The organism is Pedobacter hartonius, assembly GCF_900107535.1.
Classification (GTDB): domain Bacteria; phylum Bacteroidota; class Bacteroidia; order Sphingobacteriales; family Sphingobacteriaceae; genus Pedobacter; species Pedobacter hartonius.
This window is the reverse complement of the sequence record NZ_FNRA01000009.1, coordinates 1-230,686: the sequence shown is the minus strand read 5'-3', so window position 1 is coordinate 230,686 and position 230,686 is coordinate 1. Positions and strand designations below refer to the sequence as shown.

208 protein-coding genes and 4 pseudogenes (1 of these 212 cut by a window edge) are annotated in these 230,686 nt (G+C 44.2%); 114 read left to right on the top strand and 98 right to left on the bottom strand.

All coding sequences use genetic code 11. From position 1 onward, the window contains the following. From BLW16_RS16330 to BLW16_RS16320, 3 genes are all read left to right on the top strand, one after another. Positions 1–411: the final stretch of an efflux RND transporter periplasmic adaptor subunit gene (locus tag BLW16_RS16330; RefSeq protein WP_090558574.1), read on the top strand. Its footprint begins 756 nt before the window's first position; only the last 411 of its 1,167 coding nucleotides appear in the window; its start codon lies beyond the left edge, outside the window; its stop codon occupies positions 409–411. A gap of 182 nt (positions 412–593) precedes the next feature. Beyond that, the gene (locus BLW16_RS16325) at positions 594–1,310 is read left to right on the top strand and encodes a cytochrome c biogenesis protein (protein ID WP_245735335.1); all 717 of its coding nucleotides are present in this window, start codon (positions 594–596) and stop codon (positions 1,308–1,310) included. Positions 1,311–1,362: 52 nt separating this feature from the next. Continuing rightward, entirely contained in the window at positions 1,363–2,385 is a 1,023-nt protein-coding gene (locus BLW16_RS16320) for an LLM class flavin-dependent oxidoreductase (protein WP_090558571.1), read from the top strand. A 46-nt stretch (positions 2,386–2,431) separates the two neighbouring features. On the opposite strand, the pseudogene BLW16_RS16315 reads toward BLW16_RS16320, so the two are convergent. The 3 genes and pseudogenes from BLW16_RS16315 to BLW16_RS23315 form a co-directional block, all read right to left on the bottom strand. Further along, positions 2,432–2,659 (bottom strand): annotated as a pseudogene (locus BLW16_RS16315) (helix-turn-helix domain-containing protein); the annotation flags it as partial. Between the two features lie 139 nt (positions 2,660–2,798). Further along, the gene (locus BLW16_RS16310; RefSeq protein ID WP_090558569.1) at positions 2,799–4,634 is read right to left on the bottom strand and encodes an ABC transporter ATP-binding protein; all 1,836 of its coding nucleotides are present in this window, start codon (positions 4,632–4,634) and stop codon (positions 2,799–2,801) included. Continuing rightward, positions 4,634–4,792 (bottom strand): hypothetical protein, encoded by a 159-nt coding sequence (locus BLW16_RS23315; protein ID WP_175470614.1) that lies wholly within the window; start codon positions 4,790–4,792, stop codon positions 4,634–4,636. Before BLW16_RS23315 ends, BLW16_RS16310 begins: the two co-directional genes overlap by 1 nt. Before the next feature lie 233 nt (positions 4,793–5,025). Here BLW16_RS23315 and BLW16_RS16305 point away from each other — a divergent pair, with 233 nt between their 5' ends. After that, entirely contained in the window at positions 5,026–5,796 is a 771-nt protein-coding gene (locus BLW16_RS16305; RefSeq protein WP_090558567.1) for an SDR family NAD(P)-dependent oxidoreductase, read from the top strand. Between the two features lie 39 nt (positions 5,797–5,835). Next, positions 5,836–6,123 carry a hypothetical protein gene (locus tag BLW16_RS16300; protein WP_139298341.1) on the top strand — a complete coding sequence of 96 codons (288 nt, stop codon included), beginning with the start codon at positions 5,836–5,838 and terminating at the stop codon, positions 6,121–6,123. A gap of 572 nt (positions 6,124–6,695) precedes the next feature. Here BLW16_RS16300 and BLW16_RS16295 read toward each other — a convergent pair. Then, the gene (locus BLW16_RS16295) at positions 6,696–7,571 is read right to left on the bottom strand and encodes a DUF3626 domain-containing protein (protein ID WP_090558563.1); all 876 of its coding nucleotides are present in this window, start codon (positions 7,569–7,571) and stop codon (positions 6,696–6,698) included. Between the two features lie 104 nt (positions 7,572–7,675). Next, positions 7,676–8,551, bottom strand: coding sequence for a DUF3626 domain-containing protein (locus tag BLW16_RS16290; RefSeq protein ID WP_090558561.1), 876 nt, complete (start codon positions 8,549–8,551; stop codon positions 7,676–7,678). A gap of 316 nt (positions 8,552–8,867) precedes the next feature. On the opposite strand from BLW16_RS16290, the gene BLW16_RS16285 reads away from it, so the two are divergent. Both BLW16_RS16285 and BLW16_RS16280 read left to right on the top strand, forming a co-directional pair. Further along, entirely contained in the window at positions 8,868–9,374 is a 507-nt protein-coding gene (locus BLW16_RS16285) for a peptidase associated/transthyretin-like domain-containing protein (RefSeq protein WP_090558559.1), read from the top strand. Further along, on the top strand, positions 9,361–11,310 hold the full coding sequence (locus BLW16_RS16280) for an outer membrane beta-barrel protein (RefSeq protein WP_139298340.1): 1,950 nt from the start codon (positions 9,361–9,363) through the stop codon (positions 11,308–11,310). Before BLW16_RS16285 ends, BLW16_RS16280 begins: the two co-directional genes overlap by 14 nt. Before the next feature lie 21 nt (positions 11,311–11,331). Here the strand turns inward: BLW16_RS16280 and BLW16_RS16275 are convergent, their stop codons facing one another. Genes BLW16_RS16275 through BLW16_RS16260 form a run of 4 tightly spaced genes read right to left on the bottom strand, consistent with a single transcriptional unit; the run spans position 11,332 to position 15,221 of the window. Continuing rightward, positions 11,332–12,498: a radical SAM protein gene (locus tag BLW16_RS16275; protein ID WP_090558555.1), complete on the bottom strand. Its 1,167-nt coding sequence runs from the start codon at positions 12,496–12,498 to the stop codon at positions 11,332–11,334. Then, the gene (locus BLW16_RS16270; RefSeq protein ID WP_139298339.1) at positions 12,488–13,594 is read right to left on the bottom strand and encodes a hypothetical protein; all 1,107 of its coding nucleotides are present in this window, start codon (positions 13,592–13,594) and stop codon (positions 12,488–12,490) included. Before BLW16_RS16270 ends, BLW16_RS16275 begins: the two co-directional genes overlap by 11 nt. Before the next feature lie 3 nt (positions 13,595–13,597). Then, positions 13,598–14,950 (bottom strand): ATP-binding protein, encoded by a 1,353-nt coding sequence (locus BLW16_RS16265; RefSeq protein WP_090558551.1) that lies wholly within the window; start codon positions 14,948–14,950, stop codon positions 13,598–13,600. Positions 14,951–14,957: 7 nt separating this feature from the next. Continuing rightward, positions 14,958–15,221, bottom strand: coding sequence for an acyl carrier protein (locus tag BLW16_RS16260; RefSeq protein ID WP_090558549.1), 264 nt, complete (start codon positions 15,219–15,221; stop codon positions 14,958–14,960). 409 nt (positions 15,222–15,630) lie between these two features. Between BLW16_RS16260 and BLW16_RS16255 the strand changes: the two genes are divergently transcribed. From BLW16_RS16255 to BLW16_RS16230, 6 genes are all read left to right on the top strand, one after another. Continuing rightward, positions 15,631–17,013, top strand: a complete 1,383-nt coding sequence (locus tag BLW16_RS16255) for a condensation domain-containing protein (protein ID WP_175470613.1) — start codon at positions 15,631–15,633, stop codon at positions 17,011–17,013. A gap of 14 nt (positions 17,014–17,027) precedes the next feature. Further along, positions 17,028–18,782 carry an ATP-binding cassette domain-containing protein gene (locus BLW16_RS16250; protein WP_090558545.1) on the top strand — a complete coding sequence of 585 codons (1,755 nt, stop codon included), beginning with the start codon at positions 17,028–17,030 and terminating at the stop codon, positions 18,780–18,782. Further along, complete coding sequence (locus BLW16_RS16245; RefSeq protein WP_090558543.1) at positions 18,775–19,560, top strand: glycosyltransferase family A protein; 786 nt, start codon at positions 18,775–18,777, stop codon at positions 19,558–19,560. The genes BLW16_RS16250 and BLW16_RS16245 overlap by 8 nt, the downstream gene beginning before the upstream one ends. 68 nt (positions 19,561–19,628) lie before the next feature. Next, positions 19,629–20,801, top strand: coding sequence for a glycosyltransferase family 2 protein (locus BLW16_RS16240; RefSeq protein WP_175470612.1), 1,173 nt, complete (start codon positions 19,629–19,631; stop codon positions 20,799–20,801). 4 nt (positions 20,802–20,805) lie between these two features. Beyond that, on the top strand, positions 20,806–21,678 hold the full coding sequence (locus tag BLW16_RS16235; protein WP_090558539.1) for a glycosyltransferase family 2 protein: 873 nt from the start codon (positions 20,806–20,808) through the stop codon (positions 21,676–21,678). A gap of 32 nt (positions 21,679–21,710) precedes the next feature. Further along, a complete protein-coding gene (locus tag BLW16_RS16230) occupies positions 21,711–22,646 on the top strand; it encodes an NAD-dependent epimerase/dehydratase family protein (RefSeq protein WP_090558537.1) in 936 nt (311 codons plus the stop codon). 11 nt (positions 22,647–22,657) lie between these two features. Here the strand turns inward: BLW16_RS16230 and BLW16_RS16225 are convergent, their stop codons facing one another. The 4 genes from BLW16_RS16225 to BLW16_RS23310 are packed head-to-tail and all read right to left on the bottom strand — an operon-like array spanning position 22,658 to position 25,153. After that, a complete protein-coding gene (locus BLW16_RS16225; RefSeq protein ID WP_090558535.1) occupies positions 22,658–23,821 on the bottom strand; it encodes a glycosyltransferase family protein in 1,164 nt (387 codons plus the stop codon). Positions 23,822–23,846: 25 nt separating this feature from the next. Next, positions 23,847–24,506: a DUF6266 family protein gene (locus BLW16_RS16220; protein ID WP_090558533.1), complete on the bottom strand. Its 660-nt coding sequence runs from the start codon at positions 24,504–24,506 to the stop codon at positions 23,847–23,849. Between the two features lie 2 nt (positions 24,507–24,508). Next, on the bottom strand, positions 24,509–24,976 hold the full coding sequence (locus BLW16_RS16215; protein WP_090558531.1) for a DUF6266 family protein: 468 nt from the start codon (positions 24,974–24,976) through the stop codon (positions 24,509–24,511). Between the two features lie 27 nt (positions 24,977–25,003). Further along, positions 25,004–25,153 (bottom strand): hypothetical protein, encoded by a 150-nt coding sequence (locus BLW16_RS23310; protein ID WP_175470611.1) that lies wholly within the window; start codon positions 25,151–25,153, stop codon positions 25,004–25,006. A 507-nt stretch (positions 25,154–25,660) separates the two neighbouring features. On the opposite strand from BLW16_RS23310, the gene BLW16_RS16210 reads away from it, so the two are divergent. The 3 genes from BLW16_RS16210 (at position 25,661) to BLW16_RS16200 (ending at position 29,388) form a co-directional block, all read left to right on the top strand. Further along, positions 25,661–27,109, top strand: coding sequence for an alpha-L-fucosidase (locus tag BLW16_RS16210; RefSeq protein WP_090558530.1), 1,449 nt, complete (start codon positions 25,661–25,663; stop codon positions 27,107–27,109). Positions 27,110–27,641: 532 nt separating this feature from the next. Next, a complete protein-coding gene (locus BLW16_RS16205) occupies positions 27,642–27,986 on the top strand; it encodes a M61 family metallopeptidase (RefSeq protein WP_090558528.1) in 345 nt (114 codons plus the stop codon). After that, the gene (locus BLW16_RS16200; RefSeq protein ID WP_090558526.1) at positions 27,976–29,388 is read left to right on the top strand and encodes a M61 family metallopeptidase; all 1,413 of its coding nucleotides are present in this window, start codon (positions 27,976–27,978) and stop codon (positions 29,386–29,388) included. Before BLW16_RS16205 ends, BLW16_RS16200 begins: the two co-directional genes overlap by 11 nt. A gap of 144 nt (positions 29,389–29,532) precedes the next feature. Here BLW16_RS16200 and BLW16_RS16195 read toward each other — a convergent pair whose 3' ends face one another. Further along, on the bottom strand, positions 29,533–29,994 hold the full coding sequence (locus BLW16_RS16195) for a pyridoxamine 5'-phosphate oxidase family protein (protein ID WP_090558524.1): 462 nt from the start codon (positions 29,992–29,994) through the stop codon (positions 29,533–29,535). Positions 29,995–30,265: 271 nt separating this feature from the next. Between BLW16_RS16195 and BLW16_RS16190 the strand changes: the two genes are divergently transcribed. The 3 genes from BLW16_RS16190 to BLW16_RS16180 all read left to right on the top strand — a co-directional run bounded on the left by BLW16_RS16190 (position 30,266) and on the right by BLW16_RS16180 (position 33,138). Then, entirely contained in the window at positions 30,266–31,243 is a 978-nt protein-coding gene (locus tag BLW16_RS16190; protein ID WP_090558521.1) for an aldo/keto reductase, read from the top strand. 92 nt (positions 31,244–31,335) lie between these two features. Next, a complete protein-coding gene (locus BLW16_RS16185; protein ID WP_090558520.1) occupies positions 31,336–32,205 on the top strand; it encodes a helix-turn-helix domain-containing protein in 870 nt (289 codons plus the stop codon). A 66-nt stretch (positions 32,206–32,271) separates the two neighbouring features. After that, positions 32,272–33,138: an aldo/keto reductase gene (locus BLW16_RS16180; protein WP_090558518.1), complete on the top strand. Its 867-nt coding sequence runs from the start codon at positions 32,272–32,274 to the stop codon at positions 33,136–33,138. Positions 33,139–33,225: 87 nt separating this feature from the next. Here the strand turns inward: BLW16_RS16180 and BLW16_RS23035 are convergent, their stop codons facing one another. Further along, positions 33,226–33,435: a winged helix-turn-helix transcriptional regulator gene (locus BLW16_RS23035; protein WP_175470610.1), complete on the bottom strand. Its 210-nt coding sequence runs from the start codon at positions 33,433–33,435 to the stop codon at positions 33,226–33,228. Here BLW16_RS23035 and BLW16_RS23905 point away from each other — a divergent pair. The 3 genes and pseudogenes from BLW16_RS23905 to BLW16_RS16170 all read left to right on the top strand — a co-directional run bounded on the left by BLW16_RS23905 (position 33,341) and on the right by BLW16_RS16170 (position 35,324). Beyond that, positions 33,341–33,843 (top strand): annotated as a pseudogene (locus tag BLW16_RS23905) (SDR family NAD(P)-dependent oxidoreductase). The gene BLW16_RS23035 and the pseudogene BLW16_RS23905 overlap by 95 nt on opposite strands. A gap of 50 nt (positions 33,844–33,893) precedes the next feature. Continuing rightward, positions 33,894–34,010, top strand: coding sequence for a hypothetical protein (locus BLW16_RS24060; protein WP_394332027.1), 117 nt, complete (start codon positions 33,894–33,896; stop codon positions 34,008–34,010). Between the two features lie 42 nt (positions 34,011–34,052). Next, positions 34,053–35,324, top strand: coding sequence for an ATP-binding protein (locus BLW16_RS16170; protein WP_090558516.1), 1,272 nt, complete (start codon positions 34,053–34,055; stop codon positions 35,322–35,324). A gap of 12 nt (positions 35,325–35,336) precedes the next feature. On the opposite strand, the gene BLW16_RS16165 is transcribed toward BLW16_RS16170, so the two are convergent. After that, the gene (locus tag BLW16_RS16165) at positions 35,337–35,873 is read right to left on the bottom strand and encodes a GNAT family N-acetyltransferase (protein ID WP_090558514.1); all 537 of its coding nucleotides are present in this window, start codon (positions 35,871–35,873) and stop codon (positions 35,337–35,339) included. Positions 35,874–36,030: 157 nt separating this feature from the next. Here BLW16_RS16165 and BLW16_RS16160 point away from each other — a divergent pair, with 157 nt between their 5' ends. From BLW16_RS16160 to BLW16_RS16100, 13 genes are all read left to right on the top strand, one after another. Then, positions 36,031–36,939: an EamA family transporter gene (locus tag BLW16_RS16160; protein ID WP_090558512.1), complete on the top strand. Its 909-nt coding sequence runs from the start codon at positions 36,031–36,033 to the stop codon at positions 36,937–36,939. Between the two features lie 15 nt (positions 36,940–36,954). Continuing rightward, on the top strand, positions 36,955–38,148 hold the full coding sequence (locus BLW16_RS16155) for a winged helix-turn-helix domain-containing protein (RefSeq protein WP_090558510.1): 1,194 nt from the start codon (positions 36,955–36,957) through the stop codon (positions 38,146–38,148). An 86-nt stretch (positions 38,149–38,234) separates the two neighbouring features. Further along, positions 38,235–39,257: an LLM class flavin-dependent oxidoreductase gene (locus BLW16_RS16150; protein WP_090558508.1), complete on the top strand. Its 1,023-nt coding sequence runs from the start codon at positions 38,235–38,237 to the stop codon at positions 39,255–39,257. A gap of 308 nt (positions 39,258–39,565) precedes the next feature. Next, positions 39,566–40,243 carry a GNAT family N-acetyltransferase gene (locus tag BLW16_RS16145; protein WP_090558506.1) on the top strand — a complete coding sequence of 226 codons (678 nt, stop codon included), beginning with the start codon at positions 39,566–39,568 and terminating at the stop codon, positions 40,241–40,243. A gap of 211 nt (positions 40,244–40,454) precedes the next feature. Then, entirely contained in the window at positions 40,455–40,967 is a 513-nt protein-coding gene (locus BLW16_RS16140; protein ID WP_090558624.1) for a MaoC family dehydratase, read from the top strand. A 14-nt stretch (positions 40,968–40,981) separates the two neighbouring features. Further along, positions 40,982–41,743 (top strand): alpha/beta fold hydrolase, encoded by a 762-nt coding sequence (locus tag BLW16_RS16135; RefSeq protein ID WP_090558504.1) that lies wholly within the window; start codon positions 40,982–40,984, stop codon positions 41,741–41,743. A 6-nt stretch (positions 41,744–41,749) separates the two neighbouring features. Continuing rightward, on the top strand, positions 41,750–41,968 hold the full coding sequence (locus tag BLW16_RS16130; RefSeq protein ID WP_090558503.1) for a hypothetical protein: 219 nt from the start codon (positions 41,750–41,752) through the stop codon (positions 41,966–41,968). Between the two features lie 65 nt (positions 41,969–42,033). Beyond that, complete coding sequence (locus BLW16_RS16125) at positions 42,034–44,688, top strand: glycoside hydrolase family 78 protein (RefSeq protein WP_090558500.1); 2,655 nt, start codon at positions 42,034–42,036, stop codon at positions 44,686–44,688. Between the two features lie 269 nt (positions 44,689–44,957). Further along, positions 44,958–45,539 carry an RNA polymerase sigma factor gene (locus BLW16_RS16120; RefSeq protein WP_090558498.1) on the top strand — a complete coding sequence of 194 codons (582 nt, stop codon included), beginning with the start codon at positions 44,958–44,960 and terminating at the stop codon, positions 45,537–45,539. A gap of 59 nt (positions 45,540–45,598) precedes the next feature. Further along, entirely contained in the window at positions 45,599–46,576 is a 978-nt protein-coding gene (locus BLW16_RS16115; protein WP_090558497.1) for a FecR family protein, read from the top strand. A gap of 114 nt (positions 46,577–46,690) precedes the next feature. Next, positions 46,691–50,155, top strand: a complete 3,465-nt coding sequence (locus BLW16_RS16110) for a SusC/RagA family TonB-linked outer membrane protein (RefSeq protein ID WP_090558495.1) — start codon at positions 46,691–46,693, stop codon at positions 50,153–50,155. A 26-nt stretch (positions 50,156–50,181) separates the two neighbouring features. After that, the gene (locus BLW16_RS16105) at positions 50,182–51,843 is read left to right on the top strand and encodes a RagB/SusD family nutrient uptake outer membrane protein (protein ID WP_090558493.1); all 1,662 of its coding nucleotides are present in this window, start codon (positions 50,182–50,184) and stop codon (positions 51,841–51,843) included. A gap of 143 nt (positions 51,844–51,986) precedes the next feature. After that, positions 51,987–53,609, top strand: coding sequence for a calcineurin-like phosphoesterase C-terminal domain-containing protein (locus tag BLW16_RS16100; protein WP_090558490.1), 1,623 nt, complete (start codon positions 51,987–51,989; stop codon positions 53,607–53,609). A 62-nt stretch (positions 53,610–53,671) separates the two neighbouring features. On the opposite strand, the gene BLW16_RS16095 is transcribed toward BLW16_RS16100, so the two are convergent. Then, positions 53,672–54,964, bottom strand: a complete 1,293-nt coding sequence (locus BLW16_RS16095) for a chloride channel protein (RefSeq protein ID WP_090558489.1) — start codon at positions 54,962–54,964, stop codon at positions 53,672–53,674. Positions 54,965–55,092: 128 nt separating this feature from the next. On the opposite strand from BLW16_RS16095, the gene BLW16_RS16090 reads away from it, so the two are divergent. The 4 genes from BLW16_RS16090 (at position 55,093) to BLW16_RS16075 (ending at position 57,480) form a co-directional block, all read left to right on the top strand. Beyond that, entirely contained in the window at positions 55,093–55,329 is a 237-nt protein-coding gene (locus BLW16_RS16090) for a hypothetical protein (RefSeq protein WP_090558486.1), read from the top strand. A 36-nt stretch (positions 55,330–55,365) separates the two neighbouring features. Then, the gene (locus tag BLW16_RS16085; RefSeq protein WP_090558484.1) at positions 55,366–56,055 is read left to right on the top strand and encodes a Crp/Fnr family transcriptional regulator; all 690 of its coding nucleotides are present in this window, start codon (positions 55,366–55,368) and stop codon (positions 56,053–56,055) included. Between the two features lie 142 nt (positions 56,056–56,197). Continuing rightward, positions 56,198–56,842, top strand: coding sequence for a Crp/Fnr family transcriptional regulator (locus tag BLW16_RS16080; protein WP_245735333.1), 645 nt, complete (start codon positions 56,198–56,200; stop codon positions 56,840–56,842). 53 nt (positions 56,843–56,895) lie between these two features. Beyond that, a complete protein-coding gene (locus BLW16_RS16075; RefSeq protein WP_090558482.1) occupies positions 56,896–57,480 on the top strand; it encodes a molybdenum cofactor guanylyltransferase in 585 nt (194 codons plus the stop codon). Here BLW16_RS16075 and BLW16_RS16070 read toward each other — a convergent pair. The 7 genes from BLW16_RS16070 to nirB form a co-directional block, all read right to left on the bottom strand. Then, positions 57,475–59,007: a rubredoxin gene (locus BLW16_RS16070; protein WP_175470609.1), complete on the bottom strand. Its 1,533-nt coding sequence runs from the start codon at positions 59,005–59,007 to the stop codon at positions 57,475–57,477. The two genes, BLW16_RS16075 and BLW16_RS16070, sit on opposite strands and share 6 nt — an antisense overlap. After that, positions 58,934–59,464, bottom strand: coding sequence for a nitrate reductase associated protein (locus BLW16_RS16065; RefSeq protein WP_090558620.1), 531 nt, complete (start codon positions 59,462–59,464; stop codon positions 58,934–58,936). Before BLW16_RS16065 ends, BLW16_RS16070 begins: the two co-directional genes overlap by 74 nt. Positions 59,465–59,469: 5 nt before the next feature. After that, positions 59,470–63,000 (bottom strand): nitrate reductase, encoded by a 3,531-nt coding sequence (locus BLW16_RS16060; protein WP_090558478.1) that lies wholly within the window; start codon positions 62,998–63,000, stop codon positions 59,470–59,472. Positions 63,001–63,009: 9 nt separating this feature from the next. Then, on the bottom strand, positions 63,010–64,311 hold the full coding sequence (locus BLW16_RS16055) for an MFS transporter (RefSeq protein ID WP_245735332.1): 1,302 nt from the start codon (positions 64,309–64,311) through the stop codon (positions 63,010–63,012). Between the two features lie 97 nt (positions 64,312–64,408). Further along, positions 64,409–64,804, bottom strand: a complete 396-nt coding sequence (locus tag BLW16_RS16050) for a hypothetical protein (RefSeq protein ID WP_245735331.1) — start codon at positions 64,802–64,804, stop codon at positions 64,409–64,411. A gap of 27 nt (positions 64,805–64,831) precedes the next feature. Then, on the bottom strand, positions 64,832–65,182 hold the full coding sequence (gene nirD, locus BLW16_RS16045; RefSeq protein ID WP_090558472.1) for a nitrite reductase small subunit NirD: 351 nt from the start codon (positions 65,180–65,182) through the stop codon (positions 64,832–64,834). A gap of 32 nt (positions 65,183–65,214) precedes the next feature. After that, positions 65,215–67,740 (bottom strand): nitrite reductase large subunit NirB, encoded by a 2,526-nt coding sequence (gene nirB, locus BLW16_RS16040; RefSeq protein ID WP_090558470.1) that lies wholly within the window; start codon positions 67,738–67,740, stop codon positions 65,215–65,217. Between the two features lie 244 nt (positions 67,741–67,984). On the opposite strand from nirB, the gene cobA reads away from it, so the two are divergent. Beyond that, positions 67,985–68,749 (top strand): uroporphyrinogen-III C-methyltransferase, encoded by a 765-nt coding sequence (gene cobA, locus BLW16_RS16035; protein WP_090558468.1) that lies wholly within the window; start codon positions 67,985–67,987, stop codon positions 68,747–68,749. An 8-nt stretch (positions 68,750–68,757) separates the two neighbouring features. Here cobA and BLW16_RS16030 read toward each other — a convergent pair whose 3' ends face one another. Beyond that, positions 68,758–69,099: a hypothetical protein gene (locus tag BLW16_RS16030; RefSeq protein ID WP_090558466.1), complete on the bottom strand. Its 342-nt coding sequence runs from the start codon at positions 69,097–69,099 to the stop codon at positions 68,758–68,760. Between the two features lie 240 nt (positions 69,100–69,339). Here BLW16_RS16030 and BLW16_RS16025 point away from each other — a divergent pair, with 240 nt between their 5' ends. The 4 genes from BLW16_RS16025 to BLW16_RS16010 all read left to right on the top strand — a co-directional run bounded on the left by BLW16_RS16025 (position 69,340) and on the right by BLW16_RS16010 (position 72,840). Beyond that, a complete protein-coding gene (locus BLW16_RS16025) occupies positions 69,340–70,767 on the top strand; it encodes a nicotinate-nucleotide adenylyltransferase (RefSeq protein ID WP_090558465.1) in 1,428 nt (475 codons plus the stop codon). A 132-nt stretch (positions 70,768–70,899) separates the two neighbouring features. Beyond that, positions 70,900–71,154, top strand: a complete 255-nt coding sequence (locus tag BLW16_RS16020) for a hypothetical protein (RefSeq protein WP_090558463.1) — start codon at positions 70,900–70,902, stop codon at positions 71,152–71,154. A gap of 85 nt (positions 71,155–71,239) precedes the next feature. After that, entirely contained in the window at positions 71,240–72,415 is a 1,176-nt protein-coding gene (locus BLW16_RS16015) for a hypothetical protein (RefSeq protein ID WP_090558461.1), read from the top strand. Between the two features lie 32 nt (positions 72,416–72,447). Then, positions 72,448–72,840, top strand: a complete 393-nt coding sequence (locus BLW16_RS16010; protein ID WP_090558459.1) for an acyl-CoA thioesterase — start codon at positions 72,448–72,450, stop codon at positions 72,838–72,840. Positions 72,841–72,885: 45 nt separating this feature from the next. On the opposite strand, the gene efp is transcribed toward BLW16_RS16010, so the two are convergent. The 5 genes from efp to BLW16_RS15990 form a co-directional block, all read right to left on the bottom strand. Next, the gene (gene efp / locus BLW16_RS16005) at positions 72,886–73,446 is read right to left on the bottom strand and encodes an elongation factor P (protein WP_090558456.1); all 561 of its coding nucleotides are present in this window, start codon (positions 73,444–73,446) and stop codon (positions 72,886–72,888) included. A 52-nt stretch (positions 73,447–73,498) separates the two neighbouring features. Further along, the gene (locus tag BLW16_RS23030) at positions 73,499–73,666 is read right to left on the bottom strand and encodes a hypothetical protein (RefSeq protein WP_139298336.1); all 168 of its coding nucleotides are present in this window, start codon (positions 73,664–73,666) and stop codon (positions 73,499–73,501) included. 443 nt (positions 73,667–74,109) lie between these two features. Further along, positions 74,110–77,142: a glycosyl hydrolase gene (locus tag BLW16_RS16000; RefSeq protein ID WP_217631588.1), complete on the bottom strand. Its 3,033-nt coding sequence runs from the start codon at positions 77,140–77,142 to the stop codon at positions 74,110–74,112. A gap of 36 nt (positions 77,143–77,178) precedes the next feature. Beyond that, complete coding sequence (locus BLW16_RS15995; protein ID WP_090558454.1) at positions 77,179–78,687, bottom strand: RagB/SusD family nutrient uptake outer membrane protein; 1,509 nt, start codon at positions 78,685–78,687, stop codon at positions 77,179–77,181. A 13-nt stretch (positions 78,688–78,700) separates the two neighbouring features. Then, the gene (locus BLW16_RS15990; RefSeq protein WP_217631587.1) at positions 78,701–81,790 is read right to left on the bottom strand and encodes a SusC/RagA family TonB-linked outer membrane protein; all 3,090 of its coding nucleotides are present in this window, start codon (positions 81,788–81,790) and stop codon (positions 78,701–78,703) included. A gap of 387 nt (positions 81,791–82,177) precedes the next feature. Between BLW16_RS15990 and BLW16_RS15980 the strand changes: the two genes are divergently transcribed. Next, the gene (locus BLW16_RS15980; protein WP_090558447.1) at positions 82,178–82,762 is read left to right on the top strand and encodes a DUF4202 domain-containing protein; all 585 of its coding nucleotides are present in this window, start codon (positions 82,178–82,180) and stop codon (positions 82,760–82,762) included. A 31-nt stretch (positions 82,763–82,793) separates the two neighbouring features. Here BLW16_RS15980 and BLW16_RS15975 read toward each other — a convergent pair whose 3' ends face one another. The 5 genes from BLW16_RS15975 to BLW16_RS15960 all read right to left on the bottom strand — a co-directional run bounded on the left by BLW16_RS15975 (position 82,794) and on the right by BLW16_RS15960 (position 85,928). Beyond that, the gene (locus BLW16_RS15975) at positions 82,794–83,273 is read right to left on the bottom strand and encodes a GNAT family N-acetyltransferase (protein WP_090558445.1); all 480 of its coding nucleotides are present in this window, start codon (positions 83,271–83,273) and stop codon (positions 82,794–82,796) included. Beyond that, positions 83,273–83,428, bottom strand: coding sequence for a hypothetical protein (locus tag BLW16_RS23750; RefSeq protein ID WP_245735330.1), 156 nt, complete (start codon positions 83,426–83,428; stop codon positions 83,273–83,275). Before BLW16_RS23750 ends, BLW16_RS15975 begins: the two co-directional genes overlap by 1 nt. 12 nt (positions 83,429–83,440) lie before the next feature. Beyond that, entirely contained in the window at positions 83,441–83,758 is a 318-nt protein-coding gene (locus tag BLW16_RS15970; RefSeq protein ID WP_245735328.1) for a MarR family winged helix-turn-helix transcriptional regulator, read from the bottom strand. Position 83,759: 1 nt separating this feature from the next. Beyond that, entirely contained in the window at positions 83,760–84,251 is a 492-nt protein-coding gene (locus tag BLW16_RS15965) for a GNAT family N-acetyltransferase (RefSeq protein WP_090558443.1), read from the bottom strand. Positions 84,252–84,362: 111 nt separating this feature from the next. Then, positions 84,363–85,928 carry an aminotransferase class V-fold PLP-dependent enzyme gene (locus BLW16_RS15960; RefSeq protein ID WP_090558441.1) on the bottom strand — a complete coding sequence of 522 codons (1,566 nt, stop codon included), beginning with the start codon at positions 85,926–85,928 and terminating at the stop codon, positions 84,363–84,365. A gap of 200 nt (positions 85,929–86,128) precedes the next feature. Between BLW16_RS15960 and BLW16_RS15955 the strand changes: the two genes are divergently transcribed. Further along, on the top strand, positions 86,129–88,300 hold the full coding sequence (locus BLW16_RS15955; protein ID WP_090558439.1) for an outer membrane protein assembly factor BamB family protein: 2,172 nt from the start codon (positions 86,129–86,131) through the stop codon (positions 88,298–88,300). 19 nt (positions 88,301–88,319) lie between these two features. On the opposite strand, the gene rpiA is transcribed toward BLW16_RS15955, so the two are convergent. From rpiA to BLW16_RS15935, 4 genes are all read right to left on the bottom strand, one after another. Then, entirely contained in the window at positions 88,320–89,012 is a 693-nt protein-coding gene (gene rpiA / locus BLW16_RS15950; RefSeq protein ID WP_090558436.1) for a ribose 5-phosphate isomerase A, read from the bottom strand. A gap of 62 nt (positions 89,013–89,074) precedes the next feature. Further along, a complete protein-coding gene (locus tag BLW16_RS15945; protein ID WP_245735326.1) occupies positions 89,075–90,400 on the bottom strand; it encodes a BamA/TamA family outer membrane protein in 1,326 nt (441 codons plus the stop codon). A gap of 96 nt (positions 90,401–90,496) precedes the next feature. Further along, complete coding sequence (locus tag BLW16_RS15940; protein WP_090558434.1) at positions 90,497–90,790, bottom strand: hypothetical protein; 294 nt, start codon at positions 90,788–90,790, stop codon at positions 90,497–90,499. 146 nt (positions 90,791–90,936) lie between these two features. Continuing rightward, entirely contained in the window at positions 90,937–93,321 is a 2,385-nt protein-coding gene (locus tag BLW16_RS15935; RefSeq protein WP_090558432.1) for an outer membrane beta-barrel family protein, read from the bottom strand. A gap of 126 nt (positions 93,322–93,447) precedes the next feature. Between BLW16_RS15935 and BLW16_RS15930 the strand changes: the two genes are divergently transcribed. The 8 genes from BLW16_RS15930 to BLW16_RS24055 all read left to right on the top strand — a co-directional run bounded on the left by BLW16_RS15930 (position 93,448) and on the right by BLW16_RS24055 (position 97,989). Continuing rightward, positions 93,448–94,905, top strand: a complete 1,458-nt coding sequence (locus BLW16_RS15930; protein WP_090558430.1) for a sensor histidine kinase — start codon at positions 93,448–93,450, stop codon at positions 94,903–94,905. Continuing rightward, the gene (locus tag BLW16_RS15925) at positions 94,902–95,588 is read left to right on the top strand and encodes a response regulator transcription factor (protein ID WP_090558428.1); all 687 of its coding nucleotides are present in this window, start codon (positions 94,902–94,904) and stop codon (positions 95,586–95,588) included. The genes BLW16_RS15930 and BLW16_RS15925 overlap by 4 nt, the downstream gene beginning before the upstream one ends. A 74-nt stretch (positions 95,589–95,662) precedes the next feature. Then, complete coding sequence (locus BLW16_RS23745; RefSeq protein ID WP_245735324.1) at positions 95,663–96,106, top strand: AraC family ligand binding domain-containing protein; 444 nt, start codon at positions 95,663–95,665, stop codon at positions 96,104–96,106. Between the two features lie 75 nt (positions 96,107–96,181). Further along, a complete protein-coding gene (locus BLW16_RS23740; protein WP_245735322.1) occupies positions 96,182–96,457 on the top strand; it encodes a hypothetical protein in 276 nt (91 codons plus the stop codon). After that, positions 96,457–96,600: a helix-turn-helix domain-containing protein gene (locus BLW16_RS23735; protein WP_245735320.1), complete on the top strand. Its 144-nt coding sequence runs from the start codon at positions 96,457–96,459 to the stop codon at positions 96,598–96,600. The genes BLW16_RS23740 and BLW16_RS23735 overlap by 1 nt, the downstream gene beginning before the upstream one ends. 78 nt (positions 96,601–96,678) lie before the next feature. Continuing rightward, a complete protein-coding gene (locus BLW16_RS23890) occupies positions 96,679–96,888 on the top strand; it encodes an SDR family NAD(P)-dependent oxidoreductase (protein ID WP_262497162.1) in 210 nt (69 codons plus the stop codon). Further along, positions 96,879–97,520 carry an SDR family NAD(P)-dependent oxidoreductase gene (locus BLW16_RS15915; protein ID WP_262497161.1) on the top strand — a complete coding sequence of 214 codons (642 nt, stop codon included), beginning with the start codon at positions 96,879–96,881 and terminating at the stop codon, positions 97,518–97,520. Before BLW16_RS23890 ends, BLW16_RS15915 begins: the two co-directional genes overlap by 10 nt. A gap of 178 nt (positions 97,521–97,698) precedes the next feature. After that, positions 97,699–97,989 carry an ABC transporter permease gene (locus BLW16_RS24055; protein ID WP_394332025.1) on the top strand — a complete coding sequence of 97 codons (291 nt, stop codon included), beginning with the start codon at positions 97,699–97,701 and terminating at the stop codon, positions 97,987–97,989. 43 nt (positions 97,990–98,032) lie between these two features. Here the strand turns inward: BLW16_RS24055 and BLW16_RS23305 are convergent, their stop codons facing one another. The 5 genes from BLW16_RS23305 to BLW16_RS15890 all read right to left on the bottom strand — a co-directional run bounded on the left by BLW16_RS23305 (position 98,033) and on the right by BLW16_RS15890 (position 101,653). Next, positions 98,033–98,170, bottom strand: coding sequence for a hypothetical protein (locus BLW16_RS23305; protein ID WP_175470608.1), 138 nt, complete (start codon positions 98,168–98,170; stop codon positions 98,033–98,035). Positions 98,171–98,259: 89 nt separating this feature from the next. Beyond that, positions 98,260–98,727, bottom strand: a complete 468-nt coding sequence (locus BLW16_RS15905) for a lipocalin-like domain-containing protein (protein ID WP_090558424.1) — start codon at positions 98,725–98,727, stop codon at positions 98,260–98,262. Positions 98,728–98,792: 65 nt separating this feature from the next. Further along, the gene (locus BLW16_RS15900) at positions 98,793–99,452 is read right to left on the bottom strand and encodes a DUF6266 family protein (protein ID WP_090558422.1); all 660 of its coding nucleotides are present in this window, start codon (positions 99,450–99,452) and stop codon (positions 98,793–98,795) included. A 5-nt stretch (positions 99,453–99,457) separates the two neighbouring features. Next, positions 99,458–100,102, bottom strand: a complete 645-nt coding sequence (locus tag BLW16_RS15895) for a DUF6266 family protein (RefSeq protein ID WP_090558420.1) — start codon at positions 100,100–100,102, stop codon at positions 99,458–99,460. 486 nt (positions 100,103–100,588) lie between these two features. Then, positions 100,589–101,653: an N-acetylmuramoyl-L-alanine amidase family protein gene (locus tag BLW16_RS15890; protein WP_090558418.1), complete on the bottom strand. Its 1,065-nt coding sequence runs from the start codon at positions 101,651–101,653 to the stop codon at positions 100,589–100,591. Between the two features lie 505 nt (positions 101,654–102,158). Here BLW16_RS15890 and BLW16_RS15880 point away from each other — a divergent pair. The 3 genes from BLW16_RS15880 to BLW16_RS15870 all read left to right on the top strand — a co-directional run bounded on the left by BLW16_RS15880 (position 102,159) and on the right by BLW16_RS15870 (position 106,426). Next, on the top strand, positions 102,159–102,776 hold the full coding sequence (locus tag BLW16_RS15880) for an RNA polymerase sigma factor (RefSeq protein ID WP_090558413.1): 618 nt from the start codon (positions 102,159–102,161) through the stop codon (positions 102,774–102,776). A 93-nt stretch (positions 102,777–102,869) separates the two neighbouring features. Then, a complete protein-coding gene (locus BLW16_RS15875) occupies positions 102,870–103,895 on the top strand; it encodes a FecR domain-containing protein (RefSeq protein ID WP_090558410.1) in 1,026 nt (341 codons plus the stop codon). A gap of 11 nt (positions 103,896–103,906) precedes the next feature. Then, the gene (locus BLW16_RS15870) at positions 103,907–106,426 is read left to right on the top strand and encodes an outer membrane beta-barrel family protein (RefSeq protein WP_090558407.1); all 2,520 of its coding nucleotides are present in this window, start codon (positions 103,907–103,909) and stop codon (positions 106,424–106,426) included. Positions 106,427–106,461: 35 nt separating this feature from the next. Here the strand turns inward: BLW16_RS15870 and BLW16_RS15865 are convergent, their stop codons facing one another. Beyond that, positions 106,462–107,055 carry a DUF4142 domain-containing protein gene (locus tag BLW16_RS15865; RefSeq protein WP_090558612.1) on the bottom strand — a complete coding sequence of 198 codons (594 nt, stop codon included), beginning with the start codon at positions 107,053–107,055 and terminating at the stop codon, positions 106,462–106,464. A gap of 44 nt (positions 107,056–107,099) precedes the next feature. Here BLW16_RS15865 and BLW16_RS23300 point away from each other — a divergent pair, with 44 nt between their 5' ends. The 3 genes from BLW16_RS23300 (at position 107,100) to BLW16_RS15855 (ending at position 109,361) form a co-directional block, all read left to right on the top strand. Further along, positions 107,100–107,249 carry a hypothetical protein gene (locus BLW16_RS23300; protein ID WP_175470607.1) on the top strand — a complete coding sequence of 50 codons (150 nt, stop codon included), beginning with the start codon at positions 107,100–107,102 and terminating at the stop codon, positions 107,247–107,249. A 305-nt stretch (positions 107,250–107,554) separates the two neighbouring features. Next, positions 107,555–108,328 (top strand): HAD-IIA family hydrolase, encoded by a 774-nt coding sequence (locus tag BLW16_RS15860; RefSeq protein ID WP_090558610.1) that lies wholly within the window; start codon positions 107,555–107,557, stop codon positions 108,326–108,328. Between the two features lie 142 nt (positions 108,329–108,470). Continuing rightward, the gene (locus BLW16_RS15855; RefSeq protein WP_245735319.1) at positions 108,471–109,361 is read left to right on the top strand and encodes a glycosyl hydrolase; all 891 of its coding nucleotides are present in this window, start codon (positions 108,471–108,473) and stop codon (positions 109,359–109,361) included. Between the two features lie 119 nt (positions 109,362–109,480). On the opposite strand, the gene BLW16_RS15850 is transcribed toward BLW16_RS15855, so the two are convergent. Both BLW16_RS15850 and BLW16_RS15845 read right to left on the bottom strand, forming a co-directional pair. Further along, the gene (locus tag BLW16_RS15850) at positions 109,481–110,083 is read right to left on the bottom strand and encodes an acetate uptake transporter (RefSeq protein ID WP_090558404.1); all 603 of its coding nucleotides are present in this window, start codon (positions 110,081–110,083) and stop codon (positions 109,481–109,483) included. Between the two features lie 96 nt (positions 110,084–110,179). After that, a complete protein-coding gene (locus BLW16_RS15845) occupies positions 110,180–110,554 on the bottom strand; it encodes a DoxX family protein (RefSeq protein ID WP_090558402.1) in 375 nt (124 codons plus the stop codon). A gap of 181 nt (positions 110,555–110,735) precedes the next feature. On the opposite strand from BLW16_RS15845, the gene BLW16_RS15840 reads away from it, so the two are divergent. The 8 genes from BLW16_RS15840 to BLW16_RS15805 are packed head-to-tail and all read left to right on the top strand — an operon-like array spanning position 110,736 to position 119,122. Beyond that, positions 110,736–111,791: an AAA family ATPase gene (locus BLW16_RS15840; RefSeq protein ID WP_090558399.1), complete on the top strand. Its 1,056-nt coding sequence runs from the start codon at positions 110,736–110,738 to the stop codon at positions 111,789–111,791. Between the two features lie 16 nt (positions 111,792–111,807). Next, positions 111,808–112,689 (top strand): DUF58 domain-containing protein, encoded by an 882-nt coding sequence (locus BLW16_RS15835; RefSeq protein ID WP_090558396.1) that lies wholly within the window; start codon positions 111,808–111,810, stop codon positions 112,687–112,689. A gap of 8 nt (positions 112,690–112,697) precedes the next feature. Further along, entirely contained in the window at positions 112,698–113,705 is a 1,008-nt protein-coding gene (locus BLW16_RS15830) for a hypothetical protein (RefSeq protein ID WP_090558393.1), read from the top strand. Next, entirely contained in the window at positions 113,686–114,696 is a 1,011-nt protein-coding gene (locus BLW16_RS15825; RefSeq protein WP_217631586.1) for a vWA domain-containing protein, read from the top strand. The genes BLW16_RS15830 and BLW16_RS15825 overlap by 20 nt, the downstream gene beginning before the upstream one ends. A gap of 5 nt (positions 114,697–114,701) precedes the next feature. Beyond that, entirely contained in the window at positions 114,702–115,799 is a 1,098-nt protein-coding gene (locus tag BLW16_RS15820) for a vWA domain-containing protein (RefSeq protein ID WP_090558391.1), read from the top strand. Beyond that, positions 115,799–116,539, top strand: a complete 741-nt coding sequence (locus tag BLW16_RS15815) for a tetratricopeptide repeat protein (protein WP_245735318.1) — start codon at positions 115,799–115,801, stop codon at positions 116,537–116,539. Before BLW16_RS15820 ends, BLW16_RS15815 begins: the two co-directional genes overlap by 1 nt. Positions 116,540–116,559: 20 nt before the next feature. Then, the gene (locus tag BLW16_RS15810) at positions 116,560–118,359 is read left to right on the top strand and encodes a BatD family protein (protein ID WP_090558388.1); all 1,800 of its coding nucleotides are present in this window, start codon (positions 116,560–116,562) and stop codon (positions 118,357–118,359) included. Then, entirely contained in the window at positions 118,349–119,122 is a 774-nt protein-coding gene (locus tag BLW16_RS15805; RefSeq protein WP_090558386.1) for a tetratricopeptide repeat protein, read from the top strand. Before BLW16_RS15810 ends, BLW16_RS15805 begins: the two co-directional genes overlap by 11 nt. Here the strand turns inward: BLW16_RS15805 and BLW16_RS15800 are convergent, their stop codons facing one another. The 3 genes from BLW16_RS15800 to BLW16_RS15790 all read right to left on the bottom strand — a co-directional run bounded on the left by BLW16_RS15800 (position 119,123) and on the right by BLW16_RS15790 (position 122,236). After that, positions 119,123–120,391, bottom strand: a complete 1,269-nt coding sequence (locus BLW16_RS15800) for a glycosyltransferase (protein WP_090558384.1) — start codon at positions 120,389–120,391, stop codon at positions 119,123–119,125. It abuts the gene before it with no gap. A gap of 94 nt (positions 120,392–120,485) precedes the next feature. Continuing rightward, a complete protein-coding gene (locus BLW16_RS15795; protein WP_090558382.1) occupies positions 120,486–121,199 on the bottom strand; it encodes a LytR/AlgR family response regulator transcription factor in 714 nt (237 codons plus the stop codon). Further along, the gene (locus tag BLW16_RS15790) at positions 121,196–122,236 is read right to left on the bottom strand and encodes a sensor histidine kinase (RefSeq protein ID WP_090558381.1); all 1,041 of its coding nucleotides are present in this window, start codon (positions 122,234–122,236) and stop codon (positions 121,196–121,198) included. The genes BLW16_RS15795 and BLW16_RS15790 overlap by 4 nt, the downstream gene beginning before the upstream one ends. Positions 122,237–122,487: 251 nt before the next feature. Here BLW16_RS15790 and BLW16_RS15785 point away from each other — a divergent pair, with 251 nt between their 5' ends. Next, entirely contained in the window at positions 122,488–124,914 is a 2,427-nt protein-coding gene (locus BLW16_RS15785) for a TonB-dependent receptor (RefSeq protein WP_090558378.1), read from the top strand. Positions 124,915–125,044: 130 nt separating this feature from the next. Then, positions 125,045–125,857, top strand: coding sequence for a hypothetical protein (locus BLW16_RS15780; RefSeq protein WP_090558376.1), 813 nt, complete (start codon positions 125,045–125,047; stop codon positions 125,855–125,857). 20 nt (positions 125,858–125,877) lie between these two features. Here BLW16_RS15780 and BLW16_RS15775 read toward each other — a convergent pair whose 3' ends face one another. Next, the gene (locus BLW16_RS15775; protein WP_090558374.1) at positions 125,878–127,167 is read right to left on the bottom strand and encodes an MgtC/SapB family protein; all 1,290 of its coding nucleotides are present in this window, start codon (positions 127,165–127,167) and stop codon (positions 125,878–125,880) included. A gap of 287 nt (positions 127,168–127,454) precedes the next feature. Between BLW16_RS15775 and BLW16_RS15770 the strand changes: the two genes are divergently transcribed. Beyond that, entirely contained in the window at positions 127,455–130,736 is a 3,282-nt protein-coding gene (locus BLW16_RS15770; RefSeq protein WP_090558371.1) for an NHL repeat-containing protein, read from the top strand. On the opposite strand, the gene BLW16_RS15765 is transcribed toward BLW16_RS15770, so the two are convergent. Beyond that, a complete protein-coding gene (locus BLW16_RS15765) occupies positions 130,733–131,668 on the bottom strand; it encodes an alpha/beta hydrolase (RefSeq protein ID WP_245735317.1) in 936 nt (311 codons plus the stop codon). The genes BLW16_RS15770 and BLW16_RS15765 overlap by 4 nt on opposite strands. 359 nt (positions 131,669–132,027) lie before the next feature. Here BLW16_RS15765 and BLW16_RS15760 point away from each other — a divergent pair, with 359 nt between their 5' ends. Beyond that, complete coding sequence (locus tag BLW16_RS15760; RefSeq protein ID WP_090558369.1) at positions 132,028–132,618, top strand: Crp/Fnr family transcriptional regulator; 591 nt, start codon at positions 132,028–132,030, stop codon at positions 132,616–132,618. On the opposite strand, the gene BLW16_RS15755 is transcribed toward BLW16_RS15760, so the two are convergent. Further along, entirely contained in the window at positions 132,615–133,694 is a 1,080-nt protein-coding gene (locus BLW16_RS15755; RefSeq protein ID WP_090558366.1) for a universal stress protein, read from the bottom strand. The genes BLW16_RS15760 and BLW16_RS15755 overlap by 4 nt on opposite strands. 1,071 nt (positions 133,695–134,765) lie before the next feature. Here BLW16_RS15755 and BLW16_RS15745 point away from each other — a divergent pair. The 3 genes from BLW16_RS15745 to BLW16_RS15735 all read left to right on the top strand — a co-directional run bounded on the left by BLW16_RS15745 (position 134,766) and on the right by BLW16_RS15735 (position 137,880). Next, positions 134,766–135,917 (top strand): BamA/TamA family outer membrane protein, encoded by a 1,152-nt coding sequence (locus BLW16_RS15745; RefSeq protein ID WP_245735315.1) that lies wholly within the window; start codon positions 134,766–134,768, stop codon positions 135,915–135,917. A 118-nt stretch (positions 135,918–136,035) separates the two neighbouring features. Continuing rightward, positions 136,036–137,412, top strand: a complete 1,377-nt coding sequence (locus BLW16_RS15740) for a 3-keto-disaccharide hydrolase (protein WP_090558600.1) — start codon at positions 136,036–136,038, stop codon at positions 137,410–137,412. Between the two features lie 192 nt (positions 137,413–137,604). Further along, positions 137,605–137,880, top strand: a complete 276-nt coding sequence (locus BLW16_RS15735) for a hypothetical protein (RefSeq protein WP_090558360.1) — start codon at positions 137,605–137,607, stop codon at positions 137,878–137,880. Positions 137,881–137,954: 74 nt separating this feature from the next. Here BLW16_RS15735 and BLW16_RS15730 read toward each other — a convergent pair whose 3' ends face one another. From BLW16_RS15730 to BLW16_RS15700, 7 genes are all read right to left on the bottom strand, one after another. After that, a complete protein-coding gene (locus BLW16_RS15730) occupies positions 137,955–139,670 on the bottom strand; it encodes a GMC oxidoreductase (protein WP_090558358.1) in 1,716 nt (571 codons plus the stop codon). A gap of 10 nt (positions 139,671–139,680) precedes the next feature. Next, positions 139,681–140,205, bottom strand: coding sequence for a gluconate 2-dehydrogenase subunit 3 family protein (locus BLW16_RS15725; RefSeq protein ID WP_090558356.1), 525 nt, complete (start codon positions 140,203–140,205; stop codon positions 139,681–139,683). Between the two features lie 72 nt (positions 140,206–140,277). After that, a complete protein-coding gene (locus tag BLW16_RS15720) occupies positions 140,278–140,556 on the bottom strand; it encodes a hypothetical protein (RefSeq protein WP_090558355.1) in 279 nt (92 codons plus the stop codon). A 12-nt stretch (positions 140,557–140,568) separates the two neighbouring features. Next, positions 140,569–141,645, bottom strand: a complete 1,077-nt coding sequence (locus BLW16_RS15715; RefSeq protein WP_175470606.1) for a M4 family metallopeptidase — start codon at positions 141,643–141,645, stop codon at positions 140,569–140,571. A 157-nt stretch (positions 141,646–141,802) separates the two neighbouring features. Beyond that, a complete protein-coding gene (locus tag BLW16_RS15710; RefSeq protein ID WP_090558350.1) occupies positions 141,803–142,222 on the bottom strand; it encodes a hypothetical protein in 420 nt (139 codons plus the stop codon). 267 nt (positions 142,223–142,489) lie between these two features. Then, the gene (locus BLW16_RS15705) at positions 142,490–143,662 is read right to left on the bottom strand and encodes a multidrug effflux MFS transporter (RefSeq protein ID WP_090558348.1); all 1,173 of its coding nucleotides are present in this window, start codon (positions 143,660–143,662) and stop codon (positions 142,490–142,492) included. A 76-nt stretch (positions 143,663–143,738) separates the two neighbouring features. Beyond that, complete coding sequence (locus BLW16_RS15700; RefSeq protein WP_090558345.1) at positions 143,739–146,312, bottom strand: PAS domain-containing protein; 2,574 nt, start codon at positions 146,310–146,312, stop codon at positions 143,739–143,741. 941 nt (positions 146,313–147,253) lie between these two features. Between BLW16_RS15700 and BLW16_RS15695 the strand changes: the two genes are divergently transcribed. The 3 genes from BLW16_RS15695 (at position 147,254) to BLW16_RS15685 (ending at position 149,346) form a co-directional block, all read left to right on the top strand. Beyond that, on the top strand, positions 147,254–148,231 hold the full coding sequence (locus tag BLW16_RS15695; protein ID WP_090558343.1) for a hypothetical protein: 978 nt from the start codon (positions 147,254–147,256) through the stop codon (positions 148,229–148,231). Between the two features lie 130 nt (positions 148,232–148,361). Further along, on the top strand, positions 148,362–148,637 hold the full coding sequence (locus BLW16_RS15690; protein ID WP_090558341.1) for a hypothetical protein: 276 nt from the start codon (positions 148,362–148,364) through the stop codon (positions 148,635–148,637). 34 nt (positions 148,638–148,671) lie between these two features. Then, complete coding sequence (locus BLW16_RS15685) at positions 148,672–149,346, top strand: DUF4142 domain-containing protein (protein ID WP_090558339.1); 675 nt, start codon at positions 148,672–148,674, stop codon at positions 149,344–149,346. 308 nt (positions 149,347–149,654) lie between these two features. Here the strand turns inward: BLW16_RS15685 and BLW16_RS15680 are convergent, their stop codons facing one another. Continuing rightward, positions 149,655–149,975: a hypothetical protein gene (locus BLW16_RS15680; protein ID WP_090558337.1), complete on the bottom strand. Its 321-nt coding sequence runs from the start codon at positions 149,973–149,975 to the stop codon at positions 149,655–149,657. Between the two features lie 200 nt (positions 149,976–150,175). Here BLW16_RS15680 and BLW16_RS15675 point away from each other — a divergent pair, with 200 nt between their 5' ends. The 3 genes from BLW16_RS15675 (at position 150,176) to xth (ending at position 151,981) form a co-directional block, all read left to right on the top strand. Then, positions 150,176–150,505, top strand: coding sequence for a YtxH domain-containing protein (locus BLW16_RS15675; RefSeq protein ID WP_139298335.1), 330 nt, complete (start codon positions 150,176–150,178; stop codon positions 150,503–150,505). A gap of 24 nt (positions 150,506–150,529) precedes the next feature. Beyond that, complete coding sequence (locus BLW16_RS23885; protein WP_262497160.1) at positions 150,530–150,655, top strand: hypothetical protein; 126 nt, start codon at positions 150,530–150,532, stop codon at positions 150,653–150,655. Between the two features lie 552 nt (positions 150,656–151,207). Next, positions 151,208–151,981 carry an exodeoxyribonuclease III gene (gene xth, locus BLW16_RS15670; protein ID WP_090558333.1) on the top strand — a complete coding sequence of 258 codons (774 nt, stop codon included), beginning with the start codon at positions 151,208–151,210 and terminating at the stop codon, positions 151,979–151,981. Here the strand turns inward: xth and BLW16_RS15665 are convergent. The 4 genes and pseudogenes from BLW16_RS15665 to BLW16_RS15650 form a co-directional block, all read right to left on the bottom strand. Beyond that, entirely contained in the window at positions 151,973–152,812 is an 840-nt protein-coding gene (locus BLW16_RS15665; RefSeq protein WP_090558331.1) for a phytoene/squalene synthase family protein, read from the bottom strand. The two genes, xth and BLW16_RS15665, sit on opposite strands and share 9 nt — an antisense overlap. Positions 152,813–152,830: 18 nt before the next feature. Next, entirely contained in the window at positions 152,831–153,511 is a 681-nt protein-coding gene (locus tag BLW16_RS15660; RefSeq protein WP_090558329.1) for a MarR family winged helix-turn-helix transcriptional regulator, read from the bottom strand. A gap of 211 nt (positions 153,512–153,722) precedes the next feature. Next, positions 153,723–154,124 (bottom strand): annotated as a pseudogene (locus BLW16_RS15655) (DUF1810 domain-containing protein); the annotation flags it as partial. Positions 154,125–154,257: 133 nt separating this feature from the next. Beyond that, positions 154,258–155,265, bottom strand: coding sequence for an SDR family oxidoreductase (locus BLW16_RS15650; protein ID WP_090558597.1), 1,008 nt, complete (start codon positions 155,263–155,265; stop codon positions 154,258–154,260). 275 nt (positions 155,266–155,540) lie between these two features. Between BLW16_RS15650 and BLW16_RS15645 the strand changes: the two genes are divergently transcribed. The 3 genes from BLW16_RS15645 to BLW16_RS15635 all read left to right on the top strand — a co-directional run bounded on the left by BLW16_RS15645 (position 155,541) and on the right by BLW16_RS15635 (position 156,800). Then, positions 155,541–155,885: a hypothetical protein gene (locus BLW16_RS15645; RefSeq protein ID WP_090558325.1), complete on the top strand. Its 345-nt coding sequence runs from the start codon at positions 155,541–155,543 to the stop codon at positions 155,883–155,885. Between the two features lie 72 nt (positions 155,886–155,957). Next, on the top strand, positions 155,958–156,179 hold the full coding sequence (locus BLW16_RS15640) for a hypothetical protein (protein WP_090558324.1): 222 nt from the start codon (positions 155,958–155,960) through the stop codon (positions 156,177–156,179). Positions 156,180–156,191: 12 nt separating this feature from the next. Beyond that, positions 156,192–156,800 carry an alpha-ketoglutarate-dependent dioxygenase AlkB family protein gene (locus BLW16_RS15635; RefSeq protein WP_090558322.1) on the top strand — a complete coding sequence of 203 codons (609 nt, stop codon included), beginning with the start codon at positions 156,192–156,194 and terminating at the stop codon, positions 156,798–156,800. Positions 156,801–157,155: 355 nt separating this feature from the next. On the opposite strand, the pseudogene BLW16_RS24050 reads toward BLW16_RS15635, so the two are convergent. The 3 genes and pseudogenes from BLW16_RS24050 to BLW16_RS15615 all read right to left on the bottom strand — a co-directional run. Next, a pseudogene (locus BLW16_RS24050) lies at positions 157,156–157,344 on the bottom strand (helix-turn-helix domain-containing protein); the annotation flags it as partial. Positions 157,345–157,419: 75 nt separating this feature from the next. Beyond that, the gene (locus tag BLW16_RS15620) at positions 157,420–158,040 is read right to left on the bottom strand and encodes a hypothetical protein (RefSeq protein WP_090558318.1); all 621 of its coding nucleotides are present in this window, start codon (positions 158,038–158,040) and stop codon (positions 157,420–157,422) included. 39 nt (positions 158,041–158,079) lie between these two features. Then, positions 158,080–158,634 (bottom strand): hypothetical protein, encoded by a 555-nt coding sequence (locus BLW16_RS15615; RefSeq protein WP_090558316.1) that lies wholly within the window; start codon positions 158,632–158,634, stop codon positions 158,080–158,082. 846 nt (positions 158,635–159,480) lie between these two features. On the opposite strand from BLW16_RS15615, the gene BLW16_RS15610 reads away from it, so the two are divergent. The 3 genes from BLW16_RS15610 to BLW16_RS15600 are packed head-to-tail and all read left to right on the top strand — an operon-like array spanning position 159,481 to position 165,547. Beyond that, a complete protein-coding gene (locus BLW16_RS15610) occupies positions 159,481–162,657 on the top strand; it encodes a SusC/RagA family TonB-linked outer membrane protein (protein WP_175470605.1) in 3,177 nt (1,058 codons plus the stop codon). 20 nt (positions 162,658–162,677) lie between these two features. Then, positions 162,678–164,042 (top strand): RagB/SusD family nutrient uptake outer membrane protein, encoded by a 1,365-nt coding sequence (locus tag BLW16_RS15605; RefSeq protein WP_175470604.1) that lies wholly within the window; start codon positions 162,678–162,680, stop codon positions 164,040–164,042. A gap of 11 nt (positions 164,043–164,053) precedes the next feature. After that, positions 164,054–165,547: a TlpA family protein disulfide reductase gene (locus tag BLW16_RS15600; protein ID WP_090558313.1), complete on the top strand. Its 1,494-nt coding sequence runs from the start codon at positions 164,054–164,056 to the stop codon at positions 165,545–165,547. Positions 165,548–165,596: 49 nt separating this feature from the next. On the opposite strand, the gene BLW16_RS23295 is transcribed toward BLW16_RS15600, so the two are convergent. The 4 genes from BLW16_RS23295 to BLW16_RS15580 form a co-directional block, all read right to left on the bottom strand. Then, on the bottom strand, positions 165,597–165,920 hold the full coding sequence (locus BLW16_RS23295; RefSeq protein WP_090558312.1) for a hypothetical protein: 324 nt from the start codon (positions 165,918–165,920) through the stop codon (positions 165,597–165,599). A gap of 66 nt (positions 165,921–165,986) precedes the next feature. Further along, on the bottom strand, positions 165,987–166,415 hold the full coding sequence (locus tag BLW16_RS15590) for a MauE/DoxX family redox-associated membrane protein (RefSeq protein ID WP_090558310.1): 429 nt from the start codon (positions 166,413–166,415) through the stop codon (positions 165,987–165,989). A gap of 1 nt (position 166,416) precedes the next feature. Further along, positions 166,417–167,298: a serine/threonine protein kinase gene (locus tag BLW16_RS15585; RefSeq protein WP_090558308.1), complete on the bottom strand. Its 882-nt coding sequence runs from the start codon at positions 167,296–167,298 to the stop codon at positions 166,417–166,419. Between the two features lie 204 nt (positions 167,299–167,502). Then, positions 167,503–168,069 carry a hypothetical protein gene (locus BLW16_RS15580; RefSeq protein WP_175470603.1) on the bottom strand — a complete coding sequence of 189 codons (567 nt, stop codon included), beginning with the start codon at positions 168,067–168,069 and terminating at the stop codon, positions 167,503–167,505. Between the two features lie 224 nt (positions 168,070–168,293). Here BLW16_RS15580 and BLW16_RS15575 point away from each other — a divergent pair, with 224 nt between their 5' ends. From BLW16_RS15575 to BLW16_RS15530, 10 genes are all read left to right on the top strand, one after another. Then, on the top strand, positions 168,294–168,614 hold the full coding sequence (locus BLW16_RS15575) for a hypothetical protein (RefSeq protein ID WP_090558303.1): 321 nt from the start codon (positions 168,294–168,296) through the stop codon (positions 168,612–168,614). A gap of 357 nt (positions 168,615–168,971) precedes the next feature. Continuing rightward, positions 168,972–170,618: an FAD-dependent monooxygenase gene (locus BLW16_RS15570; protein ID WP_090558300.1), complete on the top strand. Its 1,647-nt coding sequence runs from the start codon at positions 168,972–168,974 to the stop codon at positions 170,616–170,618. Between the two features lie 83 nt (positions 170,619–170,701). After that, a complete protein-coding gene (locus BLW16_RS15565; protein ID WP_175470602.1) occupies positions 170,702–171,241 on the top strand; it encodes an RNA polymerase sigma-70 factor in 540 nt (179 codons plus the stop codon). A 209-nt stretch (positions 171,242–171,450) separates the two neighbouring features. Then, positions 171,451–172,548, top strand: coding sequence for a FecR family protein (locus BLW16_RS15560; RefSeq protein ID WP_090558294.1), 1,098 nt, complete (start codon positions 171,451–171,453; stop codon positions 172,546–172,548). Between the two features lie 333 nt (positions 172,549–172,881). Then, positions 172,882–176,202 (top strand): TonB-dependent receptor, encoded by a 3,321-nt coding sequence (locus BLW16_RS15555; protein WP_175470601.1) that lies wholly within the window; start codon positions 172,882–172,884, stop codon positions 176,200–176,202. Positions 176,203–176,206: 4 nt separating this feature from the next. Next, on the top strand, positions 176,207–177,688 hold the full coding sequence (locus BLW16_RS15550; RefSeq protein ID WP_090558289.1) for a RagB/SusD family nutrient uptake outer membrane protein: 1,482 nt from the start codon (positions 176,207–176,209) through the stop codon (positions 177,686–177,688). Positions 177,689–177,747: 59 nt separating this feature from the next. Then, the gene (locus BLW16_RS15545) at positions 177,748–179,955 is read left to right on the top strand and encodes an alpha-N-acetylglucosaminidase (RefSeq protein WP_090558287.1); all 2,208 of its coding nucleotides are present in this window, start codon (positions 177,748–177,750) and stop codon (positions 179,953–179,955) included. After that, entirely contained in the window at positions 179,945–183,100 is a 3,156-nt protein-coding gene (locus tag BLW16_RS15540) for a beta-galactosidase (RefSeq protein WP_175470600.1), read from the top strand. The genes BLW16_RS15545 and BLW16_RS15540 overlap by 11 nt, the downstream gene beginning before the upstream one ends. A gap of 114 nt (positions 183,101–183,214) precedes the next feature. Beyond that, positions 183,215–184,342 carry an acyltransferase family protein gene (locus BLW16_RS15535; RefSeq protein WP_090558282.1) on the top strand — a complete coding sequence of 376 codons (1,128 nt, stop codon included), beginning with the start codon at positions 183,215–183,217 and terminating at the stop codon, positions 184,340–184,342. A 21-nt stretch (positions 184,343–184,363) separates the two neighbouring features. After that, positions 184,364–187,642 (top strand): GH92 family glycosyl hydrolase, encoded by a 3,279-nt coding sequence (locus BLW16_RS15530; RefSeq protein ID WP_090558280.1) that lies wholly within the window; start codon positions 184,364–184,366, stop codon positions 187,640–187,642. A gap of 46 nt (positions 187,643–187,688) precedes the next feature. Here BLW16_RS15530 and BLW16_RS23880 read toward each other — a convergent pair whose 3' ends face one another. Further along, entirely contained in the window at positions 187,689–188,117 is a 429-nt protein-coding gene (locus tag BLW16_RS23880; RefSeq protein WP_175470599.1) for a tyrosine-protein phosphatase, read from the bottom strand. Then, complete coding sequence (locus tag BLW16_RS23875; RefSeq protein ID WP_090558595.1) at positions 188,059–188,442, bottom strand: tyrosine-protein phosphatase; 384 nt, start codon at positions 188,440–188,442, stop codon at positions 188,059–188,061. Before BLW16_RS23875 ends, BLW16_RS23880 begins: the two co-directional genes overlap by 59 nt. Positions 188,443–188,803: 361 nt before the next feature. Between BLW16_RS23875 and BLW16_RS15515 the strand changes: the two genes are divergently transcribed. Both BLW16_RS15515 and BLW16_RS15510 read left to right on the top strand, forming a co-directional pair. After that, positions 188,804–190,723, top strand: a complete 1,920-nt coding sequence (locus tag BLW16_RS15515) for an alkaline phosphatase (protein ID WP_245735312.1) — start codon at positions 188,804–188,806, stop codon at positions 190,721–190,723. A gap of 105 nt (positions 190,724–190,828) precedes the next feature. Then, positions 190,829–191,272, top strand: a complete 444-nt coding sequence (locus tag BLW16_RS15510; RefSeq protein ID WP_090558277.1) for a hypothetical protein — start codon at positions 190,829–190,831, stop codon at positions 191,270–191,272. Between the two features lie 44 nt (positions 191,273–191,316). On the opposite strand, the gene BLW16_RS15505 is transcribed toward BLW16_RS15510, so the two are convergent. Beyond that, on the bottom strand, positions 191,317–191,766 hold the full coding sequence (locus BLW16_RS15505) for a DinB family protein (protein ID WP_090558275.1): 450 nt from the start codon (positions 191,764–191,766) through the stop codon (positions 191,317–191,319). Positions 191,767–191,892: 126 nt separating this feature from the next. On the opposite strand from BLW16_RS15505, the gene BLW16_RS15500 reads away from it, so the two are divergent. Together BLW16_RS15500 and BLW16_RS15495 are read left to right on the top strand one after the other, a co-directional pair. Next, positions 191,893–192,639, top strand: a complete 747-nt coding sequence (locus tag BLW16_RS15500; protein WP_090558273.1) for a superoxide dismutase — start codon at positions 191,893–191,895, stop codon at positions 192,637–192,639. A 113-nt stretch (positions 192,640–192,752) separates the two neighbouring features. Then, a complete protein-coding gene (locus BLW16_RS15495) occupies positions 192,753–193,511 on the top strand; it encodes a PRC-barrel domain-containing protein (RefSeq protein WP_090558271.1) in 759 nt (252 codons plus the stop codon). A gap of 79 nt (positions 193,512–193,590) precedes the next feature. On the opposite strand, the gene BLW16_RS15490 is transcribed toward BLW16_RS15495, so the two are convergent. Then, positions 193,591–194,604: a glutamine synthetase beta-grasp domain-containing protein gene (locus tag BLW16_RS15490; protein ID WP_090558269.1), complete on the bottom strand. Its 1,014-nt coding sequence runs from the start codon at positions 194,602–194,604 to the stop codon at positions 193,591–193,593. Positions 194,605–195,056: 452 nt separating this feature from the next. Here BLW16_RS15490 and BLW16_RS23530 point away from each other — a divergent pair, with 452 nt between their 5' ends. Together BLW16_RS23530 and BLW16_RS23525 are read left to right on the top strand one after the other, a co-directional pair. Continuing rightward, entirely contained in the window at positions 195,057–195,581 is a 525-nt protein-coding gene (locus BLW16_RS23530) for a glycosyltransferase family protein (protein WP_217631585.1), read from the top strand. Between the two features lie 17 nt (positions 195,582–195,598). Beyond that, complete coding sequence (locus tag BLW16_RS23525; protein WP_217631584.1) at positions 195,599–196,357, top strand: glycosyltransferase; 759 nt, start codon at positions 195,599–195,601, stop codon at positions 196,355–196,357. 16 nt (positions 196,358–196,373) lie between these two features. On the opposite strand, the gene BLW16_RS23725 is transcribed toward BLW16_RS23525, so the two are convergent. Next, positions 196,374–196,580 (bottom strand): hypothetical protein, encoded by a 207-nt coding sequence (locus BLW16_RS23725; RefSeq protein WP_175470595.1) that lies wholly within the window; start codon positions 196,578–196,580, stop codon positions 196,374–196,376. Next, the gene (locus BLW16_RS23720; RefSeq protein WP_175470598.1) at positions 196,498–196,704 is read right to left on the bottom strand and encodes an SDR family NAD(P)-dependent oxidoreductase; all 207 of its coding nucleotides are present in this window, start codon (positions 196,702–196,704) and stop codon (positions 196,498–196,500) included. The genes BLW16_RS23725 and BLW16_RS23720 overlap by 83 nt, the downstream gene beginning before the upstream one ends. A 141-nt stretch (positions 196,705–196,845) precedes the next feature. On the opposite strand from BLW16_RS23720, the gene BLW16_RS15475 reads away from it, so the two are divergent. From BLW16_RS15475 to BLW16_RS15465, 3 genes are all read left to right on the top strand, one after another. Continuing rightward, complete coding sequence (locus BLW16_RS15475) at positions 196,846–197,547, top strand: Sir2 family NAD-dependent protein deacetylase (RefSeq protein WP_090558591.1); 702 nt, start codon at positions 196,846–196,848, stop codon at positions 197,545–197,547. 135 nt (positions 197,548–197,682) lie between these two features. After that, positions 197,683–198,564, top strand: a complete 882-nt coding sequence (locus tag BLW16_RS15470; RefSeq protein WP_090558268.1) for a universal stress protein — start codon at positions 197,683–197,685, stop codon at positions 198,562–198,564. Between the two features lie 103 nt (positions 198,565–198,667). Continuing rightward, positions 198,668–199,201, top strand: coding sequence for a DUF2911 domain-containing protein (locus BLW16_RS15465; protein ID WP_217631583.1), 534 nt, complete (start codon positions 198,668–198,670; stop codon positions 199,199–199,201). Positions 199,202–199,303: 102 nt separating this feature from the next. Here the strand turns inward: BLW16_RS15465 and BLW16_RS15460 are convergent, their stop codons facing one another. Continuing rightward, positions 199,304–199,876, bottom strand: a complete 573-nt coding sequence (locus BLW16_RS15460; RefSeq protein ID WP_090558262.1) for an OmpH/Skp family outer membrane protein — start codon at positions 199,874–199,876, stop codon at positions 199,304–199,306. A gap of 414 nt (positions 199,877–200,290) precedes the next feature. On the opposite strand from BLW16_RS15460, the gene BLW16_RS15455 reads away from it, so the two are divergent. From BLW16_RS15455 to BLW16_RS15440, 4 genes are all read left to right on the top strand, one after another. Further along, on the top strand, positions 200,291–200,815 hold the full coding sequence (locus BLW16_RS15455; protein ID WP_090558260.1) for a protease: 525 nt from the start codon (positions 200,291–200,293) through the stop codon (positions 200,813–200,815). Positions 200,816–201,013: 198 nt separating this feature from the next. After that, complete coding sequence (locus BLW16_RS15450; protein ID WP_090558258.1) at positions 201,014–201,466, top strand: carboxymuconolactone decarboxylase family protein; 453 nt, start codon at positions 201,014–201,016, stop codon at positions 201,464–201,466. Positions 201,467–201,500: 34 nt separating this feature from the next. Further along, entirely contained in the window at positions 201,501–201,854 is a 354-nt protein-coding gene (locus BLW16_RS15445; RefSeq protein ID WP_090558256.1) for a YciI family protein, read from the top strand. 47 nt (positions 201,855–201,901) lie between these two features. Further along, entirely contained in the window at positions 201,902–202,888 is a 987-nt protein-coding gene (locus BLW16_RS15440) for an RNA polymerase sigma factor (protein ID WP_245735310.1), read from the top strand. Positions 202,889–203,258: 370 nt separating this feature from the next. Here BLW16_RS15440 and BLW16_RS15435 read toward each other — a convergent pair whose 3' ends face one another. From BLW16_RS15435 to BLW16_RS15405, 7 genes are all read right to left on the bottom strand, one after another. Further along, a complete protein-coding gene (locus tag BLW16_RS15435; protein WP_090558253.1) occupies positions 203,259–203,774 on the bottom strand; it encodes a PRC-barrel domain-containing protein in 516 nt (171 codons plus the stop codon). Between the two features lie 199 nt (positions 203,775–203,973). Beyond that, the gene (locus BLW16_RS15430) at positions 203,974–204,249 is read right to left on the bottom strand and encodes a tautomerase family protein (RefSeq protein WP_090558251.1); all 276 of its coding nucleotides are present in this window, start codon (positions 204,247–204,249) and stop codon (positions 203,974–203,976) included. Positions 204,250–204,462: 213 nt separating this feature from the next. Beyond that, a complete protein-coding gene (locus BLW16_RS15425) occupies positions 204,463–205,701 on the bottom strand; it encodes a cation:proton antiporter (RefSeq protein ID WP_090558249.1) in 1,239 nt (412 codons plus the stop codon). Positions 205,702–205,869: 168 nt separating this feature from the next. Continuing rightward, on the bottom strand, positions 205,870–206,613 hold the full coding sequence (locus BLW16_RS15420) for a head GIN domain-containing protein (RefSeq protein WP_090558247.1): 744 nt from the start codon (positions 206,611–206,613) through the stop codon (positions 205,870–205,872). A gap of 191 nt (positions 206,614–206,804) precedes the next feature. After that, positions 206,805–210,029, bottom strand: a complete 3,225-nt coding sequence (locus BLW16_RS15415; RefSeq protein ID WP_090558245.1) for an error-prone DNA polymerase — start codon at positions 210,027–210,029, stop codon at positions 206,805–206,807. Positions 210,030–210,036: 7 nt separating this feature from the next. After that, a complete protein-coding gene (locus BLW16_RS15410; RefSeq protein ID WP_090558243.1) occupies positions 210,037–211,536 on the bottom strand; it encodes a Y-family DNA polymerase in 1,500 nt (499 codons plus the stop codon). 2 nt (positions 211,537–211,538) lie between these two features. Beyond that, positions 211,539–212,303 (bottom strand): ImuA family protein, encoded by a 765-nt coding sequence (locus tag BLW16_RS15405; RefSeq protein ID WP_217631582.1) that lies wholly within the window; start codon positions 212,301–212,303, stop codon positions 211,539–211,541. A gap of 369 nt (positions 212,304–212,672) precedes the next feature. On the opposite strand from BLW16_RS15405, the gene BLW16_RS15400 reads away from it, so the two are divergent. Both BLW16_RS15400 and BLW16_RS23280 read left to right on the top strand, forming a co-directional pair. Next, entirely contained in the window at positions 212,673–213,041 is a 369-nt protein-coding gene (locus tag BLW16_RS15400; protein WP_090558241.1) for a GIN domain-containing protein, read from the top strand. Beyond that, a complete protein-coding gene (locus BLW16_RS23280; RefSeq protein WP_175470616.1) occupies positions 213,013–213,234 on the top strand; it encodes a GIN domain-containing protein in 222 nt (73 codons plus the stop codon). The genes BLW16_RS15400 and BLW16_RS23280 overlap by 29 nt, the downstream gene beginning before the upstream one ends. A gap of 91 nt (positions 213,235–213,325) precedes the next feature. On the opposite strand, the gene BLW16_RS15395 is transcribed toward BLW16_RS23280, so the two are convergent. From BLW16_RS15395 to BLW16_RS15345, 11 genes are all read right to left on the bottom strand, one after another. Beyond that, the gene (locus BLW16_RS15395; protein ID WP_090558239.1) at positions 213,326–215,605 is read right to left on the bottom strand and encodes a GH92 family glycosyl hydrolase; all 2,280 of its coding nucleotides are present in this window, start codon (positions 215,603–215,605) and stop codon (positions 213,326–213,328) included. Positions 215,606–216,212: 607 nt separating this feature from the next. After that, the gene (locus BLW16_RS15390) at positions 216,213–217,076 is read right to left on the bottom strand and encodes a DNA/RNA non-specific endonuclease (protein ID WP_090558236.1); all 864 of its coding nucleotides are present in this window, start codon (positions 217,074–217,076) and stop codon (positions 216,213–216,215) included. Between the two features lie 26 nt (positions 217,077–217,102). Continuing rightward, a complete protein-coding gene (locus BLW16_RS15385) occupies positions 217,103–219,145 on the bottom strand; it encodes a beta-L-arabinofuranosidase domain-containing protein (protein ID WP_090558234.1) in 2,043 nt (680 codons plus the stop codon). A gap of 46 nt (positions 219,146–219,191) precedes the next feature. Further along, positions 219,192–220,595 (bottom strand): RagB/SusD family nutrient uptake outer membrane protein, encoded by a 1,404-nt coding sequence (locus BLW16_RS15380; RefSeq protein ID WP_090558586.1) that lies wholly within the window; start codon positions 220,593–220,595, stop codon positions 219,192–219,194. A gap of 10 nt (positions 220,596–220,605) precedes the next feature. Further along, positions 220,606–224,010 carry a TonB-dependent receptor gene (locus BLW16_RS15375; RefSeq protein WP_175470597.1) on the bottom strand — a complete coding sequence of 1,135 codons (3,405 nt, stop codon included), beginning with the start codon at positions 224,008–224,010 and terminating at the stop codon, positions 220,606–220,608. A 181-nt stretch (positions 224,011–224,191) separates the two neighbouring features. Further along, a complete protein-coding gene (locus BLW16_RS15370) occupies positions 224,192–225,334 on the bottom strand; it encodes a FecR family protein (protein ID WP_090558230.1) in 1,143 nt (380 codons plus the stop codon). Positions 225,335–225,572: 238 nt separating this feature from the next. After that, a complete protein-coding gene (locus tag BLW16_RS15365) occupies positions 225,573–226,166 on the bottom strand; it encodes an RNA polymerase sigma factor (RefSeq protein ID WP_090558228.1) in 594 nt (197 codons plus the stop codon). A gap of 161 nt (positions 226,167–226,327) precedes the next feature. After that, on the bottom strand, positions 226,328–227,335 hold the full coding sequence (locus tag BLW16_RS15360) for a type II toxin-antitoxin system antitoxin SocA domain-containing protein (RefSeq protein WP_175470596.1): 1,008 nt from the start codon (positions 227,333–227,335) through the stop codon (positions 226,328–226,330). Continuing rightward, positions 227,325–227,714, bottom strand: a complete 390-nt coding sequence (locus BLW16_RS15355; RefSeq protein WP_139298333.1) for a toxin — start codon at positions 227,712–227,714, stop codon at positions 227,325–227,327. Before BLW16_RS15355 ends, BLW16_RS15360 begins: the two co-directional genes overlap by 11 nt. 507 nt (positions 227,715–228,221) lie before the next feature. Further along, positions 228,222–228,479: a hypothetical protein gene (locus tag BLW16_RS15350; protein WP_090558220.1), complete on the bottom strand. Its 258-nt coding sequence runs from the start codon at positions 228,477–228,479 to the stop codon at positions 228,222–228,224. A gap of 67 nt (positions 228,480–228,546) precedes the next feature. Beyond that, positions 228,547–228,777, bottom strand: coding sequence for a hypothetical protein (locus BLW16_RS15345; RefSeq protein WP_090558218.1), 231 nt, complete (start codon positions 228,775–228,777; stop codon positions 228,547–228,549). 232 nt (positions 228,778–229,009) lie between these two features. On the opposite strand from BLW16_RS15345, the gene BLW16_RS15340 reads away from it, so the two are divergent. Together BLW16_RS15340 and BLW16_RS15335 are read left to right on the top strand one after the other, a co-directional pair. Beyond that, on the top strand, positions 229,010–229,540 hold the full coding sequence (locus BLW16_RS15340) for a hypothetical protein (RefSeq protein WP_090558216.1): 531 nt from the start codon (positions 229,010–229,012) through the stop codon (positions 229,538–229,540). A 23-nt stretch (positions 229,541–229,563) separates the two neighbouring features. Beyond that, positions 229,564–229,965 (top strand): hypothetical protein, encoded by a 402-nt coding sequence (locus BLW16_RS15335; RefSeq protein WP_090558214.1) that lies wholly within the window; start codon positions 229,564–229,566, stop codon positions 229,963–229,965. Between the two features lie 226 nt (positions 229,966–230,191). On the opposite strand, the gene BLW16_RS15330 is transcribed toward BLW16_RS15335, so the two are convergent. Beyond that, complete coding sequence (locus BLW16_RS15330; protein ID WP_090558213.1) at positions 230,192–230,521, bottom strand: hypothetical protein; 330 nt, start codon at positions 230,519–230,521, stop codon at positions 230,192–230,194. Between the last annotated feature and the right edge of the window lie 165 nt (positions 230,522–230,686).

Sequence of the window (230,686 nt, the reverse complement as noted above, 5' to 3'; positions counted from 1 at the left end):
ACCCTAACCAACAGTGCGGGAAAGGAATACGATGCGAAAATTTACTCCATCGGAACTGCCTTCGCCAATCAAAGTAAAACGATTCCCGTTCATGCGGTAGTAATGGGGAATAAGGCAGGTTTGATCGAGGGAATGAACATCACGGCGATCATCAGCATTGGTAATGCTGTATTACCGGCAGTGCCAGACGAAGCAATCGTGAATAACGGCGGTCAGGATTATATATTCCGGGTAAAAAAACAGGATGCAAAAGAGACAGTATTTGAGCGTATTGCTGTTGCCAAAGGGGTTTCGGATATTGGATACACTGAGATCACACCAGTACAGGATTTGAAACCAGGCGCAGGTATTGTTACCCGAAAAACGTTTTTTGTACTGGCAAAAATGGTGAATACCGGGGATGAAGAATAAGTAAGGAAAACTACAAACAAGTTTAGCGTGATAGTGCTTCGGTAAAAGGCCGTTTACATTGGCGAAGCAAGCAGGTACTGAACTATCATCTGATTATCTTTTTTTTCCAAACAGTCATTCTACCGCCTAAAAATTTCTAATATGTAGCCGGCCCGCGAAAAGAAGCCCATTAAATACAAAAAATGATTTCACAGTTAAGCAGGATGATCTTCTCTACCCGAACCACGGGCGCCCTATTATTATTTTATGCGTTCTCTATGGCGCTGGCCACTTTTGTTGAAAATGATTACGGAGGCTCACAAATGAACCCGCAGATTACCCCGCTGGTGCCGGTACTTAAATCTTACTGGCTGATGGTACATGTCGCAATTATAACTTCCAGTTATGGATTCTTCGGTTTAAGTGCGCTGCTGGGCACAGTAGTATTGCTGTTGTACATTATAGACCATAAAAAAATCAGTGCCAAAGTAAAAGCATCAGTAGTAGAACTTACCATTGTAAATGAAATGTCGCTGACGGTAGGTATATTTTTGCTTTCCGTAGGTACTTTTCTTGGCGGTATCTGGGCTAATGAGAGCTGGGGAAGGTATTGGAGCTGGGATCCTAAAGAGACCTGGGCTTTTATCTCTGTCATTATATACGCATTTGTGCTGCATGTGAGGCTGATCCCCAAAATGAGGAGCAAATACCTTTTTAACCTGTTATCATTGCTGGCCTTTTCTATAATTATCATGACCTACTTTGGTGTAAACTATTATCTGACAGGACTCCATTCTTATGCGCAGGGAGATCCCGTTCCGATTCCGGCCTGGGTTTATATAACCGTAGCGCTGGTTGCGCTATTGGCTATCATTTCATACCACAGGTATAAACGAGGGTCTATTATTACTAATCCATGACCTGTGCGGACTACCGGGATATTACATTTGCAGGTATATTATTAAGCTATTGATGAAGAAAATAGGATTTTTATCATTCGGGCATTGGTCTGACCATCCCGCGTACAATACCCGTACCGCGGGTGACACATTGCTGCAGTCCATTGATCTGGCTGTTGCTGCGGAACAAATAGGTTTGGACGGTGCCTATTTCCGGGTTCATCATTTTGCACGGCAGTTGGCTTCCCCATTTCCTTTGCTTTCTGCCATTGGTACCAGGACCAACAAAATAGAGATCGGTACCGGTGTCATTGATATGCGTTATGAGAACCCGCTGTATATGGTGGAAGATGCCGGCGCTGCTGACCTGATCTCCGGCGGGCGTTTACAGTTAGGCCTGAGTAGGGGATCGCCCGAGCAGGTCATCGAAGGGTGGCGCCATTTCGGTTATGCACCTGCCGATGGTGAAACCGATGCAGACATGGGGCGACAAAAGGCTTTGCAGTTTTTAGATCGATTGAAAGGTGACGGATTTGCCGAGCCTAATCCTTATCCCATGTTTCCGAACCCGCCGGGTTTGTTACGTCTGGAGCCGCATTCCGAAGGATTGCCCGAGCGTATCTGGTGGGGAGCTGCCTCTAATGCAACCGCGGTTTGGGCGGCTGCGAACGGTATGAACCTGCAAAGTTCTACCTTGAAATTTGACGAAAACGGCAAACCTTTCCATATCCAGCAGGCAGAACAAATCAGGTTGTACAAAGAAGCCTGGGTGAAAGCCGGTCACCAACGCGAACCAAGAGTTTCGGTAAGCCGCTCCATTTTTGCATTGATCAATGAGCAGGACAGACTTTACTTTGGCCAGCAGGCAAAAGGGGGCGATAGCTTTGGTTACATTGAAGCTGATCAACGGGCGGTCTTCGGCAGGAGCTATGCAGCTGAACCTGATCAACTCATCAGGGAACTGGCTCAGGACGAAGCGATACAAGAAGCAGATACGTTACTTTTGACGATACCGAATACTTTGGGGGTTGACTATAACATTCATGTACTATCTTCTATTTTGGAGCATGTTGCCCCTGCACTTGGCTGGCGATGACACTGGAGCATGTGAGCAGGATAAGAAAGGCGATATGGATCAGGGATTAATTGAACTTTTGCCGGAATTCCAGCGGAGACAGATCCGTTTTCTTTTTAAAAAGCTTGTTGAAAGATTGCGGATATTCAAAGCCCAGTTGATAGGCGATCTCGGCAACTGAAAGGCTTGTTGAAGATAAATATTCTTTGGCTTTACTGAGCAGCTTTTCCTGGATATGCTGCTGCGCACTCTGACCTGTCAGCGAGCGTAAAAGATCGCTCAGATAATGCGGCGAGAAGTACATAGATCCGCTCTCATGGTCATAACGTGTCCTGCCATACATAATCTCGCCGGAACTTAGCTTTTTAAATGCGATGATAAAAAAAATCTGTGGTCACCTCATAGCCCGCCACTATCCCGGCAAAGGGCATGACTTATTCAGTTATGCCCAATTCAAACTGTAAGCCGCTTAAATACCTGTATAATCCCTGCTCAGTTCTAATCAATTCCTGGTGACTGCCAGATTCAATGATCTGTCCCTTCTCCATCACAAGAATCATGTGTGCCTCACGGATTGTAGCTAACCGATGGGCGATAATAATAGAAGTACGGCCCTTCATTAACTCTTCCAGGGCCTCCTGCACCAAACGTTCCGATTCAGAGTCTAACGAAGAGGTGGCCTCATCCAGGATCAGTATCGATGGGTTTTTCAGTAATGCCCGGGCAATAGCAATGCGCTGGCGCTGCCCGCCTGATAGTTTTACACCGCGTTCCCCAACCACTGTTTCATAACCTTCAGGGAATGAAGTGATAAACTGATGTGCGTTTGCCCGTTTTGCCGATTGTATAATTTCCTCTTTGGTAGCATTTAATTTGCCATAGGCAATGTTTTCCAATATGGTGCCGCCAAATAACATGACATCCTGAGGAACAATAGCTACCTGGCTCCTGATGTCGGTAAGGGAATACTCAGCTGCAGTTTTGCCGTCAAACAGTATTTCTCCGTTTTGCGGATGATAGAACTGTAATATCAATCCGGCAGTTGTAGATTTTCCGGAGCCGCTGGGGCCTACGATGGCTATTTTCTGACCGGCTTTGGCCTCAAAGGATACATTGGTCAATACTTCGGTTTCAGGCCGGGACGGATAGGCGAAATTGACATTGCGGAACGACAGGTTTCCCTCTATTTTTTGTTTCACCGTATTGTCCTTTTCGTCTATGGATACTTCTTCGCCTTCTTCGGCTAATATTTCCAGTACCCTTTCGCTGGCGCCTACGGTTTTTTGTACGTTTGCAAACAGCTCCGGGAAACTGCCCAGAGAGGTACCTAAAAACATCGCGTAAAGAGAGAATTTCAGCAATTCACCAAAGGTGATTTCGTGCTGGCTTACCAGCACACAACCATAACCTACAACCGCCAGAATACCGCCAAAAACACAAAGCACAATAAAGGAAACAAACATGCCCCTGAATTTTGCGCCCTTAATGGCAATATTGGCCACATCGTGAATGGTATTGCTGTAACGCGTGGCTTCGAATGATTCATTTACAAAAGCTTTCACGTTGGCTATGCCCAGCAGGGTTTCTTCAACTATGGTATTGGATTCTGCCATTTTATCCTGTGCCTGGCGTGATATCTTTTTGATATACCTGCCGAAGAAAACCGCAAAGACAATCATGACCGGTAAAACCAGGAGCAGTGCAAAAACCAGTTTTTTTGAAATGACAGCCATAAAAATAATGCCGCCTACCAGTAAAACTGACTGTCTTAACATTTCGGCAATGGTGGTGGTGAGCGTGTCCTGAACCTGTGACAGATCTGCAGATATCCGGCTGTTGAGCTCGCCAACTCTGCGGTTGGAGAAGAAGTTCATCGGCAGCGTGATCAGCTTGAAGTAAGTATCGCGCCTGATGTCGGCCAGTGAGTGCTCTGCCACATTCACAAACCATAAAATGCGAAAATATGAGACCACTGCCTGCAAGGCTAATACCCCGAAGGCCAATAAAAGAATGCCTTGTATGGTGCCCGGTAAATAGCTATTGTTATGCTTCCCCTGGGCGGTATCGATGAGTGCGCCTATAAATGACGGAAAGGCAAGCCCCACCAAACTCGATAAAAAAAGAAAGAATAATGCTGCTATGAATTGTCCGCGGTATGGTTTCAGATACGTGAGTAACCGCGCAACATGGGTTAAGGTTTCCTTGTTTAGTTTTGCTTTATTTAATTCAATGCCCGATGCGTTTCCGCTGTTTAATTTCTCCCTTGCCATTATATTTTGCCCGGCAATACGGCGGCCGCCTCAATCTTAAACCTGAGAGCTTCAGAATTACTTGCTTTTTCGCCCCTTAGCGCTAATTCGTGTACCCATCCTGATGTTGGGTTGACATACCCGGGTAAGGGCGCGCCTGAAAAAAATACGTTCGACATAAGAGTTAAGACGAATAAGAACTAAAAAAACTTTAATTTTTTTTAAAAAAAAAGCAATGAGCTGCCACATACAGTGATATGCTTTGTGCGGGCAGCCCATCGCAGGGGTTTAAAACTCAGCCAGTGCAACAGGTGATTTGCATGTCCTCATTTTAGTTAGGAATGTTCTTGATTTGGTTAGGATTGCCGGATGGCAAATGCACACTTTTGATTATTTATTAATCATTATTCATATGGAAAATCAGATTGAATCATCAGCCGAAAGGCTTATTGCGCTGGTCACCGGCGCCAACCAGGGCATAGGTTTTCAGATCGCCAAAGCACTTGCAGACAAAGGTTATATCGTGTATGTGGGTTCACGCAACCTGAGCAACGGGGAAAATGCCGCTGCTGATATCGGGGCTACCGCTTATGCCATCCAGCTGGATGTAACGGAGCAATCAACCATCAGCGCAGCAGTGGAACGCATCGGGAAAGAATCCGGCCGCCTGGATCTGCTGGTAAACAACGCAGCTATATCACATGCTGGTGAGCCGGGCCGCACATTGGAAGAAATGACGGAGGACGGCAGAGCCAGCACGGCATCGATTGAGTCGATGCGGAGGGTTTGGGAAACCAACGTATTTGGGGTTGTTGCTTTAACCCAGGCAACATTGCCTTTGCTTCGCAAATCTGCGGCAGCCCGTATTGTCAACGTGTCAAGCGGACTGGGTTCTTTAACCTGGGTATCTGATCCAGATTGCTGGGCCAGGGAACAATTTGGCGTTATTTACGCCGCTTTAAAAACGGCACTTAATGGCATCACCATGGCGTTTGCCATAGAACTGGAAAAGGAAAATATCAAGGTTAATGCAGTAAGCCCTGGTTTTGCAGCTACAGCACTGAATGATTTCCGGGGCACTGATACGGTTGAGGTTGGCTCGCTTGAGCCGGTTCGTGTGGCACTGAAAACAGACGGTCCGACCGCAACTTTCACTGGTCCGGATGGTCCGCTTCCATGGTAATTATGGGAGGGTAAATCTACAGAATCAGACGCCTATCAATTGAAAGAGAGTACGCAACAAGCTGATCTGGATATGCTAATGGCAGCAAAGGAGGTGTTAAAGGCGCTTCATGTTCAGGAAACCGGTCCTTTATACCTCAGCGGCTGGTCAATGGGCAGTTGGTCTACCCTTATGTTTCAGCAAAAACTGGAAAGTCTCCATATTCCCATCAAAGCCGTGTCAATTGCCTGTAATTCAACTGATGTATTCGCACTGATTAACCGTTGGGTACACAATCCAAAGCCGATAGATGCAATGTGGCTGCCGGGATACTGGCTGTGCAGCTGAATGCTTACAGGTTATTATGATTTACCGGCTTAACCCAATGGGCAATTAAGCCTGAGCATGTTTAGGTCTGCAAAGATTACTACGATAATAAGATAGACTTTACTGCTTTTTACGCTAAGACCCCGCATAAAGTAGGAGATATGATGAGTGCTGAATTTATAGAATCAATTTCTCTTGGGCAAAACCGCTACCGGCAGGTTTTACACGAGAACAGTTCCTACCTTTTCAGAAGCACAACCCCAATGCACTGTTACTATGGTGAAATTGATGAGGCAATTCCTAAATATATCGGAATTTTACCTGAGCCTATCAGGAAGTAACGGGCGGCGCAAAAGTAACTTCTATCTCATCAGGTAAAAATGGTGATCACCGGGGGACATTTGAGTTTTCAATGAAAGATGAAAAGGTGTGGTTCGATAATCTGCTGTAAACGCCTCTATTTATATAAAAAAGCAGAAGTGGGCTGCCAAACAGATTTATCATCTTTTAAGGTATAAGAATAGATTGGGCTAGCAACCAGCTGATTCAGCATAAAGCGGAAGGGTGGGAGCTATCCGCTTTATGCTTAACGTTTATTTAAATATCAGCTGTATGTTATTCTGCCGCGCAAATTCTTCATATATTTGTTTTATTATATTGATATCAGGGTAGCTTGAAATTTCAAAATTATCGATACACATCTTTTCTACGTCCCGGCTAAATAGGATATCACCATGTATCTGCGCTTCAATGTATCCGCGATATTTGTCCACTAAAAAAAGTCCGTTCGCGATATCATGCAGTACAGTAAGCATATCCTCTTTCATATTTACGATTAGACGGTGTAGGTTATGATAGTTGGCTAACAGCGTTGTGGCATCTCTCTCATCATGTATATAGGTAAATGAGTCTGTGTCGGTAAATGTACAATTGTGTTTTACATACTGTTTCAGAATCATATATGAACTGCCGAAAAAATAGGCTGGCCCATTTGTGAGTCTGGCGAAGTTAAGTGCGCCATACTTTGGCCTCAAGGATGGTTCAAAATATATATTAGTTCCGCTGTTGTATTTGCCATAAGTTTCGATTCTGTCAATTACATCTTTTGGCCCTGCCTGCCATCTTTTATTTGAGTAGTCAAAAAATTTTTCTTCAAGCTTGTCTCTTCTCTCCATATAGTGCTGTGTATTTCCGGTCTCAAACACATTCAGCCAACGTTCTTTTATATTTTCATCAAAGAAACGATGACCTCTGAAATTTATAGTGAGCTCTGAATACTGCAGTGTTTTTACCATCTTATCAAGCACGTTTTCCGCATCCAGCGGCGAAACCTTCAGCACATTGACTAGCCTCATGACTGCTTCAAGCTGTTCCAGCGTACCATAGGAACTTATATTGAGGTCACCTAGAGAAGCTACGTCGCCGGCTGCCAGTCTGCCAAGTATTTGTTGTTTTTCTTCTGGGGTCATAAAATAAGAATATTACTCATTCAGCATAATTTTGTTGCCAAACGGATTTATCATTTTTTCCGGTACAAGAATAGATTAGAAATTTCCGGATTTCTGCAGAGCATTTATTTAAATATCAGCTGTACGTTATTATTCTTCCTGAAAAGTTCATAAAATTTTTTTAACATTGCGGTATCAGGCCTGCTTGAAATTTCAAAATTATCAATGTACATCTTTTCCACATCCCTGCTAAACAGGATGTTGCCATGTATCTGCGCTTCAATGTACCCCTCATATTTGCCCACTAAAAAACTTCCGTTTGCGATATCATGCAGTGCAATAAGCATGTCCTCTTCCATATTTACGATTAAGCGGTTTAAGTGGTGATAGTTGGCTAACAGGGTTGTGACATCTCTTTGATCACCCCTATACCCAAAAGAGTCTATGTCGGTAAATGTGCAATTATGTTTTACATATTGTTTCAGAACTATATATGATTTGCCAAAGGATTCTGCTGCCCCATTTGTGCGTCTGGCGAAGTTAATTGCGGCATACTTTGGCCTTAAAGATGCTTCAAAAGACACATTATTTCCGTAGTTGTAGCTGCCGAAATTTTTAATCCTGTCAATTACGTCTTTTTGTACTGCCTGCGCTCTTTTATTGGAATAGTCGAAAATATTTTCTTCAATGCCGTCTCTTAAATTCATATACCCCATATTTTTTCCGTGCTCAAAGGCATTCAACCAACGTTCTTTTGTATCTCCATCAAAGAAATCATAGCCGTTGAAGTTTATAGTGAGTTCTGAATCCTGCAGTGTTTTTACCATCTTATCAAGCACGTTTTCCGCATCCAGCGGCGAAACCTTCAGCACATTGACGAGTCTCATGGCTGCTTCAAGCTGTTCCAGCGTATCATAGGAACTTATATTGAGGTCAGCTAGAGAAGCAACGTCGCTGGATGCCAGTCTGCCAAGTATTTGTTGTTTTTCTTCTGGTGTCATAAATAATATAGCTTACACAAACCTAATTTAAAGGTCTTTATTAGAAACGTTATTTAAAATCCCCAAATTAGGGCAACCTCATTACTTATTTTCGTTGCTGGTTTATTCAAAATTTCCTGACCGGACATTTACCAGTCTGTTCTGGTGTTTTATATTATGTATAAAAATTATGGTATGAGATAATTTAAATTATAATATAACGTAATTATTCATGTTTATCATATTGATAATTCAATTAAATTTTAATAGGTTTAAAACTCAAAGGTCAATAATTTAAATATTTGAAATTGCTGTTTTTAACATTTAATTCTTAATTGTGAAGAAAACTTACTTAAAACAATCTTATTTTGTAATTTTTTTATGCTGTCTTTTTTTAAACGGACTTGCTCAGAAGAAAGCCGAATTTTATCTGAAAGGTGTTATACAAAGCACAGGCAACGAAGGGGTTAGCGGTGCAACCTTATTGCTCAAAGACGGCAGTAGCGGTAAGATACTAAACCAGCGGGAGAGCGGTGGGGATGGGACCTTTTCTTTCACTGTAGTCGCAGGAAATTACATCGTTTCTGTGAGTTATCTGGGTGCATTATCGTACCAGAGTGACCTGATCAGGCTGACGGGAAATACCGATTTAGGTATGATTCAGCTTAAAACAACCGCCCGTAGTCTTAAGGAAGTTGTGATTCAGACTTCCGCCAGTAAACCTGTTATTCAGGTTGATGGCAGAAAAATGATATATAATGTCCAGAATAGTATTAGTGCCCAGGGTGGTAATGTACTGGAGGCCTTAAAAAAAAACGCCCGGAGTGATTGTGAACCAGAATAACTCCGTTACCCTAAACGGTGCCAGCGGCGCGCTCGTGATGATCAATGGCCGGCAAACCTATTTGCAGGCCGAAGAGCTGGCGCAGCTGCTGAAGTCTGTTTCCGCGTCCGAATTAAAATCGATTGAGATTATTAAAAACCCTTCTGCCGAATACGATGCGGCTGGAACCGGTGGTATTATTAATTTAGTGCTCAAAAAATCAACTGCTGACGGCTTTAACGGCAGCATCAATAACGGTGTTGGTTATGGTAAAACCATCAAACAGAACACCAACCTGAACGTTAATTACAGACAGGGGAAACTTAATCTGTTTGGCAGTTACAATCATAACTTTGGAAATTATGCGATGGATTACGACAATGACCGGACTACAAATGGAAAGGTGTATTTAAATTCCAATCATGATGTGGACCACCGTCACAGCATAGGTTCCACCCTTGGTGCAGACTATGCCATAGATACCACCAAAACGATCGGAATTGTGGCCAATGCTAATTTCTTAAATGGTATAGGATTGATCACTCCCTTAACAAATATTTATGATCAGCCCACAGGTCAGCTTTTACAGGTCCTGCGCAGTCAGAGCAGCTATCCCGAACAAAAGACCAGCCGCTACACGACCAATTTAAATTACCGCTACAAAGGAAATAACCGTACCACCCTGGATATTGATGCCGACTACGGGACTTTTGATGCCATGACACAGAACCTCAGCACCAATACCTATTATTCGCCGGCCGGAGCATTTCAATCGTCTAACAATTTTCTGGTAAGCAACAGCAGGGATATTAAATTATATGCCATTAAAGCAGATTACGGCTTTCCATTAGGAGAGGGCCGGGTAGTAACGGGCGCAAAGTTTTCTGATGTGAATGCCAATAATGTGTTTAACCAGTATGATGCGAATGGCAGCATGTATGTGCTGGATGTAAGTTTATCCAATACCTTTAAATACCGGGAACAAATCACTGCCGGATACCTGAAGTATGAGCTACCTGTCACGGCCGACCTGAATATCGATGTGGGGGCAAGATTGGAAAATACACACTCTAAGGGCGATTTGCAGCCGCTCGAAGGCAATAGCCAGTCGGCAACTTCTGTAACCAGAAATTACCTGAATATTTATCCTACGGCTGCAATTACCTACAAAACCAAAGCGTCCGGCACCTATAACCTGAGTTTTGCCCGCCGGATAGACCGCCCCGCTTATAACGACTTAAATCCTTTTTCATACCCCGTAGATGAACTCTCTTACTGGAAAGGCAATCCCTTTCTCCAACCTCAGTATGCCAATACGCTGGCGCTGCAATACAGCTATAAAAAAGCTACATTATCCGCCAGTTATACACATACTACCAATCTGAGCAGCCAGATCACGGAAGTTTCAGCAGGGAACATTATCAATATGGTACCCAGGAATATTGGCGAACAGGATAACCTGAACCTGACCCTTACGCAGCAGGTCAAATTAGCCAAATGGTGGAACCTGAGTTTTACGGGCATCGGGTACCGTCTGGAAAATACAGTCGGCACCGCAGAATATGGCAATTATAACCTCAGCCGCTTTGCGGGCACTGTCAACCTGCAGCAAACCTTTAACCTGCCCGGGCAGATTACCGCAGAAGCCGTCAGTGTAGTGAATTCTAAAAATATAAGCGGTTTAAATACGTATGTAAAAAGTAACTCACAAATTGACCTCGGACTGCAAAAGATTGTAATGAAAGACAGGGCTACGCTAAGGCTGGCTGTCACCGATATATTTAAAAAAAATAAAATTATTACCGACACCCAACTGAATAATCTATTATTGCATACCACTTATGCCGGTGAAACCCGTCAGGTACGGTTAAATTTCACCTATCGCTTTGGAAACAATAAAGTTAAAGCACAGGATAGCCGGGAGTCAGGGCTGCAAAATGAATCCCGAAGATTATGATGTGCTTTAATCAAAGGGTGTTTAAATTCCATTTCTATATAAGAGTACGCATTTGGAACACACCGGCATTATCCCCGAACTCACTGTCTGCCTGAGTCTCTTAAACTTTTCGCTATTCCATATTTCAGTCAGTGACTGATGATTTAAATCTCCGATAGCAAGCTCCGGGAAAAATTTACTGCAGGTTCCAACTTTGCCGTTTGCCAATACTTCTGCCCTGTTTGCCAAAGCAAAGCAGCGTTTCGGAGAATTGTATTTGTCAGTTATAAAGTCCATTATTTCATGCGAATTGATTTCCTGACTAAACCTTACCCTGCTTTTCCATACTCTCTTATTCATGCGTTTAATTTGTTCCTGCAGGATCACTTCAGAACTTTCTCCCAGCTGAAAGGTATAGGAATGCCAGCTGCCCGAAATTGATGCTGCATCCTCATTGATCCAGGACAGCTGAGTTTTAAAAAAGTTATCCATCTCGGCAGCGCGCGCAGGAGAGATATACCATGGATAACTTAAATAGATCGAATCCACACCTTTAGCTTCGAAATATTCAACAAATTCATACAACTGGGGAACCAGCTCGTCATTCAAAACTGCACTTACCGATACAGATCCCAGGTAATTTCCCTTTCTCTGCTCTTCCAGAAGGAGGTCCATCTGGTACACAAGACGTTCAAATGTTGATTTTCCCCTTAATGCATTATTGGCTTCTGATAGTCCGTCAACGCTGAAAAGCAGGGCCAGATGCGGTGAAATTTTCAGTATGGATTCCATGTTTTTCTGAATCAGAATCCCGTTCGTACAGATCACCGTGTGCCTTGGGTCCTCAGCAATGCAATCTGCAATTTTATCCCATTCTGAATGGTATAATGGTTCGCCACCCCAGAGATAAAGCCTGGATTTTACTTCTTTTGTTTCATACAGGATGTTTTTAAAAGCCTCGATACTCAGTTCTTTTTTTTGAATTTCCTGGTTGTAGGCATGGAAGTAGCCATCTTCATTCCACTGGTAACACATTTTGCACCTGAGATTGCATGCATATGTTAACTGAATGTCTACTTCAGTAGGAACGGCAAGCGCATAAGAAGCGTCTTTCCGTATACCCCGCCTGGTGGCTGATATATCTTTAATTCTTTTTTGAAGTCTGCTGAAGTTATCAGCGTCAAATGTTGTGGTTGATTTAAAGCCCATGATGATTGATATAAGAGGTGATAAAATTCGGAGTTTCAGATCTGATATTTAATAGGTTGCGGTGTATCTGTTCCAGTACTGCTGTGGAGAAGTTCGTCTCCCGCCAGTCTTCAAATGACATCCCTAAACCGTATGCTTTCCACAGCATCCCGTTTTTATTTTCACTGTTTCCGTAGGGCTCCAGGGTAATGAGGGGTGTGGCGGAAGACAAAGAATCTATCAGTGTGCCTGCTCCGGGTTTGCTGATGATGGCTTTGCTGTTCCTCACAATTTTGTACAGGGGAGAGGAATGGCTATTGTCGAGCAGTTCTTTCTGGTTGTTTGCTGCTTTATTGAGGTAATACAATGGAGGGAAAGTGTGTTCATTGTTTTCGTTTAGCTCCCAGATATTCCATTTTGGGTCAAGAAAATAGTAATCAGCTTTTGGGTTCACTTTTTCTGAATCCGGGTCTTCGTAAACAATGACAGACATGCTGAAATGGGTATGGATCAATTCTTCGCCTTTCGCTTCAAAATCACCCAGTCCCCAGCCACCGCCGTGAATAACGAGGTTGTTGTTCCGGTCATGGAAGGGGATAGGATCAGAGGCATCCACATCCATATGATAGTTAACCTTCCGGTTTTCCCAGCTATGGAACCAATGTGTTCTTGCAGAAGGAAATCTACAATCGTGCATCTTCCATGAAACGGAATAGTCAGCGTCCAGGTGGCACAAATCAATTCTGAAGTATGCGCTGTCCGTCATCTCTAAAAACCTGTTTAATACAGGTATCCAGAAGCCTGAAAATACCACAAAATACTGTCTTTTTTCCTGTATCCAGCTTTTATAAAGGGCTGCTACCAATTCCTCGTCAAGTGCCCCGCCGGGGTCTGAAGCAATATTTTGTCCCATCAGCGCAAATGAAAAGCTCTTATGGAACTTTGACTTCATTCTGGGGATAATGTTTTTTTTATCCCTTTTATAAAAACTTTCAAAAACATGTACTTTTGCCGGTACGCCCGCCTCATTTAATTGCCTGGCCATGATCACACCGGGGACGTAAAAACCCATTCCCGGTCCGGCATTCAACACTGTAACGCAAGGTCTGCTCATCATTTGTTAAATTATTTTTACGCCTAATTTTTCGAAAAGCCTTTCTGCTTTCTCCTGCAGATGGTCACGGTCTGCCGGGCTGCTGTAAATAATATGATAGTAAAACTTGCCCTTGAACGGGCCGTGGGCCATCAGCATTGAATTGATATCTACAGTATTAGCGGATAAGGGTAAAATGCCATTCAGCATGCCAGTTACGAAAAGCAGGCCGTCATTTTTAAGTTCCTGCAGCACCTGATCAAAGCTAAGCCGGTACTCCACAGTAAAGTTTAAAGTCATCATTTTACATTTGAAATCCTTGTTGATATCCGTTAAAAACGTAAACAGTGAGTGATTAATCAGGCCCATTGATTTCCTTGCATTGATCTCTACAACAGGGATCAGTTCCCCATTGCTCAGGATCATAGAATCAATGCATACAGGTCCTGTATATCCGGATTCAAATATGATCCTGCAGGCGGAGGTAATGTATGCTGCATATCCTAATGATTCTATCCTTTTAACAAAGGCTTCGTCTGCATGTTCAATACCTGAAAAGCGGAATTTATCATTGTATATTATATGAAAAGACAGGATTTCAAAAGTACCGGTCTGATCAATCATTCCCTGGCAGGAAAAGTCAATTTGTTTATCTAAAAAGGGTTCCAGAATCAGATTAATTATTTTCCCTGATTGCTCCTGGGACATTAAATGTCTGACAACCGGGCGAAGGGTGGATGTTTTTTTGATCAGTATATTTCCATTTCCCGATACGCCAAAAGGATCTTTGATCATGACGGGAGAATCATTCAGCATGATTTCTGCCTGTCGCTGCAGGCTTTCAGCAGAGGTTACCACTATACCTCCCGCTCCCTTTTCCAGTTGATTTGATATCATCGTAGAAAACACCTTGGAATTGACATGTTTCACGGTATCGACGTCAGGAAAGTATCCATCCGGCTCTAATATGCCGGTTAAGGACGAGTGGTCGGTTACTATTGCATAAGGGTCCAGCTTCACATCCTCTTTGTTCAGTGTAAGGAAAGCATTGTCATATTTGACCTGCTGATAAAGTGCCGTAGTTACAGATTGTTCAATTTCTGTAACCTGACTGGTGCTGCCAACTTCCGTCATGCCCATGTTGGTGAATCTGAAACCCAGTTCGGCAAGGTATCTGAGGTGTGCCCCATTCATCGCAAATCTGGTAACCACCAGGCACTCTTCTCTTTTGCTAAAAACAAATTGTATTTCATCCATTGCTGCAACAATCAGATCGGCCTGTTCATCCCTGAAAGACGGCAGCGTGCCATAGAGGTGGTTCTGCCAGTATCTCTCCGCATTAAAGGAGCCGAATATGAGTGGTTTCCGGTGATTTGACATGGCTGATTTATGGGTTTGAAGGAATCTGCGAGTTCACATATTCTGCCAGCACTTCAATTGATTTGAGATAACTTAAATCCAACTCATCAAAATTGATCTCGATACCAAAATTTTCTTCAATCTCCAGCATGAATTCTATCATTTCAACGGAATCCAGTGCAATATCGGTTATAATATTTGCGTCGTCAGAAAATTCAATTGCCGCTCCGGGTCTTTCAATTACTGTTTCAAGGATTGCTTTAAGTTTTTTAATAACGTCATTGATTTCCATAGCTTTAATTTATGTTTAAGGATCAGCTAGTTATGTCTGGTTGTCTGCTGCTGTGACCATGATGAAAGTGTTAATTCATTGGAGGTTTGGTATTTCACAATTGAATTTTATCTGGTATAGGTGTTCATTTTTTTTAAAAGTAATTAACAATAGGACACTTAAATTACCTTATAAGGTATAGTATTTCTTTTTTACGATCAACAGGCAGGCGTAATTGATGATATATAATTTTGTCTCTAATATAATAAATTTTAATTGCTAACAATTTAAATATTATTTAAATAATATTTATTTAATATTAATATATAAAGTTAAAAATACTATATTTATGTGTATTTGAGATAGCATTGCTATGATTGTGTATTTAAGTAGTTAATAAAATTATAAAAATTTATTTAAATGGATGCATATGTCTGAAATAATAGATTCTGGTATCATGAGCTTTCAGCAAAAACAGTCTTATGATTATCACATGTCCTTAACTCATGCAGGCAGTTACGAGATTATGCTGCTGGATTTGGATGTCAGCCATTTAGACCCTGATTTTATTCCCCTGTCGGTAAACAGGCTTTTTTACGAGAACGATTCTTTCAGGACAATATTTACCCGGAAGGACGGGGAAACTTTCCAGCAGGTACTCAAAATGAATGAGCAAAACAATTATTATTTTGATGTTATCGATCAGTCCCGCGAACACTATGATGGTTCCCGGATTGAAGCTTTGCTTTCCACTATAGGTTGTACCATGTCAGTATCCGCGGGATCCCTGCTGGCCAGGTGTGCGATCGTTACCTTTAAAAATACAATGGTCAGATGTGTATTTTTTATTCATCATGTGATCGCCGATCTCTGGTCCATTCTGATCATAAAAAAGCAATTCTACGCTATCTATGATAGCTTGTTCGCCAATCAGGGAAGGGCGGACGGGTTGATGAAAAAAAAATATAACATGATTGACTATGCCAGGCACCAAAAGGAAGGCTACGATTTGAATGGTGCCCGGAGTATAACTTACTGGCATCAAAAGTTAGCACCTGTTTTAATGAATCCCAGTTATACACCCGTAAATCTTAATGCTGAAATCAAACCTGGATTTGATGGCGCAGACCGGAGCAGCACGATCAGCAAAAAATTAGATCACGGAGATTGCGGCTTTTTGGTTTCAAAAATTGAAGGCGGGCTGCTTACCAGCATTTATCAGCTGCTGGAGAAATCGAACACTGGTTTTATGGCATTGTTTAACACCATATTTAGCCTGTTGCCCTGGTATAATGGGGTTTTCAAACGTGTTTTAATTGCTTCGCCGGTGAATAACCGGTTAAGCAGCAACCTGAAATCAGTTGTTGGGCTTTGCGGAGGGGCTATTTATACGTATCTGGATCCGGACCTGAGTCTTACAGTTTCCCGGCTGCTCAGTCAGGCTTATTTTGATATCCTGAAGTCTTTAAAATATACAATTACTGATCATCATATCTTTGAACTTGATGGACAGCTGTTGAGGGAAAGAACAGATTTGTTTCTGAATATTACTTCAAAGGAATTTGAAAATACAATACCGGAACGCTATTATACCGGTGAAGCAATTCAGGGAAAGAGAATTTATTATGCCATGCAGTGTTCCGTATTTGAGCAGGAAGATCATATAGGAATGATTATAGGTTACAATAAAGAGTTCTACACCCGGCAGGAGGCTGCCGGTATCATGGACTCAGTCTTCCGTGTGATCGAAATTCTTGAATCTGCGTTTGATCAGCCGCTAAGTAAACCTTCAGACCTCATACATCGCCTTTAAAACTTTCTTTTTTCATGCCAACTAAGAGAAACCCATATTTGCAACTGGCTAAATTTTCCTGGTCACTCGGTAAGAAATACCGTACCGTACAAATCTTTTATTACGTTATTTTTATATTATCAATCACAGTATCTTCTTTAAATCCCTTTCTCTATAAATGGCTGATAGATGAAATTCAGACTACAACCCATATCCTGCAGGCCATCTGGATATTTGCAACCCTGAGCGTCTTTCTAAAGATTTTTGAGTGGTTAGTGTATGCTCCGGCATACTTTAAAACCAGGAATATTGGTTTTGAGCTGAGTACTCAGTTTCTCGTTGACCTTCATGTTAAAGTGATGGACAAGCCAACGAAATGGCATCAGGAAAACCATATGGGTGCTACCGTTAACAGAATTAAAAAATCTTCGGATGCCCTGAAGAAATTTCTCAATGATGATTTCCATTATTTAAAGGTTTTCTTTCGTTTCATTTTTGCCATGATTGGCATGATTTATTTTGCACCATTATACGGAGTGGCCACATTACTGATCGGGGCCGGAATCGTGTATCTCACGATGATGCTTGACCATAAGTATTTAGTGCAGCTCAACCAGGTAAATGAAAAGGATTATCTGGCTACCTCCGTCCTGCTGGATAACTTATCCAATCACCAGACGGTTACCTCACTTAAATTACATGAACGTATCACCGCTAATTTCCAGCTGAAAATCCGCCAGCTTGCCGGGCCGTACTTCAAATCAGTGACAATTGATGCCTTAAAATGGGCGTCTGTCGAAATTCTGGTTGTGGTGATCTATGTAGTGATGGCTATTGGTTATGTATATGACAATTACCAGCCGGGGCAGAGGTTTCCGGTTGGCGGACTGGTTGCGATGCTCGCTTATACCATCCAGTTTACATCCGGATTTCAGGATATGGCATGGCTCTATGCGATGATTATTGGAACCTATGCTGATTTTTCGGCGACTGAACAGCTGAGGTCGGCTCAGGAGGTAAAGCGGGGCACCGAGGAGGAGCTCAGTAATACCTGGGCCACCATCATGCTCAATCAGGTGAGTTATCTTCATGGGGATGCAGATGCCCGGAAGTTTGTACTGACGGATGTAGATTTCAAGATAAAAAAGGGACAAAAGATTGCTTTGATCGGTGCCAGTGGAAGTGGTAAAACGACATTACTGAAACTCATGCGGGGCTTGTATACGCATCAGGAAGGTTCAGTATGGCTCGATCAGAAAAAAATTGGATGGGAACAGCTGGAGCAACTTGTTTTATTCCTGCCCCAGGAGGCTGAAATATTTAACGATAGCATTCTTTATAATTTATGTTTAGGGCTTGAAACAGATATTCCGGCAATCAGGCAGGTTTGTAAGATGACCTTGTTTGACCGCGTTATAGAAAGATTGCCTGAGGGTTTAAATACCGTCATTGATCAGCGTGGTGGTAATCTGTCAGGAGGGGAAAGGCAGCTGCTTGCGCTTACCCGGTGTATCCTTCTGGACAGATCATCTCAGTTATTATTGTTTGATGAACCCACCAGTAGTATCGACCCTTCAGGCGAGGCTGTCCTGTTAAAAAATATCTTCAGTTTTTACAGCGATAAATCCGTCGTTTTTACCCTGCACAGGCATTATCTGCTACCTATGTTTGATTATATCTACCTGATGGAAGAGGGACGGGTGATCTGGAAGGGGACTTATCAAAATATGTTATCAGATGAATTAGTAAGTAAGTATGTTAATCAAAAGACAGCAATTAAGTATGAATGATTTTTCCCGGCATAAGAGCAGTAACCATCGCGTTCCACTGATATCCTGTCTATGTGTCACCCATCAGAAACCGCATCTGCTTGCAAGGGCTATTGCCTGTTTCCTGTCCCAGTCCTATCCTTTAAAACAACTTGTTTTGGTTTATGAGGATACCGATTTGGCTACCAGCCTGTATGTAGAGGAACTTAAAGCTGTGGCGGATATTAAACTGATCAGGGCGAATTCGGCGAATATTAAAAAAACCCTTGGGGAATTACGGAATATTGCAGTTCTTGAAGCAGATGGGGAATACGTCTGCCAGTGGGATGACGACGACTGGTATCATTGTGACCGTGTGTTTTGTCAGTTGCAGGCTTTGCAGCAATCCGGAAAGCCCGCGTCAATCCTGGAACGCTGGCTGATATTTAATGAAGTTGAAAATAAAATATATTATTCTCACAAGAGGCTGTGGGAGGGCAGTATCATGTGCCGCAAAGATATATTCCTATTGAGAACCTATTCAGCAGTATCAAAAGGTGAGGATACAGCAATTATAGACTTTCTGAATGATCATGATTATCTGTCGGTGTTGGATGCCCCGCATCTGTATGTATACGTCTACCATAGCAGGAATACATGGGCTATTGATCATTTTGAAAAAATTTTTGAGGCCAGTACTGAAATGTCAAGATCTTTTTCCCGCATTATCGGGCACATCCTGAATGGTAATATTTCTCCCGTAAGGAGGTCCCGTTATCTGGAAAGAACCACATCTCTGCACGCAGACAAATATACCTGACCGGCTAGTTTTTAATCACAAATCCCTCGTTTATGGTTTTTATCAACATTATAAATGGCTTATTTTTTTTGAAGATACTTTTTTATCTGGTCTATTTCAGCAGGCGGATCCGGCCAGCTCAGGCGGAAGCAAATCCATCTTCGGAAAACCTGCTTTCTGTTGATATCATTGTGCCTGCCTATAATGAAGAAAAGGTGATTTTAACTACTTTGGATTCGTTAAATGAAATCACCTATGCTGGTATTCAGATCATAGTTGTGGATGACGGTTCCCAGGATGGCACCCTGGCACTGGTAAAAAAACGTTACGGTGCTTCGCCTAAATTTAAAATTATCAGTCAGGAAAATAAAGGCAAAGCCTTTGCCCTTAATCAGGGTATAAGATGTTCAGCGAGTGATATTGTTGTTTGTCTGGATGCGGATACTACCGTTGGGGCTGATATAATTGATAAATTAGTACCTTATTTTCATGATTTCCGGGTAGCGGCTGTTGCCGGAACCGTAAAGGTCAGAAACGATACCGGCCTGATCTGTGATATGCAGCTGATGGAATATCTTACCAGTCAGAATTACGAGCGGGAGGTGTTTGAATCAGTAAACGGTATTTTGGTCATACCGGGAGCGATTGGTGCATTTCGCAGGAACGTATTGACCTCACTGGATGGATATAACAATGATACGCTGACAGAGGACACCGATATCACGTTAAAAATACTCTGCAATAAATACATCGTAAAAAATGCGGCTGACGTATTCGGTTATACTGAAGTTCCGGCCAGCATCGGCGCATTTCTCCGGCAGCGGGTCAGATGGAAGGTTGGTACGGTACAGGTCTTGTATAAATACCATAAGCAGGCCATGTTAAGCATTCATCCCGCGGTATCGTTTATTGTTATTCCCTATACCTGGCTTTACTGTATCGTTCTTCCGTTCATCACGCCCTTTGTTGATTATGTTTTCCTGGTCCATCTCCTTTTTTATCCTGACTTCCTGCTTTCCGGTGATTACCTGTTATATATTTTACTGGACCTGGCTGTTCCGGCTTTTATTTTATTCATGAGGCGGGACGGTTCTTATCAACTGGTCTACCTGTTGTTTTTACGGTTCCTGCTCAGGCAGGTCACATTCCTTTCCTACATTGAAATCTGTATCAGGATGTGTAAAGGTACCCTCTTTGAGTGGAGGAAAAGTGTAAGGTATGGCATACCGGAAGATATCAAAAGTAACTCAGGTTTAGTATAAGCTTATGTCTGAAAATAATCAACTTGCCATCATCATACCTGCCTATAAGGCTGAATATTTACGGTTGACGTTAGCATCAATCAGCAAACAAACAGATAAAGACTTTCATCTTTATATCGGTGATGATGCCGGAGATGACAGCATACCCGGCATTGTTGATTCCTTTTCAGAAAACCTTAAGATCAGCTATAGACGGTTTGAGGAGAATCTCGGTCATCAATCGCTGGTTCTCCACTGGAATCGTTGTTTCGGCATGGCTGGAGATGAAACCTGGCTTTGGCTGTTCAGTGATGACGATTTAATGAGTGATCGTTGTGTTGAAAATTTCAGAAAGGCTTTGGGTAAAAATAAATCTTCCAGAATATTCAAGCATGATTCTGCAAAATTTATCAATGCCGGGGAGGTAGTAAAGGAAAATATTGGGACAGAAAGTATGGATACCATTCAGTTTCTGAAGTCCAAATTAACATATGCTACTGAGAGTTATGTAGTTGAATATGTGTTTCACCGGGATTTATTGATATTGACCGGAGGGTTTCGTGATTTACCGCTGGCATGGTGCGCTGATGATCTTTTCTGGGCATTGGCGAGTCAGTATTCCCCTATCATAAAAATCCGGGATTCAAAAGTATTTTGGCGCTTTAGCGGGCACAATATTTCAGGACGCCCAAACTCATGTGTTACGAGCAGGAAAAAGATGTATGCCTGTTATTTATTTGTGAAGGCCCTTAAAGCTGCAGGTATATTTACTCTTGACCCACAATTAAAACGAATGGCAGTTTCCTGGTATTTTGCCCAATTCAGGCATCTGAAAGCCGGTCTTAATCCTATTGAACGGTCGTTTTGTATGGCCAGGGTGTGCCGGATGTTGATTTAGAAATTATCACTTGTTCATTATAACTTATCATTATGGCTAATATTTTAATCACCGGCGGAGCCGGAAATTTAGGAAGTTCGCTTGCCCGCACTTTGGTTAGAAACGCTGAGTACAAGATCGTGGTGGCAGATAATCTGGTTACCGGGAATATCAGGAATCTCCCTTCCGGTTTTGACAATTTTTCATTTTTTGAATGTGATGTGAATGAATCTGAACAATTATCAGCATTAATGCTGGCAACAAAATTTGATTTTATTTTCCATTATGCGGCACTGGTAGGTGTAAAACGAACACTTGACAATCCATTGCTGGTACTTAAAGACATAGAGGGTATCAAAAATATTCTTGCTTTAGCAAAAAATACCGGTGTAAAACGTGTTTTTTATTCGTCTTCTTCAGAAGTGTATGGCGAACCGACAATAATACCACAACATGAAAACACCACACCCTTAAACTGCAGGTTGCCCTATGCGATAGTAAAAAATGTTGGAGAGGCATTTTTCAGGTCTTATCAGAAAGAATATGGACTTGATTACAATATTTTCAGATTTTTCAATACTTACGGGCCGAATCAGAGTGTCGATTTCGTGATTTCAAAATTTATTGATGCAGCGTTACACGATAGAGACATTACCATTTATGGTGACGGGGGACAATCACGTACGTTCTGTTATGTCGATGATAACGTGGATACCATTGTTAAAATTTTTGAAGGTTCATTATACGTTAATGACGTAGTCAATATTGGGAATACGGTGGAGATCAGTATTCAGGAATTAGCGGGTATCATCATTTCATTAACCCGCTCGTTATCATCTATCATACACCTGCCAGCTTTAAAAGAAGGGGATATGTCCAGGCGCCAGCCTGACAATACCAAGATGATGGGTATAATTAATAGGCCATTAGTCAGTATTGAGCAGGGGATAAAGAACGTACTCGCAGCCAGATATAATTTTGTCTGCTAAAAGGATTGATGTTAAAGCTCTGCTGAGGCGGCTGAACCGTACAGTTCACTGATTTTATGGAGAAATTTATCTATATAATTTTCCCATGTATAGTCCTCTACAGCCTGGTGCGCATCCATACATAACTGTCTGTAATCAGGGGATTGCAGGATCCTCCGGATGCTGAAAGCTAAGGCGGGCACATCTGATTTTTTTGTGTACGCAGCGAATGAAGGTGATTCACCGAATGTATCAATGAAATCATCATAAGGGGCTATTACAATCGGATTGTAAAAAAACATGGCTTCTATGGTGGATGAATATCCTGCCCATAATGGTGTTGGATTAATAAATACCTTGGCACTCATCATTAAATCGTAGTACTTTTTGCATGCTGATTCGTCTTCCTTATCGAGATATCCGTAACAGGTTACGCCTGAAGGTATTTTGTCGAAATCCTGACTTTCCAGGCCTATGATGTGTAAGGTTATTTTTGGGTCGTATTTTTTGAGGATAACATACGCCGCTAATAACAAACGTGCCCCCTCTATATATTTGATATCACCAATAAATAACAGGCTTGTTGAATTTTCCTTAGCGGACAGAATTTCATCGGCATTTAAATTTTCCTTATAGAATGAATTTACAACATTCGTATGGAGGTGGCTGATTTTTGCGCGGGGATGATGAACCTGCATCAGGTTGGCAATTTTGGGAAACAGGGAGATAACGATAGCGGCTTTATCTATCGCTTTATTTTGTTTTTTGATATATCTCCACTCTAAGAGGTCAGGCTTTCTGCCCAACCTCTCTCTGATCAGATATTCAAACGTCCAGTCGCAGAACAAAAAGGACGGTTTATCGGAATATTTGTTATAAAAACTAAAGTTCATAAACAGCCATGCATCTGTTCGTGGGAAATCACGTGTAGCCTGTTTTATTTTCCGTTGGGTGAGCCAGTAATGCAGGCCTGTCCGTTCAAAATGAAATACGGAGTTCCTGCTAAAGAATTTCCAGATGCAGAAAAGCCTTCTTTCGAAAAATGAATGCAGGCAGATGTTTGGCCCTGTGTTTACGCGGTTAATTTTAATTCCTCTCGCCATCAGCTCATGCGTGAAAAAATAGGGTACGTTAGACCAGGTCTTGACTTTGCTGGAATCGCCGTCGGCAAATACTGTAATTTCTTTCAGGTTCATAGTAGCAGCATTTAAATGCCAAAGCCTAAGCTTTGACTGTTATCATTCCCAGATATTCTGTTTCAGAAACCAGTTTGCCATCCCTAGAAGCCATGAACATATACCAATGCAGCTCGTGGCCTTCATCCCAATCAATAAAATTGACCGTATAACTCAGATCTCTGCGGCCTGCGACATTTACAAAATTGATAAACCTGTTGATTTTTGTATCATAATATACCAGGATCACCTTGTCATCCAGACGCGTACACATGTCCGGAAATGGATTAAGCTCCCATTTTACCGTCACTTTGTATTCGCTTTCTGCAGATAAGACCGGGTTCCAGGCTTGCTGGGTCTTATTCACGGGCCTGCTGAGTTTGATTTTTGCAAAGTCAGGAGCAGGATTGTCCGGCTTACCGGTTACCTGATTAAGATGATAAGAAACTGCAGCGTTATATGCTGTCATTTTTGCTTTTCGCGGTAGCTGATACCCGAGATTTATAGCCGTTTTGGCCCCCTTCAAAAATCTGTTCATCATACCAAAGATCTTGTTTTGCCGGGCCTGCAACTGGGTAATTTTTTTCTTATTCTGTTTCTCCGGCGTCTTTCTCATCGTGCCTGTGCCATTCCAGTCGCTCAGTACCACATTGCCGATCTTTCCGCGATAACTGCCTAAAATTGAATTGCTTCTTTCTGTTGCCATGATTACCAGATAAATTGTCCGAGATAAGTACTGTTTGATACGCTTTCCTGATCATTCGCGATAAAAGAAATATAGACCTCTGCTGCAAATCCTTTTTTAATGCCATCAAGCTGAAGGAAATCTTTACCCTTGTACCGCTGTGCTCCGCCGGTTTCAAATCTTATTTGCTGTAATTCCGGAAAGAAGGCCAATAGCATTACCTGATCGCTGTAGTGACTTTTCCCATCCTCAATTTCGGTACTCCAGCTAAAAGCAAGTCCGGATGGAGTCATTACTGCCGATTTTTTATCCGCTGTGAGCAGATTGCCCCTGGTAACCAAAAGTTTCGATAAACTCACACTGCGTTCCAGATATAATCCTTCCATAGCGCTTTTCCTGATTTCGCTCACCATCGCATTGTGGCTGCTTAATTGCTTCTTCTTTGCATCCTGCCTGTATCCTACACGAATAAATTTTTCAAGGGGTTTCATTCATCGTGATACGATGCCCATGTCAGCCTATACTGCATGCTGTTTCGGGGTAGGGGGCTTTGTGCTTTTTTTCTTATTCTGTTTTGCGACGGTTCTGCCATCCGCAAGCTGCGAACAGGTAATTCCGCCGACTGTTCCTGAAAATCCCAGAAAGGGACCACTTTTAACGATTACCATAATAAAATGATTTTAAGGTGAAAAAATTAGTTAATTGAATTTTTCCGGGGCCAAATCATGCGACAATTGAAATCGGGCAGCAACTAAAACAAAACGTTTCTCATATCATAGATTATTTCATGACGGGTTAAGGACCCCGGATGTAAAAATTTCACAAAAATAACATATAATTCGTATATTTGTTTGTAATTGTTTTAATTAATTAATCTTGTTGAAACATATAGTCTGTTTAAAGTAATATTTACTTTTTGCTTCCCGGGTCAACTCACAATTGTTTCATGATTAAAAAAAAATATTACAATATTGTGAAATTCTGATTTTTAAAAGCTCAACATTTAATCATATTATTTGACAATTGCCTTAATACAGCTGCAAAATTTATCAGGAATCTGCGGCGAAGTTTGCCCTGATAAAAAAGGATTTTATTTACCTTTAAAAACGCCACCAAGGGATATCTAATCTCCGGTGCCGTGCATTATCCTTAACCCCAATTTCCAATCATCCAAGATGAAGAAATACGTATTGTACCTGTTACTTTTTGCCAGCCAGTCCATGTTTGCACAAACCTATCAGCCAAACTGGAAATCAATAGATTCCAGGCCCATTCCTGCATGGTATCAGGATGCCAAATTTGGTATATTTATTCACTGGGGTGTTTACTCTGTACCTGCATGGGCGCCAAAGGGGCAATATTCAGAATGGTACCAGCAAAACCTTCAATCCAATGGTTTTAAAGGACAGGCAGTAGCCTATCACAATAAAAAGTACGGTGCTGATTTTAGTTATTACCAGTTTGCCCCGCTCTTCAAAGCCGATTTATTTGATCCTGAAGCCTGGGCCAAACTCTTTGAACAGTCTGGTGCAAAGTATATTGTACTTACCTCCAAACACCATGATGGGTTTGCCTTATGGCCGAGCAAACAAGCTTCAGAGAGTCGTGGTTTTGCCTGGAATGCGGCAGAAGCCGGCCCTAAAAGAGATTTGCTGGGTGACCTGTTTAAAGCCGTAAGAAAGACATCTGTACATCCGGGTATTTATTATTCTTTGTATGAATGGTATAATCCTTTATGGCTGAATAACAAACAGTTGTATGTAAAGAAACATATGATTCCACAGATTAAGGATGTAATTGAGACCTATAAACCAGAGGTTTTCTGGACAGACGGTGAATGGGAGCAACCAGATACCTTATGGCATTCCACAGCAATACTGTCCTGGATGTTTAACGATAGTAAAGTCAAAGATAAAGTTGTAGTGAATGACCGCTGGGGTAAAGATACGCGTTACAAACACGGCGGTTTTTACAGTCCGGAGTACCAGCCCAACATGGATTTTAAAGACCACTATTTTGAAGAAAGCCGTGGTATGGGTTTTTCTTACGGTTATAACAGGATGGAAGATGCCTGGGATTATAACTCTGCCAAAGTACTGATCCTTCATCTGCTTGATAAAGTAAGCCGGGGTGGCAATTTCCTTTTAGACATCGGTCCGGATGCTGATGGCAAGATACCGCCCATCATGCAGGAGCGCTTATTGGAAATTGGCCAATGGCTAAAAATAAACGGTGAGGCTGTTTATGGCACTACCAAATATAAAAATTCGATACAGTGGGGGCCGGGTAAGCGAGATTATCAGCCAAAATCTGAGGACAATGGTGAACATGTTGGCGGAGATATTATGTTGAAACTAACAGAAGATCCTGAGCCCGGTTATGCATTGAAAGAAGTATTCTTTACCCAGAAAGGCAAGATCATATTTGCCACTGTTCCGGTGTGGCCCGCCAATCATAAAGTGATTTTAAGAGACATGGATTTAAAAGGCAAAAAGGTAACCCTGCTGGAAACCGGACAGGTATTACCCTATACCGTGAACGGAAAAAATTCTGAGGTTAAATTTCCGGAGTTTAACCCAAGGAAAATGAAAACCAGGTATAGTTATGTGATAAAAATTGATTAGGCTTGAGTAAAGGTGTTAACAGTGGTAGCTATTTCTGCGATATGACCATCAATGAGCATTCACAAAAGCCCCTGATTAAAGGGGCTCTCATTTTCTACCAGGTAATAACAGTTAACTAGTAATATCGGTAATATCTGTGGTGATATCTGTAATAGGGTGCGCGGTGTGCGTAATGGCGCCCACGGTGAACGAAGTGTCCATGTGGATGGCCCGGACCGCCTGCTCGTACGACTACTGATTGTGCTTCTGCTGTCCCGAAGGAGAATATTGCTACTATTAAGAGTAACATCAATTTCAAATTTTTCATGTGTTGGTATTTAAAATTCACTAAATATTCATATACAACGATTACCTTTTTCTCTGCGCAGAGGTGATGGTACCTTTGCTGATATAGATGTGGTTTTTCAGCTAAGGTTTAATCCGGTAATAAAAAATGCCAGGCAGCAATAACCAGCTGTACAGTTTTAAGGTGTATCTTAGTTAACCTGAAATCCGGCAATGGGGTTAAGGGTTTTAATTTCTGACTTACCTTATGAGCTACTATAAATCTGATCAAAAAAATGGGTACCGGGCGCTGGCCGTCCGTGCTTTACTTTTCTCTGTTGTGGTCGTATTTTTCCAGACCGCATCTTTCGGCCAGTCAGCAGCCGGACAATCAGGAGGCATCAGCTATGTGGTCAGTATGCCTGAACCCCGGGACCATGTCTATCATGTAAAGATCAGCTCCATGTCGTCCGGTAAAGGAAAAACGGTGCTGAAAATGAGTGCCTGGACGCCGGGTTATTACGAACTGGTAGACTTTGCGTCGGCAGTAAGTGATCTGAGCGTTAAAAACGGCAAAAGGCAAAACGGTCACCTGGAAGAAAGTGGATCCTAATACCTGGCTTCTGGATACAGCACAGGTTGAACTGCTTGAAATCAATTACGATGTTACGGCAGTGGTTCCATTTATAGGCAACATCTATTTGGATGAAAACTTCGGTTATATAATTCCGGGGGCACTTTTGTTATACATAGATGATGCGTTGCGCAAGTCGGCTACAATAGAGGTTCTGCCGTATCAGAGATGGCCGTCCTATGTGGCTACCGGGCTGAATCCTGCAGGGGGTAAGATCAATGTTTTTTATGCTGTAAGTTTTGATGAGCTATTTGACAGTCCGTTGCTGATGGGTAAGCTAGAGGCGCTGCCCGAATTCAAAGTACAGGGAAAAATACATCAGTTCGTAGGGCACGGGCTGGAAGAGTTTGACCGGAAAGGTTTCATGTACGATTTGCAAAAAATCGTACAGGCGGGCGGTGAGATCATCGGAGATATTCCTTACAGCCATTACTCTTTCCTCGCGATCCCCACCCGAAGGGGATTTGGAGGAATTGAACATTTGAACTCTGCCTCGCTGATGCTGGCTACACGTAATGTGCTTTCGGATACGGCAGCAAGGAACGTTTTTTATGCATTTCTGGCCCACGAATATTTCCACACCTATAACGTAAAGCGGATCCGCCCAATTGAACTCGGCCCGTTTGATTACAGCAGGGAAAATTATACGAATCTGCTCTGGATATCAGGGGGCTTTAGCGGCTATTATCAATACCTGATCGTAAAAGCCGCAGGGCTAACCAGCAATGCAAATGTGCTTGAAGCCTACCGGCAGCATATTGCCAATTATGAGAATAAACCCGGTCACCTGCTGGAATCAGCAGCACAGGCGAGCCATAATCTCTGGGCGGAGGGTGAAGATGCCAGCAGCCGTTCGGCAGAGCAGCAGGCGAAAACGATCTCAGTTTATGATAAGGGTTGTGCAATTGGCCTGATGCTCGACCTGAAGATATGGCATGAGACACAAAATTGCAGGACGCTTGATGACGTGATGAGAAGGCTATATGTCAGGTATGATAAGCAGCTCCACCGGGGTTTTACGGAACAGGACTTCTGGAGCACCTGCGAAAGTATTGCCGGAACAACTTTGACTGAACTGAAAAGCTACGCCAACACCACGGCGCCGCCAGACTATCCGAAGTATTTCAGCTATGCAGGATTGAACATAGACACCGTAAGCCATCAAAGTCCGGGTGCTTATCTGAGTGCTGATGCAGTTTACAGTGATAGCAGGTTCTTTGTAAGTTCCGTGGAATGGCCCTATGGAGGCTGGAAAGCGGGAATAATACCTGGTGACCAGATACTATCCATCGACGGCGGTACAGTCATAAACCTGCCGCTGGAAGAGTTCCTGAAGGAGAAACATGCGGGAGAAACAGTGATGCTAAAGGGTTCAGCGTAAGGATAAGATCCTTGAACTGCCGGTAATTCTGGGCAGGAAAACAGAAAAGGATTTCACCATCACACCTTTAAAAGATCAGACCGGTCTGCAGCAGAAAATCTATCACAGCTGGCTCAGAGACAAGAAAGGCAGCGTTAACTAAGCTTATAAAGTCGCCTGATCTTCGAATCTGCCTGTTTTTTTATCGATACGGATCTTGTAAAGAATCAGATCGATACTGCTGCCAATATCGCTTTCATCTTCGGTAATACCATGCGAAGGGTGCGCATTTTCGCTGGTCATATGGGGCATAATATGCCGGATAATTTCCTGCATTGCTTTTTGCATCTCTTTTCCGTCAGTGATCTCCTGATATTGACCCCATACAATTACGCTTTTCCATTTATCGATACGCTCAATGTCGTCCACCTGGAAACATACCTCCGCATTCTTCCGGAGCATTTCAATCTTCTTGCCCTCTGCTGAATGTCCGTAGATGTACCCCTCCCTGTAGACATAATTAATGGGCACAATGTAGGTTGTACCATCTGCGTGGCAGCCAATTCTGCCTGTAACCTGCCGCTTTAGCAGCTCTTCGATCTGATTTTCATTAAGTTCTCCTAACATCGTTCATTGTTTTAGTTTAACCGGATACCGCAATATAATTCTTCACTCATTGTAAACAATAATACGGACTAATCCATAGCCGATTCGTGACCATGGCTACGTTTGTTAATAAGTTTGATCACTATTTTCTGTTGCTGTAATGTCATAAATCACCTGCAATATCGCTGTTTTCATCGTTTAGGGAAAACTATTATTGTGAATTGTTAGTGTTTATAGTAAATTGAACTAAATTTAATAATTTTGATTAATATACAAAAATTATAAACCGAAAATGAAATACAGAATTCTAGGAAATACTGGTGTGCAGCTATCAGCAATCGGACTTGGATGTATGACCATGAGCCATGCTTATGGTACGCCTGATGATACAGAATCTATCGCCACACTACACAAATCGCTCGACCTGGGCATTAACTTTTGGGATACTGCCAATGTCTATGGCGGCGGTAAAAATGAAGAACTGATTTCCAAAGTGCTCACTGAAAATCGTGACAAAATATTTATCGCAACCAAATTTGGATTTACATCCGACGGTAACAGGGCCGTTAACGGATCGCCGGCCTATATAAAAAAAACGGTAGAAGCAAGTCTGAAACGGCTCAGGGTGGATGTTATTGACCTTTATTACGCCCACCGCATTGACCCGCTTGTGCCGGTTGAAGAAATGGTAGGTGGCATGGCCGAATTAGTTCGCGAAGGCAAGGTGAGGTTTCTCGGCCTGTCTGAAGCTTCTGTGAACTCCGTTCGTAAGGCACATGCTATACATCCCATTAGCGCCCTGCAAAGTGAATACTCAATTTTAACCCGTGAGCCGGAAGCCAATGTGCTGCCGCTTTGCAAAGATTTAGGCATCAGCTTTATTCCATTTAGTCCGCTTGCAAGGGGATTAATTACGAATACACTTGATGTAGAAAAGCTGGCCGACGGTGATCTCCGCAAACGTTTTCCACGCTACCAGCGGGAATACGAGGACAATAACCGCAAGCTGACCGCTGGTTTTGCTGAATTGGCACAGCAAAAAGGCTGCACCCCAGCCCGATTGGCGCTGGCATGGGTATTAAGTCAGGATGAGCATATTATCCCGATTCCTGGCACTAAAAAACGCAGATACCTTGAAGAAAATGTCGGTGCCGTTGATATAGATCTTGTCGCGGCAGACTTCAGTAACATCGAAGAATTGCTTGCAAAGTACCCGGACACCGGAGCCCGCTACAATGAGAGCAATGCAATCCACGTGGACAAGAGTTAGTTCCGATAAAATGCGGCCATTTATGGCCGCATTTTATCGGATTTTATTCAAACTTCTTTGCATAAATTTATTTGAATTGTATAAATTTGTGCATGGCAACAACAGTAGTTAAAAAAAACGCAGGACAGTTTAGGGTAGCAGACATCAGTGAGGCCAAATGCACGCTGGAATCCTATAATCGCCGGGATTTTTATAAGATCAGCCTGGTTACCGGGGGATCACCATGCAGCTTGCGCTATGGTTCATTGCCTGAAATTATTGTTGACAGGCCGGTACTGGTATGTATCAATCCCATAGTACCTTATACCTGGACGGTGCCCGAAACAATTAAGCCTGCCGAAGGTTATTTCTGCGTTTTCAACGACGAGTTTCTTCGTGCTAGTGCACAGTTATCAGGTGTTGCAGACCGTCTGTTTTCCATCCAGGAATCGCCTGTATATTTCCCGGACAGCCTTACGGAGAAGTTTTTAACCGAACTTTATGTCCGGATGCGTGCTGATGCAGATAGGGATTATGTGAATAAGGATGATTTATTTCGCAGCTATTTAAGCCTGATATTTCATAAGGCGATACAGATGCGCAGTGTGGAAACCACAGCTGATAGCCATACGCCTCGTGTCGCTGCTGAATTTATCCGCCTGCTTAACCGGCAATTTCCACTTGACCTGCCACTACAAACTATAGCGCTTAAAAAACCTGCCGATTATGCCAATCGTATCGCAGTACATATTAATCATTTGAATATGGAGGTCCAAAAAGCTACAGGAAAATCAACTACAACACACATTAACGAACGGCTGTTTGCAGAGGCTAAGTCACTGCTGAGTTATACGGATTATACCGTGGCCGAGATCGCATTTGGGCTTGGCTACGAATACCAGAGTTATTTCAACAGGTTCTTTAGAAAACATGCCAGTATTACGCCATCTGAATATCGTAAAAACTTTGAAAAGTATAAATAGGCCTTTGAAATGTCTTCGTTTCTGTGTTCTGGCTTAACCTAGCTTTGTTTTCATAAATATACTCATATGGAAACAACATCAAATTTAAAAAAGACTTTTTTATTGGCAGCTGATCTGGAGGTCAATCGTATGGGGTTCGGCACTATGCGGGTCACCGGTCCGAAAATATTGGGAATGCCGGAAAACCCGCAGAATTCGATCGACATTCTGCAACGTGCAGTTGAATCAGGTGTAAATTTTATCGATACCGCCGATCAGTATGGGCCTTTCGTTTCTGAGCAGCTTATTGCCGAAGCATTACATCCTTACAGGGAAAATGTGGTGATAGCTACCAAAGGAGGATTGGTGCGTTTCGGACCAGGGGCTGACGTTAATAATGACGCCAGTCCTCAGCATCTGCAGGATGCCCTGGATGGCAGTTTGCGCAGGCTTAAACTGGAACGGATAGATCTTTATCAATTACACCGTATTGATCCCAAAGTGCCTGCAGAGCTCAGCTTCGCTTTTTTGGCTAAAGCACAGCAAGAAGGCAAGATCAGGCACCTGGGATTATCTGAAGTATCTGTTGATGACATTAAACTTGCTCAGCAACACTTTGAGGTTGTTTCAGTTCAGAACCGTTATAGTGTTTTTGAGCGGAAGTGGGAATCTGTTTTGGAATATTGTGAATCCCAAAAAATTGCATTTATCCCCTGGTTCCCCTTAGGTGGAGGAGCGGAACTGTCGCAAGAAAAACTGAAAGATATGGCCCATCGTAAACAGGTAACAATGCATCAACTGGCCCTGGCCTGGTTATTACACCGTTCAGACAACATTCTCTTAATACCCGGTACATCAAGTCTCACACACCTTGAAGAGAATATCTCAGCGTTATCAATTGAATTAACTGCCAATGATATGACTGAGTTGGACGACCTGGTTCCGATACAATAAATTAGCGGCCATTCAAAACAAACAGCGCTTTCCATCGGCAGGAAAAGTTCAGCAGGCAATTAGGGAAAAGGTGATCGGGCAAATAATTCATTGTCGTTTAATGATCGTTTGACGGTGCCCTATTCCCCAGTCTGTAAGATTGCTGATGATGGTTTGTAGCGTATTGCCGTGTTCCGTAAGTTCATATTGAACCGATATAGGTGTGTATCTAAAACGGTTCGTTTTACCAACTGGTTTATTTGAAACATTTAAAAACGAAGGCGCCGTGGGTGCAATCGCCGGAAGAAACGAGGCCACGTTGAACAGCACTGTTGAAACCCTGGGTGGTAATTTTATAGGTGTAAAAGGAGATGTAACAAATCTTGACGACCTGGAGAACCTGTATAAGACTACCGCTGATAAGTTTGGGAAGATAGACGGCCTGGTAGTAAATGCAGGTGGTGTTGTGGACGGGGTTCCCCTGATGGCGATAACCGATGCGACGGAAGAAGGTTATGACAGCTATATGGACCTGAATTTAAAAGCGTCTATTTCACCGTAAAAAAATCGCTTCCCTATTTAAATGACGGCGCTTCCATTATACTGATCGCGTCGAACGGCGCACATCGGGCTGCACCCGGAACGACGATATATGACGCTGCAAAAGCGGCCGTTATTTCTTTGGCCAAAGGCTTGCCGCTCGATTTATTGTCAAGAAGAAAATAAGGGTAAATACAATTTCACCCGGCTCAATTGATACGCCGGTTTTTGGAAAGATGGTACCTCATGAGCTGGTGGACCAGGTGAAGCAGATCTGGATAGACCTTACGCCGCTTGGCAGGCAGGGAACTCCGGCTGAGATCGGTAAAAACGGCTGTATTTTTGGCCTCTGACGATTCCAACATTCATCGTAGGCACCGATATCTTGGCAGACGGTGCTGCATCCACTGCCGCAGGGCCTGAATGATCTGTATGTCATCATTAATTTTCTGGTCATACTATTTGCACATTATTATTTTCACGGTGTTCTTTATTCCACCCTGCAGGAAAAAGACGTATTGAATGAAGAACTGGCTGAAGTTGCTACTGCCAAGAGTAATTTCCTATCCATGATGTCCCACGAATTACGGACACCTCTCAATTCTGTGATCGGCATTGCCAGCCTGCTGGCCGACGACAATCATAATGCACAGCAAAAGGAACAGTTGCAAGGCCTGAAGTTCTCCGCTAAGGGGCTTCTGGCCTTGGTCAGCAATATTCTGGATGTCAACAAACTGGACTCCGGGAAACTGGAGCTCGAGGAAGTACCATTCAACCTCGGGATGCTGTTAAAAGGGATCACCACCGGAATGGCTTACGTTGCCGATGAGAAGGGACTGCAGGTGTTGCTTGAGGTTGACGAAAGTATCAGACAGAAGGATTTTGCCGGCGATCCAACCCGGTTGAGCCAGGTGATGTATAACCTTGTTGGTAATGCGATTAAGTTTACGAAGGATGGACGCGTTACTCTCCGAGCAAAATTAACCGGTCAATCCGGTGATGTATTTACGATAAAGATGGATGTTGCCGATACCGGAATCGGGATCAGCAAGAGCCAGCAGGATAAGATTTTTGATCCTTTTGTCCAGGCTTCGCAAAATACCACACGTAAATATGGTGGAACGGGCCTTGGGTTGAGCATCGTTAAGCAGTTGGTGAATATGTTTGGCAGCGAAATACGGGTTGCAAGTACGACGGGCGAGGGCAGTTGCTTTTATTTTGATATCGCCCTGAGGGAAGTGACTGTCAGGCAGCGGGAAGACGAAAAGAAAGGTACGGATGAGGCTGCTCTAAGCGGACTAAAGATACTTGCGGCAGAGGATAATGTAATGAATATCTTTTTTATGCGGCAGCTTTTTAAACGCTGGGGCATACAGGCAGATATCGTAGAAAATGGCGAACAGGTGCTTCATGCACTAAAAAAACAAGACTATGACCTGATCCTGATGGATATGCATATGCAGGTAATGGACGGGATTGAGGCAACAAAAGCTATCCGGTTGCTTCCTGATCCCGGCAAGGCGAACATATACATCATTGCCTTAACAGGTTCGGTATCTGATAATGTCCAGACCAGGGTTTTGGAATCCGGAATGAATGATTATTTATCGAAACCTTTTCAGCTTGACGATCTGAAAAGTAAATTGCTTGCCCGGGCACGCTGTTAGGCCCCATGAATATCATACCGCAACGGCCTTTTCCATAATCAGAAGATCAAGTCCCCGGTATTGCAAAGGGAGGGATAGCGAATCCGAAGTTCTTACAATCCCGAGATCTTTAAATCCGAAAGATCCGTAATATTTTACCAGATGCGGATTATCTGCCCAGGTGTCTAACCGGATAAATTCATACCTGTGTTTTTTCAAATCCTTATTTATCCAGTCCAAAATGCAGGCAAACAGTCTTTGGCCCTGATACTTTCGGCTTACGATGATCCTGCTGAGATACAGGGATTTAATGGCCGTTCTTTCCTTCCATAGTTCGGTTTCCAGAAGTCCTGCCGGCCCGGCACTGAAAATACCTGCTAATTTTTCATTTACAACGATCTTGTAGAGTAAGAGATCATTTATTTCCTGGTCAATCAGCTCAGGGTTGTAACCTTTCCAAACCGGAAAGTTATTTTCCTTCTGAAAGCTTATGGCATTTTCGTATAACTCATAAATTTCACTTACATCGTCGCCAACAGCGTTAATAATTTTAATTTCCTGATCCGGCATGTTATTTTTAATTATGATATATATACGAAATTTATTAAATTATATTTTGCTTTTTATTAAAAACTATATAGTTTAATAGCTTAGACAACGAAACTTCCTGATGATCAATCAAAAATAATTATTAATCGTATATTGAGCGTCGTAAACGTCAGTATACTTGAAAGACACGAAATATTACATCGCAGCAATCACCGCTTTTACGATCTGGGGCTTTTTCAGTCTGGTTTTAAAACCTATTCATAGTTATCCATCACTGGACATCCTTTTTTACCGTGTTTTCTCCTGTGCAATTTTAATGCTGCTCATTGTATTGCTGTTTAAACGCAAAATACTGCTGCAAAACATCGCTGTTTTCAAAGCACTGCCCATAAAAGGAAAACGTAAATCAATCTTATTGAATGTTGGCGGCGGACTGCTTTTAACAGTGAACTGGTATTCATTTATTTATGTATTGAACCATGTTAGTGTAAAGGCAACCTCTCTGGCTTACCTGGTATGCCCGATTTTAACCACTTTACTCGCTTATTTCATCTTACATGAAAAGCTGAACAAATCACAGTGGGCATCAGTAGGCTTAAGCATCACAGGTTGCCTGATGCTTTCTTACAGCAACATCATGGATATGTCTTTCAGCCTGATTGTGGGGTTTTCTTATGCCCTGTATCTGGTAAGCCAGCGCGAAAATACAGGCTTTGATAAGTTCCTGAACCTCACCTTTCAAATTGTATTTTCAGCCCTTTTATTACTTCCATTTTATCCTGTATACCGCGGTCCGGTACCGGCTTCATTTGTTTTTTACTCGTATATTGAGCTGATTGCAATAGGATTTACGATCATTCCGCTGTTGCTTAACCTTTTTGCGCTAAAACGGATCAATTCGTCAACTGTTGGTATGCTGCTCAATATTAACCCCCTGATTGCATTTTTGCTGGCTAGTTTTGTGTATCACGAACATCTGGATAAAATACAGATGATGGCATATGGCATAATTTTCTTTGCCATTGTGGTTTTCAATTCGCAATTGCTTTTTGCTCAGCGGCAAACCATCAGCAATCATCATAAATAATTTACTTTTACTGTTATGGAACCATTATCACTTTCCAGGGCACAAGCACGCGGGATTATTCTGCATGCGGCAGGATTGGCCAGTAGCGCACAATTCGGACAGGGGCCTGAAGCGGTTTTCCGGCTGATCGATCACCTGGGTTTTGTGCAGCTGGATACAAACTACGTAGTGGAACGTGCACATCACCATGTTTTTGCCGCGCGCGTGCCCGATTATCAGCCGGAATGGCTGGCGGAGCTGACAGCTGATGGCCGGATCTTCGAATTCTTTACCTCAGATGCAGGATATCTTCCCATGCATGATTTTCGCTTTTCCCTGCCGGTGAAGGATAGTTTCTCATTGAACGGAAAACCCCTGACCGCAGCAGAGACAGCACTCATGAAACAGGTGCTGGACCGGATAGAACGTGAAGGCCCGCTAATGGTGGGTGATTTTGAGGATGACCGCATGGAGGCCAGTTCCGGATGGTGGGACTGGCGGCCGGCTAAAGTGGCACTCGAACGGCTGTACCTCGACGGTAAACTGATGATTACCCGCACCAGGACTTTTCAGAAATTATACGACCTGCCGATGAACCTGATTCCCGCGGATACAGATCTGACACTACCTTCAGCGGGAGAATTTGCCCGCTATGTAATCCTCCGTACACTGGCTGCACTCGGGATCGCCTATACGAAAGAGATGGTCTGGCGTGCCCGGCGTGTGAAGGGGAACCTCGTCAAAAAGCAATTAGAGAAGATGGTTGCTGCCGGGGAAGTACGGATGGTGACCGTTGAAGGGCTGAAAGGCGCGCCGCTGTATATGCTGCCCGGTCAGCAAACAGAGGTTGAATTGTCAGGCAAGGCATTCATTCTTTCACCTTTCGACATCCTGAATGTTTTCCGTCATCGTTTAAAGGATTTTTTTGATTTCGACTACCAGATAGAATGTTTTGTACCTGCTGCTAAACGTAAATATGGTTATTTCTCGCTGCCGGTGCTGGTGGGGGATAAATTCGTTGCCCGGATGGATGCCAAAGCTGACCGGAAGCAGAAAGTGCTGATTGTCCATAACCTGCACTTCGAGGTGTTGGAACTCAGCCAGGCCATGATCGCTGAAATCGTTGAAGCGCTGAAAGCATTCGTTCAGTTCAACCGGTGCCGGGATATTACCTTTAAACGATCAAATCAGGAGGCTTACCTGAGCCAAATCAGGAGTGCTTTGCAATAAACAAGATTTCTTATCATGTGATATGTATCTTTTCTTATTTCAGCTGTAACTTTGATTTAACTACTTACAATCTTTAATATGATATCATGGAAATAGGAATCGATAGTTTTGCATCGGCTATGTATGGCAGCACTACACTCACCAGCGTTGACGCGATGGAGCAGTTACTGGAAAGAATCTCATTGGCTGATGAAGCCGGTCTGGATGTGTTTGGCATCGGTGAGCATCATAAAAAAGAGTTTCTGGACTCCGCCCCGGCAGTAATCTTATCTGCTGCGGCCGCCAGAACCAAAAATATCCGGCTGGCCAGTGCTGTTGCAGTATTGAGTACTTCTGATCCGGTGCGCGTTTACCAGAATTTTGCTACGCTGGACCTGATCTCAAAGGGCAGGGCTGAAGTGGTAGTTGGCCGCGGGTCTGCGATTGAATCCTATCCGCTGTTTGGATTTGACCTGAAGGATTACGATGCGCTGTTCAGAGAGAAGCTGGATCTGCTGCTCCGTATCCGTGATGAGGAGTTTGTTACCTGGTCTGGCAAATTCAGACCTGCGTTACAAAATCAGCCGGTTTATCCGAGGGCATTACAGAAAAAATTGCCGGTATGGCTTGGTGTAGGCGGCACACCCGAATCGTTTGTCCGGGCGGGATCCTTAGGCTTGCCGCTGATGGTTGCCGTTATTGGCGGTGAAACCGAACATTTCCGTCCTTTGGTTGATCTCTACCGTGAAGCGGGACGGAAGGCGGGTTTCAGCACGGAGCAGTTAAAGGTTGGTTTGCACTCACCTGGTTATGTTGCTGCCACCACTGAGCAGGCAATTGCGGATTACTATCCGGGATATGCAGAGCTCTGGACGAAATTGGGCAGAGAACGTGGATGGCCACCGGTAACCCAGTCAAAGTTTAATAACCTGATCGGCCCCAGAGGCGTGCTGGTAGTTGGCGGACCAGAGCAGGTAGCCGAAAAACTATTGAGGCACAGCGAAGCGCTGGGAGGTGTTGACCGCTTTACTTTTCAAATGGATAATGCAGGACTCAGTCATCAGCGATTAATGCAGTCCATAGAACTGATTGGCACAAAAGTCATTCCGCTGGTCAAAAAAAATGTATAGCATCTTGAGCTTTCTTCAGCCTCTATCAGATAGATAAGGGCTGTATACCTGAGCCATACACGGTATCTTTTTTGCCCCGGTATGACGGTGGTTAGCAAAAGATCATCATAAACTATCAGACAAAATCCAGGGCAACATTAATGACAGGGGAGAGTGATTTTGTGATATGATCGCTGAGCGGATGTCCGGTTGTATGACGATCCATTGATTGAATAAGCTCAGTAGGGAAGGATTTTTTCACAACGGTTTGTTGAGTAGCCTGGATGATGCGGGCATTATCGTATTTTTGTTAAAAACAAAATTTAACCATGACACACTTACTTGACCAACCTGTCTGGAATGCAATGTTATCAGGCAACAGTAACCTGTCTTATGGAACGTCCAGGGCAAAATACTTTGACAAAACTGTTTCGATCTTCGCTGATGTGGAAAATCAGGACTCAGATGATTTTCAAACTTTATATGATATTATCCCTGCCGGGCAGCAGATAGGGGTCTTCTCTATAAATATAGACCTAAAAGCTGAACCCTGGTCAGGAATCAGCAGGATCGATGGTTTGCAGATGACGTACAATCACGCGGCGAAGGAACTGACCGGCACCCATATTATCCGGCCGCTCGACATCAGCGATGTTCCCGCAATGCTTTCATTGACCGGACAGATGAAGCCGGGGCCATTTTTCGAAAAAACAATCGACTTCGGTCATTATCATGGGATCTTTAGCAATGATATATTGGTTGCCATGGCCGGACAGCGGTTTCATCCAGGTGCTTTTGCAGAGATCAGCGGCGTATGCACCCATCCTGATTTTACCGGAAAGGGCCTGGCCCGGCAGCTCTTGCTACATCAGATCAAGCGGATAATGGAAAATGACGAAACTCCTTTTTTGCACGTTACAGGTACAAATTTGAATGCTATCAAACTTTATGAGTCAATTGGTTTTGTAGCCAGGACTGAGATTTACATCCATATACTCAGAAAGTAATCCTGCCATTACAGGATGTTTCTCATTCAGTTCCTTACCTGCTTTGCTATCTTGGCAGCATTCCTCCCTTTAATAATCTATGATGAGGCTTGATCATAAATTGACGCTATTTCGTAAGTATTATTTTATCGATTCCCTGTAATTTGTTGATTGTTATTGAGTTGTGGTCTGGTATGCTTTTTGGTGTATGGCAGTAAACAATTTACAAAATATGGACAACAACTTAAATAGCGAAAATCCAGCAGTAACATTTAATCCAAATGACTTTCTGATTGTACCGGCCCGTTCTTTTGAAGATCTTAAAACCGGTGAAATTTTCCGTGACCCAAGTCGTACACTTACTAATGCCCATTCGGCAGCTTTCCAGAACGTATCCTGCAACAATCACCCTGTACACTATGATAACGTTCAGGCACGAAAACACGGGCACAAAACACCTGTAGTTCACAGCCTCCAGGTACAAGCCTTCACCGCTCCGGGCGCAAGTATGTTCCCTCAGGTGATCGGTGAGGTTTTTATTGCTTTTACAGAACTCTCCTGTAAATTTCTGAAAGAAGTAAATGCGGACGACACTCTAAACTCAGAACTGGAAATCATCTCGCCAACATCGCAGGGGGGAGGTAAAGCAGTTGTAGAAACGGCTGCGAGAATTCATAACCAGAACGGTGAACTGGGTTTATCCGACACACACAAGTACCTATTAAAAACGAAACACTCATCCTAACTAAAACTCAAATCATGAACGATATTTTGATCAATGCCGGTACTTTCGCCGTCAGGAAAACTTTTGTGCTTGTACATGCCGCCTGGCAAGCACCCTATGCATGGGAAAAGGTGAAAGCGCTGCTTTTGAATGATGGATACCAGGTTACCTCAATTCAGCTGCCAGGGCATGGAGAGGATCATACCGATCACAAAACTTTGCATATGGACTCCTATATCACTGATGTAACCGAAAAAATTACAGCAATCGGGACCAGGGTGATACTTGTAGGCCATAGTCTGGCCGGAATGACTATTTCTGGTGTGGCAGAACAAATTCCGAACCTGATAGAAAAGCTGGTTTATGTAGCTGCATATGTTCCGGCGAGCGGGCAGTCTGCCTATGCACTCTCCTTACCCGACAAACAATCACTTCTCGGGGCTTCCCTGCTGGTATCTGAAGATCAATCTGAATTTGACATCAAACAGGAAGATATTGTTAACATTTTTTGCCAGGGTGCTTCTGATGACGTACAACAACTGATTCTTGAAAATTACAGGCCTGAACCAGCTGCCCCGTTTTCAGATCCCGTATTTTTAAGTGATGGGAATTTTGGACGGATAGCTAAATATTATATTGAAACATTACAAGATCACGGTATTGGAAATGACCTGCAGAAAGAGATGATCGCTGCAGCGGCTATCACCAATGTTTATACGTTGAATACCGGTCATTCTCCCTCTCTTTCCATGCCGGAAGAAGTGAGTGACATCCTGAAGAAGATTGCGCTGCTATAGATGTAAATGCGTTTACAATGTAGCAATGAAAATAAAAGATGGCTGGATCTTGTCCATTTCGGAATGGCCGACCAGATGATGAAAGCCTATGGTAAAAGGGTGAAAACCAACCCACAGGCCTATTATTTTCCTGCAGGAAAAGGCCCGACGCCGGCTTCCTATACAAACATCCGGTTGTTGTTCCCTACACCGGCATCTGAAGTTGAGTTTAATTCTTATTTTTAATAAAAAAAGCTATAGTCTGCCAGACTATAGCTTTTTGCCCAGTACATAATTGAAACTGACCGAATATGAGAATTTTATTAGCTGTAGTGTGTTTTTTGCTTTTTACCAATACTTTGACCGCCCAGGTTGATGTGGTAAACCTCTTGACGGAGAACCAGAAGGAACCCAATAACATTGATATCCGCAAGCCGCGTTTTAGCTGGCAGTTGGCAGAAAAAAGCGGTAAGCCTGTTCTTCAGCAGGCTTATGAAATTGAGGTAGACACTGCTGATGTTAAAAACGGTAAAGCCGCTGCGATATGGACAAGCGGGAAAGTACCTTCGCTACAGTCCATATATGTGCCCTATGGCGGGAGTCCCTTAAGATCAGGGCAGATGTATTCATGGAAAGTGCGCGTTTGGTCTAATGATGGCAAACCATCTGCATGGAGCCAGCCGGTATCCTGGAAAATGGCACTGCTGTCAACGACAGACTGGCAGGCAAAATGGATCAGCCCTGCAGAAAAAAATGCCGTAAATGATCCTGCTCCATTACTCCGGACAGATTTTTCTTTGAACAGGGAAATAGCAGAGGCTACGGCCTATATTACCTCTCATGGGTTTTATGAAGCGAACATCAACGGGCAAAAGGTAGGCAACGCTTACCTTACACCGGGCTGGACAAGCTATAATAAAAGATTGCAGTACCAAGTATATGATGTTACAGGTTTGATGAAACAAGGAGCGAATGCCATAGGAGTTGCACTCGGCAGCGGCTGGTACAGAAGTCCTTTGGGCCCCGATCATCCAAGACCTGATTTTTATGGGAAGGAGGTGGCATTGCTGCTGCAGATCAAAGTTACCTACCGTGACGGCTCTGTACAAATGATTGTCTCTGATGAAAACTGGAGGTCGTCAACCGGGGCGCTGCGCTTTGCAGAGATCTATGACGGATGCACGATAGACACGAGAAAGGAGCAGAAAGGATGGCTGACATCAGGCTATAACAGTGCGGACTGGCAGCCGGTAAAAGTAAATACCTATCCCAAAACCAATCTGGTAGCTACCTATAATGAGCCGGTAACCAAACATGAAACCTTTAAACCCCTTAAGGTAATTACCACACCCTCCGGAGAAAAAGTAATTGATTTCGGGCAGAACCTGGTGGGCTGGGTCAGCTTGAATATAAAGGGCAGGGCCGGGGATTCCATTAAAGTATCACATGCCGAGGTGCTGGATAAGGCCGGTAATTTTTATACCGAAAATTTGAGGTCAGCAAAAGCACAGAACATTTATATTTTAAAGGATAACGACAAACATGTTTTTGAACCACAGTTTACCTGGCAGGGATTCCGGTATGTTAAAATTGAAGGTCTTAAAGGTGATTTAAACCCGGACGATTTTACTGCGGTTACGATTTATTCAGATATGCGGACTACCGGAAGTTTTAAGTGCTCCAACCCGATGCTCAACCAATTGCAGCATAATATACAATGGGGGCAAAAAGGAAACTTTCTGGATGTCCCTACGGATTGCCCGCAACGTGATGAACGGTTGGGATGGACAGGTGATGCACAGGTTTTTGCCCACACGGCAGCATTTAACATGGATGTACATAACTTCTTTACCAAATGGCTGAAAGATGTAGCTGCAGACCAGTATCCGTCCGGCAGTATCCCTTACATCATTCCGGATATCTTTACCGATGGTAAAAATGAAGTCGGAGGAAGTTCGGGCTGGGGTGATGTAACGGCCATTGTACCCTGGAATATGTACCTGGCTTATGGTGACAGGCAGATCCTGGCAGACCAGTTCCCCAGCATGAAAGCATGGGTAGGTTACATCACAAAGCAAAGCAAAAGAGACCTCTGGGTAAGTGGCAATCACTTTGGCGACTGGCTGTTCTACAGCTTGAATAATGACAGAGACGGTACTTCGGCAATCACCAACAAATACCTGATTGCACAATGTTTTTATGCCTACTCCCTGCAGATCCTGATCAACTCAGCAAAAATACTCAACAAAAAAACTGATGAAATCTATTACTCACAGCTGTTGAAAAAGATCAAAGATGCCTTTGTGAAGGAATATGTAACGCCAAACGGCCTGATCTCATCCGATACACAAACGGCCTACGCGCTGGCTCTGGAATTTGATATGTTGCCCGTAAGTTTGAGGCAGCAGGCGGCAGACCGGTTAGCGAAAAACATTGCCGGTTATGGAAACCACCTCACTACAGGGTTTTTAGGGACACCATATCTGTGCGACGCCCTGACGAGGTTTGGTCATGCCGATGTGGCTTACAAACTATTGTTACAGGAGAGCTACCCTTCCTGGTTATATCCGATCAAACAAGGCGCAACAACGATCTGGGAAAGATGGGACGGCATTAAAACTGACGGCACTTTTGAGGAAGCATCCATGAATTCCTATAACCATTATGCCTATGGTGCCATTGGCGACTGGATATACCAAAACATCGCGGGTATACAGGCGGCTGAACCGGGTTATAAAAAGATACTGATAAAACCTCTTTTAGGGGGAAAACTTACCTGGGCTGAAGCCAGCTACGATTGTCCTTACGGGCAGATCAAAAGCAGGTGGGAAATTGCAGATCAAAAATTGGAGCTGAACGTGACGATTCCGCAAAATACCACTGCAGACGTTTTTGTGCCTGACGCGCAGGGCAGGAATTATAAGAAATATACGGTACAGGCTGGTGATCACCATTTCAGCAGATAATACAGTATAAAATTGAAGTGTTTTTTATCCAAAAAATATAACGTACCTAAAAGATAGATCTGTGCCTGCTCCTGCTAAAGGCTGACCTCAGGAAAACGAATGCCCTGTTCGGGCCTGGTCCCAAAGGCGGGCTGGAGCCCTCAGGACTACTGGGGCCGGTTGATATTGTTATTTTTGATGAACCGCAAAGAATTTTGCAGGACCAATAAAGCAAACCTGACATAACATACACTTTACATTGGCACAGTATCTTGTGCCAGCGAAAGTTTATGAAAAAGTTATCAGACGAAGAGTTGTTCACGATGATCCGACTGGATAACGAACGTGCGTTTACGGCCGTTTTTGACCGTTACAATCAGCCGCTCTTCAGGCATGTTTACCAGCGTACCGGATCTGAAACAGAAACGGAAGAGATCTTACAGAACATTTTTATTTCACTCTGGAAGAACCGTCAGACGATCGTGATCAAGGACAGCATTCGCCCTTACCTGATGGGGGCTGCAAAAAGAAGTGTTTTCGCTTATTATTCAAGGACTGCTGTAGAAATTGAACACAGCCAGCTGTTACTGGCCAGGGCCGAGCCCTTTGAATATCCGGCAGAAGAATTTATGATTGCCAGGGAATTAGAGACCATACTGGATCACGAAGTAGAGAAAATGCCATCAACCATGCGGCAGATTTTCCTGCTGAGCCGTAAAGAACATCTTTCTGTAAGGGAGATTGCCTCCATGTTAAGCGTTTCCGAACAAACCGTTAAAAATAATATCACCCTGGCATCTAAGATCTTACGTGGTAAATTAAGTGCAAGACACATGATCCAGCTCATCCCTTTCCTCCTGTTTTTAAGTTAATGTACTGATCATAATTATTTAACGGTACCAGAAGCGCATTTCTTCAATTATACAGGTGAATGGAAACATCACGTAAAACTGAAGAAGAAAAAACCCTGCTAAAGAAATATCTGGCAGATGAATGCAGCCCCGAAGAAAAGGAAAGGCTTGAAGCCTGGTATAGTTCCTTTGATCATTCCCCGCTTCCGGGAAGAGTGCAGGAACGATTTTCACTCAACAAAGTTAAAAGGACAGTCCTTCATCAGGTACATGCTGAACAGCCCGGCGTATTTCGTTTGCCACGCTACTTCCGCATTGCTGCACTGTTTATTTTACTGCTGTCCATTTCATTTATCATCTACCGCGCCGCGGATTCTTCAGCCCGTTCATCAAAGGAATATAGTGCCCTTAACGGACAGCAAAAAGTGCTGAAGCTGTCTGACGGTTCTATAGTGACGCTAAACTCGGGCTCTGTGCTTAAAATACAGTCAGACTTCAAACAAAATACCAGGGAGGTCTCGCTTTCGGGCGAAGCCTTTTTCCAGGTGGCTAAAGATCCTTCGCGGCCATTTATTGTTAGCACAGGAGTGCTGCGCACCAGGGTACTTGGAACTGCATTTAACGTGCAGGCCTATCAGAATGAAGAAGAGCTGACTGTCACCGTTGCTGAAGGAAAGGTAAGGGTAGATCAGGATGCTGCAACAGGCAAACAACCAAATTTATCTCCGGGTGTTACACCAGGAAAACAATTGGTCTACAATAGAACCACTCAAAGCACAAAGGTCATTCCGGCCGATGCCGATCATATATCTGCCTGGCGCACAGGTACGGTTTATATAGACAATGAATCCATACCGGCAATTGCAAGGAAACTGGAACGCAGGTTCAATATCAGCATCGGGCTGACAGGGAAAGTTAAGTCTGACTGCCGTTATACGCTCCGTATTGGCGATGAAACGCTCGGCAAAACACTCCAGGTGTTAACCAGTGTAGCTGGCATCACCTGTAAATTCAATCAACAGGATCGTTTAACCATTAACACCACAGCATGTAAATAAACTGACTCAAAACTTAAATAACGGGAAATGCTGAAACACTCCCCGTTATCTGCCCGGCTGAAGCAGCGCAGGCAATCATTTTAAGATCTCTAATCATTAAAACTTAATTCAAAAATGCAAAATAATTATTGTAAAGCCTTTTTACAACGTCAAAATATTAGAATAAGGACAGGTAGCCTGTTCATAGTTTTCGCTATTGCACTGTTCTTTTGCCCGCAGGTTTCCCTGGCGGCTGCGGAGCTGGATTCACAGACACTGAAAAATACGCGCATCTCGCTCGACGTGAAAGATGGTGCCATAGCAGATGTCATTGCAGAAATTGAACGCAGGACCGGAATTTTTGTAGCCTATAATTCACAGAAATTTGATGTCAAAAAACATGTGACCCTGAAAGTTAAAAATGAGTTGCTGGATAAGATCTTCCGCAGGTTGCTGGAAGGTTATGATGGTATCATCACTGAACTGGATGCCAAACATATTATTATTACAATAACGCCTTCAACAGAAAAAACCAATGCGGGCAGTGCAGCAGCGGGTAATGAGAAAGCCGCTGTTAAGATTACCGGAACGGTAAAAGACGAAACGGGTTTGCCTATGCCCGGTGTAAGTGTGAAGATAAAAGGAAGTAACATGGGCGCAGTAACCAATGTGAACGGGCATTTCAGCCTGAACGCAGAGATAGGGAGTTTGCTGGTGTTCAGTTATGTAGGATTCGAAAACCTGGAGGTTAAGGTAGGAGAAGTGGCCGATCTGGATATTGTTTTACATGCAGACCTGCATACGCTGAACGAGCTGGTGGTAGTGGGTTATGGTACTGTAAAACGTGCTTTCCTGGGCGGTGCCGTGGGTACAACTGATGCTAAAACCTTTGAGTCGCGCCCGGTAAGGAATGCAGCAAATGCTTTGCAGGGTGCAGTACCGGGATTAACGGTTACACGTAATGGTGGTGCGCCGGGTAATGCGCCAACGCTGCGGGTACGTGATATTTCTTCTATCAACGGCGGCTCTCCATTGGTGCTGATTGATGGAGCAGAGGGCGATTTAAACCTGATCAACCCGGCAGATATCGACAATGTATCGGTACTAAAGGACGGTACAGCGGCTATTTATGGCGCGCGTGCGGCAGATGGGGTAATTTTGGTGACCACAAAAACGGGTAAAAGAAACCAGGCTTTAAAGATTAACCTGGATGCTTTTTACGCGATCAAAGCGCCGGCATTGTTAAAAAAGCCAGCCAGTTTATATGAACACGCGGTAATGGGCCTCGAGATTACAGATGGCTCTTTCCCTACAGAATATACACCGGAAGAGCTGGCGCTGATCCAGCAGGGAAGTACCACGGTATTGCCTTCTTCTACCAAATGGGGGCGCTGGTCTGGTTACCCCAAGTTTTACAAGAACCAGGATTATAACGAAATGATTATTGGCAACGGCAGTCTCCAGAATTATAACCTGGGCTTATCCGGTGGTGGTGAAAAGTACTCTTACCTGGTTTCGCTGGGTGCACCACAGGAGCAGGGGATCCCGAAATTTGGGATAGATGACGACAAAAGATATTACGTCCGTACCAAATTAAATGTAGAACTGCAGAAAAACCTGCAGTATGATCTCAATTTTTCATACGAAGCAGGAAGCCGCAACTTCGCCTCGGTATTGGGTTACGGACAAAATGTTTGGGAACTGATCTACAAAACACGGAGTTGGGCACCGCTCTACAATCCGGCAGGCAGGTTTTACACCTTTGAGGGTTTCGATAACCCGGCGCAGGTGTTAGAAGAAGGTGGTGATACCAAACAGGTAACAGGCAATTTAACAGTGAATAACCAGCTGACCTGGCAACCGGTAAAAGGGCTGAACATAATCGGGCGCGCGGTAGTGCGTAAAACGGACAAGGACAGTTATATCGTGCAGAAAATGATCTACAACTATAACTGGGAAAACGTAAACCACCGTACTGCGCGGAAGCCAAATAGCGCGGAGCGGAGTTACAGCAAAACCCTGTACAAGAACTTTACGGCTTATGCGGATTATAAAACCTCATTCGGCAAACATGATATCGGTGTGATGGCCGGTGCGGCTAATGAGTCGTCAGACTTTGATACCTTTAGCGCCAAAAGGATCAACTTTGACCAGCAGCTGGCCCTGCCACTGAACCTGGGCAGTCCGCAGGACCAATCCGCTACCAGTATGGGGAATGCCTATACGATCAATTCGTTTTTTTCCCGGGTTAATTATGCGTATGACAATAAATACCTGCTGGAAGGTACCATTCGCGCGGACGGGAGTTCCCGTTTTGCACCAAGCAGCCGCTGGGGATATTTCCCTGGGGCAACGGCTACCTGGCGTATAGGTGAAGAATCGCTGATCAAAAAACTGAATATTTTTGATGACTTGAAGGTGAGGGCATCTTATGGAGAAATGGGGAACCAGAGTGGGATTGGTGCTTACGATTATATTGAGCTGATCACCATCAGCCCTAACTATTATCCTTTTGGCAACGCAGTGCGTGGCCAGCTGGCGCAGCAGAGTAACCTGGTTTCCTCAGCGCGTACCTGGGAAACTATCATCTCTAAAAACATAGGTGCAGATGTAAGCCTGTTAAAAAACAGGTTAACGGCTTCGGCTGATTATTTCTGGAAGACAAATAAAAATATGCTGATCCCGGTTTCTTATCCTTCAGCGCTCGGAATCAGCGCTCCGGCTACCAATAGCGGCAGACTGGAGGTTAAGGGATGGGAAGTATCCTTAGGATGGAGAGATAAAGCAGGTGAGGTAGATTATTCTGTACGGGTCAACATCAGTGATGCCAAAAACAAGGTGGCTACCCGCATAGGGAATAACCTGATCGGACTGGGTTTAAACAGTACCCCGGTGGGTTATTCAACCAATTCTTATTTTGGGTACCAGTTTGACGGAATCATCCAGACTGCGGCAGAACTGGCGGCATACCGTTTGCGTTTCCCGCAGGAAGGAGTGATCCAGTCTGAAGTAGGAATTGGTGATGCAAAATATAAAGACTTGGATGGTGACGGCAGGCTGTCAGTATTGGGTGATGGCAAACCAGGCAGCGGTGACGCAGTTTACCTGGGCAATACCAACCCGCGCTATAATTTCGGCTTAAACCTGGGTGCCGGTTATAAAGGCTTTGATGTTTCTGCTTTTCTGCAGGGCTCAGGTGAAAGGACCATGTTTTTAGAAGGTGATGCGGCTATGCCATTTTCTCAGCCATGGTACCAGAGTGCTTCTTACTGGTATGGTAAAACATGGACGCCGGAACGTACCGATGCCAAATATCCGGCCATCACCCTGAAGGGTAAACGCTCATACAACTATGCGATATCAGACAATACGAGACACAAAATACAATACGTACGGGTGAAAAACCTGCAGGTGGGGTATACAATCCCGAAAAGGCTGCTTCAGAAAATGAAGATCGACAAGATCAGGCTCTACTTTAGCGGCGAAGACCTGTTTGAATTCCATAACGCACCGGGAGGGTGGGACCCTGAAAACGGTGGCAGTTTTGCCGACTATCCATTTACACGCAATTACTCGCTTGGTGTAAGCGTAGTTTTCTAATTTATAGCAATAACCATTATACAATCATGAAGAAATATATATCCACAATCGTTAAAGGTGCTCTTTTACTGCTGCTGCTTTCAGGTTGTCAGAAAATTGATTTATCACCTAAGGATGAACTGAACGACGGTCAGTTCTGGAAGAGCGGGACCGACTTCCAAAAAGCGGCCAACCAGTTGTACAGCACCGTAGAAGTTTTAGCAGTGCAGGATGTAAACAGCGATATCTCTTACGAGCTGATGGCCAACAATATCAGCAACGGTACCTGGAGCGCGCCAGACAATGATGCCGACTGGAGCTCACGTTTTTCCGATCTGAGGAATTGCAACAAGATCATTGAAAAGGCGGCTTCTTACGCCGGAAACCCAGCAGAAATTGAGCGTTACGTAGCCGAAGCGCGCTTTTTCAGGGCCTATAACTATTACCGCTTGTACAAAAAATTCAATAGCGTGCCCATCATCACTGAGGTATTGAATACCGAATCAGCCGGGCTGTACGCCAAAAGGGACTCCCAGGCTGCAGTAGAAGATTTTATTTTAAAGGAACTGGAAGAAGCTTCGGTCAAATTGCCTTTGCAAAGTAAAGTATCTGCCGATGAGTTGGGCCGCGTTACACAGGGAGCTGCTCTGGCTCTAAAAGCACGCGTAGCCTTATTTGCAGCTACCTGGGCCAAATATCACCAGCACCGTACCGATGCCGCGCAGCTGTTTGACCAGGCCATTAATGCTGCCGAAAGGGTAATGGCCAGTAATGAGTATAGTTTATATGCAGGCGCGGGCAACGAAAGTTACCGCAAACTGTTTATCGACAATGGGGATGATTCTAAGGAAGGGATATTTGACAACCGTTATGCACTTGACATCAGGACACACCCTACCGGAACTTCGGTTTTCTGGGGATGGAGGGGCTCGCCAACGCGTAAACTTGCAGATATGTATTTGTCGAAGACCACAGGTTTGCCTATCGAAAAATCAAACTCCGGCTTTAAGGGCTATGAGAAGATGACCGACGAGTTTATTGACCGTGATCCGCGTATGGCGCAAACCATGCTGATCCCGGGAACGGCTGCGCTCAGTCCGGAAGGGCCATTTACAGCAGCACCTGATTTCTCCGTCCGTCCCGAAACCCGTACAGGGTATAAGCTCTGGAAGTTTATGGGCGAGATTAAGGCCCTGTCTACACAATCTACCTACGATGTCCACCTGATCCGCTATGCGGAAGTGTTACTGATCCTGGCCGAAGCAACTTTTGAAAAAAACGGAGCCATCGGTGATGATGTATTACAAAAAACCATCAATGTGGTCCGTGCACGTACAGGGGTGAATATGCCGCCGCTGACCAATGCTTTCGTTACTGCAAATGGTTTGAATATGCAAACCGAGATCCGCAGGGAACGTACCGTAGAGCTGGCCTTTGAAGGTTACCGCCGTGATGACCTGCGCCGCTGGAAAACTGCGGAAGTGGAACTGGTAAAACCAATTCTGGGGATCAAATACAAAGGTACTGAATACGAAAGCCGTAAAGTGCTGAACGCCGGTAACCCCGGTTTGATTGATGCCAGTGGCTTCCTGATTGTCGAGCCTGCCAGCAGCCGCTTTTTTACTGCTCCGAGACATTATTATTATCCAGTACCGCTGTCAGAGGTTTTCCTTAACCCTGCCCTGGCACCAAACAATCCGGGCTGGTAATCAAATAATATCTTAAATAGGTTTGCCGAATTTGGTAAACCTATTTAATCCCTAAACTAGCAACACATGAAAAATAAATTCCGTATTTCTGCGGTCTTAGAAACAATACCCTTAATTTCTTTAACGATTAATAAAAAACTGAAATGTTTAAAACGAATAATCTGAATTGGCAGGCCCGGATCATATCAATGATCGCTGTGTTCGGCCTTTTACATATCGGCAGCGTTGTGGCGCAGACGGCCACCGGCTTTGTATATGTTGATAAAAATGGCAACGGCAAAAAAGACAGCCGCGAAACAGGATTGCCCAATGTAGCTGTCAGCAACGGAGTACAGGTGGTGAAAACCAAAAAGGATGGCAGGTATGAACTGCCCATCGGTAACGATAATATACTTTTTGTGATCAAACCCTCCGATTTCGCCGTTCCCATTGATTCGGCAATGCTGCCCAGATACTATTACATTCACAAACCGGGAGGATCTCCTGCATCGATGAAATACCCGGGTGTAAAACCAACCGGCCCGCTTCCAGAGGAAGTGAATTTTGCACTGGTCCCTAAAAAGGAATCCAGACAGTTCCGCGCCCTGGTGTTTGGCGATCCGCAGGTATATTCACAGCAGGACCTCGATTGGTTCCGCAAAGGGATACTCGAAGAGGTAAAAGACGTCAAAGGCATGACCTTCGGGATGAGCCTGGGTGATCTTGTGGGTGATAACCTGCACCTGTTTGCCGATTATAAACGGGAGATGGCAACACTTGGCATCCCATGGTATAATATGGTTGGCAACCATGACCTGAATTTTGATAATGGTGTAGACTCGCTTTCGGATGAAAGCTATGAGGCAACCTTCGGTCCTGCAAATTACGCATTTGAATATGGGAAAGCACATTTCATCGTGCTTGACGATATCCTTGCACCTGACCCGCGAAAGAACAGCGGCTACTGGGCAGGCCTGCGTCCAGATCAGCTGGAGTTCGTAAAGAATGACCTGGCCAATACTGATACCGCGAAACTGATCGTGATCTCCTACCATATACCCATGAAAGACTATGGCGGACGGGCTTTCCGTACCGCTGACCGGGTAAAGCTCTTTGAATATTTGAAAAACTATGCCCATGTACTGCTCATGAGCGGGCATACCCACCTGCAAAAGCAGAATTTTTATACAAGGGAAGAAGGTTGGTTAGGAGAGGGACAACTTCATGAGTATAATGCCGGAACAACATCGGGCGACTGGTACTCGGGTGAACTGGATCAAAACAATGTGCCCTTTGCAACCATGAGGGACGGAACTGAAAAAGGATATGCATTCTTAAATCTGGATGGGAATACTTATTCGATTGACTATAAAGTGGCAGGAAAACCCTCAGCTTATCAGATGAGCATATTCGCCCCTAAAGTGATAGGCCACAGAAAGGACACCAGCGTTGATTTCTATGTGAACTTTTTCATGGGTACCGAAAATAGCAAAGTGGAATACCGCATCGGAGAAGGAAAATGGGTGCCCATGAATCGGGTGCAAACGATAGATCCGAATTATTACCAGGCATTTGAACGCTGGGACCTGACCGACGAACTGATGTCTGGCAGAAGGCCATCCGATGCAGCAATCTCTTCTCACTTATGGAAAGGAGTGATCAGTACCGAATTGCCGTTAGGCAACCACATAGTGAATATCCGTGCTGCCGATATGTTTGGCCGTGTGTTTACCGCAGAGCGGCAGGTACGCGTTGATGCACCTAAACCGCTTCCAAAAGTAAAGTAACGATGTGATCATATGCTTCATGTCCTATAGCGGATTAGCATGCAAGCGGATCATAAGCCACGCTAATCTGCTATAACTTTTGTTGAATGTTCCAATGCCATCTGGGCCTGGATCAGGGGCGACTTCGGTGCAAGGAAATAGCCTGTTAAACTGGCAAATATGATTGGAATGATCTGATGAAAACCGGTCATCGCGCCCAGAAGAATGCTGATACTCACAGGGGTGCGCGTTACACAGGCATTCAATGCCGCCATGCAGCACACCGTGATCAAAGTTAAGTTCTGCCCGGCAAACAACTGGTTGATCAATAACCCCAAAACGGTGCCGGCAAATAACAGGGGAATAATAAAGCCTCCCCGCCAGCCAGAAGTTACAGTTATTGCAATGGCAATAAGTTTCATCAGCAGTAAAATACACAGGAACTGGATGGTAAAGCTTCCTGTAAGCACCTCCGTCAGTTGCTCATGACCAAAATAGCGGGTAAGCGGAATATAGTAGGCCATCACCCCCAGGAAAAAGCCGCCAATCGTTAGTTTGTAATAGACCGGCAGTTTGATTCTTCTGAAGATCCACTTGAAATTTCTCACCAGCAGGATGAATAACCACCCGGTAGCTGCGCCAGCTAAAGAATAGGCAACCGCATAAAAGATATCACCAAGTTTAGCATCCTCAACTGCAGGGAAATTCCAGGCAGGACCTATCCTGAGGTGTGTGACCAGCACAAAAACGAGATAACTGGCACAGCTTGCCACAAGGGCAGGCATAAAGGCTTTGTAATAGCGGGTGACATGCTTATGATCGAGGATTTCCAGTGCAAACAAACTTCCGCCCAGCGGCGCACCAAAGAGCGCTGTAAAAGCTGATGCCATGCCGGCGATAGTGATAGACCGCAGGTCCTCGCCTTTATAACCCAATTTACGGGCAATGTAAGTTCCGGTTGAGCCCACCACCTGTACCAGGGGTGCCTCGGGCCCTAAACTGCCACCGGCGGCAATACAGATCAGTGAAGAAAGGATCATGGATGGATTGTTTCTGGGTTCCAGCCGTCCTCCTTTAAAGTGTATGTTGTCTACCATCAGGTCAATCTCCCCTGGGTCTCCTAATTTATAAATAATTAATCCGGCAGCCAGGCCGGCGATAGTCATGAATGGAATCACATAAACCCCCTGAATAATCGCCAGCATGGCCGTAGCATGTTCCAGCACTATCCAGTATGCTCCGGCAATAACGCCTCCGGTAATGCCTACTATTGTCCATAAAAGGAAATTCTTGTTGTAAACAAATGGATTAAATTTAAATGGATTTTTTACGTTATGCTGTAACTCAAGAATTTTTTTAGACCTGGAATATTTCATTTCTGATGCAAAATAATGATATTTTTAATATTGCAAATATAATATAAAATGATATATTTAATGTAAAAAATTAAAAATAATATTGCATGTGTAATATTATATAGTATTTTTGATGTAAAAATAAAAAGATGAAAAGAGCTGGTATATTGATGATCATTATCGGAGTGATAACTATTATCGCAGGATTATTAACCTTTACAGATCTGACAACCGTAAATGCAGTAGATTCACACAACTGGACAATCAACCTGAATGGGATCAAATCCTTCCAGTGGCCGGTCTTTACCGGGGGAGCACTGATTGTTGTGGGAATTATTTTCCATATAGCCGATTATGAAAAGCATGATAAAATAAAGATTGGTTAAATTGCAGGTCCGGAGGCATGTGCCTTGAGATTAAGAATGAGCAAAACGAAGAATACGTGCGACTTAAATACCTGCTTTTTATGCAGGTTATGTTTAAAAGACTGGAAGCCTGCCATTGCGCTGAACAGAAGCAATATCAAAATTAAACGTGGCAAGCAGGTGTTCAGGGAAGGGGATGAGGTGCGCGGTATATTTTTCGTGTATAGCGGGAAGATCAAGGTGCATAAGAAATGGGATAATGAAAAGGAACTTATTATTCGTTTTGCCCGTGAAGGGGATGTTTTAGGGCATCTGGGTTTGGGCGGCACGGGCTATTATCCCGTTTCAGCAACCGCAATTGAGGATGCGGTGATTTGTTTTATCAGTATGGATTTCTTAGAGACCACCATGAGCGTTAACAATAAGTTTGTGGTGGGGCTGATGCATTTTTTTGCCGGTGAATTACAAGAGTCGGAGCGAAGAATGAGCAATTTGGCCCATATGAGTGTAAAGGGAAGACTGGCGCAGGCACTGCTGTTTTTACAAAAACAATTCGGTATAAATACCCAGGGGTTTATTGATATTGAATTAAGCCGGCAGGATCTTGCTTCATATACAGGGTCTTCCTATGAGTCTTTGTTTCGCATGATCAATGAACTTTTAGCCGATGGCGTAATCGCTATTTCAGGCAAAAGGATCGCCATTAAAAATGAAAGTTTATTTCGTACCCTGATTGAGGGTTATTGAGGTTTTTTGCCCTTTTTAATTATATTTTTGCTGATAAGAATTAATGGTGATGAATTCTGCAGCATTGTGCAGGCGTTATCCCATTAAAGATAAATTTATTCAAATGAAAAAAGGTAGCCCTTGTGATCTAGAAACGTGCTTTATGTGCCAGCTTTCTTTAAAAGAATGGCGTCCTGCAATTGCCGCCCACAAGAAGAATTTTATTGCCAAAAAAGGCGAAGTGATCATTAATGAGGGTGATCCTGTGAGTGGTGTTTATTTCGTGATTTCAGGAAATGTGAAAGTCCACAAACAATGGGGAGATAAAGAACTGATCCTGCGTTTTGCAAATGACGGTGCCATAATCGGGCACAGGGGTATCACTACCAACACCTCTACCTATCCCATATCTGCCACTGCATTGGAAACTACAAAACTTTGTTTTGTAGATATCGGTTTTTTTAAAACTACCATCAGGATAAACCATGAATTTGCCTACGGGCTGCTGCTCTTTTATGCTGATGAACTGCATGCTTCTGAAAAGAAGATGCGAAATTTAGCCCTGATGTCGGTCAAAGGCAGGCTGGCTGTGGCTATCCTCGGGCTTAGAGATCAGTTTGGCTTAAATGATGAAGGTTGTCTGAATCTGGACCTGAGCCGTCAGGATCTTGCTGCTTTTACCGGCGCAACCTATGAGACAGTCTTCAGAACGATGAATGAACTGGTTGCGGAAGGATTGATCAGGCTGCAAGGAAAGATGATTGGTATCAGCAATGAAAAGGGACTGACCGAACTCAGTAACAGGTAGGGACGCTGATAAGGCCAAAGGCCTTTGAAAAGACTCCAATAACAGGTAAATATATGCTGGGAATCGTTTTATGTGGCGGACAAAGCTCAAGAATGGGCACCGATAAGGGACTGATGATCTACCGGGATAAGCGATGGGCACAGCTGGCGGAAGATCAGCTCGGCGCGCTTGACATCCCGGTCAAACTCTCGGTTAATTCTACCCAGAAGCAGGTGTATACAGCCCATTTCCCGGAAGAACAACTGATTGCTGATCATCCTTCGCTGTCAATCATGGGTCCGCTACTTGGCGTATTGTCAGCGCATTTGTCTGCCCCGGAAGAGGATCTGTTTGTTCTTGCCTGCGATATGCTGCTGATTGAAAGCAGGTTGCTGCGCAAGCTTCTGGACGCATTTACCACGGCAGCTGCTGCTGAAGCGTACATTTTTACCAGGGAAGGCCAGCACGAACCGCTGTGTGGCATCTATCCGTCGGCCGGACTAAAAAGGATAATGTTTATGCTGCTCGGCCAGGGTATAACAAAACCAAGTATGAAATTTGTATTGAATCAACTGCAGGTCCTGGAAATTCCATTAAAGGAGGAAGATTTCCTGCTCTTCAGTAACTTCAACTCCCGGGATGAAACCAGTGAGTTATAACAGCTGCAACTCCGACCGGTTAATCCTGCTAAAATTATCTTTTTTGCCCTCGCAAAGCGGGCAGCAATAGTTTTCCGGTAAATCTGCAAACGCGGTTCCCGGTTCAATGTTATGCCCGGCCTCGCCGGTACGTTCATTGTACACCGTCAGGCAGCTTTTGCACTGGTATAAATATTCAGGTTCTTTTTGTACAGCCTCTTCCGGCGGGGCAATATACTTTTGCTGATCGGGTATGACCAGGTTCAACCGGTGTTTGGAAAACTTAATGACAGCACGTCTGAGCTGTTCGGGGAGGATAAAGCGCAGATTGCCACTGCTGAATACTTCTCCGGTACGCTCGTTCGGGTTGAAACCCTTTGCGCATAACAGGTCATACACGGGAAATAATTTTAATCCCGCAAGATTGACCAGATGGCGTTTGCGGATAAGTATGCTGCTGAAGATCTCACTCTTTTTGCGCGTCTTGATTCCAAAGCAGATCCCCGATGTTCTCGTATCATCAATGCTCAGGTGTTTGACCAGGTAGTTTTTGAGTTCCAGTCCCTCCGTACAGTTGTCTTCCACCTGAAAATTGAGCTCATTAGCGGCATGGCGCATATTGAGCTGGAATTCTTCCAGCAGTGCATTCCACAAGTTGCTGTGGTTTTCATCAATGCCTTTGACAATGATGGTTTTCCAGGGGGTGCAGCAGAGTTGTCCCAGTTTGGTGTAGAGGCAGAGCTGGCATAATTTTTTTAAGAAAGCAGTGCTGAAGAGTTCATCCCGACAGTAAATGCCCAGCCAGTATTTGTTATTGTAGCGGTTTAAGCCCTCGTAATAGGGCAGGTTAAAAGAAGAGAGGGATACGGCATTTTCTGCCGGTCTGAGGATGAGGTTTTCCTGGTTCAGGAGCGCAAATAGCGCTTCGCCACTGGCGGCTTTATTGTCGATAAACTCCGCGGGATGGCTGTTGATGATGGTTTCCAGGTCTTTTGTTACCCGCGCAATATGATTGGTATAACAAAGTTCAGTCCACTGGTAGGTCACGTTCGTTTTTGGGAAGCGGATGATCAGATGCCAGTAATGTTCAGCATTTGGGGAGGCAATCCAGTTGATATTGCCTGTTAACATCGGTGTAAAACTCTGATCGCTGTCACAAATATTTACCTTGAAGGAGGGTTTGAAATTGATCGCATCCAGCACATCCTTGTACACTCCTCCCGTTAGCCAGGTGTTCCTGATGAATATTTCCTCTGCGGGGTAAGAGCTGATGATGTTTGGGAAATGTGCTGTATCTACTTCGTAGTCTATGCCCAGCCGGTCCAGTTCATCGGTACACAGTGTTATATGATAGCTGGTCGTATCAAAAAACAGCTGCTGCCGCAGGCCAAAGCGCACAAACTGTATCCTTGCTTTTGTTGCCGCAACGAGGATGTTGTACAAGTTTCCCGGCGAAATTATTCCGCCGTGAAAATTAATGATGATGGTGCTGTCCATGGTGATAGGATAAGAGTCCGAATTCTTCTGCTGCCTTTGGGAAATTCTCATTTTCATGGCCGGGCCTGCACAATTTCAGCAGGGCAAAACGCTGGATATTGCTGAGGCTGCTCCATTGTTCTACCGAGATATCCAGTTGCAGCTCCTCAGATTTTTCTTTCAGCATGGCGGGTATCTGCTGCCGGTTCAGCCATCCCGGGCGGGACTCAACGGGCAGTAACGTTGGCTGTTTGCCCGTATGTTTTTTGATCAGGCCTGTCAGGAACAGGTGATAGTTTTTTGTCTCTGCGCTGGTACGGGCAGGTAACAGGGCCAGTTTGATCCTTTCCGAGGGATGGAACCTGCTCCAATCTGCCAGCTTCAATTTGATGCCCGCAGCATCCAGTTTAAAACGCACGGCCATGGGGATGCATCTTACATTTTCCTCCATAAAATCTTCTTCGAACTTAAAATATTCAATCCCTTGCAGGTTTATAAATTCCGAAGGACCGGGGTTTACTTTTCTCATGTTCATCAGCTTAATTTTATAAATGTCTCTAAAATGGCCTTCACCTCCGGGCGGCAGCTTCCGCAGCCCGTTCCGGCACCTGTCAGCTGGCAAAGCTGTAAATGGTCTTTACAGCCCTCTTTAATTTTACTGATCAGGTTGCCTTCCCCAACGTTGTTGCAGCTGCATACGGTTCTGCCAATCACAGGTTCAGTGGTTTTTCCGCTTCTCAGCAGCTGCAGCCTTTTGTCGCTCAGCTCCACTTTGTTTTCAATCAGGTTACGGAATTCCAGGAACTCCGTTTTATCACCTATTAATATTGCCCCAACCAGCCTGTCGTTGTGCACGATGCATTTTTTATAGTAGCGTTTGGCTTTATCGATAAAGATGATCTCCTCATAGGTAGGGTCATTTCCGGGTACCTCTGCCAGGCCCAGGGAACATAAGTCCAGGCTATGCATTTTCAGGATATTCATCAGCAGGCTGCCCTGGTAAAATCTGGCGATGTCCCCGCTGAGGAATCTGGCTACAATCTCTGCCTGTTGTTCTGCTGCTGCAGTAATACCGTATAGCTGTCCGTAAAATTCTGCAATTTCACCAATGGCATAGATGTCTTTTTCACTGGTCCTGAGATATTCATTAACCACCACACCTCTTTTACAGGCTATACCGGCATCCCTGATCAGTTCTGTATTGGGTACTGTGCCTATGGCAATGACCAGTGATCCACAGTCTATGAGCAGTCCGCTTTTTAAACGGATGCCCGAAATGTTTTTCTCGCCGATGATCCGGTCAACTTCATCGTTATAAAAGATCTCTATGCCTTTACTCATCAGTTCTTCGTGGAGCAGCTGACTGCCCAGTGCGTCCAGCTGGCGGCCCATCAGTCTGGATATCCTTTGGATGATCATGACTTTTGATCCCTTTTCTGTGAGCGAGGTGGCCAGTTCTATTCCAAGTAAACCGCCGCCCACAATCACCACCGTTCCGTTAGTGGTCGCTGCATGTTTTCTGAAACTATCGGCGTCCGGCCTGCTGCGCATGGTAAAGATGCCATTCATCACAGGGAGGTCTTTCATTACAAAGGCCCTGCTGCCCGTGGCCAGGAGCAGCACGTCATACTGGTGAATGTCTCCATTGCTGTCGGTAACCGTTTTGTCTGCCTTGTTGATCTTTTCGATGCCTAAACCCCTGTGCAGTTTGATCCTGTACTCCCTTTCCTCGCTGTCGCTCATTTTAACGAGGTTATGCCAGGGCAGGGTGCCAATGATATAATCGGGCAGCAGCACTCTGTTGTAAAAGGGGAAATCCTCTTTGCTGAAGATCTCAATATCATCCTCAGTATTAAGTGCCCTGTAGCTCTTTACAAAACCGCAGGCGCCTGCACCTGCACCGATTACTATAATCTTTTGGCGGGCTTTTGTATAAATTTTCACCTGTACCGCGGTAAACTTAAAGTCGGGTTCCTTGCTGATCGGGTCAGTAAGGTTATTCGTTAAGTTATTCACCCGGTTGAGGTCGCTTTTTAAAATCAGCCCCCAGTGCATGGGCATGAAAACAACACCGCTTTTGATGTCTGCGGAGAGTTTTACCCTCACGCGTACATTGCCCCGCAAACTGGTGATCTCTACGAGGTCATTGTCTTTAATGTTTCTTGGTGTAGCATCAAGGGGGTTGATCTCTAAAAATGATTCGCTGATGTGCTGGTTCAGTTTGTTTACTTTTCCCGTTTTACTTCGGGTATGCCATTGGTCACGGATTCTGCCAGTAGTCAGGATCAGCGGATGCTCCGGTGTCAGTGCTTCGGACCGGTTTTGATCACTAAAGGACAGGATATGGGCCTTTTTATCGGCTGTGTAAAACTGATGATCAGCAAACAGCCTGGCTGTCCCCAATCCTTTTTCGTCTTTTGGGTAGGGCCATTGAACCGCTCTTTTCTCTTTCAGGATCCCGTAATTCAGTCCGCTGATGTCAATGTTTGTACCCGCTGTCAGTGCCGCATGCTCGTCATAAATTGCTGATGCATCTTTAAAATCGAAACCATGGTAACCCATTTTCCGGGCAAAGCGACAAATGATCTCTGCATCTGCCAGTGCTTCCCCTGGTGCTTCGGTTACCTTGCTGAGGTAAGAAATATAGCGCCCGGCATTGGTCATTGTACCTTCTTTTTCTATCCATGCGGCGGCTGGCAATACCACATCGGCATATTTTAAGGTTTCTGTTTTATTGCTGATATCCTGGACAACCACAAACTTTGCTTTCTTCAGTCCTTCTTCCGCAGTGCGGACATCCGGCAGGCTCACTAAAGGGTTTGTACATAAGATCCAGATGGCTTTGAGCTTGCCGGTGCCAAGCTCATCGAACATTTCGGTGGCACTGAGTCCGGGTTTAGGCTGGATGCTGCCCAGTGGGATCTGCCAGAACTTTTCTACTTCATTCCGGTGGTGTTCATTTGCCAGGTTGCGGTGGGCAGGAAGCAGGTTACTAAGGCCGCCAACTTCCCTGCCGCCCATGGCATTGGGTTGCCCGGTCAATGAGAAGGGGCCGCTTCCAGGTTTACCGATATGTCCGGTAATGAGGTTTAAGTTGATCAGGGAGAGGTTTTTATGTGTGCCCACAACGCTCTGGTTAAGCCCCATTGTCCACATCGTGACGAAGCCTTTTACATTGCCTATCCAGGAAGCGGCCAGGCGGATGTTGCTTTCCTGAACTCCGCAGATTGCGGCGGCGGCTGCCACTGAGGTATTGAAAACGTTGTCACGATAATCTTCGTAACCGCTGGTGCTGTTGAGGATGAAATGGCTGTCAACTTTTCCGTCCTCAATCAGGCATCTGCCAATGGCGTGATGCAGTGTAATATCTGTACCCGGGTTCAGTTGCAGGTGAAGATCCGCAAGCGAGCAGGTTTGCGTTTTCCTGGGATCGCTCACGATAATTCTGAGCGCAGGATTTTTCTGTTTTGCAGTCTCCACCCGTCGCCACAGGATGGGGTGGCACCATGCCGGGTTTGCACCTGCAACAAAAATACAGTCGGCAATTTCGATATCATCATAGCTGATGGGTACAGTATCTTCCCCGAGGCTCATTTTGTAACCCACCACGGCGCTGCTCATACAAAGTCGGCTGTTGGTATCAATATTATTGCTGCCTATAAAGCCTTTGATCAGCTTATTCACTACATAATATTCTTCCGTGAGGCATTGTCCGCTGGCGTAAAAGGCCACGCTGTCCGGACCATATTTGTCTATCAGTGCTTTAAAAACGGCGGCTGTTCTCGTTAGGGCAACATCCCAGCTTACCCTTTGCAGCGGCATGTTTTTGTTGTAGCGCATTTCAGGATAAAGCAGCCTGTCGCTTTTATCATTTGCCGTGTAATGGAGGTTCATGCCTTTGCTGCATAACATTCCCTTGTTTACAGGGTGCTGCTGATCTCCTTCCACAGTAATCCTGTTGTGGATGTCTTTGCTGGCCACAATTCCACAGCCCACGCCGCAATAGCAGCAGGTAGTGGTATTACCCGGCAATATGTTTTTCCCGTCTTTCAATTGATCAGCCATTGCATACAATTAATTCCCTGTGCTCAGCACCAGTTCTTCCATGCCCGACCTTTTCTGCGCCATCACGGTTCTGAAAATAAACACGGCAAGGCCTACGCCCAGTATGATAAAACCGAGCAGGGTAAATGCGCCGGTATAGTCAATCAGGTCTTTTTGGACTGTCAAGCCGTTCTCAGTAAAATCTTTAACCGCATGAACGGCCTTAACCTTGAACATGTAAGCAATCAGCATGGCTCCGATATTTCCACCGGCGCCTACTATACCCGCCACGCTTCCCACAGCGAGTGGGTTAATGAAGGGGACAAGGCTATATGTTGCACCATTGGCCATTTTCAGGCTCAGGCCGAACAGGAACATCATAAAGATGCACATGCCGATGCTGCCTGATTTTGCAAACCAGATGATCCCGAATCCTTCGATCAGCAACAGTACTGCAAGCAGAAGTGTTTTGCCGTTGAACCCGTAGGTCTTCCCAATTTTATCGGCAACAATTCCTCCCAATGGCCTGGCGAATACATTGATCCAGCCAAAAATGCCCGCAACCATTCCTGCCACGGCTATTGTTGCGCCAAAGGAATCGGTGAAAAAGATAGGGGCGAAGTTGTCAACCGTAATTTCTACGCCGAAACATGCCGCATAGGCTATTGTTAAGATCCAGGTGCGGTAATCTTTTGCGGCTATCATAAAGGTATTCCGGCTGCTTTTTATTCCTTCTTTATTCAGGTCCTTAAAGTCGCCCTGCGGGCTGTCCAGCGTGTACCGGTGATACAGAAATGCACACAGCAGCAGCATTACTCCGGGAAAGATCATGGCAAAGCGCCAGCTGTCTGCCGCGCTGCAGAAACCCAGTGCGGTAAATCCCGATGCAATCAGTGGCATAAACAGGTTTGCGGCCCCTCCGCCAGCATTACCGAAACCTCCGGCGGTTGCATTGGCCGTTCCTTTAATACCCGGCGCGAACATGATGGAGGTATGGAACTGAGTGATGACAAAAGATGCCCCGATCACTCCAATGGCAAGTCTGAACAGTAAAAACGAGGTATAGGACTGGCTGGTGCCAATGAGCAGCACCGGGATGGCGCAGAGCACCAGCAGCCAGGTGTAAATGAGTTTAGGGCCAAATTTATCAACTAAGCGGCCTATCAGCAGTCTGGCTATGATGGTTGCAGAGACTGATGCGATCTGGATATTGCCAACCTGGTCTTTGGTCAGGTGTAACTGTTCTCTGGCAATTTTCATCAGGGGTGCCATACCAAACCAGGCAAAAAAGCAAAAGAAAAAGGTTAACCATGTAATGTGAAACGTTTTCATTTGCAAACCTTTAAGTGAAAATATGTTCAGTTTGTCTAGGGGGGTAGCTACAGGTGTCATAAGGGTCGGTTAAGCGTGATACATAAATTGTGGTTCTTTAAAATTTATAGCCTAAGCCAATTCCGGGGTTCCATTTGCCATTTTTTACAGTGGTTTTTGCGTTATAGTAAAAGGGAAGCTGTAATGCAAGGTGATGGAATGCTGCGCTGATCCCGAAGCCCAGGTTAGGCGTGAGCGCACTGTTTTTTGTAGCGCCCGGTGCAACCTTGTCTTCTTTGATCCTCAGGCTGGGCAGCAGGCCCAGTAACACGGAATAGGGTTTTTTGGTAAACTTAATACTGGGGCCGGTACAATTGATGAACCCACCGTGGTCTACATACCCGGCAACCAGATAGCCGTCAAAAAGTACCGCCTTAGTTTGTGAACGGGTTGAAAAAGACAGCATAGTGATAGCCAGGCAGCCAGACAAGGCTGCATATTTTTTTAGAGTCATGCTGAGGTATTTGAGAGGTTTATAGCTTTAAAAATTTTGGGTTGTACAGATGTAAACCGTACCGTTTTCTATCCTTACAGGATAGGTTTTAATTGCACATTCATCACCGCTTAAACATTCTCCGGTGATCAGTGAGAATGTTTTTTTATGAAAAGGGCAGGCTACCTTAGGTTCGTCGGTAGCAGATCCGGTCATTCCGCGGCTCAATGCCATCTGCTTTCGGTGGGGGCATTCATTTTGTGTGGCAAACCATTCGTTTCTTCTGGTAAAATAGAAGAGTGCAATCTGATCTTCGCCGTTTTTCACGCAGACGCCGCCATTTTCTACGGCATCCTCGACCCGGCAAGCGGCTAACCATGTAGTTGATGTTTCTGTCATCCTGTTTGAGTTTTAGGTTGGTAACTGGTTGATTATATTTGGTTAGATATATTCCATTCCGCTGTTTTCTTTTGCCCGCGCATCTCTACAAAGGCTATCGTCGGATCTTTTTCTTCGGGCGCATTAACAAAGTGGGAGAACCGCTTTCTGATGGCAGGGTTTTCCACCGCTTCCTTCCACTCGCACTGATAGGAGTGGATTAGGTTCCCGATCTCGTATTCCCACTGCGCTGCCATTCCCAGGCTGTCATTGATGATCACATTTCGCAGGTAATCGATTCCGCCTTCCATTTTATTCAGCCATGTGGCAGTCCTGGTCAGCGGATCGGCCGTGCGGATGTAGAACATCAGGAACCTGTCAATATACCTGATGCAGGTGTCACTGTCCAGGTCTGTTGCCAGCAGCAGGGCATGCTGGGGTTTGCTGCCTCCATTTCCGCAGACGTAGAGGTTCCATCCCTTTTCTGTCGCAATGATGCCGAAATCTTTACTTTGTGCTTCTGCACACTCCCTGATGCAGCCGCTGACTGCTGATTTGAATTTATGTGGTGCGCGTATTCCCCTGTACCGTTCTTCGATCCTGATGGCAAAGCTCACGCTGTCATGCAGCCCGAACCTGCACCAGGTACTGCCCACACAACTTTTTACGGTTCGCAGTCCTTTTCCATAGGCATGCCCGCTTTCAAAGCCGGCTGCAATTAATTCTTCCCAGATCAGAGGCAGATCGTTCAGGTGAGCGCCGAACAGGTCGATACGCTGGCCGCCGGTAATCTTGGTGTACAGGTTATATTTTTTGGCTACGCTGCCGATGATGATCAGTTTATCCGGCGTGATCTCTCCTCCCGGGATCCTTGGCACAACGGAGTAGGAGCCTCCTTTCTGGATATTGGCCAGGAAGCGGTCATTGCTGTCCTGGGCTACATCATTCCCTTTTTTCAGGATCATCTCATTCCAGAGGCTGGCGAGCAGGGAGGATACCAGGGGTTTACACACTTCGCATCCGTCATTTTTTCCCAGCGCATCCAGCACCTGGTCATAGCTTTTCAGTTCATGGATATGGATCAGGTCAAAAAGCTCCTGTCTGCTGTAATTAAAATGTTCACAGATCACATTCCTGACGTATTTCCCCTGTGATTTTAAGGTGTATGTGACCAGATCTTTGATCATTGGCACACAGCCCCCGCAGCCCGTGCCCGCTTTGGTGCACTTTTTTATGTCGTCAATGTTTTCACAGCTGCCGTCAGCCACCGCTGAGCAAATGTTACCCTTGCTGATGCCTTCGCAACTGCAGATCAGTGCCCCGTCAGGCAAGGCGGTAATTCCCGCTCCCGGGTTTGAACATTCAGCTGCACCGCGGCTGCCCAGTATCAGTTCTTCGGGGTTTTCAGACAGCACGATTTTGTTACTGGAGGTTTGCAACAGCAGGTTATAGGCTGTTGCATCTCCAATCAATATACCTCCTAAGAGATACTGCCCGTCATTACTTACATTGATCCGTTTATAAACTCCTTTATGTTTGTTTTCGAAGATGATGGTGCGGCAATCCGGCTCAGTAATGAAATTATCGCCAAAACTGGCTACATCAATACCAATCAGTTTGAGTTTTGTACTCATATCAAAGCCTGTAAAAGTTTTAGCGGTGCCGCAAAGGCTGGAGGCCAGTACTTCGGCCATTTCGTAGCCCGGGGCGATCAGGCCGTAAATCATCCCTTCATAGAGGGCACATTCGCCTATGGCAAATACTGAAGGATCATTGGTCTGCATGTTTTCATCCACTACAATTCCGCCGCGCGGGCCTGTTTCAATTCCGCATGCCTTTGCCAGTTCGTCCCGTGGTTTGATACCTGCAGAGATCACCAGCATATCAACCGGCAGGGATTCACCGTCACTGAATTTCAATGCGCTGATGCGGCCTTCACCTTCAATGCTGCTTGTGTTTTTATTCAAATGGATCTGCAGTCCCAGTTGGGCGAGCTTTGATGTTAACATCCCGCTGCCGGCAGCATCAATCTGTCTGGGCATTAACCTGGGTGCAAACTCGATGATGCTGGTATTTTCAATTCCCAGGTCAATCAATGCTTTGGCTGCTTCCAGCCCCAGCAAACCTCCGCCTATCACTGAAGCTGTAACTGATTTTTTTGCGTACTCCCTGATCAGATCGAGATCTTCTATGGTCCGGTATACAAAAACGCCTTCTTTGTCAATACCCGGGATATTCGGTACAAATGCGCCGGAGCCGGTGGCAAACACCAGGATATCATAAGGATACGCTATTCCGTCAGCCGCGTATACCTTTTTCAGCTGCCGGTTTATCCGGACAACCGGATTGCCCAGCAGCAGGCTGATGTTTTGTTCCTCGTACCAGTTTGCGGCAGAGAGTGAAAGGTCATCTGCTGTTTTACCGGCAAAGTATTCGCTCAGGTGAACACGGTCATATGCCCGGCGGGGTTCTTCCCCAAAAACAGTAAGATCAAAAGAAGGGGATTTGGCGCTCAGCTTTTCGCAGAATTTATATCCTACCATTCCATTTCCGATTACGATTATTTTTAACTGTTTCATAAAAATAAGGGGCTTTTTACATTTTATTTTAATCTGATAGCTGCGGTATTCTGGTTTTTATATTGTAATTATCATGAAAAAATGGATATATCATTTGTTAATATCCAATAAACATGATTTATAATATTCAAATGTAGTATAAAAATTAATAAAACAATACTTTGTATGATTTTTATCATAAAATATTGGCTTTTGTCATGAATTTTGTCAAATTTTATTTTATATCACTTAAAGTGTTGTAATTATGGGAGCAAAAAATGAAGATTTTGGCCTTTTTATTATGGGAGCGGGTCCGGGAAATCCTGAATTGATCACTATGAAAGCACATCAGATCTTAAAGAGGGCAGATGTTATTCTTTATGATAACCTCTGCAATAAGGAATTACTGGCAATTGCCCCAAAAACATGTGAGATGGTTTATGTTGGGAAACAACCTTACGGAATTTGTACGCCTCAGGAGCGGATCAACGACCTGATTGTGGCCTATGCCGGTATCTATAAGGTTGTGGTGCGTTTGAAGGGAGGCGATCCGTTTATCTTTGGCCGGGGCTTTGAAGAATTGCTGTTTGCCGAGATGCAGGGCATAAAAGCGACTTATGTGCCCGGTATCAGCAGCATGCAGGGAGCGGGTTTTGCGGGTATCCCTCTCACGCATCGCGGCATCAGTGAAAGCGTATGGATCATTACCGGCACTAAAAAAGACGGGAGTTTGTCTGAAGATCTGAAATGCGCAATGCACAGTTCCGCTACCATAGTGATTTATATGGGCATGAAGAAAATGGCGGAAATCTCCGCTATCTATTCAGCAGGCGGAATGGGTTCCACACCGGCAGCAATTATTCAGTATGTTTCCCTGCCACATCAGAGACAGGTGGTGTGTGAAGTGAGGGACTTACAGAAGGCAGCTTTAAAAGAAGGGCTGAGCAATCCGGCAATTATCATTATTGGTGATGTAGTGAAAGCCAGGGAGATGTTTTACCAGTACAACCAGGTAAAACTGGTAGGCTGATAGGGGTACTATTTCTTCTGTAATGCTTTAAGCTTGTCCCCGAATCCTTTATACAAAAAATGAAGGGCATCATATTCTGCGATCAAAGGAACTGAACTGTGGTCATCATCATTGTAGAATTTACAGGTATACTTCAATCCGGTACCGGGACGGCTGCTGATCGCTTTATCCAGTGCAAGTATCGCCCTGATATGCCCGTTATTACCCGAAGTATCGCTGACGGCCTGCGTCGTATCCATCCCCGGGGGCATGGTATTGGCAATACCCAGGAATAACGACTTGCCGTCGAATTTTTTACTTGCCAGCGCTGCTTTGGTCTCGTTTAATAACCTGCGGCTGTCCCACCACATACCTGGGCCCGTGCCGCATCGCTCGACATTCCAAAAATAACCCCGATTGCGGCGAGGGTTCCGATACATAAGTTTCCACATTATTTATAATAATTCTAAGTTTGACTAGTGCCGCAATAGTAAAAAAAAATATATGCATATCAAAGGTAAATGTTGAAACATGTAACTCCTTGTTGTGGGTTCTTCTTAAAGATGCTTATCTTTGCGGCGATCATATCATTCAGTTACCTTTTTAGTCGCATGGAAAACATTCACAACAAGTTTATCGGAACAAAACAAAAAGCTCTTGCCGTCAACCTGGACCCAAAAATCTACGGGTCATTTGCAGAAATCGGCGCAGGGCAGGATGTAGCGGCAAATTTTTTTAAGGCAGGTGCTGCGGCCGGTACGATAGCAAAAACGATGTCTGCCTATGACATGGCCTTTTCGGATGCAATTTACGGAGTGCAGCTGGTAAAGCGTTATGTAAGTGAGCAGCGCCTAATGTCAATGCTGGAACATGAATACAACCTGGTCATTGAGCGTTTAGCAGCCAAGAGGGGTGATGCTTCAACTTTTTTTGCTTTTGCGGACACCTTTTCCTCGCTGAATTATCAAAAGACCAATGAAGGGCATGGCTGGATGGGCCTGCGTTATCAGCAGGAGCCGAATGGCGAATTTCATGACGTGGTACTGCATGTGAAACTGTTGGACAATGACCATGGCCTACAGCATTCCGCAGTGGGTACCTTGGGCGTTAACCTGGTATATGCCTGTTACAATTACCATAAATCACCTGTTGTATTTTTACTCTCTTTACTGGATGACCTGAGCAGGGACCGTATCCAGATTGATATGATCCGGTTTGAAGGCCCTGGCTTTAAAGAAGTGGACAACCGTCTGATGAGTTTGCACCTTGTAAAATATGGTTTATCTGATGCGGCCGTATTTGGTCCGGACGGTAAAAATCTGCAGCCATCAGAAGTTTTGTATAAAAAACATATTATGATCGTTCGCGGCCGCTTCCGTCCGCTGATCAATATTCATATGGATATGATCAACACAGGGGTTGAGCGTTTTATGCAGGAGCCTGATGTGGACAATGAAAAAGTGATAGTGGTGACAGAGCTGACTTTGCAGTCTCTGAAAGAAAGAGGAGCAGATGACAGTGCCGAGATCAATGAAAAAGACTTTCTTGACCGGGTGGATATTCTTTGTTCCGTTGGCCAGACCGTTCTCATCTCAAACTTCCACGAATATTATAAACTGGTTGCCTACTTATCAAAGATCACGGCTCTTAAAATGGGTGTTGTTCTTGGCTATCCCAACCTTGAATTTATTTTTGATGAAGAACATTACCGTTACCTGCAGGGCGGAATTTTAGAGGCCTTTGCCACTTTGTTCAGCAGAAAGGTAAAACTCTTCATCTATCCTACACTGGATGGCGATATCGTATTTAACTCCAAAAGGTTTTCTCCTCCTCCCCATCTGATAGACCTGTTTGAATATCTGATTGCGAATGATAAAATTGAAGACATTCTGAATTACAATGTCAACAATCTTCATGTACAAACAGACCGGGTGCTTGAACTGGTAAAGGAAAATGCACCCGGCTGGGAAGAATATGTTCCAGAAAAGGTTGCTGAAATCATCAGGGAAAGATCGTTATTCGGATTTTCGGGTCAGTAATTTTTACGCGGGCCCAAATTTCAGGCCTGACAGGCTGACCCTATTATTTGGCTTCATCATCAGCGCGTGCCGGGCATTCTCTTTAATGAAACCGAATTGAATAAATATTGTTCTATCACTAAACATTGAATTATGGAATCAAATGAAGAAAAACGTATTGACGCAGATAATAAACTGATTATTTCCTCAGAGCTTGACCCGGATAAAGCGGAAAAGCCAATCAACGAAGAAGTAAATGGCGGATATAACTCAGCTGAAGATACAGGAAACAGCAATGAAGATCTTGAGCTTGATCCGGATGATGATCCCAACACAAACCTCGATGAAGATGATCTCGAAGTTTTAAACGGAGAAGACATGGATGGGGAAGGAACAGACTTTTCATAAAACCCGCAGACAGGAGCACATCAACAGGTGATCAGGATATGCTGAAATATTCTTTTATTTGTGGTCAAATAGAAGCACAGTCTTTATGAAAATTTATTCTTACCCGAAAGTGTTAAGGGTTTTAATCATGGCTTTGTCTGGTCTTGGTTTTTTTGTGTTGGCCTGGCTGCTGATCCTTATTGTTGTTCCGGCAGCAATTAAAAGTGCTGATGCAGGAGAAAAATGGTTTATTGCCATCCTGATGGCCTTCACGATGATCATCCTGATGTATTCTTTTATCATCACAATGATAGGGAAGTTTGTCATAGGGGAGGACAGCGTTCGCCTGGTAAACGCTATATCTGCAAGGGAATTACTTTTTTCCGAGATCAAAGGCTACCGTGCTGACGGAAAGTATATTTATATTGAAGCTATTCCGAAGGACAAGAAAACGCTGCAGATCAGCACCTTATTAAGAGAGTCGGAGCAAATCCTCAGCTGGCTTCAAAGCCGGTACAAAGATCTTGATATACTGGAAAAAGAAGAGAAATATCAAAGTATGCTGGAGCAGCCAGGATATGGAAAAACTGCTGAAGAAAGACTCGGGAAATTCTGCAATGCCAGGGATACCTCGCGGTTTTTAAATTTTATTGGGGTCACTCTCGCCGGTCTGATATTCGTTTCAGGGATTGAAAAGTATACGATAGTTTTGGCCCTTGCTGTCCCGCTGGTATCCGGACTGATCTTACGAAGTTACCGGGGATTGATCAGGATTGGAATCCGCCGGAACAGTCCGTTTCCTACGATCATCTGGGGACTGTCCGCATTGGTCTTTTCCCTGCTGATTAAGGGTACGCGATATCAGGTGCTGGATTACACCGCGGTCTGGCAACCTGCAATACTTGCCGGAATGGTGCTTTTTATAGTGTTTGTGATCAGAAATAGTGAGTTTACCACCAGGACTTCAGCAGGTATCTACGGGCTTATTGCATTTGCCGTAACCTGCTTGATTTATGGATTCAGCTCAGTTATCGCAGTAAACTGCATCTACGATACTGCTGTCAGCCAAGACTTTAAAGCCATTGTTGTGGAAAAATTTATCACCACAGGCAAAAGAACCATTTACAACCTCCGGCTTTCCCACTGGGGGAATCAGCAGAAAACTCATCGGATCAGCGTTCCTTACGAAATGTATGACAGGAAATATATCGGAGACGCGATGATGGTGCACCAGCACCATGGAATGCTGAAAATTCCCTGGTATACCGTTACCGGGCATTGAAATATTAATTATAATAATTATCTTTGCAGGATATGGAAATCTATAAATACGAAATTCAGCTTAAGGTAAGGGATTATGAATGCGATATTCAGGGCGTAGTAAACAACGCTGTCTATCAATCCTATCTGGAACATGCAAGGCACGAGTACCTCGTAGCAAAGGGACATTCATTTAAGGAACTGACGGAACAAAATATCCTTTTAATGGTTTCCCGCGTAGAAATGGACTTTAAACGGCCTCTAATCAGCGGGGATTCCTTTGCTGTAAAGATAACAGCGGAACGTGAAGGTTTGAAGCTGGTGTTTCTTCAGGATATTGTCCGTCTAGCCGACAATAGTTTATGTGTGAAAGCGAGGGTTGAGGTGATCGCCAAAATCAATGACAAGCTGAGCAGGGGCGAGATCTTTGATACCCTTCTGGTCTGAATACATAAAAAGCCGAAACACTATTCCCGGAAAGATCGTCTGTAACTATTTTACGCGTTCTACGTATTCGCCTGTACGTGTGTCTACTTTCACTTTATCACCCTGATTCACAAACAGAGGAACTTTAATTTCCACACCATTTTCTGTGGTTGCGTATTTCTGTGCACCTGAAGAAGTATCACCTTTAACAGCTGGTTCAGCGTAGGTAATTTCCAGTTCCACGAAGTTTGGTGCCTGTGCCATAATAGGTTCTTCACTTTCAAAAGAAACGATCACATCCATTCCTTCCTTTACAAATTTCGCAGATGGTCCGAACAATGCTTTGGGCACGTTAAACTGATCAAAAGTAACGTTATCCATGACTACAAAATAATCGCCTTCTTCGTACAGGTACTGGAAATCGTTAGTTTCTACACGGCAAATCTCAATCTGCTCATCAGTTCCTAAGCGGGCTTCCACAATTTTTCCGGTTTTGATGTTACGAAACTTGCCCAAGTAGAATGCTCCACCTTTTCCTGGCGTGCGGTGTATGAGTTCTGTAACTGTTACCAGTTCGCCGTTGTAGCGTAAAATATTTCCTACTTTAGCCTCAGATGTTTTTGCCATATAAATATAAATTGTAAATTTTTGAGTTCAAAGATAGGCGCTTTTTTGACATTTATTGTTGCAGCTGACAAGATATTGTTTTTTCATCCTCCAAATCAATGAGCTGTGGTTCTCTGTGTTCAGGGCCTCCCTGCACCAGCCTGTGCCCGATGGCCTCGATGGAAAGGCGATGCCTCTTTGCTGTCAGCCAGTCCACCAGTGCCTTGACCCTATCTGCCATGGTTTTATAGGTATCAGAACTATTGCTGTAAATGACATTGTCCTGCCGCCTGATTTCCAGGTACTGTCTTTGCTGCCGATGTGGTTTAGTGCTCCCGATAGTGCTGCATGCAGGGATTTTGTGTGCTAAAGACTAAATTTCAGGCTTGAAGAACCACCGTTAATCACCAATATGTATTTTTCTGTACCTGCTGTCATAAAATGATGAGTATGAATACGTAAAGAATAATACTATAACGAAGTTACGGACGAATGGGTTTGTAAAAATGACGATAATCATTTATTCCATATACTTCAGTGAATCCCGTGCTCCCTTTACGGTTACGTATCCCGTAAAAACTGCCGGGCTTTGTGCTGCCATCCTGGCCATATGGTTCTGGTGTCTGATTTGCAATGGAGAACAAGAAAGGGCATTAAAGTTTTACCCGGCACGGATGCCGGCATCTATTGATCCCTCAGCTCCTCCACAACTGTAACGGGTCCCAACAATCCGGATGGCAGTAATGGGGAGCTGGCTTTATACTGATCCGAAGTGGTAAATGTATACCTGCCGCTTGTGCGTGGCTGATGTTTGAGCAGCCATTCCGGCCACTTGTCGTTTTTGATCCCGTCAAACGGTTTTTTCTCATCTCCAATCAGCCTGTTGGCCCAGCGGTTTGCCACATCAATCACCAGTACATTGTTTTTCTGCTGTACCGCAGCGGAGATGTCTACCCTCCAGGGGGCAGTCCATACCACGCCCAGGTCTTTCCCGTTCAGTGTTACCCTTGCCATGTCTTTTACGGTTCCCAGGTCAAGATATACGGTTGTTTTACCTGTACGCCGGTCTTCCGCTGAGAGATCGAACGTTTTGTGATAAGATGCGATGCCCGAATAAAATTTAATTCCTTCCTCCCGGTTGCTGCTCCAGTCTGATAAGGTGTCAAACGCCGTGTGTGCCGGGCCTCCCCATTTGGGGTCGAAACTCAGCTCCCAGGACCCGCTCAGGGTAGCCAGGGAACGGGTCTCCGGTTGTATACTAACTTTTGACGGCAGCCACCGGTTTTCCTGTGAAAACACGATAAAACAACTTTCGTAAGCGGCCAGCTGCAACGGGACGGTCGTTATGCCCGAATTTAAGCTGAAATCATACACCGGCCTTATTTTTCCCGTAACGGCATCCCATCTTTCCGGAGCGCCCATTGCGGAGCGGAACATCGCATCAGCCTTAAGCGTTTTGCCGGTGGTGTTCGAAACAAAGTACAGATCCCTGCCAGGCATGCTGCGGTGGGTATACCTGAGGGAGCTGTCCGCCATGAAATCTTCCCGTATGTTCATTGCGCGCAGGAGACCGGCGGTGAGCTGATAGGATGGGTACAAATGATCCGCAGCTGGAGTACCTCCCCAGATCAGCATTCCCTTACCATATTTCCGGCGGCGTTCATTTTGCGGTTTTGCTGTTGTTCCCCAGATCTGGCGGCTCAGTTGCAGCACTCGATTGTCGCAGGCCGGAAAACCGGTAAGGCTGGGCGACCTTAACGGCGGGTTGCCGCTGACCGTTGCGCCGAGTTTCAGCAGGCTGCCGATCTTTGCAAGCAATTCGGGTGTCATGGATTCAACATCCGGGAGTATCAGTATCTTGTAGGATGCGCCACCCGGGAAAACGATCTGGTTGTTCCGCACGGTTGCTTTCATCAGTTGCAGGGGCGAACAGCCGTCAAAATTGTAGCCCCTTCTGTCACCAATGGTATCACCCTGAATGGCCGATGAAGGCGGAACAAAAACATGTGGTGCGCCTTCTGGCGTGAGGTACAATATATCTGCAACGGTGCGCCCCTGCTGCAGCAGGTACTGGCAGCGGGTGATATACTGATGGTAGCCCTCAACCATGGGCCACCAGGTCTGGCTCCTGTCCCAGTGAACACCATAGGGGCCCATGGTGGCGCCCGGCTTCAGTGAATCAGGAAGGAACTGGTTTTGGAAGGTGTGGTAAACAAAACGATTGATGCCGGCGGCCAAAGCCCAGTCGCCCTGGTTTTTCATTGATCCCGGATATTGTTTCCATCCTTCATTGTCCTGCGCAGTAAAAGCTTCTGCAGGAACAAGCGTTTTACCGCCCACATGTGCTATCGATGTGGCTTCTATCACGCTGTAGGTAGAGTTAAAACCGAAACCTTTGCTCCAGAACTCGGCCATGGGCACATCGGCAATGCTTCCCAGCTCAAGGTCTGCCGTCGGGTTCATATCATATGGCTCGATAGACAAAGATAAATTGTGCCGTTTGGCATAATCCTTCACATGCTGTGCATGGTTTTCCAGCACCAGCTCCTGTGCTGTCTGGCGCAGGTCCCAAAGAAAACGTTCACTCTCCGCCAGGCTGCCCACGATCTTCCCGTCATAAACAGGGTAATATTTCAGCGGATCATAATGTCTTCTTTTCAGAAATTCCTTTCTGAATGCTGCAGTCCAGTTCTGCGCGCCCATTTCCCAGCTGTCCATATGCAGCCGCTTCAGGCCTCCGGCTACTCCCGGCCCTGTTTTTCCGGTTCTTGTTAAAAGCTTTCCGATATAGGCATTTAGATGGGCATTGAGTGCTGTCGTATCAAATTTATCCGATTCAAATCCCAGTCCGGGAACAGGGGCAGGGCGCGTAATTGCACCATTATTGCGGCTGCCAAAACGCATGATGGTCCATTTACCGGAAGGGGGCCGCCAGCTCAGTGTTCCGTCAGCCGCCATTTTACCGGTAAGGTCTATGATCCTGCTCTTTTCAATACCACTGTTTTTTCCAGTCGTCGGCCCCGAAGGGGATGGGAGGTAGGGTTTTACCACACCCGAGCTGTAAGGAGCCCTGAAGTAAAGTGCTTTTTCTTCATGATCGCTTATCTTGCCTGTTTTTCCGTTCAGCGGAAAGGCCAGCACGGCAACATCCTCATAATAACTGTTCCATTCCTTCCTGAACTCCGGCGTCAGCGAGCCTTCCCCAAAAAAAGGTTTTTTGGGCGCTGGTACCGGGAGCACAATTTTTTTATGGCTGCCGGCACTGATGGTCACTTCGCTGGATACCAGGTGCTGCATAGACTGGCTGCCCTTTACCCAGGGGCCGCCACTGCCTGTCCATCCGGGGCCGATCCCGAGAGTAATCTCTATCCCCAGGCGCCTTGCCTCTTTTTCAGCATGTACAAAAAGCGAGGTCCATTCCTCACTGAGGAAATCTACCGGGCCGCGGGGCACGCCTACGTTCACTTCCAGGAAGACCAGGTTGCCTATTCCTGCCTTTTTCATTGCTTCCAGATCTTTGGTGATGGTTCCGGCAGACATATTTCCGTCCATAAAATACCAGTAAACACCCGGTTTATACGCATCCGGCGGATGGATAAAAGTGGCTTTCAGATCTCTCTGCGCATATCCTTCTGGAAGCAGGAAAAACGACAGCATGAAAATTAAAAGGGCTTTCAGTGAGTTGAGCATAGGAGAATCAGCATTATAGTTTTGCATAATCAATATAGATAAACAAGGGCATATTTTCTGCGGTCAGTAACCCGGGTTTTGTGTTAAGTTTTTGTCCAAGAAAATCTGTCTGTCAGGAATAGGGAACAGCGCTTCATAACCATCAAATTGATAATCACTGGGAGAAAACTGTACGCCGCTCCTGTCTACTGTTGGGTGCAGTTTTTCCTGCTGCCCATGCGCATTCAGCAAGGTCAGCAGCTGTGCATTCGTCAGCGATCTTTTTAAATCAAACCAGCGGTCGTTTTCAAAGGCAAGTTCCATTCTGCGTTCATGCCTGATGGCCGTGCGGAACGATTCCTGGCTGAGGCCCGATAAAGCTGACAGTCCGGCCCTCGCCCTCACCTGATTGATGTACTGGTAGGCGCCTCCCGGTCCGCCCTGTTCATTGATCGCTTCTGCTAACATCAGCAAAATATCTGAATACCGCAAAACAGGCCAGTTATCATCTGTTCTGCCAACAATGGTGTGCGGATGGTTGTATTTATTTACAAAAGGAATGGGCACAAACGTTCCGGCTGAATTGGTATATCCCGGTTTGAAGGAAACATCTTTGCGCTGGTCACCAGGTTCAAATTCATTCATGATGCTGTTGGTGGGGATGTTCCATCCCTGCGGCCTGCTGGTTGGAAAGCCGGTGACGGCGCCCTCAGAGTCCCGCGGTGCAAAAACATAGATAAAATTGCTCCACTCACCCAGGTTGTTACCGCCCTGGTACTGGACCTCGAAGAGGGATTCGATACTGTTTTTATGGTTAGGATCAAAAACCGAGGTATAGTCTCCCAGCAACGCATATCCCAGCGGCAGGACCTGCCGCAGGCTGGTTTCTGCTTCAGGATAATTCTTCATGGTCAGGTAAACTTTGCCCAGCAGTCCCAGTGCTGTGCCTTTTGAAGCGCGACCGGCATCAGCGGCCCCGTATTCGCTTTTTGCGGGCAGTTTTGCCGCAGCATCCTTCAGATCCCGGACGATCTGGGCGTACACTGCGCTTTCCTCGCTTCTGGTGGTCTTAAAGGCATCGGAGGATGTCGCGAGGGGCTCAGTGATCACCACCACACCACCAAAATAGCGTACCAGGTTAAAGTAATAATAAGCCCTCATGAATTCAAGTTCGCCTTTATACTGGTTTTTCTTTGCCTCAGCGACTGCGGGAACGCCGTCTATCTTTGACAATGCATAATTGATATTATACAGGGCATTGTAACTTTGATTGTACATATCTGCAATGTTTACATTGGTTGCCGTCACATTCCAGAATTCAAACGCCTCCACCCGGTCGGTCTGCCCCCTGTCAGAGGGGTTCAGCTGGATGGTGCTATTGTCAGATGACATTTCCGCGAAAATGTACTGGCTGTTTACATGGTCTTGCAGGGAACTGTAGCCTCCGCTTACCGCCTGCTGCAGTTCCTGTTCATTGTGATAGAACTTGTCGGCCGTTTTTTTTGTAGGATCCGTCAGGTCCAGGAAAGATTTTTTACAGGAGACCACACTGATGACACCTGCAATGAGTAGGATTGTATATAGATTTTTCATCTTTTCAATTGATTTAAAAGTTAACCCTTGTGCCTATAGATACCGTTCTTGGAACGGGATAAGATTCCAGGTCCCTGCCCGGACTGATCACATTGTTTCCATCGCTCGCCCTGGCCGAGTTTACCTCAGGATTATTGCCCGGATATTTTGTGATCAGGAAGGCATTGTCTATACTGATGAAAACCCTGGCATCGAAGATGTTTTTTACCCTTGGGATCGTGTAACCAAGCGTAATATTTTTTACCCAGGCATAATTGCCGCTATATACATAGCGTGAATTTGATTCCCTTGTAAAATAATAGGTGTTTGAGCCTGCCTGTTTGCCTGCACCAGGATTTTGTTCAGACCTCCAGCGGTCCTGCACTTCTGTAATTACATTAAATACACCATCTATATTTGCCAGGTTCATTTCAATGGCCCTGTAGATGTCGGCCCCGTAAGCTCCGGTGAAGAGCGTGCTCAGGTCAAATCTTTTGTAACCTACATTCCAGTTCCATCCAAAGGTAAATTTCGGGTTAGGATTGCCTATCACCACCATATCCTGAGTATCATAGGATATTTTTCCGTCACCGTTGCCATCTAAATACTGGTAAGTACCGGGGATGCTGTTCGGGTTATTCGGACCGGCATTGATCTGTGCCTGGTTCTGATAGATCCCCAGCACTTTATATCCATAAAACAGTCCGATAGGTTTGCCCACTTCAGTGATGTTATATCCATCATAGAAAGCGCCGGTAAGCAGCGAATTCCTGTCGCCGTCAATCGATAACACTTTATTTCTGTTGAAAGAGATATTAAAGCCGCTGCCGAAGGTAACGCCATTAAACTTATCCCGGTAGTTCAGGCCGAATTCCCATCCCTTATTCTGCAGCTTTCCGATGTTGGTAATAACGCTGTTAAAGCCTGAAACAGCCGGTACTTCTACGTTGAGCAGCATATTTGTTGTGAGTTTCCTGTAGTACTCCGCAGTAAAAGACAGCTTGCCCTGGAACAGGCTGATGTCTGTGCCGATGTCCAGTTGTTTTGACTGTTCCCAGCCCAGGTTGGTGTTTGGAAAGGAACCGATGGTAGCCCCCGGAGAGATTGCATTTCCCAGTACGTAGTTGCTGGTATTGATATTTGCCTGCGAGGTGTAATTACCGATGTTGTTGTTTCCTGTTACTCCATAACTTGCGCGCAGCTTAAGATCTTCGACCCAGCTTAATTTCGGGAAAAAGTCTTCCTGTGAAAGGCGCCATCCGACAGACGCAGATGGAAAGCTGCCCCATCGGTTGTTGCTGCCGAAGCGTGAACTGGCTTCACGATTGAAGGCTGCAGTGAACAGGTACTTGCCCTGATAGGAATAGTTGACCCTGGAAAGGAAACTTTCTATAGTAAAAGCGGCCATGCCGGAACTTCCATCCCGCTGGTTGGCCGCCGATACATATTCTACCAGGTCGTCCGGAAACTCGGTACCCGTTGCACTCCCGGTATTGATGGTGTTTTTCTGGAAGATGTGTCCTACGGTTACTTCCAGTTTATGGTCTTTAAACTGCGGGGAGTAGGTCAGCAGGTTGTCCATACCATAGTTCAGGTAGTTATAAAAATGTTCTCCGCCGCTTGCCTGCAGGGGAGGGGCATTATTGAATCCTGCAATATCTGATGGCGTAAAGTCGTGGTTCCTGTCATTCTCCAATGATCCGTTCAGGTTAGTCCTGAAAGAGAAATTTTTGAAAGGTTTAACTTCTACATAGGCATTTGCCGTAACGTTGCCCTTGTATTCCTGGTGCAGTTCTTCATTGAGGCGCTGCACAGGGTTGGGAAACCCGAAGATGTTGTCATGGCCGCCAATATAATTGTTATAGGAGCCATCTGCATTATACACCGGCTCACGGGGGTCCATGAGCAGGGCCTGGTCCACTATATTATTTCCATAACCACCGGCTATGGCATCACTGTTTCTTGCCCAGGAGTATGCGCCTGACAGGTGCAGTCCGATGTTTACGTATTGGTTGGGTTTACTATCCAGGTTGGCCCTTGCAGTGACCCGCCGGAATCCGGTATTGATCAGCGCACCGTCCTGGCTCAGGTAGCCCATTGACAGGTAGGAACTTGTTTTCTCTGAACTGTTACTTACAGACAGGTTATAGTCGTTGAACGGCGCGTTCTGATGCAGGATCTCGTTGTACCAGTCGGTAGAGCTTGTGGTCTGTTCCGGGTATCTGAAATCTGCCGGAATCTCCGTCACCTGGGGTTCCCGGTTTTCAAAATACCTGATCTTGTCTGTAAATACCTGGTTTTGGAACGCGGCAAACTGGGGTCCGTTGAGTACCTTCACTCTTCGGGAATCCGGCACATTGGCAAAGCCGTTATTGGTACTTAGGGTGATCTTCTGACCGCCTTTTTTACCGCTTTTAGTGGTGATCAGCACAACGCCATTTGCACCCCTGGACCCATAAACCGAAGTAGAGGCTGCGTCTTTCAGGATGGTCATGGTTTCGATGTCATTTGAATTCAGTGCTGTTCCCACGTTAGTGCCCAGCGGGAATCCATCCACAACGTACAGAGGGTCACTTGTTGCGCCCAGTGAGCTGTTGCCCCGGATCTCTACCTGAAGTTCCTGTCCGGGCTGTCCGGTAGTCTGTTTCGCCACCACACCCGGCGCCTGGCCCTGTAAAAGGCGGCCTACGTTCGACGCGGGGACACCCTGTGATTTTGACAGGTCTATCTCCGATACTGCAGCGGTGATATCACCTTTTCGCTGTGATCCGTAGGCCAGTACCACCACCTCCTTCAAACCTTGTGAGGTGGCAGACAGGCGGACGTTCAATACTGGCTGGTCACCTGCAACGATCCGTTTTTCGGTATATCCGATATAGCGGAATACCAGTGTGGCGCCCTTAGTGGCGTTAATAGAGAAACGCCCCCTGGCGTCAGTTTGTGTAGCAATTGCCGTTCCCAGCACAGCAACGGAAACACCCGTTACCTGTTCGGCATTCACCGAATCTGTTACTGTTCCGGAAAAAACCGTTGGGTTTTGTGCATTAGCGGGATGGCAAAATAGGGAAATGACCAGAAGGGCTAAGCAGCTGCTGGTCAGCATACGGGAAATATTCCTGTTCATGGTTTCTATTTGGTTAGAATTTTATATTTGGTTTACTGTATTGTTAAATTTTAATGAGCTTCTTTACATCATAGGCACTATTTTATTAATGAATCGGGACATTAATCATTTCATAGGAAAGACAGAAGGGCTGTCTGTGTCTGCATATAAAAGTATCTGTATATTAATGGGTTATAAATGGATTTTCTGATAAAAAAACTGCAGTTTTTGCTTAGTTTGAACTTTTTGCAAATACAAATACCTTCCGATCAGCTTGATTCTAATTATTATTTTTCAAAGATCTTTAAAGAAAAAACAAAGCTGACACCCAGGGCATACAGGAAACGGTACACTGAAATATAATTTAATCTTTACTTATTTGTACCTTCGGGCATTCACCAAGACAAGATGACCAAACTGCAATCCGCTTTTGAAAAATTTGACGATTACAATCAAAAAGACCCGAATCTTTTCCAATGGCAAGGGGAGAGTTATCCCAGGGAATATTTTTTGGCTGTAAGATTGTATGATTGGGTAAAAAAGATCGAACCAGGCGCCAGTGAGGAGCTGTTGCTGGCTTCAAGAAGCCAGCATATCGGGCGCTGGGAAATTCCGCGTGAAGAATACCCTGAAGGCCGGACGGCGTATCTGAAATGGAGAAGCGAACTCGCCTTGTATCATGCACAAAAATCCGGTCAGCTGCTGCAGGAAGCAGGGTATGATGAGGAAACTATCGCGCGTGTGCAGCAGATCATCCTGAAAAAACGAATCAAACTCGATAGTGAAGTGCAGACCATGGAAAATGCACTTTGCCTGGTGTTCCTGCAATATCAATATGAAGAATTCCATCCCAAACATCCGGAAGAGAAGGTCATCAATATCCTGAAGAAGTCTTTACTGAAGATGGATGCCCATGGCCATCAGTTTGCATTGGCCATGAGTTTCTCCGAAAATGGCTTGTACTACATACAGCAGGCTTTGGCGCTTTTATAGCATCCGGGCAGCTGTGGGTAGGCGCGATGTATTAACTGATATCTTTTAACATCCAGATATTACAGGTCTTGTGCACAGAATTCAGCAATGGCTTGTCCAGTCTGACGAACCCCAGTTTTTCATAAATACTTACCGCTTTTGAAAATTCGGATAAGCTTTCCAGATAAAGTTGCGTATAGCCGAGTTCAACAGCGGAACTGATGCTTTTTTGCATCAGCAACCTTCCTGTACCGGTACCCCTGGCCGCAGCGCTCAGATAAACCTTAACAAGCTCCGCACAGTTTTCCGGTAATCCTTCGGTAGGGAATATCCCGCTGCAGCCTGCAAGGCTGCCTCCGCTTTCTGCAACCCATAACACTGAACGCGGTTCTTTAAACAGCTCAAACAGCTCATCTGTAGTAGGGTCTGAATATACTGTTCCTTCTTTTGGTGCATCATGTTCTACAAATACTTCTCTGATTAATTTTGCAAGTGCTTCGTTATCTGTTTTTTCTAATTTCCTGATTGTCATTATCGTGTGGAATTATTTTTTAACTGTAATGCCCTTTGCAGAAAACTCTGACTGGCTATTTTTTCCTCTGCTTCATTGATTGCCTTCAGCAGGTTATTCTGATTATCTGTAATCTCATTCATGACCATGGTCATCAGCGCCCAGACAGGCTGCATTGCGGAAACGAGTTAATTTCCCTTTGCAGTCAGTAAAATCAGTCGTTTACGGTCATCCTGCTTATCCTTTTTGGAACGGATCAGCTTCTGTTTCTCCAGTTCCTTGAGCAGGCTGATGGTCGAGGGGTGTGTATAACCGATCTCGTTAGCAATTTCCACCACACTTAACACCTCTTTATGATGGAGCGAATAGATCACGGGAAACCATTTCGGCTCAAAGTCTATGTCAAACGATTTGTAGATCAGCGCGCCGTCCTTACGCAGCTGCTCGCTCAGACGCTGGAGCCTTGTCGAAATGGCTAATACACCCGATTGGTCAATAATATTCATGTTAAGCGTTTAGTATCAGATGGCAATATACATTATCAGCACTCATCAGGGGAAAGGAGCCGGGCAGGTCTTCTTTCCCGATCTGTACAAAATAGTTTTTTTCGTAGAAGCGTAAGGCCGCTTTCAGTATTGACACCGTTCCGAGATACAAATCATTCAAACCTTTTTCCCTTGAGTAAAGGATCAGATTTTCCAGTAACTGTTGTGCAATCCCCAGTTCTTTTCCTCTGTAATCCTGCTTCACAAACATTTTTCTGATGGCACCGGCATCCTCACTGAATATTTTCAGGGCGATGGTCCCGACCAGCTGCCCGTCTATAAATGCGCCCCAGAAACAGCCTCCACCCTCATAATAAAAATTTTTAATATCCTGCAGGTCAGGCTGATCGGCTAGTGTAACGGCGACGTTGAATTCATTTTGCTGGATGTTTAAAATCAAATCGATTACCGTTTCTTCGTATTCATCTTCAATGGGAACAATCTGTATTTTCATAGATTTAATTGTGAATTCAAAACTACGTAGTTAAAAACATATATCAAATTTGTTTTGAAGAAATCTTGTGATTCAGTTTTATAGTAGTGGCTTTAATGAGCGTAACCTATGTTATTTCATTTTATACACATGCCTCCAGGCCTTCCAGGTTGCTTTGCCGTACTCTCCAAGGCTCAATTCTCCTTCCATTGTATCACCAGTAACTTTGCCCGCGAAAAAGGAATGCACCCTTGCACCATCTACGCCGTAAGTACTGCGAATCAGTACATCGGTGCCATGTATTGTTCCGGTAAGGTCTCTCGGGCCTATACTTCCTGTGTATGTACCTTCAAACGCATCTCCTTTTTGTTCAATCATAAAAGTCTGACTGACCGTACTGGCGTAAAATTTTGTTTCTACATCCCATTGTCCGCTTAGGTCTGTCGTTGCGGCTGCAACAGTTGCTGCTGCGGGCTGCGGTTTTGACAGGATTTCAAAAATGAGGTTTGCCACGATCTTTTCATCGCCTTCACTCATCTGGGAGGAATTTACCAGAATGCTGGTTTTCTGGTTTGGCTGAAAGTAACTGCCTGCAGACCCTACCGATATCCGCGGATTCCCATTCCACAGCAGGTCTTCAACTTCCTGCCCGATATAGGGAATCCTGGTATTATCCCATGAGATGATCAGATCGGGGCTCGGATTTGACCGGCCAACCGGCTGTTTGATTAATGTGGTCAGCCCGGGAACAGATTTTATGCGGTTCGCAATACTTTCCAAACGCGTGTTCCATAACTTTTTTTCTGCCTCATGGTCACGTTTAAACCACATCTCAGCGGCGGTCAGCATGCCAATTACTTCCTCACGGCCCACCTTAAAGCCTCTCCCGAAACCATGGTGCGGGCCGGTATTCATTCTGGCGGCCATGATCAGGTCTTTCCTGCCGATCAGCAGTCCCGCACACTGCGGGCCCCGCAGGTATTTACCTCCACTGTAGGCCACCAGGTCAGCACCCTGGCTGATATGCGGATTAGGTTTTTCCGGGCCTTCCGCCGCGGCATCCACCAGGATTGGAATACCAAGGGGTTTGGTGATCTCTGAGATCACTTTCAGCGATAAGGCACCACGTTCGGACTCTTCCCCTGCCAGCAGGTATACCATAGCCGTCCTTGGCCCCAGAGCGGCCTGTAATTCTATCACATTTGCCACCTGGATCATCCTTACGCCCACAGCTTTACACCCCGCGTCGTATGCAGAACGTGAATAGGAAGTGATCACCACCTCATCTTTCATCCCTGTGATATTGGGGATCATCCAGATCTTATCAGGATCTCCGCCGGTGACGCAGCCTGCGGTAGCGGCGGTGATTGCTGCTGATGCCCCTGCAGTCACACAACCGGATTCTGTGCCCATCAGCTCAGCCAGGCGCCTGCCCACACCGTCCATCAGTTCATCGATCTGAACAAATTCATGAATTGCAGCATCCATTGCGTCACGTACTTCGGGCAATACTTTACTTGCGCCGATCACGGTAACGGTTCCGCGGGCATTCAGTATCGGCTTAACGCCAATGGCTTCATACACACTTTTACGTTTAGCGGCAATGGAGGGCAGGGGTACCGCTGCACTTAAAGCTCCGGGTACAGCCATTGAAACAGGCAGTATGGCCAGGCTTTTGATCACATTTCTTCGGTTCATAAAAATTTAGTGGGTCTAGGGTGGCTCAATATCCGGTTTTTTATGTCGCGTTCTATGTAAAATTTTTATGTTGCTGTGCAATAAAACTGGCATGGTATGTTAAATGAAAAAGATGATCCGGCTATCAGCTACCTGATTCTGCTGAGCGGATAGTGGAAACGAACAATAAATTATTTACTTTGCTGTTATAGATCATTCAGATGCTAATCAGAAAAACTAAAATAATACTTACGCTGATCATATCAGCAGGGGTTGTGGCATGTGCCGTATATTTCTTACAAAATAAGGACCATGGCTGGAAAGTATATGGCGGCAGCAGTGAAAACATCAAATACTCTACACTCCGTCAGATCGATACGTCAAACGTTAGCCAGCTGAAGGTAGCATGGGTCTACCATGCTGAGCATGATGATACCACGCGGTATGGTATCATGGAATGCAACCCCATTATTGTTGACCACACCCTTTACGGGGTATCTCCAAAGATGAAATTATTTGCGCTGGACGCGGCAACCGGTAAGGAAAAATGGCATTTCGATCCGGCAGATTCCCTGACCAATAAGACCTGGCACAGGAACAGCGTAAACATGAACAGAGGCGTTTCTTACTGGAGCGATGGTGATGACCGGAGAATTATCTATACCGTTGGGCCTATCGCATTTGCAGTAAATGCAGGCACGGGAAAGCTCATCGGCAGCTTTGGAAAAGACGGGGGCATCGATCTCAGGAAAGGCCTGGGAAGAGAAGAAAAGGATATGTCTATATCTCCTACATCGCCTGCGATGATCTTTAAAGACCTGTTTATTGTGAGCGGCGCCGTAAATGAAAGCACTCCCGGTCATATCCGTGCCTTTGATATCAGAACCGGTGCGCAGAAATGGATCTTTCATACTGTTCCGTATCCGGGTGAACCCGGATTTGAAACCTGGGACGACCCAACTGCGTACAAAAGAATGGGCTCCACCAATGCCTGGTCTGGGTTTACCCTGGACCATAAAAGAGGCTTGCTGTTTGCCGGAATCGGCAGCCCTACTAACGACTTTTACGGCGGGGACCGTTCCGGAAAAGGCCTTTACGGGAATGCTGTGATTGCCCTTGATGCTGCCACGGGGAAACTGAAATGGCATTTCCAGGCCATTCACCATGATGTATGGGACATGGATATTTCGAGCCCTCCGGCTCTTGTTTCCCTGAAACGTAATGGGAAGCAGGTGGATGCGGTGGTACAAACCACAAAAACAGGACTTATTTTTGTCTTTGAACGTACCACCGGGAAACCGCTCTTTCCGGTCGAAGAGAGAAAAGTGCCTGTAAACGGTGCGGTAGCGGGAGAACACCTGAGCCCTAGCCAGCCCTTCCCGGTATTGCCAAAACCTTTTGTAAGGACAATCATGACCGAAAAGGACCTGAACCATCTGGGTACTGATTCCTCTTACCAGGACATCAAACAACGTTTTCAGACCTACCGCTCCGAAGGGATCTATACACCACCTACAGAAAAAGGAACTATTATTTTGCCCGGCTATGATGGCGGGGCAAACTGGGGCGGCCCGGCTATAGATCCTGAAACAGGAATATTGTATATCAATGCAAATGAGATGGCCTGGGTACTCAACCTGGTTAAAGATACTTCATCTGCGAAGGAAGGGATGACCAACCACCAGGCTGCTGCACTTTTATACAGCAAGAACTGCATGGGCTGCCATGGCCCGGAGCGTTTAGGGTCAGGTGATTATCCCTCGCTGATCGGAGTAGGTAAAAAATATAGCCTGTCTGAGTTCAGCCAGCTGCTGTCCACAGGAAGAAGGATGATGCCTGGCTTTGGCCATCTTTCCAAAGATGAAAAAACTGCACTGGCCTCTTTGGTATTAGACCAGAAATCTGAGCAGGATAAACGTTACAAGGGGTCAGTGATCGAAAAAGAACGTTCTTCAAAACCTTCCTATACGTTCACCGGGTACAATAAGTTTTTAACAAAAGACGGTTATCCGGCGCTCAGTCCGCCATGGGGTACGATCAGTGCCATCAACCTCAATACCGGTAAATACGAATGGCAGGTTCCCTTTGGTGAGTTTGAGGAGCTAAAGAAGAAGGGCATTCCAACAACGGGACGTGAGAACTTCGGCGGACCGGTGGTAACGGCAGGAGGGCTGCTCTTCATCGGGGCTTCGGCCGACGGATATTTCAGGGCAATAGACAAAAAGACAGGCAAAATATTGTGGCAAACGAAGCTTCCTGCAGCAGCTATGGCTACTCCGGCGATTTATGCAATAGGGGGCAGGCAATATGTTGTGATCGCCTGTGGCGGAGGAAAATCCGGCGGAAAAGGTGGCGATTCTTATGTTGCCTTTACGCTGCCCGATCAGCCGTAAGGATTTTAAGTTGCAGCAATCAGCTGTATTGCGGCCTCAGGATTTTTATTCCTTCTTCTCCGGCTACAATAGCTTTTGTGGCCATCCTGTAAAACAGGGAATGTTCCACAATACCGGGGATCATTTTGATCTTTACATTAAGTTCCGCGGGCTTAACCGGCTGGCTGAAATAAATATCAATGAGGTAGTTTCCGTACTCTGAAATGACTGCGCCATCTTTCTCCGTGCTCATCCGGAGCCGTAATTCAGCATCAGGAAAACTAGCGGTGATCTGTTGCAATATGGTGTTCAGTGCTGCCGGAATGACTTCAATGACAAGGGGGTAAATATTATTTAACTGGTCTGCGAATTTTCCTGTATCACCGATCAGGATAAACTCATCTGCCATAGATGCCAGGATCTTCTCCGTGGTATGGATACCGCCACCGCTTTTCAGGGCACTCAGCTCCGTATCAAACTGGTCACACCCGTCAAAATAGATATCCAGCATATCAACTGCGGCGGCAGACTTCAGGTTCAGGCCAGATTTCAGTATCAGCGCTGATGAGTTAAAGGACGATGATACCAGTGTAAGCGTAGAGGAGAACGTACATTCTGCAGCAATCAGCCTTATCAGTTTGGCAATGGTACTTCCGGCTCCAACCCCTATGGTTTGTCCGGCTTTGATCAGTTTTGAAGCCGCTTTTGCAGCTTCCATTTTGTAATCGGTCATATTTAGGTTATCAGTAAAATCAGTATTTCCTGGTCTTTCTCAGGACGCAGGAAATATACAGATTAAAATGCTTCATTCAAACCGAGGAAGAACCCGCGGTTACCATAATTACCAAAAGCATAGTCCAGACACAGGTTGGTACGCGTAGTTTTATTAAACAGTACCCGTAAACCTCCGCCTCCGCCAGGCTGCCATTTTTCAAAAAGATTTGTACCTAAATTATCGTTGGCAGTTTGCACATTGAAGAACGTAACACCACTCAGGAACTTATTCTTTGTGATGGGGAAGCGGTATTCCAGTTCCGAATAGGAGTATTTGGTGCCTTTAAAATAACCTACGGTGTAACCCCTGCCACTACGGAAGGCCGGATCTTTACCACTGCCGGGCAATTCCAGGTAAGGCACGGCACCGCTGATCAGGTAAGAACCCCAGTTCCAGAAGGCCAGCACATGTTCTGGACTGGCGCTGGAAAGGCTCCAGTATTTTCTGAAATCTGACGTGAATTGCAATGCGTTTTTTGTACTGCCCAGCCAGGTCTGGTTACCCCTGAAACCTATATCAGCATAAATGCCTTTATAGGCACGGTTCTGATTGTCACGTGTAGTATATTGTATATTAAACAATAAGCCGTTGGACGTATAATTGCCGCGGTCAAATCCGTACCGGTCTGCATAAATATTATAGGGTGTAAGATCGGTTTCAGACACCTTATCTTCAATTTTTCTTCTGGTATCAAAGGATACACCACCGCCTACAAATAGGTTATCTTCGATCTGTTTGTATACTTTTTCACGGAAACTGTAGTACTGCGCATGGAGCACATAACCTTTACGGTCCGGGTTGCTCAGCACATGGTCTGCTTCACTTTCATCAGAGCCTTCACCGATGCCCAATCCATAATCGGGCGTAACGGTCTTTGCCGCAACCAGGCTTCCCTGGAAGTTCCATTTATTTCCCGGAGTATACACATTGTGGTTGATGTAAAAATAAAGGATTCCCTTAGTGGTAATGGATGCTGAGGTAGAAGCAACAGACAGTAGTGTATTCGGGTCACTGCCCAGTTTTCTTCCTGCCACAGCCTTAATTCCTATTTGGGCGCCAATACTCGGGTTATATGCTATGTTAGGGATGACAGTAATTCCGGAAGGTTTTTTGCCCTGTTTTTGCTGGCGCTTAGGGTGGGCAACCTGCCTGATAAAGTCGGAAATATCATACTGTTTGTTAACACTATCGGTCAGTTTCTGTTCTTTTTTTGCAACGATGCGTAATGAACCTGCCTTCACAGAGTCAGTGGGTATTGTCTGGCTATAAGCACAAACATTTAGGCCTGTAAGTATGGCGAGTATCAGCAATAACTGATGAAGGCCGGGGCGCAGCTTTTTTTTCAAGTGTAATAATAGTTTATATTCCAAGTTAATATTTCAGGTGTAATTAACTAATAGCAAATTACAGACCAAGAAATATTGAAATGCTGATCGCCAGGGTCAGAGCAGGCAGGATTCGATAAATTCATCCAGTACTTCGGTAGTCCGCGTGTTTTTTTCATCAGGCTCAACGAGGGTGATCTGTGCTGGATTCACGTCAATACGATAAATCTGTGTCCCATCCGGATCCTCGATCGAGATGATATCCTGGCCAAGGCCATAGTTCAGTGACCTGACTTCAGTCAATGACCTGCCGGTTCTTTTGGCACTGGCATAAAATTCGGCAAAATGGTTCTTCAGCTGGTCGTACAATAGTTTAGCGGGAATTTCTTTAGTGTTTGTATAAGTTTTCAAGGGCTTTTATTTAAATGAACGTTTAGATGGAGGATGTTTGAAATTAACATCAAAAAAAGCCCAATGTTTTTTTAAAGTTTGACGAGTTAACAACCTTCAGTTGTTGCGGGTTTAAAGCAGATGCTTGCTGCGCTTGAAACAAGCTCCTAATTACTTCGTCGTCTTTCCTCTTCACTTGCAGTCTGTCTTTTTCGTGCTTCGGCTACACTTTTACCCAATTTGTAAGAAAAACTTATCGTAATATTCCGGGTGTCGTTCTGCTGGTAAAGGCCATTACGCTGATCCAGGTAATTGATATCAATCTTATACGGGTTCTTATAAAAAATATCGGCTGCCGTAAGGCTGATGGTTCCCTGTTTGTTCAGCACGGGCTTACTGATGCCGGCACTTACATCATAGGTCCTGGCAACATGAAGTGATCCCTGCTGAACGGGGCTCAGATACCAGCCGCTGAGCTCAGCCTTAAGTCCGTTGTTTTTGCTGATGGTAAAAGCGTGGGTAGATTTCAGGTAGTAGTAAAAGCTGTTTTCGTAGATACCATTTAAGTACAATGCCTGTTGTCTTCTTGCATTCCCCTCAGCGTAATTATTGATTTCCCACCAGGAGAAGGGATGATTGACGGTTGACAGCTGCAGCCCGATATCCCTGATTCTTCCGAGGTTCTGCTGCGTATCATAAAAGGTTTTGGTCACATTGTCCTGAACGGTAACGTTGCTGGCCAGGTCATTGGTCAGATGATAAACACCGGTAATGGTATAGTCCTTTTTAAGCGTATAACTCAGTTCTACGCTATTGGAAATTTCAGGCCTTAAGAATGGATTACCATTTTGGTAACTGTAAGGGCTTGAATAACTTTTTGCAGGGTTCAGCTGCACATAATCCGGCCTGTCTATCCTCCGGACGTAATTGATTCCAAATACATGGTTTTCTGATAGTTTGTAGGTGATAAATGCCGTGGGGAACAGGCGCAGGTAGGTGTTCCTGTTGAGCGAATCCAGGGACACCGAATATCCCTTTGTACTTGTTTTTTCTGCACGCAGGCCTCCTGTAAGACTCCATTTACCCAGATCAGCAGAGATACTGGTATAAGCTGCTCCTGTTTTTTCCGTATATCGGAAATAGTCACTCCTGGCCGCATCGAAAAATGGTTCAGTGCCTGCTGTATTGAAGAAATCAAAGTGATTTTCAGAAGTTATGCCCGTGTATTTCAGGCCGGATTCCAGCGTCCATAATTTACCAAGCCTGTAGTCGTAATCTAGTTTGCCCGACCAGATATTGATCTTTTGTGTGGCAGGGGTGTTGATATGGTAAGGCGCAGCGCCCAGGCTCCCGTCAGGCAGTACCGAAAGATTATCTACCTGCTGGGTATTTGCGCTGTTAAATGGAACATAGTCCAGGTCAACATTCAGGCTCTGGCCTGCAGTATCCAGTTTGATCTTGTAGTTGAGGTTAAAACTATACTGGTCGGTACGGCCCTGATTCCGGTTAGTAGTGTGCAAAACGGAATCCGTTGCCAGCCGGTGGTTGTTGTAAATGTTGGTCAGCCCCTTACTTCCACTTGAATTAACGGCATTGCTTCCTGTCACCAGGATACCTGCTATCTGGTTATCCGTTAAGTTATAATCAATCCCAACTTTATAGTTGTGTGCCTCATTGTCTGATCGTGTAAGCCTGTCCCGGTCCCAGTAAGCATAGGAATCAGGAGTCTGGTAAATGGTATAATTGGTCAGGTTACGCTGGATATTCCTGTTGGTATAACCGTAACTGCCAAACACATTCAGCTTATCTTTCCTGTAGTTAAAGATCCCGTTGCCCCGGTAACTGTCCCTTTTTCCGCGGATATAACCTGCATTTAAGTTGGCATTAAAACCATCCGATTTTATTTTTTTGGATACGATATTAATGATAGCGCCGCCCTGGGCTTCGTACCTGGAGGGAGGGTTAGACATCACTTCTATTTTGGAGATGTTCTCTGCCGGAAGGCTTTGCAGGTAAGCAGTGAGGTCGGCTGCCGAGAGGCGTACAGGTTTATCGTCCATATAAATCGTCACTGTTTTATTGCCGGCCATGATGCTTCCATCAGAATTTGCTTTCAGCCCGGGAGCTTTTGTCAGTGCCTCGTAAACAGTACCTCCACTGGCTATAGCACTGTTTTCCACATTGAATACCACGCGGTCTGCTTTGCGTTCAACCGTAGGTTTCCGGAAGGTGATAGCTACTTCCTTTAGCTGCTGGTTTTCGTGCTGCATCGTTAATTTAAGGCTGTCCTTTGGCATGCTGAACTGACGTACAAGAGGTTTGTAACCCACCAGGGTCACCGACACCTGGTAGGTGGCGGGACTGAGCTGACCGAAACTGAACCGGCCCCGGTCGGCCAGCTGGTTATTGATGACCCGTCCGTTTTGTGACAGTATTATGGTTGCTGCATCCAGTGGTTTGCCGGCTTCATCGCTGATCATTCCGTTTAAGCTTTGCTGGGCAAAAAGAGGGAAGGGAAGGAGTAGAAAGAGGAAATAGAAAAATGATTTCATTTGCTGAAAAATTTATGCTGCAAACCTACCCCAGCGCTTCCTAAACGGAAGTTAAGTTGAGTTAAATAGAGTTAAATCGTACATTGGGTTAAACTATTGCCGGTAAATTATGAGGATCTTAGCACTATGAAATGGCTCAGGGCAAAACATACCTATACGCTGATCGTGCTTTCCCTGCTGCTGAGTACCGGACTGCAGTTTGTCTGGCTGCAACAGCTTTTTTTGGCACAGCGGAAGCAGCTGGAGCAGGAACTGGAACAGGTGGTCAGCAATGCATCCCAGCTCAATATCTTCAGCAGCCTGGTATCCCTGAGCGGGCCGGCAGATCAGCGCCGCCTGAAGAGATTTTTTCTTTCCCCGCAGTGGAGGCTGATGCGGCAGGCCTATGATAACATGAAAATGTCTGGTGTGAAATCTACCTACAGCATTTTTATCCGGGGTGACAGCACCGCTGTTCAGATGAATATGAGTTTGAAGGATAAGCCCGGAAAACCCGGAACATATAAAAAGCCTGTGAATGCCGTTGGCAATATGACAGCCGAACAGGTCATGATTAGTGACAGTATCTCACTGATCACGATGAAGAGAAGGGTAACATCCGAATTGAAGAAGCTGGGCATCAATCAGCCGGGGTATGACAAGATCTTCGAATATCCTTTTACTAAAGTGCAGAAAAATACTCTTCCCAAAGGGCAGGAACAGGTATTTGCGAGTAAGCTGTATTCCTTTAACCTGCAGGGGACGCAGCGGTACCAGCTGGTGCTGGCAGAGATCAATTCCATTGTCTGGTACAGGATGCGTTATTATCTTGTTTCGTCAGTTCTGATGATCCTGCTGACCTGTATGGCCTTCTATTTTATCCTGCGGCTGCTGCGGAACCAGCAGTTATATGCCGACGCAAGGGCAGATTTTGCAAGTAACATGACCCATGAGTTTAAAACACCAATTGCCACGGTATCGGTTGCACTGGAATCAATCACCAAATACAACCTGGCAAATGATCCCGAAACCCTGCAGCATTACCTCGATATCAGTCAGCATGAGCTGCAACGGTTAAACCTGATGGTAGAAAAAGTGTTGCATATCAGCCAGGATAACGCCGGCGAACAACCCCTGAACCTGGAACTGTATGAAGTACAGGCGGGGTTGCAGCAGGTGATCAATTCCATGAAACTGCAACTGCAGAAGAGCCACGCCGGCATCCGCCTTGTCCCTTCTGCAGAACCTTGTTTCGTATATGGCGATCCGGTGCATTTAACAAATATCTTTTATAACCTGATTGACAATGCGATCAAATATGCCGGGGATGCATTTGAGATGGAGATCAGCTGCGAATACCAGGGCAACCAGGTGATACTGACATTTAAGGACAACGGGCGGGGGATCGAAAAAATTCACCAGGATAAGGTGTTTGAACGGTTCTACAGGATCACGGGGGCGGGCGATACACACGACGTTAAAGGATCAGGACTGGGCCTGCATTATGTACGGCAGATGGTAGAAAAACACAGGGGCATGATCAGGCTGAAAAGCGAGCCCGGCAAAGGAAGTACGTTTATCATTACTTTACCCGCAGCAACATGAGCTTAAAAGTATTATATGCAGAGGATGAGCCTTTTTTGTCGCGCATTGTTAGTGACGGATTAAAAAGCAGCGGTTATACCGTGCAGGTGATCGATGACGGAAACCTGGTTATGGACGCCTATCATTCCCTGGCGCCTGATATCTGTATCCTGGATATTATGCTGCCTTCAAAAGACGGTTATATGCTGGCGCAGGAACTGAGGAAGGTGCAGAAAGACCTGCCCATTATCTTCCTGAGTGCCAAAGTGCTGACCGAAGATGTAGTGAAAGGGTTTAAGATGGGCGGGAATGACTACCTCAAAAAGCCCTTCAGTATGGAAGAGCTGCTGGTCAGGATGGAAGCCCTGTTACAGCGTTTCGGAGCGGAAGCTGAGGTAGCTGAAAGCAATACGGTATATACTTTCGGCCATTGCCAGCTGGACACGGTCCATCAGAAGCTCAGGACGTCCACCGGTGAATATTCGCTTTCTTTCAAAGAATCAGCATTGCTGGAAATGATGATCCTGCGGAAGAACGATGTGCTGGAACGTGATGAGGCACTCTTAAAGATCTGGGGCGATAACAATTACTACAATACCAGGAGCATGGATGTGTTTATGACACATTTGCGGAAGCTGCTGAAGGACGAGCCTGATATTCAGATCATGAATTTACGGAGCATAGGATATAAAATGATCTGTTGAGGGATTTTCAGAAAAATACACGAAATTTGTGTGAACATTCTGATCTTAAATTAACAGATCAATGGTATTGAACGATGAAAAAACCAGATATTCCGCGTTTAAGTATTGAAAAGTTCCAGGAAGCAGGAATGAATATCCCGCTTTTACAGGTGGAGCATTATCATGCTGAAGCAAGTTTCAGTATCAAAAACCGAAGCTGCCACCTGGCTAATGACTACATTGCTCCCAACCGCAGGAAATTCTATAAGCTCATGCATGTTACTGCAGGCTCAGGTATCCTTACGATAGGACTGAACAGATATCATATCAGGCCTTATATGATCGCATTCATCCATCCCGATGAAATCATCTCCTGGCAGTCTGACGCTGCCGCCGAGGACGGCCACTTCTGCCTGATCCATCCTGTGTATTTTGAAGAAGTCACACACATGGCCGGTCTTTTTAAAAACTATCCTTATTTCCAGGCCGAAAAGGCCGTGGTGGAACTGGATGAACAACAGTCCTTAAAAATAGCGTAGTATTTTGAAAATATCTGCGCTGAAGAAGAAAGTGAAAATGAGGATAAAAGGCAGGCAATCTTATTGCAGCTGCAAATGATCTTTTTGGAAGCAAAGAGGGCTGGAAAGAATAGTGAAACTATTCTTGTGAATGACCATTACCGCTATATACATGATTTTCTGGCTTTACTGGAATCTTCCCTCCGGGTCAATCATACGGATGACCGGGTGAAAATCAAAACCGCTGCCGAATTTGCCGAGCTGCTCAACGTGCATCCCAATTATCTCAACAGCCTGGTGAAGGGCCAAACAGGTAAAACCCTGAGGGACCATATTCAGGAGCGTTTGGCATATGAAGCAAAAACCTGCTGATGCATACCAACTGGGATATCAAAGCGATCAGCTATGCCCTGGGCTTTTCAGAGCAGGCGAGTTTTACGGCATTCTTCCAGAGGTTAGAAAAGATTTCGCCTTCGTTTTTCCGCGATCAGACTAAACCCATGGTAAATAGTTGAAATGCCCAAGTTTTCCTTTCATTCTCTTAAATAAAAATCAGCCTGACGTCCATTCCTTTGTACCATAAATTAATAACAATGGAAAATCAAAAGAAAACATGGTTGATTACCGGTGCATCACAGGGCATCGGACTGGAACTTGTACAACAGCTGCTTGCCAAAGGATTTAACGTAGCGGCAACAGGCCGGAACCTGGAAACACTCAAAAGTGCCGTTGGTGTTTCCTCTGAGCAGTTCCTGCCCCTGCAAGTGGATCTGCTGGATGAAAAAGTATTGCCGTGGCAGTAAATGCCATCCTTCAGCAGTTTACAACAATAGATTTCCTGGTGAATAACGCTGGATTTGGTTTGATCGGAGGGATTGAAGAAACTGTTAAAGATGAAGTTCAGGCGAGTTTTGACCTGAATGTATTCGCTCTGCTAAGCGTAACACGCGCAGTTTTGCCGCACATGCGGAAAGCAATGTCGGGCCATATCTTTAATGTATCATCCGCCTTCGGCTTAATCTCAGGTGCAGACTGGGGGATTTATTGTGCCACCAAATTTGCAGTTGAAGGCCTTTCTGAAGCATTGGCACAGGAAGTAAAACCCTTTCATATGCATGTGACAATCCTGGAACCCGGATATTTCCGGACTAACTTCTTAACCTCCGGTTCAGTAGCGGTGTCAGCCAATCCGGTTGAGGCTTATACCGAAATCGCTGAACTGAAAAGGAAACATCTTACAGAGATCGACGGCACCCAGCCGGGCGACCCGGTTAAGGCAGCCAGGGTGATTATAGCAACTGCGGCACTTGCAGAACCACCGCTCAGGTTATTGCTTGGTTCTGATGCAGTAGGTTATGCAAAATACAAAGTCAGTATGCTCGAAGAAAGCATAAAGAGCAACGAACGAATATCTTTCTCTACTGATTTCGATTAGTTGAGGCGGGTTTAGGATGTGCGATTACGCACATCCGTTGTTCAATGCCGAAAATCAAATCTCTGTGTAACGGTCTGAATCATAGACAACTATCCTATATTGCTGTTTCTTTAAACTGGCATGTTCTTTCGTCATGCAAATGAATAGCTATGCTGTACCTGAATTTTAGAATTGCTTTGTGGAACATTTTAAAGAACCCGGGGTTCTCATTGATCAACATCGGCGGACTTGCCATAGGTCTCGCCTGTTGTTTGAACCAAATGCCGTTTTCATTACCAAAAGCACAGCAAAAAAATTATTCGGTAATGAAAACCCTGTTGGACAAAGCATCAAATGGGATAACCTGAGGCAGCTGAAGGTAACAGCTGTGACTAAAGACCTGCCGAAAAATGAGAGTCTGCAGTTTGATGTATTGCAGACTGGTGATCGCCAGTATCAATTATATGAACCTTTCTACTGCACAGTCTGAAAAGAGGGCGAAGGATGGGGATCATTGCAGGCAGTTACCCTGCTTATTTATCGTCCTTTACCCCTGTAAAAGCGCTGAAAGGCTTTACAGGAAGAGGCAGGTCTTCTCTGCCCATCCGCAAGATCCTTGTGGTATTACAGTTCAGCCTTTCCATCTGCATGATCATTTGTACGATCATCATCGGCTGCTTTTGTTCCGATTCTATGCGTTCAAAAATATTATAATCAGTAGGTATGGGCTCTTTATCGAATTTAAACCTCAGGATCCATGCTATTTTTCGTTGACCTTCAAATACTTCTCAGTAATCGTCTGGTCAATTCCGGAGGCTTCAATTTTCTCAATTCCGGTCTGGATCAGCGTATCATTTTTAATGGTCACCTTAAAGGTGAATTTTTTGCCTTCCCAGTTCCTGTCATTGTAGTAATCCAGAAACTCTGTGTACTGATCTCCTGCAAGCTGATATCTTCCTCCTCCGGCATCGAATTTATTTTTGCCTTCGGCATCGGGTTTTATGTTATGCCTTAAAAACGCAAAATGCGTGTCGTTGATGATTTTGATCATCTGCTGGTCTTTTGTATAATCTGTAAAGGTAGTGAGGCCTTTGGAAACTTTCGTTCCCGATACCAGTTTCCAGGTTCCTTTGAGCCTCGTGCCTGGTTTTTCTTTCTGTTCATTACTGCTTGAACAGGATGAAAGAACTGTGGTCAGAAGCAGGAGAGTGATAATATTCAATTTCATAAAATTCAGATGCGGTCTAATTAACAGATAGTTGACTTTTACAGATAAATATAATACAATATATTCTATGGCAATACGATTGAGCCAACATAATCACTTCTGGATACAGATTTCTGATCCGGAGAAACAAAAAATATATACGCATGAATGAGATGCCCTGATGATCCTGCGGTCAGTTTTCGGGTATATGAAAGTGCCGATCTTGATGTGCAATTATCAGATATAACAGCTCGTTGTGAACTGACGTCATAACACAGGATAAATGCATTATCATTGCCAATCTCCCTGAGCTTAACGGTGTCCGGAATTTCCCAGCTGATGGTCACGGTGTCTTTTTTTTCGGCGATGATCCTGCTTGACCAGGCCATTTCCCTGTTACCCTGGCTGATCACAATTTTGGGATAATTGATCTCAAAATTCGGCTTAGTACCCGTTATTGCATGTGCCAAATTATATTTCACCGCAGATTGGAATGCTGCATTCACATTTTTCTTATTGTTAAAGCCTATGTTCACTAATTTTTTTGCACCGGAGATAAACGTTGAAATGAGCGCCAGTTTAAGGTTTTGAGGAGGCAATTCAGCCTTTTTCTTTTTCTTCTTGTTCACCTTATGAACAGGTGCAGCTTTTAGTACTTTCACATTCCGTACACTGGTGACAACAACAGGGCCAATTCTTCCCTTTATTTCTCCCAGCAAAACATCTCTTTTTTTTACAATCGCCATGATTTTTATTGATTATCCCAAATGATCTGACCTAAATAAACACTGTTTGATACCCTTTCCCGGTCTTCGGAAATAAAGGCGATATAGGTTTCGATCACTTTTTTTCCTTTGAAGGAGGGAAGCAGAATAGTATGTTTTTCTGATGTTCTCGGAGATCCGCTCTGCACGGTCATGGCCTGAAGTGTTTCCGGGAAATATGCCACCAGCATTACCTGGTCCCTTTCGTCATTTCCTTTAGTCTCTGGGTCTGCTTCCCAGCTAAACTCCAGGCAGTTTCCTGCTAATTTTACCTGCGGATTTTTTGGAAGGGGCAACCCACCCATAGAAAAGATCACTTTTGTAAAATCGATCTCTACGTTGGGATATTTACCCGTCAGCGCGTTTTTTTTATTTAGTGAGAAGGCCAGACTGTGAAAGTTCCATCCGGGTTCTTTTGGAGTTGTTTTGAATCCGGCGCGGATAAATTGGTTTACAGGATTGAGCAATAAGGTGGTTAACCCAAATCCCATCTGATTCCCCAGTTGAGCATCTGAATAAGAATCGACCACTCCAATGGTGCGGCCTACGATTTTTCCGTTCAGTTCGTAGAAAACCATATTTCCTACTCTGCCGATAAGGGTGCCTAAGGATCCCGGTCTTAATGTCGCCATAATTTATATTTTGTTGCTTAAATAATTACTCTAAGATAATTAACAGTTGTATTAGAAACAAATTTAAATTTAATATATTTAAATAGTGTATGTATTACATGTAACTAACTGACAGGTAGTTTGTAGCGAGTTGTTAGGGTCTTTAACCCTAAAGATACCGAATATGACCCCTGCCAACCCCCTATCAACCCCCTATAGAAGTTATGTTCTCCATACGCTTATCTCAGTGTTAGAATATGTTCTCCATAATCTATCTGACATCCTTTAATGACGTTGAAACGGGGTATTTTTTAGAATGACCTGATTATCGTTAACTCAGATAGTATTATGGGAAAGAATTATCAAAAAAAAGACTCCTGAACGGAGCCCTGCGATCATCTGATATGGAATCGGGTTTATTGAATGAAGTTCTGATACAACTGTTTTAGATTTGCTTCAGCTTGTAAAATGGCGGGGAAATTCGCATTTTCTATTTTTTTTGTGTTTTTATAATGGGATGAAAAATTCCTTTGTGCGCAATTCTTCTGTTTTTGCTTCATCATCCTGTTTCATTTTTTTCAGGAGCAGGGCCATCTGCTCATGGCATTGTGCGGAAACGTAAGAATCAGGAAATGAGGTGGCAGAACGTTTGAGCAATTCAAACGCGGCCCTGTATGATGTGGTGTCATTCTTTTTGCTCAGATTAATTCCTTCTGTATAGTCGGCAAACCAGTTACGGGCAATGCTGTTTGTGCGCTGTGCTTCTTCGAGCACGGGAAAAGAGGGGATCTGAAGGGACATTTTCTCAGGTTTGATCTCCCGTATTTTTTGCGTAAAAAACGCCTGGATACCTGTAAGGTAAGCCTTTGCTTCAGCCTCATTGTATGCCGGTTGTTTCAGGCGTTGTTCTTCGCCGGGGCTGGTAAAGAACGAGGCTTCGGCCAGGACCCCGGGAATGCCATAACTGTTGCGCAATACGGATGATCCTCTTGAAGGGAAGATCACGTAGTCAGACAGAAGGCTTTTTGGCGTACTGCGGCGGTAGAAATGTTTTTCGAAGGCAGTAGCGAGTGCTCTACCAAAGGCTGCGCCCGCAAGGTTTTCCGACGCTGCACCATGGAAATAGATGATCGGGAAATTGACAGCCGTGTCTGCAGTGGCGTTATGGTGTATGGAAATCAGCAGGTCTGCTTTTTGCTGAACGGCCATTGCGGCCCGGTCTTCGAGTTTGACGAATATATCGGTATTGCGGGTAAGGATTACTTTGGCACCCTGTGCCTCCAGTTTCTCTTTCAGCAGCAGGGCTACCCTCAGATTGATCCATTCTTCCCTTTCCCCGTGTAATCCCTTGCGATAGTGGTCTGTTGCTGCCGTGCCGCCATGGCCGGCGTCAACGCAGATGACCTTATTGTGGAGTATGCCGGAATCTGGGGGTGTCAGCAGTGCTGAAATTTCCATTGCGGGAGCTGCTGGAAGTTGGCCTTTCAGCAAAACAGGAAGTTTAGGCCCGGCTGCTGCGGCAAGCTGCAATGCCGTGAAACATAGCGGGAGCAACAAAAATGTCTTTTTCATTTTAGGATTAGTTTTCGTATTAAAAATTCTGCTGCCGCCTGATCTACTTTGAACATGTGTTCATATTTCATACAGTATTGCGTATCATCGGGAATCATCAGCGTTTCAAAGGATACTTTCTTTTTGCGGAGGCGGATGATCAGGTCTATGCTCTGATGGAACTTTATATTCCCGTCAGAGGATGAATATCGGTCAGTATTTTTAATGACAATATAAAAATTTTATTTTTAAATTCCTGCTGGCACTTTCAGTATCATTCTGGCTGATAATAGTAAGAAATACCTGAATCAGGAATAAATAAATCTTTATTGGACCTATTTTTAAAATAACAATTAAAAATGAAAGGTTTTTATTAATAATTCTTAATATTTGTTGCAGGCCCGTCACCTGAATGATCAGTATTAAAAATTATGAAAAGCGCTCAATCATTATTTTTCCGGAGAATTTTACTGCCGGACTGTAGATTTTATAAGAATTGTCCGGGACAGCTTAATGTTTCAGAGGTATGATGGATCATTCGACGAACCGAACGGCTATATCGCCCGCTGAGCATTGGCTATTGTTTAAGAACGGAGGTGCAGACTCGCTTGAAGCGCTGTATAACCAGTATTCAAATGGGTTATACAATTACGGATCAAAATTCAGTCCTGATAAGGATTTGATCAAAGAATGTATACAGGAGTTGTTCGTCACCTTGTGGACAAGGAGAAAACATATCGGCAATCCGCCGGACGTTAAAAATTACCTTTTTAAAGCTTTCAGGCTTTCTGTTTTTAAAAAAACAGCCTTCCTTCAAAAAAAACAGGAGTATCTTGAAACTGAGGATTACCCTTTCGATGTGACGCTGAACATTGAAGATGCTATCATTTCTGCTGAGCAGAATGAAGCCCTGAAAGCAAAGCTTGGGATTGCAGTTAACCAGCTAACCAACCGGCAGAAGGAAGCAATTTTCCTTAAGTTTTACGAAGGCCTTTCCTATGAAGAGATTGCTGCGATTATGGATATCTCGGTGAAAGCTACTTACAAGATCATGGCCCGTTCGCTCAGATTTCTCAGGGAAAACCTGTCAAAAGATGATCTGCTTATCCTGTTATTGTTGTTGCATTTAAAATTATATAGTTGATATATAGTGTTTTGAAAATGTTTTAGAAAAAAAGCCTGCGGACTTGGGGTGAAAAATAAGTTTTCCAGCTAATCGGATTGAAAAAAGAAAATTATGGATAAGCGATTTGCTGATTTTAGTGCCCCTACGCTGGAAGATTTTATAGATGATCCGAGGTTCAGCCTGTGGGTGCTGCACCCGGATGAAACACTTGATGTTTTTTGGCAGCAGGTGCAAACCGACTATCCGCAAACGCAGACAGTCATTGCTGAAGCAAGGCAGATCATACTATCGCTCCGGTTTACGCGTGATGAAATGCTGCCTGAAGAACAGGCCGCCCTGTGGCAGTCTATTGAGTCCGCTGCAAAACTCCGCCGGAAACCTGTACTTACCCTTTCACTTTGGTTGCGGTCTGCAGCAGCGGTACTGATAGCAGGATTGATAGGGCTTTCCCTGTTTTACTATAATGCACAGCAATCACTGACGGTTAGTACCGCTTACGGGAAAATCCGGACGTTGAGTTTACCTGACGGTTCTGTGGTTACGCTGAATGCCAATTCTGTACTGCGTTATCCAAAAAAGTGGAATCCTGAGAAGCTGAGGGAGGTGTGGATTGACGGAGAAGCCTATTTTAAAATCAGCCACCTGCATTGCTCAGGCAAGATAAAAGAAGGGGAACGTTTCATTGTGCATGCGCAAAGGCTTAATGTAGAAGTGCTGGGAACATCATTTGATATCCACAACAGGAGGGGGCAGGTGAAGGTTGCGTTACTTAGCGGAAGCATAGGTTTGCAGGTTAAAGGAAAGGACGAACCAATTTTGAGACTGGTGCCGGGAGAGCTTGCTGAATATCAGGAAAAAAAGAAGACAATCTCCAAAATGCGGGTGCAGGCGGGTGATTATGTGGCATGGAAGAATGCTGAACTGTTATTGAATAATACGCCTCTGAGGGATATATTGCTGCTGATTGAAGATAACTATGGATACAAGGCAGTATTAAAAGATCCTTCTCTGGGGAATAGGAAGCTGTCCGGAAAGTTCAGTTTCAGTTCTGAGGATGCTTTTTTCCGGGCTATAGCTACATCTCTGGGAATTTCTATCCTCAAAGATCAGTCTGCTCATCAATTGATCATCAAATAACCGGGAGCCTGATGAGAAAATTTATCTTATGTCTGTTGCTGTTTTTCTGTAAAGCTGTTCAGGCCGCGCCCGGTAGTCAAACTATACATGTGCACTTTGCTGGTAATACCGTTTTTAACGCTGGATTACAGGACAGCATTCCGCTAACTGAAGTGCTTAAACAGGTCACGGCGCATTATCAGGTTAATTTCATGTATGAAGAGCGCAACCTCAGTACAAAAAAAGTAGTATTTTCAGCAGGAAAATTTGCGGGACAAACTCTTGAACAGCTGCTTACCGCAATCCTTCAACCCCTGCATTTAAGCTGGTCTGAAATTGATGCGAAGAACTACTCAGTCTATCCCTCAGAAGGGAGACTTCAGCAAGCGCAACGGGATAGCGGGGTAATCCCTCCTGTTTCAAAGCAGGATACAGCCGGTTTCTTAAGGCCGGGATGGAACCTCGCCGTACAGCCAAAAGATTCAGTACGCGAGACACTCAACGAAGTGAAGATCATATCCAGAAAGGCTGTCGTTGAAACGAAGAGCGACCGGATAATCTATAATGTAGCGAATAGCGCAATGGCTGTCGGAAATTCAATCCAGCTGCTCAAATCTGCACCCTTCGTGAAAATTTCTTCGGATAATACGATCTCCTTACAGGGAAAAAATACAATGATCCTGATTGACAATAAACCCGTTTCTGATGCATCCCTGCAAAATATCCTGCAGACACTGCCCGCTGCAAATATCGCCCAGATCGAACTGATCACCCATCCATCAGCGAAGTATGATGGTACCTATGGCGCGGTAATCAATATCATCACCAAAAAAAGTCAGATCGAAGGGCTTACCGGGAATCTTGCAGCTGATGGTTCCAGGGGCAAATATAGCGCCGGTAATATCAATGGAGGCCTCACATACAAGCACAGGGGGCTGACGCTGTACGGTACAAGCGGATTAAATGTATCAGACGAGTTGTACCAGGTACAATCTGAAAGGGTATTGGGTACTGACGATGTACCGGATGTTCTGAGCAATGACTGGAGGCGCCTATCCCGCAGCGTCATGTTTTCTTTTCAGGCCGGTGCAGATCTGGAGATCGGTAAAAATCAGACGCTGGGTGCGATAGTCAGCGGCGGAATCTATCATTTTGACGGCCCCTGGACCACTAAGAATACCATCAGAAAGCAGGGCGGGGCAATTGATTCTGTTTTATATACCGATGGTACTTTTGATATGCCGGCTTCGACATTCAATTACAATTTAAACTATAAATTTTCTGCTGATTCCGGTAAGAATGAACTGACCGTACTGAGTACCTTTACACCATGGAAGCGCAATATTTTTCAATACTTCCCCTCTGTATTACTGAATAATGCAGGTGATACCCTCAACGTGCCTGCCACCTATGAGACGAGGAATATCACAAAGATTAACCTGTATATCGCCCAGGCTGATTACAGCCATACTTTTGATCAGCAGTGGAAACTGGAGAGTGGTGCAAAATTTCAGTATACGGCTTCTGCGAATTCGAATGAATATGAGTCTTACGGTGACGGGCAGTTTGTAAATGTTCCCGAATATTCTAATGACAACCGGTTAAAGGAATCAATATCTGGTGTTTACGCCATTTTATCCAAAGACTGGAAATCGGATAAGTTACAAATGGGCCTGCGTGTGGAGCAAACCAGGTCAAGTTTTGTGGGGAATTTTGATCAGAACTATTTCAATGCTTTCCCCAACCTTTTTTATCAGCATAACCTCAGTCAAACGGATAATATCTTTTTATCTTTTAAAAGGACTATCAACAGGGCACCTTATTATGAACTGGTGCCATACGCTGTTTTTCTGAACCGGTATACTGTGGAGCAGGGTAATCCGCTGCTCAAACCCTCATATGATAATATTTACACCCTCGGTACTGCCATTCGTAAAATGAATGTCTCGGTTATTTATACCTCCACCAGGGGAATGATTGCCTTGTTTCCTGTAAGACAAGACCAGGAGAGCAAGCTCACGTATTTTTCACGCCGGAACCTGGACCGTGCCTCTGACTACTCGGTATTCCTGGTGTTTCCGCTGCGGTTCAATTCCTGGTGGGAAACGCAGAACAGCGGGCAGGCATTGGGATACAACAGCGCGAGAGGAAAGGTTTACGAAGAAGATTATTCAATCAATGCTTTTCACTCCGACTTTAAATCTGCCAATATCTTTCAGCTCTCAAAAATAATGAAACTGGAGGTAGATCTTTATTACTGGACGAAGTATGTACAGGATCTGTCGCGCTACAGCGGGTACAAAAATGTTGATGCAGCTGTTCTTATTGATGTTTTTAAGGGGAAAGGACAGCTGAGGCTGGCAGGAAACCAAATCGTTTTTAAAAGGAACGATTTCAGTATACTTAAGGATTTCAGGACCTTCAGCTCTGCTGAAAGGATAAATACGGATAGCCGCAGGGTAAGTGTAGGGTTTACCTATAAGTTTGGGAAAACGACAATCAAATCCCCGGAGAAAAAATTGGGTAATGAAGAGGCGATGAAGAGGCTGTAAAGATGAAGGTACGGTAAAAAGGATGGGCTGTCTGTTTATTTAACTGCGCCATTGATTGCTTTTGCAGAATCGAGGTGCATTTTTAAGGTAGGCAATGTTTTCGCTGCAAAGGCTTTCAGCGTTGCATCGGGCAAACTTTTAGCTGCTTTTTCAAAGAGATCGATATCTTCTTTATGGTCATCGGTCATCATATCCATATAATGTTTATCAAATTCGGTGCCTTTGAGTTTTTTCATTTCATCAATATGGGTTTGAATGTCGTCGGGAAGTTTAGAAGGGATCAGGATATTTTTACCTGCGGCCAGCGTTGTGAGCTCCTTATTTGCCTTCGTATGGTCCCTGATCATCATTGCGCCGAAAATTTTAACCCTGGAGCTTTTTGCATTTTGCTGTGCAATATTACCCAGTTCTACTTCCATTGTACCTCCGGCACCGGCTTTCAGTGCAAATGTAGTGACAGTATTGCCAGAGGTATCTGCGGGATTTTTTATAGAGGTATCCGAGTCATAAGCAGGGAAACTATCAGCTGCTGCGCTATTGGCATCCTGGGCTTTTTCAGGATTGGAATTGCAGGCATAAGTCATTGAAATGAGGATCAAAGCTATCGGGAGTAAATTCGATTTTTTCATGGCATCTGCTTTATTTGTTTTTAACAAACTATAAATCTGTTTGTTTGATGAATTTGCGATCATTTATGCAGCTGGTTTACGAAATATTCCTGTGGCTTATCTGCAAAAAGGGTAAGTTACAGGATCAGCTAACCAAAGGTGCCGAGTTTATTGGTGGAATTGACGATATCCTGAGGATAGAAAAGTTGAAATAGAGTATATGTTAATCCTTATACTACGGATATCCTGGCAGTTGCTACCAGGGAAAACTTCTTCGATTTTGTAAACGATTGGCACCTTTACCTGTGCCAGCTTCCCCATTACCGGTTTTTATATCTGGTGGGGCAGGAAGAGGAAGGCATGAGCCGATTAATTTTATCAGAGAATAATTCGTCATTATTGGTGAAAAGGTTGTCCACAACAATTATATTCGCGCATAAATAAGATGTTTAATTTTCATCTCAATTTTTGGGATGTTATTCACCGGAGGTATAATTCACCTTCAAAATATACAAATGATATGCAGCAAGGACTTTTGATAGATATGGATGGTGTGATCTATAATGGAGAAACATTAATCCAGGGGGCAGATACTTTTATCGGGAATTTGATCAAGCAGGATATCCCCTTCGCTTTTATGACCAACAACAGTCAGCGTACAAGTTTGGAAGTGACCAGGAAACTGAAACGTTTGGGCATTGAGGTCACGAAAGAACATGTATATACAAGCGCGATGGCTACCGGGAAATTTCTAGGCGACCAGGGACATAGCGGAACTGCTTATGTATTGGGCGAAGGCGGGTTGTTAACGAGCCTGCATGAAAATGGAATTACACTGGTAGATACAGATCCTGAGTTCGTGGTTTTAGGTGAAGGAAGAAATTTTACCCTGGAAATGGTTCAGCGTGCGGTGGATATGATCCTGGCTGGTGCAAAGTTTATTACTACCAACAGGGACCCCTCTCCAAAAAAGCCAGGCTGGAATAACCTGGGTATTGCTGCTACCACGGCGATGATAGAAGAGGCTAGTGGCGTAAAGGCTTTTGTAATTGGCAAGCCCAGCCCGGTGATGATGCGCTCAGCAAGGAAATTCTTAGGACTGGAAACCGCAGGAACAACAGTAATCGGGGATACGATGGAAACTGACATCCAGGGAGGTGTTCAAATGGGATATAAAACCGTTCTGGTGCTCTCAGGGATTGCAAGTAAGGAGCGCCTGGGCAAATATGCATTTAAACCTGACCTGATAGTTGGATCAGTTGATAAATTGGAATTTCCATTAAAGTGGTGGTAAAATAAGGTTGTTGAGATTAAATCAATGAAAGAAGTACGTAGGGAGTTGATTTTTCCAATAAGAAAATCTTATTTGTATTTTATTATACATTTTGTAAATAATTTTTTCTTTTTCTACTGAATTATTATTAATTTCGTCTCCTATGATGAAGAATTTAAAAATAGCACTGATTTTCTTTTATGCTGTATTTTCGGGATGTAAGAAAGATACAAGCAGTAGTACTTCCATTGTTGATCATGTCGTGACTGCAACAGGTCAAACTACAACAGGTAAAAAGGGGGTATGCTTTAATACCGGAAATAAAAATGGCACTTGGTATGGAAATGTGATCAACCTTAAAAGTCACTGGTTCTATACCTGGGGACCTGATATTCCTTTTGATCTGGCACCCAGGAATTGTGAGTTTGTGCCTATGTTTTGGGGCAAGGGCACTGTTAGTTCTGCCAATGTTGCCTACGTGAAGCAGCTAAAGGCACTGGGCAGGGCGAAGTTTGTGCTTGGTTTCAATGAACCTGACCTGGCCGACCAGTCGAACATGAGCGTTGCAGATGCACTTGCAAGCTGGCCTAAACTGGAGTCTGTGGGTTTGCCTCTTGGGAGCCCCGCAACAGCCTGGCCTACAAGGAAGTGGATGTACGATTTTATGGATCAGGCTATTGCGCAGAAGAAACGTGTTGATTTTATTTGTGTCCATATGTATGTAGGTACGGATGATGCTGCATTTGTACAGGTATTGAAAGATTTGCATGATAAATATCATAAACCCATCTGGATCACAGAGTTTGCTACCGCGGCTAATGATGCTGCAACGATGGCTCAAAACCCATACACTCCGGGAATGGTGCTGAAATTTATGCAAAGGCTGCTTCCAAAACTGGAAGCTTTGGATTACGTGCAGCGTTACAGCTGGTTCTCCGGCGATCCGAAAAGCGCCAGACTCTGGTCTTCAGCTTTAGTGGATGCCAGTGGTAATCTAACTGCGCTGGGTAAATGGTACGCTGCCTATAAACCAAATACAGCTATTAAAAAGTAAGTATGATGGCGAAAAGCTTGATTCTGCTTTTTAATATGGCCTTATCCATGTCTTTCCGGAAACCGCCCCGGCGGTTGTGACAATCCTGCTGTTCGTTCCATACAGCAGGATTGTCAAAGCTAAGCAGTTTTTACGGGACCAATTGGCAGAACAACTCTTCCGTACATTTCATTCAGCACATTCGCTATTCCTGTATAGATTGCAGAAGCGCCGCAAATAATCCCCTCATATCCTGCAAAATGTTTAATGCTGGCATTCCCGGTAACATCGCCCGCAACAAGCAAAAAGAACAGGATGGTGAGTGAGCCAAAAACAAACTGAAGTGCACGGTTCAGCCTTAAGGTGCCGAAGAATAACAGGAATGTGAAAACTCCCCATATACTAAGGTAAGCGATCATCGCTGCTTCAGACGCAGGAGCGGCCCAGCCTAATTTGGGCATCACCAGCAATCCAACCAGGGAAAGCCAGAAAAATCCATAGGAGGTAAAGGCAGTGAGTCCGAAGGTATTGTTTTTTTTCGCTTCGATAATGCCGGCGATTACCTGCGCAAGTCCCCCATAAAAGATACCCATGGCCAGGATCATCGAGTTCATCTCAAAAAAACCGGCGTTGTGAATGTTCAGCAAAACGGTGGTCATGCCGAAAGCACAAAGGCCTAATGGAGCGGGATTGGCAGTTTCATTTGTTACAACGGCCACAATTGGGGGAGTACTTTCTGTCATACAAGTAATTTGGAATAGATATTTGGTTAAAATTCTAATGATAAATATAATATGATCAGGCTACTGTTATTGTAACATATTTGCGACTTGTTTTCTTTAATGCTCCTTCAGCTGATGGTAAGTGATATAGGAGATGATGAGCATGACGAGGCAGATGACCGGAAAATACCACATGCCTGATGGGCCGTCAACTGCCAGGAGGGCAATTGCTGCTGAGATAAAATCGATGCCAAAGGCTACATATGCCCATTCTTTGATGCGTTTTGGGAAAAACGGGAGGATCAGGATCAGTCCGCCGATAAATTTGCCGATACTCAGTTCCCAGTGAAACCAGAGCGGAAGACCAAGATGGGCAGTGCCCTCAAGCGCCATTTTACTTCCTGCAAAGAAGATCCCCGGTAAGATAAATGCGGCGAGGAGGCCTGTGGTTAGCCAATAAATGATTTTCGTGTTTTTAGTTGATGCGGTCATACGTAGATTATTTTAGATTTATAAATATCTTGTTCTCCGGATTGGCCACTGCGGTGTGAAAGTGACAATAAGTAGGGTGGGACGAGACAATTTAACACTTTTTAACATTTATATCTGATATTTTTCTGGCGAAAAATGGATATACTGTTTAAGTTTGCCTATCTATAAAATTAAAGGATTAATGGAAGAATTAAAGAGTAATACTGAGCAGCTGTCGTCAGATGCTACGGCCGCTAATTCATCGTATTCAACGGATATCAGGGCCATTAACGAAATGATCCAGCGCGAAAGTGCTTTTGTTGATCTTTTGAAAATGGAGATGGACAAAGTGATCGTAGGCCAGAAATATATGGTAGAGCGTCTGCTGATCGGGCTGCTGGCCGACGGGCATATTCTGCTGGAAGGTGTTCCCGGACTGGCAAAAACGCTGGCGATCAATACCCTTTCCAAAGCTATTCAGGCCGATTTCAGCAGGATTCAGTTTACGCCCGACCTGCTGCCTGCAGATTTGATCGGTACGATGATCTACAACCAGAAAAAGGAAGAGTTTGTGGTGAGAAAAGGCCCTGTTTTTTCAAACTTTATTCTTGCCGATGAAATTAACCGTGCTCCGGCAAAAGTACAGAGTGCTTTGCTGGAGGCGATGCAGGAAAGACAGGTGACCATCGGTGACCAGACCTTTCCATTGCCGAATCCTTTCCTGGTACTGGCTACCCAGAATCCTATTGAACAGGAAGGAACTTATCCGCTGCCCGAAGCCCAGGTAGACCGTTTTATGCTGAAAGTGGTGATCGGTTACCCTACAAAGGAGGATGAGAAAAGGATCATCAGGGCAAATATTGCCCCTCAGGGTATGTTAAAGCCCAACGCTATTGTACATCAGGATGATATTATCAGGGCACGCAAGGTGGTTAAGGAGGTTTATATGGACGAAAAGATAGAGCAATATATTATTGACATCGTTTTTGCCACGCGTTTCCCGGATCAGTATAAGCTGGATAACTATAAGAACCTGATCAGTTTCGGGGCTTCGCCAAGGGCAAGTATCAACCTGGCACTTGCGGCCAAAGCGTATGCTTTTATCAAACGCAGGGGATATGTGATCCCTGAAGACGTCAGGGCGATCTGCCATGACGTTTTAAGGCACCGTATTGGTCTGACGTATGAGGCCGAAGCAGAGAATATGACCACGGAAGATATTATTACGGGAATCTTAAATGCTGTTGAAGTACCTTAACGCATTTTCTTAAATTATGGCGAGAGACACCAAAGAGCTGCTGAAGAAAGTAAGAAAGATCGAGATCAAAACCCGGGGACTGAGCAATCACCTGTTTTCAGGCGAGTACCACTCTGCCTTTAAAGGACGGGGTATGGCCTTTAACGAGGTGCGCGAATACCAGGCCGGGGATGAGATCAGAACAATAGACTGGAATGTGACCGCCCGTTTTAACCATCCCTATGTGAAGGTTTTTGATGAAGAAAGGGAGCTGACGGTCATGCTGCTGATGGATGTAAGTGCATCGGAGAACTTCGGTACGCAAAGCCAGCAAAAGCAGGATCTTGCTACAGAGTTATGCGCAGTGCTTGCATTTTCTGCGATACAGAACAATGATAAAGTTGGCGTCATATTTTTTAGTGATAAAATTGAGAAGTTCATTCCGCCAAAAAAAGGACGCAGCCATATCCTGATGATCATCAGGGAGCTGATTGACTTTAAACCTGAAAGCAAGGGCACCGATGTGGCCGAAGCGCTGAGGTATTTTACCAGTGCCATTAAAAAGAAATGTACGGCTTTTATCCTTTCTGATTTTATGAGCCCTGCCTTTGAACAGCAGCTGAAACTGGCAAATAAAAAACACGATGTGATTGCCCTGCGCCTCTATGATAAACATGAAGAGGAGTTTCCTGATCTGGGGCTGATCCCGGTGAAAGACGAAGAATCTGGTTTGCTGTCATGGATAAATACCGGAGATAAAAAGATAAGGGCCGCTTTTAAAGCTGATGCATTGAAAAGAAATGCCCTGCTGAAGGATGTTTTTAGTAAATCAGGTGTTGACTTTACTTCAATCGGTACACATGAATCTTATATTAGCCCTTTGAGGACATTATTTAAAAAGCGGGAACGCAAACGTTAATAGATGATATGATCAAGAATTTCAACAGTTGTATCCTGGCTTTAATACTGTGCTGGTCTTGCTTTTGTCCGGATGCGGAGGCGCAGGATATTCAGGCAGTTGCCAAACTGGAGCAGACGGCTATCCGCATCGGCGACCAGACGAAACTGCGTTTATCCGTTTTCCAGCGGGTAAAACAAACGGTTGGCTTTCCAGCTATTGCAGATACGCTGAACAGCAAAATCCAGGTGATCAGCAGCAGTAAACAAGATACGATCCCCGATGAGAATGATCCTGAAAAGATCACGGTAACCAAAAGCTATGTGATTACCAGCTTTGATGCGGGAAGTTATACCTTGCCTGCTTTTGTGTTTACCGCAAAGGAAGGGGCTTTAAAAACAAATGAACTGATTTTACTCGTGCAGTCTGTTAAGGTAGATACAACGAAAGCCATTTATGACATCAAACAGCCGCTGGCAGTTTCCTATACATTTACCGACTGGATCAAAGACAACTGGCAATGGGTATTGTTTCCCCTGTTGGGTATTATCCTGATTGCGGGGCTGGTCTGGTATTTGATGAAACGGCGCGGGAAAAAACCTGTTATTCAGGTAAATAAACCGTCGCTACCTGCGCATACGATAGCTTTAGCCCAGCTGACTGAACTGCGGAATAAGAAATTATGGCAGCAGGAGCAGGTAAAAGAATACTACAGTGAACTGAGTGATGTATTACGTGAATACCTGGAAAAAAGATACCAGATCAAAACTCATGAAAAAACAACAGACGAAATTTTTGAAGGCCTGAGTAAGGTGGCTATAACAGCTGAAAATAAAAATATATTGCATGGACTGCTGATGACGGCCGACCTGGTGAAATTCGCAAAGGGTAAACCGCTGCCGGTTGAGAATGAGCGAAGTATAGAGGATGCGGTGATTTTTGTATCGAATACGGCGGAACGAAAAACGGAACGCCCGGAAAATACAAAGGAGAACGCTGAAAACACAAAAGGAGGGGATGGTGCTGAACGTATTTAGTCAAATAGAATTTGCCAATCCGGGATTTTTCTGGCTGCTGCTGCTCATTCCGGCGATAGTTGCATGGTATATCCGCAGGGAACAAAAGCTGCAGGGCAGCCTGAGCGTATCTGCAGTAAATGGATTTTCGCTTCCGGTGAAAAGTGTGGTTCCACGCTTACGCCATCTGGGGATCATACTGAGGGCCTTGGCCTTGCTGCTGCTGATCATCGCCCTGGCCCGTCCGCAATCGGCATTGAGCTGGCAGAATTCCACCACGCAGGGGATTGATATCGTGATCGCCTCAGATATTTCAGGTAGTATGCTTGCGGAAGACTTTAAGCCCAACAGGCTTGAAGCAGGGAAGAACATTGCGATAGATTTTATCAAAGACCGCCCTGATGACAGGATAGGACTGGTGATCTTCAGCGGGGAGAGCTTTACACAATGCCCGCTAACGATAGACCATGACGTGCTGATCAACCTGTTCGCGGCCATCAAAAATGGAATGGTAGATGACGGAACGGCGATAGGGATGGGACTGGCTACCGCGGTTAACAGGTTGAAGGACAGCGAAGCCAAAAGTAAAGTAGTGATCCTGCTGACGGACGGATCTAATAATTCAGGATCAATACCTCCCGTTACTGCGGCAGAAATTGCAAAGCAGTTCAATGTAAGGGTGTACACGGTTGGTATCGGTACACATGGTTATGCGCCTTATCCGGTACAGACGTCAATGGGTGTGCGTTACCAGAATATGCCTGTGGATGTTGACGAAGGAACGCTGACTAAGATTGCCCGTATTACCGGCGGGAAATATTTCAGGGCTACAGACAATGAGAAGCTGAAAAGTATTTACGAGCAGATCGATAAACTGGAAAAGGCAAAGATCGATGTGACACAGTACCATAAAAAAACAGAATGTTTTTTGCCACTGGCCATTATCGCGCTGCTCTTATTGTTAACGGAGTTTATACTCAAAAATACTTTGCTTAAAGGAGCTTTAACTTAAATCGGATGTTACGTTTTGCACATATAGAATTGCTCTGGGGATTAGCGGCTATCCCATTTCTGATAGCGCTTTTTGTACTGGTAAGCAGGTGGAAGAAAAAAGCCATAGGCAGACTGGGGGACAAGAAAGTGGTGGATATGATGATCCCGGAGGTGTCTTTTACAAGGCCATGGCTGAAGTTCATCTTATTTATCTTTGCCTATGCTTTCCTGGTCGTTGGGATTGCCGATCCCCGTATCGGTTCTAAACTGGAAGAAGTCAAGCAGAAAAGTGCCGATCTGATGATCCTGCTGGATGTTTCAAACAGTATGCTGGCACAGGATATCACCCCAAGCCGGTTGGAAAATGCTAAACGCGCTATCGCACAGTTGATTGACAACTTGCATAACGACCGGATCGGGATCGTAGTTTTTGCTGGTGAAGCGTATGTGCAACTGCCCATTACTACCGACTATTCAGCTGCCAAGCTGTTTTTGAATACGATCAACACCGATATGGTACCCACCCAGGGAACAGCCATCGGAGCTGCCATTGATATGGGAATGCGTTCCTTTGATTTTAAGAACGGCACAGGGAAGGCAATGATCGTGATCACGGACGGAGAGAACCACGAGGACGATGCTGTAGCCGCTGCAAAAAATGCGGCAGATAAGGACGTTACTGTAAACGTCATTGGCATTGGGTCGCTTGAGGGTGCGCCGATACCTATTTACGAGAACGGCAAAGAGGCAGGTTTCCATACGGACAGTCTTGGGAAACCTGTATTGAGCAAATTAAATGAAACGATGGGTAAGGAAGTATCTGCGGCCGGTAAAGGAGCCTATGTAAGGGCTACCAATGCGAACAGCGGGATGAATATCGTGCTGGACCAGATTGACAGGGTACAGCGGAAGACAGTGGATACAAAGAACTTTAAAGATTTTGAAGACCGTTTCCAGTTTTTCCTGGGAATTGCTTTCCTATTGCTGGTGGCAGAGTTTTTCATCTCTAACCGTAAAAGTCTGCGGTTGGGCAATGTGAAACTGTTTGAAGTGAAATCGCCCACGCCGGCGGCAGGCATAGGCGCCAGCCAGAACAGGATCAATACTGAAAAAAGCAAATAATGATGGTAAAGAACATGAAGGAGTTAGTGATCATATTATTGTTTTTAGTACAGGGGCCCTTCCTTTTTGCGCAGCAGGGAAAGCGGTATATCAAGAAAGGAAATGACCTGTATAAACAGCAGAATTATGCGGAGGCCGAAGCCAGCTACCGCAAATCGGTTACGCCGAAAAGCCAGAGTACCGAAGGTAACTTCAATTTAGGGGATGCCCTGTATAAGCAAAAGAAGTTTGCTGATGCGCGTGAACAGTTCAGCCAGATTGCAGGATCGGCAAACAACAGCCCGGCAGTAAAAGCACAGGCTTATCATAATCTGGGCAATTCGTTTGTAACTGACAAAAAACTGGAGGAAGGGATCGCTGCGTATAAAAAGGCACTGATCAATAATCCTAAGGATGAAGAAACACGGTATAACCTGGCCTATGCACAGGAGATGCTGAAAAAGCAGCAACAGCAAAAGAAGGACAAGAACAAAGACCAGAAGAATAAGGATAACAAAAAGAACCAGGACAATAAAGATCAGAACAAGGATAAAAAAGACCAGGATAAAGACAAGAAGGATCAGCAGAACAAGGATCAGAATGACCAGAAGCAAGAACCAAAACCGCAGCCCGGTCAGCTCTCCAAAGAAGATGCCCAGAGCATGCTGGATGCGATGAACAACAATGAGAAGCAAACACAGGATAAACTGAAAAACAAGAAATTTAAAGGAGAAAAAGCACGTGTCGCTAAAGACTGGTAATCGCTGTTATGTTTAAGAGAATGAAGATTGAATATTATATAGTGACGGTTTTACTGCTGTGCACGAACCTTGTATTTGCACAGGATGCGAAATTTGTTGCGGCTGTGAACAGCACACAGGTAGGCACAGGGGAGCAATTCGAGGTTAGCTTTTCGGTAAACGGAAACGGAGACCGTTTTTCGCCGCCTGACTTTAGCGGCTTCCAGGTGCTCTCAGGCCCTAACGTATCAAACAGCATCACCTCTATCAATGGAAATACCACCGTCAGCAATTCCTACAGTTATGTGCTGGTTGCCGTAAAAGAAGGAACACTGACCATTGGCCCTGCCAGTATGGTAGTGAACGGGCGCCGGCTGAGTACAAGCCCCATCAGGATGACCGTGCTGAAAGGACAGCCTGTACAGCAAAACAATCCTTCGCAAAATGCACCTGATAACACCCTTGAACAGGATGCTCCCACTGATCTTTCAAAATCCTTATTTATTAAAGCCATTCCTGATCAGACCAGTGTTTACCAGGGACAGCAGATTTTGCTGACCTACAGGTTATATACTAAAGTTGGTATAGTGGACAGCCGCCTGGACAAACTGCCGGACCTGACAGGTTTCTGGAGCCAGGAAGTGAAAGACCAGCAGCAGCAGGCACAATGGCATGTTGAAACCTATAAAGGCGTAAAATACAATGTTGCCGATGTAAGGCAGACGATCCTGTTTGCAGAGCATTCGGGCAATATCACTATCGATCCGTTTGAAATGACCTTCATTGCCCGGGTACCGGCGCCAGCAAGAGATATTATGGATCAGTTCTTTGGTTCCTATAAGGATGTTAAATATGGCGTGAAAAGCACTCCTCTGGTGATTCATGTGAAACCACTGCCGGAAAATGGCCGGCCTGAGGGCTTTACCGGTGCTGTTGGTAATTTTGCGGTTTCCGCAGATGTAGACAAAACCGAGCTGAAAGCCAATGAGTCGCTCACTTATAAAGTAAAGGTTTCAGGTTCGGGCAATCTCAAGTTGCTGAAAGAATTGAATGTAAGTTTCCCACCGGACTTTGAGAAGTATGACCCTAAGATCACAGATACGATAAGGGAGACCGTAAAGGGCGTGTCAGGAAGCAGGATGTATAGCTATCTGGTCATTCCAAGGCATCAGGGGAATTTTACAATAGAGCCGCTGCACTTCTCCTATTTTAACCCTGCAATGGGAAAATATGTGGTATTGTCTGCCCGTTCGTTTAAGATAAAAGTGAACAAGGGTACTGCTGATAGCAATGTCACCGCATTTTCTGCCGCTAATAAGGAGGAGGTAAAGGTGCTGGATAAAGATATCAGGTATATCAAAACCGGGGAACCCGGACTGAGCAGGCAAGGGGAGAGGTTCTATAACTCTGCCTGGTATATTCTGCTGCTGCTGACCGGGCCTGTTGCCTGCATTGCAGCCTTTATGTACAGAAACTGGTCACGTAGAAATAACAGCGACCTGGTAAAGGTGAAAAGCCGTAAAGCGGGGAAAGTTGCTGTGCGCCATCTGGCGAATGCCGAAAAACAGCTGGGCAATAAAAATGAATTTTACGATGCCATTTTCAAAGGTTTGTACGGCTACTTAAGTGATAAACTTAATATCTCTATGGCCGATCTGAACAGGGAAACAATTGTATCCAGCCTGAGGACCAGGAAGGTAAATGAACAACTGACCGAACAATTGACGGATACGCTGGATAGATGTGAAATGGCAAGGTATTCCCCTGTGACACAATTGTCTGAGCGCGAAGTGCTGGAAAAAGCAAAACATATAATCAATAGTATTGAAGATGAGATCTAGCGGCTTAAAACAGATATTCTTTTTCGTGACAGTGGTAGTTCTGCCATTGGTGTCATTTGGTAATGACCAGCAAGAAGCCCTTTTTACAAAAGCCAACAGCTATTATGCAAAGGCACAGTACAGGGAGGCGCTTGATACTTATCAAAAGATCATTGCCGGTCATGAACATTCTGCAGCAGTGTATTTTAACATGGGCAATGCCAGTTATAAACTGGAGGATATTCCTTCGGCATTGCTTTATTATGAAAAGGCACACCGGCTTTCGCCAAATGATGAGGACATCAATGCGAATATCAGGCTGGCCAATTCAAAGACCCGTGATAAAATTGAAGAGGTTCCTGAGTTTTTTCTGAACAGGTGGTGGAGAGGTGTTTATCTGAGCTTTTCCGCAAATATGTTTGCCCTGTTCAGCCTGCTCTTTGTTCTGGCAGGATCTGCTTTCCTGATCCTCTACTTCTTCGCCCATCAGAAAGGAATAAAGAAGTCTTCCTTTTTTGTGGCTGTTGCTTGTTTTATACTTGGGATTTTTACGATTTTCCTGCTGAGCCAGCAGCTCAGTTATTTTAAACGGCAGCAGGGGATTGTTTTCAGCAGCCCGGTCTATGTAAAAAGTGCACCTGCAGGGCAATCGCGTGACCTTTTCCTGATCCATGAAGGTGTTAAGGTCACTATTCTGCAAACTACTAACCGTGACTGGATGAGGGTAAGGCTCGCCAACGGAAACGAAGGCTGGATAAAGGCCGGCGATATGAAACTGATATAATCAGCTTTCTTTATTCAGCAATTCTTTGATGTATTTCACGCTCAGTGCGAGGGGATTATAGGTGTTCATATCATCGGATAAATTAACAATATTGTCTTTATAGACCTTATTTTCAAGGATCTCCTGAACCGCATCATAAATAGCTTGCGAGGTAGGGCTTTCCGTTTTCAGATCGATTCCTATTTTAAAATAACCTATCCTTGCACAGACTTCGTTCTTCCCTTCATGCAGCCCGGCAGCCACTAAAGGCAGCCTGTTCCGAATACTCAGTATAGTGCCGCCATATCCGCCATTGGTAATATAGGCACTGGCGTAAGGCATTACATCTGCATAGGGGATATAATCTTCGATGATCAGGTTATCTGCCACATATTTTTCTTTAAGCAGCTGTGTTCCTTTACCTCCCGTGGTTGCAATCACCAGTGTATCCGTATTGATGAAAGCCTGCAGGGTAGGTTCAATTAATTTTGCAGTATCTGATTCAACGGTTCCCTGTGTGACGAACACAATTTTAGCATACTTTTCCAGCCGCTCATCATACCATTTATTTTCAGATGCAGGTTTTAAATAGGGTGACAGTGCCCCGACATACCGGATGTTCTCTCCCAGATGGTCGTGCTTATATTCAAATTCCGGCGTGCCGATCTGCAGATACAAGCTTGCCTGCCGGGTTAGGAATTTTAAAATGTTTACAATTTCAGCTTTTTGATAGGGAACCCCCTGCGCCGTCAGCAATTCAGCATAAGGATTACTGCCTTCCTTAAAATTAATGGCATTCTCCTGAGGTAGCGGGGTGTTTTTAGCCCCTGTCTCCTCATCTTCTGCCAGTGGAATCACACCTACCGACACCACAGGTACCTGAAATTTGTACCTGATCAGGGGAATTGAAAGATAAGCGCAGGTAGTAATAACGAGGTCAAATGGGAATGAGCTGTAGATGTCCTGTATATCTTCAAAGGAATCTTTAGCTGTTTTTACCAGTATTTTTTGATATATCTTATGTTTTTCAACAGGATCGTTGGTTGTAATTAATTCAGGATACTGTTTTCTTATCGTTTCGCTGTTCGAGTCATTGGCTTTGCTGATGGGATAGTAATCGATACCGATGCTTTTCATCTTCGCATCAAAATGATCAGATACATAAAACTTTACTTCACAACCGAGCCCCTGTAAATGTTTTGCCATTCCGGTAAGTGGGTTAATATGTCCTTCAGAAGAGTAAGTTGCAAACAAAATTTTTTTCGAAGCCAGTTCGTTTGTTGTCATCATCTTAATAGTGCTATTATCTGTCAGACAAATTCTGGTAATTTACAGGAATTCACTATCCCCTAAATGGGGGAAATTAGTGCATGTGCCGGAGGGCTTATTTTGAAAAGCCAAGGTCTTTCATCAGCACATCCCTGTAATTGCTTCCGATAGGAATTTCGGTTGAGTTGATAAATATCCGGTTTCCCTCAATATGGCTGATTTTGGATTTGTTAATGATGAAAGAGCGGTGGGCGCGCAGGAAGAGTGCTTTTGGCAGTAGCTCTTCAAAGTTTGAAAAGGGCATTTTGGGTGACAGGGTGTTTGTGGTGGTAAAAATCCTTGTGTAGTTGCCCTGGGCTTCGGCGTAGAGCAGCTCGTCATGCTGAATTTTGTAGATCCTGCCCTCTGTTTTTATAAAAATGAAGTCTTCAGCCTGGCTTTCGGAAGCGTTAATGGCTTGTGCTGCCGGCCTGATCTTTTCCATAGCTTTATCTACAGCAATCATAAACCTGTCAAAAGAAAAGGGTTTGAGCAAATAATCACATGCTGCCAGATCAAAGGCATTGTGTGCATATTCTTTATAGGCCGTGGTGAATATAACCTGAGGTGGGCTTTTCAGTGTTTTTACAAAGGAGATGCCATCCATTACAGGCATGTTGATATCAAGAAAGAGGATCTCTATTTTTTGCTGCTGCAATACCTTTTTGGCTTCCAATGCATTTCCGCAGGAGGCTAGCACCTGTAAGTGCTCCAGATGTCCGCAGTAGCTTTGTATGATATCCCGGGCGATAGGTTCGTCGTCAACAATAAGGCAACTCACTTTATTCATGATTTCATTTTTAATTGCAGGTCTACGTTATAATATAAGGCATCACTTTGTATGTTGATCATATGGGCATTGGAATAGAGCAGCTCCAGGCGCTTACTTACATTGGCAAGTCCTAAACCGCTGTTTTTGTTAAAGTGTGTTGTTTCCTGTTCCTCTTTTCCATAGCTGTTTCTAACAGAGAACAGGATGGAGTTTCCCCACGTCTTCAGTTTAATGTCTATAAATATCTGCTGGTCAGTCGTATTTTTGGAATGTTTGAAGGCATTCTCTATAAATACGATTAGCATCATCGGGGCAATTTTGATATTGGCGTTGCCGATCTCCTCTACATCGGTACTGAGCGCCAGCCTGTCTCCAATCCTTATTTTTTCAAATTCTATGTAGTTGCTGATATAGGTCAGCTCATCCTTCAGTGGTACATAGGTTTCCGTGGCATCATAAACCGAATAGCGCAGTAATTCCGACAATTTCAGCAGCAGGTCTGGGATTTTCTGGTGGTCTGTAATGGATAGCCCGTACATGTTATTCAGTGTGTTAAAGAGAAAATGCGGACTGAGCTGGGACTGTAAAAGGTGGAGCTCGCTTTTGCTGTGCGTGGCTATACTTTGTGCTTCCTGCAGCTGGTTCTCCGTTACGCTATGGATTACCTTGATGAGTATCCCGGAAAGGATGCTGATCATTGCAAAAGGAACCCAGAACAACATCAGGTTGATTCCGGTCCGTCCCTCCAGGGGGAAATCTGCATGAAAGAACAGCCAGCCTATACAGATTACGATCAATGTAGCAAGCCCCAGGACTTCCATTTTGGGCAGTGATTTCAGCGTGGCAGACCAGAATTGGGAGATATAGCGGCCGGCAAAAACACCGAGTATAAAACATACGGTAGAAGCAAAGGATACGGCCTCATCTTCATGCACTCCCAATGGTTTAACATAGGATTCTATGGCTAAAAATATAGGGACAGAAACCAGTAGTGACAGGAAAATATACAGGTAATTTCCAAAGAAACCCAGCGGGTATTTTATTTTATCGGTCATCGTATTGCTGTTTGGGTTTGTTTAACCATAAGATTACAAATCTGGGCAGATAGGACTGATGTTGCCCTTTGATGTTGACGAACAGGTTAAAACCAGTGACCGAAAGTCATTTTAGGGGTATCGTGCTGTTGATCACCCCAAAAACGGAATTCTATCATCTGTTAGCCAAGTTACAACATATTTCTTTTCTCCGCCAGCGTAAACGGTCAATATTTGCTTCATCATAGATTACATATCCTAAAATAAATACGATGAAAGCACCCTGCCTGTTCCTGTTTTTCCTGCTGGTTTCCCTTATATGCCCTGCACAGCTGAAGCTGAATACGGTATCGTCTTTAGTTAAGAACAATAAAAATGAACCTGTGGCAGGGGCCACTGTCCGCTTGTTTAAGGATGCGGTGCTGATTGCCGCGGCTACGGCGAATGAAAAAGGGGAGTTTACGTTGAGTAATGTCCCTGACGGGAAATATATACTGATCATCACTGCAATCGGATATCAATTATTCCGCGTCTCCGTCCAGCCGGAGGGTAAAGATTTGGTGCTGCCGGCAATCCTGTTAACGCCTGATAAAAGGATGGATCTGGCGGATGTAGTGATCGAGGGTAAAAAGCCGCTGATGCAAATGGAAACCGATAAAACGGTGGTAAATGTGGATGCGATGATCAGCAGTGCCAGCAGTAATACACTGGAGGTGCTGGAAAAAACACCCGGGGTAACGGTGAGTGCGAATGGCGAAATTGGTTTGAATGGCAGAACAGGAGTACTGGTGCTGATCGATGGCCGCTCCAAATATCTTTCCGGACAGGATCTGGCCTCCTACCTGAAATCGATCCCCGGAGCGCAGCTGGATAAGATTGAATTGATTGATAACCCTTCGGCCAGGTATGATGCTGCCGGTAACGCGGTGATCAATATCCGGTTGAAGAAGAACAGGACAGGAGGTTTTACCGGAAGTATTTCCACGGGATTTACGCAAGGGAAATACCTCAGGAGCAACAATGCACTCAATCTGAATTATAACTATAAGAAGATCAATGTTTTTGGAAATATGGGTTATGGTTACGATCAAAATTTTACCGACGATCATTACGACAGGCGCTTTTTTACCGCTAAGGGTGTGCCTTCCTCTGCAGTTTCACTGTTCAACAGCCAGCAAAACAGAAGTAATGCGGTCAATGCAAATTTGGGTCTGGATTATTCAGCCACTGCAAAAACTACTTACGTTTTTCAGCTGAATTTAAATGACAGCCGCACAAAAAATTACCTGAATTATAACAGTGGTAATTATAGCGCGGGTGCCCTGGACAGTACAGGCCGCGGTTATACCAATGGCAGGAACGACAGAACGAATATTGGTACCAGTCTTAGTGTAGTACATCAATTTGGCCATACCGGCAGGGAACTGTCGGCTGATGTGAATTACCTCAATTACGATGGGAGTAATGTACAGTCCTTACACAACTTTATGTACCAGCCCGACGGCCCGTTGAGCGGCAGCAACGAGTTCTTTTACGACCTGCCCTTATCTATGCATATTTATACGGCAAAGGCAGATTACGTGCATCCGCTGAAAGGGAAGGCGAAATTGGAAGCAGGGTTGAAGTCAAGCTGGGTGAATAATAACAATGTTTCAGACTATTACAATGTGACAGACGGGGAGCGGCTGATAGACAACGGACAGTCCAATCACTTCAAGTACCGCGAGAACATCAACGCTGCTTACGTAAATGCACAGAAAAGCTGGAAACATTTTGGTATACAGCTGGGAATGCGTGTGGAGAACACCGTTGCAAATGGCAACCAGATGGGGAATGAAGTGTTGGAAGGCAGCCGTTTCAGAAAGAACTATACCAAACTGTTTCCTTCGCTATTCCTGAGTTACAAGCTGGATATCAATGGGATAAATACGTTTAGTTTTGCCGTCACAAGAAGGATCAACCGGCCAAACTATCAGCTGTTAAATGAGTTCCTCATCTTCCGCGACCAGTATTCCTATTCCACCGGGAACGCGATGCTCAACCCCCAGTATCAAAGAAGGTATGAACTGAAATACCAGCATAAACAATGGTTAAGAATGGCCTTAAGTTACAACAGGTTCAGTGACGTGATTTTCCAGACCACCAGGGTTGTTGATGATGTATTTATCACCCGCCCTGAGAACGTGGCCATGGGCCATATGTTATTGCTCAACACCGGCTTGTCTTTGTCTCCCGCAAAATGGTGGAGCCTGAATACGGATGTGCTGCTGTCCTGGATGGGGCTGGATGGCGAAGCTTATGGGATCAGGCTGAATCCAGAAACTTATGTAGCCAGAATAAACGTGCTGAACCAGTTCCAGTTTGGCGCAGGATGGAGTGCAGAACTGAGCGGATATTATGCGAGTAGGGACCTGAACGGGCAAACGTTTACGGGCGGAATGTACCGCGTGAATACCGGTGTGCAGAAGAAAATATTAAAGGGACAGGGTAGCCTAAGGTTCGGGACCGATGATATTTTCCATACCTGGGTATACCATAACAATTCGATAGACCTGAAACAGGCCAGTTATGCGCAGATCAGTAGCTCGGACACGCAAAGATTTGGCTTTGCATTTTCATACCGCTTTGGCAAAGATACCTTTTCCCGTAAAAGCAGGCACCAGAACAATGCGCTTGACGAAGAGAAAGGCAGGATGTGATGATAGGTACGGAATTGTTTCCTGACTGCAAAAAAGTAATGCCGCGTATCTGTTATTTTACTGTAATGAAATGGAAATATATTTTATGGTACTAAATAATTAAGTAGGTTTAAATCATATTTTACATTTTATGAAATTTATACTATCTGCTTTTTTAATTGTTACCGTGTTAGTTAGCTGCCAGAATAAGGAGACTGAAAAAATATATTCGCCCAGAAGCCTGGCCACTCAGGAAGATCTTAACCAGTTTGAGAAGGGAGATGAAAACGCGCTGACGATTGTTAAGCATACCGCTGAAGATGCCGGGGCTGATTCTGCAGAAATATTCGGAGTGAAATTCAGGGATACTACCATAAATATTCAGACCGGCGCGTCAGACAGGAATGCAGCAACAGGGAAGTTCGCTCTTGCAGAATTTCTAAACAGCCAGAAAACCTCTTTGCTGGTACAGATCGCAGATCAGTCAGGTTTGACAGCGCCATTTTATATAATTTCTATAAAAAATGGCAAGTTGGATGTGGTGAGTATTTACCGTCCTTCCAGCGGTAAGGAAGACAAAAGGTTTACGAAAGGGCTAAGCAGGATCGGCCGTTCAGGATATCTGATCAACAATGATTTTTTTATCAGCACAGTTAATGTTAAGGTTTACCCGATCAGGAGACAGCATCCCCATGAAAGGATCCAGGGTCTGCATTTTATAAATTCGGCAGACAAGAAGACCCTCGTATTTTTGGTTTCATCTTCCCTGTATCAGGTGAATTATCCTACGGGCGAAGTTTATACGCAGCCATTGTCATCCAAAATGCCAAAGAATGCTGCTGAGGTGTTTAGCTGGATACAAAAAAACTACAGCTGGCAAACCGATGCGAAAGGCGTTTCCTTCCTCAGGAAAAATAAAGACGACAACAGAATTATAGACATCAGGGAATTTAAAAAATCTTGATTCTGGTGAAGGCTCTGGCGCTAATGCCTTAACAGCAGTTCTGAAAACTGGAATACCCTGTCAACTACCACTACCGCTATACCTACAGTCACTACCAGGAGTAATTCTATGGTCAGTTTCTTTACTACGGCCTTATCTTTGATGGTCTTCCATACAATAGGAAGGCTGACCACCGCACTTGCCAGGGAAGAGATGATCGCAACACTTCCTGCCAGCGATGCGCTGATCTTACCGTGCATGGCCATTGTAGCGGCGGCGGCTGTTGTACTGGCACTGCTTACCAGTCCGCCAATAATACCTGTAGCCAATATTCCGCCACTGCCGAAAAACTTGGTCAGCAATGTACCGCAGACCTGGATGAGGATGAACAGTATGCCAAACCACAGTACTTTTTTTAGTGAAATAGGAGAGTCGAGCTCCAGCGGGGCGGAAGGCGCCTGGGTTTTGCTCTGCAGTACTTTGTCGCGCACAATAAACAGTGCAGCCACTAGAGACATGGCGAGCAGTGGCATCAGCGTAGCAGTAAGGGAAAGAGGTACGAATAGCGTTGCGATCAGCAGGTTTCTCGCAAACATCGCAATAGTAGTGAGCAGGCATAAGGTGGTCATTTTTGAGGTAAGGCCCGTTGCCTGCACCCTGGTGCTCATTTCCGCTACGGTGGCACTGCTGTTTACCAGGCCGCCGAAAATTGCTCCCAGGTATAATCCGCTGGTGCTGAAAATACGAAGAAATACATAGTTCACAAAGCCTATTCCGGCAATAGCAATGATACTGACCCAGGCATCACTGGGATTAAATAAAGACCAGGGGTCTATGTAGACATTGGGAAGAATAGGATAGATGACAAACCCGATAAGCCCCAGCAGGATGGCACTTCTGATCTCTGAAGGAAGCAGTCCCCCTGCAAAACGATTGAGCTCGGTTTTCCATGCCAGTAGCATCGTCATCACAATAGATCCCGCAACCGGTGTGAAAATGTGGCCGAGGCCAACCAGCACACCGAGAAGATAATTGACGATCAGCGCAGCGGAAGTGGTGATCTCTAAAGATTCATCGGCAATGAGGCTGCGTGTATTCAGTGCGATCACCAGGATGAAAACGCCGATCATGGATGTGATGATCAGGTCCTGCCCGATGAGTGATGAAAGCATTCCCAGCAAGGCTACGATTGAAAACGTCCTGATGCCAGCTTCCTTGTGCGACCATTTACGTTCCATGCCTACCAGCATTCCGATGCCAACTGAAACTGCCATTTTCAGTGCAGTTGGTGCAGCCGGGTAGTGTAAAAATTCATCATTTATGCCAATCATCCGGGGGTACCTTTATAAATTATATATTTATGAATAAAAGAAATGTTCAGGCGGACATGGCCTGAATATTAACTGGCATGCGCTGCTATTTGTAAATATATCTTTTTATTTCTATCATTCCTGATACTTATTTCTTCATTTCCGAGTTAATAGATTGGAATAGTTTTCTTTATATCATTATCATCATGAACCCGACATGATTAGAATAATTATTAAGCACAGAGGGCAATAATTATTCTAATCATCAAAGGCTCCATCTAACAACTTAAAAACAATAAGACAAATAGATGAAATTAAATGTAATCCTTGCCGGTGTGATGATAGCCGCTGCATTAGCTGTAAAAGCCCAATCTGTCAAACCGCCGATTGCAATTCCCTTTACCTTAAAAGATGCCGGGTATGTTACCCTGGTGATCGAAGATCACAACGGGCAGCGCGTAAGAAACCTGATCGCTCAAACCTATTTTAAGGCAGGCAAGAACACTGCCTGGTGGGACGGGCTTGATGATCTTGGGCGCGATCTCGATGCTGTGCATCATGGTGTTTATGCGATCCCGCCAAAATTAGTGTCGCCGGGTACCTATACCGTCCGCGGCCTGGTTCACCAGGAGGTTAAAGCAACTTATGAACTTTCCCTATATACCAACGGAACCCCGCCATGGAACCTTAAAGACCATACCGGTGCCTGGCTGGCAAATCACTCTGCCCCTCAGGCAGCAGTATTTGTTCCTACGGAACAATCTCCGGCGAAACAGCCGGTTGTTTTCCTGGGTTCCTATGTGACAGAAGGAACTGACGGGCTGGCCTGGGTTGACCTCAACGGCAAAAAACTTGGCGGCAAGACCTGGATTGGCGGGGTATGGACCGCAGCACCCTATATGTCAAGAGATGAGGGCAGCCAGGCAGTTCCCGGCGTTTCTGTATATGTGGCCTCGGTTTGGGAAACGGCGAAGCGGTCAGGACAGGGAACGGTCCGTATCAGTACATTGCCAAAAAATTCGGATAAGCCTATTTTTTTATACCCAACAGGGCGGGTTATCCGTGATTCGGCGGGGATTAAAGGTGATATTGGTGGCTTTGCCGTTTATAACGGAGTTGGCGTGCTGAGCCTTACAAGAAAGAACCAGCTATTGTTTGCTGACCTTAAAAGCGGAAAAGTTCTGGATAGTGTGGCAATGGATCGTCCGCATGGATTAACATTTGATGCTGAAGGGCGTTTGCTGGTACTCTCCGCAAATAAATTACTGCGGTTTGCTGCGATTCAGGATTTCAGTCATCTGCCGCCGGCGAAGTCCCTGATCTCATCTCAGCTGGAATCACCCGTTGGCATTACTAAAGATAAAGACGGTAACCTGTATATCAGTAATGGTGGTGCAAGTCAGCAGGTAAAGGTATTCACTGCTGAAGGTAAGTTGATCAGATCGATTGGCAAGCCCGGGGTACCCCAGGCAGGACTGTATGATCCTTTACATATGAATAATCCTGTCGGCATGACCATAGATTCCAGAAACCAGCTTTGGGTGACTGAAAACGATTACCTTCCCAAGCGGGTAAGTGTATGGACCGCGGAAGGAAAATTTATCAGGGCTTTTTACGGGCCTGTCAAATATGGGGGCGGGGGGACGCTTGATCCGCAGGATAAAACAAAATTTTATTATTCTGAACAGGATTTGGGTGCAATGGAATTTAAGATCGACTGGAAAACGGGCCAATCTAAGCTTCAGCACATTTTGTACAGGAAAAGTTCGGCTATGTTAAACCTGCCTCCAAGAATTGCAGCCCCGGAAACGCCTCTTTACTACAAGGGGAAAAGGTATTTTACCAACTGTTACAATTCAAATCCTACAGGTGGGGCCCTTACTGCCTTCTTGTTTGTGGAACGTAATGGAAGTCTGCAGCCAGCAGCAGCGATGGGAAGTGCCGATACCTGGGGTGTGCTTAAAGAATCCAGGTTCAGATCTTCCTGGCCTGCTACGGTTGATCTGAATGCCAAAAATCAAAACGCTATGGCGTTTTTTATCTGGAACGATGTCAATGAAGATGCAAAGGTGCAGACTGAAGAGGTAAGCTTTCTGAAAGGTAAAGCCAGCGGGGTTACCGTCATGCCGGACCTGTCTTTCTGCATCACACAACTCAATGGGGCTGCCGTACAATTTTCGCCCCTGAGTTTTACGGCCGGAGGTATACCCCTTTACCGGATAGATAAAGGAAAAACGCTTGCCGCTGGAGTACAGGCCCCGGGATCTTCCGGAGGTAACCAGGTACTAACTTCTTCCAGTGGATGGACTGTTGTTACGCAGGGAGTATTACCCTTTGCGCGGTATGCTATCAGTGGCGCCAAAGATGGCAGGCCGGTATGGAGTTATCCCAATCTGTGGCCCGGTCTGCACGCCGCCCATGAAGCCCCGCTGCCCGAATTTCCGGGAGAGCTGATTGGTCCGACAAGGTTACTGGGCGGGCCAATTCATATAAAGGGTTTGCCGGAGCCGCTTTGGGCAATCAATAGTAACCATGGGATGGTCTATGTTTTTACAATGGACGGGTTATTTATTGCTACTTTGTTTGAACCCATGCGTACAGGTAAACAGTGGTATATGCCTGTGGCAGAGAGGAGCATGGGTTTAGAAGGATTAAGTCTTGGAGAAGAAAATTTCTGGCCAAGTATTACAGGCACGGCGGATGGAGAGGTTTATATGGTTGACGGATCGCGCAGCAGTTTGCTAAAAGTAGATGGCCTGCAAACCGTTCAGCGGCTGCCGGTAACCAATATAAAGGTCAGCAGCGAAGATTTGGCCAAAAGTATAGCTTTTCAAACAAAAGCAGAGCTGGCCCGTCAGCAACAAACGACGCGCGGGGCATTAAAGGTAAAGATGCTGACTACTCCAATAGTAGTAGATGGCAAATGGGAGGATTGGAAGAACAGTAGTTGGGTTGATATTGATAAGAGGGGTGTAAAGGCTAATTTTAATTCAAAATCCAAGCCTTATGATGTCACAGGAGCGGTTGCAGTGTCAGGGAACAGGTTATATGCCGGATACCGTACAGGTGATGCCGGATTGCTGAAAAACTCATTTGAAATGCCTTTAGCGCCATTTAAAACCGGAGGCGCCCTGGACCTGATGATCGGTACAGCAGCGTCTGCAAATCCAAAAAGAACTTCGCCCGTTACGGGCGACCTGCGTTTGCTGGTAACAGTCAGCGGTGGAAGACACCGTGCGGTACTTTATCAGGCTGTAGTTCCCGGTGTGAAAGAAGCCGAAAAGGTACCTTTTTCTTCGCCATGGCGCACGATCACTTTTGACCGGGTAAAGGACATCTCGGCTCAGCTTGAGTTCGCTGCGGGCGGGGACGGGAGTTTTGAGATTTCGGTACCGCTGTCTGTACTGAATCTTAAACCCCTGGCCGGCATATCTGTAAAGGGAGATATTGGTATTTTACGCGGAGACGGCAGCAAAACCCTCTCCAGATTATACTGGAACAATAAAGCAACTTCCATCGTTTCTGACGTTCCTTCAGAAGCTGCATTAACTCCTAATCTTTGGGGCGACTGGGAGTTTTATGCCCCTTAACGGAGGCTGCTGATCCATTTGAGAATAAAATCGGCCTCTTCTTTCCAGCTGGCCTGTCCCAGTACGAAATGATTCCTGTCCGGAAACTCTTTGTAGTCTGCCACGGATCCGTTTCTTTTGTATTTTTTGTAGTTGCGAAGGTTGAGGCGGGCAGGAATAATATTGTCTTTGCTGCCTGCTGTAAGCAGCAGCGGAACATGCATTTTTTCAAAATCTACTTTAGCCGCCGCTGTAAGCCCCCCGCGTGCCACTTTTTTAGATTCCCGGAGAATGTTCCCGTCGTAAGTTTCCTGCTGCTGCTGCAGGGGCATTCCATTGACAAAGGCATATTGCCAGTCTTTAAAAGACATCAGATAAGTCTTTTTGAGTGATGTAAATAATCCCAGTGATTTCCAGCCAGCTTTGAGGAAAGAGAATTCATAGGGAAAGATACCCCTTGGCGGAAAGGAGTGTATGGCAATTCCGGCTGCAGCCAGATCGCGGTTTACGATGATCTGTGTGACCAGGCCCCCTAAAGAATGCCCGATTACAATTGGTTTTTCTGGTAATCCTTTGACTATGTTTGCGTAATGGTCTATCAGTTCAGACAACCTGAGGTTAGCCAGTCCGGTATCACTTGGTGGCCTGTCCCTGAGTACAGCGGGGGGAGCATCCTTAAAAGGCCATGGAGGTGCCAGTGTAATATAACCCTTGTGTTCAAAATAGCTCTTCCATTCATCCCAGCCATTGTGGCTGACAAAAGCACCTGTGATGAACAGAACGGTTTTTGTGTCCGCAATTTTCATATAGTGGCGTTTAAGTTTTAATTTAAGTTTAGAAGCGAAAAGATCATTGTGCGAATGGTTGTGATCAGGCTGGGCCGGCTTACTCCTGGTGATTTTGGCTGGAGTTGTGGTAATATTCTTTAATGAAGGAGTTGTATTTTTATTCATTATTAAAAAATATCAATCTATATGTATAATTAAATAATTATGCATCAGCAATTTATGGAATTTTGTGGAAAATGTCAATAGCGTATCCGGAAAGATACTGACAGTTTTCCGGCATGCTGACAGCTTCTAACCTTTATAGGTTGCTGAAGAATAGGATTGACGCTTGTCGATGAATTATTTTTAATATCCTAGAAAAGAATGCGCTTGTTGGGCTCGGTTTTTGTACCGGCGGAATATTGTTCATAAATCCGTTGAGATCATTCAAATCGGGTATTTTATCACCCACAATGGGCATTTAATTCCTTTGTGATCGTTTTTATCAAACTTTTTAATTATACTTGTCATTAAACATATTCAAGATGGATCACGGCCTCTTACTTCGAAATATTGCCAGATATATTAAACTTGATAAGGATGAAGAAGAATATCTTATCCCTCTTCTGATGTCAAAAAAAGTGAAGGCCAATGAAGTATTGCTGGAAGCAGGTGATGTAAATTCAAAGGTGATCTTTGTTACCGGGGGATGTTTAAGGAGTTATGCGCTTGACAGTAACGGCTTTGAGCATATCCTTCAGTTCGCACCGCCGGGCTGGTGGATTATAGACATGCTCAGCTATATTACCGGAGAGCCTTCGAGATTAAATATTGATGCTATTGAGGACAGCGAGATCATCTACCTGCTGAAGTCTGACTTTGATACCATCTATCTTGAGGTGCCTAAATTTGAGCGTTTCGGCAGAATTCTGACCATGAACGGAATGGCCACCTTTCAACACCGGCAAATCGATAACGTGAGTCTTTCCCCTGCAGAACGTTATATTAAATTCTGTAAATTGTATCCTTCGCTAATCCGCGATCTCCCTTTAAAACAGATCGCTTCCTATATTGGAGTAACACCTGAATTTTTAACCAGGATGCTTGCTACCAGCGTATTCAGTAAGCAGTATTAATTGTCTTCCTTAAATACCATTAATGGTATATGGGTGCGGTAGGCCAGGTTCCGGGTCAGGCTGCGGTGAAATATACGTTCAAAAAATCCGTACTCCTTAGGGACGGTGATCAGCAGGTCCATCTGGTTTTCATCAGCAAAATCAAGAATTCCCTCTTCAATATTCTCATGATCAGCGTAATAGTACCTTACCTGGTTTTCATTCCAGATGTCATGTAAATTTTTCAGTTCGGCTTTGGCATCCGGGTGGGCCTGCCCTTCAATTTTGTTTACATATAAAATGGACAGCCTGGCTTTTAAATTGTCTATAAATGCATTGATAGGATAAACAGGGACAGTTTTTGACACGTTTTTCAGATCGCATGCAAATACCACATTCGCTATCTGTTTAAATTCTGCATGATGGGGCACTACGAGCAGGGAGGTGTGGCACTCTTTAGCTATAGTGATGGTATTGCTTCCAACCAGCGCTTTTTCTATCGCATTTTTCCCTGCCATACCCATCACTACCAGCCCAATATGACGTTGCTCTGTAATGGTATTTACAGCCGAAATCAACGGTCTTCCGTCAGATATAATTTTTATGACCGTATTACCGGCTACCAAGGGGGCCAGTATTTCCTTTAACTGACTGAGCTTTTCATGGCTTTCTTCCTCTGAGTGCACCATTTCTGGTGAAACAGGAGCGAAGGTAGTGGTAACCACAGGCAGGTAATCATGAGAGTGGTACAGGATAATGGCAGAGCTTTTCAGCTGATGGGTTAATCCGGCTGCATATTTTGCAGCATTCAGGGCAGCCTCGGAAAAATCCGTGAGTACAAGCATCTTTCCGGCTCCGTGGAGCTGATAAAGATGTTTGTCAATTGCAGTTTCCAGTGCAATGAACTGTTCTTCTGAAAGTACCCGTTGTCCTGGTTGTTCGATGATCCAGTCTCCTTTGGATGACCGTTTGAGCAGTATCGGGTCAGGTTCGCCGGTGATCATTTCAACTTTAAATTTATGGTTGCGTTCGGATACTGTAACGATCACGTCCAGATCCAGACTACCGGTTTTAAATTTCACTGAAAATGTCTTCATTGGATTATATTTTTAAAGGTGATGAAGCTTTCATCTGATGATGGTCTCCTGTACTGGATTTGCCCCGCTGTTCTAATAACAAGCGTGTCATTAATTTAGTTTACTATATACTATAGATTAATCAGCTTTGCTCATTTCAATATCAATATCGGATGATAGGAATCGAGCGTCAATGCCTCGGTGGTGCTGCTGTGTGTGAATTATAGAAAAAGCTGTATTTCCAGGAAGTGCAGTTATTAGTTGTACATCGTTACTCCTGATGAATTTAAAGATACCCTGAACGATATTGCGGTCTTCTGTATAACTGACCATATACTCATAGTCTTCCAAAAGATCTTTTAAAGCATCAATATGCTCGTCTTCATGTGAAAGATGCTTTTGCCGGGGATTAATATTGATTACCGGTAGTTTAGGAAAAATATACGGGTATCATGATTGTTTTCATTTTCAATCCTGATAATAGGTCAAGCAGTCAACCACTCAACTTTTTATTTCAAATTTTATACGTTCTTTAAATTATCTGTCATTTTATCCTGCTGATTGACCCTATCCTTTTTCCATAGGAATGAAGGACTTCAGGCATCTCAAACGTAATATTGATCCCATTTTCCTTGATCTTTTCCTGTATGTGTTGCCGCAGAAAAATCATAATTCTGCCATTGAACGTGCCAGTTCTGCTTTTGTTTTTCTAATTGGTTTGAGGGTCATTGATCAACAAATTTAAATAAAGAGTTCTGACCAATTAATGAGCCTTGTCACTTATTTAAGATGGTGTTCTGATAAAAGATGAAGGTATATCAAAGTTTAAAGCCCGGCAACCGGTACTCCAGGTTTCAGTTTTATTTTTTCTTGAAACCCGCGGTGCAGTGGGCGGCATTGATGGAAGACTAATGAGTATTCCTTTAAAAAACAACATTCCCGCAAACTTTATAAAATTCGTAACGTTAACTATAGTCTGCTAATTATAAATTTAAGAAAGACGCACATTGTAATCATTTCCTTATGGCAAAGTATACGTTAATCCTTTTATGTTTTTTTCCCTTTACAGTGTTGGCGCAAAATACGCCGAATATGCTTCCACAGAATAATATTATCAGAGATACGACCAGGCAAACCGACCTGATAGATATTTATAAAGGTATTTTTCATTTCAATCCCCGAAGGATAAACCCGGATGACAGGAAGAGGATCTATTTTTCTGTGCTTCCGGTAGGCGCCTCAGTTCCGGGGGGAAGCGGAAATGCTTTAGTGACCAGCACTACCGCAGCAATGTACCTGGGGGACAGGCGTACGACAAATCTTTCAAGTGCTACCTTTGCACCGTACTGGAACTTTAAAAGCCGTTTTGGCCTGCCTTTGCGTTCCAGTATATGGCTGCCGGACAATAAATGGGTGATCCAGGGAGACATACGTTTTCTGAGATACCCGCAATATACCTGGGGGTTAGGAAGCAGCCGCAGTTATGGCGACCGTACCCTGGTAGATTATAACTATATTCGCTTTTATCAAAGAGCCCTTAAACGTATCAAACCATATTTATTTGCCGGTCTCGGATATAATCTGGATTATCATACAAGTGTTAGAAGTGATGATCCTAACCTGAGCCTTCAGGACTTTACAAAATATAATTATGGTGTAAACGGCAGTTCAGTTTCATCAGGCATCAGCTTTAACCTGCTTTATGACACCCGGAATAACTCGATTAATCCTTTACCGGGCGCCTACGCAAATCTGATATTCCGCGAAAACCCGACCTTTCTGGGCAGTGACAACAACTGGCAATCCGTTTTTCTGGATGTAAGAAAATATTTTTCTTTAAATCCGGCAGATCTGAATCAACAAAATACACTTGCTTTCTGGTCTTATTTCTGGAGTTCGCTCAATAACAAAACACCTTATCTTGATCTGCCGAGCATAGGCTGGGATCCTTATAACCGCTCAGGAAGAGGAATAGATCAAAACCGTTACCGCGGAAAAACGCTATTCTATTTTGAAGCGGAGTACAGGAGGGATATTACCAACAATGGTTTGCTTGGTTTTGTAGTATTCGCCAATACCAATACCGTAAGTGGTTCTGACAGTTTTTTTACATCATGGCACCCCGCTGCAGGTACCGGCCTGAGAATCAAATTCAATAAAGGCTCCAATACCAATATTGGTGTGGATTATGGGTTCAGCAAGTCATTCAGCACGGTATCATTTAGTCTCGGCGAAGCATTCTAAGCTACCTTACAGCACAGGGTTAGCAATAGATTTGCTTGATGTATAAAAATATAATTTATACATTGTAGAAAATACCAAATATAAACGTATCAATTCTGCAATGTATAAATTATACTATATGATAAACAAGAGTGATATAAGGGCCGGGATCTTAATCTTTTCACTAAGCATTGCCGGACTCTCTGGTGTAAGCGCTCAGAACAGCAGTTTATTCGACGGCAAAACATTGAAAGGCTGGAAAAAAACGGCCGGCAGCGCAACCTATCAGGTTGTTAATGGTGTGATCATAGGAACTACTGTTGAAGGAAGCGGAAATTCTTTTTTGGTAACTGAAAAAGAGTATCAGGATTTTGTACTGGATATTGATGTTAAACTTGAAAGTCCGAAAGGGAATTCCGGAGTGCAGGTACGGAGCCATTTTGATCCCTCGGGCAATCAGGGGAAAGGAAAGGTATTTGGCAGGCAGGCAGAAATTGATCCGACCGATAGAAAGTGGAGCGGCGGCGTGTACGATGAAGGGCGCAGGGAATGGTTATATCCCCTTTCTTTAAACCCTTCTGCCGGTGACGCTTACAAAAAAGATGATTATAACCATTTGAAGATTGAATGTATTGGTAATGAAATGAAGACCTGGATCAATGGTGTTCCGGCATCATACGTAATCGATACGCTGGATAAAAGCGGCTTCATTGCTTTACAGGTGCATGGCATTACAGAGGCAGCGGAAGCGGGAAAAAAAGTATATTTCAAAAATATAAAGATACAGACCTCGGAGATTGTGCCGGCACCATTCCCTCTGGGGATCTACGTTGTAAATTATGTGCCCAATACCCTGAGCAGTTATGAAAAGAAAAACGGCTGGGAGTTATTATTTGACGGCAAAAGTTCGAAGGGATGGGTAGGTGCAGGTAAAAATGTATTTCCTGCCCGTGGATGGCAAATTGCGGACGGCCTCATCAGTGTTTTGCCTGCTGAAGGTAAAGAATCCACCAATGGCGGTGACATCGTCACCACAGCACAATTTGCTGCTTTCGACCTGTCCTTTGAGTTTCTGCTTACACCGGGTGCCAACAGCGGACTGAAATATTTCGTTACTTTAAAAGAACAGACCCAGGGATCGGCAATCGGACTGGAATACCAGGTACTTGATGATGCGCTTCACCCTGATGCTAAACTGGGCAGGGACGGGAACAGGACACTTGCCTCTTTATATGACCTGATCACAGCAGATAAACCCAAGCGATTTATCCATCCCATCGGACAGTGGAATACCGGGCGCGTTGTGGTATATCCTGATAACAGGGTTGAACATTATTTAAATGGCATTAAAGTGCTGGACTACCAAAGGGCATCTCCGGCCTTTCGCGAACTTGTTGCCCTCAGTAAATACAAAGACTGGAAGGAATTTGGCGAAGCAAAACAGGGGCATATATTGTTGCAGGACCACGGCAATAAAGTAAGCTTCAGAAGCATCAGGATCCGGAAGCTAGAATAGACAGCTCCATGGCTAACATCGACGGAATTTTCCTGCAATGGCGAATAAATCAAATAATTTGATCCTTTGTCATATTTATTTCGTAATATTTGTATAGCAGTATACGGGTATCATTACGAAATACTTATAAATTCCAGCCGAAAGGTAACATGATCTTGTTACCGCAAAACGATGTAATTATAATGAAACGACATGTCACAGTTTACTCTCAAATTATGCGAAACTCCGCATGCGATCACCATTGATATTTTGGATGAAGCAAATTCAATTCAGTTAAACACATTAAATAATGAAATGCTAAACCTTACCTGGATTTGGGACGGTGCAAAAGACAAACTGGAAGAAAAACAAAGGTTAATAGACGAAATCTATTACGACCTGATGTTCGTGGAAGAAACATTTGGCGACGAAATCGCTGCAAGCATTCTTCAATTGTTATACAGTAAGATCGATACCGTATACAGTTGAGTTTTAACCATAAAAAGAGAACGGTCTCAAACGGGCCGTTCTTTTACAATTCAGTTTGTTCGTCAATCAGATCATTAGATCTCTCCCTGGTTCATTGATTTTACGGCATAATCTACTGATCTTGCAGTGAATGCCATATAGGTAAGTGAGGGGTTTTGTGTGGAAGTGGAGGTCATACACGCCCCGTCAGTTACAAATACGTTATTACAGGCATGCATCTGGTTCCATTTATTGAGGATTGATGTCTTTGGGTCGTGTCCCATCCGTGCGCCGCCCATTTCATGGATATCCAGACCGGGCGCCTGAGAGGAAACATTAGGAGTGATATTTTTAAATCCGGCTTCGGTGAACATCTCAGTGAGCTGTTCTATATAGTCCTTTTTCATGAGCTCGTCATTCTCATCATAAGCAACAGCTATATTCAGTAGCGGAACGCCCCAGCTATCTTTTTTATCGGTGCTCAGGCTCACAAAATTACTTTCCTTGGGTATGGTTTCTCCCATCATGTGAGAACCTACAATCCATGGGCTTAATTTACCATGCAGTAAACTGTCTTTCAGGGAGCCCCCGATTCCGGAGCGGTCCCTTTCCATATATCTGCTGGCATAAAATCCTGCCGCATAACCTCTTTTAAAATTTGTTTCCTGTTTAAATACATTTCTGAACCTCGGCATATATCCGCCTCCGGCAGGATTCCTGCCATCGGTAGCAAATTGCTTCAGGCCGTCATATTCAGCACTGATCCTGGCGCTGTAATTGTGAAATGCTACATATTTACCCAGCACGCCACTATCATTTCCCAATCCATTTGGAAACCTTTTAGATTTTGAGTTCAACAGGATAAGATTCGTATTCAATGCACCTGCATTGACGAAAACTATCCTGGCATAATATGCAGTAGTTTCTTTGGTATTGGTGTCTACAACACTGACGCCCGTAACTTTACCTTTAGCGTCATCATAAATTACAGACTCTACTACCGAAAATGGCCTTAGGGTTAAATTGCCGGTTTTTGCGGCCCAGGGCAGGGTAGAAGCATTGCTGCTAAAATATCCGCCGAAGGGGCATCCTCTCTGGCAGAGTGTCCTGTTCTGGCATTTGGCGCGGCCCTGATCAAGATGAATTTGGTTGGGTTTAGACAAATGGGCACATCTGGCACTGATCACATGCCTGTTGGAATACCTGCTTTTGATCACACCTTTGAAATAGTCTTCCGCAGCGTTCAACGGAAAAGCGGGTAAGAAATCGCCATCAGGCAATTCTGCCAGTCCGTCTTTATTGCCTGAAATGCCGGCAAATTTTTCCACGTAGCTGTACCATGATGCAATGTCCTTGTAGCGGATTGGCCAGTCCACAGCAAAATCGTCTCTTGCGGGCCCTTCAAAATCAAAGTCGCTCCAGCGCTGTGTTTGCCGTGCCCATAGCAAAGATTTACCGCCTACCTGGTATCCTCTGATCCAGTCAAAGGGCTTCTCCTGCACATAGGGATGCTCATTGTCCTTGACCATAAAGTGCATTGCATCCTCCTTAAAAGCATAACATCTGCTTACAATAGGGTTTTCCTTTTTTATGGACAGTGCAGGTTCACCTATATGTTCAAATTCAAACGGATACTTATTTGTCGTAGGATAATCTTTGATGTGCTGTACATCCCGGCCTCTTTCCAAAACCAGCGTTTTGAATCCTTTTTCTGTAAACTCTTTTGCTGCCCAGCCACCGCTGATTCCTGAACCTATTACGATCACATCGTAAGTATTGGCTTTAGCTGCATCTATGTTAATATTTGGCATTCTTTTTTAATTAAGCTGTTTTAACGGGAAAATAACCATTATATCGTCCCGGCACCAATTCGTAGATGATCAGGCTGGTCATTACATATTTAGAATTCAGATAGCCGTCAATGGTCTTGTCTTTCATGATCTTATAAAATGCTGAAAGTTCCGGAGCAGGGTCCTTTTCAAGTTTTGTTAATATTCCCTCGCGCTGATGAACGGATAACTTCCGGAAGGATTTACTGAACTGATCAGCAGTTTTTTCATTGAATGCTGATAATCCACTCATGAAAAGCCTCTGATCTGCTTCTTCATAACAATCATCCAGCATTTTCAATACAAAGAGGTGAAGCTTAAGTTCTTTGGCGCCAGGCGTTTTTGTTCTTGGAATAATCGTTTCAGCAATATCTGCCAATAGATTTTCCTGCTCCATACTGACGTCCAGATGTTGCAGCTTGATGGTGGACTTTCCCTGCTCCCGCAAACAGGAGGGGAGTAATGCTAATCCACCGGCCATGATTAATACTTGTTTGATGACTAAACGTCTTTCCATACGATTGTTGGTATACGCTAATAAATATAGGATTTTTTACTTTAGAACTTCGTAATCCTTCCCTATAGATGTTTAATAATGTAGTTTTGACTTTAGCATCTCGAGGATTTCTGCAAATTCAGGTTCCAGTTTGATCTTTTCATCAACAGGTAAACGTGTACCCTTGTATTCGACGAAATACTGAAATGCATCTCTTTGCAGAGGCGGGAGGTGTGACATCATTTTGCCCTGAAGCGCTGAAAAATGGCTGTCCAGATATTCCTGCAGTTTCAGGGAATGACACGAAAGGTCCTCTTCTGCAAACCTGGACCTGCCTGCAAATCCGCCGGATTGGATCAGTTTTAATATCATTGCTAAATCTAATTAAACGCCGACACTATTCCATGCATTTCTTACTGAAGCCGTCACTTGATCTGTTGCTCCAAAAAGGCTTGTGGCTTCGGTAATGGTAGCCTGCTTAAAGTCCGCAAATGTAGCATTGGTAGAAACCAGATTTTTATTGCACATGGCCCTATACCATACCTGGCCTACTTTTTCCCAGGAGAAACCGCCCACATCAAACGCAGCGAGATAGAAAGCGTGGTTTGGTATGCCGGAATTGAGGTGTACCCCGCCGTTGTCATCAGGATCATCGGTATATCCGCTCATATTAGCCGGCTGCGGGTCTGTGCCCAGATCGGGATGGTTGACATACGCAGTGCCGGGAGCTTTTAAAGATCTGATTGCATATTCGTCGCCAACCAATGTATGTTCACCTACCAGCCAGTCTGAAGTTCGTACATCCTGGTTGAGCATTTTTTGTTTGATCATTATTCCGAAGACGTCTGCCAGCGATTCATTCAAAGCGCCACTCTGATCTTTATATTCCAGGTTACATTCATACTGTATAACCCCGTGGGTTAGTTCATGACCAGTAATGTCTATATCTGAGGTGAAAGATGCAAATATAGCTCCGTCACCATCCCCGTAGATCATCTGCTTGCCATCCCAAAAAGCGTTGTCATATTTTTTAAGGTAATGAACGGTTTGGATCAGCTTCATTCCGGCATTGTCTATAGAATTTCTGCCAAACAGCGAATAATAAAAATCCCAGGTTGCCCCTGCAGATTCGTATACATTATCTACATCCTGATCGCCAGAAACTTTCCCGCTTTCATCTCTGATTAACTTTCCTGGCAGCGCCTTCCTGTTTTCTGCTGAATAGACCAACCTTGAAGGTTTTGGTATAACAGCAGCATCATCGGAGATCTTTTCCAAAACGGATTTTTTTACGCCACCGGCTTTCAGCTGCACTGTTGTCAGTGTGTTTTTTTCATTTGGCTTCAGCTTGGCATATGCCTGGCGGCGGCCTCTTATTTCTTCATCCAGGCTTAAATCACCCAAATGTGATTTTAATAGTTTAGGCCTGCTTTCGGCACTGGAAATGAGCTTCAGTCTCATGTAAGGTGGTATGAAGCACTGGATGGAGTGGCGATGATGCAAATTGCATGTGGCCGGGGAAACTATATTTTCCATAAGTTTCAATTTTAAGGGTGAATCCTGCATTCAATATACAACTGGCATCATCACTCATCGACGATCAGATGTTTGAGGTTTACTAAATATACCAAAAATCATCGTCGTTCAGTTCCTTTAGTATACCGTTGCGTTTCATTATTCTGGAAAAGCCGTCTGACAATTGTATTTTATCTGTTTTTTTTGCTTTGCTGATCATGAAGCCATATACATGGAAGATCTGCAAATCCAGATTTACCAAATCCATCACAGAAATTGTTCCATACAATTCTTTTATCAAGAGCTGCTTTTCTTTGTCGACTGCGGTGATATATGTTATTTCGTCAAATGATTCGCCTAAGACCTCAATGTTGCTGCTGATGTAATCTGTGGCAAAAAAGAGGGCAAGTTCCTCTATCTCCTCATCAGTTGCCTGTCTGTTTAAAGGACCTGTAAACCTGATTGCATCATTGCCAGACAGCAGTATTTCGATAGTTTCCGGTAATCCGTCAAATTCGTTCATGTATTCCTAAAAGTTATAATTATGATTCCTCAGGCAAATGTCCAATAAAAATAGGCTTTTTGTTGAATTAATCATAATTTTTAAACATCAAATTATCATAAGAAGTAATCTTATGTTTCTCATTTTAAAATGGTTTGAATTCAGATCTGGTATGAAAGCGATTATCCAGGTGTCATCCGATATTTATATGTCAAAAACTCGTCCAAAAGTAGTATGCCCCGTCTGTTCCGGCATGTTTACTTACTCAATTCCGGCAACTCTCTGTCGTTATCTGCGATAGTGCAAACATACCAACGCAATTGCAACACAGCCCCACATCACAAGAAACACCGGATATGCGGTGTTATTGTGCAACACGCTCAGCAGGGATGTGATCAGGAAGGCGGACAGATAACTCATAGATCCAACCAGTGCTGAGGCTGCACCACTGACCGCAGATGTTTCTTTCAGATACAAAGCTGTAGCATTTGGTAAAATAAAACCGAGCATAGACAAAAATATAAAGATAAATATCAGCAGTATTGATAGAGGGGCATTATAATATATAGCCAGAATTATTACAGAGGCGGAGATAAACTGAATGATACTGGCCAGCCGGATGATATTCCTTAATTCAAAACGTTTTAACATCTTGGTATTCAATATTCCAACACATACAATTCCGATGGCCGTACCGGAAAATACGAATCCGAATTCAGGCTTGCTCAGCCCGTAAATCCCGATCAGCACAAAAGGAGAACCGGTAACAAAGGAGAATGCGGCACTATTGCTGACTGCTCTGACCAGCGCATAATTTATAAAGGCCGGGCTTTTTATAGAATAGCCATAGGCCTGCCATACGGAAGGGAAATTGAAACGTTTTTCGACCCGGGCTGGTTTACCTTCCGGTAAAATCATCAGGCATCCCAGTAAGCCGGTGCCGGAAATTACGGCCATGATCAAAAACAGGTACTTCCAGTTAGAAGCATCCGCCAGCATGCCCCCGATCATTGGTGCAAGAATAGGGGATATGCCCATTAAGATCTGCAGGATGGAAAAGATGCGGGCGGCGTTATTACCCGTATATATATCATTGACAAGCGCGCGCGATATCACCTGGCAGGCACTTCCTGCAAGGCCTTGTATGAACCTAAGGATCAGGAAGATGAAAAATGAATGTGTAAGCATACAGCAGATGCTGCAAATTACGTACGTAATCATCCCTGCTCTCAGCGGCAATTTTCTTCCCCATACATCTGATAAGGGACCGATAAACAATTGTCCAAATGCCATTCCGAAAAGGAATAAAGTGACTGTACTTTCAATACGTACGATGGGTACGCCAAAATAGCCTGCCATTATTGGAAAAGCAGGCAAATACATGTCTATGGAAATAGACCCTATTGCTGTTAAAATTCCTAAAGTAAGTATGACCAGGAGTGTATGCCGGCTTTTGCTCATCTGTCAGCAATAATAGTCATTGACAGAAGAATAAAAAAGGTGTAATTACACTATAGTATATATCCTGCTATTTGTCTTATTCATTTTCAGTAACCGGCAGGTTAAAATAAAATGTAGAGCCTTTTCCTATCTCACTGGTCACTGCGATGTTACCATCGTGGCGTTCAATAATCTCAGCGCTCAGATAGAGGCCTATACCAAAGCCGGAGATGTGCTGGTTCTCACTCCCTTCAACGCGGTAAAAGCGGTCAAATAGTTTCTCCAGATCGTGTGGTTTGATACCCATACCATGATCTTTCACACTGAACCGGACCTGCCCGTTTTTCAGTTCACAAAACACTTCGATATCTTTTGCCTGGGGCGAGTATTTAACTGCATTGCTCAGCAGGTTAGAGATCACAGAGCCAATCTTATCCCGGTCTGCATAAATCCTGACATGCTCAGATACAGAGGGGGAGATCTGATGGCTGGATGAGGTAAGTCTGGTTTCCTCTATCAGTTCATTAACCAGTTCATCGAGATAAAAATATTCTTTCTGTAAATGGATTTTACCCGATTCTAAACGCGAAATATTTAAAAACCCGTTGATCAGCGAGGTCATTTTTTTTATCTGGCTGGTTACTTTTTCCAATGCGCTGATCGTAAACCGGTCGCCTGTCTTCAATGCTTTTTGCTGCAGTATCTGTGTATAACCGTTCAACGAGGTTAAAGGCGTTTTCAGTTCGTGGCTTACCATGCCGATAAAGTCATTCTTACGCAGTTCATCTTCCTTTTGTTCCGTAATATCCATGATTACTCCCGAGAAATGACTCATTGCGCCGCCGTTTTCTGTCTCAATTTTCCCTAATGCCTTTACCCACCGTAAATTTCCGTCGCCATTGGCTATAATCGGAAATTCAATATTATAATGGGTGTCACTAACGGTAGCGGATCCCATTGCTTTGAGTACATCACTCCGGTGTGACTCAGGAATATGAGCAATTGCGTCCATATAGCTAATCTCATCACCGGCCTGATAGCCAAATAATTCTTTCAGCTGTGCGGATACAAAAAATTCTCTTGTTTTGTTATTCAGAAACCAGGTGCCCACATTTGCGGCTTCGATGGAGAGCCGCAACATGCCTTCGGCACGCTGTAATTGCTTTCTGGAAATTACCTGTTCCGTTACATCCGTTGCTACGATCATGATCGTTGTGGTCAGGCCCTGTTCATTTTGCACAGGTTGGAAGATAAAATTATAATAGCCTATACGTAAGTATCCGTTCTGTTCAAATGTAGTAGGTTCTTCATTGCCGAAATAGGGCTTTCCTGTAGCAAAAACTTCGTTGAGCAATTGCAGGTAGGGCTGGGTTTTAAATTCAGGCAGAACCTCTGCATATTTTTTGCCGGTGATTTCCGGCGACTTGCCCAATATAGTCAGCATCATATCATTTACCGATTCAATGATTAGCTCCGGGCCATTTAAAATGCAGATCGCTGTCGGCGCCTGTTGTACAAGGAAGCGGAACCTGGCTTCACTTTTTTCAACTTCTCTCACTGTTTTTAACAGGTCCTCTCTTGTCCCGGCGAGTTCTTCATTGGTGGTGATCAGTTCTTCGTTTGTAGCGGCCATCTCCTCATTCATAGTGGAAAGCTCATCATTGAGGTCCAGCAGTTTAATCTGGTTTTCTTCCAGCTGCTGGCGTGATTCCACTTTATCGGTTACGTCAATTACCGTGGCCATAATTGATGTTCTGTGGCCGTTATAGTCTGTCAGGGGCTGATAATAATAGTCCACATAATACTGACGCGGGCCCTCTTCTTTGTTGAATACCACTGGTTTTTCGCGGTTTGCGATGGGATTACCTGTTTCCAGTACCTGTTTCCACTGTCCGGGAAAGGGCTGGTATTGAAGTTCTGGAAACACCTCCAGCATTGGCCGCCCGGTCACTTCTTCCCTGGTTTTATTCCAGAAGGACAATATGGAGGCGTTGGTGAGTTCTATTACCTGGTTTGCACCGCTTAGCACAGCTACCGGAGCCGGTAGCTGGTGTAAAATTTCATTCAGTAGTTTTTTGCTTTCGGTGAGATCTTTAACCCGCGCTGCTACTCGTTTTTCCAGTTCATCATTCAGCTCTGACAAACTCTGCTGCATATTGTGCATCTCTTCATTCGTGGCAAATAACTCTTCATTGGCGGCCATCAGCTCCTCATTCAGGGCCTGTTCATTTTCCAGGGCTCCCGTTAGTTCCCGTGCTCTTGCCATTGCCTGGCGGTGCTGATTACGTTCAGTTACGTCTGTTGCGGTATGTAAAATGCAGTACACTGCACCGGCTTCATTTTTAAGCGCGCGGCAGGTGAAATCATAATAAAACGTCTGAATATTTCCTTCAGCAGGCAGTTGCGTAGCTGTATCAAAGGCCTGATAGGTAATTCCGGTATTCCAGACATTTTTCAGCAGCTCAATAAACTGTTGTCCTTGCAGTTCGGGAACTGCTACTTCAAGTGGCTTGCCAATTACATCTTTGTTTTTACCCCAGAAATTGAGCATTGCATTATTCGCAGTCTGGATAATGATTTCTTCGGTGCTGTATACAGCAGTAGCGGCAGGTGACAGGGAAAGGATTTCGATCAACTCTTTGTCGGTAAAAATCTGGTATTGATTATTCATTTAATAACTCAGTAATTTGATCAATAACGTCTTAATGGCAACGTAAAACGTATATTGTTATTGTAGACATCAGGGTATTTATCACCAATTGTTACAATGATTTTCATTTATTATTGATCCTGTAAAGGTATAGCATGCTATTGATAAAGCAGGTATCTGCTACACATTTTCTTATGGGCATTCCGACCGGGGCTCCCAGTTTTTACGGGTATCTTCTCCACTGGCCCCGTCAATAACCTGCGGTTTAAAAAGCATTGTTCCGGCCAGCCTTGAGCTGTTCCCCATTTGTTTACTCTGGCTTATATAGAAGAATTTTTCTGAACATCTCCGCTGACTAAGGATGGCGGGCTGACCAGTATTATTAGCAATACTTAACCTCTATCCCTTAATTTGTTTATAATTTATTTCTATAAACCTCAATAATTACATAACTAACAATAGTTGCACTGTTGAGAGATGAAATATTTTACTTTTTGTAATTAACCCCTAATTTAATGCGTCAAATCATTCGTTTACCTGTATGAAATATCATTTGACATATATATAAATACATTTCACGTAATAAATTATAGCTGGCAAGCTGATTTATAGGAGATTGTATTTTATTTTAATGGTAAAAATTTAATTATAAAGTCATTACAACTAACGTAATTTCTATTATTATTGAAAAGTATTATTGCGGTATGATAAGGTCGGGATTGATGAGGATTTCTAATTTGTCAAAACAAATTATTGTTTTGATATTGCGGGCAAGATAAATATCAGAAGAGTCAATTTAATCTATTGTTTATTTGCAAAATCCTTTTAATATGGAAATAAGGACTAGTTAAATCATCCTATTTTACGGCTTTACAGGCTATAGGTGATGTAGTAATTATCAATTTGTAGCAGGTCTATTCTTATTTAGAAGAATTTTTATTATTCAAAACACTATTAGTCAAATGGCAACAGCAAATCATTTTTCGCGAACTGCAAATGCCGGTAAGAAAGCAGACCGTGAAATTCATACAACTGGTAAGGGCAGAATTGCTTTTCATCAGGATTTAAAACAGAAAATAAAGAAAGGCAGCCTGGACGCTGTGAGTTATTATAATCAATATATTAAATCCTTGTTATCAATTCATAAAGAAAGTAGTGAAACCTTGAACTGGGATCAACTTGTGAACGAACCTGAGCCAAAACTTCCTCTGCGGCAGTCTTTAAATCAGGGTAGAGCTGAACAGGAATACAGGGACTACCGGCCTACAGTTTTGGATAAAATGCTTGGGCAAAGTAAAAAAAAGAAGAAAGAACTTTTGAGAAAAGCCGAGCAGGCAAAACGTAATGACGACATGATTTATAACGCGACGCTCAGGGAATTTAAGAATAATCGTCAGGACTGGAAAACCATTCAGCTCATTATAAAAGGGATCAGAGAGGCAGACCCCGCTGCCTATAAGGATGCCATTGAATTCTTTGATCCATTTCACCAGATCAGCCAGTTTGGTTCCATACTTCAATATGAAACCTTCAGCGAACATATTGTTGTTAACCTGCATGTGAATTCAACAGAAATTGTTCCTGACTATATTGTTTGTGAGGCCACTTCGGGTAAGGTAACACATAGTGAAATGTCCATGCCTGAATTTCATGAACTTTGTCATCATCATCTCTGCGGGAGTGTCTTAAGAGTTGGCAGAGAGACTTTTGCCTTATTACCCGTCAAATTTGTATATGTAAATGTATATTCAAACCTGTGGAATACCGCAACCGGGCTTGCCGAAAGTAAAGTAGTGCTCTCTGTAAAATTCAACCCCGATGATTTGATGAAAATGAACTTTAATGCCCTTAATGGCCCGGACTACCTGACTAATTTTCAGCACAATCTTGATTTTTCTATCAGCAAGGGTTTTTCACCTACGCAAGTGCTAAAGAACTAAGAATAAAACTGCCTGTTTTTATGCCCGCTGGTAGTCGCCTATGAACACATACAGATGCCTTAATGTATTTTGGGCATGACGAAGTAGGGCCTGTACAAAAACATTGACTCCTGTTGTTTGTTAACAAACTATGGAATCAATATATATCACAGAAGCGCAAACTACACTGCCGGATGGGGAAATTGCCAGAGGGCCAATCACCACAACAGATCATGAGACTTTCTTTTTTGATAACACCCTGGGCACTATGGATCTGAAACTGGAAATGAAAAAGGGAGATATTGGCTGGTACCAGTCTGGAGCTACAGAAGTTGCCAATGCAGAGCAGATGATTGACGAACTGGGCGTATATATTGACAATCATCTGGGTAACAGTCCTATCGTTAACAAAATCAGTTTAGAGTAACCTGTTATTAAAAATTTATTATTATATCCATTCTATGAAAAAAGTAATCATCGGTGCTCTGCTTATCGGCGCATCCTATACGATTGTTTCCTGTTCTGCGTCGCGGTCGGCCACAGGCCCTTCGGGTACCGGAACCCCTGGTTTCGGAAGTGCATCAAATGTTTCTGCCGGCCGTAGTGCGGATGGCGGAACCAGCACTGGCGCCAACCCTGCAACGGTTTCCGGATCAATTGCAAATAACTCCAGCAATAGTAAGGACTCACTTTCAAAAAAGGTAGATGCTTCGACAAATAAAACCATTCAGTTTATTACCCTGGCATCCCTGACCAGTTATGTGGCAGTTGAAACCAGCAAAATTGTGCAGCAGAATGCACAGAATACTTATGTGAAAACTTTTGCGGCCCTGGTGCTGAGTGATCATATAAAGGCAGATGCAGATCTGAAAACATTAGCGGATACTAAGAATGTATCGCTGGATTCAACTGCAACAAACAGGGACAGCAGTGACAAGATCAAACAGCTTTCAGCTGTTAAAGGCGAGGAGTTGGAGTCTATATATATCCAGATGATGATCAAAAACCATGAACAGGCAGTAGGTTTATTTGAAGAAGGGGAGGGGTCCAATGACCCGGAAGTAAAAGCCTATGCGAAACGTTATCTGCCGATGTTAAAATCCCATTTGAAAATTGTTTCAGCTTTGCATAAGTAGGCCGCGATATAGATCAGCTAAGGCTTTTGGCAATGCTCTGGCTACTTTTGCAGGATATCTGATTGTTTACTGCTGTGCCTGTCGGATCAGGGATGCGGGGAAATCAGACATCTTATTTGTCCGTCCTTTCATTAAAAACCACCAATTCAGCTATTTCAGCAACTGTGCCTGTATCCTGCACCTGTATTAAGTTTCAGTATGAATTATATTTTATTCTAAAATATATATTTTTTTGAAACTTATGCTGATGTATATTGTATCCGGGCAGTTATTTCCCTGCCGCTGAGGATCACCTTTCTAAAAGCAGGTTATTTTATCTTGTTTCCAATTACTTTTGCTGCAGCATAAACTGCCAGTTTTTTCAGCCAGCCGGAATTTCTAAATATGGTTTTATTTAATAAAACGGGTATCAGGGACGAGACAACATTTGCCGGCAACGCTGATTTTGCTATCCCTGACAATTTTCGGGCGGGGTGTTTGCGTAAAAAGACGCTGCTGAAACTAAAGCTCCTGATATATAAACCAAAATCTTTTTTGATCAGGTGGCCCTGGCGGATATATTGGCTTTTCAATAGAGACTGTGTTGATTTGAGGTCGTCTATATTTTTGATGTTGTATCTATTTATCATTCTTTACCGGTTAAGTATCAATGTTTAGAGGTCGAATTGGCTATTGTATCTGGAGATCGTAACTCCGGTAAGGTTTTATTGTTTAATTTTTTACACAACCTCTATCTCTAATTTGCCTATCGGGGGCATTTCCAGGTATTAAATCAACAAAATTGAAACCCTTTCCTGCTGAATATGTTAATCCTGAAAACCATACGATTATGAAGTTCAGAAACAGGTATTCAATAATGACTAGTGTAGCCTTGCTTACGGGCATGGCCGTTGGCGCAGTCATAGGTGCTCTTTTTGCACCGAAAAGCGGAAGAGAGACAAGGGAGAACCTTGCCGGTGCAATTAAAGGCGTAATAGGGGCTTCCCTCGCTGATTATAGTGAAGTTGAAATTGAGGACCATCTGGTAGATGATTTTCGTGCACAGACAAAGAAGACCGCGGACCAGCTGACCGGCACACCCGAAGAAGCGGTAGATTTAACAAAAACGACTGTTAAACAGAAAGGGCCGAAATCCAGACAATTACCTGCTGAATCCTAACGCTAACCTAATTATATTTACGCCATGGCTGATAAAAAAGATGATAAAGACCCCTGCTGGAAAAATTATGAGCAGGTAGGAATGAAAACCAAGAATGGTAAAAAAGTACCCAATTGTGTTCCGAAAAAAACAGCAGATAAAAAGAAATGAGCTGTGCGTCCTGTTAATGAAATACGATAGCCGGATAAACCGGCAGGGCAATTGTGGTACGCTCAATAAACTTATATAAAATGGAAAATCCAGTTAGAAATAATAGTGAAGACAGCGCTCACAATATGTAGCAACCTAAATATCAGGACGAAGGTTCAGCTCACAATATCGAATTTAAGGGGGAGGAGTTGAAACAACGCCTCGAAGATGAACCGGAAAGCCTAACTGTACATCACCTGAGTAACGCCGCAAAGCCTTTGGTAAATTATTGGGATGGAGAAAACCATGATTTATCATTACACCCGTGTTAAAATACCATAGGAAAATAAAAAAAAATGGGCTTTTTTCAGCATGCCCTGAGGCTGGCTAAAAAGAACCAGTCCGGAAACCCGATGCTCAACTTTATAGAGAAAGCAAACAGGCAGCTGGTGAATCTAAACTGATTGCTGATGAATTGAAGGTCACTATGAAGCCATCATGATCTTTAAAATCACATACCTAAATGATTTAAGCTCATGCTAGCTTCATAACCATTAAAAACAATATATTCTGATGAAAATAGCAACCTACAATGTAAATGGCGTCAACGGACGGCTCCCTATACTGCTCCGCTGGCTTGAAGAAACCAAGCCGGACGTTGTCTGCCTGCAGGAACTGAAAGCACCACAAGAGAAGTTTCCTGAGCAGGCAATATCAGATGCTGGTTATCATGCGATCTGGCATGGACAGAAGAGCTGGAACGGGGTTGCTATTTTATCACGCAGTGGAGACATCCGGGAAACGAGGCGTGGACTGGCCGGAGATCCCGAAGACCTGCACAGCCGTTATATTGAGGCTTTTGTAGATGGTATAGTGATCGGATGTTTGTATTTGCCAAATGGCAATCCTGCACCGGGGCCTAAACTGGAATATAAACTGAGCTGGTTTGAACGGCTGACCACACATGCGGCGGAACTGCTTTCGTTTGACAGGCCGGTGATCCTGACCGGCGATTATAATGTGATGCCAACAGCGCTTGATGTCTATAAACCGGAACGTTGGGTAGATGATGCGCTTTTTCGTCCTGAGGTCCGTTCTGCTTTCAGGAATCTTGTTGCGCAGGGATGGACTGATGCGCTGCGTAAACTATATCCTGACGAAACGATTTATACGTTCTGGGATTATTTCCGCAATGCTTATGGACGTAATGCAGGTTTGCGCATTGATCATTTCTTACTAAGCCCCCAACTGGAAGGCCGCCTGCTGGCTGCCGGTGTTGACCGTCATGTACGCGGATGGGAGAAGACCAGTGATCATGCTCCGGTCTGGATTGAAATATCAGGATAAGGCATTTATTTTATGTTTGATCATGGAGTCCAGCATCAGCCCGATTTTATGAGGATTGGAGATCCTGATCCTTTGCGTCATGATCTGATCGGCTGAACAATGTTTTATTTTATTGAACAACTCTTTGTAGTAGATATAACTCAGATAAACACCTTTACGGGAGGATAAAGGCAGCTGTTTAATGCCTGCAAGGGCAATTTTAAATTCTTCGGTGATCTCATCTTCGATCAGGTGTTTCTGGCTGTCGGAAAAATTTCCCAGATCCACACCCGGGAAATAATTTCTGCTCAGGTTTTGGTAATCTGCCTTAACATCTCTCAGAAAATTTACTTTTTGAAATGTTGAACCCAGTTTCATCGCGAAAGGCTTCAGATATTCATACTGCGTATTATCGCCTTCGGTAAACACGCTGAGGCACATCAGGCCTACTACTTCAGCAGATCCCAGGATATACTTTTCGTATTTTTCGTTGCTGTAAATTCCTGGTTCAAGGTCCATCTCCATACTCTTTAAAAATAGGTTGATCATTTCATGGTCTATATTGTTTTCATTGACTACTTTCTGAAAGGAGTTGAGTACCGGGTTAAGGCTGATGCCAGATTCGATGGCTTCGAAACAATCTCTTTTAAATTTATCCAGCAGATATTTTTTATCATAATCATGGAAGCTGTCCACAATTTCATCAGCAAAACGGACAAAGCTGTAAATGGCATAGATAGGGCCCCTGAGCTTTTTATGCAGAAAGTAGATGCCCAGTGAGAAGCTGGTGCTGTATCTCTTGGTGGTGATTTTGCTGCATTCAGCAGATAGCTGGTCGAACAATTCTTTCATAGTAGGTGTGTTATATGTTTAGCTGTTACGTGGCCAGGAGAGGAGGTCTGCCTTGGTGGAAATTGATTTATTCTGGTGAAGCTGATAGTGGAAGTCGTCCAGTTTCTGCAACAGATATTTCAGGGTAAGTTTCTCTTCAAAGGTCAGATTGCCGGTCACCATTTTTCCCACATGGTTCATATCCTGAAATACCACCTGTAAGAGCTCTTTCCCTTTAGGCGTAATGGCAACCCTTTTTCCTCTTTTATCACGCTGGTCATCCCATTGTTTCACCAGCCCATTGTTGATGAGCCTTTTAATTACCTCAGTGCCCGAAGTTTTCTCCTGCAGATTAAAGTTGATCAGGTCGGTTTTAGACATGTCATCATGGGTGAATAATATAGCCAGGCAGGTAAAGTCTTCAGCGGTATGTAAAGCCGTTCCGTCCAGTGCTTTTTTGATATATGATTTTGCATAACGACTCATGTATACGAAAAGCCTGCCGATATTGTTATCCAGCTGATAGGCTTGTTTTTGTGTTTCAATCTCATTTTGTCCGAGCCTGACATCGGGCGTATGGACTATTGTATTTTTAGTGGTGATCCTATTGTTGAGGAAACCTGTAAATTGCTCAAGCGTAAGCCGGTCTTTTTGATTATGCTCTTTTTCAAATTCTTCAACGAGTTCCAGCAGCTGGTGGATGATGGGATATGATTTCATTATTGGTTATATTAGGTTGACGACTGACAAGATGCTTTTAGTCAATACACTATATTGCTTGAAGTCAAAGGCATTAAATTTTGTCAGGTTGATAGTATTATGATATGGGAATATACTAATATTATTATTAGTTATACGTAAACATTCCAAAGTGGTTTAATGTTTTGTGGGGAATGGGATTTTTGTATGAATTGCGGAGATTATTAGGAGTCTACTCGGGATCAATAATTTTCAGTGTTTTACCATCCCTGCTTGCATTGAAAAATTTTTTCAGGACCAGGTTAAAAACCGGATCAGCCCCGTGGGCTGAAGAAAAAAGTGTCATAGATGATTTTAACTTCAGATCATCCGGGCTGCCGAAGATCTGATGTGCATCGTTACTTTCTAACCGGAGCAATTCTTCAGAAATATGTATCAGTCTGTTTCCCAAAGTTGGGTGGGTTAAGAATTCCTGTGCCTCCTTCAGGTCTTTAATTGCGTAAAAGCTGGAGGTTTCAGTACTGCCGAGACCCTGAATTTGAGGAAAGATGTACCACATCCAATGACTTTGCTTTCTGCCATCTCTGATTTCTGACAGGGCGGTATTATAGTCCCTTTTTTGCGCGTCAATGAATCTCTGAAGGTGATTTTATGTGTTCATATGAATCCTGATCTTCTTTATATTTTTGTTAGTTAGATACGAAGCGCATTATCAGTAAAATCCTTCAGCCTGGTCCCGGAATCAGGCTGAAGGATAAAACGGATAGTTAAGGTTGTCCACCGCCGCCGGCGGCGCCATATATCTGTCCGGTGGTATAACTTGCGTCATTTGCAGCAAGTTGAACATAAATAGAAGCGAGTTCTGCCGGTTGCCCGGGCCGGCCCATAGGAGTTGCGCCGCCAAACTTTACCAATTTCTCCTGGCTTGCGCCTCCGCTTACCTGCAGGGGCGTCCAGATTGGACCGGGTGCCACACCGTTTACCCGGATTCCCTTTGATCCGAGCTGTTTGGCGAGAGACTTCACAAAATTCATTGTAGCGGCCTTTGTTTGCGCATAATCATACAGGTCGGGAGATGGATCATATGCCTGCTCCGATGTTGTGCCGATAATTGCAGACCCCGGTTGTAAATGGGGTAGCGCAGCTTTGATGATCCAAAAGGGTGCATAGATGTTGGTTTTCATTGTTGCATCGAATTCTTCAGTTGTAATATCCAGGATTGATGGCTTAGCCTGCTGCCGGCCGGCATTGCTAACCAGGATATCTAAGCCCCCAAGTCCTTTTACAGCTTCGGCTACCAGGCGCTGACAAAATGCTTCTTCCCGGAGATCTCCGGGAATAGCAATTGCTTTTCTGCCTTCTGCCTTGATCAGCGCAATAACATCACGTGCGTCTGCTTCTTCAGCAGGAAGATAATTAATGGCTACATCTGCGCCTTCACGGGCGTAGGCTATCGCCGCTGCACGTCCCATACCTGAATCGCCACCGGTGATCAATGCTTTTCTACCTTTTAAACGACCGGATCCTTTGTAGCTCTTTTCGCCATGATCTGGAAGAGGATCCATTTTGCCGGCTAGACCGGGCCAGGCTTGTGATTGGCTGTTAAAAGGCGGTTTAGGATATTTTGCAACGGGATCTTCCAGCTTTGATACAGCTGAAGATGCCGAGTTTGGAATTCCATTCATTGCAAAGGCCGGTGAAACTGCTACTGCGGCCAGCCCGGCACTTATTCCGCCTATAACCTTGCGCCGTGTGATTTTATTTTCTTCTTTCATAGTATCTGATTCTGTCATTGCTTGATTTAACGTGTTAATTCTTGGTTTTCGATATTTATAACCAAACAAAAGTTGAAAGGTTTCATCTGTTTATTTATTGTTTTTTCAGTTGTTAAATGGAGCCTGTAATGGTTAAAATAATTATTTCCTGTGTTTAATAATTATTTAATCATGTCACATTCATGATTTTTATTTAATAAATAGGGGAGATTTCACTGACGAAAGAGTTTTCAACATTTTTTGTTTTGCTAAAAATATTAGTATAATTTTGAGTTATGGATTTAACACGTGACCAGCAGAAAAGTTTGATATCCATTCTGGATGAGTGGGTGCAGCATACCAGAATAATTGAGTATATACCTCCGCAATCGCGCTTCGTATATTATATGGAGGGCAGTGTGCATTTCAATCTGGAACTACTGCACGAGGATTATATGCTGAAATTTATCTTCTGTAACTACCGCAGTTATGTAAATACATTTCTGGATCATATTCAGGTACCTTTAAGAAGATGGTTGATAGAGAACGACGTGAAACGATATATTTTTACAATTGAGTTCAATTCGAAAGGGAAGATGACGGCCAAAAATATTACGGTTATTTATAGCGAACATCTCTGATACTGACAGATTTCCAGGCTGTTAAATCAAAACCGAAAGAAAATTGTTATCCTATAGCTAACCAAGTATACTATGGAAAATTATGAATTTACTGGTGAAATCCAGGGCGAATACCGTCAGATCAAAATATACCCTATGCTCTGTTTATCAAACCATTATTTGATTCATTGGGATGGATTTGAAGTAGGGGTGATTAAAAAAGTAAATGGCAAATGGCATTCGGATAACGAGGCCCTTTCAGATTACGTAGAAGAACTGGGATCCTTTATAGACAAGGAAGATATTTCGGTATAAAAATATATTTTAATGGAACAACTGAGCTTTTTTCCTGAGCGGGGGCAAACACCCGGACTGCCAGAAGACTTACTGGATTACCTGCCCGCCTTGTTCAGCCCGGACCAAAGTGAGTTACTACTCCGCAAGTTTATCCGGGAATCACCCTGGGAGCAAAAGGTGGTAAAGATGTATGATAAGGAGGTGGTTACGCCAAGGCTTACCGCATGGTATGCAGATCCTGAAACAGTTGACTATACGGCGTTGAATAAAACAGCGCCGAATCCATGGACATCTGAACTGCTGATGATCAGAGAGAAGGTTGAAAGTATTGCCGGAATACAATTTAACAGCGTCCTGCTAAATTATTACAGGGATGGAAATGACTCTGTGGCCTGGCATAGCGATGGAGAAAAAGCTTTGGGAACCCACCCGACAATTGCGTCGTTAAGTTTTGGACAGGTCAGAAATTTTGATATCCGCAATAAGGATGATCACAGTTTAAAGTATTCCGTGAAACTTGAAAACGGGTCTCTCCTGATTATGAAAGGTAACTTACAGGCACTTTGGGAGCATCGCATTGCAAAATCTGTAAAGCCAGTGAAGGAAAGGATAAATTTAACTTTTAGGGTAGTAAGTTAGAGATGTTATAAATGCTTTCTTTGTAAGAAAATAAAATATGTTAACTATTTAGTAAGCGTTAGTGATATGATTATACAGTGTAAGAACTCGCAGACAGGATGGATAATGATAGGGTTATTTTTACTGATATCCATTCAGATCACAGATTCTTTTTTACGTTTTGGAACAAGCCATCTTCCTTTGGGAGCATTTATTAGCTTGATGGCGCTAATGATTGCTGTGATTCTAACGTTTTTCAGGCTTACCATAAAAGCCGATGAAAAATGTATCCATGTGATATTTGGGATAGGACTTGTTTATATTAAAATTCGTCCTGAACCATCCGTGAAATAAAGGTGGTTAAAACGCCCTGGTATTATGGCCTTGGGATAAGCGGAAAATTAGGATTAGCGAATTCATAATATTTTACCCCGAAGCAACTGCTTATTTCTTTCATTTTATCAATTCCAATCCCAATTTCTCCTCTTTCAATTTTGCCGATATATAGCTGTTGATTCATCATGGCCTTAGCAAGGCCTGCCTGAGATACGCCTGCAGAATTTCTGTATTTTTTTAGCTGATCACCAAATTCCTGCCTTGCTGATAAAACTTCATTTACCTTTACAAATAAAAAGGAGCATTAAAATTCTTTAAAATAAACCGTTCTTGCAGCTTGATTTTTTCTTTGAAGAAGTCTGGGAGCCTTTCTTTTGCCTGTATGTTTTCCGATGGCATCTATGACCAAATAGGAGGCTACCTCCGCGCCAAATTTTTTGATGCATTGCGCGAATACATCAAGAGCAGTTTTAGGCTCATCAAAAAAGCCATCGATAAACAAATTGCTGATATAAATGCTAATCTCATTATTAGGTAATCCCTTTTGTTTTTTTTTAATAAGCGGGCTAAGATATTGTAAGAGAATGCGTTCTTTTGATTCGATTTCCCTGTAAATTTTATAGCCGATGCCATTTTCATTTGTAAATTTCTCCACATCGATCCGATAAAATGGTTCCGGAATCTTATCAGTCATAATTTCGGACAGTTTGCAGTCAAAAATACTAAGTAAGTAATTCGTGTCTTTTGGAGTATACCGTAGTGTGTCATCAGGGTCTTCAACATCACGAACATATGTTGCCCTGTATCCTAGAAGGAATGAAAGATCACGATCACTAATGCCTAACAGGATGCGTTTATCCCTTACCCTGTAAACTTTATCAAACTCAATAGATGATACAGGAACGAAAGGGTCCTTTTCTGTCATATAACAAAATTGTAAATTTGAATCAGTATATCTGCTAAGTTAATCCTTTTTTGGTTTTCTGTACAATACATTTCCTTCTTTTAACTCTATACGTTCAAGGACACCTTTATCAGTTGCAAGAAAAAGTGGTGATGTAAAACTCGAAGGCTTCCGGTCCGTATTGTCAAGTCCATTTGAAAAATCTGTAATCTGTCTTGCGCTTCTGGCCTCGTCAAGGAAGTCTGTGCCAATGACTTTATAAAGTGATTTTGTAGGACCTTCAGCTCTACCGTCTTTAACATTTGTTTTAATGATAGGAGTGTCATTCAGAGGGACTTTGGGATAAAAGTCGTAAACCGTATAATCCTTTTTTACACCTTTACCTTTGAGCTTCTTTGCCTGTTCGGTAAATACTTTTGCTATAATGTTCAGATTGTGATCAGTATAGGTTGCTGCCATTGCTGAACTTTCAATATTGCCGACTAGCCCAATACTATCAGATAGACTTACTGCTTTTGATAATTGATCTGCAGTAATTCCAAGAGCTTTTCTGATTTTCCTAACCTGATCTATAATATATTGCTCAACAGGGAAAATTTTTATTTCTTTAGCCATGTTCTAAGGAATGAATTGAACATGTCTATCGATTCATATACATTTAATTTGTTTTATTGAAACCTTATTCCGACATTAGCTGTTGAATTAGAACACTTATGTAATTACAGAGGAAAAAAATAACATATTTAGATAACTATCCAGGCATCTGGGTTTGAATCTTGCTAGGAAAATGTAGGAACTTTCTTTAGTGCAAGATGCAAGAGTTGATGCCCATTCACTATCTTCGCCGATAGCGATGGGCTCTCTTGTATGCACTATGGCCCTCCTACAGGCTTCCTAGCGTACAGGATGAGTTCATCGCTATTTTTATAGGATGCTTTTCTGAGATTCCCTACCCTGTGCTCTAAACAAATGAGCTATGAATCTGATTTTAACCTTTACTATCGAACTGGTTGTTTATCCATCTGACTAACGGATAGACTACAAGTCTTATTTTATTAATAATTACGGAAACGACCTGGTAGGCTCGTACCATGCCCATTATGCCCAAAATTTTCTGGTAAACCAATTTATAAACCCTGCAACTATGTCAAACCTTAAAGTCCATTCAGTGGACCAAATTCCGAAACCACCCGATTGAAACTCGCAAAGCGGCTGTTAATTTAGGTTGGTTAATGGTTTAGCCCGGCCGCTTTGTTTTTTCACCTCAATCACTTCGCCTATAGTAAAATTCTACTTCCCAATAACAATAAAACAGCCGTCATGATCTCATCGCCTCAAAATACAGAAAAAGGCTTATGATAGCCTCGTAACATTTAAAAATAATACTTATTAAATAAAAAAATGAAAGCGAAAAATAGCTTAATGGGATTGTTATGTCCAAATTTTCGAACTCAATTAGGGATGATCACCCTGTTTATTCTCATGATCAACTCCTGCGTAAACCCCAGGGCAATAGCTCAGTCCGGACAGCGCCTCAGGGGCACAGTGCAGTCGGCATTGGATGGGGAAGCCTTAAAAGGTGCTACCGTGAAGACGGCTGATCAGCTATCCACGGTGCAGACCAATGAAAGCGGAGCATTCAGCCTGGCGGTAAAATCACATGGGGGAATCCTGCTAGTTAGTTATGTAGGTTATAAAACCCTGGAAATTCCATACAGTATTTATAGCCGGGGGCCGTTTAAGATTATTCTTCAGCCAAATACAGGTATACTGAGTGAGGTCACGGTTTCCACAGGTTTCCAGACCCTTCCCCGGGAACGTGCCACAGGTTCCTTCAGTGTGATAGAAAGTGCGCTATTTAACAGAAGCGTATCCACGGATGTGATCGGCCGACTGAAAGGCGTATCAAGTGGTTTGTTATTCGGCAATGCCACCGCTACGAACAGCCTTGGAATAACCATCAGGGGTAAAAGTACCATCTGGGCCAACAGTCAGCCGCTGGTCATACTGGATAACTTTCCCTACGAAGGCGACCTGAACAATATCAATCCCAATGATGTAGAGAACGTCACCATTCTGAAAGATGCCGCTGCGGCATCTATATGGGGTACCCGTGCGGGCAACGGCGTGATTGTCATTACCACTAAGAAAGGGAAATACAATCAGCCTGTACATGTTTCCTTCAACAGCAATGTGAATATCGGCCGTAAGCCAAACCTGTATGATGAACGAAAAATATCTTCTTCAGATTTTATCGCCGCGGAGAAATTTCAGTTTGAAAAGGGAAAGTACAATAGCTATATCGCCGATGGATATTCGGCGCTGACTCCTGCGGTGGAGATACTGATCAAAGAACGTGCGGGGACGATTACCCAGGCCCGGAGCGCTGTACAGCTGAACGAACTCGCGCGGCATGATGTAAGGGACGACCTGCTCAAATACTTCTACCGCGAGAGCATCAGCCAGCAATATGCTTTATCGCTCAGCGGGGGAAGTGATAAACAACTGTACTATGTTTCCGGTGGATACAATAAAAACCTTGGGCAGGCCATCGGAAATACATATGACAGGGCCTCGCTGAATGCCAGTAACACCTACAGCCTGCTGAACCGCAGAATGGAGATCAGCACGGGGATCTTATTTGCAAAAAGCACTACGCAGAACAATGCCGTAAGCCCTTCCTTTGGTAACGGGCAGCTTTATCCTTATGCCATGCTGGCCGACGGGAACGGAAATGCGCTGCCAATAGCAAAGTACCGTACAGGTTTCCCCGGTACAAAAGCAAATGTAAACTTACTGAACTGGGACTATAAACCGCTGGATGAACTGGGCTTTGCCGATAATACAATGGGTTTAGTGGATTACCAGGTTTCATTGGGGCTGAAGTATAAGATCATCCCTGGTTTGAATGCAGAACTGAAATACCGCTACGGAAACGGAGAAACGGATTCGAAGAACCATTACAGTCAGGATACCTTTTTCACCAGGAACCTGATCAATTCTTATACCCAGATCAATGCCACTACCGGAACTGTAACAAGGCCTATTCCCCTGGGAGAGATCATGAACGTAAGTAACGGAAAGTACAATTCACAGAATTTAAGGGGGCAGCTGAATTTTGACAGCAACTTGAAGGAAAAACACCAGCTGAATTTGCTGGCAGGCGCTGAAGTAGGGGAGCTGAATACACGGTCCTCACGGTATAATCTTTATGGTTATGATTCCCTGCGTGAAACAAGCCTGCCGATAGATTTTTTTAATTCCTATCCCAATTATATCACTGGCGCTTCTGCCGTGATCCCGTCGGGATTAGGCCTGGGCAGCTTAACGAACAGGACGATTTCTTTCTTCGGAAATGGTACTTATACCTATCTTGGGCGATTTAGTCTCTCGGCCTCCGCCAGAAGCGATGGATCAAATCTTTTTGGTTTAAAGACGAACCAAAAATGGGCCCCTCTTTACTCTGTGGGCACAGGATGGACAGTCAGCAGGGAAAAGTTCTACTCCCCGGCCTTGCTGCCGCTGCTGAAGTTCCGGGCCACTTATGGTTATAACGGGAATATAGATAAGAACATCACTGCCTTTTTGACTACCCGGGTAACCAGTACAAACCGTTATGGGGCTATTTATTCAGCTGTTCTGAACCCGCCAAATCCGGATCTGACATGGGAACGGATCGGGCAGCTGAACCTGGCAGCAGATTTTGGATTTAAAAATAACCGCGTTGCCGGAAGTATTGAATATTACCGCAAGAATGGAAAGGACCTGATTGGCGACGCATTGCTGGCCCCGACCAGTGGTTACACTTCGTTCAGGGGAAATACTGCGGCTATCAAAGGCAAAGGGCTTGACCTCAGCCTGCAGGTGCTGGTCATAGACGCTGCGTTTAAATGGAACACAATGGGATTGTTCTCCTATACGAAAAGCTGGATCACAGATTACAAGATGACGCCTGTAAGCAATGCGGATTATATTTCCGGCATTGTGCCAAAAATTGGAAGGGATATGAGCGGCATCTATGCGTACAAATGGGTGGGTCTGGACGGGCAAACGGGTGATCCGCTGGGTTATCTGAATGGTGTAGTAAGCAAGGACTATGCGAAGATGGTTACAGGCACGAACCTGAATGACCTGGAATATAAAGGCCCTTCATCACCACCGGTATTCGGAAACCTGATGAACAGCTTTTCCTACCGGGGCTGGTCACTTTCCCTGAACCTGATCTATAAACTCGGGTATCACTTCAGACGGGAATCTGTCAATTACAGCAACCTCTTTAGTGGTACTTCCGGCACAGGACATAGTGATTTTGCAAAGCGGTGGCAGAAACCGGGTGATGAACTCCGCACAAACGTGCCTTCAATGGTGTACCCCGCGAATGCAAACAGGGATAGTTTTTACCTGTCTTCGGGAGCGCTCGTGGAAAAGGGCGACCATGTAAGGCTGCAGGATGTGCAGCTTTCCTATAGTTTATCTAAAAAGCAGTTTCCGGCTTTGCCTTTTAAAAACGTCCAGGTGTATGGCTATGTGAGTAATCTGGGGGTGATCTGGCGGGCAAACCATGCGGGGCTCGATCCGGATGCGTCCGTTTATCCGCTGCCGCTGAATACTGCACTGGGGCTTAAAATTGATCTGTAAATCTATAAATGAATAACGTTATGAAAAACTTATTACTTTCTGAATACCTGTTGATCCTGTTCCTGATAGTTTTGTTTTTGGTCACGGGCTGTGCTAAGTATCTGGACGCCGTGCCGGATAAGAGTTTGGCGGTGCCGAATAGTGTGGCCGATTATCAGGCCTTGCTGGAGAATGAGATCATGTTTACGGATATGCCAGCTTTGGCTGAGATTGGGACGGACGATATCTACCTGCCTGATGCACTGTGGGCAGGTCAGCCGATTTTTGTCAGGGATGCGTATCACTGGAGCAAAGATTTGAATGAGGGTGTTACTTCTTTAAACTGGAATAATCCTTATAAAAAGATTTACTATGCCAATCTCGTATTAGATGGCGTAGATAAACTAAAAAACAAACATAACGCAACAGATATTCAAGTTTTAAAAGGCTGGGCGTTGTTTTGCAGGGCACATGCATTTTATGATCTGCAGGAAATATTTGGTCAGCCATACCGGCCCGCATCTGCTAATAACGATCTTGGTATTCCGCTCAGGCTAAACACTGATCTTCAGGAAAAAACTCCCCGGGCAACCGTTGAAACTACTTTTCAGCAAATTGTAAAAGATCTGGAACAGGCGATACCGCTGTTGCCTGATGGTGTTTCAAAGACCGACCGGAGTAAGCCGGGTAAACCCGCTGCTTATGCTTTGCTGGCAAGGGTTTGCCTGACGATGCAAAACTATGATAGGGCAGTGCTGAATGCCGATCGTTGCTTGCTGTATGATAACCAGCTTGTAGACTACAATACGCTGAACGCAACCGTTAGAGCTCCATTTAGTCCGCTGATAGATGAGGTGATCTATAATGCTGTACAGATATCTTACTCTACCAGAAGCTGGCAGATAGGGCAGGATTTTTATCAGTTGTATGCAGCTGATGATTTAAGAAAAACCCTATTCTTTACTGTTGATCCCGTTGCAAAAACCGTGGTATTTAAAGGTTTTTACAATGCGGTGCTCGCTGGGTTCGACGGTCTGGCAACGGACGAAGTATATCTGATCAAAGCAGAGTGCGAGGCCAGGTTGGGGCATGATGCAATTGCTTTAGATGCACTGAATACATTGCTTTTAAAACGTTTCAAAACCGGCGAATATGTGCCCTATTCGACTGGTTCTGTTAGTGATGTCCTGAGTTTGATATTGCTGGAAAGAAGAAAGGAATGTCTGTTCAGAAACCTGAGATGGTCTGATTTAAGAAGGTTAAATCAGGATGTAAGGTTTGCAAAAACGCTAACACGGATGGTAGACGGACAGCGCTATCAGCTTCCTCCGAACAATCCAAGATATACGCTCCCTATTCCAGACGATGAGATCAGGGCAAATAAAATTCAACAAAATATCAGATAATAAATAACATAATGATGAAACATGTAATAAATGCGGTCATAATAATGATCCTGATTAATTTAAGTACACAAGTTACAATGGCTAAGGAGATATTAGCAGATAAAAAAAATGTAACCATCCAGGTAGACCTGGATTCGTTAATTAAAGATAAACCGTTTATGATCGTCTACGAGAAAGGCGTAAATGAATATGATGCGTCCAAGGTAGGACAGGTACGGGTTCCGGCTAAGTCTGCAAAAGCAGGTTCTTTTGTTTTTGAGCTGAAAGATCAGAAAAAACCATTGTACTTTTCAATTATGTTTACACAGGGTATGAATGATTTACCCATGGTAGAACGATATTTTTTCGAACCGGGTGACCAAATCAGAATCCTTGTGAAGAAGGCTGATTATCCGGTTAATTACCGGCTGGATTTTTCCGGTATTGGTTCTGCTAAGTATAGCTGCCAGAACGGCTATAAACAAGTATATCTACCTACTAGCAAGGAATGGCCGGAAGTGAATTTTGCTGACGCTACCGAGAGAATTATATCCAGGGATTTAAGATCTTTATATCTTATGCGCAAGTTAATTGAAAGATATCAGCCTGAAATGTCGGCTTATTCTTATCATCTGCTGAACGCTGATGTTGTGGGAAAGTTAGGGAGCCAGATCATGGATATATTAGGTTTTCATTTAGTGAAGCTGGTATATAATAAAGATACCGTTGGTCTTAAAAAATATGAGAAAAACCTTGCTGATATTTTTAAATTTGACTTTGCAAAAGATATACCTGACAGCGTATTGTATGACTCAAAAGTGTATGCTGAATTTATACTTGCAAAATTAAGTTGTGAAAGCATGATGAGTACAGGTCAGTTGGGTGCTTCAGCATTATATCCATATGTGAAGGATTTAAATAATGGTCGTTTTAAGGATAAAATATTAATGTCATATTTTATGCGTTATTGGAAGACAATAAATGATAAATATCAGGAGATTTTAAATGATGCAATCCTAAATGTGAAGGACCCTTATTGTTTAACCAGAATCAAAGAATTTGACAGGCATTCCGCCGGATATAAAGCGTATAATTTTTCGTTAAGGGATGTAAATGGAAAAACGGTGACTTTGCGGGATTTTAAAGGAAAAGTTGTTTTCATAGATTTTTGGTTTACTGGTTGTGTGCATTGTAAACATTATTATCAGGGGGTATTGGATTCAGTAGAAAATGTTTATAAGCGAAATCCGAAGGTGGTATTTATAACCATATGCGCGGATAAGAAAAAAGAGCAATGGATAAGTAGCGTGAAAAGTGGGGAATATACGTCTCCCAAAGCCGTAAACCTATACACGAATGGTGACGGTTTTGAAAACGATATGATTAAATATTATAATATTACCGGTTATCCTTCTCCAATGCTGATTGATCATCTGGGTAATATTATTAAATTTTCTGGCACTGGACTAAGACATGAGAATGAACTCATTAAAGAAATAGATAATGCATTAAAAAACATTCAATAATAGTAAGGGGCCACAAATTGGCCCCTTACTGTAACAATCAAATAGAATATTAAGGTCGCTCAAATCTTCCCGGACTCGCTATTAACGCCGGATCCTTTGGAACCAAATCCCCAGGATTCAATGTCGCATTTGAAAAAATTATGCAGGTCCTATTTGCTTCTCCTTCACAAATGTAATCCAGACCCTTTATTTGGCCAGTTGCATCTGATCGGATTTGCCAATTCAATCCACCGGCGGTTTCTGCAACTCCATATGTGAAATTGTGTGGTGCTGCTGCGGGTTTCATGGCCATCGTGCCAAAACCAATTATTGTTACCAGTGCGATCGTGATCACACGGACTCTTTGTAAGAGATTTGTTGTCTGTACTAACATTTTTCTATAATATTAAATAATCCCTCATTTGTAATCAGGGTTCGGGATTGCCCTGTCCCATGCGCATTAGGGTGTCTTCAACCTCCGGGATTGCTGGAGGCAAATGCCAGTTACGGACAATATCAAAAAGCTACTGTTTATAACCAGATGCACCGGCCAGCTGAGGTGTTCAAATGCTGTTGCACACCCGCAGGGCACACGGTCGTAAAAATTGAATGTGACCAGTGCGATGTAGGTGGTAAATACAGTGAGCAAACCCGCGGCTCCATATAAACCAGCTAAGCTGGTTTTAGGCCAGAGTAATAGCATAGTCAACAGGATCTCCGATGCCGGCAGCACATGTACCAGAACAGGAGTGAGGTTATTGTTAAATGGCTGGTTATTGATCTGTTGGATAAACTGTTTAAAATCCAATAATTTATCTACCGCAGTATATAAGAATAATGCAGCCAGCAGAAAGATGATAATTTCTGTAATCCATTGTTTGGTTTTCATATCATTTGAGTTGATTTAAGTATTTTGATACTACTGTTTTTAAAATTGAGATTGATGGTCGTTGAGATCGCTTTGCAGATAAGCAATCTATGATCACCTTAGTTAGGGAATGGCTGAGCGTGATCTTCAATAGTTTTTGCTGCACCTGATTTAAGTTGCTGCTGACGAATTTGACAGGAGGGGTGTTACTCAGTAAAAAGCATAATAAAGCACCAAGGGAGTAGATGTCTTCCTTATAATCCGGCTTCGCCTGTTTCAGTTGCTCAGGTGCTACATACCCAAACGTACCGAGGAGGAAAGGATGTTCAAGTGTCTTTTTTTCAACTGCGTATGATAATTCAAAATCAAGGATACAAAGCCTTCCGTCCTTCAACAGCATAAAATTACTATCAGTAATATCCCGGTGTACATATCCTTTGTGGTGAACGCTATCAACAAGGGCTAAGCTTGCTATAAATAAATTCAACAACGTTCTTTTCGCTTTTAGCGGGAGAGTCCTCCATGTTTTATCCTGATAGCTATTCTTAACTACATCAAACAGCGTTGTTCCATCTGCATATTCGATCACCAGATAGCTGCGTCCTTTCGCCTCGAAATAATCAATGTAACCGGGCGTAACTACACTTTCATGAAGATCTTCTAAAACTGATTTTTGCCACAGCAGTCGATCTTTCATATCCCGGTTGTACTGATCAAGCAGTGCACCCGGATTACCATGTTTGATGATACATCGGCTGAAAGAGAAATTCCTGAGTGAAACGGCCCCGTACACATCTCCCTTGGAAGATGTTTTCAGAAGCTGGATGGGAACGTAGTATTTTCCTAACCTGACAGGACGTATTCTTGTCAGGTTTTCATAATCAGATGTTAAAATGGCTTCCATTTCTGTTCTGCTGAGAGGTTAATTTATCGGTGATCTATAGTATAAATTTACCTGACAGGACTTGAAAATTTGATCGGAATTCCGAAGATCGGAGTTCAGATAATGGAAAAAATGAATTCTGAATTCCAATCAGGAAGCTTCGGAAATCCAAATATTTTTATTTGGATTTCACATGGAGTTGATCTCGTGAAATACAGTCCAAACCTATTTAATCTTTGTTTTCTTTGGCTTTCTTATCGTGCTGAAATAAGTTTTATTGATATCCAGATAAGTGCAAAGGTCTATGTTCCTGATGGAGGCCGCCGCCGCTGGAAACTGCTTTTGGAAGTGATCAAAACGCTGATGTTTGAACCCCTGAAGGAATTCCAGTCTTTTGTAATATTTTCCTGCTGCTTCTTTTTTTACGATTTTCCATAAGTCGCAAAATGCAGCGGAGGTGTTTTGCAACGCGGATATCTTTTTTACACTCATCTTCAGCAGTACCGTATTTTCGGTGGCGATGATTTCGCCTTCCATGATCTTTTTCGGGAAGGTGAACAGCTCATGCTGCTGAAAGAACCTGACCATGGTAAAGTGCTTCAATCCTAAGTTCTGATTTTCAATCAGAAAACCTGAGACGACATAAAACAAGTCCCCGGTTTTACCTGTCAACTGACGCTCTTTCTTTAATGAAACTTGTTCGAATAGGTGTTTCATTTCTTCCCACTGGGTTCCCGTTAGGGTCAACTGAAGATCCAAATAGGGTTTAAATTGATTTAGACATGATTCCATGTGAAAAATGGTATCCTACAATTTAATGATTTTGGAAGTTTAACAACTTATCGGAATGGCCATATTTTGTAGAGACGTTTTTTATTTTCGTGTCCTGAATCATTAACCTTATCATAACACAAGCTTTACTTTCTGATGTCAATTTAAATAGTAATATATTTTATATTTACTAATATTAATAGTAATATTGCTTTGTGATACACTGAAAGAATCTGTTATAATTTATGAACGTAACCGTAGTCCCTATTATAGATCCGGCAAGCAATCCTGGTGCTGCCCTGGCAACATTGATGAATAAAAGGCTGGAGCGTTTAGCCAAAGAATTGCAAACTTCAGAATTGAAACCTCTTGAAGTGATGGAACCGCTATATGGTGATGTGGTGATCTATATCAGCTATAACAGCAAATATAATATCAGATGGAGGATTGTGAACGATGCTCCGGCAGGTACTGAAACTGAAGTTGCCAAACACTGTGACCGTTTAGGGTATCTGAAATGGAAAACAGATACAATCAATTCATTTACCTCGAGAAAGGATAATTAAGCGTGGTTGATTCGCTGCTTTTTAAGCTGGAATTATTTGCGGTTAAAACTTCGTAAAAGTACGGCGATCAATGAGATTGTAATAATGGTAGGCGACAGGTAGATAACCATGTGTCCTAGCTGATAACCGATCTGGTATAAGAGTGAATTAACGTTGCCCATAAAACAAGTATAAATAAAATTTTTAATATTCTGTTATAGGTGGAAAACTTTTTTGGTTTTGCCATGTCCCCGTGCATGCCTCATCTGCTCCTTAATTAATTATGACGATCTGTTTTTGTAGTTTTTGTTTGCATTGATATTGTATGTGTAATTATTCCGTTAATATCATTATAGCATAACAAGCAAATTTTATCATTTGAAAAATATACTGGAAACGGAAGTGATCATTATCGGTGCATGGCCAACCGGATTAATGGCCGCAAGTCAGCTTGCCCGCTTTGGAATCGGCTTTATGATCTTTGATCATAAAGCCGATCCTTCAGAAGAATCGAGGGCTATGGTGATGACAGCAAGGAGTCTTGAGATCTACCAACAGATGGGACTTGAAGATGTCGTTTTCAGGAAAGGGCTGATGTTTAAAGATATCCGCCTTTTTATAGATGGCGAGAACATCGTTGATCTGTCTGTAGATGAAGCAGGCAGGGGCCTTACAGATTTTCCCTATACATTCACCCTGGAACAGTCGGCCAATGAAAATATTCTTTATGATACCATCAGGCAGCATGGCAAAGAGGTATTTTGGAATACCAGCTTTGTTAGCCTTGAACAGGACAAGCTTGGCGTGATAGCCCGGCTGGACAGGAACCCCGGCGGAGAAGAAGTATCAGTAAGGGCAAAATACCTGATCGCATGTGATGGCGGCAGGAGTAGTGTGAGGCGGTATCTGCAATGCGGGTTTAAAGGCAAAACATACAGGGATAATTATTTCGTGGCAGATGCCCGGGTGACCTGGGATCAACCCTATAATAAACTGGTTTCTACTGTATCCAGAAAAAATTTATTTTCATTTTTCCCGATGTATGGCGGCCATCGTTACCGTATTTCAGGTGTGTTGCCTGCCCAGTTTACGGGAAGGAAGGACGTCCCTTTTTCCGATCTGGAAAGGATGATCAGGTCAACCATTCAGATTCCGCTGGAAGTGGAGCAAGTGAACTGGTACACGGTCTATCAGTTGAATAACCGCTGCGTGGACCAGCTTCGCGTGGGTAACTGTTTTCTGGCAGGAGATGCAGCGCATGTGCATAGTCCGGCAGGGGGAATGGGGATGAATACCGGCTTGCAGGAGGCCTATAACCTGGCCTGGAAAATGGCCCTGGTGCTGCGGGGGCATGCAGGTGAACGCTTGCTGGATAGCTACCATACAGAAAGATATCCCTTTGCCCAATGGCTGCTAAAATACTCGCACCGCATTTATGCATTGCTGACAAGCAGAAACCCGGTGATTTCCTGGCTGCGTTTGCATTTGCCTCCTTTGGTGATGAAACGTATGGCGAAAAAAGGAGGCTTTGGAGGCTCAGGGAGTTTTAAGAAGGCATCTCAGATCTGGTACAACTACAGGGACAGCCCCTTGTCTTTTCATGATAGCCATCAGAAACTCCAGTTCAAAGCGGGAGACAGGTTCCCCTATATAATGGTTTGGGGAAATGACCTGACGCAAAGCTGTTATCATTTGCTAACCGAAGCAAAATTTCATCTGGTAATTGTTGAAGACCAGACCAGAATGGTGCAGGATCATCCGGTTCTGCCACCATTGGTTCCTCCGCAACTGGAAGCCGTTATTAAGGTGCTGCACCTGCCCTTATCCGCGGAATGGGAATTATTAGGGTTAAAAACAACGCTTTATTTGCTGGTGAGACCTGATAATTATATCGCAATGATTAGTGACGATCTTAATGATGACCAACTTTTATTATATTTTGATAAGTTGAAGGAAGTTGATCCCGTTTTCCAATGGATTCCCTTCTATTATAATCTTTCCTGGGTACGGACTATTTCTGCGTAGTTCCCAAAAATTTCATTTTCATTTTTTCCGGATAAAAACGATTTTTTTTAATATTATTGATTGATATTAATCATCAAAAAGATTTGAGTATACAAGACCTGATCAGGCGTATTCATGTTGACGAAGACGAATCTGCCTTTAATGAATTGTATAAACAGTATATATATAAGCTGTATCAATTTGCCTGTTCCTTTGTAGAGGACGGGGAGGCGGCAGAAGAAATTGTGAACGATGTATTGATAAAGCTGTGGACTGGGCGCAAAAATCTTGGCGAAATCAGAAATACACAGGTTTATCTGTATACATCGATCAAAAACACATGCCTGAACCATTTGCGGAGTGTATCGTCAAAAAAAAATAATGAACAGAAATTAATTGATGCCTATTATTTTCATTTGTCGGTAGATCCTTCACAACTACTGATCTCTAAAGAGTTATCCAATCATGTATTAAAAGCAGTGAATGAATTGCCAGACAGGTGTAAGCTCATTTTCAAGATGGTCAAAGAAGATGATCTTTCCTGTAATGAGGTGGCATCCATTCTGGGCCTTTCCAATAAAACAGTTTTTGCCCAGCTTGCAATTGCGTTGAAAAAACTGGATTTTGCCTTAAATAATAGCTGATTGTTTTATTTTTTATGCTCTTTTTGGCTTTTAGCTCATATCCATTCTTAAGACAGGGTATTCTGCCGATTCTATTGTCATTTCTGAAGGTCATTTTCGGCGTTCTGTCCTCTTTCTTTAAATCTTAATCTTATTTCCGGTTTATTTTAAATCTGCTTAGGAATATCGAAGTTCTCGCGTGTCTTATAGGGGATAGAAAGATTTATAATATGGAAAAATCCAGATTTATTGAGCTTATGGCCAAAAGTATGGGAAAATCTGCTACTGATGAAGAATTGCTGGAACTAGAGACTTTTCTGGATCAGTTTCCGGAATATAGAAAAACGCAGAATGTAGCAAATGCACTGAAAGTAGAACGGTCGAAATATAGACTGAAGGAAAAAGACCTGAATGCAGGTTTGGCGAAACTGTGGGATAACATACGCTTTTCAGAAGGAACTGTTACACCTTCTGAAGGAAACGATCCTGCTGAAAAACAGCATGTAAAGGCCGGATTTACGTGGTACTGGCAATGGACTGCTGCTGCCGCTATACTGATAGCCTGTTTTAGCGGCCTTTATGAGTACTCCGCAAGGCGCTCTGCAGTTCTAACGCTTCCCGGCACCTCAATGCTCAGTGTCCATGTGCCTTTTGGCAAAACCAGGGAATTGGTGTTGCCTGATGGAACAAAGGTGAAACTGAATGCCGGAAGCACGCTGAGCTATCCACAATCATTTTCTGGCAACACAAGGCTGGTCAGCCTTTCAGGGGAGGGTTTTTTCGAAGTGACAAAAGATCATCATAAGCCTTTCCTGGTGATTACTGAACATTTAAGTATAAGGGTATTGGGTACGGTATTTAATGTTAAAGCCTATCCCAATGATAAAAATATTGAGACCACCTTATTGAAGGGAAAAGTACAAGTGGAGCTGAAAGACCGTCCGGAGAAAAACATTATTCTATTGCCGAATGAGAAACTGGTTGTAATGAAAGAAACCTCCGGCGATGGGGATCTCGTAGGTAATAAAGAAGCTAAAATTGAATATCAGCTCAGAAAATTACCAAATATAAAACCTGAAGACATCAAAGAAACTGCCTGGTTAAACAACAGATTGGTATTTATCAATGAGAATTTTGAGGATGTAGCCAAACAGTTGGAAAGAAAATATAATGTTCAGATGATATTTGATGATCAGACATTGAAAACCGAACAGCTTAGCGGTGTGCTCGAAAAGGAATCACTGGATAATGCATTGGGAATTATGAAGATGACCACACCATTTAAATTCAGGATTGCGGGAAAAACTATTCATATTTCGCACAAATAACAAACAAATCACCAATTAACCATAAATAAAAGCCATGAAAAAACTCTACTTATCAGATTCCTGAAGCTCCCCACAAACAAGGGAAGAGCTGCAACTCTTCCCCTCAAAAATCCGGGCTAATTCTAAGGAGTAAGTGTATTTAAAGGGCTTACTCCATTCCTTAATTTTCTAAACAAAGGTACTGAAACGTGCATGAGCATTCAAATCATATAGTGATACTGTATGCCCATGCAGGCTTCATGACCTTTGGGAAACAATTTTAATCACATGAAAAATATTACGAAGGCATTTGCTGCGCTATATGCGCGGCCTGTCTTAAAATTTATTTTGCTAATGAAAGTAGCATTTTTACTCGCAATGGTTACATGTCTGCAGGTATCTGCACATGTTTATTCTCAGCAGAAGTTTTCACTCAATCTGAAACAGGCCGAGGTAAGCAGTATCCTGACGATTATACAAAAAGAAAGTGATTACCGGTTCTTTTACAATTATGCCAGTATTAAAAAACTGGGTAAAGTAAACCTGCAGGTGAAAGATGCCAGTATTGACGAAATCCTGGCGGCAATTATTGTGAATAAACTTCCCTATAAGATCGCTGATGACCATGTGGTGGTATTTTATGACCCTGATGGCCAGAATGCCCAGATTACAGTAAAAGGTAAGGTGGTAGACAAAAAGGGAGAAACGCTCATTGGCGTAAGCGTGAAACTTCAGGGAACCAATATCGGGGCAACAACCAATGCCACCGGAGAGTTCTCTATCAAGGCACCGGATAACGGCGTGCTGGAAATCAGTTACATTGGTTATGAAAAACAAATCGTGCAGATCGGCGGACAAACCAACCTGACGATCACGATGGTAGAAACCAACGCCAACCTGAATGAGGTGGTAGTAGTTGGTTACGGAACAACAAAGAAAGTTGATGTTACCGGCTCTATTGCCAGTGTGAAAGGAAGTGATATCCAGAACTTGCCGGTAAGCTCCGTAACACAGGCACTGGATGGAAGGGCAAGCGGGGTGAACATTGTTCGTAACGACGGTTCGCCCGGTGCAGCATCCAGTATCAGGATCCGCGGTACAGGTACGATCAATGATGCAAACCCGCTGGTGGTGATTGATGGGGTTCCCTCAAGTAACCCGGATGCGTTAAGTGATGTGAACCCGAATGATATCGCCTCTGTGGAAATCCTGAAAGACGCGTCGTCCAGCGCGATCTATGGTACAAGAGCTGCCAATGGTGTTGTTCTGGTAACCACAAAGAGGGGAACCTACAGTCAGAAACTGACCACAACCATCAATGCTTACACGGGTATTTCCAATACCACCAAATATATAGATCTGCTGACAGCACCTGATCTGTACACGTTGAAAAGAGAAAGGTATACAAATGACAATGTGGCGATCGAAGCTCCATGGAATGACCCTTATTATTCCACACAAAGAACCGACTGGCAGAAAGCTATACTGAAAACAGGTAAGGTAAACAATGCCGATATCAGTATACAGGGCGGAAATGAAGCTTCTACCTATTATTTTTCTTCTTCCTATTATGATGAAAAAGGAATTATCGATAAAGCTTATTTTAAACGTTTCAGTACCCGTATCAATTCTGAGCATAAGCTGAAACCATGGATCAAAGTAGGGCAGAACTTACAGCTGACTTACGGTGAGAGCAATTCATTTGATAATTACAGCTCGCAGACAGGTCTGTTGTTTTCTGCACTTCGCTTTAATCCGGCAATTCCGGCAGTGAATGATGATGGTACTTTTGGTACCTCAAAAGCTTTTGCCAACCAGCTGGGAGATATCAATAACCCTTACGCAACTATCCAGGAAAACGACGCCTACAGCCGAAAGTACAGGGCCATTGCAAATGTTTTTGCGGAAATACCAATCTATAAGGACCTGAAATTCCGTGCCAATTACGGTTTTGACGGAACCATCGGCCGCGGTTACCAGTTCAATATACTGGATGTGAACCAGGCCCGGCAGACTACAAATTCTCAGTTAACGCAGTCAGAAACAGAAACTTATTCAAACTTGCTGGACTTGTTCCTGACCTATGATAAAACGATTAAAAAGAGCCATATCACGTTTACAGGTGGTTACTCTGCACAAAACTTCAGGGGAAGTAATTTCTCTGCGGCCAGGATCGGGTATGACAATGTAACGACCGCTCAGCGCGTACTGAGCCAGGGTAACAACCTGCTGGCCGCTACGGGTACTGCTGATGACCCAACAGGCCTGCAGTCGGTCTTCGGTCGTGCGTTTTATGATTATGACGGCAGGTTCCTCGCCACGCTGACCTTCAGGGCCGATGGTTCCTCAAGGTTCGCACCAGGCCACCAATGGGGTTATTTCCCGGCCTTCTCAGTCGGATGGAGAATCTCCAATGAGGCCTTCATGAAAGATATTACCTGGATCAGCAATTTAAAACTGACCGGTGGATGGGGCGAACTGGGTAACCAGAACGTGGCACCCTTCCAGTATATCAGCTCTGTAGTGGTGGGTAACCAATACGGTACCAACGGGTATACCTTCGGAGGTGCCGGTGCCAATGGTGCTGCAATTACAAAAACCGCCAATCCAAACATCACCTGGGAAAGGGCAGCAATGACAAACATAAGTCTGGAAGCAGGCTTCCTGAAGAACAAGCTGAATACCAGCTTTACATACTTCGATAAGAATACAAATGACATGCTGATTCCAGCTGTTCAGGTAGGTACCGCCGGCTTGCTGGTGGCGCCTGACCAGAATATTGCGAACATGAACAATCATGGTGTTGAGGTAGAGATCAATTACAATGGCGGTAACGAACTGAAATACTCTTTTGGCGGTAATGCGTCGTTCATCAGCAATAAGGTGACCAAATTGTACGGCCCCAATGCATTTATCGGTTCTGTAGTGTATGGCCGATCAAGCCAGGAAATATCGAGAACTTATGAAGGACAGCCTATCGCTTCGTTCTACGGATGGAAAACCAATGGCCTGTACCAGACACAGGCAGAGATTGACAGCGACCCCGCACTGGCAAATGATTCGCGTAAATCAGGCATAAAACCTGGTGATGTACGCTTCCAGGATATCAATGGTGACGGCCTGATCGACGGGAAGGACCGTACTAACTTAGGAAATCCCAACCCGAAGGCTACAGTTGGTTTCCAGACTACCCTGGCGTACAAAGGCTTCGACCTGGCTGCTAATTTTACCGGCACATTTGGAGTGAGCCTGTACAATGCCGACCGGATGCAGGGAATTGACCCTACGTACTCATTTAATTTATATGCCGAAACACTGAACAGATGGACAGGACCGGGAACAAGCAACACCATTCCTAGAATGACGCTCGACCGTACAAATGACAACTACCGCACCTCTGACCTGTTTGTAGAGAGCGGCAATTATTTTAGCCTGAAAAACCTGACCATAGGTTACACGATACCGGGTACGCTGACCAAAAAAACTACGCTGAATAGTCTCAGGTTTTACGTAACCGGCCAGAACCTCTTCATGATCACCAATTACTCGGGTTATACCCCGGAACTGGGTTATACCGATAACTCCTTACCGAGACGTAACGTGCAGAGAGGTGTGGATGTGGCACAATACCCTTCGGTCCGTTCATTTACATTTGGTTTAACTGTTAAATTATAGTCTTATGAAAGCGAAACTAACTCTATATATATTGTTCCTGGTGATTGTCAGCACTTCATCGTGCAAGAAAGACCTGGAACTGGATCAGAAAGGTGTGTACAATACCGACAATTACTTTAAAACCGAAACCGATGTGGTGAACGGGGTTTCCGGAATCTATAACTTACTGGAACAGGAAGATTATATCTCTCACGCGGAAACAACTTTTGATGTGGCATCTGATGATTACTGGCGCTCTGGCGACCACTCTGAGGATGAGGCCATCGAGAACTTAACCTATGATGCGTCAAATGCACAGGTGAATTACAGCTGGAGATATAAGTATGAAACCGTTAACCGCTCTACAAATGTCATCCTCAGTATTCCCAAAATCGACAATATGAGCGCTTCAGTGAAAGCACGCAGTATGGGAGAGGCCTATTTCTTCAGGGCTTTCGGGTATTGGAGACTCATGCTGATCTATGGCGATGTGCCGATCATCACTGAGGATAATTATGCAAACCTTAATTTCAATGTTCCTAAATCCACTACTGAGGAGGTGCGCAAACAAATTGAATCAGACCTGCTGAAAGCGATTGATAACCTGCCTGAAAGTTATGGCGCATCAGACCGCGGAAGGGTCAGCAAAGGAACAGCCCTCGGACTGCTCACCAAGCTCTATATGTACTGGGAAAAACTTCCGGAAGCAATTACTACCGGTGAAAAGCTGATTGCAAACAGTAATTACGCATTGGCCCCAACCTATCAGGATAACTTTACCCGGGCAAATGTGAACAGTACGGAGTTGCTGATGTCTGTGCAGGGACTGCAGAATGTGGTGACGAACGACTATACCATTTACTACATCCCAAGAGCATGGGGCGGTTATGGTTTTAGCCAGCCACTGCAAGGTCTTGCAAACGAATTTGAGGCCAATGACCCGCGTAAAGCAGCTACTTTGTTAAGTGTAGGCGATCAGATTGATATCGGTGACGATGCCAATATTGATACTTTCACGGCTGACCTTTCATCTACAGGATTTGCTTTCCGCAAGTATGCGGTGTTCTATCCTTTCAATTCTCCCGAAGGCAGCGGTCCCGATCATAACTTCGCCGTTCCTTTAATGCGCTCGGCAGATATCTACCTGCTGGTGGCTGAAGCCAAGATCCGTACACAGGGTGCCGGTGCAGGCGACGTGCTGATCAACCAGGTAAGACGCCGTGCTTCGGCAGCATTGCCTCCGGTAGTGAATGCAGGAATGAAAGAACTGATCCACGAAAGACGTATGGAACTGGCCGGTGAAGGTGAAAGGCACCAGGACCTGATGCGCTGGGACAAGGTAAAGCTGGTAGATATTGCTGCAATATATAACCTTCCGGTATCCAAGGCTCCGGTTGACCAGGGCAAGACAGTTACTTTCCAGCGCCCTAAACATTATTACTACCCAATTCCACAAGTTGAAATTGATAAGAGTAATGGTGTGCTGAAACAAAATTCAAATTATTAACCGATAACATCCGGCTCCCGTATTGTCCATATTATGGGAGCCGGAATTTTAAAACACATATGATGAAGTACCTGATTTTACTGCTGCTGGTTTTTACATTCGCAGGTTCACAAGTGATGGCGCAAGTTGATCAGAAAGAATCTGCTGCTTTTATTGCAAGGGTATTGCCAGACAGAAAGAACGATTTTTTGATAGAGGAGATTCAGCAGGAAAATGGTAAAGATGTTTTTGAAATTGAATCTAAGGGCGGTAAAATTATATTGCGCGGGAACAACGGCCTGTCTGTTGCCTCCGCACTGAACTACTATCTAAAAAATTATTGCTTTTGCGATATCACCTGGAATGGCACAAACCTGAACATTCCTGCGGTATTGCCCGCCATAAATGGAAAGGTACACAAGAATACTCCTTATAATTACCGCTACTACCTGAACTACTGTACGTTTAATTATACCATGGCCTGGTGGGACTGGGAGCGCTGGCAAAAAGAAATAGACTGGATGGCCATGAACGGTATCAACATGCCACTGGCCATTACCGGTGAGGAAGCCATCTGGCGTGATGTATACCGCGGAATGGGTTTCTCAGAAAAGGAACTGGAAGGCTTTTTCAGTGGCCCTGCCTATTTCTCCTGGTTATGGATGGGAAATATTGACGCCTGGGGTGGCCCGCTGCCTCAGCACTGGATGGATTCACACAAAGAACTGCAAAAGAAAATCCTGTCAAGGGAAAGGTCCTTTGGAATGAAACCCGTGCTTTCTGCATTTACAGGGCATGTTCCGCCGTCTTTTAAAAATAAATACCCGGCTGCGAAAGTGAAACGCACCAATTGGGATGCCGGTTTTCCCGATGTCTTTATCCTTGATCCTGAAGACACCTTGTTTGAAGAGATCGGAAAGAAATATATTGAATTGCAAACGAAAGAATTTGGTACCGACCATTTGTATTCTTCGGATACTTTTAACGAAAATATCCCGCCTACAAATGATTCAACGTACCTGAGTGATATGAGTAAAAAGGTATTCCGCTCAATGACCGCCGCCGATCCTAAGGCTGTATGGGTAATGCAGGGATGGATGTTCCACTACAACAACAAGTTCTGGCAGCCACAACAGATCAAAGCCCTGCTCAATGCCATCCCCAATGACCAGATGATCATTCTTGATCTGTACAGTGACGCGCACCCGGTCTGGAACCGTACTAATGCCTATTATGGCAAACCATGGATCTGGAATATGCTACAGAATTTTGGAGGTAACATCAGCATGTTTGGCAGAATGAGGCACGTAGCTGCCGATCCTGCGATTGCGTTGCATGATCCCGAATCAAAAAACATGGTGGGCATAGGACTGGCCCCTGAAGGTATTGAACAAAATCCGGCACTATTTGAACTGATGCTGGAAAATGTCTGGAAAGATACCCCTACGGATGCAGATGAATGGGTAAAAGGATATGCCAGACGCCGCTATGGTAAAGCAACGCCTCAAATGAACGAAGCATGGAATATCCTGCTGAATACGGTATACAGCGGCGGACTCACCGAAGGCGGAAATGAATCGATCATCGTAGCACGGCCTACCTTTGAGAAAAAGATAGACCGCGTACTGACCGGTGTGGAGTATGATCAGTTAAAGCTGGTAAAAGCCTGGGGGCTATTTGTGGCAGCAGGAAAGGAACTGCAATCCAGTGATGGATTTGAATATGACCTGGTTGACGTTACACGACAGGTGCTGGCAAATTATGCAAGCCCGCTGCAGCAAAAAATGGCAAAGTCTTTTAAGGATAAAGATGAGGCAGCTTATAAAAAATACAGTGCCGAATTTTTGGTGCTGATGGACGATATGGACCTGCTGCTGAATACCCGTAAAGACTTTTTACTGGGTAAATGGATCAGCGAAGCCCGCGCAAACGGAATTACTGAGAAAGAGAAGAACCTGTATGAGTTTAATGCAAGGGACCTGGTTACGTTATGGGGCGACAAAGAAAGCGGATTACGGGAGTACTCGAACCGGCAGTGGGCCGGCCTGATCAAATGCTATTATAAGCCGAGGTGGCAAATGTTCCTTACGATGCTGGATAAGTCGCTCAAAACCGGAACCCCGCCTGATCTCAAAGCTTTTGATGCTGCGGTGAAGAACTGGGAATGGAAATGGGTGAACCTGCATGACAATGCTTATGCGGCACAGCCGAAAGGCAATGCTTTTGAAACAGCTGCCCAATTGTACAGTAAATACAGTCAGACCATTACAGATGCTTATGCAAAATAGATTTTCATGGTCGTTGCTAACCGGATCATTACTGCGGACGGGAGGTCGCCTGCTATTTCTGCTCGTCTATGTAATGCCTTCGGCTGCTTACAGCCAGGCACTGACGGATGATCCCGCGGTGATCAATGACCATATGTTTCCTGCACTGGCGGCGGCGAAACCATTTAGCGATTTTGACAGTAAAGGTTTCCTGATCCATGGGAAACGTACCTTCCTGGTATCTGCAGGACTGGAATATGCACGCCTGCCGCATGAATTGTGGCATGACCGGCTTTTACAACTGAAACGCGGTGGCTTCAACTGTGTGGAGATTTACACGATATGGAACTTCCACGAGCCTAAGGAAGGACAGTTTGAGTTTAACGGAGACCATGACCTGAACGCCTTTTTGGCACTGGTGAAGCAAATGGGAATGTACGCTATTGTAAGGGTAGGTCCTTATTATTGTGCCGAATGGGACCAGGGAGGATACCCTATCTGGCTCCGCTTTAAAGAAGGATTACGTGTAAGGGAAGATAATGCTGTATTTGAGCGGTATGTGGATAGGTTTTTTGACCTCCTGCTTCCCATAGTATTTAAACATCAGATCAATCACGGTGGTTCGGTTGTTATGGTGCAGCTGGAAAATGAACATCCAAAGGGATGGGGCACTATTATGCCAGATAATTATTTCAGGCACCTGCAAAGCAAAGCCCTGAGCCTCGGCCTGGCCGTTCCCTATATGTTCAGCGGCGTACACCATTCTACCGATCCCGCAGGGGAAGCTAAATTGGATAATGTTACAAGGCCTAATCCATGGTTTTCTACCGAGTACTGGAGTATGTGGTACACGCAGTACGGGGCAAAAAAGGGCGATGCAGCACGTTATGACCGCTCTACATGGAAAATCATCGCCCATGGTGGCAATGGATATAATGTTTACATGGCCTACGGAGGCTCTAACTTCGGCTATACCAATAACGATGAAGATGCCGCATCTTATGATTACGGTGCCGCAGTAGGGCAGGCGGGAGACCTGCGCCCGATATATTTTACCTTTAAACGTGCCGCCTTTTTTGCGCGCAGCTTCCAGGAGGTATTGGAGAACAGTACAGATGCAGGTGGAAAATATCAACACCTTTTGGCGGATAAAGGAGTTAAACATCCCGATACTGCGGTAAGGCTGACTGCAAGGACCAGCCCTGCGGGAGACCTTGTATTTCTGGATAACCCTGCTCACAAAATGGCAACAGCAGTAATAAAGCCAGATAAGACAACACCGGCACTGCAGATAAAGCTGTCCCCCGGCGAGATCCGTCCTTTGGTGCATAATGTGCGTTTGAACTCATCAGTTTCTCTGGACTGGGCTCTGACAAGAGTATACGGGATGCTGAAACAAGGCCATACCACAACACTTTTGCTGGAAGCAGCGGCTGGTGAAAAGGTGTTTCTGAGTTTTCTGTTGAAGGAGATGGCCGCAGGTATTTCCGGTCAAACGGTGCCCGTAGTTGGAAAGAGGCTGGCAGTTGGAACAGGACCAGTAGCTGCCGGAAAGCAGCTGAGGGTTACCGGAAAAGAATTTACGGTTTCAGGCAACAGGATATCTCTCCATGCACAGGCTAAAGCCGGTACACAACCTACTGAATATTCATTTACAACAGGACAGGAACAGGTTCGTATTCTGGTCATGGAAAGATCCGGAACGGATCAGACCTGGTTAACCGAAATGCCTTCCTTAAATGGGATAGTTACCGGTGTTCCTTATCTTGGAAAGGTAGAAGTGAAGCATGGAAAGATCACTGCTTCAGCAGAATCATCTTTAAACACACGTCACACTGACGTGGCCAGGATTTATCTGGAAAAGGGCTCTCAGTCACTAACTACAATTCAAACTGCCACAGAGAATCTTCAGGAATTTCCTGACAAGGCAAATCAGCCAGTATCAGCAAAACAACTGTCTGTAAACCTTTCAGCATGGGAATATAAAAATGCCGCGCTAAGCGCCAGTCCGGATTTTGATGACAGCAAATGGCTGCACAGTGAAACCCCCTTGCAAATGGGGGCCGACAACGATATCACCGCTGATGCCTGGTACCGTACCAGACTCTCGGTTGCTGAACCAGGAAGATATTCGATGCAGGCAGAAGGAGGAGACAGGGGAACGATATTTATTGACGGCAAACCTGCTGCGCAGTGGAAGATCAAGACAGGCGAAGTGGCCCTCGATCTGACTAAAGGGCAGCATATCATGGCCATCTTTACCGCACATGATGGCCGCGATAAGATGGCAGCCTACCTTGGACCGATTGAAAATATTGATAAAAAGGGTCTTTCAGGCATTGTAAAACTAAAAAAAGGAGGGCCATTTTACCATACGCTGGAAAATTGGTACTTTACGAAAGCAGCTGGTGCCGGCTCTTTAAAAGATAGCGTGCCGCTTTTGGATACCCTGCAATGGAAGAAATATAAGATCGGTGCCGATGCATTTGATCTTAAAGAAGGTTTTGGCTGGTTTGCTACGGTAATCCCTGCGCAAAGAGGGCTGTCAAAGATGATCATCGCTTTTAAAAGCGTAGATGAAAATGCTACTGTTTTTATAAATGGTAAAGAAATGATCCGCCGTGACGGCTGGAATATTCCTTTTGAATTCTGCGTTACTGATGCTGAAGTTTTGAGCAAACCAATGGTGCTGACCGTATTTGTGGAAAACCATGATAAAGAAGGCGGTATAGACCAGGCCGTAAAGATCAATACGATTGGTAATGGGATGATCCTCAGCGGCTGGAAGATGCGGGGCGGGCCCGATGAAGGAAAGCCTGATGAAGGTGCCGCATGGCAAAAGCTCCCGCGCAGTGTAATGGATACAGTCTGCGGCCCACAATACTTCCGTTCATCATTTACTCTTCCTCGGCTGAAGGGTAAACTGCTGATCTGGAGGCTAAATCCTGAAGGAATGGGACATGGATCTGTTTGGCTGAACGGCCACCATATTGGCCGCTATCCCGAATTAAACGGTAAGGTAGGGATGTATATACCCGAACCCTGGCTGAAACCGGGAGAAAATGAACTCCTGATCTATGAAGAGGAAGGGAAATACCCCCAGTCGGTGAACATCTCTTCTGAACAGGCAGCAGGCAGAATTCTGTATCAACTGAGAAGTAAATAATCAGTTGATTACAAGTGATTAGTTGAAGGGCGTGTGATCAGGATGAAGAACAAATAATCAGGATGAAATTGAAGAACTGACAATATTTAATCACATAAAAAAGCAATTAGTACTATGGCATTATCCAACGACCGATTTATTACCCTCGACATATTCCGGGGAATGACGATTTGTTTTATGATCATCGTAAACTCTCCCGGTTCCGGTGCAGTGCAATGGGCGCCGCTTGATCATGCGGCATGGTTTGGTTTTACACCAACCGATCTGGTATTCCCGTCCTTCCTGTTTGCTGTTGGCAACGCACTCAGCTTTTCGAAGAAGAAGTTTGAAAGTAACAGCAGCTTTTTAAGTAAAGTATTCAAGAGAACAGTGATCATCTTTTTGCTGGGATACCTGATGTACTGGTTCCCCTTTATGCACAGGGAGGCAGGCACCTGGATGTTCAATCCGATAGGGAATACGAGGATCATGGGTGTTCTTCAGCGTATCGCCTTGTGTTATCTTTTCGGATCGCTCATTGTCCATTACTGTTCAAAAAAGACCACAGTATTGATCTCTGTCGTGCTGCTGCTGAGCTACTGGGCTTTTCTGCTGCTGTTCGGAATAAACGGGCAGGAGTATACCATGCTGGGTAATGCAGGGACACGTCTTGATATGCTGATATTGGGTAGTGCACATCTGTATCATGAACATGGCGGGCCTGTTGCATTTGATCCCGAAGGCTTGCTAAGTACGATGACGGGCATCGTCAATGTCATTGGCGGATATCTCGCCGGTGCCTATATTCAACGTAAAGGAAGAAATTATGAGTCTGTGGCTATGTTGCTGATATACGGTGCGGTATTAATTTTTGCAGCATTGTTCTGGGGACAATTTTTTCCAATCTCCAAGAAATTATGGACCAGTTCTTTTGTATTGCTTACCATAGGCCTTGACCTGGCTATCCTGGGAATCCTGGTGTATGTGATTGAGCTGAAAAACATCAAATGGGGTACTGATTTCTTCCTGGTATTTGGCAGGAATTCCCTTGCCATCTACCTGCTGTCAGAACTCCTGCTGATCTGTATCCAGCTCATCTGGATTAAACCGGGGCTGAGTTTTTACAAATGGATTAACGATGTGTTTTACCAGCCTGTTTTTCCCGGTGCCTTCGGTACGCTGGTTTTTGCAGTGTGTTATATGATGCTCTGCTGGCTGGTAGGGTATATCATGGATAAGAAAAAGATCTACATCAAAATCTAATTTCAAAACTTACAATAGCTCATGCATATCATTTCCTTTTTGTCTGTAAGGAAGACCTTGTCCTTTGCTTTATGCCTGGGTGTTTACACCACTGTTTCTGCTCAGGACAATAGCCATATACGTTACGCAGACCCATTTATAGGCACTACCAAAAGTGGGGTGTTAACCAAATGGGGAGGTAACGGGGGAACTTATCCGGGGGCAGTATTCCCTTCCGGTTCCATACAGCTCAGTCCTGAAACCCGTGTGACGGGTGCAAGGGGATATGACTATAGCGACAGTTCCATTTATTTTTTCAGCTGCATTAAACATTATAGCGGTTTCCCTGAAGGGTCTTCGGGCCGTATTAACGTTTTTCCTGTAAGATTAGCCGCTGATTTTGTACCGGGAGCGAGTAGCAGGGAGTTTTCCCATAAGGAAGAAATAGCCCGGCCAGGCTATTATAAAGTTGTTCTTAAGGATGACCATACCGTTGTAGAGGTAACTGCCATAAAGCGGAGCGGGATGTTCCGCTTTACTTTTCCTGCAGGCGTACTGCCGCAGTTGTTTGTGGGCGATGCAGGGAAGTTGAGCTTCCCGGACAAGAGGACACTGCATGGTTCAACGGCAAATGCGGTGATGAACTTCAGTGAAGACCTGCTGGAGAAAAAACAGCTGAAAGACGGCTATCTTTTTACGTTTAAAAATACTTTAAAAGGAGCAAAAGTCATCACTATGAAAATCAGTACTTCTACAGTGGATGCTGTGGCAGCGCAAAATAATATCGGTCGGGAGATTGGCCAGAAAGGTTTTGACGAACTCAGGAAACGCAGTATGGAGGAATGGGACAGGCAGCTGGCAACGGTTGATATAACAGATGCGGATGAGCAGCATAAAACTGTTTTTTACACTGCTTTATATCATTCGCTGCTCATTCCATGGGTAGTGTCTGACGTGGACGGGAAATACAGGGGGGCAGACGGGCAGCTGCATCAAACTAAAGGCAAATGTGAATACGGTGGTTTTTCCCCTTGGGATACCTTCCGTTCACTGCATCCTTTGCTTAGCCTGTTGTACCCTGAAAAGCAAGAGGATGTGATTCTATCAATGCTGGATGTGTATCAGCAAACGGGCCATCTGCCTACCGAATCCATGACTGGCAACCATGCCGTGCCAATCATTGTAGATGCATATTTAAAGGGCATAAGGGGTTATGATCAAACACTCGCTTATACAGCGATGAAGAAAAATTTAATGGAGGCCCCCTTTGTGCAGGACGATATGGAGGTCTACCACCAGATGGGCTACGTTCCTTTTTCCAATGCAGAGTCTGTAACCAGGACAGTGGAATACGCGTATAACGACTGGGCACTCGGGCAGTACGCCAGGCTGGTGATGCACAACGAGGAAGATTATCAGCTGGAGGAACGACGCGCTTTAAACTACCGGAACCTGTTTCACACCGGGGGATTGTTTATGCTTCCCAGAAAGAATAAAGACTTTAAGCCGGAGCCTGGGATGACTGGTTACAAGGAAGGTAACAAATGGGTTTATTCTTATTTTGTGCCTCATAACGGTAAAGATCTCGTGAACCTGATGGGTGGAAATGCGGCCTTCGCAGCCAGATTGGATTCTGCAATGACAAACAATGTAATCCTGTATGACAATGAAACGGTGATCCACCTGCCATATCTTTTCAATACTGCTGGATATCCGGATCTGACACAAAAGTGGATCAGGGATATTATGCTGAACAGGTTCGCTGCCAGCCCCGCGGGTTTACCAGGTAATGATGACCTGGGCTCAATGTCAAGCGCCTACTTGTTCAATGCCATGGGGATATTCCCGGTAAGTCCGGGACGCCCGCTTTACGCCGTAGGTGCTCCTTTGTTTCAATCGCTGAAGCTGCACCTTGCAAATGGAAAAACATTTACCATTGAAGCCAGGGGCCAGTCGCGCGATCACCCATATGTTAAGTCCCTTCAGCTGAACCGGCAGCCATACGAACAACTGGTAATTTCGCATGATGCAGTGGCGGCAGGGGGAACATTGCAATTTGAAATGAGCGGCTCCGCTACCGAAACCTGGCCAAAGGACCGCAACCCGGTGGCTTTATCAGAAACAAAGACCAGTGCTGCTATCAGGATCACCGGGTACCATGTCACTAAAACCAGGGTAGCGCCAGACGAACAATTTTGGGTGCGTTTTGACTTGGCCAATAAGGGAAGCCTGGGTACTGAAAAGGTTGTTGTATATATCAATGGAAAGCCGGAGCAGTTCAAACACTGCGTTGTTCCCCTGGGTACAACAATAACGGATTCTATCAGCTGCCGGCTGTATGAACCGGGTAAAGTAAGCATCGGTTTAACTGCCTCTGAAGGTAAAAATGTAATGGTAGCGGAACCTTCAAATCCTGTAGAGTTTCCTTTCAGGGTGTCTGAACTGAAATTGAAACCCGTTGTACCGCTGCATGCAGCGCAGAAGTTCAGTTATGAGCTACAGAATCTTACCGGAAAAAAACAGGCATTCCTGATCCCGGTAAAGATCAATAGCAGTATCATCTTTACCGATACTGTCGTTCTTGCGCCCGGAAAAAAGAAACTTCTTGAACATAGTTTTACAGTCGGAACCGCGGGACTTCAAACACTGACTGCAGACCGTGAAGCTGCTAAATTCAAAGTTTATGATAGCCATCTTTCGTCATTATTACTTGATCTCTCTCTGGTTAAGACTGATGATGAAACACTGGCAGATCGTTCTGGTTTTGAAAACGACGGTTTAATCATTGGTAAATCAGACAGCGGAACAGGTAAATCAAAGCCTGTGCTGCTTGGTGAAGACAGTTTTGTGGAAATACCAAATGCCCCAAGCCTCGATCAATTGGGAGAAACACTTACGATGATGTGCTGGGTGTATCCGGCAGCAGGTAATGATAAAGGTCTTATAGACATGCTGACCAAGGGAGACCATCATGTCCTGCAAACCAACAACGGCAAAACACTAACCTTTTTTGCCGGCGGGTGGGGACGGGGAGATATAACCATCGATCTTCCCGAAAAGTGGAAAGAGCAGTGGCACCACCTTGCAGGTGTTTGTAAAGGAGATATGTTATGGCTGTACGTGGATGGAAAACTTAGTGGCAGTGCAAAAGTTGATGGCACAGTGAACCTGTCTGCAGACAGCAAGTGGGAGATCGGCCGGAATGAAGAGTTTCCCTCTGAACGGGTATTCCAGGGTTATATAGACCAGGTAAAGGTATATGAACAGGCACTGACGGCAGAGGAGGTCAGTGCTGTTATGATAACCGGGGGGGCTCCATAAAGAAAAACTAACCTTAACACCCGCTTATCCCGGGGTGTGCAGCGCGTTACTTCAGGTATTTTGCTCTCAGCAACGCAAGCTTGTCATCGGTCAGTCCCAGTTCGTTTTTCATAAAGTTAGCTACGGAGCCGTATTTTTTGGTGATCTCATCAAAAGTGGCTTCCATAAAAGCCGGTTTGGCAATTCCGTAATCTGCTACCCGTTTCGCTGGTAACTTATATTTTTCTACCAGCATGTCAGCAATCACTTTATTATACTTTTTCCTGTACTGATTAGTGAGTACATAGTCATCTATGATCTGGCCCTGATCTACACCTAAGGCATATTCAATCAGTGCGGCGGCAGTTCCGGTCCGGTCTTTTCCGCCGGTGCAATGAAATAATAAGGCACTGTCAGCGTTCAGCGTAAGCAGGGAGTCAAAAATTGGCCTGTAACGGTCTTTGAAAGAATCGATCTTCGGCGCGACCTTTACCACTGCCTGCCGACAACCCAAAATATGCCGCCCCCGCAGGAATTTTTTCAGGTGCATAACCCGCTTCACCGGAGCCTCTGAAATCTGCTATCCTTGCAATATGTAACGTTGAAAGTTTATCAAGATCGCCGGGAGTCAGATCTGATAATACAGCAGAGCGGTAAAGCTTGCCCCATTTGATAGTTTTTTGATCTTTTGTCTGATACCCTCCCAGGTCACGGAAGTTATAGGCACCTGTCAGGGTAATCTCCAGTTGTTGTGCGCAGCCCAGTTTGCCCGCTCCCAATAGCAGCACTGAACAGGCAACGAAAATTTTGGTGTATTTCATAACAATGATTGATATAAAGATCAGATACGCGGTATTTGATACCTCCGGGGTCATTATGATGATCAGAAATTCTTTAAAACTTTCCAAAAGAAATTATTAATTCTGAGATCGATACCAAAAATAGGTCTCTATTGAAGTTAAACGGCTATGAAACTTTATACTTAACGAAAGCTTAATATGTTTTTAACCTGAAAATGCTGTTTATGAAGCATAAAAGGTATTTTTTGTAGAAAAATAGATTTTGGGCTTGTGAATATTTCAATATTCTGCGTCCTTTGCTTAATATGCCTGACAATGTCTGGGCAGCTTTAATAATTTTGGATAAATGTGTGTCCTCATTAAAAAGACATAAAAAGATAAAATGGAAAAGTTAAGGATCAGAAAGCTGGTAAGAAAAATAAAACAACATATGTGTTTAGCTAAAACTTTCTGTCCATTATCATTACTGCTGCTGGCGGCTACCGGGTATGCACAAAGGACCAAACCTGCGCAGATACTGACGCATTCACATAATGATTATGCACAGCCAATTCCGTTCTTCAGTGCTTATCATTCGCAGATGAACTCTATCGAAGCAGATGTGTTCCTTACCGGGAACGAGCTTTTTGTGGCACATGAATTTGATCAGATCGTTCCGGGTAAAACACTGAAAAGTGTTTACCTGGAACCATTGTACAAACTGTACAAAAAGAATGGCAACCAGCCTTATCTTAGGGAAGAGCGTAGCCTTGAACTCGTGATCGACATCAAGGAAAATTATGCGCAGGTCATACCTGTGCTCATCAGGCAACTACAGCCTTACAAGGATATGATAGACCCTTCAGTGAGTAAGAAGCCGGTCAAGATTGTATTGAGCGGTGATATGCCTGCCCCTGAACTGTATAAGAATTATCCGTCATACTTGTCTTTCGACGGGAGACCCGGTATAGCTTATACTGCTGAACAGCTAAAACGGGTGGCAATGATCAGTGATGATATGCACAGTTATACCGAATGGAATGGTAAAGGAACTCCTGCAGTGGCCGATACATTAAAACTGCTAAAGGTAGTAGCTGATGCACACCGGATGAAAAAGCCTTTCCGTTTCTGGGCAACTCAGGACAGTTATAACACCTGGATAGAACTGGAAAACCTTGGGGTCGACTGGATCGGTACCGATCATCCTGAGATATTGAGTGCGTTTTATGCATCACGGCATAAAACGGAATATATCAATCCGGTATCTTATAAGGCCTATCAACCTGAATATAAATCAGACGGAAAAGACCTCCCCCTGAAAAATGTTATTCTTATTATCGGCGATGGAATGGGCCTCGCACAAATACAGGCGGCGCTAACAGCAAACCACGGAAACCTGAACCTTGCGGGCATCCGTCATATAGGTTTGTCCCTAACAAAGGCATCAAATTCCGGAAATACGGATTCTGCTGCGGGTGGTACTGCACTTGCCTGTGGTGAAAAAACGAATAATAGGTATGTAGGCATGGACAGCCTTGGTATGCCCATCACGAATATTCCGGATACACTGGACAGGTTTGGAATAAAATCCGGGGTGATCAGCAGTGGGGATATCACTGACGCCACACCAGCAGCTTTTTATGCCCATCAGCCGGAACGGAGCTGGTCAGATAAAATCGCCAAGGACTTCTTGAACAGCAAGGTCGAGATCCTGATTGGCCCGAACAGAAAAAGTTTTGCGGAAAATCCGGATAAAACACTGATGTCCGGAATTAAACAGAAAGGATTTGAATTCTTAAGGGACCTGAAAGAACTGGAACAGTCAAAACCAGGTAAAAAACTGGTATTGCTGGCTGACAGCGTAACCCGCCCCGTATTGAAAGGCAGGGGAGATATGCTTAAAGTATCTCTTGAACAAACCATCAGATTATTGTCGGCCAGTAAAAAAGGATTTTTTATCATGGCTGAAGGTGCCCAGGTGGATTATGGCGGGCATGATAACAACCTGCCTTATGCCGTTACAGAATTACTTGATCTCGATCAGACCGTTGGCGCAGCATTGAAGTATGCAGATCAGGATGGCCAAACCCTGGTAATCGTTACTGCAGATCACGAAACCGGCGGATTAACTTTGCTGGCGGCCGATCAGCGTAAAGGAAGGATTCTGGGCAATTTCAGCACGAACGATCATACCAATGTGATGGTGCCTGTTTTTGCCTATGGCCCACATGCAGACCAGTTTGCCGGAATGTACCAGAACAATGAGATCTGTCATAAAATTATCCAATTGATGACGGCATCTATGCAGGCTGCCAGTAAATAGGCGATTTTTTTAATGCACAAAGCCATGAGCAGCGTAAACCCCAGGATTGGAGATTGTCAGCCGGCCGGAAGATCATAATTTTGAATCAAATTAAAAATTGAAAATATGATCCATGTTTTTGCAAACCTATGCAAATATGCAACTGCTGTGATATCGCTTTTATTTGGAATTGTTTACCTGAGTAAGCCTTCGTTTCTGGGATATCATAAACAAGCGGTGCAAAGGAATTGGGAAGAACTGGACCAGCAGGTGCAAACTTTAATTCTTGCCCCAATGAGAGCTTTAAGCGGTGCTGCACTCACGTATGGATTTCTGGTCATTGTTCTTCAATATCAGTTTTCCAGCTCAGTGCAAAACTGGATTCCAGTTACCATCCTGGTTTCTGGTGGGATAATACCGTCAGCCCCGCTTTATGCCATGTTTTTAGTAAAGATAAAGACTGCGGGAAAGCCGCCCGTAACTGTAGTTCTGTTCACTGTATTACTCCTTGTTATTGGCTATCTTTTAAATACATATGCCGGTGAAGCGCATATAGGTGGCGCTGAATGATTATAATTATACACCAGGTTCTTACAGCCTGCCTGGGCAGGTGCTCACCTTACAAATGCAATATAATCTGTGTTGTTTGGCTCCAGTTCATTGATGCGCAGGTCCTGTGCTATTTGTGCGCGGTGATAGGTTCCATGATTAAAGATGTGAAGAAGGATATCATCCAGTTGATTTTCAAAATGCAGGCCTTTAGTGTTAACGTATTGGATCTTTTGTTGTAAGTCAGCCTCAGGGCTCTCAATTTCCTGTCTGAGCTGAGCGGAAGACTGTTGGTGCATATTTTTACAAGTCTCCAGGTCATGGTCGTCCCATACGCCAACTGTGGCCTGTACCCCTCTGATCCTGTGCGCCCATATCGTTTGAGCATTCATGATATGACTGAGCAAATGCAGGGATTTGGAAGGTATTGCTGTAGCCTGCTGTTCGAAAGAACTTATCAGTGACTGATTTGCCCAATCGTTGTACTGCCATAATTTATTGAAAAGGGTATTCATGAGTTAAAGTTTAAGACATGAAAGATACGGTTTAGATAAATTTTTTTGTGATAAAAAATTCAATGCAAACAATTTCACGTAAAACGTTATTATTCAGGTGTAATCTTGTATTCAATTCTCAATATCATGGAACATAATAACCGCAGAAAATTTCTAAAAAATTCTCTATTGCTTGCTGCAATTCCGGCCATTTCGCCGTTAAGTTTACTGGCATTTGAGCCATCGGCAGGTGAAACTAAAGCGATCGATGCCAAAACCAGTGGAGAGGCAGCGCCTTTTGTATTCGCGCAGGTACCATTGCCCTATGCATATGATGCATTGCTGCCGTATATTGATACGATGACCATGGAAATCCATTATACAAAACACCACGCCACGTATGTTAAAAATGTAAAGGAGTCGATAAAGGCAGAAAACCTGAGCTTCAAAAGCGCCACTGATTTTTTTGCGAAAGCATCTACGCTATCTGCAAAGACAAGAAATAACGGAGGCGGTACCTGGAACCACAATTTCTTTTGGCAATCTATGCAGGCGGCCCCTGCTTCGGCCCCATCAGCTAAATTAAAGGCTGCTATTGATCAATCGTTTGGCTCACTGGATCAGTTCAAAGACCTGTTCTCCAAAGCAGCCCTCGGGCAGTTTGGGTCCGGATGGGCATGGCTGATCAACGATAAAGGAATGCTGAAGATCACATCTACGCCAAATCAGGACAATCCCCTGATGGATAACGCTGCTGTCAGAGGTATTCCTTTACTGGGGCTGGATGTATGGGAACATGCCTATTACTTAAAGTATCAGAATAAACGTAATGACTATATCGCTGCCTGGTGGAATGTGGTAAACTGGGACGCAGTATCTAAAAGGTTTGTATAAAGTCTTGCACCTGATATGGGGTTGAACACTCTATTAGTCAGTGATTTAAAACAAAATATAATTTAAGTTGTTAGTCCTGAAACTGGAATAGTACAATTTAAACAGGAGGATGTATGTTACGTAATGTGAAAAGTTTAACAGGATTTACCATGGGAGCAACCGATGGTGAGTTTGGAAAGGTAGAGGAGTTTTATTTTGATGATGAAAGCTGGACAGCACGTTATCTAGTTGTTGAAACAGGGAGCTGGCTGTTTGGCCGCAAGATGTTGATATCTCCGGTCGCACTGGAAAAGCCGGATCTTGAAAATAAAGTTTTTCCTGTAAGGCTTACGAAGGAGCAGATTAAGAATAGTCCTGATATAGATACTGAGAGACCTGTATCACGTCAGCAGGAAGTAGATTTGCACAGTCATTATGAATGGCCGTATTATAACAGCGCTGGCATAGGTTTTTACGGCAGCATAGGAATGATGGGCATGATGGATTCAAGGGTCCCTTTCGAAGATATCATTTCGGATAAATATGCTGAAGAACAGTTTACCAATCCGCATCTGCGCGGAACACGTGAAGTAACAGGTTACGATATTCACGCCGCTGATGGGGTAATAGGTGAAGTGGAAGATTTTATCATTGATGAAGAGACCTGGAGTATCCGCTTTCTCGTAGTGAATACCGGAAACTGGCTGCCGGGAAAAAAGGTGCTGATCTCACCAAAATGGATCAGTAACGTAAACTGGGCAGAATCATCTGTAATAGTAGATCTTACTGTCGACGCTGTAAAGAACAGTCCTGAATACGATCCTTCTTTGCCTTTCCATGAGACCTATGAAGTTGATCTTTATATTTATTATGGAAGGTCTGTTGACGAATAAATGCCCCGGCTAACTGCCAGGGCATTCAGGATATGTATTTTAGCGAACGGATCTTCGCTTTAAATACCTGTGAAAGAGCTTATACGTATACCTCAGCAGTTTTTACTGTTTTGATGATACGTGCTGCAACTTTATACGGATCGGCAGCAGAATTTGGACGGCGGTCTTCCAGGTAGCCTTTCCATCCTCTTTCTACGGTAGCAAGGGGAATACGGATAGAAGCACCGCGGTCTGACACACCGTAACTGAAATCATGGATAGAGGCAGTTTCGTGTTTACCTGTTAAACGCAGGTGGTTATCTGCACCATATACCTCTACGTGTTCGGACACTACCGGACGGAATGCTTCGCAGATGATATCGTAAACTTCTTTATTACCTGCTGTACGGAGTGTTGTATTGGAGAAGTTGGCATGCATACCTGAACCATTCCAGTCTAAACTGCCCAATGGTTTACAATGCCAGTTGATAGAAACGTTGTATTTTTCACCGATTCTTTCCAGCAAATAACGGGCTAACCAGATCTGGTCACCCGCTTCCTTTGCACCTTTCGCAAAGATCTGGAATTCCCATTGTCCGGCTGCAACCTCACCATTAATGCCTTCAACATTTAAGCCTGCATCTAAACATGCATCCAGGTGTTCCTCTACAATCTCTCTTCCAAACGCATTGTTTGCACCTACAGAGCAATAGTAAGGACCTTGCGGGCCAGGAAAACCTGATGCAGGGAAACCTAAAGGTTTGTTTGTAGCAGGATCCCATAGGAAATATTCCTGTTCAAAACCAAACCAGAAATCATTATCATCATCTTCAATAAGTGCCCGGCCGTTTGATTCATGACGGGCGCCGGTTGAATCCAGTACCTCGCACATCACCAGATAACCATCTTTCCGTTGCGGATCTTTAACCATATACACTGGTTTTAAAACGCAGTCTGACGAACCTCCTGGTGCCTGTTCTGTAGATGAACCGTCAAAACTCCAGTTTGCTACGTCTTCTAATTTTCCGCTAAAATCTTTTTCTATTTTTGTTTTACTGCGCAGGCTTTGTGTAGGTTTATAACCATCAAGCCAGATGTACTCTAGTTTTGCCATTAGTTAATTCTTAATAATTGTCTTCGTTTCTTGATAAATTATTCGCTAGCAAATGTGGGAATTGGAATAAAGATGCCATATCCCCAAATGTGTGGATCTTTTTTTATCTTAGTCTTCCCGATTTTCATTTTTATTTCAATAATTATCACATTTCACAATATTAATTTGTAATTCATATGTTTAAAGAATGATTTTTATCATATTTAAACATACAAATGACAATTATTTGAAAAATAATTATTTATAATCCCCGGAAATAGTTGGTAATGTAGCCCCTGCCATAAAAATACTGACTATTTTTTTGCAATGAGCAAATGATTCTTTGTTTAATAAGGTGTTTTTGATAAATAATGCCGGTATACCGCTCGAAACCGGAAACATGAACCCACTTTTTTGGGGATATATAATAGGGATTATAAACCGGATTTTGCTTGGAACAAATTATAAATTGTATGGATTTACAACTTAAAGGGAAAAAGATTTTATTCTCTACTGTACCAGGTGACGGACACTTTAACCCGCTTACCGGATTAGCTGCATATTTAAAAAAATCCGGCTGTGACGTACGCTGGTATGTCTCTTCAATATTTAGTTCAAAACTAAAAAACCTGGATATTCCGCACTATCCTTTTGATAAAGCATTGGATATATATGGTCAGAATCTTAAAGAAGTATTTCCCGAAAGGGAAAAGATCACAGATGTGATGGCTAAACTCGAATTTGATATGACGATTGTAGGAGACTGTGCACCGCAATATCTTGAAGATATTTCTACTATATATGAATCTTTCAAATTTGACATCATGATCTCTGATTGCTTTTTTAGCGCAATCCCACTCGTAAAACACATATTAAAAGTGCCGGTAATCGCTATCGGTGTACTTCCTCTGTGCGAAAATTCCATTGATCTGGCACCATATGGGATGGGTTTAATGCTCCCCAAAACGAAGATCAACGCCAGAAGTATGCAGATTTGATAGATCTGGCCAAAAACGTGCTCTTCAAAAATTCTATCGACAAGTATTCGTCCATGCTGGATGAATATGGTATTCCTCATAAAAAATCAGTAATCTTCGATCTGCTTATTAAACAGGCAGACCTTTTCCTGCAGATAGGTGCGCCGGGTTTTGAATATAAACGCAGTGACAGAAGCGCGAATGTCCGTTTTATAGGTGCATTGCTTCCTGCCAATGCAAAAGGCAGCGGAAAAGCGTGGTTTGATGAAAGGCTGAACAGGTACAAAAAGGTTATCCTTGTTACTCAGGGCACGGTGGAACCTGATATGAATAAGTTAATTATACCTACCCTTGAAGCGTTTAAAGGTACAGATGTATTGGTCATTGCAGCTACAGGCGGGCATGATACAAGTACACTGAAAGAACGGTTTCCTGATGAAAATCTGATCATTGAAGATTATCTGTCGTTTGACGCGGTAATGCCTTTTGTACAAGTATATGTGACCAACGGAGGTTATGGAGGTGTAATGCTGGCTATTAAACATAAACTGCCGGTTGTTGCAGCCGGGATTCATGAAGGCAAGAGTGAAATTTGTGTCCGTATCGGATACTTTAATTATGGTATCAACCTGAATACACAATTGCCGGAATCACAGCATATCAAAGCGGCAGTGCAGGAGGTATTGAAAAATAGCCTATACAGGAACAATGTCTCCCGCTTAGCTGCCGAATTAAATAACTACGACTCAAATTCACTTTGTGCTGAATATATTCAGGAACTTACTGCTGCAATTTGATGTTATAAAATTTGATTTATTTTCCCCTAAGCGCCAGCAATCCTGCAGCGGTGAACAGCAGCAACCCGGCGGCGAAATATTTTCGGTGAGCCTTGGGTTTGCCCGGTAATCCCCAGCTTCCGTAAACTACCAGGTTGATCTCAATGATCTGATGATGTACAGCCATCGGGGTTTCTTCGAACAGCCCTGCCGTCAGAAGTCCGGCATTCCTCTGCAACCTCATTTAAAGCGTCATTATTTCTTGCAGCCAGTACAAGGTTAGGCTGCTGTAAAGCAAATTCTAAGGATATTGCTTTACCAGCGCCGCTGGAGGCACCGGTAATTACTATAGTTTTATCTTTAAGCAAGTCAACAGGTTTTGATTTTTTAACCAGTAAGATGCCTTAATGTTTTAAAGAATGTAGCAAAAATAGAATCGTCACATCAAACTGTTTATTGAGAATGACTAAATTAGTAATAATTTGGGAGATCATAGAATGATTGAAAAAATGAAGAAACTTGTGGTATTAACAGGCGCCGGCATTAGTGCCGAAAGCGGGTTACAGACGTTCAGGGATAAGGGCGGCTTATGGGAAGGGTATAATATAGAAGATGTTGCCACCCCTGAAGCCTGGCAGCGCAATCCGGATCTGGTACAGCGATTTTATAATGAACGCCGCAAAGGCGTGCTCGAAGCGGAACCCAATGCCGCCCATAAGGCACTTGCAGCTCTACAAAAGAACTTTGATGTTCAGATCATCACACAAAATATTGATGACCTGCATGAGAGGGCGGGCTCAGTAAATGTATTGCACCTGCATGGCATAATTACCCGCTCACAGTCAGATTTTGACCCCGCTGTCACATATCCTATCGATGGCTGGGAGATTAAGGCGGCTGACCTTTGCGAATACGGGTTGCCTTTGCGCCCGCACGTGGTATGGTTTGGAGAGGCCGTGCCCAATCTGCAGATCGCGGCAGAACTCTGCGCAGAAGCCGCTATTTTTGCGGTCATTGGAACCAAACTGGCAGTTTATCCGGCTGCAGGGCTGATTGACTATGTACCTGATGACGTAATCAGGTATGTGATTGATCTGGATATCCCTTATGTGAGGGGAGGAGCGCTCGTCAGGAAAATTGAAGCCCCTGCTACAGTAGGAGTTCCGGTAATGGTAGCAGAGCTGATGGACAGCAATGAGCAGCTACAATAGCTGTAATCTCGGCTATACAATTATAAATGCTTTTTTTTCGGTGGGTGTTGGTCATGTATTATCATGATGGATATCATTTTTTGAGCCCCTTTGGTTGCTGAACTTTATACCTGAACAGTAATACCAGCGGATAACATGAAAAAAATATTAGTACCCACCGACTTCTCCAAGCCAGCTTTTAATGCAGCTAAATATGCTTTGCACATTGCCGAAAATATCAAGGCAAATCTTGAGTTTTGCCATGCGATGTTCGTACCTGCGGAAACACCGCTGACAGCACAGGTATCCTGGCCTATGGAAGATTCTACTGTAATTAAAAAGGAAGCTGCCATGGAATTCAGGTTACTTGTTGATAGGCTAAAGAAGGAGCGGAGCCGGCCCGAAGTACCTGGAGATCCGCATCCGGTAATTAGCTGGAGCACTGAAACGGGCGGCGTAGTAAGTGTGGTCAGTAAACTGGCGGACAGGCAAAATGTTAATCTCGTGGTGATGGGCGTATCAGGAGCCAGTCACCTGAGCAGGTTCTTTCTGGGAAGTAACAGCTTTGACATGATCAATAAAGCTGAATTTCCTGTTCTGCTCATTCCACAGGAGGCTGAGTTCAGGGGAATCCGGAAGATTGCTTTCGCAACCGATCTTAGTGTTAAGGATATTGATATAATCCACTTACTGGCGGGTTTAGCGGCGCAATTCGATGCAGAGATCCTCATTACCCATGTCACCACCGAAAGAATAGAGCAGAAGCACCAGCAAAAAATAGATGCCTTTTTGAGCGAAATCACCGGTAAGGTCAATTATCATAAGATATATTACAGGGATGTCAGGTATAAAAATGTAAACTCCGGACTGAATTGGCTGATAGAAAACATAGACCTGGATATGCTGGTCATGGTACACCGGCAGCATGGCTTTTTTGCCGGACTGATCAAAAGCAGCCATACACAGCAACTTGCCAGATACAGCAGTATTCCATTGCTTGTATTTCCGGAAGCTAAAGGCGCAATCGCTTGTTTTTGAGGTACAGGTGTAGAAATGTTTTTTAAATAAATGCACGGTATCAACTGGTTTTTGATTTTATTTATTTAATTTCAGTGTAATAAATAAACTGAACCATATGAAAATGAGTAGCTTAAAAAAAACATCCATGTTAGCCCTGCTGATCATGCTGTTGTCTCAAACAATTTTTGCACAGGCCGTTAAGCCAGAACGCACAAGCCCGGCCACAGTTGCCAAAGGAGCGATCAATGGCGCCGCCGTAACAATCAGTTACAGCAGCCCTGCAGTAAAAGGAAGAAAGATATGGGGAGAGCTTGTTCCCTATGATAAAACCTGGCGGGCCGGTGCCAATGAAGCAACAATCTTTGAAACGGATAAACCTTTGAAGATCCGGGGACAGAGCCTTCCGGCAGGGAAATATAGCCTGTATGCTGTTCCAGGCGAAAAATCCTGGAAAATAATATTTAATTCTGAGACAGGCCAGTGGGGCATCAAACGTGGTGGCGAGACCACTGCTGATCCGGCAAAAAATGTTTTAACAGTAATGGCAAAGCCCATGAAATCGGCCTCTTTTAATGAACGCCTCACGTATGTGATCTCCAAAAGCGGATTTGAACTGTTGTGGGAAAACCTGGCTGTTCCGGTTAACTTCAAGTGAGTTAATCAAAAAGGGAAGAAACATTTCTTCCCTTTTTTTATTCCGGCGGGCGGCGTATGCTGTGTATGGTGCGGAGCATGGACCAGCTAATCGCTTGATTAATTAAGATTTTTTTGCAGCAGCAGGGCCTGCAGCAATACCGAGTTTTGCTTTCACAGCAGCGGTAACGTCAATTCCGTTCTCCCATGCCAGTATATTATTGGAACCCTGTTGTGAAAAACTGTCAAATACATATGCAATGCCTTTTTCTTTCGCCACAGCCCTCACTGCAGTAATGAATTTTGTTTGCAAAGGTCCCATCAGCTCCCCTTGTTTAGCAACCATTTCCTGCTGTGCAGTCTGGGTAGCCTGATCAATACCTTTTTTAATGCCTTCAAGTTCAGTTTCCATAGCCTGCAGTTCTTTACCTACGGTTTCCTTATTTGTTTCACTTAAGGTTTTATTCTTTGCCACCGCGGCATTGTACTTCGTGGAATAATCACTTTGCATTTTTTCTATCTGTGCCTGTTTGGTCTTTTGAAGAGATTCCAGGGTGGTTGATACGGCTCTGGCTTCCGGCATGCTTGTAAATATTTCCTGAGAATTCAGATGTGCGATTTTCTGTTGAGCGTTTACAGCATGGGCTGAAAATAATAATACGGCTGCGGTAAAAGATACCTTGATAAATTTTTTCATAGTACTGGATTTTAATAGTTGATTCTTCACCTCTCTCGGCCTGCAAAGTATCTTTGCAGCAAAATTAAGGGGAAGATATATTAAAAGAACTTACAAATTGGCATTATGTTGTACCGCAAGGCAGCAATGTAACTACGAGTATTTTTAATTATACAAATTGATAAAAAGTTAATCCAAAGGTCATTTTTATGTCGATATTACCCTAATAACATCAACGTCGTTTCTTGCCGCTGCAACGGGAAAAACCCATAATTTCCGTATAAAAAATTTCATTTGAGGATAGAACTGGCAGAAAAAGAATATTTTTGTACAGTGAAGCTAACAAGATAATATAATTATTGAGCCCACAAAGGCAATAATTATGTTATTCAGCAAAGGCTCTATCTGACAAGTAAACAACAATAAAATAAATAGATGAAAAACTTAAAATACATAGTTCCTGCCGCACTACTGGCACTTTCTTCCTGCAGCCCCTCCACACGGACAGCAGCAGACAATACCGTTAAAGCAGATTCTGCAGGTAGTCAGAGCAGCCCTCCGTCTGAACAAATTGGTTTGTTTGCAAAAATGTCAATTCGAGATACCATCAAATCTGGCGAGCTGATACAGCTGAAATTCACGGTGTACAATACTGCTGACAGTGTTCAGCAATTTTGTAAATGGCATACTCCTTTTGAGCCTCTGATGAGCAAATACCTTGATGTTAAAGATGAAAATGGTGAGGAAGTGAATTACAAAGGGGCGATGGCCAAAAGAATCATGCCGCCACCTGCAAGCAGTTATCTGAAGATAAATCCTAAGGACAGCCTTTCTGCTGATGTTGATTTAGCTAAAGCTTATGCAATTACAAAACCGGCAAAGTATACAGTTGTTTATAACAGTCAGAATATGAGTGGCCTGATCGTTAAAGATAGCGTTACCTTCGTTTACGCCAAATAACAAAGCGTGTTTAACTTGATATTCCACCTGGAATATCAAGTTTCAATTCCACCTTCCTAGTCGCAATCAATTCAACATCAATACTACTATTGCTGGTTCCCCTGCGTAACATAAACAATAATAAAAATATTTTGGTTAATTTGTCCAATTCGGAACACCCGGTTGTCATTAGGTTTTAACAATTAAAATTCAAATCTAATGGAACAGAGAATCAACGTCCACGAGAAAGGACAAAATGGATTGAAACCGCTTTACGCTATGGGTGCATACCTGAAAAAATCATCTCTTGATGGGAAGCTTGTAGAACTGGTTTTATTCAGAGTGTCACAAATTAATGGCTGTGCCTATTGTCTCGATATGCACTCGAAGGATGCACGTGCCAAAGGTGAAACTGAACAGCGTTTGTATGGTTTAAGTGCGTGGCATGAAACCCCTTATTACAGCCCAACTGAACGGGCTGCACTGGCTTGGGCCGAAGCCGTTAACAAATGTAATGTGCCTGACGATGTTTACAGGGAAGCAAAAGAACAATTTACCGATGAAGAATTGATTGATCTTACTTTTGCCGTGACCACAATAAATACCTGGAACCGTCTGAACTTTGCATTTCCTAATATACCAGGAACTTACCAGGTGGGACAATTTGGCTAAATGATCATTTAATAACATTCAATATCACATCAAAATGAACGAATTCTTACTAATATTCCGCAGGGACTATGTTTCCAAAGACGGACAGCCATCGCCGGAACAACTGCAAAATTCTATTAAGCCCTGGCAGGACTGGCTCGGTGGAATCGCAGCGCAGGATAAACTTGCAAGACCGCTCCAGCGATGGGACGGAGAAGGCAGGATAGTTAAACAAAATAAAAGTATAACCAATGGGCCTTATGCCGAAATTAAAGAAGCCATAGGTGGTTTAATTATCATCAAAGCTGCAGACTATGAGGAGGCTGCAGAGATTGCAAAAGGTTGCCCGATATTACAGCTGGGAGGGAACGTGGAGATACGGATGGCTGTTTCAGCAGACAGTCATTAATACTGAAATTGCCTTTGTGTTCGCGCAAAGGCAATTTTATAATAAATATGAAAGAAAGAGAACTTTTACCGGATCTGTTCAGAACAGAATACAGAAAGATAGTTTCAGTGCTTTGCTATTTGTTTGGTATAGAACATATTGAAATAGCCGAAGACATCGTCAGCGATACTTTTCTCTCTGCCACAGAATTATGGAGCCTAAAGGGAATACCCGAAAATCCAACGGCATGGCTGTATACCGTAGCCAAAAACAAAACGAAAAACTATCTCAAAAGGAATTCACTTTTTGAGCAAAAGCTTTCGGCTGAGATACGCTACAAGGCAGCAAAAACTGAAGAAATTGAGATTAATCTTTCCGCTAAAAATATTGCTGACAGCCAGTTGGCAATGATTTTCACCGTTTGTGATCCCTGCATTCCCAATGAAGCACAGGTGGCCCTCGCGCTGAACCTGCTTTGTGGCTTTGGGATCCAGGAAATAGCAGATGCATTCCTGACGAATAAGGAAGTGATCTATAAAAGGATAAACCGGGCCAAAGAAAAACTCAAGGCTGCAAATATAAAAATAGAACAGCCTGCGCTAAGAGAAATCAGCAACAGGCTGGAAACTGTGCTGACAACCTTATACCTGTTATTTTCCGAAGGTTATTATTCAATTTCTCAGAACACTACATTGCGCAAAGGCCTTTGTGCAGAGGCAATGCGGCTAAATTACTTGCTGATTGAAAATGATACCACAAATAAACCGGCCGTAAATGCATTGCTGTCCCTTATGTGTTTCCATTCCTCAAGATTTGACGCGCGAACCGATGAACATGGCGAAACCATCCTGTACCAGGATCAGGATGAAACACGCTGGAACAGGGAGCTTATTGAAAAGGGGACATACTTTTTAAACCAGGCCTCGACAGGTGATCAATTATCAAAGTATCATCTGGAAGCCGGTATTGCTTACTGGCATACCCAAAAAGAAGATACCAACGAAAAGTGGGAGAGTATCCTGGATCTCTATAATCAGCTGCTGATTTTGGAATAGTCGTCCATAGCGGCTTTAAACAGAACCTTTGCCCTGGCCAGAACGAAGGGCAAAGAAGAAGCCATTGCCGAAGCGGAAAAACTAAACCTTAAAGACAACCATCTGTATTATTCGCTACTGGGCAATCTTTATACCGGCCTCGACAGTAAAAAAGCGCTTCAACATTTTGAAATTGCGTTGAAACTGGCCTTTTCCGCTGCAGATAAATCTATCATTAGCAGGAATATCGAGCACCTTAAATCACCTGATCAAATCCGGGCAACCACTAAGCTGAAAAAGTAAGAAAGCTGCAGTCTGTGAAGTACCGGAACCGCCAGGAATGACCATTCGTGCTGGAATAACTTTAATGGATCACCTGAGAGGCATCGGTTTACATGATCTGCCCAGGCTCTAGTCCGTCTTTACCTGGCGGATTCCGGTTGTATCCCTCATCGCTGAAATGGGTATGATTATAAAAATCATCTTCAGGATTATGTTTATAATTCATTACCGCCACAACATGTTCCGCGGTGCCGGTCAATACGTCCCGGATCTGCAGTTCTTTCAATGGGCTCATCTTTCCGCTTTCATAGGCCGGCAGAAAGGACAGTTTTGAAGAGATGGCCTCTGTTAACAGCACTTCATCTTTATCTCCCTTCAGTGTGACCAGTCCGATCGGGATCAGCACCATCTTCTCCTCATCTAATTCATATCCTTCCAGGCTGGTAATGATATATCTTACTCTCAGCGCCTCCCTGTCAAATATCAGGTCATATACATCGCCGATATAGTCGCCCAGAGAGTCATATATTTCCCAGCCGGTAATATCTGGCTGATGATCTGCAATTTCAAAATCACTGCCGCCCAGTTCTTCGAGGCGGTCATTTGTATAGTCATCTGGTTCCATAGCTTTTCGGTTTATAAACGAACAACTGATACCGATATTAGTTTTAATGTTTACAGATGCAAATCAGACAGGGGAGACATGGCGTGTTAATTATTACTGGTCTGGAAACGGGGGTTCATAGTTTCCAGGAGGCCTTTTTGATATTTCTGCATACTGTATACTAACAAGAAGGTCTCCGGCATGACCTGAACATTCTCATTCAGCAGGAGCACAACCCGGCCGAAAATGCCTGCTGCAAAACAACTGTTTGTTCAGGGGCAAGAATATCAAGCAGCATAATATTGTCTGTGTTGCTGACCCCTTCATAATTCTTTTCGAATATTGGTTCATCTGGCTCCAGCTGCTGAATGATCCGGAATATATTTTCTTCCCCGTTGTCATATGATCTTCCAAGTGTATTGTGAACAGCATCGGCAATAGCTGTTAAATAGTCCGGGAGCTTTCCTTTGATAAGGGCAATACGAATTACACACATAATTATCCTCCTTACTTGTTAAAATTCATACAAATACATTTGGTATTCCGGGTTGAGTTAATTTCCAGGCAGGTACTAAAGTATTTTTTTGTTTTTCACTGGTTTGAAGATTGTTAGCTTAAGTAACGTAATATATTTTGCTTCGGTGGTAATTATTCTTTCAAATGGCAAAATAGGTAGTTGAAATGACAGGAATGACAATGTTAACGTTGATTAATCAACCAGCTTGTTCACTACTTGGTTGAGCGTCAGACCCTGAACAACGATCGAGAAGATCACGATAATATAACTTACCGAGACAATCATTGGTTTGAATTCAGAGAAGGGAAGTGACAATGCCAGCGCGACGGAAATTCCTCCTCTCAGTCCGGCCCAAATGATAATGCCGATCCTCTTGTAAGGTATTTCCAGTGTCCGCCGCAACAGAATTGCCGGAAGGGTGATGCTTATGCCACGTGCCAGCAGTACGAATACAATCGCCAGGATACTGATCAGCCAGTAGGCGCTGTAAAAATGTATGCTTACTATCTGCAAGCCTATCATCACGAACAATATCGTATTGAGAAGGTCGTCAATCAATCCCCAGATCTTGTCTACCAGACCCTTGATATGGCTGGAGCTCTCAGACTCACCCAGTTCAATATTACTCAGCATCAGCCCTGCAATTACTGCTGCCAGCGGTATAGACACATGAAGAAGGCTTCCCAGTACAGAAATACCCATCACCATTGATATCGTGATCATCAGTATGATTTGTAGCTCACCCGCTTTTTTGATCAGTAGTATGCAGAGAAATCCGGATGCCAGGCCAAGAGCAAGACCGCCAAATACTTCCTGGGCAAACAACTGCAGGGTATGCGACCAGGTAAAGACTACATCCGTATTTTCTGTAAGTTCACGCAGTGTGACGAAAAGGAGGATACCCACGCCATCGTTAAATAAGGACTCGCCGCCAATAATCGTTTCCAGTGAATTCGGGATCTTTGATTTTTTCAGGATCGACAATACCGCGACGGGATCCGTGGGAGAGATCAGTGCCCCAAAAAGCAGGCAGTACAGAATCGGAATATCTATACCAAAGAACGGCAGCGTCCAGTAAAACAAGAATCCAAATATCGTTGTAGAGCCAATCACACCTACTGTACTCAGGATCAGTACCGGTATCTTATGGGTTTTGAGCTTTTCAAAATCGAAATGCAGCGCGCTGGCAAACAGGAGGAAGGCCAGCATTACATCCAGAAGGGTTCTGGTAAAATCTATACTTGAAGAGAGCTCCCTGATGAAACTATACACCAGAGGAAATGACTTTCCTGCAATTAAAATCATGATTGACAGTACAATGGCGATAACCATGATCCCAATAGTGCCCGGAAGTTTCACATACCGGTGATTGATGTAGGATATAATTGAACTAATGGTAAAAAGTAAAGTGATCGTTGTAAAAATATCCATCGGCTAGTTGAAAAGTATAAAGTTAATTCGTTATTTCGCTGCGTTTCATGCTACCATTCAACGTTCAGCATATTGTTCCACTTTTTGTGCCACCTTTTCAGAAAACAGGCAGAATGATCATTTTTTTCTACATTTTTTTAGACCAGGACTATTGCAGCAGAATCCGCATTAATCAATTTTGTAGACCTGAAGTTTACCAATAGTAATGCCCTTTTGTATTTCCGGGTTACCTTTATATCCGATTTTGGCCTCTCCAAAAGCAGTAACTTTAATTTTTTTGGATACATTTAAATTTAACTCCGTTTCTCCATACAGCGTTGCCCTGGTGATGCTGTTATTTACCGCAAGGGCATTCACTTTGCTTTCGCCATAGGCAGTGAATTTCTGTTCGGTTATCTCTCCCGATTTCAGCTCGAGATAACTTTCCCCATATATCGTGGTATGCATTTCCTTAAGCCTGACCTCATCAAAATAAATTTTAGATTCACCATAAATTGTGAGGTCAAAATTTTCCTGGTCCAGCTTGCTCTTTATTGTGATCGTTTCCTCGCCCCGCACAGAAAGTTCCTTCAGCGTTTGATATGAAATAGCAACCGTCAGAACGGTTCCCTTATAGATGGGATTTTTAACATCGCGCCCGTTTTCATTCAGCTTTTCATTTTTAGTAACCTCCCTGGCGCCCTCCAGATAAACGCGCAGGGTTTTACCATTTAATTCTATATGTACTTTATCCCGGCTCACTGAATTACTTTGAATCGTAACACTTTCCTTATCACCTTTGGTCAAAGTGGCCTGTACATGCGGACTAACGATTACTTTCTCAAAATGCTCAACAGGGTTCAGTTCCTGGGCTATAGTGTTTTCTAAAGTAAGCAAAGTAAATGCTGCAGTGAAAAATAGAAATCTGTTCATGTTTGTAGGGTAAAGTGTATATAATTATTTATCTGTTAATTTCATCTCTGCAAATACAATAGTTTTGCCATTTACAAATAAAAGCATAAGGCATTGAAAGTTAATATGATAAGATAAATTAATACTTTCGGCTGTTCAATAACGGACAAAATCGCGTCCATAAACGAACAGTGGATTTTGCTGCGCTCACTCTATTTAAAATCCCTTGATGCCGGGAAGATCTCAGGTTGTGTAGCAGTTCTTACCTGCTTCCGCTTGTCTGCATTCGGAAAAGGAGCCCTTTCATCCGTATTTGATAAATTAACTGTTGGCAAATCTTTATATGCTGCCGGAGTAAGCCCCTGTAAAAGACCGGAAAGGTCAAAACAGCGTTTCACAACCACATGGACAACCTCGTCTTCGCGCTGCAGTTTCCCTTCCACCATCAGTAGTTTCGATTGAAGGACTTCCTTCCTGTACTCATGAAACAGGTTTTTAAATACCACCAGGTTGGCAATCCCGTCTTCATCTTCTAAGGTAATAAAACATATCCCGCCGGCGGTACCCGGCCTTTGCCTCACCAGTACTAAGCCGGCCACCTTAATAAATGCGCCATCCTTCACATCCGTAAGTTCCTTCGTAGACAGGACGTGCAGCAGGCGTAGCTGCTCCCTTAAAAAACTCAGCGGATGTGCCTTTAAAGACAGGGAAGTAGCGGCGTAATCCTGAACAACGTTCTCCGAAGCCGTCATCAGCGGTAAGGAAACCTGCGCCTCAGTTGTGCTTGCCGAAGGTTGCCCGGCAAATAGGACAATGGGCTTATCGGCCAGTGCCGTTACCTCCCATAATGCTTCACGGCGGTCCAGTCCCAATGATCCGAATGCGTCTGCATCGGCCAGTTTTTCAAGGGCTGACAGTGATACCCCCGCATCCAGCAGCGAATGTATCGTTGTATATTTTGAAGAACGTCCATTTACCAGTGCTGCAATATCAGTTTCAGAAACACCATTGACCTGACGGAATCCAAGGCGCAGCGCAAAGAACTCTCCGGATTTCTCTTCCAGCAGGTTGTCCCATGTGGAATAATTGATATCCGCAGGCCGTACCTCAACCCCGTGTTTCCTGGCATCGGTGATGATCTGCGCCGGCTGGTAAAAGCCCATGGGCATGCTGTTGAGGAGGGATGCGGCAAAAACATCGGGCTGATAACATTTGATCCAGGAAGAGACATATACCAGCAGCGCAAAACTAACGGCATGGCTTTCCGGGAAACCATAACTGCCGAATCCTTCCAGCTGCTTGAAAACGCGCATGGCAAAATTTTTCTCATAACCTTTTGCCACCATGCCATCCACCAGTTTGCGTTCAAACTTTGTAACTTGTCCCTGAAGTTTAAACGTAGCCATGCTGCGGCGCAGTTCATCCGCTTCGGCAGGGGTAAAGCCCGCGGCAACAATGGCAATCTTCATGGCCTGCTCCTGGAAAAGAGGTACACCTAAAGTTCGGTGTAAGATTTTTTCCAGTTCAGGTGACGGATATGTAACTTTTTCCTCATCATTTCTGCGCCGTAAATAGGGGTGCACCATGTCTCCCTGGATTGGTCCCGGCCTCACAATGGCTACCTCGATCACCAGGTCATAAAAACATTTGGGGCGGAGCCTTGGCAGCATAGACATCTGCGCGCGGCTTTCGATCTGGAAAACCCCCAGGGTATCCGCATGACTGATCATCTCATACACCTTAGGGTCATCCTGTTTAATATTGGCCAGTGTAAGGTCAAGGTTGTAGTGTTTTTTTGCCAGGTCAAATGCCTTGCGGATACAGGTAAGCATGCCCAGCGCCAGCACATCGATCTTCAGGAAGCCAAGGGCATCAATATCATCTTTATTCCATTCTATGTTCGTGCGGTTGTCCATACGTGCATTCAGGATAGGGCAAAGATCTGACAGTTTACCCTGTGTAATCACAAACCCACCGGTATGCTGGCCCAGCTGGCGTGGAAAGCCAGTCATCTGGCCGGTCAGCTCCAGTACCTTGCGCAGGTGGGGGTCATCAGGATTTAGTCCCTGCTCCAAGATGCGCTCCGGTTCAAACCACTCATCAGTGAACTTCCAGATGGCACCGGAAAGACGGTTAACGGTATCTACAGACAGTCCCATTGCTTTGCCCACATCACGGATGGCGCCCTTCTGGTGCTGTTGGGTAACCGTAGCTACGATTGCTGCCCGGTCGCGCCCGTACTTGGTATAAATATACTGGATCACCTCCTCCCGGCGTTCATGCTCAAAATCCACATCAATATCCGGCGGCTCATTACGTGCCGAAGAGATGAAACGCTCAAACAGGAGGTCGAATTTGGTGGGGTCTACAGAAGTGATGCCCAGGCAATAACAGATGGTAGAATTTGCTGCAGAGCCCCGTCCCTGGCAGAGGATTCCTTTTTCCCTTGCAAAACGCACAATATCATATACGGTCAGGAAATAAGGGGCATAGTTCATCTCCTTTATAAAGGAAAGTTCATAATTGATGGCCGTAGAAATCTTCTCCGGTATGCCGTTCGCAAAATGTTCTTTTGCGCCCTGCCAACTCAGCATAGTCAGTTCTTCCTGCGGGGTACGGCCTCCGGTAGTCAGCTCCTCAGGGTATTCGTATTTCAAACTGCCGAGTGAAAACAGGCAGGCATCGGCAATGTCCTGTGCATGCCTGATCGCTTCAGGGTACTGACTAAACAGGCGGATCATTTCAGGAATAGGTTTAAGGTGGCGCTCTGCATTCTGGTGCAGCCTGAAACCAGCGGTATAGATGGTACATTTTTCCCTTACACAGGTTAAAATATCCTGCAGCTCACGGCGTTCGGGATGATGGTAATGTACATCGTTGGTGGCTGCCATGGGGATGTCCAACGTTTCGGAGAGTTGTGACAGCCTGAACAGCCTTTTGTGGTCGTCACCCTGGTAAGAGCGGATAGCCGCCAGGTAGAGCGACTTACCTAAGGCTTCCCTGTAAACCTGCAGCTGCTGCCTGAATGCAGGGTCAAAATCGAAATCTGCACTTAATACTGATGGAGGGATTGCAATAAATTTCATTCCTGCTGCATGTTGGAACACATCTGCCTGATACAGGTGGCAGTCGCCTTTTTCGGCGCGCAGGTTCCCGGTAGTCAGCAATGCCGAAAGCCTGGTGTAAGCCTCTTTATCCGTAGGGTAGGCCAGTAGCGGCGGTCCGTCCAGCAGGTCCAGCCGGGCGCCGGGAATAATCCTGATGGGTTTTCCTTTTGCGGCGGCATAGGCACGCACTACACCGGCAAGCGTATTCCGGTCAGTAATGGCAATTTTGGTATAGCCAAAATTAAGGGCCTGCTGCACGAGTTCTTCGGGGTGCGAGCCTCCTCTCAGAAAGCTGAAGTTGCTGGTAACCTGTAATTCTGTATAACTCATCTTCAACCTATGCAAAAAATCCGTGTATAAACCATTGTGAACCCTGTTCTGAATAATGCCCTGAGCGGAACAGCCAGTAGCGCTGCCCATCCTCGTCCTCAACATAATAGTAATCCCGGTGTTCACCCTGCTGCAGCCACCATTCCTGTGCAATCCTTTCAGGGCCATCCGCTTTTTTTATCATGTGCCGTTTACCCTTGTAAATGAAAAGCATGGGTGGATAATCCGGGATCGGTGCAGAGACCTCTATCGGTACTGGCATGGCCAGCAACTGTGTTGGGCGCGGGCGGCTGGTTTTCCAGGGAACAGTTGTCTTTTCCTGGATCGAAGCTGCGGGTTTTAGCGACCTTTCCGGCCAGAAATGTTCATCGGGCAAATACCGGTGAATGGCCTGGGCACCCACTTTTACTGCCAGCCGGTCCAGTAACTCTGAAACGCCCTGGTCATCCAGACCGGGGTTAGCTATCCACAGCGCTTCCTGCAGGGGGGATACATCCTCTGTTTTTGGCGCTTCCATTACAAAAAGCTCTATACCCAGTGCTGGTTCTATCGAGGGGATTTTGAGTAAAAACAGTTTGAACAGGTGTGTGATATGGTGCGAGGGAGAATTTGTGCCGATTTCTGCCTGTATCACCTTTCCGTCTATCCGGTAGCAAGTCAGCACCGCTGTCCTAAGGCCCTTTCCTTCGCCCTGCAAGCGCTTACACAGGGCTTCCAAAAGTTTTTTAATCGCTATTTCAATTCCGATGGCAGTCCTTATCGGCTCCAGGCAGGGCAAGCGTTCCTGGTAGGGGGGCATAATTTGCAGGGGCTGTATCCTTTCCTCATCCTGGCCCAGTGCCCGGGCGAGTTTTAACAGCAGGTCTGCACCAAAACGGCGGCGCAGAACAGCCCGTGGCATATGAATAAAGCTGCTGATCTGGTACAGGCCGAGCTTCTGCAGGCGCTGCAATGCCACCGTTTCCAGGCGCAGGGCAGAAGGGGGCAGGGAGAGGAGTGCCGTAGCCTGTTCCCCGCTGTTAATCACACGTGTTTCTTCGCCGAAACGCGCTACGGCCCATGCCGTTCCAATGGTATCTGCAATTGCTGCCCGTACTTCGTATCCCAATGTTTTTAGCCTGCTGACAATCTCTTTCAGGTAGTCTTCTTCAGCACCCCAGAGATGTGGGCAGCCGCTGGTATCCAGTATCAGGCCATCGGGCAGATCAAGTGCAACAAAAGGCGTATACCGGATGCACCATTCCCCGATTGCGCGCAGTAACCTGGCCTCACGGCCGGCTTTATCGCTGAATACCTGCAGGCCGGGGACGATGGCCTTTGCATCAGCGAGCGACATTCCTTCGGTTACACCCTGTGTCCTTGCAGGCTCGCTTAAGGCTTTGACCAGGGCACGACCACGTTCGGCAGACGTAATCACGAAAGCAGTATCCTTTAGTGCCGGCCGTCGCAGCACCAGCCAGTTGGAGATCAGGTAAGGGAACCATATGGAGGCATAACGTTTTTGCATAGCTATCCGGCGTTTCTGTTTAACTGTACGATAACAGCTCCTTCATTCAATTCTTTAACAGGTTTAAAACGTCCTTCAGCCCATTCCATCTTCCAGCTTCCGGGGTTACCATTACGTACTTTTAACAGCTCTACATTCCAGCGGGGAAAACCAACCCCCGGCATGCCTTCTTCCAGTTCACTGGGCAGGGGCGTGATCCGCCATCGGGCAACACATGCCGTAGAGCTAACTTTATTGGGGTCGGCACGAAGTATAAAACCTGTCACTTTACTTTTTTCAACCACCAGCTGCAATCTTCTTGACTGTGCAAAATTGATGTCCCTCAGCTCTGCAACAACAGCAGTCAGTCCCTCGCATTTCAGTGCTTCTTCCATTACCCAGAGCACATCCCGTTCCCGCTGCAGATCCACAAAGATGATCCTGTCCGGCTCAACGCCGAAGGCCTGTAATGCCGGGGGGAAAAGCGTTCTGGAGGTACTGATCCATAAGCAGGAACTACCGCTCTGCATCAGCACATTAAGCAATCCTGATAAAAAGCCGGCAGAGCTGGCCTCATGTTCAGGTGCTGCAATCAGAAATTCATGTATGGCTCCCGCAGGACAGACACCATTGGGAAAGGCCAGCTCAGCAGGCCCCAGGCCGAAAGCTCCGGCACTGCCCTCAGCAGGTTTAATCCCCTGTAAGGTCAGTATGTCTTTTCGCAGCTGACTGATGATGTCCTGTTGTGAATTATTGATACTGCTGTGTCCGTTCATTTCCCCTTCCATATCTCCGAATACTTAGTTTAAAACGTTTTAAACCGATGTTGTACTGCAAATGTAATGCTAATATTATTAGTATTAAAAATCTAATTAGCAATTCATTTCACGAAGGGGGATGTGTTGATATTTATTGTTTCCAGGCGAAAACTGAGGAACAATACATACGATGCAAACTACTTTTGAAAGAGAAAAACTTAAAAGATAGAATAAAAACTCTTTGAAAAAATCTGTCCGCAAGCGCGCGCGCCATTGTCCGATAACGAACATTAGGATATTAAATTCTCATCATAAAGCTGTTTACAGGTACAATTAGCCTTGTATTTTGGATTGGCATCAGGATTGGGAACAGCCCTGTAAATTCTAAAACAATTCATCATGTATAAAAAAGCAACCCTATCCGTAATATTCTTTATTCTCTTTCTGCAGTTTCTATATCCTGACATCTCTTATGGCCAGGCCATCAGCGGGAGCGGGGTATACAGCAAAACCACCATTCCCATTGGTAGTTATTCGGCCCTGAGGTTAAAGAGTTCTTCAGATATTGTGCTTGTTGCAGGTAATGAGAACAACATTGTGATTGAAGCGGATGAAAAGTTCATGCCCTACATAGAATGTGTGGTGATCAATGGCTGCCTGACAGTCAGGAACAAAAACGAAGCCTGGTTTAACCTGGTCTTCAACGGTCAGCTTAAAAGGTACAGTCCAACATTTCTCCATCCAGGCTGGTGGAAGCGGGCGGATTGATGCTGCTGCTTTATCTGCAAATAATATTGACATAAGAATGGGCGGAAGCTCCACTGCAAAGTTAAACTGCATCTCATTCCTGCATACTGATCTGCATGCCAGTTCTACGGTGTCTGTTATCGGTCATCCTGAAATCACCAGGGCTAAAAAAGACCGTGGTCATATCAATCTGGTAAAGAAGCAGTCAAAATAATACCTCCCGAATGACAATAGGTTCAAAAACAAAATCCCAGTCCTGTTTGAGAAAACAAGGCCGGGATTTTATTGTTATCTAAATGTCTGAATTATAACGGTCTGTCGACTTTACTTATACCAAAAGTTGCAGAAGGTTTATTCCCCATATAAAAAGTCATTGTTCCGCCTTTCACCAGGTCGGTATGCCTGATGTACGATTTCGTATATGGTTTTCCGTTCATCAGGATCTTCTGTATGTATATGTTTTTCCTGCCCTGGTTCTCTACATTGATCGTAAACTTCTTGCTGCCCACGCTGATCGTTGCTTTATCCATCACAGGGGAGCCGATCACGTAGACGCCGCTCATCGGGTTCATAGAATAGAAACCCATAGAAGACAGCACATACCATGCGCTCATCTGTCCGGCATCCTCATTACCACAAATACCGTCTTTTTCTGTAGTGTAAAACTTGTTCATCACATCCCTTACCACCTCTGCTGTTCTCCAGGGCTGGCCTGCGTAGTTATACAAATAAGCAACATGATGACTCGGCTCATTTCCATGTGCATACTGCCCGATCAATCCGGTAACATCGTTCGGGGCATTTTTCATTTGAGATGACATCGTGAAAAAGTGGTCCAGCTTAGTGGTAAAGGCCTTGTCGCCACCATTGAGCCTGATCAACCCGGGTGCATCCTGCGGAACCAGCCAGGTATATTGCCATCCATTGCCCTCAGTATAATCACTTTTGCCGGGTTTGGCATCTATAGGATCAAACGGTAAATTCCAGTTTCCGTTAGCTAATTTGCCTACAAAGTGTCCTTCTTTGGCATTGTAGTACTTTTCATAAAGTCTGGCTCTTTTACCGAAATACAGTGCATCCTCTTTCTTGCCCAGTTTTGCAGCCATTTTAGAGATACCCCAGTCGGCAATTGCATATTCCATAGCCCATGCTACGGATTCCTTCAGGCTCTCGGCCGGAATCGTGGTCAGTTTCTTCACATACTGGATTCCCATTTCCGGCTTCATTGCTGTACTTCTGATGGCTTTATAAGCGAGCGCAACATCCGAAGGGTAAAGCAGTCCTTTTAAATAGGCATCAGTAATTACGGCGATTGAAGGGTAACCCACCATGCAAAAGGTTTCACTTCCCTGCAGCGGCCACAGCGGCAGTTTACCCTGCTGCTGATAGATTGCCAAAAGGCTATGCACCATATCTTTCACCTTTGCCGGTTCGATCACCGTCATCAATGGGTTCAATGCCCTGTATGTATCCCATAAAGAGAAGGTGGTGTAATTTGTAAATTTCTGATTGGTATATACTTTTTTATCTGTTCCCCGGTAATCTCCATTATGGTCGTTAAAGATAGTAGGTAAAAAAAATGTATGGTATAAGGCGGTATAAAACACTGTTTTGGTCGACTTATCAGCCTCAAACACAATCTTATTCAGTACCTTATTCCATGAAAGATCTGCAGCCTGTTTCACCTCATCAAAATTCCATTTCGGGGCTTCGGCCGCTATATTCGCCCGTGCATTTTCGGTACTTACCGGAGAGATGCCCACCTTTACTTCAATATCAGGATTTTTTACCGCATCAAAGAACAGTGCCGCTTTAGTCCCAACACCTTTTACTTCCTTTCCGGAATCAGGATTGGTGCCAACGTATAGCTGTGCTTTGGTTACCGGAACTGAGAGCACGATAGCGAAAAATATACGCTGATCTTTTGACCATCCTGTAGAATAACGGTAGCCTGTAAAAGTACTGTCGTTTACCTGTGTAATAGAAGAGGCCACTGTTTTGTCCCATAACATACTAAAATCCAGGTCTAACAGTAAATGCGCATTATCGGTTTTTTCGTAATGGTAACGGTGGAAACCAACTCTTTTAGTGGCTGTCAGTTCAGCTTTCACTTTATACTTATCCAGGTAGGCACTGTAATAACCCGGTTTGGCCACTTCACTGTCTTTAGAGAAAAAAGAGCCGTAACCGCTGGCCATGTTGTTGAATTTAGCAGGAGTCAGCTGCACTTCGCCGTTGGCCGGAACAATCAGGACATCGTTTAAATCACCAATACCGGTACCGCTTAAATGGGTATGCGAAAATCCAAGGATCTCCTTACTGATGTAATTGTAGCCGCTGCACCAGTCCCATCCATTAAACTCATCCCAGGACTGCATGATCTGCGAAGGGCCTAACTGTACTGCTCCTGTAGGAACATTTGCGCCAACAAATACGTGTCCGTGGCCCACTGAGCCGATGAATGGGTCTACGTATTTGGTAAGCGATGCTAACTTTTCCGTTGTCTGTGCTGATATTGTTGACGCCGGGATACTGCTGATCAGCGAAATCCCGGCTATCAGCGATAAAATTCTATTCTTTGTCATTTCTGGTTTGTGTGTTGCAGGGGCTAATATAATATTCTTTGGTGTTAATTGTACACTTTCCGGCCCTTTCTCTACCTGCTGATTATAAATCCTAGTGCTATCAATATTCCCAAAACAGAGGGCAGAAACTGGCTGTACGACTGATACTGAGGAAAAAATGTTGGACTGTTGTCCTGTGATTTCGCCGCTTTTTCTGTATACGATCGTGAATGATGTATTTTTACGATAATTTTATTACTAATTATTTCAAAACTTTCATGAGTATTATGATGTTAAAACACATCGAACTATTAAAAATAAATGTTATGAACAGTCAATAATTGCGAATTGATTAGTGGTTATTTTGATCAACTTGAAGCCTATGTTAATTTCATTACTCATTATGATGTTTGTGAAAATGAACTTTAGGCAGTTGCAGTGTTATAAATATCATAGTGATCTGCCTGAACTTGAAAAGACCTGACTGATTTAAATTAGACAGGGCAGGGGAAACAGATGCCCAACGGGCATCAGGGACTTTGACCTTTGTACGGCTAAAATTAAGATTAATTAATATAATTTAAAATATAATTAATTTCTTTTATGTGGTTTTAGTGTCCTTAGTTTATCAGATAAACCGGATATCCTGAACAGATCCCAATGCTAAATTGATCAGCTGCTGTCCTTTGATGGGGTCAACCGAAGAAAGGTTCCCGAACTTCAGTCCGGTTCTTTCTTCGATGGTACTGATGCTCACCTGGTAGGTCTTCAGCGGCCCGTAGATAAACTCCTGCGGACTGAAATAGTCCTGCTGTGATATCGTGTAACCCGTGGCGGTCAGCATTTTTGTTTCATCATGTATAAAAGCGATGATCTTGAAAAAGTCTACGGGGATCTTCAGCCCGTATTTTTCAGGATCATCGCTGCTGAATACAGGCCCTGTAATCACTGATATCCTCATCTGATCCTGTCTGGCATTTTCCAGTGCATAGTTTTCCAGTTCCAGCCATACCGGTGCATTGAAGGGCTGCATCTGAGGTGTAGCATTGGTTACATGAAAAGTATCTGCTCCGGCCTGCTGTGCCAGGGGCAGCGTACCCCAGATCGGATCTTCTTTCCTTGTCATATGTCCCCTGGAGAATTTCGGAGGATCACCATAACATTCCTTGATGATCTGTAGTTTCTGGTCAATACGCGGATCCGTTTTCCAGCTACTCCGCTGTACACCTCTGATGCTGGTGAGCCCGTCGATGTTACAGGCGCTGAAGAAACACATGCGTCTTTCGGAATTCATCACCACGCTAAAGTGCCTGTACTTCAGCTCTGATATTTCTTTGCCATCAAGTTCGAACAGCAAAACCTGGTCTTTGTCCCTTTCAACCGTTGGCAGGGAAACTTTAAAGTCTTCGCCAAGAAATTCTGCTATGAAACCATCCCTGTCGTTGAAATCGTCGGGAAGCATCTCTAACTGTGCTGATTGAATATTTTCCATTATTTTTTTATCCGGCTAATGTTTAATTATTTTGCAATTACCGGAAAAGCTGATATCCGTAGTCTCGCGCCACCCATAGGCACCAGTGTAAGTTCATTGGAAGGGGCAGTGGTTTTCACCGGGCTTTGGGGCAATACGCCGCAAAGGCCATATTTATCGATAGTCCAGTCAGGAAGCTGCTTCCCGGTGGTGTGCAGCTCAATAGGCGCATTGGCATTGGTAAATGGGTTCCCATCTGCCGGCCAGGGTTTGTGCAGCACAGTGAAAGATTTCTCGGGATGCTGCTCATCCAGGAGTAAACCATAGTTCCATGCCGTAGCAGGAAAGATCTCATATGAAGGCCATTTATCAGGATTTGCTGTGGCCTGCCAGCGTGAATCAGACATCGCAGTGGTTTTACTATTTTCTTTTTGATAGGTTTCCCCGATTTTAAGCGAATATGTAAGCGGGCCATAGTTCACGCTCACGCTATTTTTATTTTGCGCCCAGGTGCGCAGCCTGATCTGCATCGGCAATTTAAGAGAGAGCTTGTCTCCGTTTTTCCATTTGCTGCTCAGCTTCATGTATCCGCCGGCAACGGCATCAACATTCAGGCGCCTGCCGTTGACCTCTACGCTGGCATCCTTACACCATTGGGGTATGCGCAGGTATACCGGAAAAACAACAGGTTTTGCCGTAGTGATTGTAAAGTCTACTACATCATTAAAGGGGTACTGCGTTGCACTTTTTATTTTAACCAGACTGCCATTACCAACCAGTGCTGTAACGGTACCGGCCTGGTACAACTGGGCGGCCAGTCCGTTATCAGGTGTAGCCATCCAGGCGTTCTCGGCGTAATATACCCAGCCCGCGCTGTGGTTATGCTGACAGCAGCGGCTGCTGAAAGGGTTCATCATTAAAAACGGGCCGCTGTTATCTATTCCCGGCGAGTGGTTCTTGCTGTCATTCAGCACCATATTTGGGGCGGTTAAATAGCGCAGTGCCTTATAATCGGTGGTGAAAGCTGCGGGAAATGTATTGAAGGCCACATCCTCGCAATTTTCGGCCCAGAAAGTATCACCGGTATATTGTAAAAGATACTGGTCGCTCGTCATTTGTTCCACCATGCCGCAGGTCTCTACCGCCTGGCGCGGGTCGTCATAACCCTTACGCGCATTCTCGTCGCTGCCAAACATTCCGCCCGGCACCTGTCCGTACAGATCGCGGACCAGCTTAAAATCGGTATAAGTAGCGGTCAGGTCTGCGTTGTTATGGCTTTGAAGGTAATAAGTTGCCGGCTCGCGGAAGCACTCGGCGATATTCACATTGTGCCAGTTGGGCAGGTTGCTGCCCTGGCGCCAGTCGGCCGTGTTTTTGTCTATTTTCTTTGCAACATCCAGCAAAAACTTCTCACCCGTGATGTTGTACAGCCAGTATACGCTCACCAGGTAATCACCGCCGCGGCTATTTTCCCAGTAGTCTTTTAAAAACTTGGCATCGGGTATAGTTTGCAGCCATTTAAAGTACCTGGTCATGCAGGTAATCACACGTCTGTCATGACTGTATTCATAATAGCTGCGTAGGCACCAGATCATCGGCATATTGGCCCAAAGGTCGCGGTTCCCGTTTTCCTTTACAATCACCGGGCCCATATCACCATTGGGGCGCTGGTTGTTCAGCACGCCCTCTATCCAGAACTTGGTGGTCTTCAGCATGGTGGCATCGCCCAGCATATAGGCAATATCACCATATCCCTTTAGCCAGTAGGGCAACTCTTCCCAGCCATATTTCCCCTTTCCGCTTTTGCTGAGCCAGGCATTATCGGTTTTTGACAGCCAGACACTGATTTCACCGAGGTTTCCGGTCAGGCCGTCTTTTTGCAGCTCCAGTTGTTTCCTTAACCAGCCGGCAGGTTTAAAAGCCGTAACCGGCAATTTGACGAATTGCTGCGGCAGCAGGGGTGCCTTGTTGCTGGCATAGTTAACATTGGTACCCTGTATATCGGCCTTTGCTAGGGCTACAGCGCTTTGCGCATGCACCCGACCGGTACATGACAATAACAGGCACAGGTAAAAAAATTGCTTTTTCATAATTAATTAAAGATAATAAATGATTTCCATTTCCGGCAACGAAATATTAATAACCAATGTTTTGTTTGATCGATGGGTCGGTATTCACCTGCGACTGTGGTACCGGCATCAGCAAATGATGCTGGTCAATGGTAATCTGGATGTTGTTGTCTCTGAAATACTGATTCATCACCTGCAGGGCGGTTCCTGTCCTCAGCAAATCAAACCAGCGGTGGCCTTCACCTATCAGTTCCAGCCTTCTCTCCAAAGCAATGGCGTCACGCAGGCCGGCCTGGCTTACTGCTGCAGTGCCCGTTAATCCGGCCCTTGTTCTGATCATGTTCAGGTATTGTGCGGCAGCCGCAGTGTTGGCCAGTTCATTTTCGGTTTCTGCCAGCATCAGGAGCACATCTGCATAACGTAAAACCACAAAGTCGCTGGGGCCGTCGGTAATAATGGTTGTTGGTGCCGTTAGTTTATTGTCAAAAGGAGAGCCCGTAGAAGCCAGGGTAACATATACCCCTTTGCGAAGATCATTTGAAGCGTACAGGTTGTATAAGTTTAGCGTCGGCAGGTTATGCCCCTTGGCGCCGGTCACCGTAGCAGAAGGGCTGTATTGCTGGAACATGCTGCTGCCTTCAGCGTTTCCATTCACTCCTGATGTAAACTGAACGGCAAATAGAATTTCATTATTGTTCTCATTGGCAACAGCAAAAACATCCTGGGGGCGGCTCATTAAGCTATGTTTACCAGAATTCAGGACGGCTGATAACTGCGCTTTGGCATTCGTATAGTCCCTTAAAGTCAGGTATACTTTTCCCAGCAAGCCCTGTGCGGCCGTTTTGATCACGCGCCCCGGTTGTGCCGGCACATTGGGTAATAAGGGGATGGCTGCTGTCAGGTCGGCTTTGATCTGCTCATACACTTCGTTTACCGGCTGTCTTCCTTTGCCAAACAGCAGATTCGGGTCGGTAGTTTCGGCAGTAACCAGCGGAACATCACCATACAGCCTTACGAGATTGAAATAAAGCAGGGCGCGTATAAACATCATTTCCCCTTTGCGGGATTGCCTGAGCGCTGCATCACTATAGTCAATCTGATCTATCCGGCTTAACACAACGTTGGTTTTCTGGATGGCTTGATAAGCGTCCCTCCAGGTGGTTTCTACAATATCATTGGAAGATATCGTGCTGAACTTATCCAGCTGTCCGTAAACAGCATTATCGTTAGAAGGGACTTCATCAAAAGTATTGTCAGAAGGTATCTCGGCAAATGCCGGAAAATACAGGCCGTATAAGCCGGGCGATTGTAAATTACCGTAAGCGGCGGCAATATATTCCTCTGTTTCCTTTTGATTGCTGAGGAACTTACTGATATCTTTCGAGGTAGAAGGGTTCTGATAGAGCTCCTTTTTACAGGATGAGGCAACGATAAACAGGATTGCCAGTATGATGTTGAATTTATTTTTCATGACTGTATAATTAAAAGATAACATTTGCACCGAAAATGAATGATCTGGCAACCGGGTAATTTGCATTAGACAAACCGTCTGTCAGCACGCTATTGCTGGTTGCATCCGGATTGTATCCCCTGAATTTTGTCCAGGTGAACAGGTTATTGGCCGAGACATATACGCGGATATGGCTGATCTTCATTTTTGATGTCAACGCATCGGGAAGGTTATAGGCCAGTTGGGCGCTGCGTAACCGCAGATAATCACCGCTGTAATAAAACAGGTTGGCCGCATGCGTCAGCCTTCTGGCAGAAGAGTAATTGCCCAGGTTGGGTTGTGCATAAATACCATCCGGATTATTGACAGGGTGGTAGCGGTTCTGGAAATAATACAGGCTCGGCAACGCAAAACCTTCGCCAGATTCATCCAGCGTTGCCAGCCCCAGGTCATAGATTTTTCTGCCCTGGATGCCGTTGAAAGCAAGGTTCAGTTCAAACTGCCTGAATGCAATATTCGCCCCGAAACCATAGGTGAATTTGGGGTTATACGTACCATAAGATACCTGGTCCCTTGAATCAACCAGGCCGTCACCGTTGGTATCTGCAACAAGATAATCTCCTACCAGTGTACCGGTCAGGTGAGGGCTGTTGTTGATCTGTTCCTGTGTTTTATAAATGCCGGTAATATTGTATCCGTACAATGCGGCAACCGGGCCGCCTACTTTGGTTACAAAATTGCTTTTCGCCCCCTGTATGATTTGCGTCTGGCCGGGTGCCAGGGCCAGTACTTTATTCTCATTAGTTGCCAGATTGGCATTGAAGCCCAACCGGAAGGCTCCTGCTTTCAGGTTACTGGCCGATAATTCGAATTCGAAACCATGGTTACTTACCTTCCCTATATTTTGTATTGAATTGGTAAATCCAGATTGCTCCGGCACAGGGACGTTGAGCAGCAGGTTTTTGGTGACACTATGGTAATAATCAGCCGTAAGGTTAAGCTTCTCGAAAAAAGCCAGGTCAATGCCAATATCCGTAGAGGTTTTTGTTTCCCAGGTCAGGTTATTATTTGCAGTAGTGGTAGCTGCAAATCCGGGACTGAGGGTATTGCCAAAAACATAATTGAAGTTATAATCATTTGCCCCGTTAGCGGAGGCCGACCCGATTAAGGCCTTTGAACTATAGGAACCAATCTGATTGTTTCCTGCAGAGCCCCAACTTGCACGCAGTTTTGCAAAAGTAACCACTTTATTCTTTGGGAAAAAAGCTTCTCTGCTCAATATATACCCCGCAGTAACCGAAGGAAAATTCCCCCATTTGTTATTTTCCCCGAAACGCGACGAACCATCTCTGCGCAGCGTTGCTGAAAGCAGGTATTTATTTGCATAAGCATACTGCAAACGTGCCAGGTAAGAGATCTGAGACCATTGATACCTGTCAGATATCGCTGTATACGCGCTTGCACCGGCGATATTGTCAATCTTATTATCAGGAATGCCGGAGCCCGTAAGAATAGTGCTCGCTCCATTCTCCGACTGGAAGGTATAGCCCGCCAGCACATCAAAATCATGGAGGCCAAAGCTTTTGGTGTAATTAACCGTATTCTCTGTAATGTAATTATACACATGGCCGTTTGTTTCAATGGCCGAGGCAGGCTGGGGCGCAGCAGCACGGTAGGCGCCGATATCCGAGGGCCTGAAATAATCGTAAAAATTACTCCTGATGTCTGCACCCAGCAGCGTTTTAAATTTCAGGCCTGCCAGCGGCTCAAAGCTGAGGGAGGTATTTCCAAATACCCTTGTGTCATTCAAATTATTCTTGATTTTTTTGGCCAACGCCACGGGGTTTTCCGCAAGCGCGCCGTCTTCCGGTGTATTTGTTTTAATCTGCTGGCTGATTGCCAATGAGCCATCCGCATTATAAACAGGGAAAAATGGATAACTGATGGTAATGTCACTCACCAGGTCATTGGAATTGTTGGCATTGTTGCTGAAATACCTTCCTTTATTCAGGGATGGGTTGATGGAAAGGGCAAAGGTAAACATGCGGGAAAGTTTCGATTCCATTTTGATTGTTCCGCTGTAGCACTCCAGTCCGTTTTCAATCACGATGCCGTCCTGCTTGAAATAATTTGCAGACACATAAAAGTTAGTTTTGCATGAACCACCCGACACAGCGAGATTATAACTGCTCATGGGCGCTGTTCTGAATACCTCGTCCGACCAGTCGGTATTTGTTAAACCCGGCTGATGATCCAGGTAGGGCTGTAAATAATTCAGCCTTAGCTCCCTCAGGCCGGCACCTTTGCCTATCCTGGTACTCCGGTCATCGCTGATGTTTCTGTTGTTTGGATCTTTGGATACATAGGCCCAATCCCTGGCTTCAGTTAAAAATTGCGCTGACTGGTAGGCATCTGCATATTGATGTTTGTCATTTCTTTCCTGTAAACCGCTGTACACATCCAGCGAAACGCTGACCTTATCTCCGCTGCTTTTTTTACTGGTAATTAAAATCACGCCGTTTGCAGCCCTTGAACCATAAATGGCGGCTGATGCCGCATCTTTTAACACGTCTATAGATGCAATATCCTGCGGATTAATTGAATTCAGGCTGCTGCCTTCCGATAGCGGGAAGCCGTCAACGACGATTAACGGTGATCTTCCCGCAGTTAAAGTTCCAATTCCCCTGATTACAATCTGCGGATCTGTACCCGGCTGCGCTGAAGCATCATTGATGATCACGCCGGCTGCTTTTCCGGCAAGCTGCTGTGCAAAATTACTGCCGGAGTACTGGTTTAAAGCGGAACCTTTTACAGTTGTGATGGCATCTGTCACTTTTTCGCGCGACTGTTTGCCATAACCAATCACCACTACATCGTTCAGTTGTGACTGGTCCATTTCAAGCACAACGTTCATCTCCGTTTGCGATATAACTTTTACTTCCAGCTTTTTATAACCTATAGAAGAAAAAACGAGCACATCATTCTGTGAAGCTGCAACATTAAAGCTCCCGTTTTTATCGGTTATCGTGCCCTTTTGGGTTCCCTTAACGGTAATAGTTACGTTGGGTAAAGGAAGGCCTTTTTCATCCCTGACTTTACCGCTGATGTTTAACATCGCCGGCAGCGGATTCAGTCTGGAGGTTTTTTTATTGATCACGACCGTATTGTCCACAATAGAATAATCCAGTGGCTGGCCTTTAAAAAGAATGTCTAAAGCTTGTTTAAGACTTCCATTGCGAATTGATATACTCACTGCCGGTGCCTGTTTCAGCAGTTTGCTTTCATACCAGAAAACATAGCCGCTTTGTTTTTTTAATTTGCTTATTACCTCTTCAAAAGGTGCATTACGCTCAGATAAACTGATGTTTTGAGCATAAGTAAGGGCTGATGCCCTGAGGCAGATAAAAGCGACTAAAATTACCGTGATCTTCATCATCAGGAGAGTTTTGATTAATTGTCTTCGATAAATACGCCGAAGACGGGGAAACATAGAAAAATTCATACTTTTGTTGTGTTTGGGTTAATACTTTAATTTCTGTCATAGATTTTTTTTTCCGCCATGGCGGAGGGTTAGCCTCAGCATTCGCCGGCAGTGTTCGCAGCACTTCCGGCTTTATTTATTGTTTTATCATCAGCTTATTGCCCTGTACGGAGAACTGAATGCCGTTAAGCGTCAGAATTTTTAAGATGCCGGACAAGCTTGACTTCCTGGATATAGCACCTGTAAAAACCCTGTCGGTGATGTGCCCCTGGTATTCGATATCAATATCATACCACCTGGAAATTTTACGCATGATAGTTTTGATATCAGCATCGGTAAATGACATTATTCCATTCTTCCAGGCTATGGCATCATCTGTATCCGTAGCGGTTACCCTGATATGCTCAGCGGCAAGCGCTTGTTCTCCGGGCTTGAGGATCCTGCTCTGACCGCCTTTAGCTATGCTGACGGAGCCTTCCAGTAAAGTGGTGACAATACTGCCTTCTTCAGGATAAGCCATCACATTAAAGTGGGTCCCTAACACCGTCACCGTTTGTCCTGCCGAACTGACGATGAATGGTTTGTTCCTGTCTTTGGCTACTTCAAAATAAACTTCGCCGGTAGTGACCACTTTACGTTCTTTACCGGGAAATGCCACCGGAAAACGTATAGATGATACCGAGTTCAGCCAGGCAACAGTACCATCGGGAAGGATCACCCGGTATTGCCCGCCACGAGGTGTAGTGATCATGTTGTGGTCATCGCTGTGAGCGGTCAGGTTATCACCGCCACCATCAGTCTTGCCGGCCTGGTAAGCCAGCAGTCCGTCCCCGGTTTTCTGAACCGCAGTTAATCCCTGCCTTGCAAGGTTACCGTTCTTGGCGTCATTTAAAATAATCTGGCGGCCATTGCTCAACGTGAGGGTTGCTTTATTCCCTCCCGGTAAGATATCTTTCTTTGAAGAGCGGACCAGTGTGCCGGGTTTTTCTGCCTGCCCCAGATAGAGGTAAGCCCCAATAACAGAGAAGATGAGTATGGCTGCGGCGGCAGCAAAACGTTTAAAGTTACCGGGTCTTCGCGTCATCGGTATAACAGGAGGTTTTTGGCTGTATTCTTCCAGGTGGGCACTCAGTTCATTCAATGCCTGTTTGTCCCTGTCATCCAGTTGAACCGGAATTTTATCATACTTTGCAAACCATGTTTCCACCAGCTCACGTTCCTGACTGCTGGCTTCGCCTGATTCATACCGCCGGAAAAGTTCTTTAATCTCGTTATTCATTTTACCCTCTTTCTTACATACTCGTTTGAAGGGGCTGTTTGTACCTTAATTAATTGTTAAGCGTTTGTTAACTTTCAAACCGAATAAAAAAGCGTGCAATAACAAGCTGTTTTTTTACAGTAGCCCGAAACATCTTTGAAATCAATGATATCATTGGGGGTTGCCTTACTAAGGCAATAGGGGAGAATTTAGCCGCTTTAATTATGGATGGTATGCCGTAGTATTTTGGCTGTGATTATCAGTGTTTGTGATGGAGCATGATGATCAGTGCGAGGAGCTCAGGGTAGTGTCCATTGAGATTAACCCTTAATCTTCTTAATGCCTCTGAAATATTATTCCTTACTGTTCTTTCCGAGAGGTTGAGCATCCCGGCTATTTCATTAATTTTCTTTCCCTCTTTTTTGCTAAGCTGGTAACAGTTTCGGGTAGTTTCCGGTAATCCTGACAGGATGTTGTCTATTTTTTGATCAAGTTCCTTTGCAATGATCTGATCTTCGGCATCCCAGTCAAGTTTTTCAATTCCCTGGATTAAAAATTGTTCGCCCTGCAATTTTACACTGTTCCTGCGGTAAGCAGAGATCACCTTGTTTCGTATGATCGCATAAAGCCAGGTATCGAAATTGCGAAGTAATGCCAGCTCGTTACGTTTGTTCCACAAATGAATAAAAATTTCCTGTGTGATGTCTTTCGCTTCTTCCACATCAGGAACGCGGCGTTTTACCATCATGTAAACAGTCTGCATATACCTTTCATATAGCTGCCTGAAGGCAACATGATCGTTTTCGCCCGTTAACCTAAGCAGTTCAAAAAGACTGAAGTCGTCTGTTTCCATAGTTTGGCGGTAAAGATACTGCCGCAATGTTACAGGAATATTAAGTTTTTGTGTCTCACAGCATCTGTCAGTGAAAATTATAAACACGAAAGAGCAAATACTCATACAGTAGAACAGAAGGAGCAGTCATTCGGTTAGTAGTGGACCTGATCTTTGAACTGCTATGCAAAGGCATTCTCCTGAAACCCTATCAGGTCATTTTCTGTGTCATTTGATGACTTTAGATTTAGTTCAGTGCTTTTTTTGACCAGGTCTTCCGTCGGACTGTTTTTATAGTAACCGGTAACCAGGTCGATGGTGCTTTTTTCTTCCTCATTGAAAACTTCATTTGTCTTTATGTTGCGATGAGTCCTGATAATTTCCCTCGCTTTACCGTCAACCAGAATTTCCCAATCCTGGTATATGATATCCTGCTGTTCAAAATAATTCAAAATGGTATCGAAACAATATGGCATAGGGCCGAAGTTCTTTTTTTGATAGGAAAGCCCGCTTACAGAATGTCCAAAATTTCTGTAATGAGAAAAGTCAGTAAAGAATAACAACTTAATGAGTTTGAGCTTGTCATTGTATTCGTCTTTACATTCGTGGATATAGTGTATCAGCAAATGTTTTATCTTAGACCTGTTAAGCATTGAATAACCGGTAAAATTATTGGGAATGCCGAAATTAACAGATATATTAAAATGATCCGGGTTGTCACGTTCTTCCCTAATCATATGCTCTACATGGGATATAGCTTTTATAATAGCCTTGTCGTTCTTTATCAAATTGTGGCTTTTGAGAAGAGAAAGAAAGTTTTCTGGTCTTTCTGCCGTTTTGATCAAAGCGCCAATAGCAGGGGTTGGTATTTCCCCCTTTTCATAATTGCCATATCCATTTTCTCCCAATCTTAATACTTCGCTCATCTTTGAAGCTGACAGACCATATTTTTCCCTGATATCCCTGATTTCCTCAACAAATGGAATTCCATTTCTTTCCCGATATTGATTGTGGACCTGTATCAGTGTAATGTGGTCAGCCTCATTTGTAGTGAACTCTTCACCACAATCTTCACATTTATAATAATGGGCTATCACTGTAAATTCATATTTGCGGTAAGAAAGCGATCGTGGTTCTTTTTTTAGAACAGCTTCACCTTCTCCAAACGGACATTCTATTCTATCTTTCATTTCTTTTATCTTTAAGAGGGTAGTTGATTTCATATTCAGCGATATGAAATGACATACAGTCTATTGGTTTGTTGAATAGCCCTATGCTGATTTTAATATATATTTCGTAGCCCTTGATCATCACCCCAAATTCATAATAGTCAGGTTGTTTTGGATCTTCCAAGTTATTCTTTGGCCCGCCCATGTAGTTTAACGACGTAAGCTTTTTTATTACATCATTCCTGTGTCCAGGTACAATGTCAAGAAGCGCTAAAGTATCCAGGTTTTTGTTCCTGGGCCTAAAGACTATTCCAATTGGATGGAATTGTAGTTTTTGCTTCAACGCATTTAAAAATAGCTCAACTTCTTCAACGGATGTCATGAACTTTTGTTTCCACAAAGTAATGGAATAAAATTTATTAAATCAAAATTAAATCCACTTTAAAGTGTATATCTTAAGTTAAGATGCCTATTTCATCACACACTATTGAAGATTAGATTTTGAATTGTAAAATTTCGAGAGAGAATTTAGCTATGTAGATAACGTACCAGATCTGTAATCCAGGCTATACAAGCCCCCGTTTAATACAGGATATGATAATATCGATTTAATAACGGAAGGCTTTCATTGTAAAACATGGATGTATCCGCCATTTTGGTAAAGGCTCAGCTCTATCCATACCTCTGCTTTTTCGGTGCGGATGACATAGGTATAGAGGTGATTTAGCGTATAGTCATTTGCTCTATCACTTTGTCATATGCTTTTTGAACCACCTCCATATTAAATGGCCCTTCACTTTCGCTGATCTTGTAGATGTTTGTGCTGAAGGTTTTTCCCTGGACCGCCAGCAGTGCGCCTTTAACTGCAAAGTGAATGGTTTTAAGCTCACCTTTTTCGATATCATTGTTATTTATAATCTTCTGGTGCTTTCAGGTAGGGAAAGCTGCCGATGTCTTTTTTCGTTACAGGAATTGTGGAGCTGTCAAAGGATACTTTACTTGTGTCAGCAGCTAAGCTGGTTCCTGCATTTACTGATAACGTGGTATCAGCCGATGTGCTTTCTGCAGGTGCAGATTTCTTTGGATCGTTGCAGGATGCAATAAGTACTGCTGACAATAACATTGAACATGATACTGTCTGAAACAGGGTTTTTGGATTTTTCATGATTTGAGCCGTTAACTCGAATTTGTTTCCTTAAACGGCTTAAAGTACACAATTATTGAGTAATCACCTACTTATCAATCGAATGTTCATTTCTGTTGCGTACATGATCAGCCAGCTGATAACGGCTGTTTGTATTTTCGTCCTTGTCCTTTAGGTATAGCAAAACGAAAAGCGAGATGATCGGGATCAGGAAGGAAATGAAAAACCAGAACCAGAAATTGCGTCCCCTGCTTTTTGCAAGCAATCCCGCGGCAGTTTGCGGAAAGAAGAATATGCCGAATAACAATACTTCAACCATAATATTATCTTGTGCTGTACAAAGTTACTATTTGTGGGTTACTTTGAAATTTTTGACGGCTAATCTTGGATTTAATCCCCGATCGATTTTTAATTAATATCCAGATTTGGTGGTGATCAGGTAGCTTAGAGATTACCTTAAAAGGATTAATTTTTTTTAAAAAGAAATTAAATATGGTTTTTTGTTTTTTATAAATTTCTATTATACATTTTCTTCACTAAATATAATACGGATGACATTTATAGCAAGTGTAATAGCTAAAGAAGGGATCGCCATAGTTTCTGATTCGTTTGGAACCACTATGGAACATTCTCTAAATGAAACAAACCTCTTAGAATATTTAATCGCTGCAGACGATAAAGAGAAAATACCTGTTGTTGACCTTGTTCGCCTATTCGAAAAAAAAGCATCTCATACAAGAAATTACATAGATAAGCTTTTTAAATTTGATGAGTTTTCAGCGATAACTTTCACGGGTGCAATATACATCAATGGGAAGGAAATCAAAGAAATTGTAAAAGTTATAGCTGCAGAGTTACAAGTTGATACTCCTGCTTATAAAGCGAAAGATATTAACCAAATTTTAGATGAATTCCGTAATAAGTTGAAAATAGAAATTATTGAGCATGGTAAAAATGATAATTTGACGTCGACGGATTTAATATTTTCCCATTTTAATGTCAGAAGCAATCAGCCACAGATATTTATGATAAAAGTTAAGGAATTGATAGAGACGACTTTGATGAAAACGATCCGGAATTAGTAAAATATGATGATCAATCGCACTTGAAGATTGTTACGGATGGTCAAAATACTTTTGTGAAACGACTGATATTTGGTTCCTTAGTTGGAAATGTTGGACTGGTAAAATCTGAAATTATCAAACGTGTGGTTGATGTTTTGCAACTAGATGATCAGAACAGAGAAAAAATTACAGACTCAATAAACGATTTCGAATGTTTAAAACAAACTGTTCTTGAAGACATGTTTTCTATTAAATTTAGACAACTTAGCTTACAAGAAGCACTTGACCTGGCAGCATTATTTATCAAGATTGTCATGGATATTCAAGTATATACTGAAAAAATTCCTACAGTTGGCGGATTAATAAAATTAGCGTATATTCATGAAGAGAAAGGATTTAATTGGATATCGGGCAACGAATTAGTTGCATCCAATATAATCTAAGTAATTATTATATAATTTTGTATTATGAAGAACCTTAAGAGAAATGACTCCGACAATATGATATGGCAACAAGTCTCGGTTAAAATAAAAAATGCTGACGCAGATAGACGGAACGAGAATCAGAGCCTTATGAACAAAGTGCAGTTTATTATTGAAAATCAATACAGCAAGAAAACACCTCCTAAATAGCTTTTATTTTGACTGCCGTAATTCAATTCTTTTTCAGCTATTTCAACATATAAACCTTACCGGTTCTTCCGTCAGAACCCAATTCCTGGAACATTTCTGAGTCCTTGATCGACCTGAAATGCGAGTAGGAGTCACCATACAGCAACTTCACATCAGACACCACAGCATCATTCATCCCGTCTTTTGTATACATTGCCAGGTATAGATTAGTCAAATCTTTGATGCTGTATAACTTGTCTTCCGTTTTTGAACGCGTCATATAAACTTTTACGTTTTGCCGGATTACCTTAGCTTTCAGGTCAAACTCCATGTAGTCAAATTCACCATATCCTCCATTGTCTGTTTTTTTTGCATCGGCGGATAACACAGAAGAATTCTCATTGTTGTTGAAGAAATCCTGCTCATCATCCCATTCCCTGTAACACCTGATGTAAAACTGTCTAATACGGTAGTCATTGGGCCAAGCATAACGGTGATACTGGGCCAGTCAAAACGGAAATCGTTGGGCCAAAAGATTGGCCGCCATTACGGA

What these genes read in the sequence shown, in the direction of transcription:
- BLW16_RS16325 (WP_245735335.1), top strand. Translation starts at nt 594, where the DNA reads ATGATTTCACAGTTAAGCAGGATGATCTTCTCTACCCGAACCACGGGC.
- BLW16_RS16320 (WP_090558571.1), top strand. Translation starts at nt 1,363, where the DNA reads ATGAAGAAAATAGGATTTTTATCATTCGGGCATTGGTCTGACCATCCC.
- BLW16_RS16310 (WP_090558569.1), bottom strand. Translation starts at nt 4,634, where the DNA reads ATGGCAAGGGAGAAATTAAACAGCGGAAACGCATCGGGCATTGAATTA.
- BLW16_RS23315 (WP_175470614.1), bottom strand. Translation starts at nt 4,792, where the DNA reads ATGTCGAACGTATTTTTTTCAGGCGCGCCCTTACCCGGGTATGTCAAC.
- BLW16_RS16305 (WP_090558567.1), top strand. Translation starts at nt 5,026, where the DNA reads ATGGAAAATCAGATTGAATCATCAGCCGAAAGGCTTATTGCGCTGGTC.
- BLW16_RS16295 (WP_090558563.1), bottom strand. Translation starts at nt 7,571, where the DNA reads ATGACCCCAGAAGAAAAACAACAAATACTTGGCAGACTGGCAGCCGGC.
- BLW16_RS16290 (WP_090558561.1), bottom strand. Translation starts at nt 8,551, where the DNA reads ATGACACCAGAAGAAAAACAACAAATACTTGGCAGACTGGCATCCAGC.
- BLW16_RS16275 (WP_090558555.1), bottom strand. Translation starts at nt 12,498, where the DNA reads ATGGGCTTTAAATCAACCACAACATTTGACGCTGATAACTTCAGCAGA.
- BLW16_RS16270 (WP_139298339.1), bottom strand. Translation starts at nt 13,594, where the DNA reads ATGATGAGCAGACCTTGCGTTACAGTGTTGAATGCCGGACCGGGAATG.
- BLW16_RS16265 (WP_090558551.1), bottom strand. Translation starts at nt 14,950, where the DNA reads ATGTCAAATCACCGGAAACCACTCATATTCGGCTCCTTTAATGCGGAG.
- BLW16_RS16260 (WP_090558549.1), bottom strand. Translation starts at nt 15,221, where the DNA reads ATGGAAATCAATGACGTTATTAAAAAACTTAAAGCAATCCTTGAAACA.
- BLW16_RS16255 (WP_175470613.1), top strand. Translation starts at nt 15,631, where the DNA reads ATGTCTGAAATAATAGATTCTGGTATCATGAGCTTTCAGCAAAAACAG.
- BLW16_RS16250 (WP_090558545.1), top strand. Translation starts at nt 17,028, where the DNA reads ATGCCAACTAAGAGAAACCCATATTTGCAACTGGCTAAATTTTCCTGG.
- BLW16_RS16245 (WP_090558543.1), top strand. Translation starts at nt 18,775, where the DNA reads ATGAATGATTTTTCCCGGCATAAGAGCAGTAACCATCGCGTTCCACTG.
- BLW16_RS16235 (WP_090558539.1), top strand. Translation starts at nt 20,806, where the DNA reads ATGTCTGAAAATAATCAACTTGCCATCATCATACCTGCCTATAAGGCT.
- BLW16_RS16230 (WP_090558537.1), top strand. Translation starts at nt 21,711, where the DNA reads ATGGCTAATATTTTAATCACCGGCGGAGCCGGAAATTTAGGAAGTTCG.
- BLW16_RS16225 (WP_090558535.1), bottom strand. Translation starts at nt 23,821, where the DNA reads ATGAACCTGAAAGAAATTACAGTATTTGCCGACGGCGATTCCAGCAAA.
- BLW16_RS16220 (WP_090558533.1), bottom strand. Translation starts at nt 24,506, where the DNA reads ATGGCAACAGAAAGAAGCAATTCAATTTTAGGCAGTTATCGCGGAAAG.
- BLW16_RS16215 (WP_090558531.1), bottom strand. Translation starts at nt 24,976, where the DNA reads ATGAAACCCCTTGAAAAATTTATTCGTGTAGGATACAGGCAGGATGCA.
- BLW16_RS23310 (WP_175470611.1), bottom strand. Translation starts at nt 25,153, where the DNA reads ATGGTAATCGTTAAAAGTGGTCCCTTTCTGGGATTTTCAGGAACAGTC.
- BLW16_RS16210 (WP_090558530.1), top strand. Translation starts at nt 25,661, where the DNA reads ATGAAGAAATACGTATTGTACCTGTTACTTTTTGCCAGCCAGTCCATG.
- BLW16_RS16205 (WP_090558528.1), top strand. Translation starts at nt 27,642, where the DNA reads ATGAGCTACTATAAATCTGATCAAAAAAATGGGTACCGGGCGCTGGCC.
- BLW16_RS16195 (WP_090558524.1), bottom strand. Translation starts at nt 29,994, where the DNA reads ATGTTAGGAGAACTTAATGAAAATCAGATCGAAGAGCTGCTAAAGCGG.
- BLW16_RS16190 (WP_090558521.1), top strand. Translation starts at nt 30,266, where the DNA reads ATGAAATACAGAATTCTAGGAAATACTGGTGTGCAGCTATCAGCAATC.
- BLW16_RS16185 (WP_090558520.1), top strand. Translation starts at nt 31,336, where the DNA reads ATGGCAACAACAGTAGTTAAAAAAAACGCAGGACAGTTTAGGGTAGCA.
- BLW16_RS16180 (WP_090558518.1), top strand. Translation starts at nt 32,272, where the DNA reads ATGGAAACAACATCAAATTTAAAAAAGACTTTTTTATTGGCAGCTGAT.
- BLW16_RS24060 (WP_394332027.1), top strand. Translation starts at nt 33,894, where the DNA reads ATGGTACCTCATGAGCTGGTGGACCAGGTGAAGCAGATCTGGATAGAC.
- BLW16_RS16165 (WP_090558514.1), bottom strand. Translation starts at nt 35,873, where the DNA reads ATGCCGGATCAGGAAATTAAAATTATTAACGCTGTTGGCGACGATGTA.
- BLW16_RS16155 (WP_090558510.1), top strand. Translation starts at nt 36,955, where the DNA reads ATGGAACCATTATCACTTTCCAGGGCACAAGCACGCGGGATTATTCTG.
- BLW16_RS16150 (WP_090558508.1), top strand. Translation starts at nt 38,235, where the DNA reads ATGGAAATAGGAATCGATAGTTTTGCATCGGCTATGTATGGCAGCACT.
- BLW16_RS16145 (WP_090558506.1), top strand. Translation starts at nt 39,566, where the DNA reads ATGACACACTTACTTGACCAACCTGTCTGGAATGCAATGTTATCAGGC.
- BLW16_RS16140 (WP_090558624.1), top strand. Translation starts at nt 40,455, where the DNA reads ATGGACAACAACTTAAATAGCGAAAATCCAGCAGTAACATTTAATCCA.
- BLW16_RS16135 (WP_090558504.1), top strand. Translation starts at nt 40,982, where the DNA reads ATGAACGATATTTTGATCAATGCCGGTACTTTCGCCGTCAGGAAAACT.
- BLW16_RS16130 (WP_090558503.1), top strand. Translation starts at nt 41,750, where the DNA reads ATGCGTTTACAATGTAGCAATGAAAATAAAAGATGGCTGGATCTTGTC.
- BLW16_RS16125 (WP_090558500.1), top strand. Translation starts at nt 42,034, where the DNA reads ATGAGAATTTTATTAGCTGTAGTGTGTTTTTTGCTTTTTACCAATACT.
- BLW16_RS16120 (WP_090558498.1), top strand. Translation starts at nt 44,958, where the DNA reads ATGAAAAAGTTATCAGACGAAGAGTTGTTCACGATGATCCGACTGGAT.
- BLW16_RS16115 (WP_090558497.1), top strand. Translation starts at nt 45,599, where the DNA reads ATGGAAACATCACGTAAAACTGAAGAAGAAAAAACCCTGCTAAAGAAA.
- BLW16_RS16110 (WP_090558495.1), top strand. Translation starts at nt 46,691, where the DNA reads ATGCAAAATAATTATTGTAAAGCCTTTTTACAACGTCAAAATATTAGA.
- BLW16_RS16105 (WP_090558493.1), top strand. Translation starts at nt 50,182, where the DNA reads ATGAAGAAATATATATCCACAATCGTTAAAGGTGCTCTTTTACTGCTG.
- BLW16_RS16100 (WP_090558490.1), top strand. Translation starts at nt 51,987, where the DNA reads ATGTTTAAAACGAATAATCTGAATTGGCAGGCCCGGATCATATCAATG.
- BLW16_RS16095 (WP_090558489.1), bottom strand. Translation starts at nt 54,964, where the DNA reads ATGAAATATTCCAGGTCTAAAAAAATTCTTGAGTTACAGCATAACGTA.
- BLW16_RS16090 (WP_090558486.1), top strand. Translation starts at nt 55,093, where the DNA reads ATGAAAAGAGCTGGTATATTGATGATCATTATCGGAGTGATAACTATT.
- BLW16_RS16085 (WP_090558484.1), top strand. Translation starts at nt 55,366, where the DNA reads ATGAGCAAAACGAAGAATACGTGCGACTTAAATACCTGCTTTTTATGC.
- BLW16_RS16080 (WP_245735333.1), top strand. Translation starts at nt 56,198, where the DNA reads ATGTGCCAGCTTTCTTTAAAAGAATGGCGTCCTGCAATTGCCGCCCAC.
- BLW16_RS16075 (WP_090558482.1), top strand. Translation starts at nt 56,896, where the DNA reads ATGCTGGGAATCGTTTTATGTGGCGGACAAAGCTCAAGAATGGGCACC.
- BLW16_RS16070 (WP_175470609.1), bottom strand. Translation starts at nt 59,007, where the DNA reads ATGAGAATTTCCCAAAGGCAGCAGAAGAATTCGGACTCTTATCCTATC.
- BLW16_RS16065 (WP_090558620.1), bottom strand. Translation starts at nt 59,464, where the DNA reads ATGAGAAAAGTAAACCCCGGTCCTTCGGAATTTATAAACCTGCAAGGG.
- BLW16_RS16060 (WP_090558478.1), bottom strand. Translation starts at nt 63,000, where the DNA reads ATGGCTGATCAATTGAAAGACGGGAAAAACATATTGCCGGGTAATACC.
- BLW16_RS16055 (WP_245735332.1), bottom strand. Translation starts at nt 64,311, where the DNA reads ATGAAAACGTTTCACATTACATGGTTAACCTTTTTCTTTTGCTTTTTT.
- BLW16_RS16050 (WP_245735331.1), bottom strand. Translation starts at nt 64,804, where the DNA reads ATGACTCTAAAAAAATATGCAGCCTTGTCTGGCTGCCTGGCTATCACT.
- nirD (WP_090558472.1), bottom strand. Translation starts at nt 65,182, where the DNA reads ATGACAGAAACATCAACTACATGGTTAGCCGCTTGCCGGGTCGAGGAT.
- nirB (WP_090558470.1), bottom strand. Translation starts at nt 67,740, where the DNA reads ATGAAACAGTTAAAAATAATCGTAATCGGAAATGGAATGGTAGGATAT.
- cobA (WP_090558468.1), top strand. Translation starts at nt 67,985, where the DNA reads ATGGGAGCAAAAAATGAAGATTTTGGCCTTTTTATTATGGGAGCGGGT.
- BLW16_RS16030 (WP_090558466.1), bottom strand. Translation starts at nt 69,099, where the DNA reads ATGTGGTGGGACAGCCGCAGGTTATTAAACGAGACCAAAGCAGCGCTG.
- BLW16_RS16025 (WP_090558465.1), top strand. Translation starts at nt 69,340, where the DNA reads ATGGAAAACATTCACAACAAGTTTATCGGAACAAAACAAAAAGCTCTT.
- BLW16_RS16020 (WP_090558463.1), top strand. Translation starts at nt 70,900, where the DNA reads ATGGAATCAAATGAAGAAAAACGTATTGACGCAGATAATAAACTGATT.
- BLW16_RS16015 (WP_090558461.1), top strand. Translation starts at nt 71,240, where the DNA reads ATGAAAATTTATTCTTACCCGAAAGTGTTAAGGGTTTTAATCATGGCT.
- BLW16_RS16010 (WP_090558459.1), top strand. Translation starts at nt 72,448, where the DNA reads ATGGAAATCTATAAATACGAAATTCAGCTTAAGGTAAGGGATTATGAA.
- efp (WP_090558456.1), bottom strand. Translation starts at nt 73,446, where the DNA reads ATGGCAAAAACATCTGAGGCTAAAGTAGGAAATATTTTACGCTACAAC.
- BLW16_RS23030 (WP_139298336.1), bottom strand. Translation starts at nt 73,666, where the DNA reads ATGGCAGATAGGGTCAAGGCACTGGTGGACTGGCTGACAGCAAAGAGG.
- BLW16_RS16000 (WP_217631588.1), bottom strand. Translation starts at nt 77,142, where the DNA reads ATGCAAAACTATAATGCTGATTCTCCTATGCTCAACTCACTGAAAGCC.
- BLW16_RS15995 (WP_090558454.1), bottom strand. Translation starts at nt 78,687, where the DNA reads ATGAAAAATCTATATACAATCCTACTCATTGCAGGTGTCATCAGTGTG.
- BLW16_RS15990 (WP_217631587.1), bottom strand. Translation starts at nt 81,790, where the DNA reads ATGAACAGGAATATTTCCCGTATGCTGACCAGCAGCTGCTTAGCCCTT.
- BLW16_RS15980 (WP_090558447.1), top strand. Translation starts at nt 82,178, where the DNA reads ATGACCAAACTGCAATCCGCTTTTGAAAAATTTGACGATTACAATCAA.
- BLW16_RS15975 (WP_090558445.1), bottom strand. Translation starts at nt 83,273, where the DNA reads ATGACAATCAGGAAATTAGAAAAAACAGATAACGAAGCACTTGCAAAA.
- BLW16_RS23750 (WP_245735330.1), bottom strand. Translation starts at nt 83,428, where the DNA reads ATGCAGCCTGTCTGGGCGCTGATGACCATGGTCATGAATGAGATTACA.
- BLW16_RS15970 (WP_245735328.1), bottom strand. Translation starts at nt 83,758, where the DNA reads ATGAATATTATTGACCAATCGGGTGTATTAGCCATTTCGACAAGGCTC.
- BLW16_RS15965 (WP_090558443.1), bottom strand. Translation starts at nt 84,251, where the DNA reads ATGAAAATACAGATTGTTCCCATTGAAGATGAATACGAAGAAACGGTA.
- BLW16_RS15960 (WP_090558441.1), bottom strand. Translation starts at nt 85,928, where the DNA reads ATGAACCGAAGAAATGTGATCAAAAGCCTGGCCATACTGCCTGTTTCA.
- BLW16_RS15955 (WP_090558439.1), top strand. Translation starts at nt 86,129, where the DNA reads ATGCTAATCAGAAAAACTAAAATAATACTTACGCTGATCATATCAGCA.
- rpiA (WP_090558436.1), bottom strand. Translation starts at nt 89,012, where the DNA reads ATGACCGATTACAAAATGGAAGCTGCAAAAGCGGCTTCAAAACTGATC.
- BLW16_RS15935 (WP_090558432.1), bottom strand. Translation starts at nt 93,321, where the DNA reads ATGAAATCATTTTTCTATTTCCTCTTTCTACTCCTTCCCTTCCCTCTT.
- BLW16_RS15930 (WP_090558430.1), top strand. Translation starts at nt 93,448, where the DNA reads ATGAAATGGCTCAGGGCAAAACATACCTATACGCTGATCGTGCTTTCC.
- BLW16_RS15925 (WP_090558428.1), top strand. Translation starts at nt 94,902, where the DNA reads ATGAGCTTAAAAGTATTATATGCAGAGGATGAGCCTTTTTTGTCGCGC.
- BLW16_RS23745 (WP_245735324.1), top strand. Translation starts at nt 95,663, where the DNA reads ATGAAAAAACCAGATATTCCGCGTTTAAGTATTGAAAAGTTCCAGGAA.
- BLW16_RS23740 (WP_245735322.1), top strand. Translation starts at nt 96,182, where the DNA reads ATGATCTTTTTGGAAGCAAAGAGGGCTGGAAAGAATAGTGAAACTATT.
- BLW16_RS23735 (WP_245735320.1), top strand. Translation starts at nt 96,457, where the DNA reads ATGCATACCAACTGGGATATCAAAGCGATCAGCTATGCCCTGGGCTTT.
- BLW16_RS23890 (WP_262497162.1), top strand. Translation starts at nt 96,679, where the DNA reads ATGGAAAATCAAAAGAAAACATGGTTGATTACCGGTGCATCACAGGGC.
- BLW16_RS23305 (WP_175470608.1), bottom strand. Translation starts at nt 98,170, where the DNA reads ATGATGATCGTACAAATGATCATGCAGATGGAAAGGCTGAACTGTAAT.
- BLW16_RS15905 (WP_090558424.1), bottom strand. Translation starts at nt 98,727, where the DNA reads ATGAAATTGAATATTATCACTCTCCTGCTTCTGACCACAGTTCTTTCA.
- BLW16_RS15900 (WP_090558422.1), bottom strand. Translation starts at nt 99,452, where the DNA reads ATGGCGATTGTAAAAAAAAGAGATGTTTTGCTGGGAGAAATAAAGGGA.
- BLW16_RS15895 (WP_090558420.1), bottom strand. Translation starts at nt 100,102, where the DNA reads ATGGCGACATTAAGACCGGGATCCTTAGGCACCCTTATCGGCAGAGTA.
- BLW16_RS15890 (WP_090558418.1), bottom strand. Translation starts at nt 101,653, where the DNA reads ATGAAAAAGACATTTTTGTTGCTCCCGCTATGTTTCACGGCATTGCAG.
- BLW16_RS15880 (WP_090558413.1), top strand. Translation starts at nt 102,159, where the DNA reads ATGATGGATCATTCGACGAACCGAACGGCTATATCGCCCGCTGAGCAT.
- BLW16_RS15875 (WP_090558410.1), top strand. Translation starts at nt 102,870, where the DNA reads ATGGATAAGCGATTTGCTGATTTTAGTGCCCCTACGCTGGAAGATTTT.
- BLW16_RS15870 (WP_090558407.1), top strand. Translation starts at nt 103,907, where the DNA reads ATGAGAAAATTTATCTTATGTCTGTTGCTGTTTTTCTGTAAAGCTGTT.
- BLW16_RS15865 (WP_090558612.1), bottom strand. Translation starts at nt 107,055, where the DNA reads ATGAAAAAATCGAATTTACTCCCGATAGCTTTGATCCTCATTTCAATG.
- BLW16_RS15860 (WP_090558610.1), top strand. Translation starts at nt 107,555, where the DNA reads ATGCAGCAAGGACTTTTGATAGATATGGATGGTGTGATCTATAATGGA.
- BLW16_RS15855 (WP_245735319.1), top strand. Translation starts at nt 108,471, where the DNA reads ATGATGAAGAATTTAAAAATAGCACTGATTTTCTTTTATGCTGTATTT.
- BLW16_RS15850 (WP_090558404.1), bottom strand. Translation starts at nt 110,083, where the DNA reads ATGACAGAAAGTACTCCCCCAATTGTGGCCGTTGTAACAAATGAAACT.
- BLW16_RS15845 (WP_090558402.1), bottom strand. Translation starts at nt 110,554, where the DNA reads ATGACCGCATCAACTAAAAACACGAAAATCATTTATTGGCTAACCACA.
- BLW16_RS15840 (WP_090558399.1), top strand. Translation starts at nt 110,736, where the DNA reads ATGGAAGAATTAAAGAGTAATACTGAGCAGCTGTCGTCAGATGCTACG.
- BLW16_RS15835 (WP_090558396.1), top strand. Translation starts at nt 111,808, where the DNA reads ATGGCGAGAGACACCAAAGAGCTGCTGAAGAAAGTAAGAAAGATCGAG.
- BLW16_RS15830 (WP_090558393.1), top strand. Translation starts at nt 112,698, where the DNA reads ATGATCAAGAATTTCAACAGTTGTATCCTGGCTTTAATACTGTGCTGG.
- BLW16_RS15825 (WP_217631586.1), top strand. Translation starts at nt 113,686, where the DNA reads ATGGTGCTGAACGTATTTAGTCAAATAGAATTTGCCAATCCGGGATTT.
- BLW16_RS15820 (WP_090558391.1), top strand. Translation starts at nt 114,702, where the DNA reads ATGTTACGTTTTGCACATATAGAATTGCTCTGGGGATTAGCGGCTATC.
- BLW16_RS15815 (WP_245735318.1), top strand. Translation starts at nt 115,799, where the DNA reads ATGATGGTAAAGAACATGAAGGAGTTAGTGATCATATTATTGTTTTTA.
- BLW16_RS15810 (WP_090558388.1), top strand. Translation starts at nt 116,560, where the DNA reads ATGAAGATTGAATATTATATAGTGACGGTTTTACTGCTGTGCACGAAC.
- BLW16_RS15805 (WP_090558386.1), top strand. Translation starts at nt 118,349, where the DNA reads ATGAGATCTAGCGGCTTAAAACAGATATTCTTTTTCGTGACAGTGGTA.
- BLW16_RS15800 (WP_090558384.1), bottom strand. Translation starts at nt 120,391, where the DNA reads ATGATGACAACAAACGAACTGGCTTCGAAAAAAATTTTGTTTGCAACT.
- BLW16_RS15795 (WP_090558382.1), bottom strand. Translation starts at nt 121,199, where the DNA reads ATGAATAAAGTGAGTTGCCTTATTGTTGACGACGAACCTATCGCCCGG.
- BLW16_RS15790 (WP_090558381.1), bottom strand. Translation starts at nt 122,236, where the DNA reads ATGACCGATAAAATAAAATACCCGCTGGGTTTCTTTGGAAATTACCTG.
- BLW16_RS15785 (WP_090558378.1), top strand. Translation starts at nt 122,488, where the DNA reads ATGAAAGCACCCTGCCTGTTCCTGTTTTTCCTGCTGGTTTCCCTTATA.
- BLW16_RS15780 (WP_090558376.1), top strand. Translation starts at nt 125,045, where the DNA reads ATGAAATTTATACTATCTGCTTTTTTAATTGTTACCGTGTTAGTTAGC.
- BLW16_RS15775 (WP_090558374.1), bottom strand. Translation starts at nt 127,167, where the DNA reads ATGATTGGCATAAATGATGAATTTTTACACTACCCGGCTGCACCAACT.
- BLW16_RS15770 (WP_090558371.1), top strand. Translation starts at nt 127,455, where the DNA reads ATGAAATTAAATGTAATCCTTGCCGGTGTGATGATAGCCGCTGCATTA.
- BLW16_RS15765 (WP_245735317.1), bottom strand. Translation starts at nt 131,668, where the DNA reads ATGAATAAAAATACAACTCCTTCATTAAAGAATATTACCACAACTCCA.
- BLW16_RS15760 (WP_090558369.1), top strand. Translation starts at nt 132,028, where the DNA reads ATGGATCACGGCCTCTTACTTCGAAATATTGCCAGATATATTAAACTT.
- BLW16_RS15755 (WP_090558366.1), bottom strand. Translation starts at nt 133,694, where the DNA reads ATGAAGACATTTTCAGTGAAATTTAAAACCGGTAGTCTGGATCTGGAC.
- BLW16_RS15745 (WP_245735315.1), top strand. Translation starts at nt 134,766, where the DNA reads ATGCTTCCACAGAATAATATTATCAGAGATACGACCAGGCAAACCGAC.
- BLW16_RS15740 (WP_090558600.1), top strand. Translation starts at nt 136,036, where the DNA reads ATGATAAACAAGAGTGATATAAGGGCCGGGATCTTAATCTTTTCACTA.
- BLW16_RS15735 (WP_090558360.1), top strand. Translation starts at nt 137,605, where the DNA reads ATGTCACAGTTTACTCTCAAATTATGCGAAACTCCGCATGCGATCACC.
- BLW16_RS15730 (WP_090558358.1), bottom strand. Translation starts at nt 139,670, where the DNA reads ATGCCAAATATTAACATAGATGCAGCTAAAGCCAATACTTACGATGTG.
- BLW16_RS15725 (WP_090558356.1), bottom strand. Translation starts at nt 140,205, where the DNA reads ATGGAAAGACGTTTAGTCATCAAACAAGTATTAATCATGGCCGGTGGA.
- BLW16_RS15720 (WP_090558355.1), bottom strand. Translation starts at nt 140,556, where the DNA reads ATGATATTAAAACTGATCCAATCCGGCGGATTTGCAGGCAGGTCCAGG.
- BLW16_RS15715 (WP_175470606.1), bottom strand. Translation starts at nt 141,645, where the DNA reads ATGAGACTGAAGCTCATTTCCAGTGCCGAAAGCAGGCCTAAACTATTA.
- BLW16_RS15710 (WP_090558350.1), bottom strand. Translation starts at nt 142,222, where the DNA reads ATGAACGAATTTGACGGATTACCGGAAACTATCGAAATACTGCTGTCT.
- BLW16_RS15705 (WP_090558348.1), bottom strand. Translation starts at nt 143,662, where the DNA reads ATGAGCAAAAGCCGGCATACACTCCTGGTCATACTTACTTTAGGAATT.
- BLW16_RS15700 (WP_090558345.1), bottom strand. Translation starts at nt 146,312, where the DNA reads ATGAATAATCAATACCAGATTTTTACCGACAAAGAGTTGATCGAAATC.
- BLW16_RS15695 (WP_090558343.1), top strand. Translation starts at nt 147,254, where the DNA reads ATGGCAACAGCAAATCATTTTTCGCGAACTGCAAATGCCGGTAAGAAA.
- BLW16_RS15690 (WP_090558341.1), top strand. Translation starts at nt 148,362, where the DNA reads ATGGAATCAATATATATCACAGAAGCGCAAACTACACTGCCGGATGGG.
- BLW16_RS15685 (WP_090558339.1), top strand. Translation starts at nt 148,672, where the DNA reads ATGAAAAAAGTAATCATCGGTGCTCTGCTTATCGGCGCATCCTATACG.
- BLW16_RS15680 (WP_090558337.1), bottom strand. Translation starts at nt 149,975, where the DNA reads ATGATAAATAGATACAACATCAAAAATATAGACGACCTCAAATCAACA.
- BLW16_RS15675 (WP_139298335.1), top strand. Translation starts at nt 150,176, where the DNA reads ATGAAGTTCAGAAACAGGTATTCAATAATGACTAGTGTAGCCTTGCTT.
- BLW16_RS23885 (WP_262497160.1), top strand. Translation starts at nt 150,530, where the DNA reads ATGGCTGATAAAAAAGATGATAAAGACCCCTGCTGGAAAAATTATGAG.
- xth (WP_090558333.1), top strand. Translation starts at nt 151,208, where the DNA reads ATGAAAATAGCAACCTACAATGTAAATGGCGTCAACGGACGGCTCCCT.
- BLW16_RS15665 (WP_090558331.1), bottom strand. Translation starts at nt 152,812, where the DNA reads ATGAAAGAATTGTTCGACCAGCTATCTGCTGAATGCAGCAAAATCACC.
- BLW16_RS15660 (WP_090558329.1), bottom strand. Translation starts at nt 153,511, where the DNA reads ATGAAATCATATCCCATCATCCACCAGCTGCTGGAACTCGTTGAAGAA.
- BLW16_RS15650 (WP_090558597.1), bottom strand. Translation starts at nt 155,265, where the DNA reads ATGAAAGAAGAAAATAAAATCACACGGCGCAAGGTTATAGGCGGAATA.
- BLW16_RS15645 (WP_090558325.1), top strand. Translation starts at nt 155,541, where the DNA reads ATGGATTTAACACGTGACCAGCAGAAAAGTTTGATATCCATTCTGGAT.
- BLW16_RS15640 (WP_090558324.1), top strand. Translation starts at nt 155,958, where the DNA reads ATGGAAAATTATGAATTTACTGGTGAAATCCAGGGCGAATACCGTCAG.
- BLW16_RS15635 (WP_090558322.1), top strand. Translation starts at nt 156,192, where the DNA reads ATGGAACAACTGAGCTTTTTTCCTGAGCGGGGGCAAACACCCGGACTG.
- BLW16_RS15620 (WP_090558318.1), bottom strand. Translation starts at nt 158,040, where the DNA reads ATGACAGAAAAGGACCCTTTCGTTCCTGTATCATCTATTGAGTTTGAT.
- BLW16_RS15615 (WP_090558316.1), bottom strand. Translation starts at nt 158,634, where the DNA reads ATGGCTAAAGAAATAAAAATTTTCCCTGTTGAGCAATATATTATAGAT.
- BLW16_RS15610 (WP_175470605.1), top strand. Translation starts at nt 159,481, where the DNA reads ATGATCACCCTGTTTATTCTCATGATCAACTCCTGCGTAAACCCCAGG.
- BLW16_RS15605 (WP_175470604.1), top strand. Translation starts at nt 162,678, where the DNA reads ATGAAAAACTTATTACTTTCTGAATACCTGTTGATCCTGTTCCTGATA.
- BLW16_RS15600 (WP_090558313.1), top strand. Translation starts at nt 164,054, where the DNA reads ATGATGAAACATGTAATAAATGCGGTCATAATAATGATCCTGATTAAT.
- BLW16_RS23295 (WP_090558312.1), bottom strand. Translation starts at nt 165,920, where the DNA reads ATGTTAGTACAGACAACAAATCTCTTACAAAGAGTCCGTGTGATCACG.
- BLW16_RS15590 (WP_090558310.1), bottom strand. Translation starts at nt 166,415, where the DNA reads ATGAAAACCAAACAATGGATTACAGAAATTATCATCTTTCTGCTGGCT.
- BLW16_RS15585 (WP_090558308.1), bottom strand. Translation starts at nt 167,298, where the DNA reads ATGGAAGCCATTTTAACATCTGATTATGAAAACCTGACAAGAATACGT.
- BLW16_RS15580 (WP_175470603.1), bottom strand. Translation starts at nt 168,069, where the DNA reads ATGGAATCATGTCTAAATCAATTTAAACCCTATTTGGATCTTCAGTTG.
- BLW16_RS15575 (WP_090558303.1), top strand. Translation starts at nt 168,294, where the DNA reads ATGAACGTAACCGTAGTCCCTATTATAGATCCGGCAAGCAATCCTGGT.
- BLW16_RS15560 (WP_090558294.1), top strand. Translation starts at nt 171,451, where the DNA reads ATGGAAAAATCCAGATTTATTGAGCTTATGGCCAAAAGTATGGGAAAA.
- BLW16_RS15555 (WP_175470601.1), top strand. Translation starts at nt 172,882, where the DNA reads ATGAAAGTAGCATTTTTACTCGCAATGGTTACATGTCTGCAGGTATCT.
- BLW16_RS15550 (WP_090558289.1), top strand. Translation starts at nt 176,207, where the DNA reads ATGAAAGCGAAACTAACTCTATATATATTGTTCCTGGTGATTGTCAGC.
- BLW16_RS15545 (WP_090558287.1), top strand. Translation starts at nt 177,748, where the DNA reads ATGATGAAGTACCTGATTTTACTGCTGCTGGTTTTTACATTCGCAGGT.
- BLW16_RS15540 (WP_175470600.1), top strand. Translation starts at nt 179,945, where the DNA reads ATGCAAAATAGATTTTCATGGTCGTTGCTAACCGGATCATTACTGCGG.
- BLW16_RS15535 (WP_090558282.1), top strand. Translation starts at nt 183,215, where the DNA reads ATGGCATTATCCAACGACCGATTTATTACCCTCGACATATTCCGGGGA.
- BLW16_RS15530 (WP_090558280.1), top strand. Translation starts at nt 184,364, where the DNA reads ATGCATATCATTTCCTTTTTGTCTGTAAGGAAGACCTTGTCCTTTGCT.
- BLW16_RS23875 (WP_090558595.1), bottom strand. Translation starts at nt 188,442, where the DNA reads ATGAAATACACCAAAATTTTCGTTGCCTGTTCAGTGCTGCTATTGGGA.
- BLW16_RS15515 (WP_245735312.1), top strand. Translation starts at nt 188,804, where the DNA reads ATGGAAAAGTTAAGGATCAGAAAGCTGGTAAGAAAAATAAAACAACAT.
- BLW16_RS15510 (WP_090558277.1), top strand. Translation starts at nt 190,829, where the DNA reads ATGATCCATGTTTTTGCAAACCTATGCAAATATGCAACTGCTGTGATA.
- BLW16_RS15505 (WP_090558275.1), bottom strand. Translation starts at nt 191,766, where the DNA reads ATGAATACCCTTTTCAATAAATTATGGCAGTACAACGATTGGGCAAAT.
- BLW16_RS15500 (WP_090558273.1), top strand. Translation starts at nt 191,893, where the DNA reads ATGGAACATAATAACCGCAGAAAATTTCTAAAAAATTCTCTATTGCTT.
- BLW16_RS15495 (WP_090558271.1), top strand. Translation starts at nt 192,753, where the DNA reads ATGTTACGTAATGTGAAAAGTTTAACAGGATTTACCATGGGAGCAACC.
- BLW16_RS15490 (WP_090558269.1), bottom strand. Translation starts at nt 194,604, where the DNA reads ATGGCAAAACTAGAGTACATCTGGCTTGATGGTTATAAACCTACACAA.
- BLW16_RS23530 (WP_217631585.1), top strand. Translation starts at nt 195,057, where the DNA reads ATGGATTTACAACTTAAAGGGAAAAAGATTTTATTCTCTACTGTACCA.
- BLW16_RS23725 (WP_175470595.1), bottom strand. Translation starts at nt 196,580, where the DNA reads ATGAGGTTGCAGAGGAATGCCGGACTTCTGACGGCAGGGCTGTTCGAA.
- BLW16_RS15475 (WP_090558591.1), top strand. Translation starts at nt 196,846, where the DNA reads ATGAAGAAACTTGTGGTATTAACAGGCGCCGGCATTAGTGCCGAAAGC.
- BLW16_RS15470 (WP_090558268.1), top strand. Translation starts at nt 197,683, where the DNA reads ATGAAAAAAATATTAGTACCCACCGACTTCTCCAAGCCAGCTTTTAAT.
- BLW16_RS15465 (WP_217631583.1), top strand. Translation starts at nt 198,668, where the DNA reads ATGAGTAGCTTAAAAAAAACATCCATGTTAGCCCTGCTGATCATGCTG.
- BLW16_RS15460 (WP_090558262.1), bottom strand. Translation starts at nt 199,876, where the DNA reads ATGAAAAAATTTATCAAGGTATCTTTTACCGCAGCCGTATTATTATTT.
- BLW16_RS15455 (WP_090558260.1), top strand. Translation starts at nt 200,291, where the DNA reads ATGAAAAACTTAAAATACATAGTTCCTGCCGCACTACTGGCACTTTCT.
- BLW16_RS15450 (WP_090558258.1), top strand. Translation starts at nt 201,014, where the DNA reads ATGGAACAGAGAATCAACGTCCACGAGAAAGGACAAAATGGATTGAAA.
- BLW16_RS15445 (WP_090558256.1), top strand. Translation starts at nt 201,501, where the DNA reads ATGAACGAATTCTTACTAATATTCCGCAGGGACTATGTTTCCAAAGAC.
- BLW16_RS15440 (WP_245735310.1), top strand. Translation starts at nt 201,902, where the DNA reads ATGAAAGAAAGAGAACTTTTACCGGATCTGTTCAGAACAGAATACAGA.
- BLW16_RS15435 (WP_090558253.1), bottom strand. Translation starts at nt 203,774, where the DNA reads ATGGAACCAGATGACTATACAAATGACCGCCTCGAAGAACTGGGCGGC.
- BLW16_RS15430 (WP_090558251.1), bottom strand. Translation starts at nt 204,249, where the DNA reads ATGTGTGTAATTCGTATTGCCCTTATCAAAGGAAAGCTCCCGGACTAT.
- BLW16_RS15425 (WP_090558249.1), bottom strand. Translation starts at nt 205,701, where the DNA reads ATGGATATTTTTACAACGATCACTTTACTTTTTACCATTAGTTCAATT.
- BLW16_RS15420 (WP_090558247.1), bottom strand. Translation starts at nt 206,613, where the DNA reads ATGAACAGATTTCTATTTTTCACTGCAGCATTTACTTTGCTTACTTTA.
- BLW16_RS15415 (WP_090558245.1), bottom strand. Translation starts at nt 210,029, where the DNA reads ATGAGTTATACAGAATTACAGGTTACCAGCAACTTCAGCTTTCTGAGA.
- BLW16_RS15410 (WP_090558243.1), bottom strand. Translation starts at nt 211,536, where the DNA reads ATGCAAAAACGTTATGCCTCCATATGGTTCCCTTACCTGATCTCCAAC.
- BLW16_RS15405 (WP_217631582.1), bottom strand. Translation starts at nt 212,303, where the DNA reads ATGGAAGGGGAAATGAACGGACACAGCAGTATCAATAATTCACAACAG.
- BLW16_RS15400 (WP_090558241.1), top strand. Translation starts at nt 212,673, where the DNA reads ATGTATAAAAAAGCAACCCTATCCGTAATATTCTTTATTCTCTTTCTG.
- BLW16_RS15395 (WP_090558239.1), bottom strand. Translation starts at nt 215,605, where the DNA reads ATGACAAAGAATAGAATTTTATCGCTGATAGCCGGGATTTCGCTGATC.
- BLW16_RS15390 (WP_090558236.1), bottom strand. Translation starts at nt 217,076, where the DNA reads ATGGAAAATATTCAATCAGCACAGTTAGAGATGCTTCCCGACGATTTC.
- BLW16_RS15385 (WP_090558234.1), bottom strand. Translation starts at nt 219,145, where the DNA reads ATGAAAAAGCAATTTTTTTACCTGTGCCTGTTATTGTCATGTACCGGT.
- BLW16_RS15380 (WP_090558586.1), bottom strand. Translation starts at nt 220,595, where the DNA reads ATGAAAAATAAATTCAACATCATACTGGCAATCCTGTTTATCGTTGCC.
- BLW16_RS15375 (WP_175470597.1), bottom strand. Translation starts at nt 224,010, where the DNA reads ATGATGAAGATCACGGTAATTTTAGTCGCTTTTATCTGCCTCAGGGCA.
- BLW16_RS15370 (WP_090558230.1), bottom strand. Translation starts at nt 225,334, where the DNA reads ATGAATAACGAGATTAAAGAACTTTTCCGGCGGTATGAATCAGGCGAA.
- BLW16_RS15365 (WP_090558228.1), bottom strand. Translation starts at nt 226,166, where the DNA reads ATGGAAACAGACGACTTCAGTCTTTTTGAACTGCTTAGGTTAACGGGC.
- BLW16_RS15360 (WP_175470596.1), bottom strand. Translation starts at nt 227,335, where the DNA reads ATGAAAGATAGAATAGAATGTCCGTTTGGAGAAGGTGAAGCTGTTCTA.
- BLW16_RS15350 (WP_090558220.1), bottom strand. Translation starts at nt 228,479, where the DNA reads ATGAAAAATCCAAAAACCCTGTTTCAGACAGTATCATGTTCAATGTTA.
- BLW16_RS15345 (WP_090558218.1), bottom strand. Translation starts at nt 228,777, where the DNA reads ATGGTTGAAGTATTGTTATTCGGCATATTCTTCTTTCCGCAAACTGCC.
- BLW16_RS15340 (WP_090558216.1), top strand. Translation starts at nt 229,010, where the DNA reads ATGACATTTATAGCAAGTGTAATAGCTAAAGAAGGGATCGCCATAGTT.